Source organism: Nocardia sp. NPDC051570, assembly GCF_044454005.1.
In the GTDB taxonomy this organism is placed as follows: Bacteria; Actinomycetota; Actinomycetes; order Mycobacteriales; family Mycobacteriaceae; genus Nocardia.
On record NZ_JBITDI010000002.1, the window covers coordinates 454,586 to 685,271 of the forward strand.

At 67.4% G+C, this 230,686-nt stretch carries 195 protein-coding genes and 5 pseudogenes (2 of these 200 cut by a window edge); 98 read left to right on the forward strand and 102 right to left on the reverse strand.

Annotation, left to right across the window (positions count from 1 at the left end; all coding sequences use genetic code 11):
• Both ACIA76_RS05790 and ACIA76_RS05795 read right to left on the reverse strand, forming a co-directional pair.
• A pseudogene (locus ACIA76_RS05790) lies at nucleotides 1–252 on the reverse strand (glutamate ABC transporter substrate-binding protein) (its annotated part extends 570 nt beyond the left edge of the window); the annotation flags it as partial.
• Nucleotides 253–539: 287 nt separating this feature from the next.
• Nucleotides 540–1,667 (reverse strand): alpha/beta hydrolase family protein, encoded by a 1,128-nt coding sequence (locus ACIA76_RS05795; protein ID WP_397148898.1) that lies wholly within the window; start codon nucleotides 1,665–1,667, stop codon nucleotides 540–542.
• A gap of 54 nt (nucleotides 1,668–1,721) precedes the next feature.
• Here ACIA76_RS05795 and ACIA76_RS05800 point away from each other — a divergent pair, with 54 nt between their 5' ends.
• Together ACIA76_RS05800 and ACIA76_RS05805 are read left to right on the forward strand one after the other, a co-directional pair.
• The gene (locus tag ACIA76_RS05800) at nucleotides 1,722–2,033 is read left to right on the forward strand and encodes a class I SAM-dependent methyltransferase (protein ID WP_397148900.1); all 312 of its coding nucleotides are present in this window, start codon (nucleotides 1,722–1,724) and stop codon (nucleotides 2,031–2,033) included.
• A 75-nt stretch (nucleotides 2,034–2,108) separates the two neighbouring features.
• Entirely contained in the window at nucleotides 2,109–2,507 is a 399-nt protein-coding gene (locus ACIA76_RS05805; RefSeq protein WP_397148902.1) for a VOC family protein, read from the forward strand.
• On the opposite strand, the gene ACIA76_RS05810 is transcribed toward ACIA76_RS05805, so the two are convergent.
• Entirely contained in the window at nucleotides 2,488–2,940 is a 453-nt protein-coding gene (locus ACIA76_RS05810) for a cupin (protein WP_397148904.1), read from the reverse strand. The two genes, ACIA76_RS05805 and ACIA76_RS05810, sit on opposite strands and share 20 nt — an antisense overlap.
• A gap of 164 nt (nucleotides 2,941–3,104) precedes the next feature.
• On the opposite strand from ACIA76_RS05810, the gene ACIA76_RS05815 reads away from it, so the two are divergent.
• Nucleotides 3,105–3,629 (forward strand): hemerythrin domain-containing protein, encoded by a 525-nt coding sequence (locus tag ACIA76_RS05815; RefSeq protein ID WP_397148906.1) that lies wholly within the window; start codon nucleotides 3,105–3,107, stop codon nucleotides 3,627–3,629.
• 62 nt (nucleotides 3,630–3,691) lie between these two features.
• Here the strand turns inward: ACIA76_RS05815 and ACIA76_RS05820 are convergent, their stop codons facing one another.
• The 3 genes from ACIA76_RS05820 to ACIA76_RS05830 form a co-directional block, all read right to left on the reverse strand.
• On the reverse strand, nucleotides 3,692–4,024 hold the full coding sequence (locus ACIA76_RS05820) for an Lsr2 family protein (RefSeq protein ID WP_397148908.1): 333 nt from the start codon (nucleotides 4,022–4,024) through the stop codon (nucleotides 3,692–3,694).
• A gap of 199 nt (nucleotides 4,025–4,223) precedes the next feature.
• Nucleotides 4,224–5,498, reverse strand: coding sequence for a lipase family protein (locus tag ACIA76_RS05825; RefSeq protein ID WP_397148910.1), 1,275 nt, complete (start codon nucleotides 5,496–5,498; stop codon nucleotides 4,224–4,226).
• Between the two features lie 59 nt (nucleotides 5,499–5,557).
• Entirely contained in the window at nucleotides 5,558–6,292 is a 735-nt protein-coding gene (locus tag ACIA76_RS05830; RefSeq protein WP_397148912.1) for a hypothetical protein, read from the reverse strand.
• A 192-nt stretch (nucleotides 6,293–6,484) separates the two neighbouring features.
• Here ACIA76_RS05830 and ACIA76_RS05835 point away from each other — a divergent pair, with 192 nt between their 5' ends.
• Nucleotides 6,485–8,155: a bifunctional 3'-5' exonuclease/DNA polymerase gene (locus ACIA76_RS05835; RefSeq protein ID WP_397148914.1), complete on the forward strand. Its 1,671-nt coding sequence runs from the start codon at nucleotides 6,485–6,487 to the stop codon at nucleotides 8,153–8,155.
• A 136-nt stretch (nucleotides 8,156–8,291) separates the two neighbouring features.
• Here ACIA76_RS05835 and ACIA76_RS05840 read toward each other — a convergent pair whose 3' ends face one another.
• Nucleotides 8,292–8,540, reverse strand: coding sequence for a DUF3703 domain-containing protein (locus tag ACIA76_RS05840; protein WP_397148916.1), 249 nt, complete (start codon nucleotides 8,538–8,540; stop codon nucleotides 8,292–8,294).
• Nucleotides 8,541–8,784: 244 nt separating this feature from the next.
• Between ACIA76_RS05840 and ACIA76_RS05845 the strand changes: the two genes are divergently transcribed.
• Nucleotides 8,785–9,318 (forward strand): nitroreductase family deazaflavin-dependent oxidoreductase, encoded by a 534-nt coding sequence (locus ACIA76_RS05845; RefSeq protein WP_397148918.1) that lies wholly within the window; start codon nucleotides 8,785–8,787, stop codon nucleotides 9,316–9,318.
• Nucleotides 9,319–9,573: 255 nt separating this feature from the next.
• On the opposite strand, the gene ACIA76_RS05850 is transcribed toward ACIA76_RS05845, so the two are convergent.
• Complete coding sequence (locus tag ACIA76_RS05850) at nucleotides 9,574–10,017, reverse strand: MerR family transcriptional regulator (protein WP_397148920.1); 444 nt, start codon at nucleotides 10,015–10,017, stop codon at nucleotides 9,574–9,576.
• Nucleotides 10,018–10,075: 58 nt separating this feature from the next.
• On the opposite strand from ACIA76_RS05850, the gene ACIA76_RS05855 reads away from it, so the two are divergent.
• The 3 genes from ACIA76_RS05855 (at nucleotide 10,076) to ACIA76_RS05865 (ending at nucleotide 12,674) form a co-directional block, all read left to right on the forward strand.
• Nucleotides 10,076–10,525, forward strand: a complete 450-nt coding sequence (locus ACIA76_RS05855; protein ID WP_397148922.1) for an NAD(P)-dependent oxidoreductase — start codon at nucleotides 10,076–10,078, stop codon at nucleotides 10,523–10,525.
• Nucleotides 10,456–10,962, forward strand: a complete 507-nt coding sequence (locus ACIA76_RS05860; protein WP_397148924.1) for a hypothetical protein — start codon at nucleotides 10,456–10,458, stop codon at nucleotides 10,960–10,962. Before ACIA76_RS05855 ends, ACIA76_RS05860 begins: the two co-directional genes overlap by 70 nt.
• 239 nt (nucleotides 10,963–11,201) lie before the next feature.
• The gene (locus ACIA76_RS05865; RefSeq protein ID WP_397148926.1) at nucleotides 11,202–12,674 is read left to right on the forward strand and encodes an alpha/beta fold hydrolase; all 1,473 of its coding nucleotides are present in this window, start codon (nucleotides 11,202–11,204) and stop codon (nucleotides 12,672–12,674) included.
• 89 nt (nucleotides 12,675–12,763) lie between these two features.
• On the opposite strand, the gene ACIA76_RS05870 is transcribed toward ACIA76_RS05865, so the two are convergent.
• A complete protein-coding gene (locus ACIA76_RS05870) occupies nucleotides 12,764–13,243 on the reverse strand; it encodes a hypothetical protein (RefSeq protein ID WP_397148928.1) in 480 nt (159 codons plus the stop codon).
• A gap of 329 nt (nucleotides 13,244–13,572) precedes the next feature.
• Between ACIA76_RS05870 and ACIA76_RS05875 the strand changes: the two genes are divergently transcribed.
• Complete coding sequence (locus tag ACIA76_RS05875) at nucleotides 13,573–13,782, forward strand: hypothetical protein (protein ID WP_397148930.1); 210 nt, start codon at nucleotides 13,573–13,575, stop codon at nucleotides 13,780–13,782.
• 21 nt (nucleotides 13,783–13,803) lie between these two features.
• Here ACIA76_RS05875 and ACIA76_RS05880 read toward each other — a convergent pair whose 3' ends face one another.
• Both ACIA76_RS05880 and ACIA76_RS05885 read right to left on the reverse strand, forming a co-directional pair.
• Nucleotides 13,804–14,037 carry a hypothetical protein gene (locus ACIA76_RS05880; RefSeq protein WP_397148932.1) on the reverse strand — a complete coding sequence of 78 codons (234 nt, stop codon included), beginning with the start codon at nucleotides 14,035–14,037 and terminating at the stop codon, nucleotides 13,804–13,806.
• A 5-nt stretch (nucleotides 14,038–14,042) separates the two neighbouring features.
• Nucleotides 14,043–14,399, reverse strand: a complete 357-nt coding sequence (locus ACIA76_RS05885; protein ID WP_397148934.1) for a hypothetical protein — start codon at nucleotides 14,397–14,399, stop codon at nucleotides 14,043–14,045.
• A 116-nt stretch (nucleotides 14,400–14,515) separates the two neighbouring features.
• Between ACIA76_RS05885 and ACIA76_RS05890 the strand changes: the two genes are divergently transcribed.
• Entirely contained in the window at nucleotides 14,516–15,421 is a 906-nt protein-coding gene (locus ACIA76_RS05890; RefSeq protein WP_397148936.1) for a DUF5753 domain-containing protein, read from the forward strand.
• Nucleotides 15,418–15,624 carry a DUF397 domain-containing protein gene (locus tag ACIA76_RS05895; RefSeq protein ID WP_397148938.1) on the forward strand — a complete coding sequence of 69 codons (207 nt, stop codon included), beginning with the start codon at nucleotides 15,418–15,420 and terminating at the stop codon, nucleotides 15,622–15,624. The genes ACIA76_RS05890 and ACIA76_RS05895 overlap by 4 nt, the downstream gene beginning before the upstream one ends.
• A 67-nt stretch (nucleotides 15,625–15,691) precedes the next feature.
• Here the strand turns inward: ACIA76_RS05895 and ACIA76_RS05900 are convergent, their stop codons facing one another.
• Together ACIA76_RS05900 and ACIA76_RS05905 are read right to left on the reverse strand one after the other, a co-directional pair.
• The gene (locus ACIA76_RS05900) at nucleotides 15,692–16,240 is read right to left on the reverse strand and encodes a 1,4-alpha-glucan branching protein (protein WP_397148940.1); all 549 of its coding nucleotides are present in this window, start codon (nucleotides 16,238–16,240) and stop codon (nucleotides 15,692–15,694) included.
• Between the two features lie 186 nt (nucleotides 16,241–16,426).
• Nucleotides 16,427–17,305: an esterase/lipase family protein gene (locus tag ACIA76_RS05905; RefSeq protein ID WP_397148942.1), complete on the reverse strand. Its 879-nt coding sequence runs from the start codon at nucleotides 17,303–17,305 to the stop codon at nucleotides 16,427–16,429.
• A 170-nt stretch (nucleotides 17,306–17,475) separates the two neighbouring features.
• On the opposite strand from ACIA76_RS05905, the gene ACIA76_RS05910 reads away from it, so the two are divergent.
• Nucleotides 17,476–18,051: a TetR/AcrR family transcriptional regulator gene (locus ACIA76_RS05910; protein ID WP_397148944.1), complete on the forward strand. Its 576-nt coding sequence runs from the start codon at nucleotides 17,476–17,478 to the stop codon at nucleotides 18,049–18,051.
• A gap of 1,711 nt (nucleotides 18,052–19,762) precedes the next feature.
• Here ACIA76_RS05910 and ACIA76_RS05915 read toward each other — a convergent pair.
• Together ACIA76_RS05915 and ACIA76_RS05920 are read right to left on the reverse strand one after the other, a co-directional pair.
• Nucleotides 19,763–22,003 (reverse strand): phosphocholine-specific phospholipase C, encoded by a 2,241-nt coding sequence (locus tag ACIA76_RS05915; protein ID WP_397148945.1) that lies wholly within the window; start codon nucleotides 22,001–22,003, stop codon nucleotides 19,763–19,765.
• 240 nt (nucleotides 22,004–22,243) lie between these two features.
• Complete coding sequence (locus ACIA76_RS05920; RefSeq protein WP_397148947.1) at nucleotides 22,244–23,392, reverse strand: lipase family protein; 1,149 nt, start codon at nucleotides 23,390–23,392, stop codon at nucleotides 22,244–22,246.
• A gap of 116 nt (nucleotides 23,393–23,508) precedes the next feature.
• Here ACIA76_RS05920 and ACIA76_RS05925 point away from each other — a divergent pair, with 116 nt between their 5' ends.
• From ACIA76_RS05925 to ACIA76_RS05945, 5 genes are all read left to right on the forward strand, one after another.
• The gene (locus ACIA76_RS05925) at nucleotides 23,509–23,757 is read left to right on the forward strand and encodes an STAS domain-containing protein (RefSeq protein ID WP_397148949.1); all 249 of its coding nucleotides are present in this window, start codon (nucleotides 23,509–23,511) and stop codon (nucleotides 23,755–23,757) included.
• Between the two features lie 80 nt (nucleotides 23,758–23,837).
• Nucleotides 23,838–24,677 (forward strand): undecaprenyl-diphosphate phosphatase, encoded by an 840-nt coding sequence (locus tag ACIA76_RS05930; protein ID WP_397149421.1) that lies wholly within the window; start codon nucleotides 23,838–23,840, stop codon nucleotides 24,675–24,677.
• A 93-nt stretch (nucleotides 24,678–24,770) separates the two neighbouring features.
• Nucleotides 24,771–24,905, forward strand: coding sequence for a hypothetical protein (locus ACIA76_RS05935; protein WP_397148951.1), 135 nt, complete (start codon nucleotides 24,771–24,773; stop codon nucleotides 24,903–24,905).
• A 54-nt stretch (nucleotides 24,906–24,959) separates the two neighbouring features.
• On the forward strand, nucleotides 24,960–26,177 hold the full coding sequence (locus tag ACIA76_RS05940) for a hypothetical protein (RefSeq protein ID WP_397148953.1): 1,218 nt from the start codon (nucleotides 24,960–24,962) through the stop codon (nucleotides 26,175–26,177).
• A gap of 12 nt (nucleotides 26,178–26,189) precedes the next feature.
• Nucleotides 26,190–26,675, forward strand: a complete 486-nt coding sequence (locus ACIA76_RS05945; RefSeq protein WP_397148955.1) for a hypothetical protein — start codon at nucleotides 26,190–26,192, stop codon at nucleotides 26,673–26,675.
• Here ACIA76_RS05945 and ACIA76_RS05950 read toward each other — a convergent pair.
• Together ACIA76_RS05950 and ACIA76_RS05955 are read right to left on the reverse strand one after the other, a co-directional pair.
• Nucleotides 26,649–28,001: an MFS transporter gene (locus tag ACIA76_RS05950; RefSeq protein ID WP_397148957.1), complete on the reverse strand. Its 1,353-nt coding sequence runs from the start codon at nucleotides 27,999–28,001 to the stop codon at nucleotides 26,649–26,651. The genes ACIA76_RS05945 and ACIA76_RS05950 overlap by 27 nt on opposite strands.
• A 14-nt stretch (nucleotides 28,002–28,015) precedes the next feature.
• Nucleotides 28,016–28,654 carry a papain-like cysteine protease family protein gene (locus ACIA76_RS05955; RefSeq protein WP_397148959.1) on the reverse strand — a complete coding sequence of 213 codons (639 nt, stop codon included), beginning with the start codon at nucleotides 28,652–28,654 and terminating at the stop codon, nucleotides 28,016–28,018.
• Between the two features lie 199 nt (nucleotides 28,655–28,853).
• On the opposite strand from ACIA76_RS05955, the gene ACIA76_RS05960 reads away from it, so the two are divergent.
• Nucleotides 28,854–29,708 (forward strand): C1 family peptidase, encoded by an 855-nt coding sequence (locus tag ACIA76_RS05960; RefSeq protein WP_397148961.1) that lies wholly within the window; start codon nucleotides 28,854–28,856, stop codon nucleotides 29,706–29,708.
• Between the two features lie 192 nt (nucleotides 29,709–29,900).
• On the opposite strand, the gene ACIA76_RS05965 is transcribed toward ACIA76_RS05960, so the two are convergent.
• A complete protein-coding gene (locus tag ACIA76_RS05965) occupies nucleotides 29,901–33,602 on the reverse strand; it encodes an NACHT and WD repeat domain-containing protein (RefSeq protein ID WP_397148963.1) in 3,702 nt (1,233 codons plus the stop codon).
• Nucleotides 33,603–34,086: 484 nt separating this feature from the next.
• Here ACIA76_RS05965 and ACIA76_RS05970 point away from each other — a divergent pair, with 484 nt between their 5' ends.
• The gene (locus tag ACIA76_RS05970; RefSeq protein ID WP_397148965.1) at nucleotides 34,087–34,626 is read left to right on the forward strand and encodes a hypothetical protein; all 540 of its coding nucleotides are present in this window, start codon (nucleotides 34,087–34,089) and stop codon (nucleotides 34,624–34,626) included.
• Nucleotides 34,627–34,641: 15 nt separating this feature from the next.
• Here the strand turns inward: ACIA76_RS05970 and ACIA76_RS05975 are convergent, their stop codons facing one another.
• Nucleotides 34,642–35,802 carry an acyl-CoA dehydrogenase family protein gene (locus ACIA76_RS05975; protein ID WP_397148967.1) on the reverse strand — a complete coding sequence of 387 codons (1,161 nt, stop codon included), beginning with the start codon at nucleotides 35,800–35,802 and terminating at the stop codon, nucleotides 34,642–34,644.
• A 152-nt stretch (nucleotides 35,803–35,954) separates the two neighbouring features.
• Here ACIA76_RS05975 and ACIA76_RS05980 point away from each other — a divergent pair, with 152 nt between their 5' ends.
• Complete coding sequence (locus tag ACIA76_RS05980) at nucleotides 35,955–36,551, forward strand: TetR/AcrR family transcriptional regulator (RefSeq protein WP_397148969.1); 597 nt, start codon at nucleotides 35,955–35,957, stop codon at nucleotides 36,549–36,551.
• Here the strand turns inward: ACIA76_RS05980 and ACIA76_RS05985 are convergent.
• On the reverse strand, nucleotides 36,526–37,227 hold the full coding sequence (locus ACIA76_RS05985) for a phosphatase PAP2 family protein (protein WP_397148971.1): 702 nt from the start codon (nucleotides 37,225–37,227) through the stop codon (nucleotides 36,526–36,528). The genes ACIA76_RS05980 and ACIA76_RS05985 overlap by 26 nt on opposite strands.
• A gap of 88 nt (nucleotides 37,228–37,315) precedes the next feature.
• Between ACIA76_RS05985 and ACIA76_RS05990 the strand changes: the two genes are divergently transcribed.
• Nucleotides 37,316–38,026, forward strand: a complete 711-nt coding sequence (locus tag ACIA76_RS05990) for a response regulator transcription factor (protein ID WP_397149423.1) — start codon at nucleotides 37,316–37,318, stop codon at nucleotides 38,024–38,026.
• Here the strand turns inward: ACIA76_RS05990 and ACIA76_RS05995 are convergent.
• Nucleotides 37,952–39,370, reverse strand: coding sequence for an ATP-binding protein (locus tag ACIA76_RS05995; RefSeq protein WP_397148973.1), 1,419 nt, complete (start codon nucleotides 39,368–39,370; stop codon nucleotides 37,952–37,954). The genes ACIA76_RS05990 and ACIA76_RS05995 overlap by 75 nt on opposite strands.
• Before the next feature lie 68 nt (nucleotides 39,371–39,438).
• On the opposite strand from ACIA76_RS05995, the gene ACIA76_RS06000 reads away from it, so the two are divergent.
• Nucleotides 39,439–40,164 carry a haloacid dehalogenase type II gene (locus tag ACIA76_RS06000; RefSeq protein ID WP_397148975.1) on the forward strand — a complete coding sequence of 242 codons (726 nt, stop codon included), beginning with the start codon at nucleotides 39,439–39,441 and terminating at the stop codon, nucleotides 40,162–40,164.
• A 287-nt stretch (nucleotides 40,165–40,451) separates the two neighbouring features.
• On the opposite strand, the gene ACIA76_RS06005 is transcribed toward ACIA76_RS06000, so the two are convergent.
• Nucleotides 40,452–41,216, reverse strand: a complete 765-nt coding sequence (locus tag ACIA76_RS06005) for a GNAT family N-acetyltransferase (protein ID WP_397148977.1) — start codon at nucleotides 41,214–41,216, stop codon at nucleotides 40,452–40,454.
• 95 nt (nucleotides 41,217–41,311) lie between these two features.
• Between ACIA76_RS06005 and ACIA76_RS06010 the strand changes: the two genes are divergently transcribed.
• Nucleotides 41,312–42,520, forward strand: a complete 1,209-nt coding sequence (locus ACIA76_RS06010) for a helix-turn-helix domain-containing protein (RefSeq protein WP_397148979.1) — start codon at nucleotides 41,312–41,314, stop codon at nucleotides 42,518–42,520.
• Between the two features lie 84 nt (nucleotides 42,521–42,604).
• On the opposite strand, the gene ACIA76_RS06015 is transcribed toward ACIA76_RS06010, so the two are convergent.
• The gene (locus ACIA76_RS06015) at nucleotides 42,605–42,814 is read right to left on the reverse strand and encodes a hypothetical protein (RefSeq protein WP_397148982.1); all 210 of its coding nucleotides are present in this window, start codon (nucleotides 42,812–42,814) and stop codon (nucleotides 42,605–42,607) included.
• Between the two features lie 246 nt (nucleotides 42,815–43,060).
• On the opposite strand from ACIA76_RS06015, the gene ACIA76_RS06020 reads away from it, so the two are divergent.
• The gene (locus ACIA76_RS06020) at nucleotides 43,061–45,001 is read left to right on the forward strand and encodes an acyl-CoA dehydrogenase (protein ID WP_397148984.1); all 1,941 of its coding nucleotides are present in this window, start codon (nucleotides 43,061–43,063) and stop codon (nucleotides 44,999–45,001) included.
• 98 nt (nucleotides 45,002–45,099) lie between these two features.
• On the opposite strand, the gene ACIA76_RS06025 is transcribed toward ACIA76_RS06020, so the two are convergent.
• Genes ACIA76_RS06025 through ACIA76_RS06035 form a run of 3 tightly spaced genes read right to left on the reverse strand, consistent with a single transcriptional unit; the run spans nucleotide 45,100 to nucleotide 53,574 of the window.
• Entirely contained in the window at nucleotides 45,100–50,694 is a 5,595-nt protein-coding gene (locus ACIA76_RS06025) for an SDR family oxidoreductase (RefSeq protein ID WP_397148986.1), read from the reverse strand.
• Nucleotides 50,691–52,337 carry an acyltransferase domain-containing protein gene (locus ACIA76_RS06030; protein WP_397148988.1) on the reverse strand — a complete coding sequence of 549 codons (1,647 nt, stop codon included), beginning with the start codon at nucleotides 52,335–52,337 and terminating at the stop codon, nucleotides 50,691–50,693. The genes ACIA76_RS06025 and ACIA76_RS06030 overlap by 4 nt, the downstream gene beginning before the upstream one ends.
• Before the next feature lie 7 nt (nucleotides 52,338–52,344).
• The gene (locus tag ACIA76_RS06035) at nucleotides 52,345–53,574 is read right to left on the reverse strand and encodes a helix-turn-helix domain-containing protein (RefSeq protein ID WP_397148990.1); all 1,230 of its coding nucleotides are present in this window, start codon (nucleotides 53,572–53,574) and stop codon (nucleotides 52,345–52,347) included.
• A 383-nt stretch (nucleotides 53,575–53,957) separates the two neighbouring features.
• Here ACIA76_RS06035 and ACIA76_RS06040 point away from each other — a divergent pair, with 383 nt between their 5' ends.
• Nucleotides 53,958–55,004 (forward strand): SagB/ThcOx family dehydrogenase, encoded by a 1,047-nt coding sequence (locus tag ACIA76_RS06040; protein ID WP_397148992.1) that lies wholly within the window; start codon nucleotides 53,958–53,960, stop codon nucleotides 55,002–55,004.
• 3 nt (nucleotides 55,005–55,007) lie between these two features.
• On the opposite strand, the gene ACIA76_RS06045 is transcribed toward ACIA76_RS06040, so the two are convergent.
• From ACIA76_RS06045 to ACIA76_RS06055, 3 genes are read right to left on the reverse strand one after another with little or no spacing between them, the layout of a single operon-like run.
• Nucleotides 55,008–55,742 carry an ATP-binding cassette domain-containing protein gene (locus tag ACIA76_RS06045; protein WP_397148994.1) on the reverse strand — a complete coding sequence of 245 codons (735 nt, stop codon included), beginning with the start codon at nucleotides 55,740–55,742 and terminating at the stop codon, nucleotides 55,008–55,010.
• Nucleotides 55,743–55,751: 9 nt separating this feature from the next.
• A complete protein-coding gene (locus ACIA76_RS06050; protein WP_397148996.1) occupies nucleotides 55,752–56,723 on the reverse strand; it encodes an ABC transporter permease in 972 nt (323 codons plus the stop codon).
• Nucleotides 56,720–57,736 (reverse strand): substrate-binding domain-containing protein, encoded by a 1,017-nt coding sequence (locus tag ACIA76_RS06055; RefSeq protein WP_397148998.1) that lies wholly within the window; start codon nucleotides 57,734–57,736, stop codon nucleotides 56,720–56,722. Before ACIA76_RS06055 ends, ACIA76_RS06050 begins: the two co-directional genes overlap by 4 nt.
• A 115-nt stretch (nucleotides 57,737–57,851) precedes the next feature.
• Here ACIA76_RS06055 and ACIA76_RS06060 point away from each other — a divergent pair, with 115 nt between their 5' ends.
• The 3 genes from ACIA76_RS06060 to ACIA76_RS06070 all read left to right on the forward strand — a co-directional run bounded on the left by ACIA76_RS06060 (nucleotide 57,852) and on the right by ACIA76_RS06070 (nucleotide 62,226).
• Nucleotides 57,852–58,856, forward strand: a complete 1,005-nt coding sequence (locus ACIA76_RS06060) for a LacI family DNA-binding transcriptional regulator (RefSeq protein ID WP_397149001.1) — start codon at nucleotides 57,852–57,854, stop codon at nucleotides 58,854–58,856.
• A 563-nt stretch (nucleotides 58,857–59,419) separates the two neighbouring features.
• Entirely contained in the window at nucleotides 59,420–60,214 is a 795-nt protein-coding gene (locus ACIA76_RS06065) for an SAM-dependent methyltransferase (protein ID WP_397149003.1), read from the forward strand.
• 95 nt (nucleotides 60,215–60,309) lie between these two features.
• Nucleotides 60,310–62,226: an acyl-CoA dehydrogenase family protein gene (locus ACIA76_RS06070; RefSeq protein ID WP_397149426.1), complete on the forward strand. Its 1,917-nt coding sequence runs from the start codon at nucleotides 60,310–60,312 to the stop codon at nucleotides 62,224–62,226.
• Here the strand turns inward: ACIA76_RS06070 and ACIA76_RS06075 are convergent, their stop codons facing one another.
• Nucleotides 62,227–63,318: a diguanylate cyclase domain-containing protein gene (locus ACIA76_RS06075; protein ID WP_397149005.1), complete on the reverse strand. Its 1,092-nt coding sequence runs from the start codon at nucleotides 63,316–63,318 to the stop codon at nucleotides 62,227–62,229. It lies immediately after the preceding gene.
• A gap of 591 nt (nucleotides 63,319–63,909) precedes the next feature.
• Between ACIA76_RS06075 and ACIA76_RS06080 the strand changes: the two genes are divergently transcribed.
• From ACIA76_RS06080 to ACIA76_RS06090, 3 genes are all read left to right on the forward strand, one after another.
• On the forward strand, nucleotides 63,910–65,091 hold the full coding sequence (locus ACIA76_RS06080; protein WP_397149008.1) for a cation:proton antiporter: 1,182 nt from the start codon (nucleotides 63,910–63,912) through the stop codon (nucleotides 65,089–65,091).
• 71 nt (nucleotides 65,092–65,162) lie between these two features.
• A complete protein-coding gene (locus ACIA76_RS06085) occupies nucleotides 65,163–65,627 on the forward strand; it encodes a hypothetical protein (protein ID WP_397149010.1) in 465 nt (154 codons plus the stop codon).
• Entirely contained in the window at nucleotides 65,624–65,929 is a 306-nt protein-coding gene (locus ACIA76_RS06090; protein ID WP_397149011.1) for a transcriptional regulator, read from the forward strand. The genes ACIA76_RS06085 and ACIA76_RS06090 overlap by 4 nt, the downstream gene beginning before the upstream one ends.
• Here the strand turns inward: ACIA76_RS06090 and ACIA76_RS06095 are convergent.
• From ACIA76_RS06095 to ACIA76_RS06120, 6 genes are all read right to left on the reverse strand, one after another.
• The gene (locus ACIA76_RS06095; RefSeq protein ID WP_397149013.1) at nucleotides 65,924–66,826 is read right to left on the reverse strand and encodes an alpha/beta hydrolase family protein; all 903 of its coding nucleotides are present in this window, start codon (nucleotides 66,824–66,826) and stop codon (nucleotides 65,924–65,926) included. The two genes, ACIA76_RS06090 and ACIA76_RS06095, sit on opposite strands and share 6 nt — an antisense overlap.
• A gap of 123 nt (nucleotides 66,827–66,949) precedes the next feature.
• Nucleotides 66,950–69,040 carry an acyltransferase family protein gene (locus ACIA76_RS06100; RefSeq protein WP_397149428.1) on the reverse strand — a complete coding sequence of 697 codons (2,091 nt, stop codon included), beginning with the start codon at nucleotides 69,038–69,040 and terminating at the stop codon, nucleotides 66,950–66,952.
• A 138-nt stretch (nucleotides 69,041–69,178) separates the two neighbouring features.
• Nucleotides 69,179–70,063 carry an alpha/beta fold hydrolase gene (locus ACIA76_RS06105; RefSeq protein ID WP_397149015.1) on the reverse strand — a complete coding sequence of 295 codons (885 nt, stop codon included), beginning with the start codon at nucleotides 70,061–70,063 and terminating at the stop codon, nucleotides 69,179–69,181.
• 65 nt (nucleotides 70,064–70,128) lie between these two features.
• Nucleotides 70,129–71,517, reverse strand: a complete 1,389-nt coding sequence (locus tag ACIA76_RS06110) for an aspartate aminotransferase family protein (protein WP_397149017.1) — start codon at nucleotides 71,515–71,517, stop codon at nucleotides 70,129–70,131.
• A 141-nt stretch (nucleotides 71,518–71,658) separates the two neighbouring features.
• Nucleotides 71,659–72,135: an Lrp/AsnC family transcriptional regulator gene (locus tag ACIA76_RS06115; protein WP_397149020.1), complete on the reverse strand. Its 477-nt coding sequence runs from the start codon at nucleotides 72,133–72,135 to the stop codon at nucleotides 71,659–71,661.
• A gap of 91 nt (nucleotides 72,136–72,226) precedes the next feature.
• Nucleotides 72,227–73,753: a PucR family transcriptional regulator gene (locus ACIA76_RS06120; protein ID WP_397149022.1), complete on the reverse strand. Its 1,527-nt coding sequence runs from the start codon at nucleotides 73,751–73,753 to the stop codon at nucleotides 72,227–72,229.
• A 136-nt stretch (nucleotides 73,754–73,889) separates the two neighbouring features.
• On the opposite strand from ACIA76_RS06120, the gene ACIA76_RS06125 reads away from it, so the two are divergent.
• Genes ACIA76_RS06125 through ACIA76_RS06135 form a run of 3 tightly spaced genes read left to right on the forward strand, consistent with a single transcriptional unit; the run spans nucleotide 73,890 to nucleotide 78,521 of the window.
• Nucleotides 73,890–75,320 (forward strand): aminobutyraldehyde dehydrogenase, encoded by a 1,431-nt coding sequence (locus tag ACIA76_RS06125; protein ID WP_397149430.1) that lies wholly within the window; start codon nucleotides 73,890–73,892, stop codon nucleotides 75,318–75,320.
• 8 nt (nucleotides 75,321–75,328) lie between these two features.
• Entirely contained in the window at nucleotides 75,329–76,864 is a 1,536-nt protein-coding gene (locus ACIA76_RS06130; protein ID WP_397149024.1) for an APC family permease, read from the forward strand.
• 10 nt (nucleotides 76,865–76,874) lie between these two features.
• A complete protein-coding gene (locus ACIA76_RS06135; protein ID WP_397149026.1) occupies nucleotides 76,875–78,521 on the forward strand; it encodes a flavin monoamine oxidase family protein in 1,647 nt (548 codons plus the stop codon).
• A 3-nt stretch (nucleotides 78,522–78,524) separates the two neighbouring features.
• On the opposite strand, the gene ACIA76_RS06140 is transcribed toward ACIA76_RS06135, so the two are convergent.
• Nucleotides 78,525–79,373 carry an alpha/beta fold hydrolase gene (locus tag ACIA76_RS06140; protein ID WP_397149028.1) on the reverse strand — a complete coding sequence of 283 codons (849 nt, stop codon included), beginning with the start codon at nucleotides 79,371–79,373 and terminating at the stop codon, nucleotides 78,525–78,527.
• Between the two features lie 105 nt (nucleotides 79,374–79,478).
• Here ACIA76_RS06140 and ACIA76_RS06145 point away from each other — a divergent pair, with 105 nt between their 5' ends.
• The 3 genes from ACIA76_RS06145 (at nucleotide 79,479) to ACIA76_RS06155 (ending at nucleotide 81,581) form a co-directional block, all read left to right on the forward strand.
• Entirely contained in the window at nucleotides 79,479–80,234 is a 756-nt protein-coding gene (locus tag ACIA76_RS06145) for a class I SAM-dependent methyltransferase (protein ID WP_397149031.1), read from the forward strand.
• Between the two features lie 55 nt (nucleotides 80,235–80,289).
• Complete coding sequence (locus ACIA76_RS06150; RefSeq protein ID WP_397149033.1) at nucleotides 80,290–80,592, forward strand: hypothetical protein; 303 nt, start codon at nucleotides 80,290–80,292, stop codon at nucleotides 80,590–80,592.
• A gap of 104 nt (nucleotides 80,593–80,696) precedes the next feature.
• Nucleotides 80,697–81,581 (forward strand): MBL fold metallo-hydrolase, encoded by an 885-nt coding sequence (locus tag ACIA76_RS06155; protein WP_397149036.1) that lies wholly within the window; start codon nucleotides 80,697–80,699, stop codon nucleotides 81,579–81,581.
• 186 nt (nucleotides 81,582–81,767) lie between these two features.
• Here the strand turns inward: ACIA76_RS06155 and ACIA76_RS06160 are convergent, their stop codons facing one another.
• Nucleotides 81,768–82,328: a TetR/AcrR family transcriptional regulator gene (locus ACIA76_RS06160; RefSeq protein WP_397149038.1), complete on the reverse strand. Its 561-nt coding sequence runs from the start codon at nucleotides 82,326–82,328 to the stop codon at nucleotides 81,768–81,770.
• Between the two features lie 38 nt (nucleotides 82,329–82,366).
• Here ACIA76_RS06160 and ACIA76_RS06165 point away from each other — a divergent pair, with 38 nt between their 5' ends.
• A complete protein-coding gene (locus tag ACIA76_RS06165; RefSeq protein ID WP_397149040.1) occupies nucleotides 82,367–83,407 on the forward strand; it encodes an epoxide hydrolase family protein in 1,041 nt (346 codons plus the stop codon).
• Between the two features lie 431 nt (nucleotides 83,408–83,838).
• Here the strand turns inward: ACIA76_RS06165 and ACIA76_RS06170 are convergent, their stop codons facing one another.
• Complete coding sequence (locus ACIA76_RS06170) at nucleotides 83,839–84,870, reverse strand: AraC family transcriptional regulator ligand-binding domain-containing protein (protein WP_397149042.1); 1,032 nt, start codon at nucleotides 84,868–84,870, stop codon at nucleotides 83,839–83,841.
• 972 nt (nucleotides 84,871–85,842) lie between these two features.
• Between ACIA76_RS06170 and ACIA76_RS06175 the strand changes: the two genes are divergently transcribed.
• Both ACIA76_RS06175 and ACIA76_RS06180 read left to right on the forward strand, forming a co-directional pair.
• Nucleotides 85,843–86,286 (forward strand): SRPBCC family protein, encoded by a 444-nt coding sequence (locus tag ACIA76_RS06175; protein WP_397149044.1) that lies wholly within the window; start codon nucleotides 85,843–85,845, stop codon nucleotides 86,284–86,286.
• A 261-nt stretch (nucleotides 86,287–86,547) separates the two neighbouring features.
• Nucleotides 86,548–87,546, forward strand: a complete 999-nt coding sequence (locus ACIA76_RS06180) for a M48 family metalloprotease (protein WP_397149047.1) — start codon at nucleotides 86,548–86,550, stop codon at nucleotides 87,544–87,546.
• Nucleotides 87,547–87,550: 4 nt separating this feature from the next.
• Here ACIA76_RS06180 and ACIA76_RS06185 read toward each other — a convergent pair whose 3' ends face one another.
• Nucleotides 87,551–87,979: an SDR family NAD(P)-dependent oxidoreductase gene (locus tag ACIA76_RS06185; RefSeq protein ID WP_397149433.1), complete on the reverse strand. Its 429-nt coding sequence runs from the start codon at nucleotides 87,977–87,979 to the stop codon at nucleotides 87,551–87,553.
• A 20-nt stretch (nucleotides 87,980–87,999) separates the two neighbouring features.
• Between ACIA76_RS06185 and ACIA76_RS06190 the strand changes: the two genes are divergently transcribed.
• A complete protein-coding gene (locus tag ACIA76_RS06190) occupies nucleotides 88,000–88,230 on the forward strand; it encodes a hypothetical protein (RefSeq protein ID WP_397149050.1) in 231 nt (76 codons plus the stop codon).
• On the opposite strand, the gene ACIA76_RS06195 is transcribed toward ACIA76_RS06190, so the two are convergent.
• Complete coding sequence (locus ACIA76_RS06195; RefSeq protein WP_397149052.1) at nucleotides 88,231–88,677, reverse strand: YbaB/EbfC family nucleoid-associated protein; 447 nt, start codon at nucleotides 88,675–88,677, stop codon at nucleotides 88,231–88,233.
• Between the two features lie 135 nt (nucleotides 88,678–88,812).
• On the opposite strand from ACIA76_RS06195, the gene ACIA76_RS06200 reads away from it, so the two are divergent.
• The 5 genes from ACIA76_RS06200 (at nucleotide 88,813) to ACIA76_RS06220 (ending at nucleotide 94,820) form a co-directional block, all read left to right on the forward strand.
• Entirely contained in the window at nucleotides 88,813–89,811 is a 999-nt protein-coding gene (locus ACIA76_RS06200) for an ABC transporter permease (protein ID WP_397149055.1), read from the forward strand.
• A gap of 46 nt (nucleotides 89,812–89,857) precedes the next feature.
• The gene (locus ACIA76_RS06205) at nucleotides 89,858–91,633 is read left to right on the forward strand and encodes an ABC transporter substrate-binding protein (protein ID WP_397149057.1); all 1,776 of its coding nucleotides are present in this window, start codon (nucleotides 89,858–89,860) and stop codon (nucleotides 91,631–91,633) included.
• Nucleotides 91,634–91,717: 84 nt separating this feature from the next.
• The gene (locus ACIA76_RS06210) at nucleotides 91,718–92,698 is read left to right on the forward strand and encodes an ABC transporter permease (protein WP_397149060.1); all 981 of its coding nucleotides are present in this window, start codon (nucleotides 91,718–91,720) and stop codon (nucleotides 92,696–92,698) included.
• The gene (locus tag ACIA76_RS06215; RefSeq protein ID WP_397149062.1) at nucleotides 92,695–93,774 is read left to right on the forward strand and encodes an ABC transporter ATP-binding protein; all 1,080 of its coding nucleotides are present in this window, start codon (nucleotides 92,695–92,697) and stop codon (nucleotides 93,772–93,774) included. The genes ACIA76_RS06210 and ACIA76_RS06215 overlap by 4 nt, the downstream gene beginning before the upstream one ends.
• A complete protein-coding gene (locus ACIA76_RS06220) occupies nucleotides 93,774–94,820 on the forward strand; it encodes an ABC transporter ATP-binding protein (RefSeq protein ID WP_397149065.1) in 1,047 nt (348 codons plus the stop codon). The genes ACIA76_RS06215 and ACIA76_RS06220 overlap by 1 nt, the downstream gene beginning before the upstream one ends.
• Here ACIA76_RS06220 and ACIA76_RS06225 read toward each other — a convergent pair.
• The 6 genes from ACIA76_RS06225 to ACIA76_RS06250 all read right to left on the reverse strand — a co-directional run bounded on the left by ACIA76_RS06225 (nucleotide 94,805) and on the right by ACIA76_RS06250 (nucleotide 99,817).
• A complete protein-coding gene (locus tag ACIA76_RS06225; protein ID WP_397149067.1) occupies nucleotides 94,805–95,284 on the reverse strand; it encodes a GNAT family N-acetyltransferase in 480 nt (159 codons plus the stop codon). The genes ACIA76_RS06220 and ACIA76_RS06225 overlap by 16 nt on opposite strands.
• 42 nt (nucleotides 95,285–95,326) lie before the next feature.
• Complete coding sequence (locus ACIA76_RS06230) at nucleotides 95,327–96,559, reverse strand: MFS transporter (RefSeq protein WP_397149069.1); 1,233 nt, start codon at nucleotides 96,557–96,559, stop codon at nucleotides 95,327–95,329.
• A 78-nt stretch (nucleotides 96,560–96,637) separates the two neighbouring features.
• Nucleotides 96,638–97,537, reverse strand: coding sequence for an aromatic prenyltransferase (locus ACIA76_RS06235; RefSeq protein WP_397149071.1), 900 nt, complete (start codon nucleotides 97,535–97,537; stop codon nucleotides 96,638–96,640).
• A 299-nt stretch (nucleotides 97,538–97,836) separates the two neighbouring features.
• Nucleotides 97,837–98,487, reverse strand: coding sequence for a DUF4360 domain-containing protein (locus ACIA76_RS06240; RefSeq protein ID WP_397149073.1), 651 nt, complete (start codon nucleotides 98,485–98,487; stop codon nucleotides 97,837–97,839).
• A 196-nt stretch (nucleotides 98,488–98,683) separates the two neighbouring features.
• Nucleotides 98,684–99,337: a DUF4360 domain-containing protein gene (locus tag ACIA76_RS06245; RefSeq protein ID WP_397149075.1), complete on the reverse strand. Its 654-nt coding sequence runs from the start codon at nucleotides 99,335–99,337 to the stop codon at nucleotides 98,684–98,686.
• Between the two features lie 267 nt (nucleotides 99,338–99,604).
• Entirely contained in the window at nucleotides 99,605–99,817 is a 213-nt protein-coding gene (locus ACIA76_RS06250) for a hypothetical protein (protein WP_397149077.1), read from the reverse strand.
• A gap of 145 nt (nucleotides 99,818–99,962) precedes the next feature.
• On the opposite strand from ACIA76_RS06250, the pseudogene ACIA76_RS06255 reads away from it, so the two are divergent.
• Nucleotides 99,963–100,541: pseudogene (locus ACIA76_RS06255) on the forward strand (hypothetical protein); the annotation flags it as partial.
• 3 nt (nucleotides 100,542–100,544) lie between these two features.
• Here the strand turns inward: ACIA76_RS06255 and ACIA76_RS06260 are convergent.
• Nucleotides 100,545–101,180, reverse strand: coding sequence for a TetR/AcrR family transcriptional regulator (locus ACIA76_RS06260; RefSeq protein ID WP_397149079.1), 636 nt, complete (start codon nucleotides 101,178–101,180; stop codon nucleotides 100,545–100,547).
• A gap of 347 nt (nucleotides 101,181–101,527) precedes the next feature.
• On the opposite strand from ACIA76_RS06260, the gene ACIA76_RS06265 reads away from it, so the two are divergent.
• Nucleotides 101,528–101,980: a hypothetical protein gene (locus tag ACIA76_RS06265; RefSeq protein WP_397149081.1), complete on the forward strand. Its 453-nt coding sequence runs from the start codon at nucleotides 101,528–101,530 to the stop codon at nucleotides 101,978–101,980.
• A gap of 57 nt (nucleotides 101,981–102,037) precedes the next feature.
• On the opposite strand, the gene ACIA76_RS06270 is transcribed toward ACIA76_RS06265, so the two are convergent.
• Nucleotides 102,038–102,685 carry a hypothetical protein gene (locus tag ACIA76_RS06270; RefSeq protein WP_397149084.1) on the reverse strand — a complete coding sequence of 216 codons (648 nt, stop codon included), beginning with the start codon at nucleotides 102,683–102,685 and terminating at the stop codon, nucleotides 102,038–102,040.
• Between the two features lie 18 nt (nucleotides 102,686–102,703).
• On the opposite strand from ACIA76_RS06270, the gene ACIA76_RS06275 reads away from it, so the two are divergent.
• Nucleotides 102,704–102,868, forward strand: coding sequence for a hypothetical protein (locus ACIA76_RS06275; protein WP_397149086.1), 165 nt, complete (start codon nucleotides 102,704–102,706; stop codon nucleotides 102,866–102,868).
• Between the two features lie 315 nt (nucleotides 102,869–103,183).
• The gene (gene cphA, locus ACIA76_RS06280; protein WP_397149088.1) at nucleotides 103,184–105,892 is read left to right on the forward strand and encodes a cyanophycin synthetase; all 2,709 of its coding nucleotides are present in this window, start codon (nucleotides 103,184–103,186) and stop codon (nucleotides 105,890–105,892) included.
• On the opposite strand, the gene ACIA76_RS06285 is transcribed toward cphA, so the two are convergent.
• From ACIA76_RS06285 to ACIA76_RS06355, 15 genes are all read right to left on the reverse strand, one after another.
• The gene (locus tag ACIA76_RS06285) at nucleotides 105,832–107,790 is read right to left on the reverse strand and encodes an ABC transporter ATP-binding protein (RefSeq protein ID WP_397149090.1); all 1,959 of its coding nucleotides are present in this window, start codon (nucleotides 107,788–107,790) and stop codon (nucleotides 105,832–105,834) included. The two genes, cphA and ACIA76_RS06285, sit on opposite strands and share 61 nt — an antisense overlap.
• 127 nt (nucleotides 107,791–107,917) lie before the next feature.
• The gene (locus tag ACIA76_RS06290) at nucleotides 107,918–111,721 is read right to left on the reverse strand and encodes a WD40 repeat domain-containing protein (protein WP_397149092.1); all 3,804 of its coding nucleotides are present in this window, start codon (nucleotides 111,719–111,721) and stop codon (nucleotides 107,918–107,920) included.
• A 140-nt stretch (nucleotides 111,722–111,861) separates the two neighbouring features.
• Nucleotides 111,862–112,137: a hypothetical protein gene (locus ACIA76_RS06295; RefSeq protein ID WP_397149094.1), complete on the reverse strand. Its 276-nt coding sequence runs from the start codon at nucleotides 112,135–112,137 to the stop codon at nucleotides 111,862–111,864.
• Nucleotides 112,138–112,171: 34 nt separating this feature from the next.
• On the reverse strand, nucleotides 112,172–112,705 hold the full coding sequence (locus ACIA76_RS06300) for a hypothetical protein (RefSeq protein ID WP_397149096.1): 534 nt from the start codon (nucleotides 112,703–112,705) through the stop codon (nucleotides 112,172–112,174).
• Between the two features lie 59 nt (nucleotides 112,706–112,764).
• A complete protein-coding gene (locus ACIA76_RS06305) occupies nucleotides 112,765–117,225 on the reverse strand; it encodes a hypothetical protein (RefSeq protein ID WP_397149098.1) in 4,461 nt (1,486 codons plus the stop codon).
• A gap of 99 nt (nucleotides 117,226–117,324) precedes the next feature.
• Nucleotides 117,325–117,630, reverse strand: a complete 306-nt coding sequence (locus tag ACIA76_RS06310; RefSeq protein WP_397149100.1) for a hypothetical protein — start codon at nucleotides 117,628–117,630, stop codon at nucleotides 117,325–117,327.
• A 266-nt stretch (nucleotides 117,631–117,896) separates the two neighbouring features.
• Nucleotides 117,897–118,493, reverse strand: coding sequence for a hypothetical protein (locus ACIA76_RS06315; RefSeq protein WP_397149102.1), 597 nt, complete (start codon nucleotides 118,491–118,493; stop codon nucleotides 117,897–117,899).
• Between the two features lie 26 nt (nucleotides 118,494–118,519).
• Nucleotides 118,520–119,584, reverse strand: coding sequence for an MlaD family protein (locus ACIA76_RS06320; RefSeq protein ID WP_397149104.1), 1,065 nt, complete (start codon nucleotides 119,582–119,584; stop codon nucleotides 118,520–118,522).
• A complete protein-coding gene (locus tag ACIA76_RS06325) occupies nucleotides 119,581–120,630 on the reverse strand; it encodes an MlaD family protein (protein WP_397149106.1) in 1,050 nt (349 codons plus the stop codon). The genes ACIA76_RS06320 and ACIA76_RS06325 overlap by 4 nt, the downstream gene beginning before the upstream one ends.
• Nucleotides 120,627–121,721, reverse strand: a complete 1,095-nt coding sequence (locus ACIA76_RS06330) for an MCE family protein (protein WP_397149108.1) — start codon at nucleotides 121,719–121,721, stop codon at nucleotides 120,627–120,629. The genes ACIA76_RS06325 and ACIA76_RS06330 overlap by 4 nt, the downstream gene beginning before the upstream one ends.
• 5 nt (nucleotides 121,722–121,726) lie before the next feature.
• Nucleotides 121,727–122,677: an MlaD family protein gene (locus ACIA76_RS06335; RefSeq protein WP_397149110.1), complete on the reverse strand. Its 951-nt coding sequence runs from the start codon at nucleotides 122,675–122,677 to the stop codon at nucleotides 121,727–121,729.
• Nucleotides 122,674–123,672: an MCE family protein gene (locus ACIA76_RS06340; protein ID WP_397149112.1), complete on the reverse strand. Its 999-nt coding sequence runs from the start codon at nucleotides 123,670–123,672 to the stop codon at nucleotides 122,674–122,676. Before ACIA76_RS06340 ends, ACIA76_RS06335 begins: the two co-directional genes overlap by 4 nt.
• The gene (locus ACIA76_RS06345) at nucleotides 123,669–124,778 is read right to left on the reverse strand and encodes an MlaD family protein (RefSeq protein WP_397149114.1); all 1,110 of its coding nucleotides are present in this window, start codon (nucleotides 124,776–124,778) and stop codon (nucleotides 123,669–123,671) included. The genes ACIA76_RS06340 and ACIA76_RS06345 overlap by 4 nt, the downstream gene beginning before the upstream one ends.
• Complete coding sequence (locus tag ACIA76_RS06350; RefSeq protein ID WP_397149116.1) at nucleotides 124,778–125,617, reverse strand: ABC transporter permease; 840 nt, start codon at nucleotides 125,615–125,617, stop codon at nucleotides 124,778–124,780. Before ACIA76_RS06350 ends, ACIA76_RS06345 begins: the two co-directional genes overlap by 1 nt.
• Before the next feature lie 2 nt (nucleotides 125,618–125,619).
• The gene (locus ACIA76_RS06355) at nucleotides 125,620–126,471 is read right to left on the reverse strand and encodes an MlaE family ABC transporter permease (RefSeq protein WP_397149118.1); all 852 of its coding nucleotides are present in this window, start codon (nucleotides 126,469–126,471) and stop codon (nucleotides 125,620–125,622) included.
• A gap of 178 nt (nucleotides 126,472–126,649) precedes the next feature.
• Here ACIA76_RS06355 and ACIA76_RS06360 point away from each other — a divergent pair, with 178 nt between their 5' ends.
• Both ACIA76_RS06360 and ACIA76_RS06365 read left to right on the forward strand, forming a co-directional pair.
• Complete coding sequence (locus tag ACIA76_RS06360) at nucleotides 126,650–127,882, forward strand: FAD-dependent oxidoreductase (RefSeq protein ID WP_397149120.1); 1,233 nt, start codon at nucleotides 126,650–126,652, stop codon at nucleotides 127,880–127,882.
• 4 nt (nucleotides 127,883–127,886) lie between these two features.
• The gene (locus ACIA76_RS06365; protein WP_397149122.1) at nucleotides 127,887–128,528 is read left to right on the forward strand and encodes a TetR/AcrR family transcriptional regulator; all 642 of its coding nucleotides are present in this window, start codon (nucleotides 127,887–127,889) and stop codon (nucleotides 128,526–128,528) included.
• Nucleotides 128,529–128,579: 51 nt separating this feature from the next.
• On the opposite strand, the gene ACIA76_RS06370 is transcribed toward ACIA76_RS06365, so the two are convergent.
• Entirely contained in the window at nucleotides 128,580–129,458 is an 879-nt protein-coding gene (locus ACIA76_RS06370; RefSeq protein WP_397149124.1) for an alpha/beta fold hydrolase, read from the reverse strand.
• 68 nt (nucleotides 129,459–129,526) lie between these two features.
• Here ACIA76_RS06370 and ACIA76_RS06375 point away from each other — a divergent pair, with 68 nt between their 5' ends.
• The gene (locus tag ACIA76_RS06375; RefSeq protein WP_397149126.1) at nucleotides 129,527–131,449 is read left to right on the forward strand and encodes a BTAD domain-containing putative transcriptional regulator; all 1,923 of its coding nucleotides are present in this window, start codon (nucleotides 129,527–129,529) and stop codon (nucleotides 131,447–131,449) included.
• Between the two features lie 48 nt (nucleotides 131,450–131,497).
• Here the strand turns inward: ACIA76_RS06375 and ACIA76_RS06380 are convergent, their stop codons facing one another.
• Nucleotides 131,498–132,331, reverse strand: a complete 834-nt coding sequence (locus ACIA76_RS06380) for an NmrA family NAD(P)-binding protein (RefSeq protein ID WP_397149128.1) — start codon at nucleotides 132,329–132,331, stop codon at nucleotides 131,498–131,500.
• An 82-nt stretch (nucleotides 132,332–132,413) separates the two neighbouring features.
• Between ACIA76_RS06380 and ACIA76_RS06385 the strand changes: the two genes are divergently transcribed.
• Both ACIA76_RS06385 and ACIA76_RS06390 read left to right on the forward strand, forming a co-directional pair.
• Entirely contained in the window at nucleotides 132,414–133,361 is a 948-nt protein-coding gene (locus ACIA76_RS06385) for an AraC family transcriptional regulator (RefSeq protein ID WP_397149130.1), read from the forward strand.
• A gap of 466 nt (nucleotides 133,362–133,827) precedes the next feature.
• Complete coding sequence (locus ACIA76_RS06390) at nucleotides 133,828–134,475, forward strand: hypothetical protein (RefSeq protein WP_397149132.1); 648 nt, start codon at nucleotides 133,828–133,830, stop codon at nucleotides 134,473–134,475.
• Between the two features lie 198 nt (nucleotides 134,476–134,673).
• On the opposite strand, the gene ACIA76_RS06395 is transcribed toward ACIA76_RS06390, so the two are convergent.
• Nucleotides 134,674–135,654: a pyridoxal-phosphate dependent enzyme gene (locus tag ACIA76_RS06395; protein ID WP_397149134.1), complete on the reverse strand. Its 981-nt coding sequence runs from the start codon at nucleotides 135,652–135,654 to the stop codon at nucleotides 134,674–134,676.
• A 25-nt stretch (nucleotides 135,655–135,679) separates the two neighbouring features.
• Complete coding sequence (locus ACIA76_RS06400) at nucleotides 135,680–138,544, reverse strand: LuxR C-terminal-related transcriptional regulator (protein ID WP_397149136.1); 2,865 nt, start codon at nucleotides 138,542–138,544, stop codon at nucleotides 135,680–135,682.
• On the opposite strand from ACIA76_RS06400, the gene ACIA76_RS06405 reads away from it, so the two are divergent.
• The 11 genes and pseudogenes from ACIA76_RS06405 to ACIA76_RS06455 all read left to right on the forward strand — a co-directional run bounded on the left by ACIA76_RS06405 (nucleotide 138,429) and on the right by ACIA76_RS06455 (nucleotide 146,636).
• A complete protein-coding gene (locus ACIA76_RS06405) occupies nucleotides 138,429–139,133 on the forward strand; it encodes a response regulator transcription factor (RefSeq protein ID WP_397149138.1) in 705 nt (234 codons plus the stop codon). The genes ACIA76_RS06400 and ACIA76_RS06405 overlap by 116 nt on opposite strands.
• Before the next feature lie 48 nt (nucleotides 139,134–139,181).
• Nucleotides 139,182–139,820 (forward strand): methyltransferase family protein, encoded by a 639-nt coding sequence (locus ACIA76_RS06410; protein ID WP_397149140.1) that lies wholly within the window; start codon nucleotides 139,182–139,184, stop codon nucleotides 139,818–139,820.
• A gap of 34 nt (nucleotides 139,821–139,854) precedes the next feature.
• Nucleotides 139,855–140,346, forward strand: coding sequence for a MarR family winged helix-turn-helix transcriptional regulator (locus ACIA76_RS06415; RefSeq protein WP_397149142.1), 492 nt, complete (start codon nucleotides 139,855–139,857; stop codon nucleotides 140,344–140,346).
• Nucleotides 140,312–142,336, forward strand: a pseudogene (locus ACIA76_RS06420) (MFS transporter); the annotation flags it as partial. The gene ACIA76_RS06415 and the pseudogene ACIA76_RS06420, both read left to right, overlap by 35 nt.
• The gene (locus ACIA76_RS06425) at nucleotides 142,334–142,870 is read left to right on the forward strand and encodes a carboxypeptidase regulatory-like domain-containing protein (RefSeq protein WP_397149435.1); all 537 of its coding nucleotides are present in this window, start codon (nucleotides 142,334–142,336) and stop codon (nucleotides 142,868–142,870) included. The pseudogene ACIA76_RS06420 and the gene ACIA76_RS06425, both read left to right, overlap by 3 nt.
• Nucleotides 142,871–143,080: 210 nt before the next feature.
• A complete protein-coding gene (locus ACIA76_RS06430; protein ID WP_397149144.1) occupies nucleotides 143,081–143,803 on the forward strand; it encodes a S1 family peptidase in 723 nt (240 codons plus the stop codon).
• Nucleotides 143,804–143,975: 172 nt separating this feature from the next.
• On the forward strand, nucleotides 143,976–144,395 hold the full coding sequence (locus ACIA76_RS06435) for a hypothetical protein (protein WP_397149146.1): 420 nt from the start codon (nucleotides 143,976–143,978) through the stop codon (nucleotides 144,393–144,395).
• Nucleotides 144,396–144,461: 66 nt separating this feature from the next.
• On the forward strand, nucleotides 144,462–144,623 hold the full coding sequence (locus tag ACIA76_RS06440; RefSeq protein ID WP_397149148.1) for a hypothetical protein: 162 nt from the start codon (nucleotides 144,462–144,464) through the stop codon (nucleotides 144,621–144,623).
• A 101-nt stretch (nucleotides 144,624–144,724) separates the two neighbouring features.
• Nucleotides 144,725–145,591, forward strand: coding sequence for an NAD(P)-dependent oxidoreductase (locus ACIA76_RS06445; protein WP_397149150.1), 867 nt, complete (start codon nucleotides 144,725–144,727; stop codon nucleotides 145,589–145,591).
• 319 nt (nucleotides 145,592–145,910) lie between these two features.
• Nucleotides 145,911–146,323: pseudogene (locus ACIA76_RS06450) on the forward strand (VOC family protein).
• A gap of 118 nt (nucleotides 146,324–146,441) precedes the next feature.
• Entirely contained in the window at nucleotides 146,442–146,636 is a 195-nt protein-coding gene (locus tag ACIA76_RS06455; RefSeq protein WP_397149152.1) for a DUF5808 domain-containing protein, read from the forward strand.
• Here ACIA76_RS06455 and ACIA76_RS06460 read toward each other — a convergent pair.
• The 5 genes from ACIA76_RS06460 to ACIA76_RS06480 form a co-directional block, all read right to left on the reverse strand.
• On the reverse strand, nucleotides 146,605–147,282 hold the full coding sequence (locus ACIA76_RS06460; protein ID WP_397149154.1) for a response regulator: 678 nt from the start codon (nucleotides 147,280–147,282) through the stop codon (nucleotides 146,605–146,607). The two genes, ACIA76_RS06455 and ACIA76_RS06460, sit on opposite strands and share 32 nt — an antisense overlap.
• Nucleotides 147,279–148,385: a histidine kinase gene (locus ACIA76_RS06465; protein ID WP_397149156.1), complete on the reverse strand. Its 1,107-nt coding sequence runs from the start codon at nucleotides 148,383–148,385 to the stop codon at nucleotides 147,279–147,281. The genes ACIA76_RS06460 and ACIA76_RS06465 overlap by 4 nt, the downstream gene beginning before the upstream one ends.
• A 48-nt stretch (nucleotides 148,386–148,433) precedes the next feature.
• Nucleotides 148,434–149,546, reverse strand: a complete 1,113-nt coding sequence (locus ACIA76_RS06470) for a serine hydrolase domain-containing protein (protein ID WP_397149158.1) — start codon at nucleotides 149,544–149,546, stop codon at nucleotides 148,434–148,436.
• 83 nt (nucleotides 149,547–149,629) lie between these two features.
• Nucleotides 149,630–150,004, reverse strand: coding sequence for a hypothetical protein (locus ACIA76_RS06475; RefSeq protein WP_397149160.1), 375 nt, complete (start codon nucleotides 150,002–150,004; stop codon nucleotides 149,630–149,632).
• Nucleotides 150,005–150,077: 73 nt separating this feature from the next.
• Entirely contained in the window at nucleotides 150,078–150,302 is a 225-nt protein-coding gene (locus tag ACIA76_RS06480) for a hypothetical protein (protein WP_397149162.1), read from the reverse strand.
• On the opposite strand from ACIA76_RS06480, the gene ACIA76_RS06485 reads away from it, so the two are divergent.
• Nucleotides 150,256–150,507: a helix-turn-helix domain-containing protein gene (locus ACIA76_RS06485; RefSeq protein ID WP_397149437.1), complete on the forward strand. Its 252-nt coding sequence runs from the start codon at nucleotides 150,256–150,258 to the stop codon at nucleotides 150,505–150,507. The two genes, ACIA76_RS06480 and ACIA76_RS06485, sit on opposite strands and share 47 nt — an antisense overlap.
• A 553-nt stretch (nucleotides 150,508–151,060) precedes the next feature.
• Here ACIA76_RS06485 and ACIA76_RS06490 read toward each other — a convergent pair.
• Nucleotides 151,061–151,729: a hypothetical protein gene (locus ACIA76_RS06490; RefSeq protein WP_397149164.1), complete on the reverse strand. Its 669-nt coding sequence runs from the start codon at nucleotides 151,727–151,729 to the stop codon at nucleotides 151,061–151,063.
• Nucleotides 151,730–152,165: 436 nt separating this feature from the next.
• Between ACIA76_RS06490 and ACIA76_RS06495 the strand changes: the two genes are divergently transcribed.
• Entirely contained in the window at nucleotides 152,166–153,035 is an 870-nt protein-coding gene (locus ACIA76_RS06495; protein WP_397149166.1) for a peptidoglycan recognition family protein, read from the forward strand.
• 13 nt (nucleotides 153,036–153,048) lie between these two features.
• Here the strand turns inward: ACIA76_RS06495 and ACIA76_RS06500 are convergent, their stop codons facing one another.
• From ACIA76_RS06500 to ACIA76_RS06515, 4 genes are all read right to left on the reverse strand, one after another.
• On the reverse strand, nucleotides 153,049–154,233 hold the full coding sequence (locus tag ACIA76_RS06500) for an acyl-CoA dehydrogenase family protein (RefSeq protein WP_397149168.1): 1,185 nt from the start codon (nucleotides 154,231–154,233) through the stop codon (nucleotides 153,049–153,051).
• On the reverse strand, nucleotides 154,230–155,036 hold the full coding sequence (locus tag ACIA76_RS06505) for an alpha/beta fold hydrolase (RefSeq protein WP_397149170.1): 807 nt from the start codon (nucleotides 155,034–155,036) through the stop codon (nucleotides 154,230–154,232). The genes ACIA76_RS06500 and ACIA76_RS06505 overlap by 4 nt, the downstream gene beginning before the upstream one ends.
• 10 nt (nucleotides 155,037–155,046) lie before the next feature.
• Nucleotides 155,047–156,738 (reverse strand): PHA/PHB synthase family protein, encoded by a 1,692-nt coding sequence (locus ACIA76_RS06510; RefSeq protein ID WP_397149172.1) that lies wholly within the window; start codon nucleotides 156,736–156,738, stop codon nucleotides 155,047–155,049.
• 102 nt (nucleotides 156,739–156,840) lie between these two features.
• Nucleotides 156,841–158,124 (reverse strand): PucR family transcriptional regulator, encoded by a 1,284-nt coding sequence (locus tag ACIA76_RS06515; RefSeq protein WP_397149174.1) that lies wholly within the window; start codon nucleotides 158,122–158,124, stop codon nucleotides 156,841–156,843.
• A 158-nt stretch (nucleotides 158,125–158,282) separates the two neighbouring features.
• Between ACIA76_RS06515 and ACIA76_RS06520 the strand changes: the two genes are divergently transcribed.
• The 4 genes from ACIA76_RS06520 to ACIA76_RS06535 all read left to right on the forward strand — a co-directional run bounded on the left by ACIA76_RS06520 (nucleotide 158,283) and on the right by ACIA76_RS06535 (nucleotide 163,915).
• Nucleotides 158,283–159,734 (forward strand): class I adenylate-forming enzyme family protein, encoded by a 1,452-nt coding sequence (locus ACIA76_RS06520; protein ID WP_397149176.1) that lies wholly within the window; start codon nucleotides 158,283–158,285, stop codon nucleotides 159,732–159,734.
• A 10-nt stretch (nucleotides 159,735–159,744) separates the two neighbouring features.
• Nucleotides 159,745–161,547, forward strand: coding sequence for a DUF3556 domain-containing protein (locus ACIA76_RS06525; RefSeq protein WP_397149179.1), 1,803 nt, complete (start codon nucleotides 159,745–159,747; stop codon nucleotides 161,545–161,547).
• Nucleotides 161,544–162,959 carry a phytoene desaturase family protein gene (locus ACIA76_RS06530; RefSeq protein WP_397149181.1) on the forward strand — a complete coding sequence of 472 codons (1,416 nt, stop codon included), beginning with the start codon at nucleotides 161,544–161,546 and terminating at the stop codon, nucleotides 162,957–162,959. The genes ACIA76_RS06525 and ACIA76_RS06530 overlap by 4 nt, the downstream gene beginning before the upstream one ends.
• Nucleotides 162,960–163,090: 131 nt before the next feature.
• Nucleotides 163,091–163,915: an alpha/beta fold hydrolase gene (locus ACIA76_RS06535; protein WP_397149183.1), complete on the forward strand. Its 825-nt coding sequence runs from the start codon at nucleotides 163,091–163,093 to the stop codon at nucleotides 163,913–163,915.
• Nucleotides 163,916–163,966: 51 nt separating this feature from the next.
• Here ACIA76_RS06535 and ACIA76_RS06540 read toward each other — a convergent pair whose 3' ends face one another.
• Nucleotides 163,967–164,860 (reverse strand): transglutaminase-like domain-containing protein, encoded by an 894-nt coding sequence (locus ACIA76_RS06540; RefSeq protein WP_397149185.1) that lies wholly within the window; start codon nucleotides 164,858–164,860, stop codon nucleotides 163,967–163,969.
• A gap of 63 nt (nucleotides 164,861–164,923) precedes the next feature.
• Nucleotides 164,924–166,228 carry a hypothetical protein gene (locus tag ACIA76_RS06545; protein WP_397149187.1) on the reverse strand — a complete coding sequence of 435 codons (1,305 nt, stop codon included), beginning with the start codon at nucleotides 166,226–166,228 and terminating at the stop codon, nucleotides 164,924–164,926.
• Between the two features lie 173 nt (nucleotides 166,229–166,401).
• Between ACIA76_RS06545 and ACIA76_RS06550 the strand changes: the two genes are divergently transcribed.
• From ACIA76_RS06550 to ACIA76_RS06560, 3 genes are all read left to right on the forward strand, one after another.
• The gene (locus ACIA76_RS06550; protein ID WP_397149189.1) at nucleotides 166,402–167,352 is read left to right on the forward strand and encodes an ABC transporter ATP-binding protein; all 951 of its coding nucleotides are present in this window, start codon (nucleotides 166,402–166,404) and stop codon (nucleotides 167,350–167,352) included.
• 61 nt (nucleotides 167,353–167,413) lie between these two features.
• Nucleotides 167,414–168,637, forward strand: a complete 1,224-nt coding sequence (locus tag ACIA76_RS06555; RefSeq protein ID WP_397149191.1) for an argininosuccinate synthase domain-containing protein — start codon at nucleotides 167,414–167,416, stop codon at nucleotides 168,635–168,637.
• Nucleotides 168,627–169,298, forward strand: coding sequence for a cyclase family protein (locus ACIA76_RS06560; protein ID WP_397149193.1), 672 nt, complete (start codon nucleotides 168,627–168,629; stop codon nucleotides 169,296–169,298). Before ACIA76_RS06555 ends, ACIA76_RS06560 begins: the two co-directional genes overlap by 11 nt.
• On the opposite strand, the gene ACIA76_RS06565 is transcribed toward ACIA76_RS06560, so the two are convergent.
• Nucleotides 169,200–171,761 carry a BTAD domain-containing putative transcriptional regulator gene (locus ACIA76_RS06565; RefSeq protein WP_397149196.1) on the reverse strand — a complete coding sequence of 854 codons (2,562 nt, stop codon included), beginning with the start codon at nucleotides 171,759–171,761 and terminating at the stop codon, nucleotides 169,200–169,202. The genes ACIA76_RS06560 and ACIA76_RS06565 overlap by 99 nt on opposite strands.
• Before the next feature lie 477 nt (nucleotides 171,762–172,238).
• A complete protein-coding gene (locus ACIA76_RS06570) occupies nucleotides 172,239–174,572 on the reverse strand; it encodes an amino acid adenylation domain-containing protein (protein WP_397149198.1) in 2,334 nt (777 codons plus the stop codon).
• 235 nt (nucleotides 174,573–174,807) lie between these two features.
• Here ACIA76_RS06570 and ACIA76_RS06575 point away from each other — a divergent pair, with 235 nt between their 5' ends.
• The 10 genes from ACIA76_RS06575 (at nucleotide 174,808) to ACIA76_RS06620 (ending at nucleotide 185,249) form a co-directional block, all read left to right on the forward strand.
• Nucleotides 174,808–177,414, forward strand: a complete 2,607-nt coding sequence (locus tag ACIA76_RS06575) for an amino acid adenylation domain-containing protein (protein WP_397149200.1) — start codon at nucleotides 174,808–174,810, stop codon at nucleotides 177,412–177,414.
• Entirely contained in the window at nucleotides 177,407–178,303 is an 897-nt protein-coding gene (locus ACIA76_RS06580) for a chlorinating enzyme (protein WP_397149202.1), read from the forward strand. Before ACIA76_RS06575 ends, ACIA76_RS06580 begins: the two co-directional genes overlap by 8 nt.
• 4 nt (nucleotides 178,304–178,307) lie before the next feature.
• Complete coding sequence (locus ACIA76_RS06585; RefSeq protein WP_397149204.1) at nucleotides 178,308–179,171, forward strand: aspartyl/asparaginyl beta-hydroxylase domain-containing protein; 864 nt, start codon at nucleotides 178,308–178,310, stop codon at nucleotides 179,169–179,171.
• 5 nt (nucleotides 179,172–179,176) lie between these two features.
• Complete coding sequence (locus ACIA76_RS06590) at nucleotides 179,177–179,857, forward strand: TenA family transcriptional regulator (RefSeq protein ID WP_397149206.1); 681 nt, start codon at nucleotides 179,177–179,179, stop codon at nucleotides 179,855–179,857.
• A gap of 12 nt (nucleotides 179,858–179,869) precedes the next feature.
• Nucleotides 179,870–180,988 (forward strand): fatty acid desaturase, encoded by a 1,119-nt coding sequence (locus ACIA76_RS06595; RefSeq protein ID WP_397149208.1) that lies wholly within the window; start codon nucleotides 179,870–179,872, stop codon nucleotides 180,986–180,988.
• Complete coding sequence (locus tag ACIA76_RS06600) at nucleotides 180,969–181,772, forward strand: PhzF family phenazine biosynthesis protein (protein ID WP_397149211.1); 804 nt, start codon at nucleotides 180,969–180,971, stop codon at nucleotides 181,770–181,772. The genes ACIA76_RS06595 and ACIA76_RS06600 overlap by 20 nt, the downstream gene beginning before the upstream one ends.
• Nucleotides 181,769–183,055, forward strand: coding sequence for a cation:proton antiporter (locus tag ACIA76_RS06605; RefSeq protein ID WP_397149213.1), 1,287 nt, complete (start codon nucleotides 181,769–181,771; stop codon nucleotides 183,053–183,055). The genes ACIA76_RS06600 and ACIA76_RS06605 overlap by 4 nt, the downstream gene beginning before the upstream one ends.
• Nucleotides 183,052–183,792 carry a thioesterase II family protein gene (locus ACIA76_RS06610; protein ID WP_397149215.1) on the forward strand — a complete coding sequence of 247 codons (741 nt, stop codon included), beginning with the start codon at nucleotides 183,052–183,054 and terminating at the stop codon, nucleotides 183,790–183,792. The genes ACIA76_RS06605 and ACIA76_RS06610 overlap by 4 nt, the downstream gene beginning before the upstream one ends.
• 210 nt (nucleotides 183,793–184,002) lie before the next feature.
• Nucleotides 184,003–184,614: a response regulator transcription factor gene (locus tag ACIA76_RS06615; RefSeq protein ID WP_397149216.1), complete on the forward strand. Its 612-nt coding sequence runs from the start codon at nucleotides 184,003–184,005 to the stop codon at nucleotides 184,612–184,614.
• A complete protein-coding gene (locus tag ACIA76_RS06620; RefSeq protein WP_397149217.1) occupies nucleotides 184,611–185,249 on the forward strand; it encodes a hypothetical protein in 639 nt (212 codons plus the stop codon). The genes ACIA76_RS06615 and ACIA76_RS06620 overlap by 4 nt, the downstream gene beginning before the upstream one ends.
• Here ACIA76_RS06620 and ACIA76_RS06625 read toward each other — a convergent pair.
• From ACIA76_RS06625 to ACIA76_RS06700, 16 genes are all read right to left on the reverse strand, one after another.
• Nucleotides 185,246–186,187, reverse strand: a complete 942-nt coding sequence (locus ACIA76_RS06625; RefSeq protein WP_397149219.1) for an alpha/beta hydrolase fold domain-containing protein — start codon at nucleotides 186,185–186,187, stop codon at nucleotides 185,246–185,248. The genes ACIA76_RS06620 and ACIA76_RS06625 overlap by 4 nt on opposite strands.
• 15 nt (nucleotides 186,188–186,202) lie before the next feature.
• Entirely contained in the window at nucleotides 186,203–186,874 is a 672-nt protein-coding gene (locus ACIA76_RS06630) for a LuxR C-terminal-related transcriptional regulator (RefSeq protein WP_397149221.1), read from the reverse strand.
• Nucleotides 186,875–187,000: 126 nt separating this feature from the next.
• A complete protein-coding gene (locus tag ACIA76_RS06635; protein WP_397149223.1) occupies nucleotides 187,001–187,852 on the reverse strand; it encodes a hypothetical protein in 852 nt (283 codons plus the stop codon).
• A 4-nt stretch (nucleotides 187,853–187,856) separates the two neighbouring features.
• Nucleotides 187,857–188,108, reverse strand: coding sequence for an acyl carrier protein (locus ACIA76_RS06640; RefSeq protein ID WP_397149225.1), 252 nt, complete (start codon nucleotides 188,106–188,108; stop codon nucleotides 187,857–187,859).
• Entirely contained in the window at nucleotides 188,105–189,424 is a 1,320-nt protein-coding gene (locus ACIA76_RS06645) for a type III PLP-dependent enzyme (protein WP_397149227.1), read from the reverse strand. The genes ACIA76_RS06640 and ACIA76_RS06645 overlap by 4 nt, the downstream gene beginning before the upstream one ends.
• A gap of 12 nt (nucleotides 189,425–189,436) precedes the next feature.
• The gene (locus ACIA76_RS06650) at nucleotides 189,437–190,813 is read right to left on the reverse strand and encodes an ATP-grasp domain-containing protein (protein WP_397149229.1); all 1,377 of its coding nucleotides are present in this window, start codon (nucleotides 190,811–190,813) and stop codon (nucleotides 189,437–189,439) included.
• A gap of 23 nt (nucleotides 190,814–190,836) precedes the next feature.
• Nucleotides 190,837–191,772, reverse strand: coding sequence for a 3-oxoacyl-[acyl-carrier-protein] synthase III C-terminal domain-containing protein (locus ACIA76_RS06655; RefSeq protein WP_397149231.1), 936 nt, complete (start codon nucleotides 191,770–191,772; stop codon nucleotides 190,837–190,839).
• The gene (locus ACIA76_RS06660) at nucleotides 191,769–192,860 is read right to left on the reverse strand and encodes an alcohol dehydrogenase catalytic domain-containing protein (protein WP_397149234.1); all 1,092 of its coding nucleotides are present in this window, start codon (nucleotides 192,858–192,860) and stop codon (nucleotides 191,769–191,771) included. Before ACIA76_RS06660 ends, ACIA76_RS06655 begins: the two co-directional genes overlap by 4 nt.
• Nucleotides 192,857–194,689: a cellulase family glycosylhydrolase gene (locus ACIA76_RS06665; protein WP_397149236.1), complete on the reverse strand. Its 1,833-nt coding sequence runs from the start codon at nucleotides 194,687–194,689 to the stop codon at nucleotides 192,857–192,859. Before ACIA76_RS06665 ends, ACIA76_RS06660 begins: the two co-directional genes overlap by 4 nt.
• The gene (locus tag ACIA76_RS06670; protein WP_397149238.1) at nucleotides 194,686–195,867 is read right to left on the reverse strand and encodes a DegT/DnrJ/EryC1/StrS family aminotransferase; all 1,182 of its coding nucleotides are present in this window, start codon (nucleotides 195,865–195,867) and stop codon (nucleotides 194,686–194,688) included. Before ACIA76_RS06670 ends, ACIA76_RS06665 begins: the two co-directional genes overlap by 4 nt.
• A gap of 13 nt (nucleotides 195,868–195,880) precedes the next feature.
• Nucleotides 195,881–196,906 carry a glycosyltransferase family 4 protein gene (locus ACIA76_RS06675; RefSeq protein WP_397149240.1) on the reverse strand — a complete coding sequence of 342 codons (1,026 nt, stop codon included), beginning with the start codon at nucleotides 196,904–196,906 and terminating at the stop codon, nucleotides 195,881–195,883.
• Nucleotides 196,903–197,889 (reverse strand): NAD-dependent epimerase/dehydratase family protein, encoded by a 987-nt coding sequence (locus ACIA76_RS06680; protein ID WP_397149242.1) that lies wholly within the window; start codon nucleotides 197,887–197,889, stop codon nucleotides 196,903–196,905. The genes ACIA76_RS06675 and ACIA76_RS06680 overlap by 4 nt, the downstream gene beginning before the upstream one ends.
• Nucleotides 197,882–199,189 carry a nucleotide sugar dehydrogenase gene (locus ACIA76_RS06685; protein WP_397149244.1) on the reverse strand — a complete coding sequence of 436 codons (1,308 nt, stop codon included), beginning with the start codon at nucleotides 199,187–199,189 and terminating at the stop codon, nucleotides 197,882–197,884. The genes ACIA76_RS06680 and ACIA76_RS06685 overlap by 8 nt, the downstream gene beginning before the upstream one ends.
• A 1-nt stretch (nucleotide 199,190) precedes the next feature.
• Complete coding sequence (locus ACIA76_RS06690) at nucleotides 199,191–200,636, reverse strand: class I adenylate-forming enzyme family protein (RefSeq protein WP_397149246.1); 1,446 nt, start codon at nucleotides 200,634–200,636, stop codon at nucleotides 199,191–199,193.
• A gap of 1 nt (nucleotide 200,637) precedes the next feature.
• Nucleotides 200,638–200,856, reverse strand: coding sequence for a phosphopantetheine-binding protein (locus tag ACIA76_RS06695; protein ID WP_397149248.1), 219 nt, complete (start codon nucleotides 200,854–200,856; stop codon nucleotides 200,638–200,640).
• A gap of 44 nt (nucleotides 200,857–200,900) precedes the next feature.
• Nucleotides 200,901–201,710 (reverse strand): sugar phosphate nucleotidyltransferase, encoded by an 810-nt coding sequence (locus ACIA76_RS06700; protein ID WP_397149250.1) that lies wholly within the window; start codon nucleotides 201,708–201,710, stop codon nucleotides 200,901–200,903.
• Between the two features lie 208 nt (nucleotides 201,711–201,918).
• Between ACIA76_RS06700 and ACIA76_RS06705 the strand changes: the two genes are divergently transcribed.
• The 4 genes from ACIA76_RS06705 (at nucleotide 201,919) to ACIA76_RS06720 (ending at nucleotide 212,672) form a co-directional block, all read left to right on the forward strand.
• A complete protein-coding gene (locus tag ACIA76_RS06705; protein WP_397149252.1) occupies nucleotides 201,919–203,322 on the forward strand; it encodes an aldehyde dehydrogenase family protein in 1,404 nt (467 codons plus the stop codon).
• 1,119 nt (nucleotides 203,323–204,441) lie between these two features.
• Complete coding sequence (locus ACIA76_RS06710) at nucleotides 204,442–210,984, forward strand: PA14 domain-containing protein (protein ID WP_397149254.1); 6,543 nt, start codon at nucleotides 204,442–204,444, stop codon at nucleotides 210,982–210,984.
• Nucleotides 210,985–211,003: 19 nt separating this feature from the next.
• Nucleotides 211,004–211,558, forward strand: coding sequence for a hypothetical protein (locus tag ACIA76_RS06715; protein WP_397149256.1), 555 nt, complete (start codon nucleotides 211,004–211,006; stop codon nucleotides 211,556–211,558).
• A 190-nt stretch (nucleotides 211,559–211,748) separates the two neighbouring features.
• On the forward strand, nucleotides 211,749–212,672 hold the full coding sequence (locus tag ACIA76_RS06720) for an ABC transporter substrate-binding protein (RefSeq protein ID WP_397149258.1): 924 nt from the start codon (nucleotides 211,749–211,751) through the stop codon (nucleotides 212,670–212,672).
• A 271-nt stretch (nucleotides 212,673–212,943) separates the two neighbouring features.
• Here the strand turns inward: ACIA76_RS06720 and ACIA76_RS06725 are convergent, their stop codons facing one another.
• Nucleotides 212,944–213,117: a hypothetical protein gene (locus ACIA76_RS06725; protein ID WP_397149260.1), complete on the reverse strand. Its 174-nt coding sequence runs from the start codon at nucleotides 213,115–213,117 to the stop codon at nucleotides 212,944–212,946.
• A 72-nt stretch (nucleotides 213,118–213,189) separates the two neighbouring features.
• Here ACIA76_RS06725 and ACIA76_RS06730 point away from each other — a divergent pair, with 72 nt between their 5' ends.
• Genes ACIA76_RS06730 through ACIA76_RS06740 form a run of 3 tightly spaced genes read left to right on the forward strand, consistent with a single transcriptional unit; the run spans nucleotide 213,190 to nucleotide 214,854 of the window.
• Nucleotides 213,190–213,516 carry a hypothetical protein gene (locus ACIA76_RS06730; protein ID WP_397149262.1) on the forward strand — a complete coding sequence of 109 codons (327 nt, stop codon included), beginning with the start codon at nucleotides 213,190–213,192 and terminating at the stop codon, nucleotides 213,514–213,516.
• Nucleotides 213,497–214,027 carry a DUF6879 family protein gene (locus ACIA76_RS06735; protein WP_397149264.1) on the forward strand — a complete coding sequence of 177 codons (531 nt, stop codon included), beginning with the start codon at nucleotides 213,497–213,499 and terminating at the stop codon, nucleotides 214,025–214,027. Before ACIA76_RS06730 ends, ACIA76_RS06735 begins: the two co-directional genes overlap by 20 nt.
• Nucleotides 214,024–214,854 carry a helix-turn-helix domain-containing protein gene (locus tag ACIA76_RS06740; protein WP_397149266.1) on the forward strand — a complete coding sequence of 277 codons (831 nt, stop codon included), beginning with the start codon at nucleotides 214,024–214,026 and terminating at the stop codon, nucleotides 214,852–214,854. The genes ACIA76_RS06735 and ACIA76_RS06740 overlap by 4 nt, the downstream gene beginning before the upstream one ends.
• A gap of 21 nt (nucleotides 214,855–214,875) precedes the next feature.
• Here the strand turns inward: ACIA76_RS06740 and uvrA are convergent, their stop codons facing one another.
• The 3 genes and pseudogenes from uvrA to ACIA76_RS06755 form a co-directional block, all read right to left on the reverse strand.
• A complete protein-coding gene (uvrA, locus tag ACIA76_RS06745; protein WP_397149268.1) occupies nucleotides 214,876–217,665 on the reverse strand; it encodes an excinuclease ABC subunit UvrA in 2,790 nt (929 codons plus the stop codon).
• On the reverse strand, nucleotides 217,662–221,033 hold the full coding sequence (locus ACIA76_RS06750) for a condensation domain-containing protein (protein ID WP_397149270.1): 3,372 nt from the start codon (nucleotides 221,031–221,033) through the stop codon (nucleotides 217,662–217,664). Before ACIA76_RS06750 ends, uvrA begins: the two co-directional genes overlap by 4 nt.
• Nucleotides 221,034–221,159: 126 nt before the next feature.
• Nucleotides 221,160–221,932: pseudogene (locus ACIA76_RS06755) on the reverse strand (phosphopantothenoylcysteine decarboxylase); the annotation flags it as partial.
• Nucleotides 221,933–221,994: 62 nt separating this feature from the next.
• Here ACIA76_RS06755 and ACIA76_RS06760 point away from each other — a divergent pair.
• The 6 genes from ACIA76_RS06760 to ACIA76_RS06785 form a co-directional block, all read left to right on the forward strand.
• Entirely contained in the window at nucleotides 221,995–222,798 is an 804-nt protein-coding gene (locus ACIA76_RS06760; RefSeq protein ID WP_397149273.1) for a LysR family transcriptional regulator, read from the forward strand.
• A 262-nt stretch (nucleotides 222,799–223,060) separates the two neighbouring features.
• Nucleotides 223,061–223,792 (forward strand): TauD/TfdA family dioxygenase, encoded by a 732-nt coding sequence (locus tag ACIA76_RS06765; RefSeq protein ID WP_397149275.1) that lies wholly within the window; start codon nucleotides 223,061–223,063, stop codon nucleotides 223,790–223,792.
• A 135-nt stretch (nucleotides 223,793–223,927) separates the two neighbouring features.
• Entirely contained in the window at nucleotides 223,928–226,882 is a 2,955-nt protein-coding gene (locus ACIA76_RS06770; RefSeq protein ID WP_397149277.1) for an AfsR/SARP family transcriptional regulator, read from the forward strand.
• 299 nt (nucleotides 226,883–227,181) lie between these two features.
• Nucleotides 227,182–228,519, forward strand: a complete 1,338-nt coding sequence (locus tag ACIA76_RS06775) for a M14 family zinc carboxypeptidase (protein WP_397149279.1) — start codon at nucleotides 227,182–227,184, stop codon at nucleotides 228,517–228,519.
• 221 nt (nucleotides 228,520–228,740) lie between these two features.
• Entirely contained in the window at nucleotides 228,741–229,715 is a 975-nt protein-coding gene (gene egtD / locus ACIA76_RS06780; protein ID WP_397149281.1) for an L-histidine N(alpha)-methyltransferase, read from the forward strand.
• A 73-nt stretch (nucleotides 229,716–229,788) separates the two neighbouring features.
• On the forward strand, nucleotides 229,789–230,686 hold the 5' portion of the coding sequence (locus ACIA76_RS06785; RefSeq protein WP_397149283.1) for a phytanoyl-CoA dioxygenase family protein. Its footprint extends 59 nt past the window's final position; only the first 898 of its 957 coding nucleotides appear in the window; its start codon is at nucleotides 229,789–229,791; its stop codon lies off the right edge, out of view.

The window sequence follows — 230,686 nt, forward strand, 5'->3', positions numbered from 1 at the left end:
GGTGATACCGCTCTCGGCGACACCGAGCTTCTTCGCCACATACTTGGCGACGTCGATATCGAACCCGTGGTACGTCCCGTTCGCGTTTCGCATACCGATACCCGGCTGATCGGCCTTGACGCCGATCGTCAATGAGGAAGCTGAGGGCTTCTCGGCTGCATTGTTCTTGTCGTCCTTGCTACTACAGGCCGCAACGAGCAGTGCGCCCATGCAGAGCGCCACCAACATCCGTTTCCTCACGAGCGAGTTCATCGATGAACCCTTCCTGTTGTGTGGAGTGCGCGCGAAATCAACCTCAAAATCACATACTTACCGGTCTTTCGGTTTTACCGGGCGAGATTGGAGATATTGCGACCGGCTCGGCATCCCCGTGCATGCCTCAGAGCCCGACCCGCTGGTGTTCGACCACACTCGGCACAACTTCTCGATCATGGACATCGGGTGAGTATGGACTTCCACGTGTACCGGCTGGGATGACCCGCCATCTCGCAGCCCGACCTCATCGACCCGGCACGACACCGGCGCGCGCCGAGTCGGCGCTAGCGCAGATGGGTCCGCAGGAATGCTAGGGCGTTGGGCAGCGAGGCGATGAATGCGCCGCTGTGGTCCTGGCCCGGGTATCGGTCGAGGGTGACGTGGATGCGGGGGTTGAGGTCCTGCAGGGTGGTGGCGTAGGAGTCGGTGGTCGTCGGGGGGACATCGATGTCGGCGGTGCCGTAGCCGAGGGAGATGTCGGTGGGCAGGTTGTCGTCCCGATAGCCGGTCAGTTCGGCGATATCGGATTCGAAGGTGGGCGTGGGGTTGTCGGGATCGGCGACCAGGGCCTCCGGGCGGAGGCCGCCGGCGGCGGACACCAGCTCCGAAAGGCATCGGGTGGTGGCGCTTTCCACGTAATCGCGGCCGAAATCGGAGAGATAGGGGGCCACCCGCTCGGGGTGGAGTTCCCGCAGGGCGGCCAGGAAGTAGGCGGCGTAGGCGACCTGGTTCGCCGAGCCGGTCGAATCGCGGCGGAACATCTCGCGCAGGCTCCGCGGCGGATCGGTGCGCAGACCGGTCGCGATCACACCGCGCAGTCCGGCCGCCGCACGGCCGCCGCTCTCGGCGTACAACGACGCCGCGCTCATCGCCGCGTGCGCGCCCTCGGACTGGCCGATCACCGCCCAAGCGCTCGACAGTGGGACCGGCGCCGTGCGAACGGCCGCGACCGCGTCCAGGATCGAGGCGCCCTCGACGGCGGTGTTGTAGTAGCTGAACTGCCCGGGGGCGCCCAGGCCCTGATAGTCCGGGGCCAGCACGGCATAGCCGCTGTCGAGGATGCGATTGAAATACGTGCTGTTGCGGTCGGATTGGGGGCGGCGCGACGGCGCGCAGGAATCCCCGATACCGACCGTCCCGTGCGCCCACACCACCAGCGGCCAGCCACCGGCGGGCGGCAGCCCGCGCGGCAGATACAGCGCGCCCGAGGCCTGGGCGGGTGCGCCGCGCTGATCGGTTGTGGTGTAACCGATTTCGATCGACAGTGCGGACGCCGCGAAGGCGCGGGCCGGATCGATCGGCTCGACACCGGTCAGCGAACCCTGCGCCGCCGCCGACGGCGCGGTGAGGCAGAGACACAGACCGATCGCGGCCAGTGCGGCCGCTACTCGACGACGGGACAAAGCGGACATGCCGCATAACGTACCGCTACCCACCGACATCCACGCGGAGGCAGACTGGCACGGGTGACCGACCACGTGGGATCGCGACCGCAGTACGACGTCTTCGCCGACGAGTTCCTCGAACATGCGCGCGACGGCTTCTACAACGCCCACCACGACCGCCCGGCCTGCCTCGACCTGCTCGGCGAGGTCGGCGGGCGCAGAATCCTCGACGCGGCCTGCGGCCCCGGCCTGTACGCCGAGGAACTACTCGCCCGCGGCGCCGAGGTCGTCGGCCTCGATCACAGTCCGCGCATGATCGAATTGGCCCGGCAGCGAGTTCCGCACGCGATCCCGAATCCGCGTACCGCGCAACCTGTCAGGGGTCCCGTCTAGAGTCCTCGAACGCAGGATCCGACACAGCGCGGACTCGAGGTCCGCGAACCACTCGACGCTCTGGAGGATATGGTCATGTCCGACACCACGATTCGGCGCCGCATCCCGATCCTGATCTACCGTGATATCGCGGCCGCTCACGAATTCCTCTGTGCCGCATTCGGGTTCGAGCCGGGCCGACTGGAACGCGCCGAGGACGGCACCGTCGTGCACGGCGAGGTCACCGCGGGCGACGGCGTGCTCTGGCTGCATCAGGTTTCCGAGCAGTTCGGCCTGGTCTCCCCCGCCATGGCGGGCGTATGCACCGAGGGCATGTCGATCGTCGTCGACGATGTCGACGCCCATCATCGCCGCGCCGAACAGGCGGGGGCCGAGATCGTCTACGCACCGACCGATCAGCCCTACGGCTACCGCGATTACAGCGCCCGCGATCCTGAGCGGCGGCTGTGGTCGTTCATGACGCCGCTGTCGTGATCGCGTCCGGCAGGCAGCAGCCCGGGGCCGGGGCGTCCTCGGCCAGGGGGCTGCCGGTGGGCAGGACGTAGAGGACCTCGAGGACCAGGGGTTCGGTGCCCTCGTTGCGGCCGATGTGGACATGGTCACCGCCGGGTTGTTCGGTGAACAGGTTGCCGGTGGGGTGATCGCCGTCGGGGGTGCAGGTCGCGGTGTAGTGCGACAGCCGGCCGCTGCGGACCGCGGCGTAGAGGGTGCCGTCGTGGAAGTGCCAGCCGGTGGTTCCGCCCGGTGCGATGGTGAGTTCGCGCAGGATGTAGTCCGTGCCGCCGACCGTGTACTGCGCCAGCGTCACGCCGGTGATACCGCTGGAGGGTGTCGCGGACGCGACCGCCGCGGGACCGGCGATCACGATCGCCGCCAGCACCCCCGTCGCCCCCAGCCTGGACATCATGATCGTGATCGTAATGTGGTCGACGCCACACGGATCGGTTATCGGCGGCGTGCCCCCAATAACGGGTGTTGACGGATTCTCCGGCGGCGGGCGATTGCCGGGCCGACTGGTCGGGTAACCAGTGAACGAGCTGATCGATCTTCATGCGGAAAGGGGTGGTGATCGTGGCCCGGGTCGCAGATAATGCCGCGGATTTGCTCGAGCGGCAACATCGACGGATCGAGGGGTTGATCGCCGAGGTCAGAGCGGGGGGTCAGCCGGAGGCGTCCTTCACCGAACTGGTTCGGTTGATCGCCGCGCACGAGAGCGTCGAGGAGTCGCTGGTGCATTCGGCCGCGGACCGTTCCGGTGTCGAGAGCACCGAGGCGCGGCTACGCGAGGAGCGGCAGCTGCTGGATACGCTGGCCGAACTCTACGAGCTCGGCGTCGCCCATTCGGAATTCGGGCGCAGATTCGAGGCATTCGCGGATATGGTCGCAATGCATCTGGCCTCCGAGGAGGTGCAGGAGTTGACGATCCTGCGGCACGGCGCCTCGACCCTGGACGCCCGGCGGATCGCGGCGGCCATCGAATTGGTCGAAACCTTCGTTCCGCCACGCGGATCCATCGAGGGACAACGCCCCGCACCGCCATTGCCGCTGTTCACCCGGCTGTGCGATGCGGTCGACGCCGGACTCGGCCGTGCCTGAGGGCGTCGATGGAAAAGAAATGCCGCGAAACCGATCAGGTTCCGCGACATGTCACTCTGCGATCAGGCGCTGGCCTTCTCGTACGCCGCCACGACATTGGCCTGGATGCGACCGCGATCGGAGACGTCGAAGCCGTTCTTGCGCGCCCACGCACGAATGGCGGCGGTCTGCTCACGGGCGGCGGCCGGGCGGGCCGGACCCGAGGTGCGAGGACCGCGACCCACCTTGCGGCCGTGCCCGGTCCACGGTTCGAACATCTCCCGCAGCCGCCCCGCGTTGAGCAGCGACAGATCGATTTCGTACTCGACCCCGTCGAGGGCGAACGTCACCGTCTCCTCGGCGGGGGATTTGCCGTCGAAATCATCGACGAGTTCCACAACGACCTTGCGCGCCATGATGATTCCCTTCGTTGTCGATAGAGCCGAGGCTGAACGCGTGGTACCCAGGGGCTATCGTCCGATATTTCCGGCGTGAACCGTAGCATCCCGACATCCGCGACTACCACGGCGCGGTAGCGAATACCGCAGGGGCGCTTATGCCGAGGGGAATAGCTCGGCGGTATCCAGGAGTCCGTCGGCATGATTGCCGCGCGCGCTAATGGGGACCACCGAGCCCGGACAGTACCGTCTGGTTGTTGCACCCGGTTGGTGTCGGCGTGCGGGTATCGAGGCGTTGTCGCAGCCAGTGGAACGCAGGGACCCAGCCTGTCTCTATCGTGATGAGGTGCTCGGCTGTCCGGTCATAGATATAGGTGACCGAAGTTCCTGCGGCGCAGTATTTTTCGACGATCCGATCGGTGGTGACCGCAGGAGTCACCTCGTCGACCAGGCCCTGGTAAACGAACAGCGGTGCGGTAGGGGCGGGTGCGCCCAGTGCGATCCGATCGAGAGTCGCCCTGATCGGCGGCAGCGCCAGCAATTGATCAACAGGCAGGTCCAGATATTCCCGCCAGTTTCTGAACAGGTTCGAGATCAAGACGCCGAACACGCATTGCGACCGGATCTGGTGCAGCACAGTGTCCCCCGCAGGGGTCAGGTGGGGGCGGAGTGCCGCCTTGAAATCGGGGTAGGCGCCGTACAGAGAGGCGAGACCGCTCCCGATGAGGCCGGATAACGGCCCGCCGTTCGTTGCCCGTACTGCCGCGCCGAGGTCGGCTCCCGGAGCGCTCAACGCGATGCCAGCGATATCGAGTTCGGGTGCGTAGCCGGGCTGCATCTGGGCCGCCCATGCGGTAGCCAGGCCACCGCCGGAGTATCCGAACAGACCGACCCGGGTGTGCGGCCCGAGACCGAGCGGAGCGAATTGTTCGGCCGCACGAATGCCGTCCAAGCTCATGTAGCCGGGTTCCTTGGCGACGGCGAAATGGCCGAATCGGCCCTCGAAGTCCGGCACGGACACGACCCAGCCTTCGCTCAGCTGCTGCAGAAGAGGTAGCACCTGAGCGGTTGTGGCCAGATCGAATGGGGAGCCCGCCTGCAACGTGTACGACGGCACGCAGGCCGGGCCGGAGGCGTCCTCGTAGATTTGGTAGGACAGCAGCGGCGGGTTCAATCGTGCGGCATCGGGGAGAATCACAGTGGTGACGGTGACGTCGGGATTGTCGAACAGATCGGTGCTGCGGTAGAGCAGCTGCCATGCCTGGGCCGCCACCGGCAAGCCCACCCGCACCGGCCGTGACCGCAGGACCGTGCCCGGTGCCGCGGCCGCGAAATCCGCTGGCGGCTGATAGAAGGGGTCGACCTGCGGGGCCTGTGGCGCCGCGCCCGCGACGCCCGGTGACAGCAACGCTGGAGCGGTCAATGCCAGGACGAGGGCCGCCGCGGCGATACCGATTCGGCGCCCCCGCGACAGTCGCGTCTCAGCAGACATACCGTTCTCCCTGTGCTCGGTGATGCCCCGTTCGGCGGGTTCGGTTGGGGTGCTGGGTGTTACTGGTGGGTGGGGAGTTCGGGGTGGAAGAAGTCCGCGAGTTTTGCCGGGAGGCCGGGAATGTGTTCGTAGGGGGACAACACGGAGAGAGCGGGGGTGCCGCCGGTGGGGTTGTGCCAGACGTGGATGTCCCAGTAGCGGCCGTGGGTGGCTCCGGGGGCGACCATAGGGAGCGGCAGCATATCGCCGGCGACTTCGCCATGGTAGCGCTCGGGTGGGGGTTGCGGGATGAAGTCCCAGTCGAGGAGTGAGTGCACACCCTGCTCGTGGACGAACCAATCCTCCTGCGCCACACAGAGATCGGCGGATGGCGGGACGGCGCCCGGGGTGTACATGATGCCGTGGCCCCAACCGATCAGCTGGTAGGGGAACTGGGGTCGATAAGGGTCGCCGTCGTATGGCAGGCCGGGGTCGGGGCGGTACATCAGTACGCCGGGGTTTCCGGAGCGGACCTGTTGGTCGATGATCGCGTCCGGGCGAGCGAAGGACGTGCCGATGTCCTCGAAGCTGGCCAGCATATGCAGCGGGATGGCGTACCCGAGAGCCGCCAACGCGGCGAGGTCATCGGGCCCGCGGAGCGTGGTGAGGCGGCCGAGCCGCGCCATCAGCCGCGCCTCGTCCTGGCGCAACGAGGCGTCCCGTGCCTCGCCATCGCAGTAGCCGACGCCGTTCACCTGCGGTTGGGAGTGTTCATGCGCCACCGCCGGCCCGGCCAGCCACACTGAAAACACCATCACCACAACGAACGCAGAGCCAGCTCGAGCAATCCGCATGGCCGGATAATAGCCATCGGACATTGATTTCCGGGCAGGCGCACCGCCTCGAATCGCCCCGGCACATGGCAGATGAACCTGTCGTCACCACGCTGCACAGCCTTTCGCCCGTGCTGTCCGGGATTGTCGGTGCCCGATGCGAGACTCATCGACATGCGATGGGCGGTGGCGGCGACGGACGACGGTGGCGCCCGCCTGTGTCCGCTCGACCGGGACGGCCGCCCCGCGGGACCGGTGTTGCGCGAGCCCTCGCTCGCCGAGGCGGTGCGGGCACGCCCCGAGGTCGAGCGGTGGGTGTGGCGATCCACGGCCGAGATCTACCGCCGCCTGCTCGCCGACGGTGTCCGGGTCGAGCGCTGCTATGACGTGGAGGTCGCCGAATCTCTGCTGATCGGCCATGAACAAGGCCAGGCGGGACAGGCTCGTTCGCTGGCGGCCGCGTGGGCGCGGCTACATCATCTGCCCGTCCCGCCGGACGCGCCGACCAGGGCCGCCGAGACGCAACCGTCGCTGTTCGAATCGGGCCCGGTACCGCTGCCGCCCGGCACCGACGAATTCACCGCCCTGCTCGAGGTCTACGCGGGACAGCTGACCCGCACGGCGAAGGCCGAGTATCCCGACCGGATGCGGCTACTGCTGGCCGCCGAATCGGCGGGCATGCTGGTCGCCGCAGAGATGTCGCGCATCGGGATGCCCTGGCGCGCGGACGTGCACCGCGAGGTGCTCGACGGGCTGCTGGGCGAGCGCTTCGCGGGCGGGGGCGAACCGCGCCGGTTGGTGGAGCTGGCCGAGGAGGTCTCGCGGGCGTTCGGGGAGGGCGTGCGCGTGCGCCCCGATCTGCCCCAGGACATCATCAAGGCCTTCGCCCGCGCGGGAATCCTGTTGTCCTCCACCAGGAAATGGGAGCTGCAGCGGATCGATCATCCCGCGATAGCGCCGCTGCTGGCCTACAAATCGCTCTACCGGCTGCATACCGCCCACGGCTGGTCCTGGCTCGAGCAGTGGGTGCACGACGGCCGCTTCCGCCCTGAATACCTGCCCGGCGGAACGGTTTCCGGCCGCTGGACCACCAATGGTGGTGGTGCCCTGCAGATTCCGAAGGTGATCCGGCAGGCGGTCCGCGCGGATCCGGGATGGCGGCTGGTGGTCGCCGACGCCGATCAGATGGAACCGCGTGTGCTCGCCGCGATCTCGCGCGATCCGGGGCTGATGGAGGTGGCCGGTCGCGGCGAGGATCTGTATGCGGATCTGGCCGCCCGCGCCTTCGGCGGCGACCGCGACCAGGCCAAACTCGCCCTGCTGGGCGCGATCTACGGCCAGACCTCCGGCGACGCCCTCACCCACGTGGCCGAACTCCGCCGCCGCTATCCGGCCGCGATGGCCTATGTCGACGAGGCGGCCCGCGCGGGCGAGGAGGGCCGATTGGTCCGCACCTGGCTGGGCCGCACCTGCCCGCCGCTGTCGGCCGACCCGGCGGATCTGCCCCAGGACAGCGAGATTCCCGCCGGCTACGGCAACACCTCCGCCGCCCGAGCCCGCGGCCGCTTCACTCGCAACTTCGTGGTCCAGGGCAGCGCCGCCGACTGGACCCTCCTGGTCCTGGCCACGCTACGAAACACCCTGGCCCACAAGGCACTCCGCGCCGAACTGGTCTTCTTCCAACACGACGAGGTCATCGTGCACTGCCCCGCCGAGGAGGCCGCGACGGTCGCCGCGGCGATCACCGACGCCGCCGACACCGCGGGCCGAATCACCTTCGGCCCGACACCGGTGCGATTCCCGTTCACCACGGCGGTGGTGGAGAGCTACTGGGACGCCAAGTAAGGAATGGCTTGTGCATTTCCTGTCACAGGCCACGAAATCGGTTCCAAGGCATGGGTTTCCGACGAGGACGCTCCAGGAGCCGGACAAATATGAGATCACGGTCCAGCTGGTTGCGTTATTCGCGGTCGATAGGCAGCTATTTCTGCTGACTTCGGTCGAAAAGCGCTGCAGCGCTCAGGAAAACGATCTGGGTGAGGATCCGGTCGGGTCGTCGCTGTCTCCATGCGGTGACCAGCAGGCCGCGATGGGCCGCCAGATGCTGGGACAAGACATCGTGCCCGATGCCGTGCGCCCGCCCGAAGTGCTGGTAGGCAGCGGAGAAGTCGCGGGCGGCCAGGGTGGCCCGCCCCTGCTCCATCTCGAATTCGTAGGTGGTGTCGGCCATTCTCAACCCCCAGAAGCTCAGACCGACAGGCTATCAGTCCCGGACCGACCGCACCAGTAAATCTGTTGTACCGCACACTATTCGACTCGGTCCGGCGAGCGGCTCATCGCTCCACGATGGCAGGATTCGCTCGGCGGACTTCGTGAGGATCGAACGACCTCGGGCCAACGGAAAGCGGCGCATTGCGGGCCGGAGGAACACTGTCTACTATTGGCTGTAGTAGACCAAGGGCAGGGGGGGACCTATGAGGGACAGTGCGGGTGCGAACGAGGCCGAACCCGAGCGGGGCGACAGCATGCCCTTGGCGACGCGAATGATCACATCGGCCTCGCAGTTCGCCAACAGACACGGGATCTATCTGGGTCGACGTTCGACGAAAGTGCATGTGGCCCTCTATCGGCGCTCCAACGGCAGAATCGGCGGCCACCTCCCCGGATGGCCAACGGCCGAAATCCTGCTGCTGGATCATGTCGGAGCCAAAAGCGGGAATCGGCGCACCTCGCCGCTGATGTACCACGCCGACGATAAGTTCGTCGCGGTAGTGGCCTCGAAGGGTGGTCAGCCGACGCACCCGGCCTGGTTCCACAATCTGAAGGCCAACCCGGACACCACGATTCGGATCGGCTCACAAACACGCCCTGTCCGGGCACGCGTCGCAACAGACGCGGAACGAGATCAGCTGTGGCCCGAGTTCGTCGCGTTCTATCCCGGGTACGACTTCTTCCAGCGCAACGCACAAGGCCGCACAATCCCGATCGTGATCCTCGAGCCTCGCTGAGGAGTGTGAGACACAGTCTCAGCGTCTGTTCCAACGCAGTCTCGTAGCTGATGAGCGGGCACTCCGAGCTTCGGCTGGAAGAGCGTTGGGTATCAATGCATTTGCTTCGCGACGATCTGCTATCACCACACCTCGGATGACCTTCGCCTCGAAATCACTGATATCGGCCGAGGAGGCCCCCGCGTCGCCAATTACCTCAGCGGGGCGTACGACCAACTCCTTCACCCACTCACCTGACCAGCGAGTGCCGTTGCACTACTGAGCCACCGTGGTGGGGCGGTCCGCAGGATTCTCGATTTCGGCCCGGCCGCTCAACATGGTCAGGCAGGCATCCATGTTTTCGAGGTCGGCGGCCGCGGCGTTCGCGATCGTGTCCAGCGCGGCGCGCGCCGCGAGCAGATCGCTGATGGCGTTGTCGAGGCGTTCGCGTTCCTTGTGCAGGTCGGGCAGTATGCCCGGGCAGGCGGGATCGAGTAGTTGTCCGTCGACCACCATGCACGGCAGTAGTTCGGCGATGGTCGCGGTGTTCAAGCCGGCGGCGAGCAGTTGCCGGATTGCCCGGACCGTGGCGATATCGCCGTCGGAGTAGTCGCGATACCCGCTCGACATTCGGTTCGGCGACAGGAGGCCCTGCTCCTCGTAGTAGCGCAGCAACCTCTGGCTGACCCCGGTCCGCCGGGAGAACTCACCCATCCGCATGTGACGACCACCACCTCAGTTGACTCTCACATTGATGTGAGACTGCAGTCTAATTCGTATGACGAATCAGCACATTTCCCCGATCAGCATCATCGGTCTCGGCCCGATGGGTACCGCGCTCGCCGAAACGCTATTGGCCCATAACCATTCGGTGACTGTCTGGAACCGCACCCCGGGTAGGGCGGATGCTCTTGTCGAAAAGGGTGCGCGCCCTGCGGAATCCAGCGCAGTGGCGATCGCGGCGAGCCCGATCAGCATCGTATGTCTCAGCGATTACGACGCCGTGTGGCAGGTGCTCGAACCGGCCGGTGCCGCCGTATCCGGTCGTGCTCTGGTGAATCTCACCTCCGGGACACCGAATGAGGCTCGTGCGGTGCAGGATTGGGTGACCGCGCGCGGCGCGGGCTACCTCGACGGCGCGATCATGGTGCGCCGACGATGGTCGGCGATCCGGAATCGGTGTTCCTTTACAGCGGTTCGCGTGAGGTCTTCGATGCCCACCGGGTGACCCTCGCCGACTTGGGTGATCCGCGCTACCTTGGTGCGGATCCGAGCCTCGCGGTGCTCTACAACACCGCGTTGCTCGGCCTCATGTACACCACCATGAACGGCTTTCTGCATGCCAGCGCGCTCGTCGGGACGGCGCACGCCGACCCTGCCGAATTCGCCGATCTCGCCGTGAACTGGTTCCTGACCGACGTCGTCGCACCGATGGTCTTCCAGCAGGTACCGAACCTGCGCAGCGGCTCCTACCCCGGCGACGTCGGCACCATGCTCATGAATCGAAACGCCTTGGACCACATCGCCCGAACAAGCATCGAACAGGGAATCCATTCGGAACAGCCGACTTTCAATCGCGATCTCGCTGATCGGGCGATCGCGGCAGGGCGTGGCGAAGAGAATTACTTCGCGATCTACGAGATCTTCAAACAGGCGACGGTGTAGGGATTGTCGTCAAGGTTGGTGCCCCTGCTCACCCCACGCCACGCTGCCGATCACATCCGGGCCTGGTCGAGGCAGGCTTCCATGGGCACTGGTCGAGGGACGGGCCTCGGCCTCGCCGGAGGCGCGGTAGGGGTTTCGACGAACCGCGCATCGGACACCGAGCGTTCTCCGGATACTTCCAATGGAGAGTTCGTCCTATGCCTTTGCCATGGCCGCGTCACGGTCTGGAAGGAGTCCGGATGCGAAGCAGGGTACGGCCCTTGGGAATCCTTGTGGCAGCGATGATGATGGCCGCATGGCTCACGGCGTGCGGGGATCGGGGGTCGGCGCTGCCCTGGTGTCCGGTGGTGCCGGGGCACCGGGTCGACTGTGATGTGGTGTCGCGGGCCCTGGTCGTGAACAGGCCGGAGCTGGGCACGACCGATGTCGGCTATGCGGTCGTGCGGCACAGCCGAACCGATGTCGCCGCCGCGGGAACGATCGCACCGAATCCGGGTGGGCCGGGCGTACCGATGATCACCAACCCCGCCAGCGCGGTCAAGCAGGTCGCGGGCCTGCTCGACGATTACGACCTGTTGCTGATCGACCCGCGCGGCACCGGAGTATCCGCTGCCGTGAACTGCGGCGTGTCTACCGCCGAATTCAACCACGGCACCCGGGAACAACAGAAGGATGCGGTCGCACGCTGTGCGGACACACTCGGTCCACGAGCGGCGGGTTACACCTCGGCAGCGACCGTCGACGATTTCGATGCGGTGCGTGAGCGCCTGGGAGTGGACAAACTGGTGCTGTATGGGAGCTCCTACGGCACATATCTGATGCCGATCTACGCCCAGCGCCATCCGGATCGGGTTCGGTCGATCGTGCTGGCCGGCGCCTATCCGCTCGACTTCGATCTGCTGCAGCGGCCCAATGCGGAGGCGGTATCGCTGACCCTGCAACGGATCTGCGAGCGAAGCCACGCCTGCGACGGCAATACCGCGGTGGCCGACCTGCGCGTGCTGGCTGCCCGGTTACGCACCCAGCCGATCACCGTGGGCGACCCACAGCCCGCGCTGCTTACCGAAGGTGAATTCGCCAATCTGGTCTTCGAGACCGCCACCAGCGATGTGGGAGCAGACCCGAACGCGCTCGTGCCGCTGGGCACGCTTCCGGCGGCGCTGCATGAGGCCGCCCTGGGAAACGACGGGCCACTACGGGAATTCGCCGAGCTCGCACTCGCCGAGCCCGACGACGAGAACATCGACCTGTTCATCACGGTGGTGTGCAACGACTATCCGACGCTGTGGTCATCGAATGCCGCGGTGCCACAACGAGAACAGCAATATCGGCAGGCGATCGCGGGAATCGAACTGGGCGCCTTCAGCGCCGAGGGATTCGACGCCGGACAACGCGACGGCGGGGATATCTGCATCCGCTGGCCATCGGTGGACCATGTACAGCCGAACGCCGATAAACTGCCCGACGTTCCGGTGCTCGTACTGTCCGGCGACCTCGACGCGATCACCCCGGACACCAACGGCAGACTCGCCGCGACCCCGTTCCCGCACGCCACCTTCGTCTCCGTCCCCAACACCGGCCACACGCCCGACGAGGAACCCACCGGCTGCGTGGCTGGCATCGTGTCGCGCTTCGTCCGGACGGGAGGCACCGAACCGCCCTCCTGCCTCGACGACATCCCGCCGATCAGAGTCACTCCCGTAGCACACTGAGATTCGGTCACGAGGGGCGCTGCTATCCGATTTGCCCCGATCACACCATCGCCCCACGAGGCCCCGGAGCTGAACCGACTTCCGGCGGGTCAACCTCGCGTCGCTCCCGTCGGCCAAACGATGTCGACTGGTAAGCCCTTCTCATGCGCGAATGCGACCACGCTGCCGGTACCGCTGCGCTCGCCCGCCTGCCCGTCCCACACCGCGATCAGTCGGTCACAGGAGCCGAGCATCGCCTCGTTTGCCGCTTCATAGGCGTCGGTGTCCGCATCGGCGAAGTCCATCACCTGCACAGACTCGGCCCGCTGAAGGAACTCGTCGAACTGCTCAGCATGGTCGGGCTTCACCTGGCGCGCACGATAGTTCCGCGACGGCAACACCACTTCAAGCCGACCACCCGTATCGAGAACGGCCTGAGCGAACACCGAATCGGCACCGCGAGCAATACAGCTCACCCCAACCAGATCTGCAGAGTCTACGGTCTTCGTCAGGTGACGGATGATCTCGTCGTACACGAGCGGCACCGTGTCCGCCGTGATGTTCATGTGTCCGGTGACACCGATCCGCATTCTCAGCTCCCCTACACCGCAACGTTGACCAGTCGGCGCATGTTGTCCCGGAACTCTGCGACCGCGGCCACGTTCGTCAGTTCTGCCGTTCATTTGTACACCCGCAGTTTGGAGCATGCCCACGCTTCCCTCGTGTGCAGCATTGTGAGGCCGAGCAGTGCGGGCCGATCGGTCGTTTCATGATCGTGAGCGGCGAAATGATCGAAAGATTATGTGTGCCTAGGTAACAGAGCACACGCAGCTGTCGATGAGACCTAGCAGTCCGACGAGCGGACCGAAAACCATGTTTTATCCCGTCAGGGAAGAGCGGCATCAGGGAAAGGAGAGCTATGGGTCGCGCGAACGACGCCGAGTCTTGGACCGAGGAGCGTTCCAAAGCGATCTGGTATGGGGCGCAGCTCATCGCGGCCGCCCTAGTGGTTCTGGGGCTGCTCTGCTGGCAGCCATGGGCCGAGCCGGAGTATCGACGGGTCAAGATGGACGGCGGGCCGACCGTCATGTGCGTGACATACAAAAACAGCGTGACGTGCCCGCCGTGATTTCCTGAGCGATCGGTCGGCTCAAGGGAAACGTGGTGACATCAATTCGACCCACATGTCATGACAGACGGCATCCCAGAGACGCCACAGCTCCGGTAGCTGCTCGCGGGCGTCCGTGAGATCCGGATATCGGTGATCGAATTCGGTGAGCGGAAGGTTCTCGGCGGTGTTGTACACGGCCATGATCCCGATCCGCACCGGATGGTGATCGAGCCGCCAGGTCGCCTTCAGGCCGTCGATCTCGGTTGTGTGCACGCCGTTCATCGGCCTGCCGATCTGCCGTAGTCGGATGACTTGGCCGCCAGCGTGTTTCGACCCAATATGGTGATCTCGAATCGGCCAGGTCGGGCTCCCGTGACGATCAGGCCGCGGCTTGCCAGGTTCGCCACCGTCCGCCGCGCCGTCCACTGGTCGAGATTCGCCGAGTTCTTGATCTGCCTTTCGGTCAGCATCCCACCGCAATTCAGGGCCCGCAGGGCACGAGCCTCTGCCACGGTGAGGTCGTAGAGCCCGGACATGTCCATCGCCTCCGATCGGTGATTTCGAGGAACCCCGGCAACCCGGGTTACGTCCGAGTAGACACCGAAATGCTCTGCTGGACCGTCCATTACGGCCATTCCAGCGAAACCGCTGAGTAGTCCAGTGTGAGATGGTCCAATGAGAACCGGTCCAGCAGTAGTGGGTTCAGCAACGAAGGTCCGGCATGGGCCGCAACCGATAGTGAGGCAAAGCAATGGCGAGTGGTTCCACCCTCCCCAGGCGTGCGCTCGGTCGGCGCCTCCGCGAACTGCGACTGAAGGCCAAGAAGAGCCAGCTCGCGGCGGGCCTGGCCATCGAGGTGTCCAAGCAGGGGATCGGGCGCATGGAAGATGGTCAGGTGGTCAGGATCAGCACCTCGCAGTACCGAGACCTACTCGACTTCTATGCGGCCGACGAGGAGGCCAGGGCCGAGGTCTTGGGCCTACTGCAGGAGGTCAAGGCCTCCAAGGGCCATTCCTCAGGGGTTTGGTGGCGTGCGTACGCCGATGTGGTCAACCCGCATTTCGATCACTTCATGAGCCTCGAACAGGCCGCGAGCCGGATGACCACGTTCCAGCTGACATTGCTCCCGGGCCTGCTGCAAACTCCGGCCTATCGACGATGGATCATGAAGACCACCGATCCGCTGATGTCCGCGGTTGACGCTGAACGCCAGCTGGAATTGCTCGCACGTCGGCAACAGAGACTCACCGAAGATCCGGACTTCTCCCTGCAGGTATTGCTGTCGGAGGCGGCGCTGAGGCACCAGACCGGCGGGCCTGATGTCATGGCCGAGCAGGCCAGGCACCTCCTCGTCGTCGGCGATCTGCCCAATGTGACGATTCAGGTGATCCCGTTCGGCGCCGGTCCGCATCCTGGGCTTGTGGTCCAATCGTTCACTCTGTTCGAGTTCCCGCCACTGCACACGAGTCGTTTGCCGGAGCCGCCAGTGGTGTTCGTGGAAGGCTTCACCGGCGCGTTGTTCCTGGAAGAGGACAGCGAGAACGACGATGTGATCCAGCGTCATCGAAAAGCCTTGGAGGACATCCGTTCGGTAGAGTTGGCGGCGGACGCCAGTAGGCGACTGGTGCAGGAGATCGCAGAGGAGTACGCCGCGTGACCAGGGACTTGTCCTGCACGATTTGGCACAAGAGTAGCTACAGCCAATCCGGCGGGGATTGTGTCGAGGTAGCGCATCTGGACGATGGCGGCGTCGGGGTCCGTGACAGCAAGAACACGAGCGGACCCGCCCTCGTCTTCGCCCCCGGCGAGTGGGACGCCTTCACCGCCGACCTCCAGAACGGCGAATTCGACCGCCCCTGAACCACTTTCGGACACCACCGAGGCCCTCAGCATCGCTGAGGGCTTCGCTTTGACGACCGAGGCGGCCTCAGGCCGCCTCGAGGACCACGCCGCTGCCGGACTGCGCCCACGGAACGATCACCTGTCCGGGGCCGGGATCGGTTGCCGGTTGCGGAATTCGGAGGATACGAACTCGGATCGGGTCGGTGGTTCGGGGCTGTCCGACCCGGACCGTCGGGTCGACGGTATCGCTCGACACCTGGTGTTGTGCCACCGTCGTGCCTGCGAGCAGGGCTGCCGCGGTGTGTAGCAGCACGGGATCGTGTTCCCCGTCGTAGATCCAGCGCATACCCAGCACGCCGTGTTCGCTGGTGCCGATGAGCGCGTTCTCGGCGCCGGACAGTGCGGCGCCGCGGTAGGTCATCGGGACGTGGTAGACCACCGGATCCGGCCCGGAATCATCTGTGGCCAAATAGAATTCGATCCCCACCGCTCCGGCGGGATCGTCGAGACGGAAGCCGCCCACCCGCTGCAACCGCGGGGTGCCGGTGCCCAGATACCAGGGTTGCCGCGGCAACCACCGAGTCAGCAGTTCGACTTTGCCGGGACTCATGGTGGTGTCGTATACGGTCGCCATGGACCGACTGTAGTGGCCGTGAGAGGCACGCCGAACACCGACGGGGGCAGCCGATTCGAGAGCCTCCCACCGGGCACCCGGACCCGATCCTGGCCGGGAACGAGCCCCGACAACCAGTTCCGGGCGTTGGGGTGGCCCGGTCTGCCGGAGCCCCTCCGGTCCGGGGATCGCGGTCGGCGGGCACGGTTAGTGCGTCTGGATAGGTGGAGGTCCGAGGACAGGTAGGACCACTGTGCATGTCGATGGAGTGGCGTGCGCGGGATCGAGGGCGTTGAGTACCTCGTGCACTGCCACCGGGTCCGAGGGCAGCTCATTGTGTTCGGTGAAATCGGTCGGGCACTGATCCTGCAGCACGATGTCGTGCACGTTGGGACCGTCGAGCAGGCCCGTGGTGTAGGGGGTGGAGATCTCGTCGTACCGGGTGACGATCAGGGTGAACGCAATATCGGGTGCGATACCGGGGTCCGGATCGAGGACCTGCAGGAACGGTGAGCCCGGCGACAGCTGACACGGTCCGCATTGCCGCACCGCCGCCGCACCGCTGCCGGTGGATGCCACCAGTGGCTGCAGGGCGGCGAGACCACTGATCGTCGAGCCGTGCAAAGGTGCGGCCAGAGCCACGAAGTGGCCGATCCTCGAGACACCGCCGACCCGGCTGAGGTAGTAGAACGCCACCGCCCCGCCTATCGAATGGCTCACCACGTCGACCTTGCTCGCTCCGGTGGCGGCCATGACTCGGTCGACGAAGCCTGCGATCTGTGCGGCGCTGTCCTCCACGCGAGCGATCGCACCGATCGGACCCAGCGCGCCGGTTCCGTAGGTCGTGGTGAACACGCAATAGCCGGTCCGCGCCAGGATCGGCGACAGCGTCTGCCAGGTGATGGTGTCATTGGACAAACCATGCAGCAGCACAACGGGATTCGGATGCGCGACGCTCGGGCGACAGGACCAGTCGTCGGCGCCCGGTGGCGGTTGCCCGGGCGCGGTCAGCTCGGCCTGTAAACCAGCGAGATAGCTGTAGGAAGGGCCGGGATCATCCGCCCGGACCGGGCCGGTCGTCGTCATGAGCATCGCCGCCAACACTGCACCGCATAACGCCAATCGCATTGTCGCACCCCTTGTTTCGCGACCGGTCGGCCTCCCCTCGCCCCTCCGCGAGAGCTATGACCGACCGGCCGGTCATAGCGTAACGTGTCGAATACGCTTGCGGTAGTGGAAATGAGAGGATTGTGGTCATGCCCCGACCCGCTGAACCCGGTCGTAGCGCCCTATTGGACGCCGGTGCCGTGGTGGCCGAGCGCGAGGGACTTCGCGGATTGTCGATCAACGCGGTGGTCGCCACCGCAGGGATGGCGAAAGGCAGCTTCTACCACCATTTCTCGGATCGACGCAGCTACGTGATCGCACTGCATCGCCGTTACCACGATGCCCTGACCGCGGCCATCCTCGCCGACATCGGCGACCCTGCCCCGGGCATGAATCGCCTCCGTGCGGGCATCGCCGCCTACCTCGACGCGTGCCTGCACACCCGCGGCACGAAAGCCTTTCTCGCCCAGTCACGGACCGATACCGACCTGCTCGACGAGGTGCATGCGCGCAACCGGTCGGTGGCAGCGTTCATCGAACCGGATCTGGGCGCCGTCGGCTGGCCGGACCCGGCCGCTGTCGCGCACCTGGTCGTCGCGATGGTCGCCGAGATCGCGCTGGTCGAACTGTACGCCGGTGGGCCGCAACAGAATCTGCGTGTGGCGGTCATCCAGATGATCGATCCCGACAGTCGGGGTGACGCCCGGTCAGTGCACGTCGAGTAGGGCATTGCGGACGGCGTCGATCGCGGCGTGAGTGCTGCCCGTGCATGCCGCGTAGCCGCGACAGCCTTGCGCCGGAGAGGGTCTCACACGCGGCCCGACCGCCTGATCGAAGGACTGCGCGGGGACGACATTGTGCTGAGCAGGCCGCGGGCGAAACGTTCGTAGCGTTCGGAGGTGAATTGATCCGGTTGTGAAAGTGTCAGCCGCCTATCCCCCGTCCGCCGCCGGTGATGAGCACCCGCGCTCCGTGCAGCTCCATATGATCAGTTCCTTCCTGGTGACGACTTTGTCCACATGCCCACTGGCGGAGGCGAAAACGCCCAGCTGTGACTGTATACCAGTAGCTACTGAATCGTAACTACGGAATCGTAGCTACCTGGATCGACTCGCTGCTCGTTGCCGGTGCAGGTCAGCGATCGACGCGGACTCCCCGTACCCCGTTGGTGGTAAGGAGAATTCGTGCACGGGTAAGGGCGAGTTCAAGGGCTTTCCTGGAAGCGATGGATCGGACGTTTCCCATAACGTCCACTCATCGGCTTGTGCGGGAAAGGGATGGGTGTGGGTGTAGTGGTCGCGGCAGCGAATTCGCCGATGGTGAAATCGGGTGCCGAGCGTTTTCTTGTATATCTGGGCATGGCGATGGCTTCAGCGGTTTTCGCAACTGTCACAGACCTCGAAACACATCGGACGTGGGCATGTCTCGCGGTTGTCGCGTACTCGGTTGCCGCCCTGCTGGTAGCGCATGGTCATGATGGAACGGCGGCCGTTGCGGCGGCCGGTGGGGCAATCCTGATACCGGCCGTTGTCTTGATTGCCGCCGGGGCCGGGCAGCTCGAGGTGGCGGTCGTGATCAGATCCGCCGGTGATCTGCTCGCGACCGGCAGCCCTTATGTGCCGATGCCGACCGAGGTGGGACAGTACAACGCGTACGGACCGGCGATGGCGTTGTTCGGATTGCCCGCGCAGATGCTTCCGGCGAGCCGGTTGTCGGATCCGCGGATCTGGTTCTTGGTGTTCTTCGTTGTCTGTGTGTCGTGGTCGGTGCGGGCGATTCTCCAGTCGAATCCCACGCCTCGGGCCCGCATTCGAATTCTGATGCTGATCGCATCACCCGTCGTGGCGTTGTCCGCCGCAGTCGGTGGCGTGGATCTGCCGGTGATCGGTGCGGCCCTGGTGGGACTCGCGGCGGCCGCCCGGGGCCGATATGTGGTGAGCGCGTTCGCTTTCGCATTCGCCTGCGCTCTCAAACCTCTCGCGGTGCCGATCCTGGTGGTAGCCCTGTTCCTGATCGGCTCACAGTACGGACACCGGGCCGCCGCTCGAATGAGCCTGTGCTGGCTGGCGATCGCGTCATTGCTCTACGTCCCCGCCCTGTGGGATCTGCCGGTCTTCGTCCATCACACCATCGCATTCCCCTTGGGCCGCACCCGAATACTCACTCCCGCAGGCGAGTCGTTGATCGGTGGAGCTCTCACCGCGGCGGTCCCCCACGGTGCGACCATCGCCAGCGCACTGCTCTGCACGGCCGCGGCATCGGCGGCAATCCTTCTGATCCGCAGACCTCCGAATTCCTTCGTTACGGCCAGCGCATTCGCGGCCGCCGGGCTGTCCGCGCTGTTTCTGCTCGCACCCACCTCGAGATTCGGGTACTTCATCTACCCGATCATGCTCGCGGGCACGGCAGTAATCGTCTGGATGGAATCGCGCGGTACTAACCGGTCAGACTCGGCTTACCATTCTCGAGATGGCCGGCGAAACGTCGCAGCCACGGGGCGCGCTGTTCGGGCACACCTGAACCGGTTCCGCCCGAGCCCGACGGCAGGGGCAGCCGGGCCACTTCCGGTTCGGACGCAACGGTCGCCGTAATGTCATACCAACCGTGTGCGGTGCTCAGCGGGTCGTAGCCGACCGTTGTGGTTTCGCCGGGTCCGATCTCGATCGAGTTGTGGTCGGTGATCGTCATCCGCACCGGCGGTCCGGCGGGCAACCTGTTGTGCAGGGTCAGTTCGAGTTTCGAACCCGACAGCGCCAGCGTCGCCTCGAGGCCGATCGTGCCGGGATTGCCCGCGGCCTCGACCAGGAATCCGTTGGGACCGTGGATCGCGATGTCGTAGCAGTCGGTCACCGGGATCGATCCGGATACCGTGGCCGCCGGGGGGACGTCGAAACGCTGGACGCGACTCGGATCGCGATAGGCGTAGACGGACAGGTTGACCGCCCTGGTACCGAAGTTGTTCAGCGCCAACGATATCGACGTCGCGCCCGCGGTCACATTCGCCAGCGGCTGATAGGGCAACGGGCGGGCGGGCCTGCGATCCGGTGGCTGCGACGGCGGCACCTGCTGGAACGGCGCGGGCGGGACGGGCGTGCCCAGCCCGGATTTCAGGGCGTCGGCCTCGGCCCGCATCGCGGCGGTGTCGGGCAGCAGCGGGATGGTTGTCACCCGGCTGCCGAAATCGAAGCAGGACAACAGATCCCCGCAGACGCTGCGCCGCCATGGCGAGATGTTCGGCTCCGCGACACCGGTCCACCGCTCCAGGAACCGCAGTACCGAGGTGTGGTCGAAGACCTCGGAATTCACCCATCCGCCCCGACTCCACGGCGACACCACCACCATCGGTACCCGCGGGCCGAGTCCGATCGGGACCGGCGGGCCGGCCGCCGGCGGCAGCGGGCCCGAAGCCGCCGACCCGGAACTGGATTCGGTGGACAGAGCGTCGGAGGTCACCGGCAGTCCGGTCGCCGCGGCCAGCTGATCCAATGCCGAGGCCAGATCCCTGGCCAACGGCTGGCTCGCGGGCAGGTACTCATCCGCGGTGCCCGGCGGCGGCATCGGTGGGATGACGTGATCGAAGAATCCGTCGTTCTCGTCATAGTTGATGAATACCGCTGTCTTCGACCACAATTCCGGATCGGCCCACAGTGCGTTGAGCACGCCCTGCACGTAGGCCTGGCCGTCGACCGGGCGCATGGCCGGATGTTCGGTGTAGCCGAACGGCGCGACGACCCACGATACCGCGGGCAATGTCCCTGCGGCACAGTCGGATTTGAATCGAGCGATCACGTGATCGACATCCTTGCCCCGACCGGAGTCGGGCTTCCAGCCGTCGTGCAGACCGCCGCGCTCGGCGAGCTGACGCACCGCCGGATCCGGGGAGGCGAGGGCGTCGTGATACGCCTGGAACAGCCAGAGCGGATTGTCCCCGTAGTCGCCGACGAACGGGCTCGATTCCTGGTCGCCCACTTCGTCGTTCGCATAGACCTGCCAGGAGATCCCCGCGGCCTGCAGCCTCTCCGGGTAGGTCGTCCAGTGCAGGATCGGCTGGTAATCCGTCGGGTTGTAGGTCACGGGTCCGCCCGCCACACCGCGCGGATCGATGGTGCCGGTCCAGTGGTAGAGCCGGTTGGGCGTCGTCTGGCCCTGGATCGAACAGAAGTACTGATCACAGATCGTGAACGCCCGGGCGAGGGCGCGATGGAACGGAATATCCCCCTCGTCGAAGTAGGCCATCGTCATCTCGGACTTGACCGGAATCCACAGGTCGTTCCAGCCGCTGTCGATCGCGACGTGCGTGGTATCCCAGTCGTGCAGCAGATCGGCCAGATCCTGGCCGTCGACCTTGGTGGTGTCGACGCGGAACGGCAGCAGCCGCTGCCCGTCGACGCGCAGCGGGTCGGGCTGATGAAAGACGTTGTCGCCGTAACGCTCCCGCAGCGCGGTCTTATCGCCGAAACCACGCACCCCGGCCATCGTGCCGTAGTAGTGATCGAAGGAACGGTTCTCCTGCATCAGGATCACCACATGCTCGAGATCGTCGAGCTTCCCGCGCCCCGACGACGGCGGCACCGCCTCGGCCGACCCCGGTGGCAACAATGCGGCAAGCCCCGCGGCCGCGGCAACACCGCCCAGGAATCGACGGCGACTCGGCTCGTGACCACTGCGCGGACTCACGACACGGCTCCGGAAGCGACGGGAAACTCAGGGCGTGGGACAACGATCGGGCAGATCCGCATCGACTGGGTCCTCCGGAAGCACATGGGCCATGGACATTCCACACTGTCGAGATACCGAACTGCACAGAAACCTACCGCACATCAGCAATCTGGCAACTTATAGGCAATAGGTGTGTGCGGTGGCTGGCCGCGATCGTTGCCGCCGAGTCGGCCGCCGCTTCCGTGCACTCGAGAACGACTAGCGGATGCCGTTCAGGAAGGCGTCCAGTGCCGACCACATCTGCGGATTCAGTTGGACGTGGCGGCCCGTGCCCGAAACCACCTGGAAATCAACGCCGTTCGCGGCGAAGCGGGAGACGAGTGCGCCGTGCAATGGGGCGGGTACCTCGGTGTCGGTGGTGTTGAGCAGCAACAGGATCGGGGCGTTGTAGCCGGTCGCGGGGATCGTCATATAGGACTCCAGTGCTGCGCGAATGGTGGTGTCGGACAGCGGCTTCGACAGCAAGTCGCCGATACCGACGCCCTGCACGCGGGCATCGATCGCGGGCTGGCACAGGGTGGACACCTCGTCGAGCAGGGCCTTGCCGCGCGGGGTCAGGTAGCCGTCGACGTCGAGATCGGGGCGCGCGGCGCGCAGGCCCGCCAGGATGTCGGCGAAGTAGCCGGTGAGGTTTTCGGCGCCGGGGATCGCGGGGAAGCCGGGTCCGGCCAGGGGCAGGGCCTTTTCGATATCCGATTCCGGATCGACCGCGATGGTGCCGCGGAAATCGAGGTCGGGGGCCACGCGGGACTGATGCCAGCCGGTGCCGAGCGCGGCCTGGCCGCCCTGGGACAGACCCAGCACGGTCCAGGTGCGCGAGAGTTCCGGGCGGGCCGAGCGCGCGGCGCGGACCATATCGATGGTCGCGGCGGCCTCGGTGTCCAGGCCCAGATAGGGATGCGGGCCGGTGTCGTACAGGCCGAGGCCGAGGTAATCGGGTGCGGCGACGGCGAAGCCGAGCGAGACCAGATGCCGCATCAGCGCATCTTCCTCGTCGATGTAGACCGTATGCGGTCCGGTCGCCGGATCGGATTTGCCGCCGCAGCCCTTGCCCAGTCCGGTGGTGCCGTGATCGAAGGCGACGATCGGCCAGCCGCCCGCCGGAGCCTCGCCCGCGGGCACGAACAGCGCGCCGCTGGCCGGGCGGGACGTCCCGCTCGAGTCGATGGTCCAATAGCTGATCACCGAGCCGCCGGGCTGACCGTGGAAGCCGTCCGGCCGCGCCGACTCCGAAATCAGCATCCCGGCAGTTTCCGCGGCGGCCGCCCCGGACTGCACCACAGGGAGGACGCCGACCATCGCGGCGAGCACCGCGAAGTAACCGATACCGCCACGCAAAACCCGCATCAAAACTCTCTCCAGCAATCTCAAACGTCAGTTGTTCACAGATTAAGCTACTTCACAGCAAATCCAAGCCGAGGTGAGGAGCGACACAACAGCGCCACGCCGGATACCATCCCGATGTGCACACCGCCGTCACCATCGTCACCGACCTTCCGCTCGGCGGGGCGCCCACGATCGCGGTCACCGGAATTCTGGACTCCACCAACGCCTTTCGGCTGCACGACGCGCTCACCATGGTCGTCACCCTGCGGCCCGCCGATATCGTTCTGCTCGATCTGACCGCGGTCCACGGCATCGACGAGGCGGCCCTGCGCGTGTTGCTCGTGCACGGTGATCGCCTGCGGCAGTTGGGATCTCGTCCACTGTAGCGGCCCGGGGGCCCGCACCGCGCTCGTGCCGATAGCATTCGCGGTCGGAATCGGTTGGCAGAGCGAGAGGTTGTGGAGTGATCGGTTGGTGGCATGCCCTGGTGCTGGGGTTGGTGCAGGGATTGACGGAATTCCTGCCGATCTCGTCGAGCGCCCATCTGCGGTTGACCTCCGCGGCGCTGGGGTGGCCCGATCCGGGTGCGGCCTTCACCGCGGTCACCCAGCTGGGCACCGAGACCGCGGTGCTGATCTACTTCCGCGCCGATATCGCCGCGATCGTGCGGACCTGGACGCGGTCGCTGGTGCGACCCGAACTGCGCAAGGATCCACAGGCCCGGCTGGGCTGGTTCGTCATCGCGGGCACCGTGCCCATCGCGCTGCTCGGCCTGGCATTGCAGGACACCATCGAGACCGCGTTCCGGGATCTGCGGCTGATCGGCGCGACCCTGATCGTGTTCGGCCTGGTGCTGGGTCTGGCCGACCGCACCGCCCGCAACAGCAAACCGATCGCCGAGCTGAATCTGCGCGACGCCCTGGTCTACGGCTTCGCCCAGGCCCTGGCGCTCATCCCCGGAGTGTCGCGCTCCGGCGGAACCATCAGTGCCGGTCTCGCACTGGGCTATACCCGCGAGGCCGCCGCGCGCTACTCGTTCCTGCTGGCCATCCCGGCCGTGCTCGCCTCGGGACTGCTGGAACTGACCAAGATCGGCGATGCGGGCCACGCCCCGGCGTGGGGACCGACGATTCTGGCGACCGTCATCGCGTTCGCGGTCGGCTACGGGGTCATCGCATGGTTCCTGCGGTACGTGTCCACGCGCGGATTCGCGCCCTTCGTCTACTACCGGCTCATTGTCGGCGCGGTGCTGATCGCCCTGGTCGCCACGGGCGTGCTCGCCGCCAACTCCGGATCCATCGGCTGAGCGCGGGCAGTGAGCTGCGTCATATCCGAAGCGAGCACTTTACCCATCCTTTACCCTCGAACGCGTAGGTCCGCTTCGATCGGAGGGTGCTCCATGAACGACGTGATCAAGGTTCTCGCGCAGGATTCGAACTGGGACAAGTGGGTGGCGGCGAACTCCTCGTCGGCGGCCAAGGACGGCTGCATCTCCAAGTCGGGCTGCATCTCCAAGGCCGGTTGCATCTCCTAGTGCGACACGTGGGCCGGACCGCCGCGTCGGTCCGGCCCCGATCGCGGATTCCCCATGGACACACTTCCCGCCGTGCGCCCGCTTCCGGACGCCTTCGTCGACGCGACCCGCGATATCCCCTTCTACCGTGATCAGGCAGCGGCGAATTCGTTCCCGATCATCACCAAAGCCGATCTGGCGCATACCTTTCCCGAATCGTTCCTGACACCGGATGTGCGGCAGGCACTGGATTCCGGTGCTGCGCAATATGTCTGGTCGACCGGCACCAATCATGCCCGGATGCAGTTGATCCGGCCGCCGCTGTTCCTGCTGAAGACCTACTACGCCGTCTGGCGGGACCATCCGCAGATCGGCGACACCTTCGCCGCGGGCGTGCCGCGCGTCTCGGTGACCACCCGACTGGCCACCGATCATGTGGCCCGGGTCAACGAGTTCGCGGGCGGCGAACCCGCCGACCCGGTCCGGCGCTGGCTCGACGAGCGCACCTTCTACGTCAATCAGGATCTCGATCCGGCCCACTGGTCCGCCGAGGCGGTCGATCGGATGCTCGCGGAGATCGATCTGGTCCGCCACGAAACCGGCGATGGCCGTTACCATCTCGACTGCTCGTCCTATCACGCGGCCCATCTGCTCCTCGCCGGGGGCGAGCGAGTTCCCCGCCCGGCCAGCGCGATTCACGGCTACGAGTTCACCCCACGCAATGTCCGGCGGTTCCTCGTCGAACGGCTCGGCTGTCCGGTCGTGGAACTGTTCGGCAGCACCGAGCTGGGCTATCTGTATTACGGCGATACCGACGGCCGCTACTATCCGCATCTGCGCGAGATGCAGGTGGAACTCCAGCCGATTCCCGGCAGCCGCGGCATCCACAGCCTGGTCGTGTCGAGTATCCGCAATCCGTATATGCCGCTGCTGCGCTACAACACCGGCGATTGCGTGCACACCCACGACGGATCGGCCGATCCGAACCGGATCGCGCGGTTCTGCGGCCGGGAGAAGGAACTGCTCGTCTCCGACGGCGCCATCACCTCCCAGGCCGAACTCGACGATGTGGTGAACGCGACCGATCCGCGAATCTTCGTCTACCAGTTGCGTGTTCACGGATCCGAGGCACTGCTCGGCTACACCACCTTCGACGGCGCGCCGCTGGACCGCGCCGCGACCAAGGCACTCGCGACCGCGGCCTCGGATCTGACGAGACTGGGCGTCACCGCCATCCACGAATCCCATATCCCCATCGGGCCGTCGGGCAAATACGCCTGGCTCGTTCGCTGAAGGAGCACGCGGATGTACGAACGAGATCTACTCGGCGAGCTGTACGAGGAGACGGTGCGGTATACCCAGCGCCACAACGAGATCGACGAGGCCACCGCCCGCGCGCAGGTCCGCGAGGCGGTACGTTATCTGACGCTGGTCTCGGCCCATCCCGGTGAGCTGGGCGGGCTGTTCCTGCCGGTCGAGCAGCAGATCGACGAGGTGTGGCACTATCTGATCCTGCAGACCCGCGAATACCGCGACCTGTGCGAAACCCGGCTTCCCGGTGGGCATCTCATCGAGCACCGGTCGATCTCCTACGGCGATTACGGCGAGGCGCAGTCGCGCGAAGCCATGCTCGAGCAATCGCTGCGGTGGATTCCGTTGTACTGCGGCCGATTCGGCGATTTCGATGCCGAGGGCGCTCGGTGGTGGACGATGGTCCGCTTCCTGCACGAGGAGATGGGTTACCCCCTGGCCGATATCTCGGCGCTACAACCGGCGGACGACCGCCGCTGAGCGCACGCTCGCGGCAATCACGATGGCCGCCAACACGATCTGCACGCACACCACCGTCACCATCCCCGCCCGGTGACCCGAGGACTGCACAACGATCCCGAAGACCGCGCCGAGTACGGCCGCGCCGGTGGCGATCGATACCTGTTGCGCGGTGAGCAGCACCCCGCCGCCCAATCCGGCCAGTTCGGCGGGCACCAGTGCGAGCATATGCGCGTTCATCGCGCCCAGGGCGATGCCTTGACCGGTCCCGATCAGTAACAGCCCCAGGCCGATCAGCGGTGTCGTGGTCGTCGGCACCGCGACGGCCAGGGCGGCCAGCCCGGCCGCCTGGATCGAGGCGCCCAGCGCGATGGTCCGCACGCCCAGGCGCTCCCGCAGTCGCGGAACCGTGAACGAGGACACCAGGAATCCGACTGCCATCGGCGCGGTGAGCACGCCCGCGGCCAGCGGCGCGTGCCCCAGACCCTCCTGCAGCGTCTGCGGCAGGGCGTAGAGGAATCCGCCCGCCCCGGCGAAGAACGGCAGCATGAGCGCCAATGACCACCGCAGCCGCGGATTGCCGAATATGCCCTCCGGCACGAGGGCGGCCACGCTGCGGCGTTGCTGGATCAGCCACGCGCGGCCCAGGACGAGGGTGACCAGTGCGAGAACGACGGTGGCCGGGCCCAGAATCGTCGGCATCGACGCGGTCAGCAGGAAGGCGAGCACCGTCAGCGACAGCAGCGCCGCGCCGCGACCGTCGATCCGCCGGTCGATATTCGGCGGCGTCTCCGTGACCCATCGCGGCAGCAACGCCAGGGCGACGACACCGAGGGGGATGTTCATCAGGAACAGCCACCGCCACGCCGCACCGCCGCCGATCATATCCAGCAGCACGCCGCCGCCGATGAGTCCGACGAGCGCGGATACCCCGCTCATCGAGGAGTACCAGCTGATCGCGCGTTCCCGGCGTGGGCCCGCCTGCGCGGTGATCAGTCCCAGGATCTGCGGCAGTACGAAGGCCGCGGGCGCGCCCTGCGCGATCCGCGCGGCGATCAGCGGCCACAGTCCCGGCGCGAGCCCGCAGGCCGCCGAGGCCACCAGGAATCCGAATACGGCCGCCGACAACGTCTTTCGCCGTCCGAGCCGATCACCCACCCGACCCCCGACGATCAGCAGCGAGCCGAATCCGGCCAGATATCCGACCAGCACCAGGCTCAGCAGCGCCGAACCCTCCGCGATGCCGAAATCGCGCCGGATCCCGGGCAGCGCCACGCCCGCGAGGAAGGTGTCCATCATCGGGACGAACGCGCAGCCGAGAATCAGCAGAATCCCGCGCAGGGCCATCGGGCGCATTCTCCTCACCGAGCGGCGATACCGTAATCCTCGCCGAACCATACCCAATTCGAATTGCGGGTATAGGAGTCGATCGTCTGCGTGACGCTGCGACGCGACCCGGGCCAGGGATCGCCGTAGGTGATGGTGCCCGCGTCCACGTCGAAGCCGTAGACGACCTGTGCGTGACCGCCGCCCGCCGACCACGCGATACCGGTGAGGATCGGCCGATTCGCCGACACCTCGTCCACCACCTTGCTCATCGACAGCGGCGCACCCACCGCGGCGTCGACACCGATGGCCCGAAAGGCCGAGGCGATTTGTTCGAGTGAGGCCGAATCGTCGGGACAGATACCGTCCGCGCCGACACCGTGGACGAGTTTGCAGTAGTCGTTCTGGGTGATCGGCCGATGCAGATAGGTGGCGATCGACGAACCGTCCGCCGCCCAGCACCATTGATCGGCCGTCTGCACCTGCTGCAGATACGGCAGGGTCTGCGCGCCGAATACGGCCGCGCGCGGTGCGGGCACGCCCGGCAGATTCGGGGTGACGAGCAATCCGTGCGGGAGGCCGGACGGGCCCGGATCGGCGGTGGCCACCCCACCCGGTGCGGCGGCCACGCACAGCGCGGCCACACAGCACAGGAGTTTCCGTTTCAACCTCACGCGGCGATCCTTCCGGCCGAGATGTTCTCGGAAGCTATACACCGAATCCGTATGCCCGCAACTCGAACGGCGAATATCACACGGTGACTTATCCATTGACCCGGAATCCGGTATATGGAACACTCTCGGATCATTCCATTCGGAACCATCGCCGTCGGGGGCGATGCCCCGCAATGCATTTCATTGCCAGGAGGAACCCGTGCAGTATTCGCGATTGTCCGCCGTATTCGCCCTCGTCACCGGGCTCGGCCTGCTCGCCTCCGGCACCGCCTACGCCGCACCGGCGCCCGAGGTGAAACATCACGCGCTCGGGCTCGATCGCGGGGCCGCCCGCGACAGCCTCGCCCGCGACACCAGCGTCGGCACGACGCTGCCGGTGCAGGTCGGCGCGGTCGGCGCACCGCCCGCGTCGTATTCGTTGCAGCAGTACACCCTGGCGCCGGGCGATCAGGGTCCGGTCGGATCGTGCGTCACCTGGGCGACCGGCTACACCGGATACGGCGTGCTGATGAACGAGCAGCAGATCGGCGGCGGGCCGCAGGCGCCGATGTACATCTACTCCCAGATCGCGCAGGGTAACGACCAGGGCACCTACGCCGGCATCGCGCTGCCGCTGGAACAGACGCAGGGCATCGACACCAAATCCGATTACTGGCAGGGCGATTTCGACTATACGACCCAGCCCGACGCCAACGAGCGCGCCAATGCGTCGCACTACAAACTCTCCGGCGCACTGGATCTCAGCAAGGGCGATATCGTCACCAACATCAAGAAGGCGATCGCCGCGGGCCTGCCCGTACCGTTCGGATTCGATGTCCGAGAGAGCTTCGAGAAACTCGACGGCGCCAACTACAACTACGACCCCTCGCCCACCGAGAAGATCCTCGGCGGGCACGAGGTCACCATCGTCGCCTATGACGCGAAGGGTGTCACGGTCGAGAATTCCTGGGGCTCGAATTGGGGCCGCAGCGGATTCTTCACCGCCCCTTGGTCGTTCATCACCGGTCAGGATGTGAACGAGATCCACTCGATGGGTCGCCTGATTCCCGCCTGATCCGCTACAGCACGCCGCTGACTCCACCTCGGCCACCGGAAAAGGCCGTGTGGATCGACAAGACTGGTTCGACCGATGGATTCGGACGAGATTGACAGGCGCAGACGAGATTGTTGCGACGAGTAAGTGTGTAATGCCTCCAGGCGTTTACTGAAAGTAAAGCCGGCTGCAGGTCTCTCGCGTCGTGAATTGTCAAGGGCAGGGGCGGGTGTACGGCACGGACGGGAGCAGCTCGTGCCATGTCCGCTCGTCGATACGTGCCGTGGACGAGGCGCACAGGTTCGCCGCGACCGAATCCGCTGTCACGTACCCCATGAATGCTCCCTGATCACCGATACCGAATCCGCGGGAGTCGTCATGAGGATCGAACCGCAAATACCACGCTCCGCTCGGGGCGACGATCGGGGGATCCGCCTGTGTGATGTGGGACGGGTCGGTGACGTTCCATAGTTGGCCGGTTCGATCGTCGCCGGCCGAGCCCAGCCGATGACCGGATCGGTCGATTGCCAGCGACCGCACCTCGGCGGTATGGGCGTGGACCGAATCCAGCTCCGTAATGTGCGCGGGGTTCGTGACGTCCCACGAACGGATGACACCAGCCGTATCGGCGCTGAACAGATGCCGACCGTCCGGGGCGAAAAGCAGTGCCCGCACATTCGATCCGTGTGCGTCCAGCGTCGCGGCCGACGGGCTGTGCTGATCGGAGGTGTCCCACACATGGATTCGGGCACCGTCGTCGGCAGCCGCGACAAGCGAGCCGCTCGGCCCGAATACCACTGTCCGAATCGCGTGGTCCGGACTGTCGAGCAATGGTCCCAGCGCCCGCGCATTCGATGGCAGCGACACGTCCCAGATCTGCAGGGCGTGGCCACCCATGCCGGTGAGCAGGCGCTTGCCGTCCGGTGCGAAGGCGATCGGCGCGCCGGTTCCGGCCCCGGGCAGTGCGCCTATCGGGATGGGCCGGGCGGGATCGGTGAGATCCCACAGCCGCACATCGGTACCGGTCGTTGTGGCAAGTAGCCGACCGTCGGGGCGCAACGCGACCTGCACCCCGAGCGGATCGGACGGTCCCGCCGCGAATTCACTCGCCGCGCGGGCGAGTTGCGGCACCGAGGTATCCCAGATTTCGACCTGCCCGTCACGCCGTCCGATGGCCAGCACCCGATTGTCTCGGTCGAAGCCGACTCCCGCGATCGGGCCGCCGGGCAGGATCGGCAGGATCGTCAGCGGCGGTCTCCAGGAGTGAATCCGCCCATCGGATCCGGCCGTCATGAACTGGAAGGCCCCGACGACACGTTCGGATCGGATCGAACCACTGCTGCCGTGGAATTCCAAGCTGAGCGGCGTCACCCGGTCGACGCGGCTGGTATTCCAGAACCGAATAGTGCCGTCGATACCGGCCACGGCGAGTAATCGTCTGCCGAGACCGAACGCCAGCCCCGAGATCGGCACAGCTCGCGAGTGCTCGTCATCGACCAGCCGCGGCAGGGCCGGATTGCGTACGTCCCAAATCCGAAGCACCCCATCGGCAGTGCCGGTGGCGAGGATGCCCCCGGGCCCGAATGCCATGGCCTGCACCGCCCCTGGACCGTCCAGTGGTGCGCCGATCGATGTCGGATGCTCGGCATCGTCGACTGCCCACAACCGCACGGTGCCGTCATCGCCGGCACTGGCCAATACGGGAGCATCGGGATCGAGCGCAATGGCCCTGATTGCCCTGGGGTGCGCCGAAAGTGCCGATTGCGTTCGCCGAATAGATTGCGGCGCATCAATATTCAGGATGCCCAGGGTGCCGTCGGCACCGGCCGCGGCCAGGTGATGCCCATCGGGCAGGAAGGCGATCGCGGTGGTGGGCGTGCCGTTGTCGAACCTACCCAGCTCGCGAGTGCTACGTGGGTCATGAACGTCCCACAGTCGAACGGTCCCGTCGTCGCCCGCGCTGGCCAATACGGTTCCGTCGGGTCCGAATGCGACCGATCCGACGCGCCCCCGGTGACCATTCAGGCCGGCCCCGACCGGAGCGACTACCCGCGGATTCGATATGTCCCACAACCGAATCCGGCCGTCGTCGCCCGCGCTGGCGAGCAGCTCGAGGTTGGGGCTCGCGGTCAGATCTTGGATGGGTGCGGCCTGTTCGGCCGGTGAAGCGATCTCCAGCGGCAGGCCTTGCGACATCACTATCTGGGCGCGAACACTGGGGTTGTGCGGATTCAGCCGATAGGCTGCCAACGCGAGCTGGGTCGACAGTCCGGGGCTACTGTCCTCGAGGCGTTGGGATTCCGCGAGGATATTGCCGAGCCAGACGTCCTTGCGTTCCTGTGCGACCGCGGCCCGCTGGGCGATCGCCAACCCCGACAACGCCAGCGCGAGCACGGCGAGTACGGCGGCCGCGGCCAGAATCCCCCTGCGCAGTCGGGTCTGCGCACGGTGCCGGGCCAGCGATTCGGCCACGAATTCGCGGGCGAGCCGATTGGGCGACTCCGTACGCCGCATCAACGTCGCGGCGTCCTGGAGTCGGATCCTGGAATACAGCTGAGCGGGCGGGCGACCCTGGCTCGCCCAGTCCCGGGCGTCTGCCTCGATGCGCTGGCGGGCGGGCGCGAATTCCCCTTCCTCGGCCAGCCATTCGACCATGCGGGGCCACTGAGTCAGCATCAGATCGTGCACCAGCTCGAGATGACCGTCGTGCAGCACCACCGCTCGGTCCTTGATCAGCCGCGCGATCACCGCCTTGGTACATTCCGAGTCCGCGGCCTCGGCGATCAACAGGTCCATCTGCACGCGGTTGCGCAGGGTCGAGAGCGGTCCGGTGACCGTCAATGCCACCAGCACATGCCGGGTCGCCTCGCGTTCGGAGTCGCTCAGCCGGGACCAGATCTGTTCGGCACGTTCGGCGAACATGCCACTCACGCCGCCGGCTTCGCGGTAAGCGGCCAGCGTCAGCGTCCGACCCCGCCGGTTCTCCCAGGTCACGGCCAGGACGTAGGACAGCGTCGCCAGCCGAATCACATTCTGAGGGTCGAAGGCGGCCAGATCCTGCAGCAACACCTCGACCAGACGGTCCTCGATGCGCAGGCCTGTCGTCGCAGCGGGTCGAACGATCGCCTCCCGCAACTCCTCATCCGACATCGGATCGAGCATCATCGACCGGTGCTGCAGGGCCGCCATCAGGACCGGATGTCGCGACAGATCGGGGAGGTAGGTGGTGTCGACAGCGCAGACGACAGTAGTGGGCGGATCCGCATCCGGCGCGGCGAGCGCCGCCAGCTCGGCGAGGAACCGTTGCCGCAGAGCCTCATCCGTGCATCGGGTATAGAGCTGCTCGCCCTGATCCACCAGCAGCAGGCGGCGACCGGGCGGTACCTCCGCCAACACGGTGTGCAGTGCGGACACCGGATCGGCGCCGGGGGTCACGCGGATCGGCGCCCGCGGTCCGGGGACGGCTTGCAGTCCGGCGGCCAGCAGCGAGGACTTGCCGACACCGCGTGCGCCCACCAGCAGCACGAGGGCCGCGGAGCCACTCTCCTCGGCGGCGGAAATAAGCTGGTGCAGCTCATATTTCGCGCTATCACGACCGAAGAACAGATCCGCGTCCGCAGCCCGGTACGCCGACAGGCCGCGGTAGGGCTCCCGATCGATATCGACCGCCGGCTCGACCCGTGCCGCCTTCCAGGCCGCATACCACCGGGCCGGATCGAACAGGGAGATATCGATCCGCGGGTCGGAGGCGGCGCGGCGGCGTGCATCCGCGATGAGGACCTCCAAGACCGGTAGCACCGATTTGAAGGTGGCCGGTGCGCGGTTGCCGCGGCGCCAGTCGCTGATCCGCTGGGCGGTAATAGGGCTGATCCCCTCGCGCAGGCGCGCATTGGCCGCGCGGACCACCGACTTCACCGGTGGATTCCCCGCAGCCGCGAACAGCGCCGCCAAACGGACCGCGAAGACACTACGGCCATCGGTCCGATCGCCTGATCCAGACGGACGCTGGCTCGTACTCATATTCACCGGCGACACCGCCCTGACGCCGCACCGCAGTCGGCGGGGGCGTCACTGCGAACCCCGCGAAAACTGTCGAACAAAGACAACCGCATATCTTCCACCGAGATGTCGAGTGCGGAGCGTGCGTTCGTACCGAGTGGGCGATGCAGGTGTAACGGGCCGTACCAGGAGGTAGCCGATCATACCAGTCGCCGGTTTCGGCGACCCTCAACCGTTCGATTGTTGTTGTTGCATTTCGACTGGTTCGGTCAGTGGGACAGATACGGTTCCCGGCCACCGGTCATCGAGCCCGATCGGGTCCACTGAGAGCCGTGGCCAGGGGTACCGATTGCGGCGAGAAATGCGCTTCCCGTGTGTGCACTCCATTAATCTCGACCGCATGACACCGGAAGCCCGAATCCTCGCCGAGGCATTTATGGACGATCCGCTCATGACCTATTTCTGGCCGCGGCCGGAGCGGCGTCAGCGCGCCCTCCCTCATTTTTGGCACTCCCGCGTCGAGTCGAGACGACGTTACGGAATCGTCGATACAACATCCGACAACGACGGGCTCGTGAGCGTCGTCCTATGGGAGCGGGCAGGAGTCACCACTCCGATAGCCAAGCCTTTCAGTCTGTTTCGCGCCCTCGGCACAGCGCTCCCCCGTGCCCTGGCCGCCTCGCGCCAGATCGAGAGTCTCCGGCCGCGGACTCCCCACCTTTATATAGCTGCCGGCGGAACCTTGCCCCGCGCACACGGAAAGGGCCTGATATCCGAACTGGTCACATCACGCATAGAAACCAGCGACGTCGATGTCTTCCTGGTCGCTACGAATCCCAAGAGCGCTGCCCTCGGCGAACACCTTGGCTTCCGAACGACGAAAGAACTGACCATCGGTGACCACACCGTCATGAAGGCGATGCTGCGCAAGGTCGTCTGAGCCACCACGGGCAGATCACAGCGAGCGAGAAATGATCTCCTTCATGATCTCGCTGGTGCCGCCGTAGATGCGATTCACGCGAGAACCGGTATACATGTTCGCGATCGGATACTCCATCATGTAGCCGTAGCCGCCGAACAGCTGCAGGCAGCGGTCCACGACCTTATCGGCGGTCTCGGCGGCGAACAGCTTGGCCATCGAGGCCGTGGCCGGATCGTTCTTACCGTCGATGTACTGCGCGATGGCGTAATCGACCATGGTTTTGATCGCGAGCGCCTCGGTCTTGACCTCGGCCAGGGTGAACGCGTTGTACTGGAACTTACCGATCGGGCGGCCGAACGCCTCGCGTTCCTTGGAGTAGCGCAGCGCCTCGAGCACCGCGGCCTCGGCCAGCGCCGAGCACAGGCTCGCGATGATCAGCCGCTCCCGGGCCAGCTGCTCCATGAGCTGATAGAAGCCCAAACCCTCCTGTGCGCCCAGCAGATTCGCGACCGGCACCCGCATATCGGAGAAGAACAACTCGCGGGTGTCCTGCGCGTGCTGGCCCATCTTCTCGAGCACCCGGCCGCGCTCGAAGCCCGGCAGATCCTTGGTCTCGGCCACGATGAGCGAGACCCCGGCCGCGCCCTGGCTCGGATCGGTCTTGGCGACGAGCACCAGCAGATCGCAGTGGGTTCCGTTGGAGATGAACGTCTTCGAGCCGTTGACGACGTAATGGTCGCCCTCGCGGATCGCGGTGGTGCGCACCGACTGCAGATCCGAACCCGTGCCCGGTTCGGTCATGGCGATGGCCAGCACCAGCTCACCGCTGATGATGCCCGGCAGCCACTTCGCGCGCTGCTCGTCGTTACCGTACTTCCAGACGTAATGCGACACGATCGGCGAATGCACCGAGAAGCCGAAGCCGTTGTCGTGCGCGTAGACCAGTTCCTCCTGCACGACCGCCTGCAGGCCGAAATCGCCCGCGGCGCCGCCGAATTCCTCGGGCAGATCCAGCCCGAGCAGGCCCGCGTCGCCGGCCTTGTTCCAGAACTCGCGGTCGACCATATGCTGCGCGGACCAGCGCTCGCGGTTCGGCGCGATCTCCTTGCGGAAGAATTCGGCGGCATGGCGGCGCAGCTCGCGATGCTGATCGGTCTCCCAGAGGGGACGGTAGTCGGGGAACAGTGCGGACATCGGTGTCTACTTTCCGGCGTTGGTGGAAACCGTCATGAAATGACGATACGTTTGTATAGTCAATAGGTCAACGGTAGTGATCGCTGAGCGTGCGACCAGCTATTACTACGCGGCGTAAACTGACCCGACCACATCCGACGAGTCGAGGGGCGATGCTGAATCCACGGGCGAGCAATGACGATCTGACCGCCAAGGCACGTATTCGCAACGCCGCCATGGACCTGTTCGCCCAATACGGCGAGTCGCGGGTGTCGCTGCGCGCGGTCGCCGCCGAGGCCGGGGTCACGCTCGGTCTGGTGCAACATCACTTCAAGACCAAGGCGGGCCTGATCGAGGCCGTCGATCAACTGGTCGTCGACTACTTCGACGCCGCGGTCTCCTCGGTGCCGCCGACCGGCACCCCCGGCGAGGTCGCCGCCGCCCGGAACGAGGCCGTGCGCGCCATGTTGAGCGCGAATCCGGCCGTGGTGAACTACGTTCGCCGCGCCGTGCTCGAACCCGCGGAAACCCGGCTGCGCCTGCTCGAATCGCTGATCGCGCTGACCCGGCGAGAGGTCACCACCCTGCGCGACACCGGCCTGGCCTCGACCTCGCGCCGCGAATCCACCCAGATCGTGGAGGTGCTGGTGCGGCAGTTCGGCGAGCTGCTGCTCGCGCCGATGATCGATGCGGTCTGGGAACGCGTCGCCGGGCCCGGCGATCGCGGCAAACCCAGGCTGTCGATCACCGTGCGCGAAGACCAGGGCTGAACTCGCGCGAATATCGTTGTGTCAGTGCGTGATAGGCGAACAGGCACACCATCAGCCACAGGCCGCCGAACAGCCATCCGGCCACGATGTCGGTCGGCCAGTGCACACCCAGATACAGCCGGGACACGCCGATCGCCGCCACCGCGCAGACGGCCGCGCCGACGACCCACCACCGCAGCGCGCGGCGGTGCACATCGACCAGTACTACCGCGGCGAGAACACCGAATACCGCGGTCGATCCGAGACTGTGGCCGGAGGGATAGGACTGATTGGTCTCGGCGACAAGGTGATAGACCATCGGCGGGCGGGCCCGGCCGATCAGATGCTTACCGGCGACGACCGAGACGGCCGCGCCCCCGGTAGTGGCCGCGACGAGCGCCGCCTGCCGCCACCGGTGTCGCCAGGCCAGGACCGCGCAGGCGAGAGCGGCGATCAGCGCGAGGGTGACCGTATCGCCGGCGATGCTCGCCAGCTTCGCCGCGATGGTCAGCGCACCGTTGCGGTGGTCGACCATCCAGCGCAGTCCGTCGGCGTCGGCCCGGGTCGGCCCGTGCGCATGCGCGACGAATCCGGTGAGAACGGCCGACACGATCGCGACCGCACCCATCGCCAACGGCGGACCGAAGCGGGCCGGACTGCTCGGTTGCCGCACTGCGGCCACGGGATCGGACATCATGACCCCGACGCTGGCATACGGCCGCTGAGAGAACGTTGAGAACGGGCCGGTGTCCAGCCGATCGGCCGCGATGCGGCAAGCTGAGGCGGTGCGGGTGCTGGTGGTGGAGGACGAGCCGCGGCTGGCGGATACGGTGCGCCGCGGACTCGAGCTGGAAGGGCTCGTGGTGCAGCTCGCGCACACCGGGACCGACGGGCTGCGGTGGGCGACCGAGGACGAGTTCGATGTGATCGTGCTCGACATCATGCTGCCCGGGTTGAGCGGATACGAGGTGCTGCGGCGGCTGCGCGCCCACGACGTGACGACACCGGTGTTGATGCTCACGGCCAAGGACGGCGACTACGAACAGGCCGACGCCCTCGATCTGGGCGCGGACGACTATCTGACCAAACCGTTCTCCTTCGTGGTGCTCATCGCGCGCCTGCGGGCCCTGACCCGTCGGCGCGCCCCGCAGCGCCCGGCCCGGATGACGGCCGGTGACCTGAGCCTGGATCCCGCACGGCGACTCGTACGACGCGGCGACACCGAGATCACGCTGACGCCACGCGAATTCAGCCTGCTCGAATTCCTGTTGCGGCACAAGGGAACCGCCTTCACCAAGGCCGAGATCCTGCGCAATGTATGGGATAACCATTACGACGGGCCGGAGAACGTCGTGGAGGTCTACGTCGGCTATCTACGCCGGAAGATCGATACACCGTTCGGCCGCACCAGCATCGAGACGCTACGCGGAGTCGGATACCGCCTCCTCGACCCCGACGGGGAGCTCGATGACGAATCTGGCGCCGCCCCACGGTGATTGCGTCGCCTCGACCGTACCCCCGTGGGCGGCAACGATTTCGGCCACGATGGCCAGCCCGAGCCCCGAACCGCCGGTGCCGCGAGACCGGTCGGCCTGCAGCCGCACGAACCTGTCGAACACCCGCGCCCGGTCGCGCGGCGCGATCCCCGGGCCGTCGTCGACGACGATGATGCGGGCCCGCCCATCGGTCCGCTCCACCACGAGCGCGATCCGCGAACGGGCATGTGCCGCGGCATTGTCGACGATATTGCGCACCGCCCGGGCCAGGCGCGCGCGGTCACCGATCACCCGGACCGGCGCGATCGCGGTCCGCACGGTCACCGTCGCGCGCATCCGCAGCGCCGCGGCCTCGCTCTCGGCAATATCGTCGAGATCCACCTCGCCCCTGCGCAATTCGAGGCCGCCCTCATCGGCCGCCGCCAGGGTGAGCAGATCGTCGACGAGATGTTTCATCCGCTCGGCCTCGGGCAGCAGCGTCGCGCCGATGAGGTCGCCATCGAGAATCTGTGGCCGGTCCCGGGCGAGCTCGAGGGCCGCGGTGAGAGTGGCCAGCGGACTGCGCAACTCGTGGGAGGCATCGCCGACGAAGCGGCGCTGCGCGTCGTGACCGGACTGTACGCGCGCGAGCATATCGTTCATCGTCTCGGCGAGCCGGGCGATCTCGTCGCGCGCGAGCGGAACCGGAACCCGTTCGGACAGATCCGCGGTCCCGATGCCCGCGACCCGCGCGCGGATGTCCTCCACCGATCGCAGCGAACGTCCCACCAGGAGATAGGTGGCCGCCGCGGCCGCCGCCACCACGATCGGCCCGCCGATCGCGAGCAGCACCGCCACCTCGGTGACCGCATGCTCGGCCGATTCGCTGTCGGCGGCGACCAGCACCAGATATCGGCCCGCGGTCGTCGCCGCGGCGCGGGCCGCGATCCGCCAATCGTCGTCGTATCCCCGGGCCGCCCGTAGGCCGATTCCGCGATCCCCCACCGCCTTCGGATCGGCGAGCAACGGGGTGGTGAACTTCGGGCCGGAGGCGGCGAGCACCCGCCCGTCCGGATCGAGCACCTGGATCGCCGCGATCCGTCCCTCGGTCGACAACAGCTCCTCGGGTGGTCGCGGCGCCGAGGTCCGCACAAGTTCGGCGGCGACCGCACCGGCCCGCGCGTCGGCGGTGGTGTCGAGTTCACGGATCAGCGATTCGCGCAGGAACCACAGCATGGCCCCGGCCGCGGCCGCCGAGATGACGCCGACCACGAGCGCGCAGGCCACCGCCGACCGGATCCGCAGCCCCCACCGCGACGGCAGCATCCACTCCGCGATCGGATTCACCTCCCCATCATGGGCCATCGTCTACCACCGAGGGTCGCGCACACCTGGGTACTGTGGACCCGGGGTTGTCGGCAGGAGGAGGCCGGATGTCCGGGTTCGAGCGTGCTGCGGTGCGAGTGATCGCCGTCGATATCTTCGGGACCACCGTGGACTGGTACGGCGGGGTGGCCGCGCAGGCGGGCGAGGTGTTCCGGGAGGCCGGGGTCGGGCTCGACGCCGGGGTGTTCACGAACGAGTGGCGGGATATGTATCTGCCTGCGATGCAACGGGTTCGAGACGGCGAGCGGGAGTGGGCCTATCTCGATACGCTGCATCGGGAGTCGTTGGATTCGCTGTTGGACGAGCACGGGGTCGCCGGGGCGTTCGACGAGGCGGCGCGGGCTCGGCTGGTCCGGGCGTGGCATACGTTGCCCGCGTGGCCCGATGCGGTGGCGGGGCTGGCGCGGCTGCGGCGATGCTATACCGTTGCGGCGCTGTCCAATGGTGGGTTCGCGTTGCTGACGCGGTTGGTGAAGGCCGCGGAGTTGCCCGTCGATTGCATCCTGTCCGCGGAGCTGGCGCGCGCGTACAAGCCCGCGGCCCAGGTGTATCGGACCGCCGCGCGGTTGCTGGATGTCGAACCCGGGCAGATGCTGATGGTCGCCTGTCACCGGTGGGATCTCGACGGTGCCCGCGCCGCGGGACTGCGCACCGCATTCGTCGAACGACCACGGGAGAAGGGGCCGCGGCATTCGGCCGATCGTGCCGAGGACACCGTCAGCGATCTCGCCGCGGCGGATTTCGGCGCGCTCGCCGATCTGCTCGACTGCTGAACGCACGGCATCCGCGGTGGCCGCGCACCGGATCCCGGCGTGACGATCGGAATTACGGGTCACGTATTCGCGAACAATCCGCAAATACGGTCCGTACCGGTCGGCCGCGACAATCTCCGTTCGGAGATTGCATCGGCAAACTCATTCGAGCGAACGGGTCGTCGCCTTCTTGCATTTGCATGAATACTTTCGCATCGGCGTCCGCGTTGGTATAGTTTTCCTACTCCAGTCAGTGGGTTTTTCCGACGATAGGGTCGGCTATGCCGCGTTTTACAGACCGGGCATCGTCACGCCCGAAGGCATTCGGATATCCGATCCGGACACAAGCGCGCAACCACATGGGAATCCACGGTGCGACAGGAAACCAGACAGTAACCCCGATCCATGAGACGGGACAGTTGCCGATACGCTTCCGCCTCCGCGTCCGGCTCGAATTCGGACCCGCCGGTCGTTCCCACGGTGAGCAACAGCGACTGCCCGTCCGGCAATGGCGTACCCACCGGTGGTGGCGCACTGGGCGGGCGCCACGCCGAGACCGGGGGGCGCAGATCCCATTCCGCGATGACACGATGGGTCGACATCCGGCGATCGCGCCCGGCGGCCTCGACGCCGTACATATCGGCGACGAAAGCCCTTGCCCTGGCGCCGATCACGTCGAGGTAGAAGTAGGCGTTGCGCGTCTGCAGCGGATCGAACGCCCAGCGCAGCCGCCGCAGACCGCGCTGCCGAGCCACCTGCGCGACCCGGTGCATCATCGCCCGCCCGATCCCGCGGCCCTGATGTTCGGCGTGGACGGCAATCAGCTGCAGATAAAGATAGGGCAATTCTCCCGCAGGGAAACCGACGAAACCGTAGGACACGGCGACCAGCGAATCCTCGGCCCAGGCGCCCAGCACGAAACCACCGTGCCGACTCAACCCGGTAAGCAATCGCGGGGCGACGGAACATTGCTGGGAAGGTATACCGAAAACCTGCCGATAAAGGGCGATGCCCTTGGCTATCTCGGCCGAGTCACGCAATTCGTGGATTTCGAACCCGGTTTTCGATGTCATATCATGATCATACAAGGAACGGCTGCACATCCGCCGTCCAGCGACACGCCGGACCGTATCCACTGGATGGGGGAGGAAATATCGTGCGTCCGTCCATGCAACTGTCGATAGGCGAACGGATCGAAATGCGACGCCGCCAGCGCGGCCTGTCCCGAAAGGTCGTCGCGAATCTGGTGGGACGCAGCGAGGAATGGCTGCGCCTGGTGGAAACCGGGCAGCGAAAGCTCGACAGCGTCGAGGCGATCGGCCGACTCGCCGACGTCCTGCGCGTGGAGGATCTGACCGAACTCACCGGGTGGTCGAACTCCGACACCTGGTCGCGGGATCAGCTGCACGACGAGAATCTGCGCGCGCTGCGCGAGGTCATCATCGACCATCCGGCGGTCGGCACCTATGCCGATATCTGCGGCGCCGACGGATCCGATCCGGACACGCTCGCCCGCACTCTCGCCGACTGCCGCAGCGTCTGGAACGGTTCGGCGCGGCGGTATTCGCTGCTGTCGCGCCGGCTCCCGGAGGTGTTGCGCGCCATCCGTATTCAACGCTGGAAGGCCCAGACCGAGGAGAGCGGCGAACTGCTGGTGCGGACCTATCACCTCACCCGCCAACTGCTCACCGGCTTCGGCGCGCACGGCCTGGCCGGCACGGTCGCCGACCGTGCCATGGGCACCGCCGCCCAGACCCATCAGCCGCTGCTGGTGGCGACCAGCGCCTGGCATGTCGGCACGGCCCTGCTGCATCTCGAATACGGCAGCGAATCCCGCGATTACGCGCTCGCGGCGCGCCAGCGTCTGTCCGAGCGCATGCCCTCGGAGCCCGAGGAGCTGACCGTCTGGGGCGCGCTGCTGCTGCTCGCCGCGCGCGGGGCCACCGACCGGCTCGATCACGTCGAGGCCGCCACCCTGCTCGACGACGCCGCGGCCGCCGCGGACAAGCTGGGCTCCGATCATGACGTGGACGGAATTCCGTTCGGCCCCACCGAGATCGGGATCGCGGGCGTGCAGATCGCACTCGCCGAGAACGACGCCGAGAACGCGATCCGGCTGGCCGCGCAGGTCGACCTGCCCGACGACTATCTGCTCGAACGCCGGACCAAGCACTACATCGGCCTCGCCTCCGCCTACGCGGCCCGTGGCGACGATGTCGCCGCGGCCTACGCCCTCATCAAGGCCGCCGACGGCTCCCCGGAGGATCTGCGCCACGACTGGGATGCCCATCGCACCCTGCAGCGGCTGATCCGGCGCGACAATCACGTGATCCGCACGGAGGTGTCACGGCTCGTGCAGCTGGCCGAGCTGACCTGATTCACAGCGCGCGTAACTTCCGAAGCGTCCGCAGGAAGGGCAGATTCGCCAGCAGGCCGGGTGCGGTGGCCGGATGGAACGAACTCACGTTGACCAGCACCGCATAGCGCAGACCGTGGTCGCGCCATTCGGCGATCCGGGCAACAGGCCGATCAGATGATCCGGCACGAACAGCGAATCCGCGCCCGCGGCAGTGGCGAGCCAGCGGTGGGTACGCAGCGTCGGATCCGGTGTGATTCGGGAATGCAGCCCGAGATCCAGTATGCCGGTGCGGAATTGGTCTGCCCTGGTCATTGAGCGCTCCTTCGCCGTCTTCGCCTGACTTCGACGGGAGAGTCGGTCCGAGGCCGCGAATCCAAACCGTGTGGGGCCCGTATCGTCGCACCCGAGTTGGGCCGCGCGACAGCCTCGCGGACGAGGCCCCGTTCGCGAGCCGTCCGGTGTCCAACTCGCCCCGAGAACCAGATCCCTTGCCGACGTGTGCAATTCACCGGAAACCACCCTTACGGTCGAACCATCCGCACATATCAGGAGGTCGCCATGCCATTGGACGCCGTCGATGCCCTGCTCCGGATGGCCGCAGCGGCCGATACGCTCCGTCGAACCCGGCAGCGGAAACAGGGTCCGCCGCTCCCGTTCGACCCTGCCACAGGCCACGACCCCGGCACCGCCGGATCGGGATCCGTCCTGGCCGACAGGCATCATGACCGCGGCGACGGGGGTGGGCCGGAGACCACCGAACCGATCGCGGCCTGGCCTGTGGCCGATTACGAATCGCCCGAACCCGGCTGGCTGCACCGCGCGATTCCCGATGAATTCCTCTACTGGCCTGACGGTCTCGATCGTCACGAGCGCCTGAGCCTGGTCTACGCCCGAGCTCGCGCGGCGGGTCGCGCGGCGCCCGATGCGGCGGATCTGCTCGCCGACCCGCCGGCGCTGTCGGCGCTGCTGGGCCGGGCCGCGGTCGCCGATCCGGATCTGTTCCACATCCTGCTGGTGCATTACACCCTGGTGCTGGCGCCGATCGTGGCGGCCGGCGAGCGCGGCCCTTGGCTCACCGAGCGGCGGCGCGAGCTCGAGTCGATGTCGTGTTTCGGCTCGGCCCTGATGACCGAGGGCGAGCGCAGCAACAGCCATCTGCATCCGCGCACGCAGGCCCGATTCGATCCCGCCACACGGGAATTCGTCCTGCACACACCCGACACCGATGCGGTGAAGTTCCCCAACAGCACCGGACATCCCGACATCCCCAAGACCGCGGCGGTCTACGCACAGCTGATCGTCAGCGGAACCGAATGCGGCACCTTCGTTTTCGTCGTTCCCGTTCGCGGCCCGGACGGCTCACCCACGGCGGGTGTCGAGATCACCCCGGCGCCCGACACCTTCGCCCTGCCATGTGATTTCGCGTCGGTTCGATTCCGAGGCAAGCGGATTCCACTGGACTCCTGGCTCGCCGACGGTGCGTCGATCGATGAGGCGGGCAGGCTGCACGATCCCGCTGCCTCGACCGGGGAGCGACTCACGCGCACGATGGGCGGCGTCGCGCCGCAGGTATGGCGCGGGGTCATCGCCGCGTCGGCCTCTACTGCGCGCGCCTCGGCGCAGATCCTGTATCAGCGCAACGCGTCTCGCCTCACGATGAGCCGGCTCGCGCCCGAACTGCCGCTGCTGCGCTATCGCAGCCAGCAGGAGGCGATGCTCGATGCGCTCGCCTCGGCGCACGTTCTCACGGCCGTCGCCCGCCACTCCTCGAAGGGTGACCGCTCGGCGTCCACGCGCTCGGGCGAGGCCACCTGGGCGCCGTGGTCGGCGGTCGACAACGAGCTGGCGCTGTTCAAGGCGATGGCCACCCGTTGCGCCCTGGACACCATCGGCCAGTGCCGAGAACACTGCGGCGCCAACGGTTTCATCACCACCAACCGGCTCAACGCCTACCACGGATTCGTACACTCCTACTTCAGCGCCGGCGGCGAGAACGGCCTGATCCTGCTCGACACCGCCCACACCATGGCCGACCCCACGACCTATCGCCCGCCGAATCCAGATCCAGATCCGGTGACGGCGGCGGAACTCGTTGTCCCCGAGGCCTGTTCGCGCCTGTCGCAGGCCTCCGAACACTGTCTGCACCGGCGATTGGTGGGGAGCCTGGCCGAGGCCGCACGCTCCGGTGCGGACGAATTCACGGCCTGGAACGACAATCTCGCACTCGCTCAGGCCGCGGCGACCGCACACCTGGATCGTCTGGTCGTCGAACTACTGGTTCGCGAGCATGCGACCGCCACGCCGCCGGTGCGCGCGCTGCTGAGGCTGTATCTGCTGTCATGGATCGAACGGCGCGCCGGAATGCTTGCCGATCAGCTTCTGACCCCACCGGACGTGTTCAACCACATCTACCGGCACCGCCGCATTCTGTGCGATGAATTGCTGCCCCAACTGCCGAATCTGGTAGCGGCCATCGAGTTTCCCGATCTCTATCGGTGACGAATGGGAACATCTCATTCTCGAGAATGGCGGCAAATGCAAGGCAATAGTGGACCGGTCCACATCAGTGGACCGGTCCACAGATTTGTCCGGTGCGATCAGGGCAGCTCGCCCGCGAGAACAGCCGCTGCTGCGATTCGATCAGGAAGGGGGCCTGTTCGCAGTGGGTGAGTCGACAGCCCCGTCAGCCGCAACAGCGGGCGGCCGTCCGGGTCATAGGCTTCCGCCCCGGTGCGGTCGGCCACCAGTACTCGGGCCGAGATCGCGGCGCCCCGCGGCGAGCCCAGCAGGGACACGGGCTCCAATCGAGCGATCCCTTCCGGCACCGCACGGATCTGTTCTGCCCCGTGCAGGGCGATGACCTGCAGTTGGATCAGCGCGTCGGCCAGCAGGATCGGCCAGTGCGGTCCAGGGTCATCGCCGGGTGCGAAGGTGGCCGTGGCCGCGCCATCAGCGAGGGACACCTCGGCCAGGGACATATAGGGCCCGCTGAGCGTCAGCGGTCCGCCCGGTTGGTACCACGGCGGCCGCACATATCTGCGACCAGGATGCCGCGTCTCCCGACTGGCGCGGCCTCGGCCGTTCGGCCGGATCTCGGCCGCCGATAACGGCTGGGTACCGATGGTGGCCTCGGCGTGGAGCAGTTCCCGGTGCGAACGGCCACGCGCATCCGGTGGCAGCTCGCTCACGATGCGGACTCGGACCGTCGACCCGGTGTCGTCGACGTCGACGACCACTCGGTAGGCGTCGCGGTGTTCGGCGTGGACCGGCCGATGGATGGTCAGCTGCGTCAATATCCACGCCGACCCGGGGTGGACGGGCGCATGTCGCGCGATCGCCTCCACGACCAATGCCCCGATCATGGCCGCCGGGACCACGGGTCGTCCGAAGAGCAAGTGGTGCCGTAAGTGGCTGTCGCGGCCCAGTAGATCGGGCTGAAATCGGAATGCGCGAGCACCGTCGGGCTCCAGCAGCCAATGGTCTGCCGGGAGCGGACCAGCCGCAGCGGCGGTAGTGGCACCCGCGGCGTCGCGCGCTAGCAACTCTCGCTCCGCCGAGCCCAGATAGGTGATTTCGCGATGGGCGGTGGAGCCGAGATCGGCGAGGAACAGCGCACGGCCCTGCCTGTTGGACACTGGAGTCAGCGCGGCTTGGCGACGCAGCAGCTCGCGCGTGACACGTTCCGCGGCGAAGCCGGTTTCCGCCCACAGCGGCATGGCCAGCGTCGTCTCGGCAGTGGGGCCGAACCTAGCAGTCCACTGCGCGGTGGTGTTGAGCAGTTCGTTGCCCGAACAGTAGTCGACCTCGCCCGCCCACCCGATGACCGCGAGCAGGGAGCCGATATTGCGCCAGCGCCGCGGGGGGCGGCCGGCGAACGACCGGCGCAGGTTGAGATAGCCGAGCAGCTTCGTATCGCGCACCCGCCGGACCTGCTCCAGCGTGGTGGCACGCACCGTCGCTCCGTGGTGTGTGCCCGCCGCGTTCACCAGCAGGTCGACGCGGTCGTGGCGGGCGTGCACGCGATCCATCGCGGCCTGAACGGCGGCGGCGTCGGTGACATCGCAGACCAGGTGATGGACTTTCCCTGCGCCGCAAGTCGTTTGGAGCCGGTCCATGGTCGCCCGAGTCTCCACCGCTGCCCTGTGCCGCGCGTAGTCTGCCGCCAGCTCACCCATGCTCGCGGTCGGGCGGTCGGCGTGCTGCGCGGCGAGGAACGCGGCCTTGGATTCCAGCCGCGGGTCCGATGCCGGTGATGTCGTGCTCAGCAGGTAGACGGTCGGGGCCGCCGATTCGGCGAGCGCCGCCAGGATCTCCGCCGTGATGCCCCTGGCCCCACCGGTGGCGACGACCACATCGGCCGGGCCCAGCGGCTCGTCCGCGGTCCGGGTGGGCGGCTGATCGGTCAGCCGATAGCTGAAACGACGCCCGTGCGAGTGGACGCTCACGGCGAGATCCTGGTGCCGGCCGGATTCGGCGGCCAGCAGGCCGAGTCCCTCTCCGAGGTCACCGGACTCGGTCAGCACGGCGAAGCAGACCGCGATAGGTGCCTCGCGGGCAAGGCATTTCACCAGACCGGTGAACGGCGCGGCCGCCGGGTGGACGACACCGTCGCGCACCGCGTCGAGCAATAACACTCCGAAGGAACCGCCCGATTCCGGCTGCCATCGCTGTGCGGCGAGGAAAGTCAGGTCGTGCAGGACCCGGAGGCGGTGCACTGCGGCGAGGTCGTCGACGGCGGTCCGGGAGGCGGCCAGGTCGGCGATGATCCGGATATGCACGGGCTCGCTGTCCGGCAGCAGCGCCGTCAGCTCCGCCGGGTCCGGCAGCGGGCCGGCAGGCGAGGGCGGCGCGACCAGCGAATCGACCTGCCCACCAGGGAGATTCGCCAGCAACGCGCGGTCGGAGACCAGCAGCACGGATCCCGACGGAACCGCGGGCAACGCCGCCCGCGCGCGCCGGGGGGCGGACTCGACCAGTTCACGGACTACCCGCCGCACCGGGGTGTCGTCCTCGTCCTCCGCGCCGACGGGCATCGAAACCTTCAGCTGGACACCCCAATTCGTGGTACTGCCCACCCGGGCCGTGCGCGAACCTCGAGTCAGGTGAGCGAGCAGCGCCAGCATGGCGTCTCCGGCGAGGTAGGTGCGCTGCGAGCCGCGCAGCGGCGCCACCGTGTCGGGTCGGCTGGCAGGGTCGCTCACTGCGAGCTCGGTGCTGATCGTCGCCAGCACCGGCAGCCCCTCGGCGCGAGCGGTGGACTTGCGGGTCAGCGCGACCAGGAACGCGCCCTCGGCGAGGCCGCGATATTCGTCACCGCTGGCCAGGATGTCCGCCAGCTCCGGGGAGCCGTTGCCGTTGACCGCGCCGACCAACGCCAGATCGAGTGTTCCGTGTCGCAGATGGCGTTCGGCGGTACGCAGCGCGTCGAGCGCGGCGTCCGGACCGGTATCCACGGTCAGGTTCAGACCATGTACATCCCAGAGCGAGGCCAGCCGGGCGGCGATGATGTTCGGCATGAGCCCGGGGTAGGAGTCCTCGGTGCTGGACGGCACCAAGTCGCGGACCTGCTCGGTCAATTGCTCGGGCACCGGCTCCCTCAGAGTCTGTTCCAGATCGCCGAGATAGCAGCGCAGTCCGTAGTGGACGCCTCGGAGGGTGGGCCCCATATGACCGACCACCACACCGGTGGTGGCACGCAGGCGAGCGCACGCGTCCCGGATCGGTTCCGGCAGGCGTGCGGCGACATTGAGCATCATGATCTGGGTGCGATCCATGCCGCGCAGCGTGGCGGGAGGCATCGGCGCGACCTCGAAACCGGGCAACGGGTAGTCGAGGCCGAATCCGGCCTCGGGTGCTCGCTCGCCGGTGCGCAGCCATGCCCGCACTCGCTCGCCGTCCGGATTACCCGGCAGGTCGCAGGCCCATCCCACCACCACGATGTCGTCGCCGTCGATTCCGTTGCGGGGCCGGCGTTCCGGGGTCTCGGGCAGGTGGTCACCGACGATCACATGAGCGTCGGTGCCGCCGAAGCCGAACGCGTTGACGCCGACTCGCCGGGGCCGATCACCCACGAGGGCAGTGTGTTCGGTCGGCGGGGCGAACCGGCTGCCCACCAGCTGCGGCATCGGATGGTCCAGATAGCGTTGCGCCGGAACGGCATTGCGTTCCAGTCCGGACAGCGCCTGCACCATGGAGACCGTCCCGGCCGCCCAGCCGCTGTGCCCGACGATGGCCTTGTTCGATGACAGCGCGGTGGGCGCGCCGGTACCGAGCACCTCGCTCAGCGAGGAGAGTTCGGTGCTGTCGCCGGCCTGGGTGCCGGTGGCGTGAGCGATCACCCAGGACACCGAGGCCGGATCCACGTTGCCGTCGGCGTAGGCCCGGCGCAGCGCAAGCTCCTGGCCGACGTGGTTCGGCGCGTAGATCGCCTTCCCTTTGCCATCGCAGGCGAGCCCTATCCCGTCGATGACGCCGAGCACGCGGTCGCCGTCCGCCCTGGCCTGTTTCAGCCGCTTCAAGATCAGCACACCCGCACCGTCGGAGAACAGCACGCCGCTGGCATCCCGATCGAAGCAGCGCACCTGTCCGGTCTTCGACAGCCCACTGAGCTTGGAGAACAACACGACATTGCGTGCCGAGTAGCCGAACGCCCCGCCGCACACCGCGATCGTCGCCTCGCCCTCGCGCAATGCCTTGACGGCCAGGTCCAAGCCGTAGAGTGAGGAGGAGCACGCGGCATCCACCATGACCAGCTCCGTCCGCTCGGGCAGCAGCCCGGCGATCGCGTTGCGGCCGATCCGATGGGGCAGAAACTCCGACGGCGGCGTATCGCTGTGGGTGTAGTGCCCGCGCAGGCGCTCTCGCGCAGCCGAGGAGAGTGCGGAGCCGGCGCGCCGCAGGTATCCCGACAGCACCAGCTGTTCCTCGAGCTCCTGGCTACCGTCCGCGGTGAAGCCGAACGCGGCGAAGAAGCGGTCGCGCTCACGCCGGGTGACCGAAGCCAGCGCCGTGCGCAACGCGTGACGCAGCCACAGCGTGGTCGCCTCCCGACTGGGCAATGTGTCCCACTCGGCACGCAGTTCCGGGCCGGGCCGGAAGTCGGTGATGAAGCCGGACTCCTTGGTGTAGGACCGGTCGGGTGCTTGCGGATCGGCGGAGTAGAACGACTCGGCATCGAATCGACTCGGCTCACCGAAGACGTTCTTCTCCCCGCTGAGCACCTCCCACAGCTCGTCCGGGTCGTTGGCGCCGGGCGTCACCACGCCCATCCCGACCACCGCGATCACCGCGCCACCGTCGGGGTCCGGCGAATCCGGTTCCGGTACAGGCACATCCGGCTCCTCGCGGAGGGAGCTCGCCGCACCGCCGACCGGCTGTTCTCGCGGCGGATCCGGTACGGGTTCGGGAGACATGAGCGGGGAGAGCATCATCGAGCCGAGCGCCAGGCCGCCGTCCGCGAGCACGCACTGCCCGGTGATCCAGGACGCGGCCGGGGAGGCGAGGAAGACGACGAGCTCGGCGCACTCGTCCAATCGGCCGAGCCGGCGACCGAGCGGAGTGGACGCGGCGACCTGCTTCATGAACGGTTCGGCATCGGGGAACAGCTCCACGGCCGGGCTCTCCAGCACGCCGAAAGCCGCTGTGTTGACCCGGATTCCGCGCGGCGCGTATTCCACCGCCAGATAGCGGGTCAGCGATTCCATGGCAGCTTTGGTCGCACCGCAGGCCCCGAATCCGCGCATCACCAATTGGCCGCCGCCGAGGGAGGACAGGCTCACGATCGCCCCGCCACCGCGTCGCTCCATCAACGGCGCGGCCTCTCGCGCGCACCACAGACTGCCGCGCAGACCGGTATTCCAGGCCTGCTGCCAGTGATGGTCGAGGATCGTGTCGATCGGGCCCATCGCGCCCGCCCCGGCATTGTTCACCAGAACGTCCAGGCCGCCGTGCCGCTCGGCGATCGTGGCGAACATCGCCCGCACCTGGTCGAGATCGGTCACCGAACCGCGCAGGAGTTCCACCGAGCCACCGTCGGCGCGCAGCGCGGCGACCAGTGCCTCGGCCTCCTTGCGGGAATGGAAGTAGTTGACGATCACGTGCGCGCCATGCGCCGCGAAGGCCTTGCTGATCGCGCCGCCCACGCCCTTGCCACCGCCGGTGACGAGGACAATACGGCCGTTGAAGTCGCTCACCGGACCGCCAGCCTTTCCAGTACGAAGTCGGCGATATGCCCGAGCGACGGATAACTCGGCACCTGGACGCCACCATCGGGCCTGGTCAGCTCGAAATGGTCGATGACCTTGGTGAGCAGGGCGGTCTGTTTCAGGGAGTCCACGCCGAGGTCCGCCTCGAGCAAAGCCTCGTCGGTCAGCAGGTCGGGTGGGTATTCCAGCAAGTCGGCGTACAGCGTGCGCAACTGCTCGAGCACGTCGGGTCGGGGCAACGCCTCCGGTACCGGGGTCGGCGGCGGCGCGGCCGATACCGGAGCCTCCACCGGCGAGGCCTCCGTGGCCAGCACCGGCAGAGCCTTCGGGGCCGACTCCATCGGCCGGCGCGACTTCACCTGCTGGACCGGGGCGGATGCGGCAGGGAGGCCGCCGGCGCGCGCGGCGTCTCGCAGAGCGGAGCCTGCCTGCGCCGGATCGAGCAGCGGGGCGACCGTACGAATGGCGGGCACGGTCAACTCGGCACATCGGGTCAGCGCCTTGAGCGCACCCACCTCGATGAACGACGACACTCCCATCGAGTGCAGGTCGCGGATCGTATCCGTGAAGCGGACCGGAAGCACGAGGCACTGCCCGAGCATCGCGGTGAGGTCGTCGTCATCGGTGTAGCGGCGCCCATGGATAGGGGAGATGACCGGAAGCTCGAGAGGTTGTTGAACGATCGTGCGGGTCGACTCCGCGAAGGTGGCCACTGCAGGCCGCATCGACGGATGGTGGGAGGCATACGGCAGGTACAGGACGGTGAAGAAGGCCCCGAGCGCTTCGGCCACCCCTCGGGCGCGCTCGATCGCGGCGACAGGGCCGCTGAGGACGGTTTGTCGTGGCGCGTTGAAACAGGCGACCACCAAGTCCGGCTCGTCGAGGACGCTGATGAGATGTCCGGCCATCTCAGCGTTCACGCTGATCGCGGCCATCGCCCCTCGTCCCTCCAGAGCCTCGAGCGCCTTCGCCCGGGCAGAGACGAGATGTACACCGTCGGCGAGCGTGAAAGCGCCTCCGGCCACCAGTGCGGCGATCTCGCCGAAGCTGTGCCCCACCAGCGCGTAGGGATGCGCTCCCTCGTCCATCAGGATCCGATGCGTCGCAATCGATATCGCGAAGATCGCCACCTGGAGCTGCACAGCCGGTCGGCTGAGCATCTCCTCGATCGACAGCTCCTCGTCGCCGAGCAGTACCGGAGCGACGGCCGGTATCCCGTGGTCGGCCGCCGCCTCATCGATCTCCTTCACGATTTCAATTGCCTGGGGGTATTCCACGCGGGCCTGTCGCAGGGCCGCAGGCGCATATGCGCCGAGACCCGGAAATAGAAAAACAGCACGATTATCGGTCGTAGCAAACACGTCAGCCTTCTCCTGTCGATGGATGTCCGAGGCGCGAACACCAATTGCGCCGAGATGCAGAGGAATTAACTCAGTGTAGAAACCTCGATGCATACCGGATCCAACAGAAATGGTGTGCGCTCCCTGATACGCGGGTTGGGAGCGGCTCGTCAGCTGGATGTTGGGGTTGCGTCCCGGCGGTGCCGACAAGACAAAAACGGTCCGATGATCGGCACGCCCGATCACCGACACGACGGCGCGCGGCACCACGAACCGCGTCTGTCGGATCACCAGGAGTTCACGCTCCGGACATCAGGGCCGACAGCCTCGTCACCTCGTGTCGGATGAGTGGATTGTGGCCGGCCAGTAGGTATTCCACGCATTGGCGCGCCGCGGCGTCGTGGCATACGTCCTCCGGCGAGATGGCCACCGCCTTGTTCAGCGCAAACGCGGCGGCCACCTCATCGCCGTGCTCGGAATAGGCGCGAGCCAGGCGGATGTGATGCCGGGCGCGATCACCGATCGGATAATCCTGCGGCACATCGACCTCCGCGGCCAGCCGCAGCGCCTCGGTCGGATCGCGGCGGGCGAGCGCGATCTCGACCCGCGTGATGCCGAGGTGGACGGGACCGAACGGTACGCCGAAAACGATGGCGTCCGAGTGTGATTCGGCCGCCGCGCGCTCGGCGATCCAGACCAGCCGCGACGATTCGGCCAGATCCCGCGCCCCGATGGCGGCGCACGCGGCAACCAGATGCAGTGCGCCCCACAACGTCAGCTCGCGGCCGTCCGCGGGCGGATCGGCCCCCAGGCGGCGCGCGGCCGACAGCGCGTAATCGTGACCCTCCCGGAACTGGCCGCGGTGCACCAGCGCATGGCCGACATGCCAGGCGCTGGCCGCCACCAGCGACCGGCGATGCAGCTGCGCCGCCGTGCCCATCGCGCGATCGGCGACCACCGCGGCCAGGTCGTGTTCGCCGCAGGCCGTGGCCAGCCGGCGCGCGAGATGATAAGCCCAGATCAGCAATTCGGCCGTCTCGTCGTCGCGGCGCTGCCAGCGGATCAGGCGACTCGCGGTCAACACCCGCGGAAGACGCTGCGCCAGAATCGAGTACCGGCGCGGCGAACCGGTCCAGACCCGGCTGCATCGACGCAGCGCCACCGCGATCGACGCCGCATCGATCTGCTCGATGTCCCGGTGGCCCTCGTAGATCCGCAGCGCGGGGTGGTCGATCACCGCCCGGCCCAGCGCGGCCAGTTCACCGGTGCTGTCGCGGCCCTTGCCCACCGGTTGCGCGGGCCGATCGACGAGTTCGCCGGGATCGGCGATATCGAGCACATCGGCCAATCGCATGATGACCTCAACGCTGTCGAGCCTGCGCCGCCCGGTCTCCACCGCACGCAACCACTCCTCGCTGCGCCCCACCCGCTCCGCGACGACCTTGCGGGACAGGCCGCGACGCCGGCGGCGCATCTCCATACGCTCACCCACCGTGAACTGCCCGGCTTCCACCACATCCATGCTCATACTCATGCTCCGTGATGACGAGGCCACCCACGTGCCTTCCTTGCCTGGCAGCGGCACGCAATACGGTGTACCCACCGACACGCCCGAGAATCCTCGTCTTTACGAGATCCTTGCGGCACAGCCACTCCCCCGGCCCGCGCCAGTTCAAGTCCCCGCTTCTCGGGGCTGCCTGCCCGCCCGCGTGTCCCATACGCTGTCGGAACGACCGCAACCGGGGTCGAATTATAGTGGACCCCACCGGATTACGACGTAATAGCTGCAACGTTTCTACTGACACCGAAAGGATGGCCGAAGCAGCGGCGCTGTGTCCATAATCGTCTGGTCCAGATACATTCTCGACGCCCCACGTTTCGAGAACCGACGAGAAATGAGATGCGACCGCCATGCGTTACCGGCGCTCCCGCACATTGGTGTTCTACTGGCATGACAACGAATTGACCGCCGAGAATTATCTGCAGCGACAATCACCCCCGCCCGAACCGGATGCGGCCGTCGCATTGGCCCCGCTCGACGTCGAGGTGCTCGACCGCTTCGACGACTGGTCCGAGGCGAAACACGTGGCGGCATCGTTTCCGGATCACTCCCCCGAATCGGTGTTCTCGACCATCACCGAACTCGTCGACGCGGGCCTGCTGCGCGGCGAACACGACGGTGACGAGCGGCGATCGTCCCGGGACGCCGGCGCCGCGCCGCCGCTGTTCAAGGTCTACCCTCGCGCGCCGCGGGTCTATCTGCCGCGCAATCTGGCGCCGATCACCGCCTCCTATGATCGAGTGTTGTTCGCGCGGCGCACAATTCGGCGATTCGAGCCGCGCCCGGTCGACGATCGCGTGCTGTCGTCGTTATTGCACCGGACCTTCGGGCCGATGATGGTCCGCGACGGCGGGCCGCTGGGCACCCGGCTCATGAAGACCAGCCCCTCCGACGGCACCCGTCACCGTTTGGAAGCTTATGTCGCGATATTCGACGTGCTGGGCATCGATCCGGGCCTCTATCACTACAACGGCGAGGCGCATGCGCTGGAATTGCTGTCCGACGACTTCGACCGCGACACGTTGGAGGAGGTGGCACTGGGGGATCCGGAATGGCCGAACTCGGCCTTCGCCTGCTTCGTGACCGCCCTCGTCCCGCGTACCGCGGAGGAGGATCACCACTCCCGCTCCTACCGCGCGGTACTGCTGAATGCCGGACATATCGGACAGACCTTCGCCCTGACCGCGACGGCGCTGGGCCTGGGTCCGTGGCAGAGCGCGCGGTTCCACGACGAGAAGCTCGAATCCCTGTTGGAGATCGACGGATTCACCGAGACGGTGGTCTACATGCTCGGCGCGGGCCATCCGGTCCCGACCCCGGACGGCCTGCCCAGTGACTACTGCCCCTCGGGCCCGGTCGATCCGGCGACGAGGCTCGAGGAGCACTGGTACGACTGACCGCTACCCGGCGGCCCCGGTGATCAGCGCGACCAGCCGATCGCCGTCCACCTCCGAAACCCGGTGCGCCGCCACCGATCTGCCCCGGCGCAGCACCACCACGTGATCGCAGACGCGCAGGACCTGGGCCAGGTCGTGGCTGATGATGAGCACGGTGATCCCGCGATCGCGCAGCCCGCGCACCAGCCTCTCGACCGCGGCGGTCTCGCGCACGCCCAGGGCCGCGGTCGGTTCGTCCATGATCACCATCGACTTGCCCCAGGCCACGGCCCGGGCGATCGCGATGCTCTGGCGCTGGCCGCCGCTCATCCGACGCACGGTGGTGCGCACCGACGGCACGTTCACATCGAGGTCGCGCAGGATCTCACCGGTGCGATCGATCATCGCCCGGCGGTTCACGATGCCGAACGGATACACCAGCTCCCGATTCAGGAACAGGTTCTGCCATACGGTCAGATCGTCGATCAGCGCGAGATCCTGATAGACGGTCTCGATGCCCAGCCGGCGCGCGTCCTCGGGCGAGCGCAGCCGGGCGTCCGCACCGCGGAACAGGATCCGGCCCGAATCCGGCGGCTGCACCCCGGTCAGGCAGCGCACCAGCGTGGATTTCCCGGCGCCGTTATCGCCGACCAGCGCGGTGACCTCGCCCTCGGCAATCGTCATCGTCACCCCGGCCAGCGCCTGGACCGAATCGAAGGATTTGGTCAGCTCGCGGACCTCGAGCACGGGAATCGTCATGTCCTGGACCTACTTTCGGAACCGGGCGATCCCGGCGGCCAGCAGCAGCACCGCGCCGACGGCGACCGGCTGGTAGTACTGCGAGATGCCGAGAATGGTGAATCCGTTGATCAGCGAGGTGAACAGCACCGCACCGCAGACGGTGCCGAGCACCGAGGCCTTACCGCCCGACAGCGATGATCCGCCGAGCACCACCGCGGCGATCGAGCTGAGCAGATAGGTGGTCTGCAGCGAGGGATCCGCGCCGCCGTTGCGGGCGACCAGCATGACCCCGGCGATCCCGCACAGCAGTCCGGACATGGCGTAGGCGAACAGCCGGATCCGGTTCACCGCGATGCCGGTGTCGCGCGCGGCCTCGAGCCGCCCGCCGGTGGCGAGCAGATGGGTGCCGACACGGGTGCGGAAGATGATGCCCGCCACCACGAGTGCGGCGAGGAGGGCGAGCAGCCAGAACCAGCGCACGGGCCCGATGCCGTCGAGGGCCAGCCGCTGCAGGAAGCTGGAGGTCACCGCCTGGGTGTTGCCGTGGGTCAGCAGCAGGGTCGCGCCGTTGAGGACGCTGAGCATGCCGAGGGTGACCACGAAGTCGGTCATATGCAGCCGCCCGACGAGCAGGCCGTTGATCACACCGACCGCGAGCCCGCCCAAGATCGCGCCGAGGATCGCGACCGCGGTCGAATACCCATGCGTGGCCAGATATCCCAGAATCGCGGCCGCCCAGGGCAGATTCGCGCCGACCGACAGGTCGATGCCACCGACGGTGATCGCGAACTGCTGGCCCAGCGCCAGCACCGTGAGGATGGTCGAGGCGACCAGCAGATCGCCGATGTTGTCCAGGGTCAGGAAGTTCGGGGTGGCGATGAAGAACGCCACCCACAGCACGATCAGCGCGAGGGGCGCGGCGAATTCGGCCGCCTTGGCGAGGATCTCGCCGCGCCCGGCGCGGGGAACCGGCTGCGCCAGTTCTGCGGAGGCGGTCACTTGTTCAGCAGTCCTTCCACGGGATTGTCGAAGGTGACGATCGGGCGCGGGAACGCCGAGAGCTGCGCCGCGACATTGCCGGAGCCGATGAACGCGATCGGCGCGACGACCCGCTCGGGCAGCTTCCTGCCCTGATGCAGCGCCAGACAGCCCTGGACCGCGAGTTGGCCCTCGGCGTAGGGGTATTGGGTGACGGTGCCGTAGAGCGTTCCGGCCTGGACCGCGTCGAGCGCCGCCCGGATACCGTCCACGGAGATCACCTTGATCTGCCCGGTCCGCCCGGCGTTCTTGATCGCCTGCGCGGCGCCCAGGCCCATGGTGTCGTTGGCGGCGAAGATGCCGGTGATATCCGGATGCGCCTCGAGGATCGCCTCGGTCACCTGCAGGCCCTTGTCCTGCTCGTAGTCCGCGGGCGCGCGCTGCGCGATATCCAGCTTGCCCGCGACGGTCTCGCTGAAGCCCTGATTGCGATTGATGCCGTTCTGCTCGCCCGCGATGCCCTCCAGCACCACCACCTTGCCGGATCCGCCCAGCGCCTCGAGCATCGTGCGGCCCGCGGTGCGCCCGGCCTCCAGATTGTCCGAGCCGATGAAGCTGGCATAGGAGACACCGGCCTGCTGGGAGGCCTTCGCATCGATCTGGGTGTCGAGGTTCAGGATCGGAATGTTCTTGCGCGCCACCGCGGCCAGCGGCGTGATGACGTTGGTGGCGTTGACCGGGACGACCCCGAAGCAGTCGTAGCCCTGTGCGGCCATGGTGGAGATCTGCGCGTTCTCGCCGTCGGCGTCGGTTTCGGACTGACCGGCCTGCACCACCACCTTCACCCCGCGCGCGGCGCCCTCGGCGAGCGCGCCGTCGCGCAGCGCGGCCCAGTACGGGTTGGTGAAGTTGCGGGTGACGATCGCGATGCGGAACTGCCCGGCGTCCCCGGTGCCGCCGCGACCACATGCGGCCGCGGCCAGCGCGCCGACGAGGACGAGCGGCACCAGCGCGCGCCTGAATCGAACATCCATGGTGTCACAGACCTTTCGGAAATCAACTCGTGTTGATCAACACGAGTTGATTGGTAGTGTGTGACCGGGGTCACCGGCTGTCAAGAGGCTCGTGCGTCAGATGAGGAGCGATTCGATGGCGGTCACACGCGCCGATGTGGCCCGATTGGCAGGCACCTCACCGGCTTTGGTGAGCTATGTGCTCAACGACGGGCCCCGCCGGGTCGCGCCCGCCACCCGGGCGCGCATCGAGGCCGCGATCGCCGAATTGGGTTATCGCCCCAACGTTTCCGCGCGCAGCCTGCGGATGAATCGCGGGCACGCGCTGGGCATGGTGATACCCGATGGGGCCAATCCGTTCTTCGCCGAACTGTCCGCCGCGATCGAGGCCGCCGCATTCGAGCGGGGCTATCCGCTGTTCGTGGGCAATGCCGCCGGGGACGAGGCCCGCGAGCGGGCCTATGTCCAGACCTTCATCGATCGCAGAGTCGAAGGGCTGCTGGCGATCTCGTCGTCGTGGGGCGCCGGGATCGCCGAGGCGTGCGAGGAGGCGGAGATGGTTCTGGTCGCACTCGACCGCGTCATCGATCCGGCGCGCTGCGCGCATGTACTGTGCGATTCGGTGGCCGGGGCACGCATCGCCGTCGACCATCTGATCGGCCACGGCCATCGCCGCATCGGGTGTCTGAGCGGGCCGCATGTCTCCACCGCCGAGGATCGGGTCCGGGGCTATCGCGAGGCGCTGGCGGCGGCCGGGATCGCCGAAGGGCCCGTCGTGCGAACCGATTTCGGGGGCGCGGCCGGTTATCTGGCGCTGTCGCGGCTCCTCGACGACCCACATCCGCCGACGGCGATATTCGTCACCAGCGATCTGCAGGCCATGGGGATGCTGCGCGCCGCCTACGACGCGGGTCTGCGTGTGCCCGGGGATCTGGCCGTCGTGGCATTCGACGGCATCGAATACGCGCGCTACACCCGTCCCGGCCTGAGCACGATGACCCAGCCCACCCAGCGGATGGGACAGGCGGCGGTCGAGCTGCTGCTCGCCCAGATCGACAGTGGCACACCACAACCCGGGGTCATCCGCCTGGCCGCCCGCCTCACCGCGCGCGGCTCGTGCGGATGTCCCGACGAGTTCTGACCGCCCGCGTGCGGTAGAACTCCAGATGCGCCGCCGCGGCGGCGTCCCAATCGAACGCGCGGCCAGCGCCCGGCCGCGCGAGATGTTGGTGCCCTTGGCCAGTGCCGGATGTGGGATCTCGGCCAGGGATTGCGCTTTGCCGGAACCTCACCCAGCCGGAGAGGTCGGTCAGCGACGAAACTCGGTGTGGCGCAATCCCTTATCGGAATTCGAGCGAAGTCCGCGGCGAGAATCGGATGCGGGAGAGTTCGTGCGGCGAAATCGACATCCTGCGCGTTCCGGTCGTCCCGTTGACATGCGAGCGAGTACGGCGGGCCGCCGGTTCACAATCGCGTAACACTTCGGCCCGCACTCGGCGAGCGATCGGCGCGCACCCCGGAGTGAAATGTCTTGTCCGCCTCGTTTACCCGTTGTCCGATGGACATTCGTCCGACCCGATCCGCGGATCTCTGGCATGCTGGTCGGGTAGCAACCGAACCGAAACCGGCAGAGGGGCAGCAGCGCGTCGGGGCGGCGGCAAGCTCGCGCGTACGAAGCGTTGCAGGTGTCGACGGAGGTGTGCAATGACGGCATACAGGCAGGCGCCCGAGGGGGTCGATCCCTCCAAGCCGAATGCGGCCCGTATCTACGACTATCTGCTCGGTGGCAAGGACAACTACGAGGCCGATCGGTTCGTCGCGCAGCGCATGCTCGCCGTCGCGCCGGACACCCGCATGCTGGCCTGGTTCAGCCGCCAATTCCTCATCCACGCCGTCGCGACGGCGGCCGAGGCGGGCGTGCGGCAGTTCCTCGATCTCGGTGCCGGAATCCCCACCTCCCCCGCCGTACACGAGGTCGCCCACAAGACCGATCCCGCGGCACGGGTCGTCTCCATCGATTACGACCCCGTCGTCTACGCGCACGCCAATGCCATGCTGGTCGGCACGCCCAATGTCACGTCCCTCATCGGTGATGTCCGCGATCCCGTCGACCTGATCCACCGAATGCGCACCGACCGACTGATCGATTTCGACCAACCCGTCGCGGTGCTGTGCGTCGGCGTGCTGCATTACATCATGGACAACGAATATCCCGAGCGCATCATCGCCCGATTCCGTGATGTCATGGCCCCCGGCAGCTCTCTGGCCTTCACCCACGGATCCAGCGACAGCGTCGAGGTTTTCATCAACCGGTCCGTCAACGACACCCTCGGCAGCACCGCCCAGGTGCAGTACCGATCGGTCGCCGAGATCGCGACGATGTTCGAGGGCTTCGATATCGTCGAGCCCGGCATCGTGCCGATCCAGCAGTGGCTCGGCGACGATCTCCCGGACACCGGACTGATCCTGCTCGGCGGGATCTGCCGCATCCCCGACTGAGCGCCGCCGCGCACTTCCTTCGTGCGTGGATGTCAATGCTACGTTGGTGAAGGAATCGGCCCGGCGCGGGTGCCCGGCCATCGATCGAGGAGCTGCTGGTGACCGGCCTGTTCAACCCGAAGACCTCTGAGTTCGCCGAATTCGACCCCGAGACCCGGCGCCTGCTGCGCGCCACGGTGGAGTTCTTCGAATCCCGCGGCAAGGCCTGGCTCAAGCAGCAGGACCGGGATCGGGTGTGGTACGCGGAGTTCCTGGAATTCGTTGCGCAGCAACGGATCTTCGCCACCTTCCTCACCCCCGCGGCGGAGGCCGACGGCGATCCGCACAAGCGCTGGGACACAGCGCGCATCGCCATGATGAGCAAGATCCTCGGCTTCTACGGCATGTCCTACTGGTACGTCTGGCAGGTCACCATCCTCGGGCTGGGGCCGATCTGGCAGAGCTCCAATGCCGTCGCCCGCAAACACGCTGCGGCGCTGCTGAATTCGGGCGAGATCTTCGCATTCGGGCTGTCCGAGCAGGCGCACGGCGCCGATATCTACTCCACCGATATGGTCCTCACGCCCGCCGCGGACGGCGGGTTCACCGCCACCGGCGGCAAGTACTACATCGGCAACGGCAATCAGGCGGCGATGGTTTCGGTATTCGGCCGCCGTGGTGATCGGCCGATCATCGACAGCGCCGATTTCGAACGCCGCATGGACGACAGCGAATTCGACGGTTATCTGTTCTTCGCGGCCGACAGCAGGCATCGGAACTACCGGCTGCGCAAGAATGTGATCGATGCCCAGATGTATGTGGCCGCCTTCGATCTGGAGGACTATCCGGTCGCCGAACAGGACATCCTGCACACCGGCCGGGCCGCCTTCGACGCCGCGATGAACACCGTCAACATCGGTAAGTTCAACCTCGGTTTCGGTGCGGTCGGCGCGTGCGAGCACATCTTCCACGAGGCGGTGAACCATGCCGAGCGCCGAATCCTGTTCGGCCACAACGTCACCGAATTCCCGCAGGTGCGATCGTTACTCGCCGACTCCTACGCGCGGTTGATCGCCATGCGCCTCTACAGCGAGCGTGCGATCGACTACATGCGGTCGGCGCACGAAAACGACCGGCGCTACCTGCTTTTCAACGCCATCGAGAAGATGACCGTCACCCGCCAGGGTCAGCGGATCGTGGAGGCGCTGGCCGATGTGATCGCCGCGCGCGGCTTCGAGAACGATATGTACTTCCCGATGGCGTTGATGGGCCTGTTCGGCCTGCCCCGGCTGGAGGGCACGGTACATGTGAACATGGCGCTGGCGCTGAAGTTCATGGCGGGCTACCTGTTTCATCCGGCCGACGCGGGCCTGGCGGCACTGCGCTATCTGCCCGGTGCGGGGATCGCGCCGCAGGGCGTGGTGCGCGCGGTGTCCGCAGGGCTCGGGCGCGGTGGCCGGGCGCTGGGTCCGGCGCTGCGCGCGGTGCCACCACTGCGGGGCGAATTCGACCGCGCCACTTATGATTACGTGCCGATCCGGCGCGATGTCGCCGATGACGATTTCCTGTTCCGGCAGGGTCCGACCAGTGGCCTGGGCCGGATCCGGTTCGCCGACTGGCGTCCGGTGTTCGAGCGGTTCGCCCACATTCCGAACGTGGCGCTGTTCACCGAACAGATTCTCGCACTGCAGACGCTGCTGGTGACCGGTCCGCCGACCGCGGCGCAGCAGCGCGACGTCGATTTCCTGTTCGCCCTCGGCGAGCTGTTCACCCTGATCCCCTATGCCCAGCTCATCCTCGAGCAGGGCGAGATCGAGGGCACCGAGGAGTTCCTGCTGGATCAGATCTTCGATCTGTTCGTGCGCGAATTCTCCGGCCACGCAACGACATTGCATGGCAAACCGGCCGCCACCCGAACCCAGCAGCGGCGTGCGCTGGATCTGGTGCGCCGCCCGGTGGCCGACGCGACGCGGTTCGACCGGGTGGTGCGGCAGGTCCGCGCAATGGCAGGCCAGTACGAAATGAACCCCTGATCAACGCCTGATCGGTACGCGCTCGCCCGCGACGACCACGGCATTGCCGCCGCCGCGTTTGGCCTCGTACATCGCGGTATCGGAGAGCTGCAGCAGATTGCAGCAGGCCGGATCGCCGCCCGTGTCGGCCCACAGCGCGATGCCGACGCTCGCGGTGACCGGCACGGGCAGATCGGGCATGGTCTCGATCGCGCCGCGCAACCGCTCCCCGACCGCGTCACGGACGTCGCGCAGGTGGCCGACGATCACGAATTCCTCCCCACCGGTGCGCACGACGAGGGCGTCCGGATCGGCGGACGCGCGCAGCCGCTGCGCGGTGCGCATCAGAACCTCGTCGCCGAACGAGTGGCCGTAGGTGTCGTTGATCGTCTTGAACCGGTCCAGGTCGACGGTGGCGATATACATTCCGCCGCCCTTGTCGCGCGGGAAGCGGGGCAGGTAGTACTCCATGCCGCGCCGATTCATCAGTCCGGTCAGCGGATCCGACAGTGCGTCGCGGCGCAGGATCCAATAGCAGAACTGGACCAGCGGCAGTATGAATCCGTCGACCACGAACGATACGAGGACCACCACGACGCCCAGGCCGATATCGCCGGCACCGTGCCCGGTTCCGCAGACCAGCATGGCCGACAGCAGCAGGATCGACAGCAACGACCATCCGATGTGGAGCAGCAGATATCGGGGTCCGTGGAAGATCGTCACATATCCCCCGGTGGTCACCAGCAGCGCGCTACCCATCGCTCCGAGGAGACGATCCTGGACCAGTATGTTGTTGGCGGTGATGGCGAGATCGGCGGCGGCCACCCAGATCAGCGATTCGACCTCGCGCGGCCACGACAACAACCACCAGCGCAGCGACCACAGCACGGCGAGGCCGGCCACGATGCCCGCCTGAACGAGGCCCACGGCCCCGTTCTGACCCGACGGCGACATTGCGGCTACCACGGTGATCACGAGCATCACCACGCCCGCGCCGCCGAGCATGCCCTGCAGCGTTCCGAGCGCCCGGTGCGACCGGAGCGTATCGACCAGCCAGTCGTAGTCGATCCGATCCCGCCACCAGGATCGAACCATCAATCCGCCGTCGTTCATCGAACATCACCTCCGCGACGGGAGTCCGAGCGTAACGGGGATCACTTCCATTTGGCAATATCTCGGCTAACCATCCGCCCACAACGGACGAATCGGGCGGCGGCGCGCGGGCCGGAAGTGGTTCGGCGACAGCGGAGTTCGCCGTCCATCGGGCACCTGAGCGGCGGGGGTTGGTTTGCCATAACGGCATCTTTACGGAATCATTACGGTACGAGAAGCCCGATTCATGATGAATCGAACCGAAAGGAGGCGCCCGTGGCATTCACGCACTCCGCGTATTCGACAATGCCATACCTCTCTCCTCGGTCCCCCCGGGTGTAATCGAGTTCCGTTCCGCCACACCGGCTTCGGTCGGCAGGCCCGCGCATGCGCCGCGCTCCGCGGCCCGCCGTCGCAGCGGATACGACCGGCTGGTCGATACGCACCGGGCGCACCGGGCGCACCGGGCGCTCGGAACACGGCACCCCACCCCCGCTCGCCGGTATCCGGATGCGCATGGTCGGCCGCATCGCGGGGGATGTGTTGGTTGTTGTAGGCACGGCGGAGGGCCTCGCGGCCGCCGCCAGAATTGTGACGGATGGCTGAAAGTAGATGGTGGCACACGAAACCGCGCTCGCGCTGATTCAGCTGGGCGCGGTGTTCTTTGGTCTGGGTTTACTGGGTAGGGTCGCCGAGCGGGTCGGAATGTCGCCCATCCCTTTGTATTTGATCGGCGGGCTGGTGTTCGGGCAGGGCGGGCTGGTGCAGCTTCGCTATGCCGACGGATTCATCCATCTGGCCAGCGAGATCGGCGTGGTGCTGCTCCTGCTGCTGCTCGGATTGGAGTACAGCGCAAGCGAATTGGTGACCGGCATGCGCAAATCATGGGCGGCCGGCGTGCTCGATCTGGTGCTCAACGCGACGCCGGGCGTACTGGTGGCGCTGTGGCTGGGCTGGGGCGTCACCGGGGCGGTGACGATGGCCGGGGTCACCTACATCTCCTCCTCCGGCATCGTGGCGAAGGTGCTCGGCGATCTGGGGCGGCTGGGTAACCGGGAGACCCCGACCATCCTGTCGATCCTGGTGTTCGAGGATCTCGTGATGGCCGCCTACCTGCCCGTACTCACCGCCGTCCTCGCCGGTGTCGGCTTCCTGGCCGGACTGCAGACCCTCGGCATCGCACTGGCTGCGGTGACGATCGTGCTCGTGGTGGCGCTGCGCTACGGCCGGTTCGTCTCGATGATCGTCGACAGCGATGTCCGCGAGATCTTCCTGCTCAAACTGCTCGGCGCGGCATTGCTGGTCGCCGGAGTCGCCTCCTCCCTGCAGGTTTCGGCCGCGGTCGGCGCATTCCTGCTCGGCATCGCGATCTCCGACACCACCGCCCACAACGCCACCAAACTCCTCGAACCCCTGCGCGACCTGTTCGCCGCGATGTTCTTCGTCCTGTTCGGCCTGAGCACCGACCCCCGCAGCATCCCGCCGGTGCTGGGCTGGGCGATCGCCCTGGCGGTCATCACCACCCTCACCAAGATGGCCACCGGCTGGTGGGCCGCCCGCCGCGCCGGCGCCTCCCGCTACGGCCGCGCCCGCACCGGCGCCGCACTGGTCGCCCACGGCGAATTCTCCATCGTCATCGCCGGACTGGCCGTCTCCGCCGGTGCCGTCCCCGCCGAATTCGCCGCGCTGGCAACCACATACGTACTCCTGATGGCCGTACTCGGCCCGATCGCGGCCCGCGTCGTGGAACCGGTACTCGGCATGCTCAACCGTCGCCGCCTCGTCAGCCGGTGATCGATAACCCTTGACTTTCCCATCGGGAAAGTGGGAGCCTGACTTTCCAGGTAGGAAAGTGAGGAATCGTCATGGACGATATGGTTCCCGAGCAGGCTCGTGCCGCGCTCGACGCGGTGGATCGCGCTCGGCGGCAGGTGGCCGAGGAGGTCGGGTTGCCGCGTGGTTATTGGTGGGCGATGGCGGCCGGGTGGCTCGTGCTCGGGGTCATCGGGGACCTCGGGCCGCAATGGTTGATCATCGCCGCGACCCTGGCCTTCGGGATCGGGCATTCGATGATCGCGTCGCGGCTGCTCGATGGGCGGCGACGCACGGATCGGCTGCGGGTGAGCGCGGCCGTCGCGGGGCATCGGACACCGGTGGTCGTGGTCGCGATGTTGCTCGCGCTCGTGGTCGTCACGGTCGGGGCGGCCTTGGCGCTCGCGGCCGATGGTGCGGCGCATCCCAGTATCGGGGCGGCGGTGCTCGTCGCGGCGATCGTCGGTTTCGGCGGGCCGGAGATTCTGCGTGTGTTGCGTCGGTGGGTGCGGGCATGACGATGGCGCGGTTCGACGAGCTGATCCATCCCAGCACCCGACTCTCGCTGGTCGCGACCCTCGCCGCCGCGGACTGGGCCGAATTCGCCTATCTCAAGGACCGGCTGGGCCTGTCGGATTCGGCGCTGTCCAAACAGCTCGCGACGCTCGAGGAGGCCGGATATCTCACCACCGAACGCCGCCTCGACGGCAGTCGCCGCAAGGTGCGCGCCCGGCTGACCGATACCGGGCGCGACGCCTTCACCGGACATGTCGCGGCGTTGCGGGCGATCGTCGACGGCGCTACGCCGCCGGGGTCATGACAGTCGGGCGACGTGATCGAGGATGGCGCTCTCGGTCGCGGCCCAGGCCGACGACGCCGGATCGACGAACTCCGCATGCCCGATGCCCGGCAGAATCCGCAGATCGGTCGCGTTGGATGCGCTCGCGGCGGCGATGTAGCGACGGCTCTGGTCCACGGCGACGACATGGTCGCGATCGCCGTGCAGCGCGGTGATGGTCAGCCCGGCCGGGAGATGGTCGATGGGCGAGGCGAACCGATAGCGGTCGGGCACCTCGGCCGGGGTGCCGCCCAACAGCCGCTGCACGAATACATCGTGTCCGGCGGTCGCGGCGAGTTGCGGATCCAGCACGGCGGCCATCACGGTGAGGCTGCGGATCCGGATGCCGTCGGTCCGTGCGGGACGTCCGGCCACCCACGCGGCGAGATGACCGCCCGCGGAATGTCCGGCCAGATGAACTCGCCCCAGGTCCAGCCGATTTCCCGACCGCCACTGCACCACGGTGCCCAGCGCGCCGACCGCATCGTCGACATCGGTGAGCGTGGTCGGCCACCCACCCGCACCGTTCACCCGCCGGTATTCGACATTCCAGACCGCGACACCCTGCTCCGCAAGGACTTTCGACTGCCGATCGAATTGCGTCAGATCCCGGCTCTGCGCCCAGCCGCCGCCGTGGATCAGCACGACCACCGGATACGGGCCGGAACCATGCGACGGCAGATACAGATCGCCGAACGTCTCCGCCGCCACGCGATAGTGGATGCGCACCGGCTCCCCGACGCGCACGGAGACGGCGTCGACGGTGACGATCGCGGGCGCCACGGGTTGTACCGCAACGGAACCGGCTACGGCGACGGCGGCCCCCAGCGCCAAGGCAACAGCAGCGCCGCGTAATCGGCCTCGGGTTCTACTCGACACCCGCGGACATCTCCTTCTTCGGTGGTCACGTCGCCGACACCGTACTCCGCCGCGGTGTCGCCGGGGCACCGTCGATCGTCCAGCCGATGAACACGTGACGAAACCAACACGCGCCCCGACACCTCACCACCAGTGCAGCAACGGCTGCAGCGCGCGCCCGAGCGCACCGGCCAGAGAATGCGAATAGGCGGGGGTGAAGTGGTGTTCGTCGTGATAGACGAGGACATTGCCCTCGACCACCGGACAGACCGCGGGCTCGCAGACCGCGTCGGTGAGATCGATCGGGAATACGCTGGGATACCGTGCGGCCGCGGCGATCTCGGGGTTCACCGGGTCCAGCGCGTCCGGGCGCGGCATACCGCAGCTGATCCGGTTGCCGCCCGCGGCCAGGCAGTCGATGGCCTTGTAGCGCACACTGTCGCGCCGCAGCCACGGGGTGTCTCGGATGACGATCGTATTCAGCCCGTGCTGGGCCAGCGCCGACCAGACGTCGAGGTATTCGGCGGGCGTCTCGTCACCGGAATCGTCGCGCGGCCGGGTGCCGGTGGTGAACACCCAGTCGGGCCGATCGTCCCCGAGCCGATCGATCACCTCGCGCGACCAGTCGCGGCAGTCGGGATTGGGTTGACCCTTATAGGACACATCGTCGGACAGGGTGAGCGGGCAGCCCATCTTCAGATACACCCGGATCCGGAACGAATGCTGCGCCGCGAGCACCTGCAGCGCCGGAATCCAGTGTTCGGCATGGGAACTGCCGACCACCGCGAGTGTGCGGGTGGCGTGCAGATCGCCGTAATCGCAGGTCACCACGTCGCGAGTATCCCAGTCGGCGATGCAGCCGTCGACGGTCGGCGGCGGCAGCGCCCCCGGGGCCTCGAGCAGGGTCGGCCGCATCCGCATATGCGGCGTGGGCGCACCGGCCGCGAGCGCCTCGGCGCCCGGATACAGCACCGGATCGAGCGCGCCGACCGCCTGCGCCGGATTCAGATGCACGACCGCGAGCTGCCACACCGCGGTCGTGCAGACCACGGCCACGGCCACACCCGCGACCGCGAATCCGGCCACCCGGGAATACCACAGGGGCACACCGGAATTCGATCCCGCCGGGGTCCGCCCGCGCAGCGGTTCCTCGATCCAGCGATGGGTCGCCCACGCCAGCGCGACCGAGATCGCGATGACGGCCGCGCCGTCGCCGAGTCCGGCATGCGCATGTCCGCGCTCGGCGAGGTAGAAGATCAGGATCGGCCAATGCCACAGATATAAGGGATAGGCGATATCGCCCAGCCAGCGCACGGATCGGCTCGACAGGATCCGATTGGGCCACGGTCGCCGCTCGGCGGCGAGCCGATTGCCCGAGACGATCACCGCCACGCCCGCGCAGACCGGCAGCAGCGCCGCCGGACCCGGGAATCGGTTGGCGCCGTCCAGAATCAACCAGCCACACAGCACGACCCCGGCGAGTCCGAACCACGCCAGCACGATTCGCACCACCCGCGACGGTGAGATCGCGGCCGCGGCCACCGCGAGCGCCGCGCCCGCCAGCAGCTCCCAGCCGCGCGCGAACGTGTCGTAGTAGTTCCACCCCTGATGATTGGCCACCCCGTGCGCGGCATAGGCGAACGAGGCGACGCCCGCGACCACCGCGATCGCACCGACCATCGGCCGCACCCGGTCCGGGCGCCCGATGCGCCGGCACAGCCAGGCGACCGCCGTCACCGCCAGCAGCGCGATCAGATAGAACTGCCCCTGCACCGACATCGACCACAGATGCTGCAGCGGACTCACCGACGGATCGGCGGCCAGATAATCCGACCAGGTCAGCCCCAGCCGCCAATTCTGGTAGTAGAACAACGATGCCAGCGTCTGGCCCGCGATCTCCGACCACTGGGTGTAGGGCCGAAGGATCAGCGCCGCGGCCACGACCGCGGCGAGCACCACGACCAGCGCGGGCAGCAACCGCCGGGCGGTGCGCCGCAGCGTGGCGGCCACGCCGACCGATCCGGAATCGGCCCGGCGCAGCAGCAGCCCGGTGAAGAAGAAGCCCGACAGCACCAGGAAGACGTCCACCCCGCCCGAGACCCGGCCGAACCAGATGTGGAACACCACGACCAGGCCGATCGCCAGCCCGCGCAGCCCATCCAGGTCGGACCGGTAGCCCGCGGTGTCCCGGCCGGGCCGGACGACCGGGGCCGCGGACCGCACCACCCCGCCCATCACCGGCCGCTGACCATGTTCGCGGTCTTCCGGCTCGTCGTCGGGGGAACGATGGGTGGCCATGACATGACAATTCTCTTACCACGGCTAAAAACGGGAAGCCACTTACACAGACTTCCTCACACTGTCACCGTTGATTCACGGCAACTCACCGACCGTCCGCACGATCTCCTCGGCCACCACGCCGGGCTCGGACACCGGCACCGCATGTCCGGAGTTCGCCGCGAACATATGCCGGCCGCGGGCATAGCGCCCCGCCCGGGCTCGGTGGCTCGCGGTGGCCGCCGCGCGCACCCGCGTGCCCATCCCCGCCGACGTGCGCGCCCCGGAGATGATCGTGACCGGAATATCGGCCGCGGGCGGCGGATCCGCGCGCAGGACGGACAGGTCGTCGATCAGGGTCTCGATCTCCGCGGCGCGAGTGCGCATGGCGGCCACGGTGAAACCCTCGGCCCGCATCTCCGCGCGCGCATCTGCGGGCAGCACCGCGAGCAGATCGCGGAAGCACAGATGCAGCAGGCCCGCCCGCGCGAGCAGGCTGCTGCCGGTCTGGCCGATCCGTTCGGCGCGACGCATCGCCGGAGTGAACAGCGCATCGCAGTCCTCATCGGTGGGATCGACCAGGATCGCGCCCGCGATATGTTCCGCCGCCGATCCGGTCGTGGCCACCCGCGCGATCGTTGCGCCCCAGCTGTGCCCGACCAGCACGAATCCGGCCGGGCGATACCGCCGAGCGAGATGGTCGAGCAGCTCGCCGAGGTCGGCCACGACCCGGCTCAACCCGCGCGAATCCGGATCCGGCGCACTGCGTCCCAGGCCGCTGCGGTCATAGGCCACCGACGCCACCCGATCGCCGAGGGCGACCTGAACCGGTGCCCAATACGATCTGCTACACGCGAGCCCACCCTCGAACACCACGATCGGCGCGCCCGGTACGCCCCCGCCGCGATGCGTATAGAACAGTTCCCTCCCATCGCGAGTCGAGAATGTCCCGGGCTCGCCCTGACTGTGCACTGCGCTCATGTACTCCCCACCTTCCGATCTCGACAATCGGTAAGGCTAGCCTGAGCAGTGCGGCGCAAGGAGATTCAGATCAGCGCCCACGCGGTGGACAGGGCATGCCGCAGCGCCTGTTCCATCTCGTCGAACTGGGTCTGGCCACAGATCAGCGGCGGGGACAGCTGAATCACCGGTTCGGCCCGATCGTCGGCGCGGCAGTGCAGACCCGCATCGAACAGGGCATGGGAGACATGGCCTTTCAGGATGCGCGTGGCATCGGCGTCGGTGAACTTCTCCTTGGTCGCCCTGTCCTTGACCAGCTCGACCGCGTAGAAGTATCCGGTGCCACGCACATCGCCGACGATGGGCAGGTCGTAGAGCTTCTCGAGGGTCGCGCGGAAGGCCTGCTCGTTGGCGCGCACATGATCGTAGATTCCCTCCCGCTCCACGATCTCCAGATTCGCCAGCGCCACCGCGCACGACACCGGATGCCCGCCATAGGTCGACCCGTGCATGAAGGTCTGCCCGTTGTGGAACGGTTCCATCAGGCGATCGCTGATCAGCACCGCGCCCAGCGGGGCGTATCCGGAGGTCAGGCCCTTGGCGGTGGTGATGATATCGGGCTGGTAGCCGAACCGGTCGGCCCCGAATTCATAACCGAGCCTGCCGAATGCGCAGATCACCTCGTCGGAGACCAGCAGCACATCGTGACGGTCGCAGATCTCGCGCACCCGCTGGAAGTAGCCCGGCGGGGGCACGAAACAGCCGCCGGTGTTCTGCACCGGTTCGAGGAAGACCGCCGCGACGGTGTCGGCGCCCTCGAACAGGATCGCCTCCTCGATCCGGTCGGCGGCCCAGCGGCCGTAGGCCTCGTAATCCTCGGCATGTTCGGTGGCGCGGTAGAAGTTGGTATGCGGCACGCGCTGGGTGCTCGGCACCAGTGGCTCGAAATCGGCCTTGGCGCCCGGGATTCCGGTGATCGACAGCGCGCCCATCGAGGTGCCGTGATAGGCCATCGAGCGGCTGATCACCTTGTGCTTGGTGGGTTTTCCGGTCGCCTTGAAGTACTGGCGGATCAGTTTCCACGCGGTTTCGACGGATTCGCCGCCGCTGACGGTGAAGAACACCCGATTCAGGTCGCCCGGCGCGGCCGTGGCCAGCCGGTCGGCCAGTTCGATCGCGGTCGGATGCGCGTAGCCCCACAGCGGGAAGTAGGCCAGATCGCGCATCTGCCGGGCCGCGGCGTCGGCCAGTTCGGTGCGGCCGTGGCCGACCTGCACCGCGAAAAGCCCTGCGAGACCGTCCAGATAGCGCCTTCCGTGGGAATCCCAGATATAGGCGCCCTCACCGCGCACGATCACCGGAACGTCGTCGCCGGTCATACCGGTATGGGAGGTGAAGTGCAGGAACAGGTTGTCGCGGACCACCCGGGAGGAATCCTGGGTGGTCGGAGTATGGCTATCGGCAATCGCGGTCACAGTGGGCTCCTCGAGACGGAACGAACGCCTCGGTTATGCCATACGAAGTTCCGGGCGCGCAATAGAATCCGTTGCTCGAATGGGAGTCCGACTGCGAAAAGAAGCGCTATTCGCCGCCCCGGCTTCGGATTTCGTCGTCGCCTATCGCGCGCCCCACTGATAGGTCTGCTTGCGCAGCTCGAGGTACATCATGATCTCCGCGCGCGCCACGCCCGGCAGGGTGCGCAGCCGCGTGGAGACCAGATCCAGCAGCGCGTGATCGTCGCGGCAGACCGCCTCGCACAGCACGTCGTAGCGTCCCGCGCATTCGACGACATAGGTGATCTCATCCATCGCGGCGAGCGCATCGGACACCGGCCGCAGCGGACCGTCCACGGTGATCGCGATCATGGCCTGGCGAAACAGCCCCACCTGCAACGGATCCGAGACCGCGACGATCTGGATCACCCCGGCGTCGGACAGTCGTTGTACGCGCTGTCGCACGGCCGCCTCGGACAGTCCGACGGCCTTGCCGATGGCGGCATAGGGCCGCCGCCCGTCGGATTGCAGCTGGGCGATGATCTGCCGGGCGATATCGTCGAGCACCGGTACGGACCGAGGCGATACGGAGTCACTCATGCCGAAGATCCTGCCCCCTTGCGGCCCCGGCAACGAAATCCGTTGATTTTCACGGATTTCCATATGGATTTCGTAGAGCCTCTCGACAGACCTATCCCCGCCGCACCAGCAGGGCCAGCAGCAATTCGGCCCGGATGCGCGCGTTGTCGAGATCGCAGTCGAGCAGATCGGCACAGGCGGCGATGCGCTTGCGCAGGGTGTGCCGATGCACGCCGAGCGCCGCGGCCGCCGCCTCCCACTGACCGTTGGCCTCGAGATAGGCGTGCAGTGCGGCCGTCAGCTCGCTGCCCTGCGCCCGGTCGTATTCGATCAGCGGTTTCAGCACGGCCTCCCCCATGGCGTCCAGCGCGCGGCGGGTGGTCTCGAAGGCCAGCAGCGAGCGGCCCGACAGCACGCCGAATTCCGCTGGGGCGCCGCCGCGTTCGGCGGCCGAGGCCGCCAGCTCCGCCGCCCGCACCGCCGCGGTCAGCTCGGCCGGGCCGTGGTCGTCGGAGACGCCCGCGCGCAGCGATTTCCGAGTGGCCGGATCGATCTCGGCCAGCAGTCGATGCGCGAGCGGCAGCGCCGCGGCGCCGGGCAGCACGGTCAGCAGCCGCCGATCCACCACATGCACGAACGGCGGATGTCCGGCCACCGCCGCGATATCCTCGACCGCCGCGCGCATCCGCACGACCGACTCGGCGGTATCGCAGTCCACGGCCAGCACCCGGATGCGACCGTCCGCATCGGCGGCCTGTGCCAGCAGCGCCCGCGCGGGCGCGGGATCGGCGTCGGTGTGCAGCAACAGCGCGAGCGCGGTGCTGTTGAGCCGATGTTGATCGGCCCGCAGCCGCGCGGGCTTCTCGAAGTCCAGGGCCAGCAGCGAATTGGCGTGTCCCAGCAGGATCTGATCGACCGAGCCCAGCGGCGCCGCGCCCACCACGACCAGATCGCCGTACCATCGGCTGCCGACGCTGATCCGCTGCGAGGTGATCGAATGCCCGGTCGTGGCGGTATGCACGCTGCCCGCGGCCGCGGCGGGCCCGGCGGCCAGTGTGCCGCGCACGATATCGAGCACCTCCCGCACCGGTGCTACCGGATGCGAATCGAGCAGCCGCCCGGCCGGATCGAAGACCAGCACCATCGCCCCGAGTGAGGTCGCCAGCTCCCGCACCACGGCCGGAGCGCCGGCGCGGATCAGCGCCCGGGTCATCCGCGGCTGGGCGCGCGAGGCCCGCAGCACCGTGTCGTACTGCAGCTCCGCCACGCGTGCGGTCACCCGCTTGACCACGGCCGCGAACGCCGTCTCCAGCGGCACCTCCAACAGCGGGATCCCGAGCTCGTCGGCCACGGCCACCAGATCCGCCGGCACATCGGCATGGGACAGTCCGGTGCCGAATCCGACCGCGGCGACCCCGCTTTCGGCGAATCCGCGCAGATAGCCGGCGCGCGCGGCCGCGGTCGCCGGCAGCCGCATACCCGTGGTGAGCACGAGCTCCCCACCCGACAGCCAGCGGAACGGCTTCTCCAATTCGGTGGTCAGCACCAGATCGATCGTGCGGCCCAATCCCGTGCCGCCGCCGCGTAATCGGATCGACAGATCGGACTGCGACAACACCCACCCAACCGGAACGGACATCGCCCGAAGTGTACAGAATGTCGACAAATCGGTCATTCCCAAGACATTTCGGCACCGAACAACGCCGCATGCAGCACCGGAGACTGACAGGACATCAACAGCCGAGCAACGTCCTGGAAGAGAGATGGTGAAGTCAGTGCCGAATTCCACGCTGCAGAACTACATCGACGGCGAATTCGTGACGTCGTCCGCGACCGCAACGCTGGATCTGGTGAATCCGGTGGACGAGACCGTGGTCGGCCGGGCCCCGATCTCCACTCCCGCCGATGTCGATGCCGCGATGGCAGCGGCCGCGCGCGCCTTCGAAACCTGGGGCGCCGCAACGCCTGGCGCGCGGCAGGCGGCCATGCTCAAACTCGCCGACGCCATCGAGGCGCACGGCGACGAACTCGTCGAGGCCCAGTGCCGCAACACCGGTCAGCCCAAGGCGATCATCGCCGCCGAGGAGGTCGCGGTGGCCGCCGACGAGGTGCGCTTCTTCGCCGGCGCCGCCCGCATGCTCGAGGGCCGCCCGGCCGGGGAGTACATGTCCGGCTACACCTCCTACGTGCGCCGCGAACCGATCGGTGTCGTGGGCCAGGTGACCCCGTGGAACTACCCGTTCATGATGGCGATCTGGAAGATCGGGCCCGCGCTCGCGGCCGGTAACACGATCGTGCTCAAGCCCAGCGACACCACCCCCGAGAGCACTCTGGTGCTGGCGCGGTTGACGAAAGGCATTCTGCCGGACGGGGTTTTCAACGTCGTACTCGGCGATGCGAGCACGGGCGCGGCCCTCGTGAACCATCCGACGCCGGGCCTGGTGTCGGTCACCGGCTCGGTGCGCGCCGGTATCGCCGTGGCCGGGGCCGCCGCCCAGCAGCTCAAGCGCACCCACCTCGAACTCGGCGGCAAGGCGCCCGCGGTGGTGTTCGACGATGTCGATATCGCCTCGGCCGCCAACGGTATCGCGGAGGCGGCCTACTTCAACGCCGGACAGGACTGCACCGCCGCCACCCGGGTGCTGGTGCACGAGTCGATCCACGACGATCTCGTGGATGCGCTGGTGCGCAAGGCCGAGACGGTGAAAACGGGTCTGCCCGACGATCCGGAGACCTTCTACGGCCCGCTCAACAACATCAACCACTTCACCGCGGTGCTGGACAAACTCGCCGCCCTCGCACCGCACGCGAAGATCCTCACCGGCGGAAAACGCCTCGGGAACAAGGGTTTCTTCCTCGCCCCGACCGTCATCACCGATGTGCGCCAGGACGATCCGATCGTGCAGGAGGAGACCTTCGGCCCGGTGCTGACGGTGCAGTCGTTCCGCGACGAGGCCGAGGCGATCGCCCTGGCCAACGGCGTGCGCTACGGCCTGGCCGCGAGCGTGTGGACCCGCGACCACGCCCGGGCCGAACGATTCACGCGCGCACTGGATTTCGGCGCGGTCTGGATCAACTGCCATATCCCGTTCGTAGCGGAGATGCCGCACGGCGGCTTCAAGTACTCCGGATACGGTAAGGATCTGTCGGCCTACAGCGTGGAGGAATACACGCGCATCAAGCACGTGATGAGCAGCCACGGTTAGGACCGGCCATGACCACCACCCCCACCTCTTCTCCACTCGGGGCCCCGCCGGAGGCGGGGTACGTCGACAAGGGACTGGCGACCGGCAAGATCGGCACCTTCGCCGGTGCGATACTCGGAATCTCCTGTGTCGCACCGGGTTACACGCTCACCACGAGTATCGGCCTGATCGTCGCCTCGGTCGGGCTGAAGATGCCCGCGATCTTCCTCGCGGGCTTCGTGCCGATGTTCCTCACCGCCTACGCCTACCGGGAACTCAACTCCCGCATGCCCGACTGCGGCGCCTCGTTCACCTGGTCCACCAAGGCATTCGGGCCCTATGTCGGCTGGATGTGCGGATGGGGCATGGTGATGGCCAGCATTCTGGTGCTGTCGAATATCGCCTCGATCGCGGTTCGGTTCTTCTATCTGTTCCTGGCCCGGGTCTTCGATCAACCCGGGCTCATGGATCTCGCGCACAACAAGGCCGTCGATATCGTCTCGACGCTGACGTTCCTGGCGGTCGCCATGGCCGTGGCCGGTCGCGGGATCACCACCAGTCAGCGAGTTCAGTTCGCGCTGGTCGGATTTCAGATGATCGTGCTGGCCGTCTTCGCGATCACCGCACTGATACACGTCGGCACCGGCAGCGCACCCGCGGGACTGCGGGTGGACCCCGACTGGTTCAATCCGTTCACCGGTCTGACCCTGGGCGCGTTCACCGTCGGCGTCACCGGATCGATCTTCGCCTTCTGGGGCTGGGACACCTGCCTGACGCTCGGGGAGGAGTCCAAGGATCCGCATCGGGTGCCCGGCCGGGCGGGGCTGCTGTGCGTGCTGTCGATCCTGCTGACCTATGTGCTGCTGGCGGTCGCGGTCATGGCCTATGCCGGAATCGGTGACGACGGAGTGGGTTTAGGCAATGCGGCCAACGCCGACAACGTCTTCGGCGCGCTGGCCGAGCCGGTGCTCGGCGGCTGGGGCGGGCCGTTGCTGCTGCTGGCCATCCTGGCCTCCTCGGTGGCCAGCCTGCAGACGACATTCCTGCCCGCCGCGCGCACCATGCTCGCGATGGGCGTCTACGGGGCGTTCCCGAAGCGGTTCGCGCAGGTGCATCCGCGCTATCAGGTGCCCTCGTTCAGCACCGTGATCGCGGGCGTGGTGACCGGCGCGTTCTATACGATCGTGACCCTGCTGTCGGAGCACACGCTGATGGATACCGTTGCGGCACTGGGGATCATGATCTGCTGGTACTACGGCATCACCGCCTTCGCCTGTGTCTGGCACTTCCGCCGGCGGCTGTTCGCGAGCCTGCGCGAGGTCGTGTTCACCCTCGTCTGCCCGCTACTGGGCGGGCTGATGCTCATGGCGGTCTTCGTCGTATCGGTGCGCGAGAGCATGAATCCGGCGAACGGTTCGGGCTCGTCGATCGGCGGGATCGGGCTGGTGTTCTTCATGGGCTTCGGGATGCTGGCGCTGGGCGCGGTGCTGATGCTGGTCATGCGCCGCTTCGCCCCGGGGTTCTTCCATGGTGAAACCATGTCCCCCAACGGAATTCAAGAATGAGGATACGAACATGCCACGGACACCCATGTTCCGGCGGGTCCGCCGGACCGTCGCCGATCACGCCGGAGCCGAACGGCTCGGCATGCCGCCCTTGGAATTCCGCCAGGCCCGCGCGGCGGGTGCGCTCACCGCGCTGAGCCGGCGCGATCTGTTCCGGCTCGGCGCGGTCCTCGGCGGCGCGGCCCTGCTGATGGGTCTGCCGGATCAGCGCCGGGCGGCCGCCCAGGGGCCGGACGCGCCTCGCATCGCCGTCGTCGGGGCCGGAATCGCCGGTCTCACAGCGACATTGACACTCGCCGACGCCGGGATCGGGGCCACCGTCTACGAGGCGAGCGACCGGGTGGGCGGGCGGATGTACTCCGAGCGCGGCTACTGGGACGACGGCCAGGTGAGCGAATATGGTGGCGAGGCAATAGATTCCGGGCACACCACCATCCGCGACCTGTGCACCCGCTTCGGGCTGCCGCTGACCGATACCAAGGCCGCCGCGCCGCCGGACAGCACCGATGTCCTCTACTTCGAGGGCCGCTATCTGTCCGAGGACGCCTTCGTCACCGACTTCCAGCCGGTGTACCGCGCGCTGCGCGACGATCTGGCCGGCGCCGGACCCGACTCCCCGACCTGGGACCGGTCCACACCCGGCGGGGTCGCGCTGAGCAATATGACTCTGGCCGAATGGATTTCGACCCGGGTGCCCGGCGGCTACTCCTCCTGGATCGCCCGCTATCTCGACGACGCCTATGTCGTCGAATACGGCCTGCCGACCGCCGTGCAGACCGCACTGAACCTCGTCTATCTCATGGGCCCCCAGGCCGATCCGAACGATCCGAAGGTGTGGAGCGGCTCGGACGAACGCTACGAGATCACCGGCGGCAATCAGCGGCTGCCCGAGGCCATCGCCGCCACACTGCCGGACGGGACGATCCGGCACGGCTGGCGGCTCGAGGCCGTCTCCCGCAACGCCGACGGTTCCCAGACCCTGACCTTCGACGAGCGCGGCACGCGGCGCACCGTCGTGGCCGACCATACGATCCTGACGGTGCCGCTGGCGGTGCTCGAGAATCTCGATTGCCGCGGCGCCGGATTCGATCCCCGGATGACACAGGCGATCTCGGCGCTGGCCATGGGCAGCTGCACCAAGCTGAACATGCAGTTCACCTCCCGCGCGTGGGTGGGTCGCGGCCCGTGGCCGGGCATCTCGACCGGGATGAGCTTCACCGATGTCGGCTATCAGCAGATCTGGGACGCGACCGCGGGCCAGAGCGGCGACCACGGCATCGCCATCCAATACGGCGGCGGCGTGGACACCTTCAAGTACCTCGCGGCCGCACCGTTCGTCACCGCCACCGATCCCGCCGCACAGCTCGCGGTCGGCATCGTCATGCCCCAGTTCGAGCGGGTCGTCCCCGGCATCACCAGGCTGTGGAACGGGAAGGCCACCCTGTCGGCCTGGCACCTGAACCCGAACTCCCACGGCGCCTACAGCGCCTACCCGGTCGGCTACTGTCACCGCTTCGCGGGCTATGAAGGCACGCGCCAGGGCAACATTCACCTCGCCGGCGAACACACCTCCACCGAATCGCAGGGCTATATGAACGGCGGAGCGGAAACCGGCGCCCGCGCCGCACAGGAGATCCTGGCCGACCTCGGCCGCTAGGGCCTAATCGATGGTCGCCGAATGCCTGTGCGCGGCAAGGAATTCGGCGATCACCGCGGTGACCTGCTCGGGCCGCTCCAGCATCGGCGCGTGCCCGCAGCCGGGCAGGATCACCTGCCGCTCGGGGTTCAGCAGTGTATTGAGCCGCTGACCTTCCGAGGAGGACAGGATCGGATTGGCCGCGCCCCACACCGTGCACACCGGGGGCCGCGCCGGATCGGACGAGCGCTGTTCGAGGATCCGGAACGATGGCAGATCGCGCCCCATCGCGGCGAGCGCGAGCAAGGGAAACGCGGCGGCCACCCGATCGCTCGGGGCGCTGGCCCGATAGGCCGCCCGGTCGGCGAACCAGAACCGCACCATCGCCCGCACCAGCCAGTGCGGCGTCCGCCACCGGCCCACGGAATTCAGGACGGCCGGGGGCGCGATCCGCGCCAGCCGAGCCAACGGCCCGATCCCGCCCGCGAGCGCGGTCCGTTCGGTGAGCGGGTTGATCGCGACGACCGCGCCGATTCCCGGATACTGCCGGGCCAGATTCAAGGCGATGGCCGCGCCGAGGCAATTGCCCACCAGCGCAACGCCTTCCAGGCTCTGCTCGAGCAGGAACGCCCGCACCGTCCGGGTGTATCGCGCGAGTATGTACGCGGCCGGATCGGCCGGTGCGTCGGATGCGCCGTAACCGGTCAGATCCAGCGCGAACACGGTGTACTCACCCGCCAGCGCCGCCAGCTGCGCGGCCCAGAGTCCGTGGGCCGCACCGGCATTGTGCAGGAAGACCAGCGGCGGACCGCTCCCCCGCCGCGCGTAGGCGATCGATACGCCCTCGAATTCGAAGCGCTGCAGCGAGTCCATATCTGCTCCCGGGGAGGGTCGTCGTCGACCACCGAGTCGTGGTAAACCAAGCGGTTTACCACCCTTATCGTACCGATGACACGTCTCCGGGGAGAATGTTCTCGCATGGACCGGGCATTCGAGGATCTGCTGGACGAGGCCGAGGCCGCGCCCATGACGGGCTGGGACTTCTCCTGGCTCGACGGCCGGGCCACCGAACAGCGACCGACCTGGGGTTATGCGCGGCTGATGGCCGCCCGGCTGCGCACCGCGACCGCCGCTCTCGACATCCAGACCGGTGGCGGCGAGGTCCTCGCCAAGGCTGAGACCTTCCCGCCGACCATGGTCGCCACCGAATCGTGGCCACCGAATATCGCCACGGCCACCGCACTGCTGCATCCGCGGGGCGCGGTCGTCGTCGCCGATCCGGACGAGCCGCCGCTGCCGTTCGCCGACGCCGCCTTCGACCTGGTGACCAGCAGGCATCCGGCGGGCATCTGGTGGGAGGAGATCGCCCGGGTGCTGCGGCCCGGCGGCAGCTATCTGGCCCAGCACGTCGGCCCGGCCAGCGTCTTCGAATTGGTCGAATACTTCCTGGGCCCGCAGCCCGAGGCGCGGCGCGGACGCCGACCCGAGGCGGAGGCCGCCGCGGCCGAAGCCGCGGGCCTGCGGATCACCGATCTGCGCGCCGAACGACTGCGCGTGGAGTTCAATGACATCGGCGCGGTCGTGTACTTCCTGCGCAAGGTCATCTGGATGATCCCGGGCTTCACCGTCGACGCCTATCGCGACCGCCTGCGCGAACTGCACGACCACATCGGCAGCACCGGCCCGTTCGTCGCCTATGCCACCCGCACCCTCATCGAGGCCGAAAAGCCCTGAGCACGAAAAGCCCTGAGCCCCTTGCCGAAGTTATACGTATACATACAATAGGTGCATGTTCGATCCCATCAGCCTCGCCGTCGGGGCAGGCCTGGTCGGCATCGGGTGGGCCTCCGGCCGCTTCGGTCGCCGCACCACCCGTCGCTCCCAGGTCGAACTGCAGCCGCCGCTCTGCGGCTGCGGCCACGATCTGGCCCTGCACGACCGCGCCGAGGGCGTCTGCCATGCCGAGATCGTCCGCAAGGACCGCGTCGGCCTGCGGGAGTGGGTGCGCTGCAACTGCCGCCGCTACACCGGGCCCACACCCCTCGAGGATCTGCTCGCCCCGCCCGCACTGCCGCCGGAGTACCGGGGCTAAAGCAACGGAATTGCGTTAAGTCGCGCCAGAGCCTATCGTGAGGCTAACGCAAATCGTTTGCTTTTGAGAGTGGGAATGGCGTGCAGACATCACAATCCGACGCGATGACATCACCGTCGTGGACGGTCGGCGACCTCACCGTCCACCGCATCGACGAAACGCTGCTGCCGCCCGCCACCGGCCCGTGGCTGCTGCCGTCGGCCACCCCCGAGATCGTCGCGGGCCACGACTGGCTGCGCCCGGACTTCGCGAATCATGAAGGCGTACTGAGCCTTTCCAGCCACACCTTCGCATTCACCCTGGGCGATCGCCGCATCCTGGTCGACACCGGCATCGGCAACGGCAAGACCCGCGAGAATCCGGCCTGGCACGACCTGCGCACCGACTACCTCGACCGCCTGATCGCGGCCGGATATACCCCGGAATCGGTGGACATGGTCATCATGACCCACCTGCACACCGACCACGTCGGCTGGAATACCCGTGCCACCGAGGGCATCTGGGCACCCACCTTCCCCAACGCCCGTTACCTCACCTCCCGCACCGAATGGGATTTCTGGGCCGCCTACGACATGGAGCCCGCACGCCGACAGATGTTCGAGGATTCGGTCTACCCGATCGAACAGGCGGGCCTGCTCGATGTGCTGGACGTCCCGACCCACGGCCTCGACATCGCCCCTGGCCTACGCCTGCTGCCCACACCCGGCCACACCCCCGGCCAGATCGCCGTCCAACTGACCAGCGGTGCCCACACCGCCGTGATCACCGGCGACTGCATCCACCACCCGGTCCAGCTCCCCCACCCGGAAATCGGCAGCTGCGTAGACATCGACCCCACCCAGGCCGAAATCACCCGCCGCACACTGCTATCCACCCTCGCAGACACCAACGCCCTCCTGTTCGGCACCCATTTCCCCCCACCCACCGCCGGACGCGTACTCAGTCACGCGGGCGCCTACCGCCTCGCGCCCCTGGATCCGGACGCCTGATCGGCTAACGGGACGTCCGACATCACTCGCCGCCGATATACATGGTGGGCCAGTCGCATTCACAACCTCATCGACGCCCGTCTCGGCCAATGCCTCAGCGAATCAGGCCGGAACCACCGTTAAATCCACAGTCCCGACCGCGGGTGCTGACCGGAAGCGGAGTTCAGTACTTCTCGCTGTCGTGCATCACCCGTCGGCGAGGCGTTGGATGGTGGCGCTCAGCCAAGCCTGGAGATCAGCGGGGTCGCCGAGTTCGGAACACAGGACCCGGCGGCGGGTCGAGACGCCGAGCACGAAGGCGTCGATCGCTGCGGCTCGGCTGCGGGCGTCCGCGTCGTCGAGGCCGCTGTCGCGCAGGTAGCGGTGCAGCGGTTCCAGCGAGTTCGTGTCGAGGAAGGCGACCAGCGCCTCCGCCGCCTCCGGGCGCTCGCCGGACGCGCGTTGCAGCACGAGCAGCGGATCCTCGCCGGGAGTGCTGAACCAACGTTGGACGATGCTTGCCGCGAGGCGTGCGCCCAGTGTGGAACGGTCGCCGTCGAAGGAGTTCGAGACCGGGATCTCCACCCGGGTCGCCGCCAGGAAAAGACCATCCTTGCCACCGAAATAGCGCGTGATGAGGTTGGGCGACACCCCGGCCGCGTCGGCCACGCCTTTGACGGTGATCGCCGCGTACCCGTGCCGGGCGAATTGGCGTTGCGCGTGCTGGAGGATCCGCTGTCTGGTGGCGGCCGCATTACGCAAGGTCATGTGTACGAGCATACACAATGATGTGTACGCTGATACACATGAACGACGAGATACGGGAACGACTCCAGCGGACGCGGCGTGTCACGACCCCGTGGAGTCAGGACGCGACGCGCGGCATCACCGACACCCACCTCGACGAACTGCTCGAACGCTGGGCGAACGGGTACGACTGGGGCATGCACGAGCGCCGCATCGGCGAGTTTCCTTGGCTGACAGTGCACGCAGGCGACACCGACCTGCGTGTAATCCACCAGCGGTCCATCGATCCCGGCGCCCCGGTTGTCGTGCTGCTGCATGGCTGGCCCGACTCGGTGTTGCGGTTCGAGCGCGTCCTGCCTTTGCTCGCGGACATGCACGTGGTGGTTCCCGCACTGCCGGGATTCCCGTTCGCTCCCCCGCTCACCGCTCCCGGCATGTCGGTCAACCGGATCGCTGGGATCGTCGCGGACGCTCTCGATGAGCTCGGCTACTCCCGGTACACGGTGTCCGGCGGCGACGTGGGTGGCACCGTCGCGGAAATCCTTGCGGGACAGCATCCGGATCGGGTGGCTGCGCTGCACCTGACGAACGTTGCCCCGCAACACGCGTTCTCGGTGGACCCGGCCACGCTCGCGCCCGACGCGGCAGCCTACCTCGACCGGTCGGCGCAGTGGTTCCGGACCGAGGGCGGGTACATCGCGGAGCAGTCGACGCGGCCGAACACACTCGCCGTCGCCCTCGGCGACTCACCCGCCGGCCTCGCGACCTGGATCGTCGAGAAACTGGAGTCCTGGTCCGACGAGTCGGCCTTCACGCCGGACGAGCTACTCACTTGGGTCACCGCCTATTGGGTCACCGGCACGATCGGCACCTCTTTCGCCACCTATGTCGAACCGGTCACCCTCCCCGACCGGATCGACACGCCGACCGTGCTGTCGATGTTCCCGCGCGACATCAAACCGGAGCCGCGAAGCTACGCCGAAGCGTTCCTGAACATTTGCGACTATGTGGAACACCCTGCCGGCGGCCACTTCGCAGCCTGGGAACAGCCCGAGGCTTACACCGGCGACCTAAGCCGTGCGGTCGAGCTGGGCGGCTGAAACGGAGCTTGCATGAGACAAATCCCAAAATGCCTCAACTCAACGAGACTGCCTCGGATTCAACGAGATCGGACACTAGAAAGATGAGCGCGCCTTCATGAGACCAACTGCCGGGTGGCTTCACTGGTGAATCCCGGCGCGGTTTCCTGCTGGATTCCAGCCGACCAGTTCAAGGTGCACACGACCGGCGGAGTGCTCTCCCCGGGCGGGCGATGCCGCGATAGTCAGGGGCCGTCTTTCGAGTGAGCTTCGTACCCGGAAACAGGCCCTCTCCCTTGCTGATCGGAATAAATCCGACGCCCAATTCGACTGTCACGGCGGCACCGAGAAGGAAGCCGCGGGACTCGATGCCGCATACGGCAGTGACGCCGGTGCCGCGGAATGGGTCTGCGAGGGCCGTGACTACGGCGGCAAGGGCTGGGCGATTATGGCTACGCCCACTCCGCGGCGCGTCCTCGGTTCGCCCGCGCGAAAAGCCCCGGTGACTGGCCCTTCCAGGATCGAAATGCCGATGTGAATGCCGAAGCACTTCCGTAGCCGAGCCGGTCGGCCGTCTGTTCTACGGTCAGGCCGGCGAGCAGAAGCTCCTCGGCCAGCATCCCCATCGTCTCATTGTTCAGTTCTCGGAACGTGATGCCCTCGTCCGCGAGCCTGCGGCGCAGGGTACGGACGCTGACACCCAGGTCTGCGGCGACTCGGGTCTGAGCGGTGACCCCACGGTGGCGAATCAGCAGTTCCCGCACTCGTCCGCTGAGCCCGTTGCGCTTGTGTCGGCGCTGAATCAGTTCGGCGCACTGCTGCTCGTAGAACTGTGCGGTTGCCGGATTCGCTTGCGGCAAAGGGACATCGAGAGCCGACGAGTGCCAGACCACAATCGACTGCGGGGCGTTGAAAATGATGTTGTCGGTGCCGAACAGGGCGCCGAACATCTCGTAGACGGGGTGCGGTTTTCCGGCTATCTCGAACCGCAGGGTGGGCACCCGCACCGGGAACAGATCGTGCTGGATGGTCGGCAGGGCCGCGAAGTCGCGTTCGGCGAGGAACTGTTTGAGATCGTTCGGCACCGCGTCGTGGTCACGCACCAACCACAGCTCGTCGTCATGATCCTCCAACGCGAAGTGGGTGGCGGTGAACAGCAGGTCGGCATAGCGCACAACGATTTCGAGGGCGTGGCGCAGCGTCGAGCTGCTCATCACCGCGAAGCCGAGCACCCCGAGGCTCGGCGGGTGGCACAGCAGTCCCGCCATCAGGCCCAATCCGGGTTCGTGGCCTGTCTCGGTGACGATGTTACGTATTAGTGTGATCTCTTGGTCGAGCGTGATCTCCGCACTCGGATCCTGCAACTGCCCCTCGGCGATGCCGGTGTGCTGCAGGACGGCTGGCATTGTCATACCGCGGCTGACTGCGAACTTCGTCAGCAACGCCGCACCGGTGATCGACCGCAGCTGACGCGGGTTGCCCACGGTCGATTCCTCGCGGAACTCGAGACGGCAGGGACCGGATCCGGTGAGTGGCTCGTCCGTAGCCTTGGCATCGTCCACATAGAAATAGTCGCAGAATCGGATGCGGATCGTTGTGGAATCCGTGGTGCCAGGCGAGGACCGGTAGCGGCGTCGAAAGGTTGCTGAGGGCACGATCGAGGCGACGCTGTAACCGCTGCGCGCGCCGCCCCCTACCTGCGGATGGCGCCGGATCTGCCCGAGCGCGCAGGCAGCGGCCGTGCCGCGACCGGAACACTGCCCGCAATCGTGATGCACACAACTCGGCAATACCGGACGTTCTGCGCCACAGTCGATCCCGCTGCGTGGGACACTCGCACCGGCGGCAATACAGGGCATTGCGGGCGGCACACACCTTCCAGCGCAAGTGGACCCACTCGACACCAGTGAGCTGGCCGTCAGGGGCCTCAACGGTTACACCCATGTCATGGTCTACTCGTGTGCGAGAGCACGACCGATCGTCGCCGTGGTCGGTGACATCTTCCATTACTGTCAGCTCTACCTCGCAGCCCTCGATGACAAGGGCGACGACCGGGCATTCCTAATCGCTGAACTTCGGTCTGGGCACATTTGCCGACATCAACGACGCGATGAACAGAAGGCAGAAGTTCATTGCTGCGGGGAGTGTGCACCTGGCCGCCGAAATCCAAGCGTCGCTACACGAGTAGCCCTGCGGAGGTCGATCATCGCTCGCCGACCGGCGCCCGTCCGGGCCGTCCGTCCAGTTGGGATATAGCCTTGTTCCCCAAGGCGATTCGCTCGTCGGTGATCCAGAAACGACCCCGCCCGGCGGTCCGGTCCGGGATCGTTCCCCGCAGCGGTGGTCGAATGCGGTGTCGTGGTTCATGTCTCGAAGGTGAACAACCGAGGCAGCACCCTGCCGCCCGGGCGCGTTGCACGCTGTCGGCTCCGGATTCGCGGTCTATCGTCTGAGCGGTGTTCTACTCCTATGTCGTGACCGCACGTTCGCAGGCCGAGCCTGCCGCGGTCTTCTCGGCCCTCGTCCGCGCGGGGACATGGCCGTCGTGGTCGCCGATCGATTCCGTCGAACTCGACGGCGGCGACGATCCCGATGCCGCGCAGCAGGTGGGGGCCGTGCGCGTATTCCGCACCGGCCGTGTGGTTTCCCGGGAGAGCATTGTCGAACTGATCGAGGACCGGCGGTTCGGCTACGAGAACAGGACTCGGCCGTTCCGCTCCTATCGCGGAACCGTCGAACTCGCCGAGACGCCCGAGGGCGGGACCGATATCACCTGGTCGGCGACCTTCGAGCCGAAGCTGGCGCTGTCGGGGCCGTTGTGGCAGTGGTATCTGACCCGCTTCATGCAGCGCATGACCGAGGGGCTCGCCGCATACGCCGACCAACCGGCCGCTCGCTGACCGAACCCCGCTCACCCGGGGCCACAGGCGGATTCGGCGGCCCGATCCGGCCGCGATGTCGGACCGTCGCCGCCGATGCCGCAATCCCACGCCCCAGTCGAACCGCGTGCCGTCCACCTCGCACCGCGCTCGGCCCCCGACGAGGGTGACCAAGGCCGTCATCGAGACACCACCTCGTTCCGCTGCTCGTATTGCGCGATTCGCAACACTCTCACCTCGTGTTGAGCGGCGTGTCGGGGTCGGGCTGTAGCGTCGACGGGCATGACCTCCGAAGTGATCGCGACCGCGAACCACCCCGGCGGACTGGCATGTGCCCGACGATCGGCCGCGGATCGCGTTCGGGCGTGGATCGTGATGCTGTTGTCTGCTGTACCGTCCGCGGCTTTGATGTCGGTGTTGCTCTTCGGACTCGGGCTCATGCTCGGGATCGGATTTCCCGCGGCGCTGCCGACGGGCTGGTTTCTGCTGTGCGCGCTGTGGGGCGCGCTATGTTTCCGGTCCGGACAGCAGCGCTGGGCGCTGCGGTTGTTCGGTGTGCGCCAACCGATGTACGAGGAACGGCTCACGCTGGTGACGGCCTGGGAGAATGTGGCGCGTAAGGCCGGTGTGCCCGCCGCCGCCTATTCGCTGTGGATACCGGAGGCGGATCGGGCATTCGCGGTGCCGGACGCGATGATCACGGTCTCCGCCGATACGCTGCGGCGCACGAGTCCGCGGGAGCTCGAGGCGGTGCTCGCCCATCAGCTCGGGCAACGCGTGCAGGGCCGAACGGCGTTCTGGCGGTTCGTCTTTCGCCATCACAACCTGCCCGTGGTCTGGGTCGAGCGAGCCCTCATGCCGAGCATCACCGTCTTCGGCGATGCGATCGCCCGCCGCCTGCCCGCGCCCGGCTCCCGGATGTTCTCCGGCGGCTGGAACACCCTCGGGCGAGTGCTCGTGGCCTGTCCTGTCGTGGCCGCCACCACGGTGATCGTCGGCCCCGCGGCGGTGCTGCTGCGCGTACTGCCCGAACTCGCGGCACTGGCGCTGATGCCGCTCACCGCCCGCGCCGAATATCGGGCCGATCAGCTCGCCACCGATCTGGGCTACGGCACCGAACTCGGCGCGATCCTGCGGCGGCCGGATATGCCGCCGCCCGCATTCATCCCGCCGACTCCCCTGTCGGTCTCGGCCTGGACGCCGAAACCCGCACCCGACAATCGGATCCGCCACATCCGCGATCGCCTCGACGAGCTGGCCAGGCGGTGGCAGCCCGCCTAGTTCCTCACGAATACGACCGCAGGGCTTGGCGGGTGGCGTAGCCGGCCAGCCGCTGATAGCCGACCGGGAACGCCCGCTGCAGCACATCCATCACTACCGCGTCGACGCCGACGAGCAATCGGATCTTGTGCCGGGCGACACCGTCGACGATCGCCCGCGCCGCGCGATCCGGACTCGTCCGGATTCTTCCCGGGTGCACACACATCACCCGCGTCGGCCATCCGGCGATCAGCAGCTCCATCCGCAGCGATTCGGTGAAGCCGCGCACGGCGAACTTCGTTGCCGCATAGGCTAATTGACTCGGCATGCCGAGCGGTCCGGACGCACTCGACACATTGACGACGGTGCCGCCGCCCGAGCGCCGCAACACCGGCAGGAAAGCGCTGGTGCCGTGCGCCACACCCCAGAAGCTGATGTCGACGATCCATTCCAGACCGCACCTGGCGCGATACCGTGGCCACGCTCACCGGACCCAGCAATCGGACCCCGATGGACACCTATCCCACACAGCCGACCGACGGCAGCCCGCTGCATCTGCCGTACTTCTATCCCACCGAGGCCGGGTCGGTCGATGATCCACCGAAAGCCGTTGTCGTGGCGCCCTATTCACCACCTCCGCCACCCGCGCCGACGCCCACCACCGCACCGCCTCCAGCCCCCGCGCCCACACCGCCGCCGCGCTGATCACCAGCCAGATTCGTCGACCGGCGACGGGCCGTCCTCGTCGCCGATGGGTTGTGCCGGATTCGGTAGCGCGGGATCGGAAAACCCGAATAGTTCACCGGCCGTGGTCATTTGGTGGATAAAGCCGCCGATGTACGGTTCGCGCAACTCGCGAGAGATGTCGGTGGCCGCCGCGCGAGCCCGCGCTCGGGCGGTCTTATGCGCCTGGGTGATCGCGGCCGCCAAATCCGGCAGATCGGTGCCGGACAGGTCGGGCGACAGCGTCAAACGCGTAATCTCACCCTCCACATCGACTTCCACACACACCCGCCCGCCGACCGCTTCGCCGCATCTTCGGATCTGCGTGAGTTTGCCGTGCGCCGAGCGGCTTTCGCCATCATTCGCTCCATGGTGGGCATCCAGGCCAGTCGTCGCGACGCACTCTAGCACCGGTAATACCGCTGTCACCCCCGATTAACAAAACTGTTGCACCGCAATATGGTTGACATAGGGGAGCGGACCGCTCGGCTTGACGACAACGGTCCACGAGTCGTACCGTTCGCCCATTCCAACGACCTTGGAATGATCAAAGGGGATAGATAAGTGGCCACCCTGCTGACGGATGAGCAAGTACCCGACGCCGTATCGGTTCCGGCACGGGGGCCGGTAGGCCGTTCCCCCAGCCGACTCGCCTGGCTGCGATTCAGACGGGACAAGACCGGGGTCATCTCCGGTGTGGTCGTGCTGTTCTTCTTCGTCGTCGGCCTCGGCGCACCGCTGATCTCCCTGGCCTACGGCAAGGATCCGTACACGCAGTACGCCACGCCGAGTAACGGATTGCTCACCGACACAGGGTTTCCGATCAAACCCAATGGCGGCATCGACAGCCAGTTCTGGTTCGGCATCGAACCGCATACCGGCCGCGACGTGTTCATGGTGCTGGTGTACGCGATCCGCACTTCGCTGCTGATCTCGGTGGCCGTGGTGCTGCTGACGACCGTCATCGGCACCATCCTGGGCATCACCGCCGGATATATCGGCGGCAGAACCGATTACATCATCAGCCGGATCACCGACACGCTGCTGTCCGTGCCGTCCACGCTGTTCATGCTCGCCTTCATGCCGGTCGCCTGGGCCGGATATATGGCCACCGGGCAGGAGATCCCGGTCTGGGTGCGGGCGGCCAGCATGATCGGACTGCTGACCCTGTTCGGCTGGACACGAAACGCCAGACTGCTACGCGGACAAGTGTTCTCGCTGCGCGAGCGGGAGTTCATCGAGGCGGCCCGGGTGACCGGGGCCGGACCCCGGCGCATCATCTTCCGGGAACTGCTGCCGAATCTGTGGACCCCGATCCTGGTGCTCGCGACACTGGATCTGCCCACCTACGTCACCGCGGAGGCGGCGCTGTCATTCCTCGGCGTCGGCATCACTCAGCCGACGCCCGACTGGGGAGTCATGGTCCAGAACGGATCCGGCCTGATCTCCTCGGATATCACCTATTTGGTCTTCCCCGGTATCGGGATGATCCTTTTCGTGCTCGCCTTCAATCTGCTCGGGGACTCGGTACGCGACGCCCTCGACCCGAAGGGGAGCCGATAACCGTTAGCTTCGCCGGTTGTCGGCGGTAGGAGAAGGCAGGAACCATATGAAGAGAAGGTATCTCGCGCAGGCCGCCGCGGTGGCCGCGACCGCGGTGCTGGCCGCGGCGGGCTGCTCGGCGGGCGGCACCAATGTCGGTAGTAGCGATCAACCGAAAACCGTGCAGAACAAGCTCACTCTGGACCAGGACGGCAAGCAGTCCAGCGGTCCGGCTGCGGAGGTGCCCGGGGCGCAGAAGGGTGGCACGCTCAACCTGACCTGGCGTATCGACTTCGTGCACTACGACCCGGCCAAGTGCTACCAGACCCCGGACGATGAGGCGTTCAAGGTCATGGACCGCCGCCTCACCGTGCTGAAACAGAACGACGACGGCACCATGGCGCTGGTGGGTGACCTGGCCACCAACACCGGCGTGCCCTCCGACGGCGGCAAGACGTGGACGTACACGCTCAAGGACGGCGTGAAGTACGCCGACGGCACCCCGATCAAGTCCCAGGACGTCAAGTACGCCGTCGAGCGCACCTTCGACGCGAAGTTCGCCACCGGGCCGAAGTGGATCCAGCAGTGGCTGGCAGGGAAGGACGACTACCTCTCGTACTACCCCGGCCCCTTCGCCAGCGGCAAGGATCTCGGCCCCGACAAGATCGACACTCCGAACGACAAGACCGTCGTCTTCCATCTGGCACAGCCGCAGTCGGACTTCCCGTTCGCCGCCTCGATGGCCCAGACCGTCCCGATCCGCAAGGACAAGGACGCCAGGCCCGACGACCTGGACGTCAACGGGCTGGGCGATATGGCCACCGGGCCGTACAAGATCGGCTCACATGATGTGGACAAAACCCTTGCCCTGGTGAAGAACCCGAACTGGGATCCGAGCACCGATCCGGTCCGGCACCAGTATCCGGATCAGATCCACTTCCAGTTCGGCGTCCAGGCCAAGCAGGAGACCGATCAGCAGAAGGCCGATATCGACCCGTACTCGGCCGGTCTCTACGGCGGTGTCGACACCGACCAGGTCCAGGCCATCATGGCGGATCCGAATCTGAAGAAGCGCGTGGTGGACGAAGAGACCACCGGGGTGGTCCAGTTCATGATCAACACCACCCGGATAACCGATGTGAAGGTGCGCACGGCCATCGCCACCGCATGGCCGAAGCAGGACATCATCACCACTCAGGGCGGCCCCTTCTACGGCAACGTCGCCAACACGTTCAGCCCCCGCAGCTCGGTGGGCTACTCGCCGCAGCCCAATCCGTACGGCGTCGGTGACAACGGCGACCCGCAGAAGGCCAAGCAGATCCTCACCGACGCGGGCAAACTCAACACCGTGGTCAACGTGGCCTGGGAAACCACCCCGACCGCCGACCGGATAGGCGCCCCGATCAAGCGCGCACTGGAGGCCGCCGGCTTCAAGGTCAATCTGAACCCGGTGCCGGACAAGGGCTTCTTCGACACCGGCGGGCATCTCGACAACCCGTACGACGTGATCTGGTACCAGTGGGCCCCGGACTGGCCGACCAACCGAACCGTGTACAGCGCCCTGTACGACAGCGGAGCGGTCATGGAGCAGGGCACCAACTGGTCCCACCTCAAGGAGCCTAAGGTCGACGCCGAGATCGATCGCGTCCAGGCGATCCAGGACATCCAGGAACAGGGCAAGGAGTACATGCCGCTGGACCAGATGATCCAGAAGCAGTTCGCGGCGTCGATTCCGTTGGTGTACACGCGCAAACAGATCATGCACGGTTCGAAGGTCGGCGGGGCGCGGATGGACGTGCTCACCTCCAGCCTCGATCTGTTCAACGCCTACCTGATGAAGTAACGCCGCGCAGATGCGTCGAGTCCGGTTGGCGGACAGGTTGTTCCGCCGACCGGCTCGGCCATCCCTCCAGAGAGACACGTCCGTATGTTGGCCTTCCTCACCCGCCGCATCCTCGGCGGCCTCGTGATCCTGCTGGTCATTTGCGCGGTCACGTTCATGCTGTTCTACGTGGCCCCGGGCAGTAACGTCGCCCGGCTGGCCTGCGGAAAGGTGTGTTCCCCCGAACTCATGGCCGCCGTCGCGCATCAGCTGGGCACCGACCAACCCGTCTGGAAACAGTTCGTCGAGTACCTCGGCGGAATCTTCACCGGCCGGACCATCGGCGATTCCGCTTGTCCCGCACCGTGCCTGGGCTACTCATTCCACAATCACCAGCCGGTGCTGGACACCATCCTCGACCGGCTCCCGGTCACTCTGTCACTGACCATCGGCGCGGTGGTGATCTTCCTGCTCCTCGGCGTCAGCCTCGGCATGCTGGCTGCGCTGCGCAAGGGCAAGCTCGCCGACAAGGTCGCCATGGGCTTCGCTGTGGTGGGCGGTGCGCAGCAGATCTTCGTGCTGGGCCCGTTCCTGTTGTTCCTGTTCGTGTATTCGACGCGAATCATGAAGGTGCCCACCTACACCTCGTTCCTCGACAATCCGCTGCAATGGGCGACCGGACTGCTGCTGCCATGGATCTGCCTGGCCGTCATCACTGCCGCGTACTACGCGCGGCTCACCCGCTCGTCCATGGTCGAGGTCATGAGCGAGGACTACATCCGCACCGTGCGCGCCAAGGGCATGGGCCGCGCGAATGTCTATGTGAAACATGCCTTCCGGGGCGCCATGAGCCCGATCGCCACCCTGCTCGGCCTGGATATCGCCGTGCTGATCGGCGGGGCCATCATCACTGAGACGGTATTCAATCTCCCGGGCGTCGGCCAGCTGGCGGCCAACTCCGTACAGGACTCCGATCTGCCCGTGATGATGGCGGTCGTGCTGCTGGCCTCGACCGCGGTCGTGGTGGCCAACATCGTGGTGGACGTGGTGTACGCGTTCATCGATCCGAGAGTGAGGCTGGGATGATCACGGTGGCCGAATCCGATCTGGAGGTACCCGGATCCGAGCGCGAGGCCATCCTGTCCATGCGAGATCTGAAGGTGCACTTCAACACCGAGGACGGCGTGGTCAAGGCGGTGGACGGGCTGTCGTTCGATCTGGTGCGAGGCAGGACGCTGGGTATTGTCGGCGAATCCGGGTCCGGCAAGAGCGTGGCGACCATGGCCGTCCTCGGCCTGCACAACCGCGCGCGGACCACCCTCGGCGGGCAGATCCTGTTCGAGGGAACGGATCTGGCCGGTGCGGACGAGGCGACCATGCAGCGGTTCCGGGGCAAGCGGATCTCGATGATCTTCCAGGACCCGTTGACCGCGTTGTCGCCGTACTACACGGTCGGCGATCAGATCATGGAGACCTACCGGCGCCATACCGGCGCCAATCGCAAGCGGGCCCGGGCACGGGCGATCGAGATGCTCGCCAAAGTCGGTATCCCGCAACCGGAACGGCGGGTGGACGAGTATCCGCATCAGTTCTCCGGGGGTATGCGGCAGCGGGCGATGATCGCGATCGCGCTGTGCTGCGATCCGGATCTGCTCATCGCCGACGAGCCGACGACCGCGCTGGATGTGACGGTGCAGGCGCAGATTCTGGATCTGCTGCGGGAGCTGCAAACCGAATTCGATACCGCGATCATCCTGATCACCCACGATATGGGCGTGGTCGCGCAGATGGCCGACGATGTGCTGGTGATGTACGCGGGCCGCTGCGTGGAGCGGGGTACGGTGCGCGAGGTGCTCCAGCAGCCACGCCATCCCTACAGTTGGGGCCTGCTGTCGTCGATTCCGCAGCTGGGTGGGGAGGTCGATCTGCCGCTGACGCCGGTGCGCGGCGCGCCGCCGAGCCTGATCGACGTGCCGTCCGGATGTCCGTTCCATCCTCGATGCGATTTCGTGGACCGGGTGGGCGGCGGGCACTGTGCGAGTGAGCGACCGCAGATCGGGTCGGCGACCGGGCGCGGGGTGGCCTGTCATCTGACCGACGGCGACGCCGAGCGCATCTTCATCGACGAGATCCGGCCGCGGCTGGGCGGTGGGAAGGCATGATGACCGAACAGACTCTGTCCCAACCGATTTCGCGACCGAGCGGGGATCAGCCGCTCCTGACGGCGACCGGGCTGCAGATGCATTTCCCGATTCGCTCGGGGGTGCTGTTCAAACGTAAGACCGGTGTGGTGCGCGCGGTGGACGGCATCGATCTGAGCGTCGACGCGGGCCAGGCGTTCGGCCTGGTGGGCGAGTCCGGCTGTGGTAAGTCGACCACCGGGCGGATGCTGGCCCGGCTGCTCGAGCCCACGGCGGGCACGATCACCTACGACGGCCAGGACATCACCCACCGCAGCCGCCGCGAACTGGCGCCGATCCGGTCGGAGATCCAGATGATCTTCCAGGATCCGTACTCCTCGCTGAATCCGCGGCAGACCGTCGGCACGATCATCGCCGGGCCGATGGAGATCAACGGCATCAATCCGCCCGGCGGCCGACGGCAGCGGGTGCGGGAACTGCTCGAGACCGTCGGGCTGAATCCCGAACATTACAACCGCTATCCGCACGAGTTCTCCGGCGGGCAGCGCCAGCGCATCGGGGTGGCCCGCGCTCTGGCGTTGGAGCCCAAGCTGATCGTGGCCGACGAACCGGTGTCCGCGCTGGACGTCTCCATCCAGGCGCAGGTGGTCAACCTGCTGCAGCGGCTGCAGCGCGAATTGGGCATCGCCTTCGTCTTCATCGCCCACGACCTGGCCGTGGTCCGCCACTTCAGCGAGCGCATCGCGGTCATGTACCTCGGCAAGATCGTCGAAATCGCCGACCGCACAGACCTCTACGACCGCCCCCACCACCCCTACACCCAGGCCCTGCTGTCCTCGGTCCCCGAACCCGACCCCGACAGCGCCCGCCAACGCGACCGAATCCGCCTCACCGGCGACGTCCCCTCCCCCATCAACCCACCCTCCGGCTGCCGCTTCCGCACCCGCTGCTGGAAGGCCGAATCCATCTGCGCCGAACAGGAACCACCCCTGATCCAACTCTCCGGCTCCACCTCCGGCCACAAGGCAGCCTGCCACTTCCCGGAGCCCCGTCACGTGGTCGCCTGAGCCCGCACAGGCTGGTATCGCATCAGCCGCTCGGTGGGGTCGTCGGGCGAGGGCCCGGCGTCGAGGAATCCGTGGCGTCGATACAACCCGATCGCCGGTGCGTTGCCGGACTTGACCGACAGCACCACATCGCACGGATGCGCCCGAGCCACAATGAAATTCACGGCCGCATCCCCGACCCCATGCCCCCGCGCGAACGGTGCGACCCACATCGAGATGAGCTCGACCGCACCGTCATCGCACGGATAGGACGAAACCATCCCCGCCTCCACCCCGTCCCATCGAAGCACCAGATTCACCGGAACCTCGGAAAGCCGCGCACGCCAACGCTCTTCGGTATCCCCCGCCCCACTCCACTGAGCCAACGTAGCCCCGAACGCCCCCGCCGACTCCCCCAGCGCCACCCGCCGCAACCGACGCCACAGCCCCCAATCATCGGGCGTCAACACCTGGACCTCGATCACGCGCCGACCGTACCCATCCCCGCCTCTCCCGGGCCACCGGTTTCACCCGTCAACAGTCTCTCGCCACGGGAGAAGCAGCGAGCTCGCCAAGAGGGTGAGGGCCGCGCAGGCGATCGCGGTGTGGAGGGTGGTGGTTGTGGCGAGGAGGCCGCCGAGGGCAATGAAGGCGGGTTGGGCGCATTTGGAGCTGATCGACCAGGCGGTGCCCACGCGGGCCATGTGGTTGTCGGGGGTGGCGTTCATGCGGAAGGTGGTGAAGACGGGGTTGAAGACTCCGGCGCAGAACAGCAGGAGGGTGTCGGCGGTCGTGATGGTGATCATGCCGAGCGTGCCGGGGCCCGCGGCCAGGAACAGGCCGAGCCAGCAGGTGCGCAGGGCGCCGAAGGTCAGCAGGATCGTGCGGGCGCCGTGGCGGGCGACAAGTCGTGGTGCGCAGAGGGATCCGAGCAGGCCACCCACCGCGGGCAGGCCGAGGGCCAGGCCGTACTGCCATGGCGCGAAGCCGAGTTCCCGCAACATCAGCAGCGCGACCAGCGGGCCGGTGAGCAGCAGCGAGCCCCCGAAAAGCACGGCGTTCCAGAACAATCGACACAGCGCCGGATGGGCGAAGATATAGGTCCATCCGCTGCGGATATCGGCGAGCCGGTGCCGGTCGGATCGGTCCCGGACGGGCGGGGGCTCGGGGGTGCGGATGCCGCGCAGGCCGAGTGCGGACAGCAGGTAGCCGATCGCATCGATGACGATGGTGATCGTGGCGCCGAACATCGAGATGAGCGCACCGCCCACGGGCGCTCCGACGGTGGACACCGTCCAGAACATGGTTTCCAGGCGACTGTTGGCGCGCACCCGAAGCGGTTCGGGCACCAGCCATTTCACATAGGCGCCGTTGGCGGCGTTGAACGCGATCGCGCACAGCGTCCGCAGCGTGGCCACCACGCACAGCTGCGTGTAGGTGAGCACACCCAGCCACCCCGCCACCGGGATGCTGGCCAGGGCGGCGCATGCGATCAGATCGGTCCACACCATCACCGCGCGCTTGCGATGGAATTCGATGAACGGCCCCAGCGGCAAAGCGATGACGGCACTGGCGATTCCGGACAGGGCCGCCATCAACGACACTCGCAGATCCGAGGCATGGACGACCAGGATCGCGACGAGCGGCAACGCCCCGGTGCCGAGTGCGGTCCCCAATTGCCCGGCCGCCGAGGCGAGCCAGAGCCGATGAAAGTCGGGAGACAGCCGAGCGGCCGCTCGGGGCTCGGCGGCGGTGGGCACGCGAACACCCTAGGCCGTCACCTCACCCCGCCGACACGCAGAAGCCGTTGCGTATCAGCATCATTCACGGCGCGTGAGTCAGTGCGTCATCGGCACATCGGCGTTGCCCGGCAATCGGATCTGCGTGCCGATTGCGAGGTAATCGGCCTGCACCTTGTAATACCGGCCGGTGGGGCCGTACGCGATGTAGAGCGTGAAACCGTGCGGCCCGGGCCCCGCCAGGGGTGCGCCCGCGATGAATTGCGCCAGTAGCGGATCCAGATGGACCGGGAAGGTCTCGCGGGCGAAGCGGCGCGGGAAACAGACCCGCTGCACGCCGGGCTTATCCCAATCGAAGGTCCAGTAGATCGTATAGGCCGCCGACTCCAGCGCCGCCAGGTCCTGATCGTAGGCGGGCACGGCACCGACCTCGTCGAGCACGGTGGCGATATCCGCGGGCGTGAGCTGCCCGGGCGGGACCACCTGCGCGTAGGCGTTCATCGTGCCGTTCACGAAATCCACTGCGATCATGCAGATCTGGTCATTGGACCAGCGCGTCATATGCTCGGCGTGGTCGCGGACCGCGTCGGGTATCCCCGGCAGCGCGACCATCTGTTCGACGCTCATCAGATCCGGCAGCATCAACCAGATCTTCTGCACGCCGGCGCCCACCGCGACGTCGACCCCGTACAGCACCGGCCCGGCGGCGAGCACCGCCTCGAGCAGCCGCTCGCGCGGATGTCCGGTGAACGGCAGCAGTCCGGCACGGCGCAATCGCCCGACCGGGTCGGCGGCCGCGGCCAGGTTCATGAACCGGATGCTCACATCGCGATCGGTCTGCGTGGTCGTGCGCACCGCCAGCCAGGAGGACGGCCATACCTCCGCCAGCGCGTTCAGCACCCCGCTCACCACCGATGGGTCGAACGGGGCATGCACCAGACTCGCGTATGTGCTCAGATCATCCTGTAGTCGAGCGGGCGTCACAACGGCAGTGGTCATCGGTCACCTCGAGTTGTGGAACGAGTAGTCCTGGGATGCCTCGGCTCAGGATAGTCCGTCATGGGGTTCAATCCGACCGGTACGCGGGACTCCGCGGGTCCGCGGGCGCAAGGTCCCTGACGCCGCTCCTGCCCGGATCCTCCGCCGCCACCTCGCATCCCAACGCCGCGGGAATACGCGCCACCGCCGATACAGCCGTCGCGATCGGCGATTCCGCTACCTAATAACCTTGCCATCCAACCGATTCGGCGGGCACACCCTGAGGACCAGCCCGCCGTTTCGGTACTGCCCCCGCTCGCTCAGCACTTCTTCCAGGCGAAGTGATAGGTGGTGAGGATGCTGCCGTCGGTGGAATCCATCGTGATGAAACTGGTGGTCTTCTTCGGGTCCGACGTCCCGGCGCTCACCCGCAACTCGGTATTGATATCGAAATCGCGTGTCTCACCGCAGGGTTCGTAGACGACCGACCCGACATCGGTCGTATCCGTGGCCTGCCAGTCGTCGTCCATGAGGCCGTTGTAGGGATGGTTGACGAAATCGGTCGGCGAATCGCCCTGGAAGTAGTATCTCGCCGTTTCCAGCGCGGTCGCACCCGCCTCCAGATGTGCGAATCCGCGATAATCCGCCTGGGCGATCCCGTAGGTGAAGCCCTGGGGGACATGGACTCTCAGATCGAGCTGACAGTTCTTCCGGAAGTCGGTCGGTGTGGATCCCACGCCCACCTGTGCGGTGTATTGGCTGTAGGTCACCGTGAAGGCCGTATTGTCCGGCGAGACCGCGACCGCCGCGGTGCCCTGCGGACATCCGGTTCCATTGACGGTCACGACATCGATGACGATCTTGTCCGGCGGCGGAGTGCCCCAGGCCGGGGCTCCGGAGGCCGGTGAACTCGTCATCGGGACAGCGAGCGCGAACAGGGCAGCGCCGGCGGCGGCGAACTTCTTGTACATGATTTCCTCACGATGCTCTGGTAGCAGATCTACCGCACTGAGACAACTTCACTGTAAGCACCGGCTGACAAACGTGAAACCCCTACTTGCACAACGTATTTCGCACATATCCCGAAGCCTTGTCAGCGCTTCGTGACAGCGACGAGCGGCCGCCGGGAACGGCCCTCCCGGCGGCCTGTCATGGCTATCTATCTGCTCAGCACTTCTTCCAGGCGAAGTGATAGGTGGTGACGATGCTGCCGTCGGTGGAATCCATGGTGATGAAACTGGTGGGCGCATTCGGATCCGAGGAACCGTTGTTCACCCGCAGCTGGGTATTGATATTGAAATCGCGCGATTCGCCGCAGGGCTGGAACACGATCGATCCGACATCGGTCGAATCGGTCTGCTGCCAGTCGTCGTCGAAGGCGCCATTGAACGTGTGGTCGACGTAATTGGACGCCGCATCGCCCTGGAAGTAGTACCGCGCCCTTTCCAGCGCGGTCGCACCGGGCTCCAGATGTGCGTATCCGCGATAGTCCGCCGAGGCGATCCCGTAGGTGAAGCCCTGGGGGACATGCACATTCAGCACGAGTTGGCAGTTCTTCCGGAAGTCGGTCGGACCGGCCCCGGCACCGGCCTGGGCGGTGTATTGGCTGTAGGTCACCGTGAAGGCCGAATTGTCGTCGGCGACCGCCACGGCCGCGGTGCCCTGTGGGCATCCGGATCCATTGACGGTCACGACATCGACGGTGATCCTGTCGGGGGGCGGGGGTGTATTCGGTGTCGGGGCACCGGAAGCTGGGGCACCCGATATCGGCAGGGCGAAGGCGAACAGGGCAGCGCCGAGGGCAGCCAACTTTGTGTACATGATTTCCTCACGGTGTTCCAGCCGCAGACGTATCTCACTTTAGGCAGTCGAACCGCAAGGGCGACCCCCTACTCGCACAATGGATTTCGCCTACATCATCCGGTCATGGTATGTGTCGCACGGAAATCGGCGCACTGCAATGAAACCCGCTGGGAAGCCACGTGATTCACGGCAGACTGTATGCCACGACGTCGCGGCAGGGCATATGCGCCGATATGTCCAAACTACTTGCCCCGCAACATATTCGAGCAGCACTGCAAGGGGTGGTCATTCCCCGTCGGGATCGCGGTCTTCCGGGTATTCCTCCGGGCGCGATACCGCGCGCTCACGCTCGAGCCGATGCCGGATCTCCTCGACGGATCGTTGCGCGCGCCGCCGCACCACCCGATCGGAACTGGCGGGCAGCAGCCTCGCCACGACCACGATGAGCAGGACCGTCCCCGAGGCGGCCACGGTGGCCAGAAATACCGAACTACCCATCACATCCCCCGCCGAACAGCGACCATCAGTTACCTCGACAATATGCACAACCGTTCAGATAGTTAATGTCGGCTTCTTCACAGTCCCCTTCCTACTGTGACCTTCGCCCTTAAACAATCAGTCCGACTACTCGAACCTCGGCCACCGCACGAATACGACGCTCAACAGCCTCGTCTCGGCCGCGATCCTGCTCACCGTGTCGCAATCCAGAGGTGTCGCGCTCACCGATACGCTGTATTCCTATGCGGTCGATCTCCGCCAGCGGGTCACGCCGCCGGTGACCTACACCGAGGTCACCAACATGCTGGGCACCGCACTGTTCCGCGCCCACGAGGAGTTCACCGAACTCGATGCGCTGGCCCGCGCGGTCGCGGCCGGGCTGGCATCGGATCTCGCCGATCGCCGCGTACATCACGGTGCGCTGTATCTCCTGGAGAGCCAGGCGGACTCGGCCCGGGCGTTCACGCTCGCGCCAGCGGGCGCCTTCTCGACGAACTGGGGACGCATCCCGCCACTGCGTCATCCCTCCGATACGGAGTTGATCGACTTCACATCGCTGTTCCATTACCTCCGGGCGCCGCAGAACGGCATTCCGCCGGTGTTCGTGATCAGCACCTTCGACGGGAGGCTCAGCATCGATCTGACGGTCGACAGTCCGACCGGCGGGGAGCCCGATCTCGCGGCCGCCCTGGGACAGCGACTGCTGGCGGCGACGCAAGCCTGAGGGTCAGCTGTCGGGCAGCACCGAGGGATCCACACTCGCGGCCCGCAGGCGCTGCAGAACCGCGGCACGGGCGGCGCCGAAGACCAACTTCGGATCCAACATTCGCACCCGCGACACCACACCCTCCCCCAGGACGTCGATCTCGTAGGCGAGCAGATCCGCATCGATATCCGGACGCAGCTGACCCGCGGCGACCGCCGCCTCGATCATGGACACGAGGAAGCCGTGCCATTGCTCGGACTGTATGACCAGCCGATCGTGGATCGGGCCCGGCCGATCGTCGAATTCGCGGAAGACGATGGAGAAGAAGCACCGGCCCGGCAGCTGCCCGCGCTCATAGAAATCCAGGCGGTTGGCATGCAGCGCCCACAGCCTCTGCAACGGGGTGGGCTGCGCGAGCGCCGGGGCGACGATTTCGGTGACCCACTGCTCGGAGGCGTACTCCATCGCCGCGAGCTGCAGGCCTTCCTTACCGCGCCAGTGGGTGAACAGACCGGATTTGGTGATCTCCAACTGCGCGGCCAGGCGACTGAGCGTCAACCCTTCCAGTCCCTCGACCGACGCCAGTTTCACGGCGGCATCCAGCACCGATGCCCGCGTCCGGTTACCACGCAACTTCCGACCATCGGTCTCGGTCATCCCAACCACCCGTCTCACACGGCGCCGCGGCTCCGGCGCATACACATCTATCTTACCGAATGTTCGTATTCTATCCTCTCCGGCGCCCCGGGAGGCCGGAATCCGTTCGTGTGCGGGTCGACCGAGTCGGGCCGCCGTGATACCGATGGCGCCCCTCCGGGTCCTGTTCGGAATGGGCACTCTCACCGCCGATTACGTCGACCGGCTCCTCGCCGCGCCCGGATTTGGCAAGTCCCCCTAGGCCGATTCGATTCCGGGCAGAGCGGACGCGGCGGGTCGAATAGCATCCGAAATCGAAGGAGGCGTGTCCTCGACACGTCTCGAGGGTAACAAGTGAAAGGATCGCCATGCCTAGAGTCGAATTACTCGGTGCCGCACTGCTTTTCACTACCACACTCGCGCTGGTTCCCGCCGCGGACGCCCAGGCCGCAGCCGGCTGCGGAACCCGTCTGTCGGATTGGCAGGGCGCCACCTACACCGGGATTCTCACCGGAGAGGACGGCGGGCTGCATTCGGTGACCGTGCGGATTCCGGGTGACACCGTGACCGTCATGACCGACACCCACAGCTGGGAGGCCCGGGATATGGCGGTCGAACTCCACGATGACACGGTGACCTGGGGTTCGAGTGTCCCCGACCGCGGCTTCACCCAGACGCTGCGAACTCCGCTGTGCGCCAACGGGTCCACCGCGGTCGTCGCGGCGGAGTTCACCGCGGAGAGGAATACTCTCGCGGGCGGCTCCACGGCATTCGGATGGATCGTGCGCACCAGTGACGGGCCGTCGACGACCACCGCATAGCCTGTCCGATCCTGTGGCCGGGACGATACCGCGGCGGTATCTCCCGGCTGTTCGGCGTCACGCCGCCACGTTCACCGCGATCTCCCCGCCCAGGTGGTACCCGTCGGCCAAGCGCAGATGGTCGCCGCTCCAGAAGCGGCCCGGGTCATACCAATTCGGGCTTCGGTCCGGCAACAGGCCCATGGCCTGATAGGTCATGGCCGCGATCTCCGCGCAGTACGCGTTCTCGAGACCCGCGTTCTCGGATGCGCGCTTGCGCAACGGCTTCGGCACCCGGCCCAGCAGCCATCGTCCCGCGAGCGCGCCGGTGGACGGAAAGGACACACCGTCGAGCCGCGCCACCGTCCGCAGCGCGGCATCCTCCATCTCGCGGGTCACCGGCCGATCCAGCTGGCGCAGCCACGCCTGTTGCCCGTATTCCCCGGTCCAGCGCAGCACCGCGGAGCGCAGATCGTGCAGCTGGGCCCCGCGATGATGGTTGCCCGACCAGATATCCGGCAACGTCTTGCCGAGTTCGGCATGCCACATCAGCGCCGGCAGGTCGTCGACGACCAGCGCCATCCCGACATGGTTGACCGGGCTGTTGGTCAGACCCCGGATCGCGCGGTCGGCACCGGAATGTCCGCGGAACAACCACACATCGCCTGTGCGCGTGAGCTCTACCGCTTCGTCCAGACCGATACTCGAGGGCGCTTCGCGTGGCACGACGACTAGCCTAGGCCCATGCGCTGGTGGAAGGTATTGGGTCTGGCCGGGGCCGCGGGTGTCGCGGCGACCGGAGTGGTCATCGTGCGGGCCGAGCGCAAACGCCGCGCCTACACCCCGGATCAGGTCCGGGATCGTCTGCACGCCCGCCTCGACGATCAGCCGAACCGCGACAAGCACTGATCCCCACCGCGCCGCCTGTAAGGCCAACAGGCGCAATCATTTCGATCTAGCGGCCGCTGCCGCATCGCCGCGATCACACTGCGGCACAACGGATTACACCATCGCGCCAGGGACGCATGACAGCCGCGCGAACCGCAACCCCCTGTGATCCGAAATTCATTCGGCGGCAACCCATTCGGAATGCTAACGGTGGTGAGATCCGCCCTGTTATAACCGATTTGGACATCGCCCCGGCAACCCCGTCGCGATACCACACGGCCCGGATGCACCGCGCATCCGGGCTTTACCTCGAGCCCACCATCGAGTGAGGACAGCATGCGCATCATCCACGTCAGACGTCTACGCGGCCCCAACCTCTTCGTGTCGCGGCCGGTCGCGGTCGCGCTGGTCGATCTGGAAGAACTGACCCGCCAGGAGACCAGCGAATGGCCCGGTTTCACCGACCGCCTGCTGCGGGCACTGCCCGGGCTGGCCGAACATCATTGCGGCGCAGGCCGACCCAACGGATTCGTGGACAAGATGCGGCGGGGCACCTATGCCGGCCATGTCGCCGAGCATGTGGCATTGGAACTCTCACATCTCATCGGCCGGGAGGTGCACTTCGGCCGCACGATCGACGCCGGGCGCTCGGGACTGTATCGGGTCATCATGGAATGCCCGGTCGACGAGTGGGATCGAGATCCGGTGCCGGAGCGGCTGTTTCGTCTGGCGGCCCGCTTGGTGACCGAACAGGCCGCGGGGCGGACGCCGGAGTTCACCGCCGAGCTGGCCGAAATCGGCGCCGACTACGAGCGTTCGCGGCTGGGCGTGAGCAGCCAGGCGCTGGCCGATGCCGCACGCGCACGCGACATTCCGGTCCGCCGACTGTCCGACGCCGCGCTGCTGCAATTGGGTCACGGATGTCGCCGACGCAGGGTATGGGCCGCGATGGACGAGCACACCTCGGCGATCGGCGTGGATGTCGCCGGTGACAAGGCGATCACCAAGGGGCTCTTGGCCACCGCCGGAATTCCGGTCGCCGACGGGATCGCGGTGTACAGCGAGCAGGAGGCCATCGAGGCGCTCGACGAGCTGGGCGGTCCGGTCGTGGTCAAGCCGGTGGCCGGTAATCACGGTCAGGACGTCCATCTGGAGTTGCGGACCTCCGACGCGGTCGCGGCGGCCTATCGGGCGATCGACCTGCGGCACCGCGGCGGCGCCCTGGTCGAGGTCTATGTGCCCGGCACCGACTACCGGGTGCTGATGGTGGGCGGCCGATTGGTCGCGGCGACGCAACTGACCGCGGCGCATGTGGTCGGCGACGGCGAATCCGATATCGCCACCCTGATCGAACGCGTCAACGCCGATCCTCGCCGCGGCGAGGGGCACGACCGTCCGTTGACGCGAATCACGGTGGACGAGAACGTCATCGCGTATCTGGCCGCCCAGGGGCTGCGACTGGGCGACCGCCCGGCGGCGGGCGAGACGGTGTCGTTGCGGCGCACCGCCAATCTGTCCACCGGCGGCACCGGCCGCGATGTGACCGATCTGGTGCATCCGGATGTGGCCTGGCTGTGCCGACGGATCGCGGATACGGTGGGGCTCGACATCTGCGGCATCGACCTGCGGCTGATCGATATCGGCGGCCCCTGGCGGCCGCGCGACGACCGCGGGGTCGTCCTCGAGGTCAACGCCTCACCGGGATTGCGTATGCATCTGACGCCCAGCGAGGGCGCGCGGCGGGATGTGGCCGGCGCGATCGTCGACCACATGTATCCACAGGGGACCTCGGCCCGGGTGCCGATCGTCGCGGTGACCGGCACGAACGGCAAGACCACCACCGTGCGCATGATCGCACACGCGTTGCGCGCCACCGGTTTACGCGTCGGCATGACCAGTACCGACGGGGTGTTCGTCGAGGACCGGCTGGTCTATCCCGGGGACTCCTCCGGGCCGCGGTCCGCCGAGATGGTGCTCGACGATCCGTCCGTGCAGGCCGCCGTGCTCGAGACCGCACGCGGCGGCATCCTCGGTAGGGGTCTGGGCTACGACCGCGCCGACGTCGCCGTCGTCACCAACATCACCGCTGACCATTTCGGCGCCGACGGCGTCGAGGATCTCGACGATCTGGTCAGGGTGAAGGCGTTGGTGGCCGAGGAGATCGCGGACCGCGGCCGTCTGGTGCTCAACGCCGACGATCCGCGCTGTCTCGCGCTGGCCAACTCGCCCGCGATCATCGACCGCGATCCGGTGGTGCTGCTGTACAGCCTCGATCCGGCCAATCCGGCGCTGCTGCACCACCTGCGCCAGGGCGGCACCGGCTATCTGGTCGACGACGGCCTGCTGATCGAGGCCCAGGGCGCGCGCCGGACACCGCTGCTGGATGTGGCCGAGGTCGCGGTGACCTTCGACGGGCTGGCGGCTTACAACATCGCCAATACCCTTGCGGCCGTGGCGGCTTCCCGGGCGCTCGACGTGCCGCGCGAGGTCGTGCGGGACGCGCTCGCCGACTTCGACGGCGGCATGCACAATACCGGGCGCGGCGCCGTCTATCACCTCGGTGAGCGGACCGTGGTGGTCGACTACGCGCACAATACGGCCGCGCTCACCGCGGTCGGCGACCTGCTGCGGCAGCGCTGGGGCGGCAATCCGGTCGTGGCGCTCACGCTGCCCGGCGACCGCACCGATGATCTGGTATCCGATGCCGCCTATGCGGTGGGCCGCCTGACCGATCGGGTCGCCGTCTACGAGGACAGCAGTCTGCGGGGCCGGGAGCCCGGCGAGATGACCAAGTTGATCACCGCGGCGCTGTACGCGGCCGATTCGCAGGCGCGGACGGTGGCCTGCGACGGCATGGAAGATGCCTTCACGACGGCGCTGTCGATGGCGGCGCCCGACGATCCGGTGCTGCTGGTCTACGAGAAGTTCGCGACGGTGCAGGCGATGCTCGCCCGGCACGGGGCCGTGCCGGGCGTGCCCGCCCGTCAGCGGCTCGCGGCCACCTCTCCGTCGGCGGGAGGCGAGGTGGTACCCGGCTGTTCGTAGGCCGAGGCCTGTAGGTCGTAGAGCTCGGCGTACAGGCCACCGGCGGCCATCAGTTCCTGATGGCCGCCGTGCTCTACCACCTCTCCCTTCTCCATGACGTAGATGCGATCGGCGTAGCGAACGCTGGCCAGCCGGTGGGTGATCAACAGCACGGTGCGCCCGAGGGAATGGGTGCGCACGGTCTCGAACAAGGCGTGTTCGGCGCGGGGATCCAGGGCGGAGGTCGGCTCGTCGCAGATCAGCAGCGGCGCGTCCCGGTAGATGCCGCGGGCGATCGCGATGCGCTGCCACTGCCCGCCCGACAGCTCGGCGCCGTTGCGGAAGCGCCGATCCAGTTGCGTGTCATACCCTTTGCCGAGCCGGTCGACGACGCGATCGACACCGGCCGCCTCCGCGGCCTCGGCGAGGCGGTCGGTGTCGATCGTCCGGCCCATCGTGATGTTGTCCCGCGCGCTCATCGGCCATCGGGTGTAGTCCTGCATGATCACCGCGATCCGCTCCCGCAGCGAATCGGGGTCGATATCGGCGACCCGCAGATCGTCCCAGCGCACGGTACCCGCGTCGGGGGTGTAGAGCCCCGCGAGGATCTTCGCGAGAGTCGTTTTCCCCGAACCGTTTTCGCCGACCAGCGCCACGACCTCGCCGCGGCGCAGCTGCACCGATACCGACCGCAGGGCCGGGACCATCGAACCGGGGTAGGTGAATTCGATATCGGTGGCGGTGATCGCCTCGAAATCCGGCGGCACGACCTGCGGTCGAGGCGGCGGGACTCGCCGCTCGGCCTCGGCGCAGAAGTCCAGATAGTCGCCGAAGTACAGCCCGGATTCGAAGCATTGATTGACCGCGTACAGCAGGCTGTAGAGCGCGGACTGCCCCGAACGCACGGCCAGCATCGCCGTACCGGCCACCGCCAGCGGCATCTGGCCGTAGTACAGCAGCAGCGCGAGCGCCAGGTAGACCAGCCCGAGGCCGATGCCGCCGACCACATCACCGCCCACGGTCATCACCGTCTGTCGCCGGGCCAGCCGCAGCTGCACAGTGCGCGCGTGGCCGGCGAGCCGGTCGTAGGACTCCAGGAGGAATCCGCGCATGTTGAACGCGCGGATCTCCGCGGCCGAGCGCCGGTCGTCCATCAGATCGGTCAGGATCCGTTTGCGCCGCCGGCTCGCCGAAAGCTCGTAGCTGACTTGATATCTGGTCTTGGCGATGCGCAGCGCGATCAGCCCGTCGGGGATCGCCGCGACCAGTAGCAGCGGCAGCAGGATCGGATTCAGCAGGCCGAGAACCACTGCCGCCGAGGCGAATCCGAGGAGCCCGGTGAGCACCGAGGTGACGGTGGTGACCAGCCGGTAGGCCTCCGACAGACCCCGGTCGCGGGCCCGATGCAGCGTGGCATGGAACCACGGATCGTCGAAGGCGGCCAGCTCGACCCGGGTGGTGGCGTCGTAGAGCCGCCGCTCCACGGTGTCCTCCACCAGCGGTTTGAGTCGCGCCTGCGTCCAGCTCGCCCCGACCCCGAGCCCGACCCGCAGCACGGCGAGACTGCCGACCAGCAGCAGCGACGGCAGGGCCGCCATCAGACGCGAGGGAGTCGGCCCGTCCAGGAACAGCGCGCTCAGCACCCGATTGGTCGCCAGCAACCCGAAGGCGGACAGCGTGCCGGAGACCACATCGAGCACGATGGTCACCGCGGTGTCCCTCCGGCTCGCCTGCCAGCACAGCCGTGCCACCTGACCGATCAGCCCGGGTAACTTCCGCGCCGCCGCGCCGAAACGCACCGAGCCCAGATCCGCGTCGTAGGTCTCCGACGCTCGATCCTCGAGTTCCTCCGAAATGAACTCCCCGACAGCGGTATCGGACCTACCCCGGCCTGCCGGAATCCTCACCCTGCGCACCACAGACGATTCTCCTTGCGACAGAACACATCTCATCACCGATGACTTCGCTGATCAGTGTGCCCGACACCGGCCGTGCCGGTGCACGTTTGGACCGGTCAGGTTCCGGCGATCCGGGATCGCAATCGCCTCACCGACAGGGTCGCAGGTCGGTTGCGATGGGAAGCAGTCGGGGCCAGGCTCGTTCATTGTCGACCGGGATCGCGGCGCAGATGTGGGTCGCGACGGCGTCCGCGTCGGTGTACCAGAGGGCGGAGATCCGGTCGCCGATGCCGAACAGGCGCGAATCGTCGTTCGGGACGAAGCGGAGGAACCAGGTCCAGCCGATCGGGGCGGCCAGCGGTGCGTCGATGGGGCGGAGGGCGGCGGGGTCTGTGATATCCCACAGGCGTACCGCGCCGTCGCCACCGGTGGCCAGGCGGTGGCCGGAGTCCGCGATGGCCAGTGCCTTGACCGGCAGGGAGTGGGCGCGGACCGCGTCCAGTGCGCGCGCGTGGACGGGGTCGGTGACGTTCCAGGAGCGGAGCATGCCACTGCCGTGGGCGCTGAACAGCCGGGTGCCGTCCGGTGCGAACAGCAGTGCCCGCACATCCGAGTCACCGGGGTCGATCGTGGCGGTCGGCTGCTCGTCGCGAGTGGACATGTCCCACAGGTGGATTCGGGAGGTATCGCCACCGGCGGCGAGCAGGGCGCTGTCGGGGCGGAATGTCACGACACGGATCGGCCGGTCGTCGCCGGTGCGCAATTGGCGTTGCGCGTGGGGTGTGGCGGGGTCGGAGACATCCCAGAGCACAAGCGCGCCGGGCCCGGCGCCGGTGATCAGTTGATTTCCGTTCGGGGAGAAGGCGATCGGGCTGCCGAGTCCGGTGGCGGGGAGGGCGGCCACGGGCGTCGGTTGCCGTGGATCGGTGAGATTCCATAGCCGCACCTCGCCGTGGTCGGCGGTGGCGAGCAGCTTGCCATCCGGACGCATCGCGATCAGCACACCGTCCGGATCCGGTGGGCCCGCGGCGAATTCGGTCATCGGCACACTCAGCTTCGATATCCCGGTGTTCCACAGCTCGACCTGTCCGCCGCGACCTCCGGTCGCCAGCACCCGGCCCGCGCGATCGAATCCGATCGAACTCAGTGAATCGCTGAGATTGACGGAGGTGAAGGCCAACGGGAAGGTCAGCACGCGGATCAGTCCTCCGTAGCCCGCGACCGCCATCCTGTCGGGCCCCATCAGTACGAACGACCCGATCCGGCCGCCGTCACTGACACGGATCTCCCATCCGGTCCGGGAGATGTGATCGCCGCTGGCGGTATTCCAGATCCGGCCGCTCCCATCGGTATCCGCCGCGAGCAGGACCAGCCCACCCTGCCAGAACCGCAGTCGCGCGATCGGCACGCGGCGAACCGTTTGGCTGGCGATGAGCCGGGGCGGCTCGCCCCCGGCGACATTCCAGACCTGTAGCTCGCCGCTCGCGGTCCCGATGGCGAGCCGCCCGGCGTTGCCGAGGTCGACTGCTGTGGGGGCACCCCGGCTTTCGAGTGGCGCACCTACCGGCGCTGGGTGCTCGACATCGTCCACGCGCCACAGCCGCACGCCGCGATCGTCTCCGGCGGTGGCGAGCATCGGCGCATCGGGCGCCAGGGACAATGCGCGAATCTCCCCGGCGTGCGCGGCAATCGGCGTTCCCCGCCGCTGGATATGCTGTGGCACTTCGATATTCAGGAATGACAGCGTTCCGTCGGCGCCCGCCGCGACCACGGTGCGGCCATCGGGCATACAGACCATCGCGGTGACGACTGTCCCGGTGTCGAGGATGCCGGCCTCGTGCGCCGCGCGCGGGTCGCGGATGTCCCACAGCCGGACCGTGCCGTCGGCCCCGCCGCTGATCAGCGTCGTACCGTCGGGCGCGAACGCGAGCGCCGTGACCCGGCCGCGATGGCCGTCGAGCTGTGGTCCGACCGGGGTGATGGCGCGCGGATCGAACATGTTCCACAGCCCGATGCGGCCGTCGTCTCCCGCACTGGCCAACAGGTTCAGTCGCGAGCTGAACGCGAGCGTGCGCACCATCCCGGTATGCGCCGCCCCCCGGGAGGCGACCACCAGCGGCAGCGTCTGCGCCGCCAGCAGACGGGCTCGCGCGGTGGGGTTGCCCGGATCCATCCGATAGGCGGCCAGGGCCAGCCGGACCGACAGATCCGGGTCGAGATCCTCGACGCGCTGGGATTCCGCGATGAGTTGGCCGAGCTGCACGTCGCGACGCTGCTGCGCGACGGCGGATCGCTGCGCGACCACCACCCCCGACAGTGCCAGCGCCACCACGATGAGCGCCGCGATCACCGAAAGCGTTGTACGCCTGCGGATCACATGCTTGCGCTCCCGCACCAACGACGCGGAGACGAACTCCCGGGAGAGCCGATTCGCCGAGCCGGTGCGCCCCAGCCACGCCGCGGCATCCTCGAGTCTGGTCCGGGTGTAAAGCAGGGTCGCGGGCCGATCCTGACGCGACCATTCGCGCGCATCGGCCTCGATGCGCTGGCGGGTCGGCGCGAATTCCTTCTCCTCGGCGAGCCAGCCCGCCAGCCGGGGCCAGCCGGTCAGCAGCAGATCGTGCACCAATTCGATACCGTCGTTGTGCCGCACGATCATTCGCAGCTCGGTCAGCCGCGCGATCACCCCCCGGGTGACCTCCGGCTCCGCGGATTCCTCCACCAGCAGTTCGACCGGCATGCGGTTGCGAACCACGGTGGTCGGGCCCGTGATCGTCAACGCGACCAGCACATGCCGCGCGGCCTCGCGCTGATCGTCGTCCAGCCCGGCCCAGAACACCTCTCCCCCATGGGCGCTCGCACCCGACATCCCACCGCCGGCGCGATACGCCTCCGGGGTCAGGGTCTTGCCGCGTCGATTCGCCCAGGTCTCGGCGAGCGCGAAGGACAGCAGCGGCAGCCGGACGGCGCTCTGGGCATCCACCGCGGCCAGATCCCGCAGCAGCACCTCGACCAGACCGTCCTCGACCCGCAGCCCGGTGGCCACGGCGGGTTTGACGATCGCCTCGCGCAGCTCCTCGTCGGTCATCGGTTCGAGCAACATCGACCGGTCCCGTAATGCGGTCATCAGCAACGGATATCGCAACAGCTCGGGAAGGCGGGCGGTGTCGAAGGCGAGGACGACGGTGGTGGGTGTCGTGGCGCCCGGCGCGGCGAGCCCGGCCAATTCGGCCAGAAAGCGTTGCCGCAGTGGCTCGTTCGCACATCGATCGAACAGTTCCTCGGCCTGATCGACCAGGAGCAGACGGCGGCCCTCCGGCGCGCCGCTCAGCGCGGATTCGAGTGCGGCCACCGGATCGTCGCCGGGGGTCAGCACGATCGGCGTCCGCGCGCCGGGATCGGCCTGCATCCCGGCCGCGAGCAGGGATGATTTACCCAGGCCCGAGCCGCCGAGCAGCAGCACCAGCGAGGGGGCGGCACTGGACTCGGTGGCCGAAATCAGTTCCAGCAAACGGCGTTTGGCGGCGGCCCGGCCGAAGAACAGATCGCTGTCCTCGACACCGTAGGCCCACAGCCCGCGGTAGGGCTCGCGGTGGGCGTCGAGCACACCCGGCTCGGTCTTCGCGGCCGTCCAATCGCGGTGCCAGCGGCGCAGATCGAACAGGGAGGTGTCGATCCGCGGATCGTCGGCCGCGCGGCGGCGGGCCGCGGCGATGAGGGTCTCGAGGACGGGCAGCACCGAGACGAAGGTGGCGGGGGTGCGGTTGCCGCGCCGCCAGTCGCTGATCCGCTGGGCGGTGATGCGCGTGCCGCCGTCGCGGAGCCGGTCGTTGGCCGCGCGGACAACCGATTTGACCGGCGGTGATCCGGCCGCGGCGAACAGTTCGGCGAGCCGCAGGACGAAGGCGCCGCGGTCCTCGGCTCGAATCTCGGTGGCCGGCGGTTCTCGCATGTTCTCCCTCGGCTTGCCGGATACTTCCAGGGCTTGCGGGGTCGAGCTGACGATATGCGATGCGGTAGAGCGAGTGTATAGGGCCGTTGCCAGGGCGACGCCCGCCGTGCGAACACGGCGGGCGTCGCGTCGGGACCTCGCTACGGCAGCAGCGGTAGTCCCGACATGATGGCATCCTGCACTGCTGGCAGGAAGCCGAGGTTCAGCACCAGCGTCATGCCGACGCCGAGCCGGATGGACCGGTGCCGGTTCCACCACCCGATCGGTCCGGGGCGGGATCGGTCGTGGCATCGGACCATGGTTTCGACATCGGTCGCGTTCTGCTCGTAGTAGCCGAAACTCACCTGAGCGGAACTGGTGTCGAGCAGGCCGCCGAGCTGATCGACGACGCTGCCGGAGAATCTGGTATCCAACATGATCGGACTCCTGATCCAGGTCGTGGCGGACGGGTCAACCGATGGTTTCGAGCCAGGGCCGCATCAGCTCGTCGTAGATCTCGCGGGTGAACTTGCCGCAGCCGACGAGATCACCGAGCACGGTGGCGGCGACCGCATAGGTCACCACGGTGGCCGCGTCGATCGAGCCGAGCGATTGCAGCAGGCCCTGCAGCCCCTCTGTTCTGCCCACGGAGGGCGACGAAACCGATTGTCCGGCAAGCACCGTCGCGATCTGGAACTGACGGGTGCGGCCGAATTCGCGGGCAGTGTCGGCGGCCGTATGCAGGGCGTGCATATTGTTCGACGTCCCGTTCGGGCCGCCCAGCAGTCCGGCGAGTCCCTCTGCGGACAGGGCGCCCATACCGCTGCGGGCCAAAGCGCCCGGATGGTCGGCGAGCTTCTCGCGCTCGGCCACGCTGAGTTGGGCGGCCCGCTCGACGATGTCCATCACCTCGCGCCACTGCGGGCCGTAGAGGTATTCGAGGTGCATGGTCGACTCCGAGGCGACGGCGGAATCGGGACGCAAGCTGCTCATTTCGGGGTTCATGGCATTCTCCTTATGTCTGTGTTCTTTCGTTGTGGGACAGGTGTTTTCGGTTGCCGTATTCACAGGGAGACCGTGACGAGACGCCGCTCGCCGGGGTTGACGTTCAGTCCGTCCGCGGCGCCGGTCCCGACCAACGGGATCGGATCGGCTACGGGCCGGGCCGCGGGGGCCAGGGACTTCTGCAGCGAGGCGATCAGTTCGTCGAGTCCGGCCGTGTCCTGGATGTCGTCGAGGAACTGGGTTCCGGTCGGCGCCATTCCGCCGCCGGAGTCGCGGGGGGTACCGCGATCACGCCACGCCCGGATCACCGAGACGATGTAGGACTTGACGTCCGGGCTGGACAGCGCCGCCATCGGCACCCCACAGCCCACCACCACGATCGCGATCACGACCACCGCCAGCAGCAGAGGCGGCATCAGCGCCGTCAGCAGCAGCGACTCCGCCGCCGAGGCCACCGCACCGATCACGATCGGCAGCACCGCCGCCAACAGCAGCGACAGCACGGCGAGGGCCACCAGCCCGGCAATCGCCAGCGGCACCCCGAGCAGACCGAACAGAACCGGCCCGCCGACCACAGCACCGATCGGCCCGAGGGCAGGAGCTCCTACCAGCGGAGCAATCAACGCGCCCAGCACAAGCGGGGCAATCAGCGCGCCGAGTACAAGCGGAGCCAGTGCACCCAGAACCAGCGGGGCAACCAGCGCACCCAGAACCAACGGGACCACCAACGCACCGAGCACGAGCGGGGCCGCCAGAGCGCCCAGCACCAGCGGAGCGACCAAGGCGCCCAGCATCAGCGGGGCACTCAGCGCGCCGAGCACCAACGGAACCAATGCACCTAGAACCAGCGGGGCAACCAACGCGCCCAGCACGAGCGGAGCGAGCAGCGCACCCAGAACCAACGGGACCACCAACGCACCGAGCACGAGCGGAGCCGCCAAAGCGCCCAGCACCAGCGGAACCAGTACACCCAGCACCAACGGAGCAACCAATGCACCCAACACGAGCGGCGCGACCAAGGCACCCAGAACCAGCGGAACCAGTGCACCCAACACCAGCGGAGCAATCAGCGCACCCAGCACAAGCGGGGCCACCAACGCGCCCAACACCAGCGGGGCCACCAACGCGCCCAACACCAGCGGGGCAATCAACGTGCCCAGCACCAACGGGGCCGCCAGTGCGCCCAGCATCAACGGAGCGACCAAGGCACCCAGTACCAGCGGAGCAATCAGCGCGCCCAACACGAGCGGGGCAATCAGCGCACCCAGAACCAGCGGGGCCACCAACGCGCCCAACACGAGCGGAGCGATCAGCGCACCCAGCACAAGCGGGGCCACCAACGCGCCCAGCACAAGCGGGGCAATCAGCGCACCCAGCACCGCCGCGGCGATTACGCCCGCGATGCCCAACCCGATGATCGTCGCCGCGATCGAGGCAAGGGCGGTGGCGAGCAGGAGCGGAATTGCCAACGCGCCCAGGATGACCGGTGCGAGCAGGGTGGCCAGCAGGATCGGCGTGGCCAGGGTGGCCAGCGTGACCAGGGCGGACAATGCCAGCACCGCGGCGGTGATCACCGCGGCCGTGACGGCGAAGGCGAGCAGCGCGGGGCTGCCCAGAATCGCCGTGACGACCACTGCGGCGAAGGCCAGCGCGGTCAGGATGACGAGCACAGCGGTCGTGAGGGCCGCGGCCGACACGATCGCGGCCACCGCGGCCACCGCGAGGACGATCGTCGCGACGAGCGCGGAGGCGCCCAGCACGATCCCGGCGATCAGGGCGAGGGCGCCGAGGACGATCGCCGCGGGCACTCCCGTCCAACCGATGGTCAGCAGCACGATGACCGAGGCGAGGGCCAGCACACCGAGCGTGACGGCCGTGCCGAGAGCCAGGCTGCCGAGGGTGGCGAGCACCGCCGTGCCGATGCCGAGGGCCACGGCCAGCGCGGCGATCGTCGCCGCACCCACCGTCAGCACCGCGGCCAACAGCAGTGCGGCCAGCGCGATCGCCTCCACGACACCGTAGACGGTCAGCGCGACCACCGCCGCGAAGGCCAGCGCTGCCAGGGTGATCGCCTCGACGAGGCCGAGGGCCCCGAGGATGAGCAGGGCGAGCGGCCCGGTCCAGCCCAGTACGGCGATGACCACGAGGGCGGCGAAGGCCAGCGCGGCCGTCGTCACCAGCGCGGCCAGGGCCAGAACGCCCAGCGTGACGGTCCCGGCGAGACCGAATATCGTGGCGCCCAACAGGATCAGCGCCGGCAATGCGAGGGCGGCGAGCGCGAGCGCACCGAGCACCGCAGCGAGAATCGCCGCACCGAGGGCCAGGGCCCCGACGGCGAGCAGCACCGGCAGCGCCAGCGCAATGGCCACCGCGGCAAGCACACCGAGCACGATCGGCGCAGCGAGCACCGCGAGCAGAATCGGAATAGCAAGGGCCGCAAGCACAATGGGTGCCGCAAGGATCGCCAGCAGAATCGGCACCGCGAGAGCCGCAAGCAGAATCGGCGCAGCGAGAATCGCCAGCAGAATCGGCACCGCAAGAGCCGCAAGCAGAATCGGCGCAGCGAGAATCGCCAACAGGATCGGCACCGCAAGAGCCGCAAGCAGAATCGGCGCAGCGAGTGCGGCGAGTACAGCGGCAATAACCAGGGCCGCCAGGCCCAGCGCGGCGATGGTGGCCGCCGCGGCGAGGACGCCGCTCACGATGATCGCCGACAGAACCGCTGCGGCGGAGGCGATCACGGCCGCGAGGATCGCGTATCCGATCAGCGCGGGCCCGCCCAGAATCGCCGTGATCACGAGCGCGGCGAAGGTCAGCGCGGCCACGACGACTACCGCGGCCACGCCGAGCGCTGCCAGGATGATCGCTGCGGCGACACCGAATACGGCGATCACGATCACCGCGACCACCGCGACAGCGGCGATCACGATGGCCGCGACCAGGGCGATGGCCGCGATCACGATCATCGCGGGTATGCCCGTCCACCCGATCGCCAGGAAGACGATCAGCGCGGCGAGGGCCAGCACACCGAGGATGACGCCGGCGCCGAGCCCGAGCGCGCCGAGCGTGATCAGTGTCGACAGCGCGGCTGCGGCGATCGTCGCGAGCGCGGTGAAGGCGATCCCGGTGAGCGCGACAATCCCGGCGACGGTCAGTGCGGCCATCGCGATGAACTCCGCGACCCCGAACACCGTCACCGACACCGCCGCGGCGAAGATCAGGGCCGCGATCGCGACGAACTCGACGAGCGCGAGCGCACCGAGCACGATCAGCGCGGGCACCCCCGTCCAGCCGAGCACCAGGAATACGACCAGCGAGGCGAAGGCCACCACGGCCGTGACCACCACAGCGGCCAGGGCCAGGGCCGACAGTGTGATCGTTCCGGCGAGCCCGAACGCCATGGCGCCCAGCACGATCAGCGCCGGCACCGCGGCGAGGGCAAGCGCGCCGCCCGCCAGCACGATCAGCGCGGGCACGGCCAGCACGGCGATCACGGCCAGCACGGGCAGCGCCACCGCGGCGATCACGATGCCACCGACCAGCAGGGCGCCGATGATGACCGGCGCGGCCAGCAGCGCCACCACGGCTCCGATGGCTCCGGCCGCCAGCAGGGTGGCGATGAGGGGCATCTCCAGCAGCGGAAGGGCCGCATGATGAGTGCCGATCAGGCCGTTGCTCTCCAGCAGCCCGCGAACCTCGCCGAGCGTCGGCGCGAGGGCGGTGCCGAGCCCACCGACCGGATCGTTGATGAGTTGCCGTAGCCCTTCGGCCATGACCTGCAAGGGATCTCCCGCACCCACGGTCGGGCCGAGGATGGGAGTCAGCAGTTCGCGCAGCGCCCCGGCGGGGTCGGCGACGTCCTCGGGGAAGCCGAACACGGTGCGGGCCTGCTCGATCAGATCGTCGATCGGCGTACCCGCGAGATCGCGACGGGCACCGGACTGTTCGATCGCCTGATTGACGAAGGCGAGCATATCGTCGACGGGCTGGCGCAGCGGACCGTCCGGGAAGGTCTGATCGGCCCAGGTGGCCAGCTGCCGCAGGTCGACACCGGAACTCGCGAGCTGCTCGGTGACCGTGGCCAGATCGGTGACCTCCGGCGGCGCCATCATGGTGCGGATCTCGCCGCCCACGTTCTCGGCCGGCGTTTCCCTCGTCACGTCGTCCAGGCCGGGCAGGGCTTCGTTGATCATGTTCCCGACGTCCGGGCCGATGCCCGGGACCGCCGCACCGATATCCGGCACGCTGCCACCGAACTCCGTGACCGCTCCGCTGATCTGTGAGACCGTATCGCTCGCGCCGGGCAGGACGGAGTCCAGGGTGGGCAGGATGTCACTCGGGCTCGCCGGGATCGGCGGGAATACGGGCGCGTCGGCCGCCGCCCGGCCGGTTCCGACCATGACCGTGGCCAGCGAGGCGAAAGCGGCCGCGGCGTAGAGACCCTTGCGGTTGCGTTTGGCGACCTTCCGATGCCGACCGGCGGCCTTGGTCACCCGGGAACGCTCATGGGCTGCAGACATGATGAACCTCTCTCGATCGAACGATGGACTGCGAATGCCAGCCGGATCCGGCTGAGGATGCCGACTTCACGCGGGCCGCGGACGTCGGCGAATACGGGCCTAGACCGGCCCGCTCTCCCCCGTCGCACAGACCGCGCGCGACCAGCCGCCAGTGGCGCCGATGGTGGTCCCGATGCGGGTGTGCAGAATTCCGCCGATATCGCGGCACCGGATATACGCATGCTGACCGGTGCCCGCTCCGGGCTCACAGGTGATAGTGATCTGATTCGGCACCGCGTAATCGGAATTGCATCCGTCCGGCGGCGGAGTGGGCGGCACGGCCGACGCCGTCGTGCTGAATGGAGACCACACGACGACCATTGCGCAGAGAGCAGCCAATGCTGCGAAACAGGCGTTCTTGTTCATGCATCCAGACTTCGAAATGCGAGAGGGCACGTCAATCAACAAATGCGTCTCCGCCAGCATCCTCGCAGCTAACATGCCTGTTCGCAGTAGTCCGCGGCGGATAATACTTACGGAGTCTTTACGTCTGAAGATCTTGACAGCCGTCTTCTATCCCGAAGAGAGAATCACTCGTACACATAATGTCCGCGCCGGAACAATGACAGCCTTGATAACAGATCGGACACGAGGAGAATGTAATCGGAAAAGAATTGGATTACTCTCTCGATCTACTTCGCGGGTTGGGCGGTGGGACTCAGATAAGTATCGAGTTGATCCACGAGCCATCTGCCGTCGCGATGGACCAATTCCAGATGGATGACCGAGCGACCGGGAATCGGATCCGGATGGTCCTTGGTCTTGATGCCGGTGCTCAGTTGTACGTAGAGATCGGCGATATCACCCGAGCCGTCGGTGATCGCGACGGTCTCGACCGTGCCGGTCGAGATCGTCTGCAGGGAGGTCAGCGCCTGGGTGAGCATCGGGCGCGAGGCGGTGTAGTCGCTGCGGACGCCGCCGCCCGAACGCGCCTGCAGATCCTCGAAGAAGGCGTCGAGCTTGCGGTAGTCGTAGCTGACCGTCGCCGCGGCGAATTCGCGACCGGCCTGGATCACCGCGGCACGGCGATCGTCGGCCGCGCGGGCGCTGGCGCGGCCGTCGGACCACAGATACGCGAAGACCGCGGCCACCGCCACCGCCGCGATCAACAACAGCACCGACAAGGCCGAGAAGTGGCGTCGCGCGAATTCGGCCGTCCGGGATTTCGTGGTGCGGCGCTTCGATATGTCCTCCGAGTTCTCTTCCTCGGTGAGGGCGGTAGTGGTCACGGCGGACTCCTTCGAAGGGGATCGGCTCACGGCGTCGGTACGTGCTGGGGGCCGCGCTGGTTGACATCGGGATCGGTGCAGCGGCCGTCCAGGGCGGGTGGCTGGGGCGGGTCGAAGATCGTGAGCCGCGGGGTCGCGTAGGTGCAGACCGGCACCGGGTCGAGGGTGACCAGCAGGCGCGCGGTGCCGTGTGGGTCGTCCATCGCCGCGAAGGTCTCACCGAGCGGGGCGAGATTGGGTATCAGGTCGTTCAGGTCGTACATATGCGTGGCCGTCGTCCCGCTGAGCACAGTGAGGTCGGGTAGCAGCCGCTCGGTCTGCGGGAGGATGTGAGGGAGGAGTCCCGACAGGGTGGCCAGCGCGGCCGGATCCCGGGACAGCGCGTCGGACAACGGTTCTCGCGCATCGCCCAGGGAGTCGGTGACGGCCGGGACCGCGCCGAGGAGGGCGCGCAGATCGGGATTCACGTCGTCGGCCAGCCCCAGCAATTCGTGCCCGTTGCGCACGATGGCACGCAGGCGATCGGTATTGCGCGCCAGCGTCGAGGACATCAGAACTCCGTTGCGCAGCAACACATCCAGATCACCGCGGCTCGCGAGCGAGGTGTTCACCGCATTCGACAGCGAGGCCACATCGGCGGGATCGATACCGCGCAGCAATCCGTCGACCGATCCGACGACCGCACCCAGATCCGGTGGGACGGAAATCGATTCGCGCGTGAACGTCGTCCCGTCACCGACGTACGGACCGGCCGCCGAACTCGGGCGCAGATCCACATACTCCTCCCCCGCCGCGGACAGACTCTCCACCACGACCCGAGACCCTCGCGGAATCCGGTACGCCGCACTGATCGTCGCCTCGGCGGTGACGCCGTCGGCCCGCACCCGTAATCCGGTGATCATGCCGATCGGGTTGCCGCGCACCGTGATCGCCGAGCGTTCGTGCAGTCCGCCGGTGCGCGGCAGATCGAAGGCGATATGCAGCTCGCGCTCGACCGGATCGGTCGGCAGCAGCCCGAACATCAGATAGCCGAGACTCCCGATCAGCAGGACCGCCAGCGTGCCCAACGGAATCAGTAGTCGCCGGATCATCGAACCCCCAGATTGGTCAGCAACTCCGCCAGCTTCTCGGCGGTGACCGGCGCGAGCCGCCCGGCCGCGCCGGGCACGCCCGCCGGATCGTCGACGCTCAGCCCCTGCACGCTGACCGGGAACGACAGCATCGATCCCCGCGACATCGCTTCACCCCGCGCCCCGAACAGCCCGTCGGCCGCGGCGAGCGTATGCCCGAACCACACATCCAGTTCGGGTGAGGCGGCCATGATCGGCGCCAGCGCCGCGAAGATCGACTTCACCCGCTCGATCCGCCGCATCAGCACGCCAGCCGCCGCCTCCGCGATATCGTCCGTGCCTCGCGTCAGCTCCAGCAGAATCGGGAGGTTCTGTGCGGTCAGGGTGAGTGCGTTCGGCAGCACCCGCAGCAGTTGTTCGACCAATTCCCTACGCTCAGCGGCGGTGTGGGCCACGATGCCCAATCCGTCGATCGCCTCGTTCACCGCGGCGGTGTTGTCCGCGACCTGCCCGAGCGCGGCGGTGAGGGTGGCACTGAACCGCCGCGCCTGCTCCGGCCCCTCGGGGAAGGCGCGATCGACGCTCGTGATCACGGTCTGCAGCGCGCCCAGATCGCCGCCGCCCAGCACCGTGGACGCCCCGGCGAGCATGTCCTCGGGGCTGTTCGCCGCCCAGGTGTGGGCCAGCGGGATGACACCACCGTCGCGCAGCGCGGGACCCGAGGAGTCCGCGGGCGGGGTCAGCACGACGTAGACGTCGCCGAGCAGGGTGTCCTGCTGCAGTCCGGCGCGGGTGTCGGCCGGCAGCCGCAGCTGCGATCGCAGCGCGACGGTGACGGTGGCGACGAATCGGTGCGCCGAGATGTCCTCGACGGTACCGACGGGCACCCCGTCCACGACGACCCTCGCCCGACGCGGCAGATTGAGCACATCGGTGAATTCGATGCCGACGCGGTAGGTGGGACCGGACCGCGCGACTCCCGGCACCGGCAGGTCGGCCGGACGCACCGTGCAGCCGCCGAGCGCGGCAGCCGTGATCAGCACGAGCCCCGTTGTGCGCCACGTCATCCCGCACTCCGATCGGTCCCGAGCAGCGACCACAGCAGCAGCTGGGTCAATCCGTAGGCGATATGGCCGTGGGAGTCGTTCTCAGCGGCGCATCGCACCGGATCGTGCACCGTTCGCCGGCACAGTTCCGCGAGGACCGCGGGCGCGGTCAGGGTGGTGGGCAGATCGACCTGAACCCGGAATCGGCCCGCCACCGGATCCCAGACGTTGAGGACGTTCTGCACGGCCAAGGGCGTGGTCTCGAGGAATTCGGAGAGCGAATCCGGATGCCGGACAACCGTTTCACCCAGTGTCGCTCCCGAATCCAGCAGCGTCGACAGCGCCGGGCCGTGGGCGTCCGCGGCGGCGGCCAGTTGCGGCAGCAGCGCATTCGCATTCCGCAGCGCCGTGACCGCGTCGGGACCACTCTCGGCGAGCAGACGCGCGAGTTCGGCGGTGGCCGGGATCAACGCGGCCAGTGTGTCGTGCTGGCGGTGCGCGCCGTCGAGCAGCTGATCGGTATTGTCGATCAGCCGACTCAGGCGATCGTCGTTGGTGGCCGGATCACCCAGTGCCGCAGCAAGATCGGCGGCGGTCTGCCGGACAGCGGGACCGGTGTCCCGCAGCGCCGACCCGGCGGCGTGGATCGCGGGCCCGAGCGCATCGGCCCCGCCCTCCGGAGACAGCGCGTCCGCCAGCGACCGCGAGGCGCCGAGCGCCTCGGTGAGCCCTGCGGGCACATGCGTGCGATCGAGCGGAATACAGTGCGCCGGAACGTATTCGGGACCGGACGCATAGACCGGGGTGAGTTCCAGCCGTCGGTCGGTCACGATCGATCCCGGCACCAGCGCGGCACCGACATTCACGGGCAGCCGCACCGAGGCGTCGACGGTGAACCGGACCTCGGCATGGTCGGCGGTCGTGACGATCGATCGCACGGTACCGACCGTCACCCCGAGCACCGACACATCGTTGCCCGCATACAGTCCGGCCGTATCGTCGAACTCCGCGCACAGCGACACATTCGCCGTGCGCCGCTCGACGAGATGAAAGACGGTCCCCGCCACGGTGATCAATGCCACGACGAGCACCGCCACCCACAGTGCGCGCATGCGATTCACTTGCATCCGGCCTCGATCCCGGTCTGGCACAGCAGACTGTCCATGAACGCCCCCTGCGGGACATCGACGCTCCAGTACGGCCCGTTGCCGAACGAGGCCCCCAGCGACCGGACGAGCGGGCCGAGCAGGGTGAGCACCCGATCGAGTCCATCGCGGCTCGCGGTCAGGGCCGCGATATCGGTGTTCGCCCGTTCGATGAGGTCCCCGAATCGGCCGTGCTGCTCGACGTATTGCCGCTGCAGCGTGCCGAGCAGATCGGTCACCCCGTGCAGGGTCGTATCCAGTTGCGCCCGGCGGACTTTCACCGCGGTCAGCACGGAGCTCAGATCCGTGGTCAGCCGGGTGAGCGTATCGCGTTCGGTGGCGGCGGCCGCGAGGTATTCGTCGGAGGTGGTGAGCACCTGCTGGACCTGGTCATGGGTGGCCGCCAGATCGCCTGCCAGGGTGTGCATATCGCCGATCAGCTGTCGCGGCAGGGCTTGCTGGTCCGACAGCGAGCGGGTGACCTCGTCGAGCGTGGCCCGCAGCGTGGGACCGTCCACGGGCGCCAGCGCCGGGCCGACGGCACCGATCAGATCGGACAGCTGATAGGGAGTTCCGGTGCGTTGCACGGGAATTCGACCGCCACGCAGACTGCCGGGACCGGCCGGTGTCAGCCGTACGACGGTCCCGCCGATCACGGTGGCCAGGCTCAGCTCGGCCCGGCTGTCCGCCCCCAACCGCACCGCCCGGTCGATGGCGATATCGACATCGACATGCGTTCCGGCCAGCCGCAGGCCGGTGACCGCGCCGACGGTTATCCCGGCCACCCGCACCTCGGTATCGCTGCTCACCCCGGCCGCCTCGGCGAATTCGACAGTGTAGTGCGCCTTCCCGGGCGCCCACAGGTAAACACCCGCCGCTACGGCAACGATGACGACGCCGATCAGGACGGCGATCCTCCTCATCGGCATACCGCCGACTGCTCCGGCCCCGTCAGCCGGACGACCGGCAGCGGCCAGATGTCGATGCGCACCCGGCAGACCTGCGCGGCGAAGTAGGACCCCTGATCGGCGGTGCGCAGATAGGCCTCCAGCGTCGGGGGCCACCGGGTCATGGCGCTGCCGAGGGCGGGCATCCGGTCGGCGATGCCGTTGGCGAGCTTCATTGCCGCGGGCAGGGATTCGTCCAGCGCGGGCGCCGCGACGGAGGCGATATCGGCGAGAGCGCCGACGGCGGCCATCGAACTGTCGACGGCCGCGTTCACCATGCCGAGATCACCCCGCAACGTCGCGATTACCTGAGCGAGTTGAGTTGCGACGGAGAGGAATTCATGGGAGCGCCCGCCCGCCTCGGCGGCGAAGGCGGCCAGGTGTTCGACCAGCAGCCGCAATACCGCCTGCCGCTGGGCCAGATTCGCGGTGATCGTCGCGACGCTGGTCAGCATCTTGTCGCCGGTCGGATCCTGCCCCTGTACCAGCGCGAGCACCGTGCGCATGAACAGATCCACCTGGGCCGGATCGACGGTGGTGAAGATCGGCCGCAGGGCATTGAACAGTTTCGAGAAGTCGAAGGGCGCAGCGGTCCGCTCCACCGGAATCGTCGCGCCCGCGGGCAGGACGCCGCTCAGCGGCTGCGACTGCTCGAGGGCCAGATAGCGCTGACCGGTGAAGTCGCGGAAGCGCACCGCCAGACCGGTATCGGCATAGAGCGGCTGATCCGAGCGCACGGTGAACCCGACGCGGGCCTTGTCCTGGTCGAGGATGATCGAGGTGACCTTGCCGACCGGCACGCCCGACATGCGCACATCACCACCGGTGCGCAGTCCCGAGACATCAGTGAAAATCGCCGTGTACCCGGTGGTTCGGGCGCCGATCGGGGTCGTGATGGTCGCGATCACCAGGACGAGGCCGAGCGCCGCGGCCAGCACGAACAGGGCGAGCCCGAATACCTGCGCCCTCATCGCACCGGCCGTCCGCTCACGATGGGCGGCACATAGGGCTCCGGCCGCGGTCCCGCCGGGCAGTTGTCACCGGACCGGCCGCCGATGACCGGACAATCCGCGGGCCCGTACACGCGGGGCGGGGCGGTATCGATCATGGCGTCCGCGGACAGCGTGGGCTTCCCGTCGATGAGCGGGAACAGTGCGTCGAAGATGTTGGGGGCCAAGCGAAGTCCTCGGTTGAGCGGTTCGGACAGCGGCGTGATGCCGGGTACGACGACGGCGCCGTCGTCGAGCAGATGACCGAGCGCGGCGCTCTGCCGGGTCAACGCCGGTCCGACAAGTCCGGACAGCGTGACGCCCTGACCGAGCACGGCGGTGATCCGGTCGTCGCGCGCGGCGAGATCGTCGAGTTCGGTGAGCACCCGGGCCGTGAGATCGGCCAAGGCGGCGGAATTGGGCGCCAGCGTGGTCATCAGGCGCGCGGTCGCCCGCAGATCGGTGCCGGCATTCGCCGCGGTGCCCGGCTGGTCGAGCACGGCCTGCGCGGCGGTGAGCAGGTTGTTCAGCGTCGCCGCGATCGTCTCGGCATTGCCGGTCAGCACCCCGACCGAATCGGCGGCGGCGGGCGGATCCAGCGCCGAGACCAGGCTCGCCAGCGTCGACAGGCCCGCCATCGGCTGCGTCGACCGCGGCGGCGCGGGCGCGACGATGCGGCTCTCGCGCGCGAGCGGACCGGTCTGGCGATCCGGCCCGACCAACTCGATCTCGGTGGGGCCGAACAGATTCGAGGGAACGTATCGGAAGCCGAGCCCCGCGGGCATGGTCGCCGCATGCGCCGGATCCACCGTCACCGCCAGGCGCACCTGCCCCGCGCGGGCCAGATCGATCGTCTCGACCCGCCCCACCCGCACGCCCCGATACCGCACCGGCGTTCCCGAATCCACGCCGATCGGCGCCGAATTCGTCTCGATCCGGATCGAATACTGGTGCGCGGCATCGCGATGCGCGCCCCATCGGGCACCGAGCAGCGCGGCGGCGAGCACGGCGAGCACGACGACCCCGCGCAGCCGCAGCGTCCGGGCACCCGCCAAGCGCCCGGACGGATCGACGAAGATCCGCGCCACTAGCCCACCACCTCGACATTCGGCGAGATGCCCCAGATCACCACGGTGAGAAGGAGATTCGCGATCACGACGGCCACCAGTCCGGCGCGAACGGCGCGCCCGGCCGCCCGGCCGACCCCCTCCGGTCCACCCTGTGCGTAGAAGCCGTGATAGCAGTGGATCAGGATCACGATCGCCACGAACACCACGGCCTTGACCGTCGAATACGCGATATCGCGCGGCAGCAGGAAGGTGGTGAAGTAATGGTCGTAGGTCCCCGCCGATTGCCCGTGCAGCACGCGCACCACCAGCCCGGTGGACCAGAATCCGATCAGCAGGGCGGGCAGATACAGCGGCACGATCGCGACCAGGCCCGCCACCAGCCGGGTGCCGACAACGAACGGGACCGCCCGAATCGCCAGCGATTCCAGCGCATCGATCTCCTCGCCGATGCGCATCGCGCCGATCTCCGCGGTCATCCGGCAGCCCGCCTGCGCGGCGAATCCGACCGCGACCAGCACCGGCGCGAGCTCGCGGGTGACGGCGTAGGCGGAGACGAATCCGGTCAGCGGCCCCAGCCCGACGAGCGCGAGCGCGTCGTATCCTTCGGTCCCGACCGTGACCCCGGCCGCGCCGCCCAGGAACAGCAGCACCAGCAGCGTCCCGCCGGTGGCCCAGCGACCCCAGACGATATCGGTGATCAGATCGACGATCGTCATTCGGTAATGCCGCAGCGCATAGGGCACCGCCGCGAGGACCGCGATCGCGAATGTCGCCTGATGCCCGATGATCTCGGGCGCGGTGCACAACCGCCGTCGCATCCGCGCCAGTCGTACCGTTCGGTCGGAGGTCAGCAGCACGCCTACACCACCCGCGGCACGAACTGCGCGACCAGCTCGGTGATCACGGCATTGACCGCGACCGTGGTCAGCACGCCGATCACCACCGCCGAATTGACCGCCAGCGCAACGCCTTTGGATCCGCCCCGGGCCTCCAGACCACAATGGCAGCCGATCACGATCACGAGGAATCCGAATATCGTCGATTTGATGAGCGCGATGGCCAGATCGACGGGGGTGACGAAGTTGGCGAACGAGTCGAAGTAGCTACCGGGCACGCCACCCTGGAGCACGACATTGAACAGATATCCGGTGACTATGCCGGTGACGACCACGAAGACGCACAGCAGCGGCGCGACCAGCACCGCGGCGGCCATCCGCGGCGCGACGAGCCGCTGCACCGGATCGACGCCGATCACGCGCAGCGCATCGATCTCCTCGCGGACCGACCGCGAGCCCAGATCGGCCGCGATCGCCGAGGCGACCGCACCGCCCATCAGCAGCGCCGTCACCAGCGGCGCGCCCTGGCGCAGAATCCCGAGTCCCGCGGCCGCCCCGGCGACCGAGGTCGCGCCGACCTGCCGGATCAGCGTGCCCACCTGAATGGAGACGGTCGCGCCGAAGGGGATCGCGATGAGGATCGCGGGCACGATGGCCACCGAGACGACGAACCACGCCTGGGCGAGCATCTCCGAGAGCGGGAATCGGCCGCGCGCGATATCGAGCACCAGATGGCGCAGCCCGGACCCGGCCATGATCACCATCCGCCCGAACGATCGCACCGCCGAATCTGCCCGGTGCGCCAGCTCCTCCACCAGCCGCGGGAGGGGCGAATCCGGCTGGGGTGGCGCCGTTTTCACGGCAGATTCGGCCACGGCCGACTCCCTTCACGAGGCCGTTGAATGCTCGGTACGGAATCGTAGCTACTAATCCGTAGTTACTGGTTGGTACGGCGAATCTCCGCACATTCCGATGTCGCCGCGCGCATCCTTGCCCAGCAGCTCGTTTCTCACTACGCTACCGTAAGTACGGTACCGTAACTAAGGAGATGCCATGGCCGAGCCCACCCGTCCCGTCGAACACCCCTGCGTCGTGGTCGGAGCAGGTCCCGTCGGACTGATCGCCGCGCTCGCCGCGCGCATGCGGGGTCTCGACGTCCTGGTCGTGGAGGCCGAACCGGAGGGCCGCCCGCGACCGGGCAGCCGCGCGATCGGTCTGTGGCCGTGGACCCTGGGGCGGCTGCAGCAGCTGCTGCCCGGACTGGGCGAGCGGATGGGGGAAGCGGGTATCTCCATTCCCGGCGGGGACATCCGCTACAAGGGCAAGCAGGTATTCGAGGGCCGCATCCCGATGCTGCCGCCCCTGCTGACCGGTACCAGCCTGCCGCAGACGATGATCGAGCAGATCTGGTACGACGAGTGCGTGCGACTGGGGGTCGACTTCCATTGGGACGCACCGGTTGCCGATATCGTCACCGACGCCGAGGGCGCGACCCTGACGCTGGGGTCGGGCGAACAGATCCGGGCCGCGTACGTGATCGCTGCCGACGGCGCCCGCTCGGCGGTGCGCAAGGGTCTGGGCATCGAGATGTCCGGGCACACCGACGACCTTCCGTTCATCATCGTCGACGTCGACGACCACCCCGACGGCTCCACACCCGACATGTTCGCGTATTTCCACTACAACACACCGGAATTGGACGGGCGCAATGTCATGCATATGCCGTTCCGTGGCGGCATGCGCGTGGATCTGCAGTGCAAGCGCGGCGACGATGTCGACCACCTGGCCAGCCCCGAGGGCATCCGGGCATGGATGCCCAAGATCGTCGATCCCTGGTACGCCGACCATGTGCAGTGGGTGTCCACCTACCGTTTCCACCAGGTGGTGGCCGAGACCTACACCGATCCGCACCGGCGCGTCCTGCTGACCGGCGAGGCGGCACACCTGTTCGCACCCTTCGGCGGTGGGCGCGGGCTGAACTCCGGCGTCATCGACGCCGCTGATGCGGCCGCGGCCATCGCCGCCGCCCTCGAGGCCGATAACGCCGACGCCGCAGCCGCTCCGATCGACGCGTGCGCCACCGATCGACGCGCGGCCGGACTGTTCAACCGCGACGCCGCGGCCGACGCGCTGCGGCTCATGCGCGGGGAGGATCCGGGGAGCAGGATCAAACGCGAGCTGGCCCGCCGGGCCGCACCGCACTTCCCGCTCGCGGGCGCCTGGCTGGGCGCGGTGCCGTTGCTGGGCCGGATGACCCTGCGCCCGGGCGCGTCGGCTATTTTCTGAGTACATGGATACCGACCTCGCGGGCACACCTCGGCGCCGCAAGCCCCGTATGCCGATCGAGGTGCGCCGCGAGGAGATCCTCGACGCGGCGCTGCGACTGATCCTCGATCGCGGCTATGCGGCCGCCAGCATGGAGGCGATCGCCCGCGCCGCCGCACTGGCCAAACCCCGTGTCTACGCGGCCTTTTCGGACCGGCAGTCGCTGTTGTCGGCGCTGTGGCAGCGCGAGGCCGCGCATACGCTGGCCACACTCACGGGGGCCATGCCGTCGTTCGACGCCGATCGCGAACCCGAGGACATCCTGGTCGCCGCCTTCGGCAATCTCCTGCGTTCGGCCGATGAGCGCCCGGATTCGTGGCGGCTGTTGCTGTTCCCGGCCGAGGAGAGCTCCCAGGACGTCCAGGAGCACGCCGACGCCACCCGCGCCTTCGCCCGGCACCAGCTGCGCGCACTGCTGGAATGGGCCCATGACCGACGTTCCACCCTCGCCGAGACCGACCTCGAACTCGCCTCGCACGCCCTGCTGGCCGTCGGCGAACAACTCACCATCCTGCACCTCACCGATCCGGACCAGTACCCCACCGACCGCTGCCTGGCGTTCGCCGACTTCACCATTCGATCCTTGGTCCCTCACCTTCCCGGCTGATCGGACGCCTCGCGGCCGATGCCGGTGTGCCGGTGGATATCCAGCGGGTGATCACCGTTTCATCAGATTCAGGATCAGCGTGGCGATGTCCTCCGGGGCCTCCTCGGCCATGAAATGGCCCGCCCCGGTGGTGAAGTGCGCGAGGTCGGGGGCCCATGGCCGCCAGATCGCGGTGGCGTCGAATCCCAGCTGTCGGCCCCAGTCCTGCTGGACGACCGTCACCGGCATGGTGAGTCGGTTGCCGGCGTCGAGGTCGGCCTGGTCATGGTCGATGTCGATGGTCGCGGTGGCGCGGTAGTCGGCGACGATCGATGCGACGGCATCCCGGCTGGCGCGCAGGTATTCGGCGCGCACGTCCGCGGGGATCGCGGCGGGGCTGGTGGACCAGACGTCGAGGAAGTGGCCGAAGAACGCCTCGGCGCTGTCGGCGATCATCTGTTCGGGCAGACCGGGCGGCTGGGCCATCAGATACAGGTGGAAGGCCACCGCCGCGCCGACCCCGTGCAGGACGTTCCAGGTGTCCAGTGTGGGAACGATATCCAGAATTCCCAGGTGGCTGATCCGATCCGGGTGATCCAGGCCGGCTCGGAACGCGACGTGCCCGCCGCGGTCATGCCCCACCAGCACGAACCGGTCGAATCCGAGCGCATCGGCCAGGGCGACGATATCCGCGGCCATCGTCCGCTTCGAGTAAGTCCCCGCGGCGACCGCTTCCGGCTTACCGCTGGCGCCGTAGCCGCGAAGATCGGGGCAGACCACGGTGTGGCGCTCGGCCAGAATCGGAGCGACATGCCGCCACATCAGGTGGGTCTCGGGAAAGCCGTGCAGCAGCATCACGGCCGGTCCTTGTCCGCCGATCGCCGCGTTCAGCTCGACGCCGTCGGCCACGCCGATCGACCTGGTCTCGAATCCCGCAATGGTGATGCCCATCGGTGTCGTCTCCTACTTCTCGTATCCGAATGTGTGAACGAGAAGAGGATCGGAGAGCCGGATCAGCAGTGGATCAGCGGCGACCCGGCACCGACGATAATCAGCGGATGGAGATCCTCGTCAAGGTGCTCGGGCCGATCGAGGTCAGCGATACCGAGGGTCGCCCGATAGCGGTCGGCAGTCGACGCCGCCGCGAGTTGTTGGGACGGCTGGTCGCGGCGGGCGGCCGGGCCGTCCCGCTCGCGGCGCTGGTCGATGATCTCTGGGAGGAGCCCCCGCCCACCGCGGCCGGGACGGTCCGCACCTTCGTCGCGGAGCTGCGCCGCGCCCTCGAACCGGATCGGCTCCCGCGCACCCGGTCGCACACGATCGAGACCGTCGGCACCGGATACGCCCTGCGGATTCCCCGCGCGCACATCGACGTCCACCGTTTCGAGGACACCCTTCGAGCCGCATGCGACGCACCCGGCGACCAGGTCGCCGATGCGCTGAGTGAGGCGCTCTCGTGGTGGCGGGGCGAGGCGTACGCGGACCTCGACGCCTCGCCCTGGCTGGCGCCCGAGCGCGCCCGCCTGGCAGAACTGCACCGTCACACCGTCGAGCTGCGCGCCCGGGCCGTGCTCGACCTGGGACGCGGTGCGCCCCTCGTCCCGGAACTGGAGGCCTTCGCCACCGCACATCCGTGGCGGGAACAGGGCTGGGTCCTGCTGTCGCATGCTCTCTACCAAGCCGACCGCCAGGTCGACGCGTTGGCTTCGCTGCGTGCCGCGCGAACCAGGCTCCTGGATCAGTTCGGACTGGAATCGGTGGACAGTCTCGACCATCTCGAACGCGATATCCTCCGCCGCGCACCGCATCTCACGCCCGCGCACCGCGACGAGGACCGGCTGCGCCTGCTCACACGCACCGAGGCGACGGGGACCTACACCCGGCTGCGCTCGATGAGCATCGTGGCCAGGGTCGCCGCGATCACCGGCGGCACCAATCTGGTCCTCGCCCAACAACAACGCGCCGCGGCGGCCGTGGAAGCGGAGCGGGCCGGGGACCCCATCCGCACCGCCCGCGTGATCGCGGCCTACGACGTCCCCACCATCTGGACACGCGCCGACGATCCCGAACGGTCCGAGGCCCTGGTCGCGATCACTCGACGCACCCTGCACCGACTCGGACCGGAGGCTCCGCCCGCGCTGCGCGCCCGTCTGCTCGCCACCATCGGGCTCGAGCACCGCGGAACCCGAGACCGCTGGGCCGCCGAGGCGGCCGCCGAAGCCGAACGACTCGCCCGAGACCTATCCGACCCCACCGCGCTGGTACTCGCCCTCAATGCCCGATTCGTGCAGTCGTTCCAGCACCCCGGACGAACCGGCGAACGCGATGCCATCGCCGGCGAACTCGTCGATCTGTCCACGCGCCATGATCTTCCGATCTTCGAGATCCTCGGCCACCTGATCAAGATCCAGACCTGCGCGGCCCGCGGCGACATCGAGAACGCGCAACGCCACGTCGCGGCGGCCGAGCGGCTCGCCACCATCCACGAGACCCCGATCGTTCCCGTCCTGACCGCCGCGTACCGAACCATGCGCCTGGCACAACGACCGACCGACCCCGCCGAGGTCGCGCGCGCCTATCGCACCGTGGCCACCGACCTCACCAGCGCCGGAATGCCCGGGGTGGCAACCGGATTCCTCCCCCTCGCACTCCTCGCACAGCGCATGCGCCACCACCGCCCCGCACCGACGGACCCCGTCCTCGACTGGGCCCCTACCGCCCCTGGGCCCAGCCCCTCCTGGACCTCGCCCGCGGCAACTTGGCGGCGGCCCGCCACGCCGCCGCCACCCTGCCCACCCCGCCCGCCGACCACCTGTACGACGCACTGTGGGCCGTCAACGCACACACGGCGATCCAGCTGCACGACGAATCACTCGCCACCCGAGCGCACGACGCCCTGTCCCCTTGTCGCGGCGAGATCGCCGGCGGCACCACCGCCATGATCACCTTCGGCCCCGTCGACGACATCCTGGCGACCCTCGATCAGCACCTCAGTTCCAGGCCCCGGCCGCGGCCGCCGCGGACACGTAATCGATGAAGGCGCGAGGCTCGCGGCCCAGCGCACGCCGCACTCCGTCGAGGACAGCCCCGGCTTCCCCTTCCCGGATCGAGGTGTAGATACGCGTAAGTTGCTGCGCCGCATGGGCGGGAACGCCGTCGGCGATCTGGATTCGGGTGAACGCCTCGGGATCGATATCCACATGACGGATCGTCCGGCCGGTGGCCGCGCCGATCAGATCGACCGCCTCGGCGAAGCTGATCGCCCGCGGTCCGGTCAGCACATACGAGGCGCCGTGGTGGCCGTCCCGGGTGAGCGCCGCCACGACGACATCGGCGATATCGTCGGCGTCGACGAATGCCGTGGCCCCGTCGCCGGTGGGCAACACCAGCGACCCCGCCCGGATTCCGGGCAGCCAGAACGCCTCGCTGAAGTTCTGTGCGAACCAGGTCGGTCGCACGATCGTCCACTCGAGGCCGCAGCTGCGCAGCGCTTCCTCCGCGCGCCACAGGGGATGGGTTTCGTTGTCTTCGGCTCCCGGCGCCGACAGCAGCACCAGGCCCCGAACTCCGGCCGCCACCGCCGCATCCACGAATCGCGGAATGCGTTGCCGCCCTTCCTCGGTGCCCTGCATCGTGGGCTCCAGCAGATAGGCCGCCGAGACTCCGTCCACCGCGGATCGCCAGGTCGACGGCTCATCCAGGTCGACGCGCACGTCGCCGCGTGTCCTGGACGCGATCCGCACCCGATGGCCGCCGTCCCGCAGCCGCGCGGCGATGCGGCGGCCGGTGGTGCCCGTACCGCCGAGAATCAGTATGTCGTTCATGCCGTTCAGCCAACCGCGCCGAATCCGGACGAGCCATGGTTGTCTGTCGATGATTGCTTCGCGATCGTCTACCGTGGCCGAGGTGGACGTCCTCAGCGATCTCCTGCATCGGGCCCGCGCCCGCAATGCCGTTGTGCGACAGCTGATCCAGCGCCCACCGTGGTCGCTCACGATCGGCGATCGGCAGCCGCTCTCGGTCGTCGCCACGCTCGCGGGCACCGTCTCGATCTCGCTCGAGCATGCGGAGGCCCGGCCACGGGCGACGCATACGCTGGGAGCGGGTGATATCGCGTTGATCAAGGGCGGTTTCTACACGATCGCCGACAGCCCGGCGACGCCGATCCAGGTCGTAATCCGTGACGGGGTCAAGCATTTCGTCGACGAGAGCGCCACCGCCGCGCCCGCGATCGCCTCCCGGACCTTCGGTCGACGGCAGCCCGGAGCCGTCATCATGCTCCACGGCATCTACGACCTGCACGGCAGCGCGGGCCGGCGACTGCTCGACATCCTTCCGGACGTGACGGTCGTCCCCGCGGGCCCACGCACCCACGGGCCGCTCGAATTGCTCTCCAGCGAAGCCGAACACGATGAGCTCGGGCAGGATGCCGTCGTCGAGCGCCTGCTCGATCTCGTCCTCGTGATCGCCCTGCGCTCATGGGGCGCGGGCGCGGAATCGGACGTCCCGACCTGGCTGGCGGCCATCGCCGATCCCGCCATCGGTCAGGCCCTGACGATCCTGCACGCCGACCCGGCGCGGACCTGGACGACGGGAATGCTCGCCGCCGAGGTCGGCATGTCCCGCGCCGCATTCTCCGCCCGCTTCACCGCCCTGGTCGGCCAGCCGCCGATCTCCTACCTCACCGGCTGGCGCATGACCCTCGCCGCAGACCTGTTGCGCGACACCGACACCGCCGTCGCCGCCATCGCCCGCGACGTCGGCTACGACAATGCCTTCGCCTTCAGCACCGCCTTCAAACGCCTGCACGGCCACAGCCCGGCGATCTGGCGTCGAATCCCGCGTGAGGGCTGAGCCCCTTCAGTGCGCGGGCCCGAGGTTGCCGATCACTCATCTGCGTAAACCCGTACACAACACCGCTATTCGATCGTCAAGTAGTCGGCATGATTGGTGGCGGGGGGGTTGTCGAACGGGGTCCCGGAGCCCGATTTCGAATGCTACTGTTCGGCAGGATCAGGGAGTGATCCGGTGAAACGGCAAGGGGTACAACATGATACGAACATGGTTTGCTCGGGCGGGGATCAATGCCACAACGCGGATTTCGGCACGGACATCACAGTTATCGCATGGATGCGGACGGGCCGATGTCGATCGACGCCGCACCACGTGGGCGAGGAGTCGTGCCGGCTCGGCGGGCGTCGCTTCCATCGGACTTGCTCTGGTCGTGGTAGGTAGCGCGCTAACGGCACCCGCCGCGTCCGCGGCGCTCCAAACCGGCACCGCAACACCGAATGTCGGTGGCGACCCGTCGGTGTACACGGTGGCGGTCACTTTGGGCGACAGCGGAGCCGAAGACCAGAACGCGCAGGTCTATTTCTTTGACCAGCAGGTTGGTGACACCTCTGCGCCACCGACATCGGATGTCGTCATCGGTGGCGGTCCGCAGAACTCGAACGGCAACACCGCTCGGGTGATCTGGTACCCCACCACCACTGGGACACACTACATCTTCGCCGAGGAGCGGACGCCGACCGGCAAGCTCATCGGCGGTACCAACAAATATCTGATGACGGTGCAGGTGGACCACTTGCCGCAGTCGTCAGGCCCGGACGTCTGCGAACCCTCCGGTGGCAGCTTGACAGACGACGGCCGTGTAACGCTCTCCGAGCAGGTGCACCACCCGAACGTCACCTATACGCTCAGCGCTTCCACGGCCTCACTGCCTGCTGATTCCATCGTGCGCTTCAAGGACAACTTCAACACGGATATCGGCCAGGCCACCGTCGCCAACGGTGTGGCGACATTGCAGTACACGCCGACCACGCTTGGCTTCCACGGCATTACGGGACTGTACTTCCCCGGCGGTACGGGAGACGGCTTGCTGGTCGGTCAGGTACGGATGGAGGTCACCAACCCGTTCGAGCCGTGCGACCATCGCCACGATGGTGGGTCGGCGCGCATGCGATGAAGGCGGCCGATCCAGCCGTGTTGTGAAAGTCGGGTGAGGGCGGGTGTGTGCCCGCCCTCGCCCGCTGTCGTTCGGTCCATCTCGGCGGGCGGCCCACCCTGGGGCCACGAGGCGAAAGCGGTGTCGGCAGCGCTCCTGAACGTCGGTCGGATTCACCGTCGTGGTGATCGCGAGGTGAATTCACGTTGATGCATACGGTTAGGCCAGGGCCTGAGCGTCACGGCCGATCAGTGCGGCGAATCGGGTGGCGCTGATGTTGCCGCCGGAGATGATGACGCCGATGCGCGCGCCGGGGAATCGGACCTGGCCCGCGAGCAGGGCGGCCAGGCCGGCGACGCCGGTCGGTTCGGCGACGATCTTCATCGTGTCGAACAGGAAGGACATGGCCGTCACCAGTTGGTCGTCGGTGACCAGGGCGATCTCGTCGACCAGCCGGCGGTTGACGGCGAAGGTGAGTTCACCGGGGATCTCGGCGGCCTGGGAGTCGGCGATGGTGTGGGGCACCGGAATTCGAATGCGGTGACCGGCCTCGAGGGAGCGCTTGGTGTCGTCGCCGTCGACCGGTTCGACCCCGACGATGCGGACGCCGGGGCACAGCGCGCTCGCCACGGTCGCACAGCCTGCCATCAGTCCGCCGCCGCTGACGGGTGCCAGCAGGGCGTTCACCTGCCCGATCTCCTCGACGAGTTCGAGTGCGGCGGTGCCCTGTCCGGCCATCACCCGCACATCGTCATAGGGCGGAACGACGGTCAGGCCGCGCTCGGCGGCCAGGGCCCGGCCGAGCGCGGTCCGGTCCTCGGTGTAGCGGTCATAGGTGATGATCTCGGCCCCATAGTCCTTGGCGGCGGCCATCTTCGACGCGGGGACGTCCGCGGGCATCACGACCACCGCGGAGGCGCCCAGCAGCCGCGCGGACAGCGCCACCGCCTGCGCGTGATTGCCGGAGGACCAGGCCAGCACGCCGCGCGCGAGCTGTTCGGCGCTCAGTTGGGAGATCGCGTTGTAGGCACCGCGGAACTTGAACGCGCCCACCCGCTGGAAGTTCTCGCATTTGAGATATACCTCGGCCCCGACGCGCTCGTTGAGCACCCGGGAGGTCAGCACCGGCGTCCGGTGGGCGACCCCGTCGAGCCGCCGCGCCGCCGCGAATACGTCATCGATGGTGAAATGGCTTGTCACACATGCATTCTGCCAGCCCGGCGGATCAGCGGCGGTGGATGGGTGCGAGGAGGCCCAGGGCGCGCGCGTGGCCGACGGCCTCGGTGCGGCGATGGACGCCGAGTTTGGTGTAGAGATTGCGCAGATGGGTCTTGACGGTATTCGGGGATACCGACAACTCCCGAGCGATCTCCGGCGCCGACAGATGGGTCGGCAGATACCGCAGCACCCGAATCTCACTGTCGCTCAACGCCTCTGACGGCAATCGCGGTCCATCCCGATCGGATCCGCTTCCGGCGAGCAGACTCTGGATCCGGGCGATCAGCGCGGCGTGCCCGGTGTGTTGCCGCAGCAGGCGTTCGAGCACCTCGGGCACGGGATGCAGCAGAAACCACAGCAGGGCCCCCTCGGGTTCGGCCACGTCGAGCGCGCACTCCACCGCCACCTCCGCCGCCTCGGTCTCGCCCAGCGCCTCGTGCGCGATCGCCGCCAGCAGATACCCCTGAGCCCGCATGCCCTGCCAGACCAGCGGCACCGAACCGTCGAGAACCGGCGCCACCGTGGCCGCCGCGTCGCGCGGTTCGTGCCGCGCCAGCTGTAGCGCCGCCAGCGAGAGCCGCACCTCCGCGCTGTCGCGCTCGTGCGCGTCGAGCGCGGCGAATGCCGCTGCCGCACGGTCGTTTTCGCCGAGTCGAATCAGCGCGTGCATTTGGAACGAATGCGCCGCGGTGACGAGCGGGCTCGGCGTGGCGAGCCGATTGGCGAACCGTTCGGCGGATTGGTAGGCCGCCAGCGCCTCGGCGTTGCAGCCCCGCGCCAGTTCGAGATCCCCGCGGACGAAGCGGATCGACATCCCCGTGGCGGGTAGCGCCTCCGATCGCAGGGTGCGCTCGGCCTGCAGCAGCCAGGACTCCGCCTCCGCCGATTGTCCGCGCCACACCCGCACCAATGCGAGCACCATGCAGGCGAGTCCGGCCGTCGGCTCGTCGGCCCATCCGTGCCGCCGGGCCAGTTCCATCGCCTGCTCGCCGAGCTCGACCGCCGAGGCGAACGAGCAGAACCACGTGCTCGAGGCCTGATACGCCAGGCTGGTGAACTCGAGATACGGCCGCCCGGCCCGGCGCGCCAGCTCCACCCCCAGCTGCAGATGATGCACCGCGTCCTCGAAGTGGGCCGTCCAATACTCGGTGGCGCCGACGCTCATCACGGCCAGCGCGCGCAGATCCGGGCGCAGGCCCAGCAGCGAACCGTCCAGGATCTCGGCGGTTTTCAGCTGTCGCGCCGCCTCGGTCGCCTCCAGCAGATTCCAGCCGTGGCGGGCCGCCAGCAATCGGATGATCAGGACCACCAGTTGCGCGTGGGCCCGCCGCTCGGGCGGAACCCTGGCCGCCGCGCGTTCGGCGAGGGTCAGGTAGTAGTCCCGCGCCTTCGCGGGCGCCTGTCGCAGATCATCGGCCGCGGCCATCAGCGCGAGTTCACCATCCGAGGCGAGCACCGCGGCGGGGAAGTCGGTCAGCAACTGGTGGATGATGTTCGTCGCACCGTCCATCAGCAGACTGGGCCAGTGATCGGCGAGCAGCCGGGCGGCCGTGGGCCAGTCCTGGGCGGCCTGGGCGTGCCGGACCGCCTCCACCGGAAACCCGTGTGCGGCAAGCCATCCGGCGGCGATCCGGTGCAGGCCCGCGATCTCGCCGGGCGCGGTACGCCGCAACTCGAGCTGCAGCAGATCGGCGAACATCTGGTGATAGCGGAACCACGACCGCGCCGGATCCAGGGAGCTGACGAACGCGTTCGCCCGCTCGAGCTCGTGCAGGATCCGCTCGCCCCCGCTGCCGCCGGTCAGCAGATCGGCCAGCTCACCGCTGACCCGCTCCAATACCGAGGTGCGCAACAACATTCGCCGCACCTGCGGGCTCTGCCGCTCGAGCACCTCGGCCACCAGATACTCCGCGACCGTCCGCTCACTACCGGAGAACTCGGCCGCGAATCGCACCGGATCCGGATGTCCGGCCAGCGACAGCGCCGCCAGCCGCACCCCCGCCGCCCATCCCTCGGTTCGCTCGTGCAGCGCGGCGAGCGCCGCGTCGGGAAGTTCGATTCCGGCCCCCGCGAACAGTTCTCGGGTCTCGGCGAGGCTGAATCGCAGATCCGGACCGCGGACTTCGGCGAGCTGTCCCTGCAGCCGCAACCGGTGCAGCCCCAGCGGCACCTCGTGGCGGGTGGCCAGCACGAACCGCAGCGCGGCCGGGGCCCGCAACATCAGTAACTCCAACTGCCGCAACGATTCCGCGGTATCGAGGTCGTGCACATCGTCGATCACCAGCCACAGCCGCTCCGCCAGCGGCGCGAGATCCTCGAGCAGCCGCTCCACCAGCGCCCACTCGTCCAGATCCGGACCCGCCGACACCGCCTGCACCAGCCCCGATCCGGCCGTCGTGCCGTGCAGCGCATCGGCCACCGTCAGCCAGAACCGCCGGGCATCGTGTGCGGGCCGATGGACCGGCACCCAGGCGGTGCGCCCGGCCAGACCCGCCGCGTCGATCCACGACTGCAGCAGAACAGTTTTCCCGCTCCCCGCCGGTGCCGACACCACCGTTACCCGAGCGTCTCCTACCCGCTCGAACAATCCTCGACGTGGAACAAGGCCGATGAGGTCGAAACCTGGTCGCACACGCTGAATCATGACACAGCCGCGGCCGTGGGGATCACACCATTCGTGCGATGCCTGCTCACCCTGCCGTCGGGAACCCTGTGGTATCAGCCCGATCCCGGGGCCGGTCGGAGGGAGGAGCGCAGTGCGATATCCGCGTCTAGTGATCGTGGCGGATTGTCCAGGTATCGAGGAGACGATCGCAGACCTCGGGCGGCACGGCTTCGAACCCCGGTTGACCTCGACGGGAGCCGAGACCATGGCCTGCTATGCCGAATTCGACGTGGTGCTCATCGATCTCGACTTCCGCGACTTCGACGGACTCACGTTGTGCCGGGAGATGCGCGGCGCCAGCGATATTCCGATCATCGCCTTCGCCCCACCCTTCGAGCTCGACCGGATCCTGGCGCTCGAGGCCGGCTGCGACGACTGCATCGTCAAGCCGTATCCCATCCGGGAACTCATGGCGCGGCTGCGCGGATTGCTGCGCCGGGCCCGCCTGATCTCCCAGCAGATACTCATCGCCGGTGACCTGGAGATCGATGCGGGGTTACGCGAGGTCCGCGTCGGCGGCCGCCCGATCGAGTTGACCCGCAAGGAGTTCGAGCTGCTGCGCCTGCTCGCCGCCGAACCGCATCGGGTGTTCTCCCGGACCGACCTGCTGCGTCGGGTGTGGGGATACGACGAGCTGGACGCCGAGATCGCCGCGTTGGCGAGCCGGACGATCGATACGCATCTGAGCAGCGTCCGCAAGAAGCTCGGCTCGCCGCACTGGATCGTGACCATCCACAGCATCGGCTTCCGCTTCAACGACGCGGCGATGCGCGACAGCTCGGTCCACGCGCGATAGGTTCCACCCCTGGGTGGAGGGCATTCATGTCTGCGGTGGTGTACTCGCGTGCCCGTCGGCGCGACGCTGGACGATATGACCGTCATCGACGTCTTGGCCGCAGCGGCGCTGTGGAGTCTGCAGATTCTCGCCCTGGTATGGCTGCTGACCGCGATCTGGTTCGCGGCGCGGTGGCCCGCGGGTCCACGCGGGAAGATCTGGCACTTCCTGTCGACGCTGCTGCCCGAACCATGGATGATCCTCGGCATCATCGTGCTCTCTGTCGCGACACACCTTGTGCCGCAGACGTTCTGGTCTCATGTGACCTGGACCTGGTCGGCCTTCACGGCGGTGGGCGCGGTGCTGGTCGTGGCGTCGGTGGCGCTGATGATCTGGGCCCGGCTGGCATTGGGTGATATGTGGGCGGGCCGCCCGATGCTCCAGCAGGACCATCAGCTGCGCACCGGCGGCCCCTACCGCCTGGTGCGTCATCCGATCTACACCGGCCTGCTCGGCGTCATGGTCGGCCTCACCCTGATGTCCGGCTTCGGCGCCACCACCCTCACCCTGATCTTCGTCCTGGCCTGGCTACTGCGCCGCGTCCGCGTCGAGGACCGCATGCTGTCGATCGCCTTCGGCGATCAGTACCGCGAGTTCCAGAACCGGGTCCCGGCCCTGATCCCCTTCCTCGGCCGGTCGAATGCATAGGCAACCTATATAGGTATGTGATACAACCGACAGTGTGGGCGGAACGGCTCCCGGGGAAGACCTCGGCGAAGTCGCGGCGGCGCTGCTGGAAGTGGCCGCCGCCATGGTGCGTCACCTGCCACAACGCCAAGGCATGAGCCTGACCACGATGGCGACCCTGAGTCGGCTGGAACGTGAGGGCCCGGCACGGTTGACCGCGTTGGCGGCGGCCGAAGGTGTCACCCAGCCATCGATGACCCAGCTGATGCAGCGGCTCGAACTACGGGGACTGGTCGAGCGGATCCGCGATCCCGAGGACGGGCGGGCCTGTCTGATCGCGGTCACCGAGGCGGGACGAGGGCTACTGGCCGACCATCGGCGGACCCGCGATGCCTGGCTCACCGGGCTGCTGGCGAATCTGCCCGCCGCGCAACGCGCGGACCTCGGCTCGGCTCTGCGAGTGGCCACACCGATCGTCCGCGACATGATCCGACAGATCGAGGAAGTACCTGATGGCTATCGAAGAATTGACACCGCAGGCCGGTAGCCCCCGTTCGGAACGCCGCAAGACCTGGATCGGCGCCGATCACCCGCACTACAAATGGGTGGCGCTCACCAACACCACACTCGGCATGCTGGTCGCCACCATCAACGCCTCGATCGTGCTGATCGCACTTCCGGGCATCTTCAACGGAATTCGACTCGATCCGCTGCAGCCGGGCAATGTCAGCTATCTGCTCTGGGTGCTGATGGGCTACATGCTGGTGACGGCCGTGCTGGTCGTCGCCCTGGGCCGCCTCGGCGATATGTGGGGGCGCGTGCGCATCTACAACGCCGGATTCCTCATCTTCACCATCACCTCGGTGATCCTGTCGCTGGATCCGCTGCACGGCGGCGCGGGGGCGCTGTGGCTGATCGGCTGGCGCGTCGCCCAGGCCGTCGGCGGATCGATGCTGATGGCCAATTCGGCGGCCATCCTCACCGACGCCTTCCCGCAGCAGCAGCGCGGAATGGCGTTGGGCGTCAACATGGTTTCCGGTATCGCGGGATCGTTCGTCGGCCTGATCCTGGGCGGCGCGCTGGTGGCCTGGGATTGGCGGGCGGTGTTCTGGGTGAACGTCCCGATCGGCCTGCTCGGCACGCTGTGGGCCTACCGATCGCTGCACGAGACCGGGGTGCGCGCGCCCAGCCGGCGGATGGACTGGTGGGGCAATCTCACCTTCGCCGTCGGGCTCACCGCGCTGCTGGCCGCCATCACCTACGGCATTCAGCCCTACGGCGGCCATGTCATGGGCTGGAGCAATCCGTGGGTGCTGATCGGACTGATCGGCGGTATCGCGCTGCTGATCGCGTTCTGCGTGGTCGAGATGCGCGTCCCCGAACCGATGTTCCCGCTGCGACTGTTTCGCGATGCCGTCTTCGCCGGGGGCAATGTGGCCACGCTACTGGGCGCGATCGCCCGCGGCGGTCTGCAGTTCATGTTGATCATCTGGCTGCAGGGGATCTGGCTGCCGCTGCACGGCTACGACTATGCCGACACCCCGCTGTGGGCGGGAATCTACCTGCTGCCGTTGACGGTCGGCTTCCTCACCGCCGGACCGATCGCCGGCTATCTGTCGGATCGGTTCGGGGCCAGACTGTTCGCCGCGAGCGGATTCGTGGTGATGGCCGCCTCGTTCGCGGGTCTGGTGGTGCTGCCGACGAACTTCGGGTACTGGGTGTTCGCGCTGCTGATCTTCGTCAACGGCCTCGGCGGCGGACTGTTCGCGGCCCCCAACACCTCGATCATCATGTCGAGCGTGCCCGCCGCCGACCGCGGGGCCGCCTCCGGGATGCGAGCCACCTTCCAGAACGCCGGGATGGTGCTGTCGCTGGGAGTCTTCTTCTCGCTCATGATCATCGGCCTGTCGGGATCGATGCCGCATACCCTGCTGAGCGGTCTGACCGCGCAGGGCGTGCCCGTGCAGGCCGCGCAGACCGTCTCCGCGCTGCCGCCGGTGGGTGTGCTGTTCGCCGCGTTCCTGGGCTACAACCCCATCCAACATCTGCTCGGTCCGACCATTCTCGGTGGACTACCGCCCGCCAATGCCGCGAATCTCACCGGGCGCCAATTCTTCCCGAATCTCATCTCGCAGCCGTTCCACGACGGCCTGGTCGTGGTGTTCTCGATGGCGATCGCGCTGTCGTTGATCGCGGCGGTCGCCTCGCTGATCCGCGGACGGGTCCCGGTGGTGCGGACGGCCGCCGCCGCGGCCCCGGGCGATCCGGCGTTGGCCGTCTCCGAGATTCCGGTCCCGGAGACCACCGAATCGCTTGCCGCGGTACGCGGTCGGGTCCGCGATCCCGCGGGTCACCCGATCGCGCGGGCGACGCTCACCCTCATCGATCACGAGGGACATCAGCGCGGCCGGGCCCGATCCGGCCCCGACGGCGCCTATGCGATGCCCGCCCCGTTTCCGGACCACTACGTCGTGGTCGTGGCCGCCGACGGCTATCAGCCCGATGCGGCCGGGCTACACGTCGGCAATTCGGCTGTGACACATGACCTCGTCCTGTCGGGCACCGCGGGCCTGGGCGGATCCGTGCACGACCGTAGCGGCGCTCCCGTGGCCGAGGCCACCGTCGTGGTCACCGATCCGCGCGGCGAGGTCGTCGCCGCGGCGGTGACCGGATCCGACGGCGACTATGCGATGCCCGGACTGTTCCCGGGACCGTTCACGGTCACCGCCAGCGCGCTGGGCTATCTCCCGGCCGCCGTCCCGGCCGAATTCGGCGGTGCCGCGAATCCGCGCTGCGATCTGCTGCTGACCCCGGCCGCCACCATCGTCGGCACCATCCGTCACGATCGCACCGATCGGCCCGTCCCCGACGCCCGGATCACGCTGCTCACCGACGACGGCGTCACGATCGCCGCGGCCACCACCGATGAGGACGGCACCTACGCGCTCACCGACCTCACGCCGGGTGCGTACCTGATGCGGGTGGCGGGATATCCGCCGGTATCGACCCGAATCACCCTCAACGGCAACGGAAGTCCCGTCCTGGACCTGCAACTCGGCCATTCCGACTGATCCCGGCGCTACTTCGGCAGCAGTGACGACACCGGAGTCTGGGTCTCGCATCCGGCGGGTGCTTCAGATGGCTGACGACGAACCGGCGGGCAATCGGAGAAACAGTCCGATAACGAAGCCCGTGGGGTAGCGACGCGCCAGTTACAGTAACGACCGGTTTGTACTGTTCATGGACGCTCCACCCCCTCTTCGTTCGGGAAAGTAGTCCGCATGAGCACGGTGCGAGCAGTCGGCGCAATGGCCGCCATCATCACCTCGATACTGCTGGGCGGAGCCGGTGCGGTCACCGGGCAGGCGCATGCCGCCTCCCCCGCGGTCGTCGGCGGTGGGTCGGGAATCGCGCTGGCGACCGCGGATCCGGCCACAAGGGCGCTGTGCACGCTGACCACGATCGGATACGACCACGCGAATCGGCTGGTCGGCATCACCGCGGGCCACTGCGGCGAGACCGGGGCCGAGGTCTGGGCGGAGAACTCCCGCGGTACCGGGGTGATCGGCCATGTCGCCGTGCGCGATCGCCAGCATGACTGGGAGACAATCGAATTCGATCCCGCCCAGGTGATCGCGGTGCGCCGGGTCGGGGAGACGGAGATCAACGGCATCGGCGCCGTGCCCGCACCCGGCGATACGGTCTGCAAGAACGGCCGCACCACCGGATTCACCTGCGGCATCGTCCTGGACAGCGATACAAGGCAATTCGTCAACTACGCCTGCGCCACCCATGGCGACTCCGGCGGCCCGGTTCTCCTCGGCGACCGCCTGGTGGGAATGATCAACGGCGCCGCCTACGCCGCCTCCGGCCACCTGAACTGCCTCGACCCCGCCATCCCCCTGCACAGCCCCGCCCTGTCCAACCAGATCACCACCATCCTGGCCGAAATCGACGCCATCACCGAATTCGATGCGGTAGGAGCCGGATTCCGGCCCCTGTGACCGGCGATCCGGGCGAACCACAGCTGTCCGTGCCGCCCCGGAAATCCAGGGGCCCATCCACCCCGCACTACCGGAACTCTCAGCAGGTGGCCGGTGCAATACACTTCGGGATGCTCGAAACAGCTGTCGGAACACGAGATTCCGGAGCCGTACCGGAGGAGATGCGTACACCATGACTCGAACTACCAAGTCGCCCTGGTCGATTCGTCTCGCCACGGGAACGGCCGCGCTCGCGGTCGCCGCCTGCGTGACCGCCCTGGCCGCACCGCAGGCCTCGGCCACCGTGACCAGCATCACCATCGCGCCCGGACTCTCCCTCGGCGCGCACTCCTACGGAACGACCTGCTCCTACACCGTGACCGCACAGGTGGACGACAACAGCAAGACGGTCTACTTCTACGAAAGCGGCCAGGGCTCCACCGGTTTCGCTCAGGCACAGCCCGCCAACGGCATCGCCACGGCCACCTGGACCCCGTCCTCGACGAACGTGAAGTACGTCTACGCCTTCCAACCGAACGCGACGACCGCGGCGGCGCAGCCGGTCGACGTCGGCACCGGAATCAACCTCGGATCCTCCTGCGCCGCAACCTGAGAGCCCGCCGTTGGATCCGGTGCGGAGGTCAGGCGAGTGTGTCGAGGATCGCCGCCGGTTCACGCGATGCCGACATGGCTGGCGGACAGGGTCCGGACGTCGAACGGATTCGACTGCCTCGGCCCCGGCGGTCCCTTCCACGCGCCGATGGTCGCGCTGCGGATCGGCGACGTCCTGCGCGATATCGCACGTCAGGGCGGAGTCGGAGCCGGGTACCGCGTGCTCTGACCGCCGGCCGATGTGACTTGGACTACAAACATGTCCGACCGATCGGGTTTATAACTAGCGTGACAGGCACCCAACGCACGCCATCCCGACAGGAGCCTGTCGTGTCCACACTGCATCCGCGTCTTCGGGCGGCGGTCGCCGTCCTCGGTGCCGGAATCATGGCCAATGCGGTGTCGAATGCCCTGCACACCAACGGCTTTCAGCTGCACCGCTACAACCGGACGCTCGCCGCGATCGACGGACCGGCGGTCGTCTGCACCACCGCGGCCCAGGCCGCCGCGAGCGCCGCCGCGGTCTGGTCCTTCGTCCACGACGACAAGGCCAGCCGTGCGGTGTGGTTCGGACCGTCCGGCGCGCTGCGATCGGCCCGCGGGGCGCTGGTCATCGAAAGCTCCACGCTGTCCACCGATTACGCCGAGTATTGGATGGCCGAGGCCATCAGGCACGGCGCCCGTCCGGTGCTGGCCCCCGTGACGGGCAGCCGCCCCGCGACGGTCGAGGGCGCGCTGCTGGCCTTCGTATCCGGCGCCGATGCCGATGTCGACGCCGCCCGGCAGCTGCTGGGCACGGTGGCCCGGGAAGTGGTCCGGGTCGACAGTGCGCGCGCCGTGGCCGAGGTCAAGCTGCTCAACAATGCGCTCAACGCGATCATCCTCACCGGCCTCGCCGAAGTACTCACCGCCGCAACCACTCTCGGCCTCGATCGCGACCAGCTGGTGGATGTGTGGTCGCGGCACACCTGGGCCGCGCCGGTCACCGCCCTCTACGGTTCGGCGATGATCTCCGGCGACCACCGGCTGATCAATTGCGCGGTATCGGTCGCGGCCAAGGATCTACGCTATGCCCGCGCCACCTTCGGCACCCCGCTGCTCACCCTGGTCGCCGACCGATTCGACCGGGCCGCGGCCGCGGGCTGGGGCGACCACGAATTGTCCGCCATCATCGAATTCTGCACCGAAACATCCTGACCCACAGCGGTACTCGACCCACTAGCGGCCAGCCGACAGCGATATGCCGAGACGACCACCCCGCCCCGGACCACCGATCCCTACGGCCCCGACGGCTATGACATCTGGGGATACGACCGCCACGGCTATGACCGAGAGGGTTACGACACGTGGGGCTTCGACAGGTTCGGTTACGAACGGGGTGACAGCCGGACCGGACTTCCCCACCAGGGTTGCCGCCGTAACGGCCTGGACCGCCCGAATGCCGACAACCTGGCATGCGATCGGTGGCGAGCGTCGCTGCCCCCGTTCTCCGGCAACGCCTCCTAACATCGGTGGCATGTCGATCACTACGGGCTCCCTCGCCCATATCCGTCTCACGGTGTGCGATATCGATCGATCGCGGGCCTTCTACGAGAAGGTCTTCGGTTGGCCGGTGCACTGGAGGTTCCGGCCGATGCGGATGAAGCCACGCACGAGCGCCTCGGATTTCTGCACGGCGGAGTGATCTACCGCATGGAATACGGTCTGATCGGCCTGCGTCCCGTCGCCACCGACCGTTTCGACGAGAACCGCGTCGGACTCGACCATCTCGCGTTCTCCGTGCCGTCACTAGCCGAATTGGAAACCGCCGCAGCACATCTGGATGCCTGTGGTGTCGCGCACGAGGGCATCAAGGATATCGGCCTCAGCTACATCCTGGAGTTCCGGGATCCGGACAACATCGCGCTGGAGCTGGTCGCGCCCAAGTAGTCCCATCCATCGGCCTGACCTCGACGCGATTCATGCGCTCACGGTACGAAGCCGGAACCGATTTTCGCGTAGCGTCGAGGCAGGAGACCGGCACGGCGATGGAGAGGATGTGGCTGCGATGAGCGACCCGGACAACGATCGCGTTCCCGAACCGCAGGGCACCTTCGCGGGTCTGCCCTACGATTGGCGCCGCCCGACCGCGGCGCGGATCCGGGCGCGCTGGTGGAATCCCGACGATCGGCGGCTGTTCACGCCCAAGTCGTATGGCTGGGGGTACGACCTCAATCTGTATCGGCTGCTCCATTGGCGATGATCAGCCCGCTCTCATAGGCCACCACGACGGCCTGGGCGCGGCTGGTGACCGCGAGTTTGCTCATGATGCGTTTGGCATGGGTCTTGACGGTGGACTCGCTCAACACCAACCGCTGTGCGATCTGCGCGTTGGTCAACCCGTTGCCGATCAGGCGCAGCACCTCGGTCTCGCGCGGGGTCAGCTCGGCCAGCGCGGGTGCGGTCACGGCCGTGCGATGGTGCTGGGAGAAGGTCTCGATCAGGCGCCGAGTGATGGCGGGCGCGATGAGGATATCGCCGACGACGATGGTGCGGACGGCGGTGAGGATCCGCTCGGGCGGGGTGTCCTTGAGCAGGAATCCGGACGCTCCGGCGCCGAGTGCGGTGTAGACGTACTCGTCGAGGTCGAAGGTGGTGAGCACGACCACATGCGGCGCGTCGTCCGCACCGGCGGCGAGAATCTGGCGGGTGGCGGCGATTCCGTCCAGCACGGGCATCCGGATATCCATCAGGATGACATCCGGTTCGACGGTGGCGGCGAGTTCGACCGCGCGGCGGCCGTCGGCGGCCTCGCCCGCGACGTCGAATCCGGGTGCGGCAGTGAACAAGGCCACCAGCCCCGCGCGGATGAGCGCCTGGTCGTCGGCGATGAGTACGCGGATGGTCATCGGTCTCCGTTCATCGGCAATCGCAGCAATACCGCGAAGCCGCCGCGTTCGCGAGGGCCCGCGGCCAGCACCCCGCCGTACAGTTCGGCGCGCTCACGCATGCCGATGATCCCGTGTGCCGCAACCGAATCGGCCCGCTTCTTCGGGCCGGTTCCGTCGTCGGTCACCCGCAGGGTGACCGTATGCGTGCCATAGGTCAGCTCGACCTGCGCGGTGGCGGGTCCGGCATGTTTGAGAACGTTGGTCAGCGCCTCCTGCGCCACCCGATAGGCGCACAGGTCCGGTCCGGAGGACAGCGCGCGCGGCTCCCCGGCAACGGTGAGTTCGACCGGCAGCCCGGCGGCACGGATGCGGTCGACCAGATCGCACAGTTGCGCGAGGCCGGGTTGCGGATTGTGATCGGGCATATCCTCGGTGTCCACGCGCAGCAGCTCGAGCAGCCGCCGCATCTCGGCCAGCGCCTGGCGGCCGGAATCGTTCACGGCGGCCAATGCGGTTCGCGCCGTGGGCATATCGGTATCGAGCACATAGGTCGCCACTCCGGATTGCAGTGAGATGACGGCCATGTGGTGGGCGACGATATCGTGCAGCTCCCGGGCGATGCGCTCCCGTTCCTCGGCCGCGATCCGGGCCGCCTTCTCGGCGAGCAGTTCGCTCCGCTTGGCCCAGCGCCGGGAACTGTCGCCCAGGATCCACGCGATCAGGGTCTCCAGCACCGCGTCGAGCGACTCCAGCCAGTTCAGGCTGCCCGCGCTGGGCACATTGGAGAGCATGGCCACGGGCAGCGTCAACACCCAGGCCGCGGCCGCCACGCGCATGGGCCGATGCCTGGCCACGGTGAACATGCTGATCAGCAGCCCGGCGCCGAAGGTCGGGAAGCTCGGATAACCCAGCAGCAGATAGACGGCCAGCGCGGCGCCGATCACCGCCATACTCGCCACGGGCGCATATCGGCGCGCGACGATCGGCGCCGTCGACAACAGTGCCAGGGCCACCGCCGGCGCATGGGCCCACTGGGAATCGGGCATACCGGCCACGATCAAGATCGTCACCGCCACCGCGAGCACCGAGTCGATGAGAATTGGCCGAAAAGTTGCCCGCACCGCCCCACGATATCCGGGCCATTCGGACAGCAGGGACCGGCATCATGGTCAACCGCAGAGCGCGGCGTCCTCGATCGCCTCGAAGGCCGCGCGCTCCTGCGCCACCGGCCCAGGGAATTGCCGGGTGGTGAAGGAGATTTCGGCCCGACGAGTGCGGTCCAATGTGGTGAAGACCCAGGTCGTATAGCCGTGGACGGAACCCTCCTTGACCCACACCGGCACCCCGCAGTGGGTCTGCGTCACGCTCAGGCCGAGTCCGTCCTCGTCATTGAGCGGCCGGGTGTGGGTCATCTCGGCGATCTCGGCCGGGCGAAGCAGCGTGCCGTCGGTGAGGGCGGCGAGAAACCGATCCAGATCCGCGGTCGTGGAGATCATGGAACCCGCGGCGCCACTCCAGCTCGTATCGTTTTCGGTGACGTCGACCGGAATGTTGTTCGAATCCAGCGCATATCCGTGCGCGTGCGGGTCCGCGATCTCGGTATCGTCGCCGGGGATGCTGGTCGCGATCAGCCGCAGCGGGGCGATGATGCGGTCGGTCACCTCGTCGGCCCACCTGCGCTCGGAGACTGCCTCGATGACCATCCCGGCCAGCACATAGTTGGTATTGGAGTAGTTGAATCGGCTGCCGATCGGGGTCAGTAGCGGTTGGCGGGTCGCCGCCGCGACGGCCAGCTGCTGCCCGTCCACGCGCCGCAGACGGTTTCGCAGGAATTCGTCGCCTACCAGGGGAATCGCGGGATTGTCGTCGGCGAACTCGGCCAATCCGCTGCTGTGCTGCAACAGCATTCGCACCGTGATCGCCGCCCGATCGGCGGGCAACAGACCGGGCAGATACCGATTCACCGGGGCATCCAGCTCGACCCGATGCTCGCCGACCAGTTGCAGCATGACCGCGACCGTGAACAGTTTGGTGACACTGGCGATCCGGAAACGCCCGTCCACGGGTACCGGCTGCCCGCCGTCCAGCTCGGTACGACCGGCGACGGCGGTGTATTGCCGACCGTCGCGGGTCACGCGGATCTGCGCACCGACCGCCAGACCCTCGGCGACCATACGGTCGAGGACCTCCCGCGAACGGTCGGCCGGATCGTGCGTACCGGAGGTAGGAGTACAGCCGCTGAGCATGCCGACGCCGATCAGGACCGTGAGTACTCGCTTCATACCGCTTACCGTAGAAAACGGCGACCCGCTCGTCGTCACCCCGCGACAGCAATTCGCGGTACCCCCGCAGGGGTAGATCGGCACTAACTTTTGATGGACTTCACCCGGGCCAGATGATTCACGGCGATCGTATGATCCATCTGTTCGAGCATGCAGCGGATGTCCTTCTTGTGCTCGGTCGAGGTGTTCGGATTGTTCAGCTGCTTTTCGAGTGTGCGGCGGGCGCGGCGGATGACGGCCCATTCGCCGTACCATTCCGTCCATTGCCGGACCTGGTCGAAGGCTGCCCCGGTGACCACCGCCAGAATGGGAGCCGAATAGAGGAATACCAGACCCGGAATCGTATCCACGCCGATATGCTGCGCGATGGTGATCAGCAGGGTGCCGCTGCCCGCTCCGCCGATTCCCGCATTCAATCTCTGGCCGGCATTGCTATGGGGCGAACGCCTGACCGCCACCCATACCGATTCGGAGATCCGATTGTATTGGGCCACTTACCCGTTCACTCGCTCGCCCCGATGACCGAGATGTTCAGCGGCCGAGCACCGAGAGCAGGATGCCGAGGGATTCCGTGCCGAATGCGGTGAGGGCGTCGGTCGCCATGCCGATTCGTCGGTGGCTGTGTCCGGAAAGGTGGGATAGATGACCTTGGATCACCGAACACCCCGAGGACGATCTGTCGCTGGCCGCGCTGGCGCAGCGGGCGAGCCTGTCGTCGCGGCAGTTCGCCCGCGCCTTCTCCACCGAGGTGGGCATGTCGCCGGGGCGCTATGTGGACCGCATCCGGGTCGAGGCGGCTCGCCGCCGGCTGGAGGACACCCGCGACAGCGTCGAGGAGACCGCCCGCGCCTGCGGCTACGGCACACCCGAGGCAATGCGCCGCGCCTTCCTGCGCCAGCTCGGCGTCGGCCCGGCCGAATACCGACGCCGCTTCCAACCCGCGCAGCGGAGTGCGTCATGAAGGTGGCCGACCGCAGGCCGGGGTGCGAATTTCGAGATCGGCCTACTTCGGTACAGACAGCTGAGGGTGATCAAGCAGTGCTTGCCATGCTGCGGCCCACGGGAACCGGTCTGCGGAGTCGCCACCGGCTTTCGGTTCGGGTGGTGTGGCTTCGACCAGCATGGTTACGCCCCACTGTGTCCAAGCTGAATGGCGGGCTGAGCAACGACGTATGCAAGCCCAGGAGATACACCCCGCCGAATCCGGGCTATGGCCGCGGGGATGGCCGCACGAGGCACCCGACCGCCCACTGAGCGTGCCCGAAGCGCACGCCACCATGCAGCGTCACAGGGAATGTCGCACCGACGACTGCCCGCGTAAGGCAGCGGCACGGCAGACGCTGAATGCCGCTGGGCGCAGGAAACCGGGCCCATCACGGGAGCGCTGATGAACTTCGCCTATGCCTCGGGCAGTACCTACTCGAGAGTCATCCCTCCGACACACCGGATACCGTCGCGAGTTCCTTCTGCGTCAACCCGCGGCACTCGGTTGACCGCCGCGCGGCCCTGCGGGGTCACTGCAGGGCCGGTATGTGCCGATCGGCCAAGGTATTCCAGAACATCAACTCGTAATCGTGCAGGAGCCGGCGGTAGGTATGTGCCTGCTGTGGCGCCCATCCGCGGTCGAGTGCGCCTTGGATGATGGCAAGGATCCGGTCGGCTCTGCCGGGCACCGGTGTGGCGAACAGATCGAAGAAGCCGCATGCGTCGTCGGTGAGCCCGTAGTGATCGCGCAACGGGCGGGTGACCATCGCGCAGTAGCTGCACCAGGTGTCCAGATTCGACGCCACGGCGAGGAGTACATCGTGCGGATCCCCGTTGAGCGCCAGCCATGCCTCGTACCCGGCGTAGGCCTGGCACCCCGCGAGCGGCTCGTACTCGCGGAATGCGGTGTCGTCCATCCCGCACGCGGCCGCGAGACTGGCCAGCTTGTCCAGCGCGACATTCTTCCGCTGGACGAGCTGCGCGACGAACTCGATCAACGCCCGGTCGGTCGATCGAGCGGCGAGAGTGAGGAAGCTTCGCTGTGCACTGGTGATGATCAGCTGCTGCTCGGCAGCGAACGCTGCCAGCACCGACCGCGGTGCCCGACCCCGCGTGATCTCGAGTGCCAGGCGGTTTTCCTCGTCGGATTTCGGTTCTTTCTGGATCTCACCGAGCAAGGCACGAGCGGCGTCAACCAAGTCCCAGACCCCTTCCTGCACAGTGACCCCGACGGGGCACTCATCGAGAACGCTTGCAGCGTACCAATATTCCACTCAGAACCACCGCTGGAGCGACTGCGCCGAACTCGCCACCGCGCTCACGACTTCACCTATGCCTCGGGCGGTACCCCCAGTGCGTCACTCGAGACTCACCCTCCGACAGACGCCAAAGTTACGCGGCCTTGCCTAATGTCTGTGACGTGACATCACACCGTATGGCTCCCCACAGGAATTCGTGACAGTGCGGCACAACATTCGGGTCGGTCGTCGTACCGTCTTATCCAGTGCCCTCGTTGCGGCCGCCGTCGGATGGGGCGGCATACCCGGTTCCGCGCGCGCTGAATCCGGCAGCGAAGTCGACTGCCGCGGTGGCCGTTTCGCGGCACTGCGGTGGCCGCAATCCGACAATGCCCCGGTGGCGGTGCGGTTTCGGGTGAACGGATCGTGGAGCGACCCGATCGATGTTCGCCGGACAGCGCACGGGCGAGATGATCGGCCGGGGCAGCTGTCGGAGGCCTTCGCCGTCCCTGCCGGGGCCGACCGGCTCGGCGTCATCTGCGATGCCGTGGTCCCGGCGATACCCGCGATCTTCGGGCCCACCCCCGCGCCGCCGTTTCGCACACCGGTGACCACGTCCTATGCCTGGGGTTTCCCGGCCGTCACCCGATCCGGGTGGGGTGCCGACGAAGCATTGATGACCTGGGGCGAGCCGGATTACTCACCGGCGCAGGTGATCACCGTGCACCATACGGCCATCCCCACCGGGGAGGAATACGGCGACTACCGCGACGCCGTCACCGGCATCTACCGCTTCCATGCGCGGCCGGCGCCGGACGGGAACGGCTGGGGCGATATCGGATATCACCTGATCATCGATCCCAACGGTGTCGTCTACTCCGCCCGGCACAGCGGAGCCGACGATTCCCCGATCTTCAAGCCGGGATCGGATCTGCGACCCGGCGCCGAGATCGTCACGGCCGGCCATGTCTCCCGCGCCAACGCCGGTAACCTCGGCGTCTGCTTGATCGGCAACTTCACGCACGGACTGCCGAGCAAGGCCGCGCTGCACAGTCTCGATATCGTGCTCACCCGGCTGTGCACGGGATTGGGCATCAACCCGTTCGCCCAGGTGCGCTATGTCAACCCGATCAACGGCGTCACCGCCACCGTGCCCGCGGTCGCCGGACATCGGGATTGGCAGAATGTGTGCGGTCCGACCGAATGCCCGGGCGACTTGCTGCACACGATCCTGCCGTTGCTGACGGGTCTGTCCCGACTCGGCTGAGTCCCTGGCGCCCTCAGACGAAGGCGCTCAGGCCGGTGATGGCGCGGCCGACGATGAGGGTGTTCATCTCGCGGGTGCCCTCGTAGGAGTAGATGGCCTCGGCGTCGGCGACGAAGCGGCCGACGTTGTGCTCCAACAGGATTCCGTTACCGCCGAGCAGTTCGCGTGCCCAGCCGACGGTTTCGCGCATGCGCACCGTGCACCAGGCCTTCGCCAGGGAGGAGTGGCGGTCCTCGGCGCGGCCGAGATCCTGTAGCTGGGACAGGCGTGCGCACAGCGCCCAGGAGGAGGTGATGTTGCCCAGCATGCGGACCAGAAGGTCCTGCACGAGTTGGAATCCGGCGATGGGGCGGCCGAACTGCTCACGCTCCAACGCATAACTCAGCGCGTTCTCATACGCGCCGCGGGCGCAGCCGACCGCCATCCACGCGACGCCCGCACGGGTCATGCGCAGCACGGCGGCGGTATCGCGGAAGGAGTTCGCGTTCTGCAGCCGATCCACCTCGGGGACACGGACATCGGTGAGGGTGATCAGCGCGTTCTGCACCACGCGCAGCGCGATCTTGTCCTCGAGTTTCGATGTGGTGAAACCGGGAGTGTCGTTGGCGACCACGAAGCCCTTGACCTGTCCGTCGGCGATATCCTTGGCCCAGATCACGGTGAGATCGCCGAAGGTGGCATTGCCGATCCACTTCTTCTGCCCGTCGAGAATCCAGGTATCGCCCTCGCGCCGCGCGGTGGTGCGCAGCCCGCCCGACGCGCCGGAGCCGACCTCGGGCTCGGTCAGCCCGAACGCGCCGATCCGCTCCATCCGCGCCATCTCGGGCAGGAACCGCTGCCGCTGTTCGACGCTGCCGCACAGATAGATCGAGCCCATGGCCAATCCGCCGTGCACGCCGGCGAAGGTGGCCACCGACGGATCGGTGCGCGCCAGCTCCATCGCCACCATGCCGTCGAGCAGGAACGACCGTCCGGGACAACCGAATCCGTGATACGGCAGTCCGGCGAGCCCGAGATCACGCAGCCCCGGCACGATCTCGAAGGGGAAGCTGCCACGCTGCCAGTGCCGGTTGATGATCGGCGCCACCTCGGCGGTCATGAACTCCCGCACCCGGTGCAGATACTCGCGGTCGGCGTCGTCGAGCAGATCCTCCAGGGCATAGAAGTCCGCGCTGTCGACGGTGATGGTGCTGCTCATTGCTGCTGCCTCCGGAATCGTTCGATGACGGGCGCCAATTCGGCGGCGTTGGTGATGAGGTCGACATGCCCACCCGGGTGCAGATGCACGGTCGAATGCGGCAGTAGACGATGCATGATCCGGGCGTTGGCCACCGGGATGATCGGATCGTCGGTCCCCGCGACGATCAGCGTCGGCTGCCGGATGAACGGCAGCGCGCCGATACTCGTCCACACCGATCCGGCGAGCAGCTGATGCAGATAGCCGATCCGCGATCCCGCCATCAACTGCCGGTCGAACAGCCGCTCGACGACGGCCGGATCGGTGCGCACGGTGCCGCCGTAGAGTTCGCCCGCGATCGCGGCGGCATAGTGGTGATCGAGAAAACGGCGCGGCGTCAGCATCTTCAGCAGGGCCGTCGGGTTTCCGGGCACCATGATCACCCCGGTTCCGGTGGACACCAGGATCAGCGCGCGGCAGCGACGCGGATGCTGGAAGGCGAACTGCTGCGCCAGCGCGCCACCCCAGGACAGCCCGAGGATATCGACCCGGCCACCGAGTCCGACCTTGCGCAGCAGCCCGCCGAGCACCGCCGCGAGATACGGAAACCCGTAGGGCAGCGGCGAATTCGGCGATCCACCGCTACCCGGCACATCGAATCGCACCACCGTGGTCCCCGGATCCAGCTGCCCGACGAGCGGATCGAGCACCTCGAGGCTCGCGCCGATGCCGTTGCACAGCACCAGCGGCACCCCGCTCCCCCACCGGATGTCCACCCGGATCTGCTGTCCCAGTATCGGAACCAGCCGCTGCTCGACGGCCATGGCGGCCCTTTCAGTGTTCGCGCACATAGGAACCCGGCGCGGGCTCGAGGGGCGGGAGCTCGGCTGTGCCCGGTGCGCGGGGCGCATCCTGTTCCGGCCCGCCGCGTTCGGCGAGCCAGGCCACGAAATCGGGCCACCAGGAACCCTTCTCGGTGCGCGCCTCGTCCAGCCAGGCCGCCGGATCGGCCTCGTCGACGCCGCCGACGCGGTAGGAGGCCTTGGGATTTCCGGGCGGATTCACCAGTGCGGCGATATGCCCGCTGGTCGACAGCACGAAGCGCAGATCCTTCGCGCCCAGTAGCCGCGCGCTGCGGTAGCAGGCCTGCCACGGCGAGATGTGGTCGGCGATTCCGGCCACCACATAGGTGTCGACCGTCAGCTCGGACAGATCGACCGGCGTCCCCAGCATCGTCACCGCGCCCGGGGTGGTGAGCGAATTGTGCACGCCCATCAGCACCATATCCCGATGCAGCGCGGCGGCCATGCGCGTGGTGTCGGCATTCCAGAACAGCACGTCGAACGGTGCGGGCACGCGGCCCTGCAGATAGTTGTTGACCCAGTACCGCCACACCAGATCGTTCGGGCGCAGCCAGGCGAACACCTCGGCCAGCGCGCGGCCGTCGAGATAACCCTTGCGGGCCGACAGTGCGATCGCGATCTCGGCCGCCTCCTGATCGATGGCCGCGGCGGCGAATCCGGCGTGGCTCTGATCGAGCACCGTCACCATGAGGGTCAGCCCGGCCAGCCGAGGGGCCTGCCCGATCGCGGTCAGATGCGCCGCCGTCATCGCCGCGATGATCCCGCCCGAGCACGAGGCCTGCAGCTGGGTCCGGTCCGAACCGGTGATCCGCTCGACCGCGCCGAGCGCGTCGATGATCGCCTGCCCGTAGGCATCGAGGTCCCACTCCCGTTGCCCGGCACCGGGATTGCGCCACGAGATGGCGAACACCTGCTGACCCGCGCGCAGGAAGTACTCGATCATGCTGCGGCCGGGCGCGATATCCATGATGTAGTACTTGTTGATCACCGGCGGCACCATCAGCAGCGGCACCGAGGCCACCCGCTCGGTCTGCGGCGTGTACTGGATCAGCTCGAACATCTCGGTGCGCAGCACCACCGAACCCGGTGTGGCGGCGACGGTCTCGCCGAGAGTGAACGCATCGGCCTCGACCATCGACGGCACCCGCGGCGCGGTGGACATATCGGCGAGGAAATGCCGCAGCCCGCGCACGGCGCTGCGACCTCCGGTGTCCACCAACGCCTTCCACGTCACGGGATTGAGCAGCGGATTGTTACTCGGCGACAATCCCTCCACGAGGTTGTCCAAGACGAACCTCATCCATTCGGCGTCGCGCCAGTCCAGCTCGGCGTCGGCGAACAACGCCTCGACGGTGTCACCGGCGGCCAGATAGGCCTGCATGGACCGCTTGAACAGCGGATTGCCCTGCCATGCCGGATCATCGAAGCGCCGATCGCCCTTGCGCGGGGCGCGCCGCGACCGGCCGCGCGCGATCTGGGTCAGCTCCTGCCCGAGCGCGCCGACCCGGCCCGCCACGGTGCCCGGTTTGCGGGCCAGGCTCAGCCCCAATCTCGTCCACGAGGTGTTGGGCAACATGCGCCGGCCGATACCGATGGCCGAACCGGTCAGCAGCAGATCCAGCGGCGCGGCGAGTTCGTCGGCGTTCTCGATCGTCGTTGTCATGGGTGTACTCCTCCAAACAGGGCGGCTGACAGCACGGTAGATCCGATTCGGCGGCGCGCCATTGTCCCCGGAGTACGAAGTCCGGGCCGATATTTGTCGCGGCTAACTTGCGCCCCGCCACAACACCGCCGGTCCATACCAGTGACACAGCAGCAGCGCCAGCTCGACATCGAGCCGGTCCGCCTCGATCGGCCGCCCGCGACGTGAAATCGCGCGCGCCACACGGTATTTCACGGAGTTGAAATGCAGGTCGAGCTCCGCGGCCGCGGCCTTGTAACTCGATCCCGCGCCCAGGAACACCCGCAACGTCTCGCGCAGCCGCTCGTCGTTGTCGTTATCGGCGGCGAGCTCGCCGAGTACGTGGGCCACCCACTGTCCGGCCGCGCCGACATCGCCGCCCAGCAGCGCGGCGGCCGCCAGTCCCGGATCGGAGGCGGCCAGGACCTTCGACACCGCACCGCCCGCGACGGCGACCGAGCGGGCGGCCTGCGCCTGCCGATGCGTGCGGCGGAATCCGTCGATGCCCGACGCCATCTCGCCGATGGTGAGCCACGGGCCCTCCGGCCGTGCGACCGCGAAGTCCCGGATCCGTTCTACCACAGCGGAATTCGCGGCCCGAAACGGCAGCCAGGCCCAGCCGCTGCCGCCATCGGCCGCGGCGAACAGCGGGCGCGCGCCGGTGTCGGTGGCCTCGGCCAGCTCGCGCACGAACCGCTGCAACCGCGTCAGCTCGTCGCCGGAGGTCTCGGTGTCCGGATACCACATGACCAGCGCGACGTGATACCAGTGCAGCGGATACCGGATCGCCTCGATCGCCGCGTCCACGTCCACCGGCCTGCGGCCCGCCAGCACCTCCCGAACCCGTAACGCCCGCAGGCTGTTCCGGCTCTCCAGCCACTGCTCGCGCTCGGTCTCGTACACCGCGACCACCTGCTGGGTGATCCCGTCGATGTATTCGAACAGCGTGGTGGTGATGACCTCCACCACCGGGATCCGGTCCTCGGCCTCGATATCCACCGCATGCAGTTCGGCGAAGACCAGCTCGGTCATCCGGCGCTGTCCGAGACGATACGCGCGCACCAGCGCGTTGACCGGAATCCCGTGCTGGGCAAGGCGTCTGGCGTATTCGATGGCCGCGGCGGGCGCCTGGATCCCGGCCACCGGGATATCGTGGCGCAGCGCGTGCAGAATCGTGTCGACATTGCCCTCGACGCTGGCGCCCAGCAGTTCGACCGTGCGCGCGTCACCGCGCAGTTCGGGGATATCGGCCTCGAGATTCTGCCGGATGTTCGCGCTGACCTGCGTCACCCGCTCGTTCAGGCGGGCGGCGATCCGTGCGACGTAACGGTTCACCTCGACGGCGCCGTCGCGACGAGAAGTCGTCACCCGTCCACGGTAGTCACCGCGCTCTCGGCACATCGGCGAATCGATTGTTCTCCGGCGACAATGCCACCGCCCGATTTCGTCGGCGCGCGACGGTGGCTCGATCGCGCGAAGTTCCTACCGTTGGCGGACCTTCTCTCACTTACCCTTCAGGACCGCCGATGACACTCCCCGATCTCCCCGACCGGCGCGCGGCCGCCGCACCCACCGCGCCCGCGCTCGCCGACGACACCGTGACACTGAACAACGCCGACCTCCTCGATCGGGTCCGCAGGGCCGCCACGGCCCTGCGCGGCGAGGGTGTCGGCGCGAGCGATGTGGTCGCGATCATGCTGCCCAATACCGTCGCATTCGTCGTATCCCTGTTCGCCGCATGGCGGGTGGGCGCGGCGGCCACGCCGATCAACCCGTCGCTGACACCGGCCGAGGCCGGATATCAGATCTCCGACGCCGGGGCGAAGGTGCTCATCACCGAGCAGGCCGTGACCGATGCGTCGGTAGCCACCGTCCTGTCCCCCGCCGCACTGTTCGACACCGAACCCGATGTGGCGCAGCCGAATCCGATCTCCTCGGACGCGCTGGCTCTGCTGATCTACACCAGCGGAACCACCGGGCGACCCAAGGGCGTGCTGCTCGACCACGCGAATCTGGATGCCATGTGCGCCATGGTGATCGCGGCCTTCGCGCTCACCGCCGCCGATCACAGCCTGCTCATCCTGCCGCTGTTCCACGTCAACGGCATTGTGGCGGGGACATTGTCGCCGCTGCTGGCGGGCGGGCAGGCCACCGTGGCGGGGCGGTTCGGCGCGCAGACCTTCTTCGACCGGGTCGAGGCCGGCCGCGCGACCTACTTCTCGGCCGTGCCGACCATCTACACGATGCTGTGCGATCTGCCCGCCGAGGTACGGCCGGACACCTCCTCGGTCCGATTCGCGATCTGCGGTGCGGCTCCCGCCAGTGTGGAGCTGCTCACTCGCTTCGAAACCCGTTACGGCATACCGATAGTCGAGGGGTACGGACTGTCGGAGGGGTCGTGCGCGAGCACGATCAATCCGCTGCACGGTCCGCGCAAGGCCGGAACCGTCGGACCGCCGCTGCCGGGCCAGACGATCCGCATCGCCGACCTCGACGGTGCGCCCGCGCCCCACGGCACGGCCGGTGAGGTGCTGATCTCGGGCCCGAATGTGATGCGCGGCTACCTCAATCGCCCCGAGGAGACCGCCCGGACCCTCGTCGACGGCTGGCTGCACACCGGCGATATCGGCTATCTCGACGCCGACGGCTATCTGGTCCTGGTCGATCGCGCCAAGGACATGATCATCCGCGGCGGGGAGAACATCTATCCGAAGGAGATCGAGACCGTCGTCTATCGGCTGCCCGAGATCGCGGAGGCCGCGGTGGTGGGCCGATCGAATCCGCTCTACGGCGAGGAGCCGGTCCTCTACGTCGCCCTGAACTCCGGTGCGCGGATCAGCGCCGACGACATCTCCGAGCATATGCGCGCCACGCTGTCGAAATACAAACGGCCCGTGGCGATCACGATTCTCGACCAACTACCCAAGAACGCCGTGGGCAAGATCGATAAGCCCGCCCTGCGGCGTCGCGATTCATAAGGAGACCATCATGGGATTCACGAAACCAGATCTGCCGCAGGTCGATCCGGAAACCTTCCTGCGCCGCCCGCTCATGGAACGCATGCGTGTACTGGCCGTCGACTGGGCCGAACACGGCTTCGGCTCGCCGCGCATGGTGCACACCATCTACATCGTCAAACTGGTCGTGCTCTATGCGCTCGGCGGCGTCGTCATCGCCACCGCGACCTCGAATCTCCCTGCGTTCTGGCATATTTCGCAGTGGTGGGATCAGCCGATCGTCTATCAGAAGGCGGTGCTGTGGACCGTGCTGCTGGAGGCGATCGGGGTCGCCGGATCGTGGGGTCCGCTCGCGGGCAAGGTCAAGCCGATGACCGGCGGGATCCTGTTCTGGGCGCGACCGGGCACCATTCGGCTGCGCCCGTGGAAATGGGTCCCGCTCACCGCGGGCGATCGCCGCGGCCCGATCGATATCGTGCTCTATCTCGCACTGCTGATCGGCGTCGCGGTGGCGCTGTTCGCCCCTGGCGCGCACAGTGATTCGCTGTCGGCGGCACTGCCGGACAACACCTCGGGTCTGGTCCGGCCCGCCCTGCTGATCGCCCCGATCGTTCTGCTGATTCTCAATGGCCTGCGGGATAAGACGATCTTCCTCGGTGCCCGCGGCGAACAGTATCTGCCCGCGTTGATCTTCTTCGCGGCGCTGCCGTTCGTCGATATGATCATCGCGCTCAAACTGCTGATCCTGGTCGTCTGGGTCGGCGCGGGTGTGTCCAAATTCGGCAAGCACTTCTCGCAGGTGGTGCCGCCGATGGTGAGCAACAGCCCCTCGGTGCCGTTCACCTGGCTCAAACGCGCGCACTACCGCGACTTTCCGCGCGATCTGCGGCCCTCGCGCGTCGCGGATGTGATGGCACATGTCGGCGGCACCACCGTCGAGGTGATCGCCCCGCTGGTGCTGTTCTTCTCGACGAACTGGTGGCTCACCGGGATCGCCGCGGCGGTCATGGTGATCTTCCACCTGTTCATCGTGTCGACCTTCCCGCTGGCGGTGCCGCTGGAGTGGAATGTGCTGTTCGCGTACGCCACGATCTTCCTGTTCCTCGGATTCCCGAATCAGCACGGCTACGCGATCACCGATATCTCCTCGCCGTGGCTGGCCGTCGTGCTGATCGCCGCGCTGCTGTTCTTCCCGATCCTGGGCAACTTCCGGCCCGACAAGGTGTCGTTCCTGCCCTCGATGCGGCAGTACGCGGGCAACTGGGCCTCGGCCGTGTGGGCCTTCGCGCCGGGCGCCGAGGCCAAGCTGGACCGGGTGACCCGGACGGCGAAGAATCAGATCGATCAGTTCATCGAATTCGGCTACGAGCCCGAGTGGGCGGAGGTGACCATGCAGCGCACGATCGCCTGGCGCACCATGCACAGCCAGGGCCGCGGACTGTTCTCGGTGCTGCTGCGCAACCTCCCCGATATCGACACCCGGACCGTGCGCGAGGCCGAGTTCGTCTGCAACTCGTTGATCGGCTTCAACTTCGGCGACGGTCATCTGCACGACGAGGATCTGATCACCGCGGTGCAGCGCCAGGCCGGCTTCGCACCCGGCGAGCTCATCGTGGTCTGGGTGGAATCGCAGGCCTGGGGCAGCCGGGTGCAGCGATACAAGGTCATCGATGCGGCACTGGGCGTGATCGAGCGCGGCACCTGGAAGGTGGCCGACGCCGTCGCCGAACAGCCGTGGTTGCCCAACGGCCCGATCCCGCTGGAAGTCATCTGGGCGCAACCGAATTCGCGGCCCGGCGTCCACGATGACCACGAGCGCGGAGCGCTGGCATGACGACCGCGACGGTGGTGGGCGGCGGGCCCAATGGGCTCGCCGCCGCGGTGGCCCTGGCCCGGGCCGGGGTCCGGGTGACCGTGCTCGAGGCCGCCGAGGAGGTCGGCGGCGGCACCCGCACCCGCGCGGCGCTGCTGCCCGGTCTGCTGCACGATCAGTGCTCGGCCACCCATCCGATGGCGGTCGGCTCGCCGTTCCTCACCGAACTCGGCCTCGAACGATACGGATTGTCCTGGCGCACACCGGAGATCGACTGCGTACATCCCCTCGACGACGGCAACGCGGGCGTGCTGTACCGCTCGGTGGAGCGCACCGCGGCGGGCCTCGGCCGCGACGGCGGCCGGTGGCGGGCGCTGTTCGAACGGCCCGCGGCACGATACGACGCACTGGCCGAGGACATCCTGCGACCGCTGTTGCGCATACCGCATCATCCACTCACGTTGGCCCGCTTCGGTATTCCGACGCTGCTGCCGGGATCGGCGGTGGCTCGGCTGTTTCGTACCGAGGAGGCCCGGGCGCTGTTCGGCGGCGTCGCGGCCCATGCCTTCCGGCCGCTGCACCAACCGCTCACCGCGGCCATCGGTTTGGGCATCCTCACCGCCGGACATCGGCACGGCTGGCCGGTGGCGGTGGGCGGTTCACAGTCGATCGCGAACGCGCTGGTGGCCCTGCTGACCGAATGGGGCGGCAAGATCGAGACCGGGGTCCGGATCGAGGACGCGGCACAACTACCCGCGAGCGATGTGACGATCTTCGATCTCGCCCCCGACGCCGTCGCGGGCATCCTCGGCGACCGGCTACCCGCACGAATCGCCCACGCCTACCGGCGTTTCCGACAGGGCCCCGGCGCCTTCAAGGTCGACTTCGCGGTCGAGGGCGGCGTGCCGTGGACCAATCCGCACGCCCGGCGGGCCGGAACGGTCCATCTCGCGGGACCCTTCGCCGAATTGGCCGCCGCCGAACGCGATATCCACGCCGGACGGCTACCGCGACGGCCCTTCGTCCTCGTCGGCCAGCAGTACCTGGCCGACCCGGGGCGCTCGGTCGGCGACATCCATCCGCTGTGGACCTACGCCCACGTCCCGCACGGCTACACCGGCGACGCCACCCCGGCGATCATCGCCCAGATCGAACGATTCGCCCCCGGCTTCCGGGACCGCGTCATCGACCGAACCGTCCGCACCACAACCCAATTGGCCGCCTACAACCCCAACTACGTCGGCGGCGACATCATGACCGGCGCCAAGGATATCCGCCAACTGATCTTCGGCCCCCGAACCACCCTGTCCCCGTACACGATCGGCATCCCCGGAATGTACATCTGCTCCGCGGCCACCCCACCCGGTCCCGGCGCCCACGGAATGTGCGGCGCGAACGCCGCCGCCCTGGCCCTGGCCCGCCTGCGGCGCTGAACGGTCCAGATCGTTTGCGACAAAGAGCTTTGGGTCGCGCACCGGCCGTCTACCGTTGAATTCAGACTGGTCTACGTCGTCGCGGTCACCCGAATTGATCTCTACTCGAGCGTCTCGAAAGAAGACATCGCATGAGCACCATCACGACATCCGACGGAACCGAAATCTTCTACAAGGACTGGGGCAGCGGGCAACCGATCGTCTTCAGTCATGGTTGGCCGCTGTCGGCCGACGACTGGGATAACCAGATGCTGTTCTTCCTGAGCCACGGCTACCGAGTCATCGCTCATGATCGGCGCGGCCACGGGCGATCCACCCAGACCGGCGACGGTCACGATATGGATCACTACGCCGACGATCTGGCGGCGGTGACCGAGGCCCTCGATCTGCGCGACGCCGTCCATATCGGCCACTCCACCGGCGGCGGCGAGGTGGTGCGCTATCTGGGCCGGCACGGGCAGAGCCGGGTGGCCAGGGCCGTGCTGATGAGTGCCGTACCGCCGCTGATGGTCCGGACCCCCGATAATCCGGGCGGCCTGCCCAAGGACGTATTCGACGATCTGCAAACACAATTGGCGGCCAACCGCTCGCAGTTCTACCGCGATGTCGCATCCGGCCCGTTCTACGGTTTCAACCGGCCGGGCGTGACGCCCTCGGAACCGATCATCGCCAACTGGTGGCGCCAGGGCATGATGGGCGGTGCGAAGGCCCAGTACGACGGCGTCGTCGCATTCTCCCAGACCGACTTCACCGAGGATCTGCTGAAGATCACCATTCCCGTTCTGGTGATGCACGGCGACGACGACCAGATCGTCCCCTACGCCGATTCCGGACCGCTGACCGCGAAACTGCTCCAGAACGGCACCCTCCACACCTACGAGGGCTATCCGCACGGCATGCCGACCACCCACGCGGAGACGATCAACGCCGATATCCTGGCATTCCTGAGGTCCTGAGCACGGCGCGAGCGACCGGCGGGCACCCGGCGTGCCCGCCGCGTACCCGGATCAGCTGGCCCGCAAGGTGATTCGAATCGGTTCGAGGGCGGCCGGGGAGATGGTCGTCACCGTCTCCGGCACCCGCAGTGCCGCATCGGCGAATACCCCCTCGATCTGATCCAGCGCGAGATCCGCCGATTGCAGAAGTTCCGCCAGCGCATCGAGTTTCGGGGCGAGCTCCTGGGTGTCGACGGTCTCGTCGTCGAGCAGGCCCCAGACGTCCCACAGGATCATCTCGTGCTTGTTCAGCGCGGCGAGGTCCTGCACCAGGTTGTGGGTCAGCTGCGGCCAGCTGCGCAGGAACGGCTCCGGCCGGTTCGGGGACACCACGAATCGGTCCGGATCCAGCACCCCGGCACGGCACTGTTCCCAGGCCTGCGGTCCGGTCAGGAACATATCCCTCGGCACGTCCAGCACATCGATCTCATCGTGCTCGGCGAACTCCGCATCGACCAGGCGCCAGCGTGATTCGGCCCGATCCCAGACCTCGGCGACCACATGGTCCAGCGCCCAGCCCTGCGTCAGATACATCGCGAATCCGATCCGCGCTCGCGCCGGGATGCCGTGGTGGCGGGCCAGCGCGACGAACAGCAGGGTGGCGTCGCGACAGCAGCCCACCACGCGGTCGGTCTGCTCGCGCGCACCGTCCAGCGGCCCCGGATTCAATTCGTGCAGCCGCTCGAGCAGGACATCGGCGTAGCGCGAGTCGATCTCGCGAATGCGGTCGGCGGCGAAACCGTGGCTGGTGATATCGCCGTGGGCCGCATAGTGGAACACCAGCCCGGCGACCGCCGCATGGATTGCGGGTAGATCGGGGCGGACGCCGTCGAACCATCGCGACATCGCCCGCGGATCGGTGAAACGACTCTGGGAGGTGTAGAACGTCGACACAGTCTCGGTCACCCTGCCGTTCTACGAAATTCGGCGCGCAATGTCCACTCCCTCCCCGGCGGTTCGCGGCGTGCCCTACCGGATCAACTGCTCCTCACCGACCCGCGCCTCGAGATCGGCGATGATCGCGCGGGCCGCCGCCGGGGTATCGGCCACCGCGGTCGCGGCGAGGATCGGCGCCGGGCGGCTCAACCCGCGGACGGCGGTGGGCACCGCCCGGATGCCCTGTGCCCACAGCCGTTCGAACAGTGGGCGGATCCGGTCGCGATACCCACCCGCGGCCCGCACCGGAATGCTGTCGTGGGAGTGGGCCACCGAGCCCGCGCGCGAGTCGCCCCACTGCGCCAGCAGCGCGATGGGATGCATGGCGCCACTGCGCCGGGCGTTGATCTCGGTGACGTAGAGCTCCCGATCGCGATCGACGAGGCAGTCCGCGCACAGCCAGCCTCGATAGCCGAGCGCGTGGGCGGCCGCGCCGATCGCATAGCCCAACGCCCGCAACCGATCCCGCAGATCCTCCGGCACGCAGGCCTCGCCGACGGCGACCGAGAGATACCGCTTCACCTCGACGGTCATGACGCTCAGTACCGGCGGCTCGACTCCGGCCTCGGTGATCCAGATATCGACGGCGGGGCAGCCGACGCCCTCGGCGTGCTCGATGTAGCGCTGCACGAAGACCGGGAAGGTGCGCAGGAAGTGGTCGTGGAAGAGGTTGGCCCAGAAGGTATCCGGATCGTCGCGAGGCACGACGATCGATCCGTCGCCGCTGATGCCGTGCATACTCTTCACGATCGCGCGGGGACTCTGGGCAAGCACGACGCGCAGCGCGCCCTCGAGTTCCTCCGGCGTCGTCACCGTGATCCCGCCCGGCACCCGGAAGCCGGGCACCCCGCCCGCCAGATCCAGGCAGCTCAGCTTGTTGTCCAGGTACACACTCGACCAGTAGTCGGATTTGGCCGGGCCGTCGAGTTCGGCGTCGACGCCCCAGCCCTGGACCGTCGCCAACAGCTGGTACACGCCCGGGGTGACGCCGAAACACAGGATCCGCGTGCGCCGTTCACCGATCAGGGCGCGCAGCCGCGTCATCGCCGAGGCATCGGCCAGCAGATCCGAGATCAGCCGCCCCGTGCGGCGTTGTGGATCGATGACCGGCGGTTGCGGCACGCCGAGTGCGGTGTGGACATCGGCGAACCAGTCCGTATCGAATCCGGCGGGCAGGATCAGGATCCGGGGCGCGACGCTCCAGAACACGGCCTGATCGGCCAGCATATCCCCATTGACGATGAAACTCCGCTCGGCCTCGGGCGGCAATCGGGCCGGGAAATTGCGGAGATTGAATTCCGCGTTGTTGGGAACAATGAGATCGACCGAATCCGACATGCTGCCCAAGTGTGCCAGGTGGTCCGATACCGGAAAACTGGCCGTTCGGGCATGGCCATTCGTTCGAACTCTCCGCTACAGCCGCTATCCGGGCGAACGGCCGGGCGACTAACCTGACGATGCCCGGACTTCATGAAGACGATTCCGCATAACCGATGAGGGAGGTCGCTGATTTGGACACGAAGTATGGACCACCACTCGACGGTATGGCCGTGCACAGCCGCGAATTGACGAAACGCTTCGCGGAATTGACCGCCGTGGACGCGGTCGATATCGATGTGTATACGGGTGAGTGTTTCGGACTCCTCGGACCGAACGGCGCCGGCAAATCCTCCACGATGCGCATGCTGAGCTGTATATCGCAGCCCACGAGCGGATCTCTGAGCGTCCTGGGCATGGATCCGCGCCGCGAGGCGTCCAGAATTCGCGGCGGCCTGGGCATCGTGCACCAGGAGAACAATCTCGATATGGATCTGAAGGTGATCGAGAATCTGACCACCTATGCCCGGTACTTCGGCCTCTCCCGATCGGAGTCCCGCCTGCGCGCCCGCGAGATGCTGGGATTCGCACAACTGGAGGAGAAGGCCGCGACCAAGGCCGCGGAACTGTCCGGCGGTATGCAGCGGCGGCTCGCGATCGCCCGCGCCCTGGTGAACTCCCCGCGCATGGTGTTCCTGGACGAGCCGACGACCGGCCTGGATCCGCAGATGCGCCATGTGGTCTGGGAGCGTCTGCTCGAACTCAAGCAGAAGCAGACGACGCTCATGGTGACCACCCATTACATGGAGGAGGCCGAGCGGCTCTGCGATCGGATCGTCATCATGGACCGCGGCCGTATCGTCGCCGAGGGCACCCCGCAGATGCTGATCGAGGAGAACGCCGGCCAGGAGGTCGTCGAGCTCTGGTTCGCCGATAATCCCACCGACGAGACCGCCGCCCTGCTCAGCGGGGTCAGCGAGCAATTCGACGTGCTCCCCGACCGCATCATTCTCTATGTGACACACGGGGACAGCGCGGTGAACGAGATCCATCGCCGCGGATTGTCGCCCTCGCGTGTGGTGATTCGCAGATCCACACTCGAGGATGTGTTTCTGCGCCTGACGGGCCGGACATTGGTGGAGTGACCATGGCACATCCGACGGTGGACAGGGATCTCGGCAAATGAACAACGAAGCGGGAGTATCGATGTCTGCTTTCATCAGTTCGCTGGACGAGTTGGAAAGCTCCGCGCCGCGGCATGTCCTACTGCTGTACTCGGGGGGCGTGGACGGCAGCTATCTGCTGCAGTGGCTCGCCCGCAGGAATATCGAGGTGACCGCGCTGCAGGTCCGCATCGGCGATGCGGGCGAGGTGGATTCCGATGTGGCGAAGTGGCGCGCCAGCCGATTCGGGGTGAGCCTGCACACCGTGGACGCCTCGCAGGAGTTCTTCACCGAATTCCTGCCCGCGGCAATCCATGCCGACGCCTACTATCAGGGCCAGTTCCCGGTGGGCTCGACGCTCACCCGCCCGCTCATGGCCAAGGTCGCCGTCGATGCCGCCCGCCAACTCGGTTGCGACGCCGTGGCCCATACGGCCACCTACACCCAGAACAGTTCGCTGCGGCTCAGCGCGTCGATTGCCGCGCTGGACCACGAAATCGCCATCGCGGCGCCATTTCTCGGCTCGCAGGTCTCGCGCGATACCAAGGTGGCGGTGCTGCGCGAGGCCGGGATCTCCTTCGATACCGGGGTCTACAGCGTCGACGCGAATCCGTGGGCGCGCGTCATCGAATCGGGCTCCCTCGAGAATCCGGAGAACATCCTCGACGAGACCGTCTTCACCTGGACCCGCGATATCGACGAATGTCCGCCCGGCGGAACGGAAATCGAGCTCACCTTCGCCCACGGCCTGCCCTCGGAACTGGACGGGCAGCCGGTGTCGCTCAACGATCTGGTGGCGCTGCTGAACGAACTCGGCGGCCAGCACGGCATCGGACGCTTCTCCGGATTGGAGGACATCCCCTTCGGCGTGAAGAATCACGAGATCCGGGAGGCGCCCGCGGCCGCGGTGATCACGACCGCGCACCGCGCACTGGCCAATGCGGTGTACGGCATGCGCGAACACGCGATCCGGGCGACGCTGGGCCAGGAATGGACGAATCTCGTGGTGCACGGCGGCTGGTACGGCCATCTGGCGCAGAGCCTGTCGCACTGCCTGGTGGAATTGGATCAGCCGTTGACGGGCACGGTGCGGCTGCGACTGCGGCGCGGCACGGCGCAGGTCCTGCGGCTGCGCTCGGACAACGGGCTCTACTATTCGCGGTTCCGCGACAGCTTCGATCGCTCGATGGGCGCGTATTCCTACGGGCCCTGGCTGACCCAGGCGACGATCACCGATGCCGTGCGAAGCGGGCGCAATGGTCGCTGATACCAAGGTCTTCGACCTCAGCCACGTCGTCGAGGACGGTATGACGACCTATCCCGGGCTGCCGGGCCCGGCGATCGCCGATCATCTGTCGCGGGACGATTCTCGCGGCCGATACGCCCCGGGCACGGAGTTCCAGATCGGGCGCATCACGATGGTCGCCAATACCGGCACCTATCTGGACGCGCCCTTCCACCGCTTCGACGGCGGCGCCGACCTCGCCGCGATTCCGTTGTCGCGCTTGGTGGATCTGGACGGGATCGTGATCCGGGCCGGACGTCGCGAGGTCGGCGTCGCGGAGTTGACCCGCTTCCGGGATCGGATCGCGGGCCGGGCGGTGCTGGTACACACCGGCTGGGATCGGCATTGGGGCACGGCGCGATACGCCGATCCCGATCATCCGTATCTCACCGCCGAGGCCACCGAATGGCTTGCCGCGCTGGGGCCCGCGGTCGTCGGCATCGACTCGGTGAACATCGATGACATGGCCGACCTGTCCAGGCCCGCGCATACCGGATTGCTGGCGGCCGGCATCCCGATCATCGAACATCTGACCGGACTGGACCTACTGCCGGATCGGGATTTCCGATTTCACGGGGCCCCGATCGCGGTCGCCGGGATGGGGACCTTCCCCATCCGGGCCTATGCGCTCGTGAGTGAGTGATCGGTACCGATCGATCGCCGTGGTCCGATCGGCCAGCAGCCACCGGCAGATCTGGCCGTAGGCGCGGCGCAGCGCGCCTACCCGATCCGGCCGAACCAGCCGATCGGCGTAGCGGATCGCGGCGGTGAATTCCGCCAGCGCGCCGGTGATATCGCCCTGCACATGGCGAACCAGGCCGCGGCCGTGGGCGCCGCCCACCGCGGCGAGCACCGCGGCCATCCGCCCGCCGGTCTGCCGCGGTCGTTCGGCGACCGCGGCAGCGGTGGTCTCCGGCGCCGGCTCGTCGGCGGCCCTCGACAACCGCGCGAGCCGAATCCGCAGTGCGCGTTCGGATTCGGTGATCGCTGGATCCGACGGTAGCGACCGCGTCACCTCCAGCGCACGGCGCAGCCAGGTCTCGGCGCGGTCGTGGGCACGGCGGTCCTCCGCACTGTCGGCCGCCGCGACCAGTCTGTTCAACACCAGCACGGGATTGAGGGCCCCGGCGGCACGCCAGGAGTGGTAGGCGATCTGTTCCACCTGCTCGTCGCCGGAAATATGGTGTGCGGCCAGGGCTTCCGCGGCGCGCGCGTGCAGGAGCGCGCGCTCGTGCGGCATCAGTTCCCCGTACAGCACGTCGAGGACGAGGGTGTTGGTGAAGCGCAGGACGCCGATCCGTTCGGGGTCGACCTCGAGCAGGTTGGCGCGCATGGCCATCTCCACATGACGATGTGCGGGACGGTCGGCGCCGTAGACGCGGGCGAGCACCGATACCGGGATATCGGCGCCGATCACCGTGCAGCAGCCCAGCAGTTCCAGGGTGCCCGCGTCGAGCCGGGACAGCTGGCGGTGCAACACCTCTCGCAAACCGAACGGGACATCGTCGAGCAGCAGTTCCTCGGGCCGCGCATGATCGCCCGGCGAATGCCGTTCCAGCGCGGCGAACAACTGGGTGAGGAAGAACGGATTGCCGTTCGTCCGGGCGTACAGGGCCGCCAGCACCGGTTCGGCCATCTCGCGCCCGGTGATCGCCCCGGCCAGCGTGCCGACGGCGGCGGGGCTGATACCGAGCAATCGCAGTCCGTCCGAGGAGAATTCGCGCAGCACCGACCCCAGGGTCTCGCGCACCCTCGGCGTGAAATCGGGTTCGGTGTCGCGCGCGGACACCACGACGAGCAGCGGGGCATCGCGTACTCGCCCCGCCAGCAGCTGCAGCAGTTCGAGCGAACGCGGATCGGCCCAGTGCAGATCGTCGAGAATGATCGTCAGCGGACGCTGCGACGCCAGTTCGAGCAGGACCCGGCACACCGCGTCGTGCACGCGGAAACGTTCCCGGGGGCTGGTCGTGCCCGATTCCCATCGGGACAGGTAATCGGGCAGCAGCGGCGCGGAATCCGCGACGGCGCGCCGGAATGCCTCGGGGCGAATCACCGCCAGTCGCCGCAGCACCTCGTCCCAGACCCAGTGCGTGGGTGCGCCGTCGGCCTGAACACAGCTGCCCCACACCACATCCACGCCCCGGTCGCCGAGGCTGCGGTCCAGCTCCGACAGCAGCCGGGTCTTACCGATTCCGGGCTCACCGGCGACCACGATCGTTCGCCCGCAGCCGTGCAGCGCGACGGTCGCCGCACGCTCGAGGCGGTGCAACTCCTCATCGCGTCCGGCGAATGCCTCCGGATTCGGCGGGCTGGACCGAGGTCGGGTGTCCTCGCCGCGACGTATCGTGATCGGCTCGTCGGGTGCGCCGAACTCCTGTAATGCCGGATCGTGGCGCAGGATCGCCCCGTGCAGACTGCGCAGTTCGTCGCCCGGGTCGATGCCGAGCTCCTCGGCCAGCCGGCGGCGCGTGCGTTCGTAGATGTGCAGGGCGTCGACCTGTCGTCCCGATCGGTACAGGGCGAGCATCAACTGCCACACCATCGGCTCGTGCAGCGGATGGCGGCGCAGCCCGGCGGCGAGCCCGGCGATGATCGCCTCGTGATGTCCGAGCGCCAGCGCCGCCTCGGCATGTCCGGTCACCGCGGCGAGGTGGACATGTTCGAGCCGGGCGGCCTCATCGGCGGCGAACCGATAATCCGACAACTCCGCATAGGGGGTGCCCTGCCACAATTCGAGGGCGCCCACCAGTCGCTGTCGAGCCGTCGCGAATCGGCCGTCGCGCAGGGATTGCAATCCGGTCGCCACCGCGATCTCGAATCGGTGCGCATCGATATGATCCCGATCGATGGTGAGCAGATATCCGGGTGCGCGATGTTCCACCGGATTGTCGCCATCGCGCGGGAGCGCATCGGTCAGCAGTCGGCGCAATCGGGAGACATATGTCTGCAGCGTGGCCGTGGATCGTCCCGGCGGTCGCCCTCCCCAGATCTCCTCGGTAATCCTTTCCGTGGATACAACGGCACCGGAATGAATGGTCAACAATGCGAGAACGGCCCGCTGCCGCGGCGGTCCCATATCCAGTCGACGAACACCCCGGTGCGCCATGAAATGACCTAAAACAGAAATACTGAGATCTGCGCAAACACTCATCTCTACACCAACGCTCGAGTTGTGCCGGGCCGACGCCGATGTAGCCATCGCCACACCACCTGCCCGCACTCGCCTTCCGATCTGCGGAACACCGTCTCACACAACGGTTTTCGAGCATATTGGATGTCAACTGAGGCAATCATCCGAGCGGGGGCCGGCACCCCTGTTCGAATACCCGGTTGTGGCGACGACGGAATTGACTACAGGGCGATCGCCGCGATGTCGAACGATTCGGAATCGAGCACCGACATGCTCTCTCCTTTCCAGCGGGCGTATGTTGCAGCAGATACGGTCATGAATTCCACAAGGGATCAGACGCGAACCGTTTTCATTCTACCCGGTACGGATAAGTCAGCGTATGAAAAGTCTGTAACCGGTGATCATGAAACGGTGGCGTGTATGTGCTGTCCGGTTGCGCAGACCGCTGGGTCGCTATTGGGCCCGGAGGGCCTCGGTGGATTTCCGGTCGTTCATCGACTGGCCGCGGCGGATCGCGGCCGCGACATCGCGGACGCTGCCCGCGAGTAACTGGGTGGTGTCCGGCTGGGCATGCAGCCTGCGCTGGCATTCGCTCAGCAGTTCGAAGGCCATCATCGAGTTACCGCCCAGGCGGGTGAAGGTGTCCAGGACGCTCACCGATTCGGCCTTCAGCACCTTGCGGTAGATCTCGACCATGGCCGCCTCCAGCTCGTCCGCGGGCGGCACGATCCCGCGGTCGCGGTCGATCCGGGCCTGCCAGAGCTCGAGCAGTGCGCGATTGTCGATCTTGCCGTTGACATTCGCGGAGATCCTCGGCACCGGCACGATCTGCTCGGGCCGCATATGGTCGGCCAGCATCGTCGCCGCGTACTCGCCGATCGCGACCACGTCGAGCTCGTCGACCGGGCCACCGGCGGGAACGACGAAGGCCAGCAGCCGCATCGGCGTGCCGTGCGCGATCACCGCGCAATCGGCAACCGCGGGATGGCCGGCGAGCACCGACTCGACCTCGCCGGGTTCGATGCGCAGTCCCCTGATCTTGATCTGCCGATCGATCCGGCCGAGATGTTCGAGCACCCCGTCGGGCCGATATCGGCACAGATCACCGGTGCGATACAGGCGGGATCCGGGCGGCCCGTACGGATCGGCGACGAACCGCTCCGCGGTCCGGCCCGGCGCGCGCCAATACGCCTGCGCGATACCGATCTCCCCGCCGATATACGCCTCGCCGGGCATCCCCACCGGCACCGGCTCGAGACTCTCGTCCAGGATCGTGAACCGGAAGTTGGCGGCCGGGCGGCCCAGCGGGACAGGGGTTCCCGGCTCGTCCGGCAGCGGCATATCGGTCACGCTGTTGGCCTCGGTGGGTCCGTAGCAGTTCAACAGCGTGGTGTGCGGCAGCGTGGCGTAGAAGGTGTCGCGGATGCGCGGGGTCACCGGCTCACCGCCGCACAGGGCCCAGCGCAGCCGGACCCGCTCGGCGGAGATCTTCTCCAGGAACGGGCTCATCATCGTCGGCGGCAGGAAGATGTTGGACACCGGATGGCTCTCGACCAGCCGGGCCAGCCGACGCGGATCCCGATGTTCGCCCTCACCGCAGATCACCAGGCACGCACCGTGATACAGCGGCCAGAAGATCTCCCAGATCGACACGTCGAATCCCGCCGAGGTCTTGAACAGCGCGCAGTCCTCGGGCCCGAACGGGTACTTGCCCTGCATCCAGGCCAGATTGGCCAGCGCGCCCTCGGTGGGATACACGACGCCCTTGGGGCGGCCGGTGGTGCCGGAGGTGTAGAGGATATGCAGCAGCCCCCGCGGATCGGCGGCGACGACCGGATCGGTGGCGGGACAGCCCTCGTGGTCACGCTCGGAGTCGATGTCGATGACCTGCCACGGCCCGTCCGGAATCCGGTCCCGGCAGGCAGTATCGACCAGGACCTGCGTCGGCGCCGCGTCACCGAGGATGTAGGCCAGGCGGGCGGGGGGCAGTTCGGTATCGAGCGGTACATACGCCGCACCGGTTTTCACCATCGCATAGATCGCCACGACCTGTTCGATACCGCGCCGCAGGCAGAACCCGATCCGGGTGCCCGGGCCCGCACCGTGGCGAATCAGGAAATGCGCCAGCCGATTCGCCCTCTCGTTCAACTCCCGATAGCTCACCTCGACACCGGAGGCGTCCACCAGCGCGACGACGTCGGGGGTGCGCCGCGCCTGCTCCTCGAACGGCTCGGCGACCGTGCGATGGTCGATCCGCGGGCGGCGATACCGGTTCAGGCGGTGCAGGATTCGCTCGCGCTCGGCCGAATCCATCAGCGGGCGAGTGGTCATCGGCGCGTCGGGGTCCTGAGCCAGGCTCGTGAGCAGCTCCACGAACGACCGGGCCCAGCACAGCGCGGAGGGCGCGTCGGCGGAGTTGATCATGCTCTCCGCGTACAGGCGCGTGCCGTCCTGGGAGAGCACGAGGGTGAGGTCCACGCGGTGTTCGGTCTCCTCCGCGGCGACCCGTAGCTCACCGGCCCCGCGCAGCGCGGCGCGGAAGCCGTCGTCCGGATCGACCGGGATCGGCGTGACGGCTTCGCGACGACCGTGGATCACCCGGATCCGGCGCGGTGGGCCGGATCGGGACAGCCGATGCGCCAATACCGTCGCACCGATCGACAGCGCGGCGAAATCGTCGGTACCCGCGGCCGCCGCCAACCTGTGCAGCCGGTCGGGAAGGTCGGTCGGGATCTCGAGGGGGCCAACGCATTCCGATGCCGTCGCGACGGTGGAGTCCGGATTCATGAGCGCTCCAATGGTCCGAATCGGTCTGATTCTTCAGCGGACAAAGCGGTCCTTCCAGACTCCGTTCTCCGGGTCGGAAATTCTTGTCCCGCATTTGATGGACAGGGTGGGAATGGGTCTCGACGAGTTCCGTCGCCTGTTCACGTGACTGCTCCGCCCGGCTTGCCGGAATTTAATGTCAGAGAGCGCAATTGGCAGATGCCGCGGTAGCGGCTCCCTGGGCGGAAGGCGATGCATGGAAACCGTGACACACTCGGCGCCCGATGAATCCGAGACGCTGTTCCCGGTCGACCTGATCCGTGCGCGGGCCCGGATCGACCCCGACCGGGAAGCAGTGGTGGACTCCGGCGAATCGCTGACCTACTCCGCGCTGATCGCCCGGGTCGACGCCCTGGCGCACCGGCTGCGCGCGGCCGGAGCGCGGCCGCAGCGCCCGGTGGCGGTGCTGCTGGACCGATCGGCCGATACGGTGATCGCCCTGCTGGCGGTGCTCGCGACCGGCGGCGCGTATTGCCCGCTGGACAGCACCGCCCCCGAGGCGCGCACCGCCGCGATCCTGCGACACCTCGGCTGCGCACTGGCGGTGGCCGATCGAACCGGTGCGCGGCGATTGCCCGCGGGCATCACCGTGATCGATCCGGACGGTCCCGCACAGGCTTTCGATCCGGCGCCGATACCAGCCGACGCCCTCGCGTACGTGATGCACACCTCCGGCTCCACCGGCGTCCCCAAGGGCGTCGGGATGACCCATCGCGGACTGTCCCGGCTGATCGGCTGGCAACTCGACAGCGGCGCGCCGGGGCTGCGGACACTGCAGTTCACCGCGACCTCCTTCGATGTGACATTCCAGGAGGTGCTGTCGACCCTCGCCGGGGGCGGCTGCCTGGTCATCGCCTCCGACCAGGTGCGCCGCGATCCCGCCGCACTGCTGGATTCGATTGTGCGCCACCGGATTCAACGACTGTTCCTGCCGTATGTGGCGCTGCAGCTGCTGGCCGTCGAGGCCGGTCGCCGCGGCGTGGCCCCGGATTCGCTGCGGCATGTGGTGACCGCCGGAGAGCGGCTGATCGTCACCCCGGCCATCCGCGACCTGTTCGCGGCCCTGCCCGAATGCCGACTGGACAATCACTACGGGCCGACCGAGGCGCACCTGGTCACCAGCCTGACCCTGCCGCCGGATCCGGCGGCCTGGCCGCAGCTGCCGGGTATCGGGCTGCCGGTGGCCGGGGTGTCGGCCCGGGTGCTCGACGAGCGGTTGCGCACCCTCCCCGACGGTGGCGTCGGCGAGTTGTATGTGGGCGGAACCGGTGTGGCGCAGGGATATCCGCGCGATCCGGTCCGCACCGCCGAACGCTTCGTCGCCAGCCCCTTCGGCTCGGGCGAACGCGTGTACCGCACCGGGGATCTGGTCCGGATATCCGGCGACGGAGGGTACGAATTCGTCGGCCGCGCCGACGATCAGCTCAAGGTGCGCGGCTTCCGGGTCGAACCGGGCGAGGTGGAACAGGCCCTGTTGCGTCATCCCCGCATCGATGCGGCCGCGGTCGACCTGCGCACGGTCGCCGACGACGTATCGGTCCTCGTCGGATATCTGCAGACCGACGGCCCGCTCGCACACCGCGAGATCACCGACCATCTGCGAGACCTGTTGCCCGCCTACCTGATTCCCGCACGCTACGTCCGGGTGGCGGCGCTGCCACGGACCGCGACGGGCAAGATCGATCGGCGAGCCCTGGCCGCGGTGGAACTGCCGGTCGCACAGGCGAATACCGCGTCCGCGGACGCGCCCTCGCTCACCGATGTCGTCACCGATATCTGGGCCCGGGTACTCGGCCACGACGAATTCGCCGGAGACGACGACTTCTTCGACGTCGGCGGCGATTCGCTACTGGCCACCTGGGTGGTCACCGAACTCGGACAGGTTCTGGACCGGCCGGTCGAGTTGTCGATGCTGCTGGAGTACGGCACGGTCGACGAGCTGGCCGCCGCGCTCGGCGCCACCGCCGCGCCCCGATCGCGGCATCGATCCTCGCGGATCATCACGCTCCGGCCCGGAAACTCCGGCCGCAGTATCTACTTCGCGCATCCGCTCGGCGGCGAGCTGCTCGCCTATCGAGAGCTGACGCATGCCAGCACCGCACCGATGCGGCTGCTCGGCATCGGCTGGACCGGCGATCCGCCGAAGTTCGGCGCCACGCTGACCGATATCGCGCGCACCCATGTCGAGCAGCTGCGCACGGTCGAACCGGACGGGCCGTACTGGCTGGCCGGTTGGTCCTTCGGCGGCGTGCTGGCCTACGAGATCGCCCAGCAGTTGCGCGCCGCGGAGGCCGAGGTGGCCTTCCTGGGCCTGTTCGACGCCAATCCGGTCATCGATCCGATCACGGGTCTGCCGATGGCGCGCACCCCGTTCCTCGATCTGCTCGACACCGTGGCGGCGCGGCTGGACGATCCGGCCACCACCGACGCCGATCTGGTCGAGCTGACCTCGGATCGGACCTGGCTGCAGCTGATGGGCACACCCCTCACGGCCGGGGCGTCGACCGGATATCTGCGCACGGTCCTCGACACCGCGCGCGCGTGCATGAACGCGGCGATGCGCTATGAGCCCCGGCCGTATTCGGAGCCGGTCCATTTGTTCGACGCCGCGGGAGCCGATCCGCACCGCCGCGCGGCCACGACCGCGGCCATGCGCGGGCTGTGCACCGGGGGCCTGACGGTCGTGCCGATCCCCGGCGACCACTGGACGTTCATCAGAGGAGAACACGTCGCCGAGGCGGCCGCGCGGCTGGACGCCGCGTTGGAACGCGTTGGTGCGGAAGGGAGTACGAAGCGTGGATAGCGTGGATCTCGACAACGACGCGAAGACATTCGCCGAACAGGGCTATATCGGGCCGTTCACCCTCTGGGAACCGGAGGAGATGACCGCGTGGTGGAAAACGCAGCGCAAGGCGCTGCTCGATCCACAAGCGGGCGCCCGGAAGGTATTCGACAATCCGGTGAACTACGACCGGCACCTGGACATCCCGGGCCTGAGTAAACTCATCACCGAGCCGGAGATCGTCCGGCGGATGCAGGCGCTCATCGGCTCGGACATCCTGTGCTGGCGCACCGAATTCTTCCCGAAGAATCCGGGCGACGCCGGGACCGGCTGGCATCAGGTCGAAACCTATGCGATCGGCGAGACCAGCCAGGGCATGTTGGAGGCGACCGAACATTCCCCCGACCTGCCGATGGAGCTGACCTGCTGGGTGGCCTTCACCGAGGCGGCCAAGGACAACGCCTGTATGAAGGTGATTCCCGGGAGCCACCGGCAGTGGCGCTACGACGAGCACGCGCCGATGAAATGGAACAACGCCGCGCGGGACAACTCGTTCTTCGGCTACAACTACGACGATATCAAGATCGATAAGAACTGGGATCCGGAGCAGGAGAACGTCCGCTATCTGGAGATGCGTCCCGGTCAGTTCTTCATCTTCACCGCGCGCTGCATCCACGGATCCACCCCCAACATCAGCCGCCGCCAGCGCATGGGTTTCGCGATTCGCGTGGTGCCCAACCATGTTCGGGTCTACGGCGGAATGACCGGCTTCGACGAGTTCGGTCACCATTTCGAACTCGACCGGCACGGCTGCGTCCAGGTGGCCGGCGAGGACCGCTACGGGCTCAACCGGATGGTGCGGCGCAACGCGTGGGGCGACCCGTTCACCCCCGTGGAAAGGGTGGCGTGATTCGATGAAAACCCGATACGTGGGCGACATTCCGCTCGACGAGGCCCGGCTGGCGAAGGATCTCGCGCAGGCCGAATCGTTCCGCTACTCCGAGGCCTACAGCAACTACCTCATCGGCGGCCCGTGGAAGAACGCGATCCTGTGGGCCGCGGGCGGTGACGTCGGCACCGGCCTGGTGACCGAATACACCTACGATCAGCGGCCGAGGTTCACCGAATACGGCACCCAGCTGCCGTATCTGCAGGAGTTCATCACGGATCTGGCCGATCTGGATCGGCTGCAGTTCGTCCGGTTGGTCGTGGTCACCGACAGCGTGATCATCCCGCACCGCGACTATCTCGAGCTCGACGATGTGCCCGAGCAGACCCGCCAAGCGCACCGATTGCATATTCCGCTCGTCACGCACGAGAACGCCTTCTTCAGCGAGGGCAATGTCGTGTACCGCATGGGTGCGGGCGAGGTCTGGTATTTCGATGCGGCACAGATCCATTCGGTGGTCGCGATGACCCGCGCGCCGCGTATCCACCTGATCCTCGACTTCGTCGATCGCACCGACGACAAGCCGCTGATCACCGTGGCGCAGACCGAGACCGACGACCGCATTCCGGCGCGGTCGCGGGTGGTACGGCCGCCGCTGCCGGGTTCGCGTCGCGCGGAACTGTTGCGCTTGGCCGACCTGCTCACGATGGATAACTTCGGGGAGATCTTCAGCCTCGTCATCAAAACGCATTTCCGTTGGGACGGGGGCGAGAACTTCGCCTGGGACACGATGGCCACGCTCGCTCGCGCCTGCGCGGACCCCGATGTCCTGCCCCACACCCTGGACCTGTTGCGGTACTTCACCCTCGATCGATCCGACAAGGAGTAACGAGTATGACCACGAGGCTTTCGGTCGGCGACCGTCTCGATGCCAGCCCGGTGTACCGGGCGTTCCGCGAACATCCGTTCTTCGCGGGCGTCGAGGGCGCCGAACTCACCAAGGAACAGGCCGCCATCCTCATCGAACAGTGGTGGCACCCACTGCATTACTTCCCGACCTTCCTCGCCCGCTGCGTGGGCGTGCTGCCCGATATCGCCGCCAAGAGCGCGATCACCCGAATCCTGAATCAGGAGGCGGGCGGCGGCGTGGTGGCCAAGGCCCACGAGGTGATCTACGTCGATTCCATGCGTAAGTGCGGATTCGACGGCGAGCGGGTCACCGGGACCGCGCCGTATCCGGAGACCGCGGCATTGGTCGAGGGATATCGCCGGGCCTCGGAGGGACCGGAGAGCGCGCTCGGCTTCATCTTCGCCACCGAGAACACCGATCTGCTCATGGTGTCGAGCATCGGCCGGGCCGTCGAACGCACCACCGGCGTCACCGACAACGCCTGGGTCGCCATCCACGTGCAGCAGGAGCCCGATCACGTCGAGGAGGCCAATCACGCGCTGCTGACCGGGATGAGCCCGGAACAGGAGGACGCCGTCCTGCGCGCGGCGGACCAGATGTGGCAGCTGTGGATCGCGTTCTTCGACCGCCTCGCCACCGAGACCGGCGTCGGAGTCACTCACTGATCGAGGTGTGTCATGGACGATGTACGTGCCACCTACCTGCGTTTTCCGCTATGGACACAACACTTCTGGACATGGCAGACCGGCCGGGCCCTGCCGGGGCAGCGGCCGCTGATCCGGCACAGCTGGGCCACCTATCTGGCCGTGACCCTGGCCGTATTCCTCGGTGGCCTGGCCCTGTCCACGCTCGCGGTGACGCTGATGTTCCCGCTGTGGTACCTCGCGCTGCTCGTGGGCTGGGTGCTCACCGTGCACGGGGAGCGGTTGATGGTGCTGGTCATCGCGCATCAGGCGCTGCATCGCAGATTCTCCGGAAGTAAGCGATGGGACGCGTTCTGGGGTGAGGTCGTCACGGTGCTGTCGGTCTTCCATACCTTCCGGGATTTCAAGGAGGAGCATTTCGACAATCACCATCGGCGCGAGGTGTTCGCCACCGCGATCGATCCGCCGGTGCAGTTCCTGCACGCCTTGGGTTTTCGGCCGGGGCTGAGCAGATCGACGCTGTGGCGGCGCGCGTGGCTGGTGTTCGCGTCGCCGGTCTTCTACTGGAACGGTTTCGTCGGCCGGATCGGCAGCAACCTGAAGGGCGGGTTCGCGCGGGTGCTCGCCTTCGCCGCGTGGATCGGCTGGTGGGTATCGCTGCCGTTCTGGCTGCCGCACGGCGTGCTGGTGCTGCTGCTGGCATTCGTCCTGCCGGTCATTCTGTTCGCTCAGCTCAGCGCGCTGCTGGATCGGCTGGGCGAGCACGAATGGCTGGCGCCGCGCAATCCCGAACTGGGACATCGGTTCTACACCGCGGCCAATACATCCGCACGGTTCTGCGGGTCGGCCGTGCCGGCCCGCGGCGCCGGGCCGGGGGCATGGCTGCGCTGGACGACGGTGACCCTGGGCTATCACCTGCCGTCGCGGCTGCTGGTCGTGGTCGGGGATCTGCCCAATCACGACTATCACCACCGGTATCCGACCACACCGGAGTGGACCACGGCCGCCTATGCGCGCCAGCACGATATCGACACGGGGCCGGAAGGTCCGCCGTATCGGGAGGTGTGGGGCATGGGCGCGGCGATCGACCTGATGTTCCGCAGCCTGTCCCGACGGGAGGAAGACCGAGGGAATGCGCCATCACATAGTTGACACCTTCGCCGACGCGCGCTACGCGGGCAATCCGGCCGCGGTCGTCCAGGCGCCGGAGTTCCCCTCCGGCGCCGCGATGCAGCGGACAGCGCACCGAATCGGGCTGCCGACAACGGCTTTCGTGGTGCCGAGCGGGGCCGCGGAATTCCGGGTGCGCTGGTTCACCCCGCATAAGGAGATCAACCTGTGCGGACATGCGACGATCGCCAGCGCGCGGGTCCTGCTCACCGGCAGCGATCTGACCCGGCTGACGTTTGTCTCCGATAACGGTGTCCTGCACGCGCGCCGCGACGGGGATCTGATCGCCATCGATCTGCCCACCGCAGCGCTCACCGCCTGCGCGCCGCCGCCGGGCCTGCTCGACGCGCTCGGCACCGACGCGGTGTCCTGCGCGGTATCCAGCGACGACATCCTGATCGAGGTCGCCTCGCTCGCGGTCCTCGAGTCCCTGCGCCCGGACTTCGCGGCCCTGGCCCGACAGCCGTTCCGCGGACATATCGTGACCGCGCCCGGCCGCGACGGCATCGACTTCGCCTCCCGGACCTTCTTCCCGGCGCTGGGGGTGAACGAGGATCAGGTGTGCGTCACCGCGCACTGCAAGCTCACCCCGTACTGGGGCCGGCGGCTGGACAAGGTGCGGCTCACCGCGGTGCAGCTGTCCGAACGCGGCGGCCGACTCGAGGTGCGCGACAAGGGAAATCGGGTCCAGGTGCTCGGGACGGCGGTCCCGCGCGACGGGGTCTTCGACGATCGCGCGCACCAGCTGCAACGGGTGACCGGATGAGTGCGCATACGGCACTGATCCTGCTGCTCGACCTCGCCGTGATCGCCGGGGCCGCACGGATACTCGGCGTGGCGGCCCGGCGCGTGGGCCAGCCCGCCGTGATCGGTGAGATCCTCGGCGGAATCCTGTTGGGGCCCACACTGTTCGGGGGCGCACTGACCCGCACGCTGTTTCCGGCCGAGGTCCGCCCGTCGCTGACCCTGCTGGCCGATATCGGTGTCGCCGTATTCATGTTCCTCGTCGGCCTGGAACTGGATCGGAATCTGCTGCGCGGCCAGGGCCGGATCGCCTCCGGTGTCGCGCTCAGTGCGATCGTCGTGCCGTTCGCCCTCGGCGCGCTGCTGGCGCTGTATCTGCTCGGCCACCATCCCAGCCATCAGCGGGCGGCGTTCATCCTGTTCCTCGGCACCGCGATGTCGGTCACCGCATTCCCGGTCCTGGCCCGCATCCTCACCGACCGGGGTCTGCTCCGAACACCCATCGGCGCACTGGCTTTGGCCTGCGCGTCACTGGACGACGTCCTGGCCTGGTCACTGCTCGCCGTGGTCGCCGCCCTGGCCGGCGGAGCCGCGGGCCCCTGGCAGATAGCGCTGATCATCCCGTTCGCCGCGCTGCTACTGCTGGTCGTGCGTCCGGTGCTGGCCCGGCTGGCCGCGCGCGCCGAGGCGGGCGGATGGCCGCGCAATCGGGTCGTCGCCCGGCTCGGCGCGGCCGCGATCGTGGTCGCCGCGGCGGGCGGATTGTGGTTATCCGCCATGGCAACCCAATGGATGGGACTGCATCTGATCTTCGGCGCGTTCCTGTTCGGCGTGGCCATGCCGCGCGGCCACGGTATGCGGCTGCGCGAGCGGACGCTGCCGTGGGTCGGGCGGATCTGCTCGAATCTGCTGTTGCCGGTGTTCTTCATGGTCGCCGGGCTCACCGTCGACCTGTCGCGGATCGATGGCACCGCACTCGGCGAGCTGGGGCTGATCCTGCTGGTGGCGATCGGCGGCAAGGGAATCGGCGCATTCGCCGGGGCGCGCCTGTGCGGGGTGCGCACGCGGCATTCGGCCGTGCTGGCGGTCCTGATCAACACCCGGGGGCTCACCGAACTCATCGTCCTGACCGTCGGACTGCAACTGCATGTCCTCGACACCGGACTGTATTCGCTCATGGTCGTGATGGCCCTGGTGACCACCGCCATGACCGGCGTCATGCTCCAGATCATCTACCCCGAACAGCGGGCCCGCGCCGATCTGGCGCCCCGGACCGCGATCTCCGAGCCGGAGGCCACGCTATGACCACTGTTATCGGCCCGGGCGCCTGGCTCCCGCGCGCGCCGTCCCCCACCGCGGCCGGGCGGGTGTTCAACCTACCGCATGCCGGATACGGCGCGGGCGTCTTCGGCAGATGGCCGGATCGCATGTCCGGCATCGAATTCCTGCCGGTCGAATTGCCCGGCCGAATGCCCCGCTTCCTCGATCCGATGCCCGCGACCTTCGCCGAGTTGGCCCGGGATCTGATCGATGGGCTCGCGCGATATCTGGACGTCCCGTTCGCATTCTTCGGGCACTGCTGGTCGGCGCTGGTCGCCTACGAGGTGACCGCGCAGCTGCAGGCCGCGGGCGGGCCGACGGCGACGCGGCTGTACGTCTCGGGCCAGATGGCCCCGCAGGACGGCCCCGCCGGGCGAATGCTGGCCATGGACGATGCCGCGCTGCGCGCGGAACTGACGGCCACGATCCGCGCCCAGGGCAACGAACCGCACCGCGAACTGCTGGACCTCTACCTCGGGATGCTGCGCGCCGACGTCGAAATGAGCCGCCGCTACGTCGTTCCCGACCCGCTGCGGCTGCGATGTCCGATCACCGCCATCGGCTGGACCGAGGACAACGATGTCCGGCCCGAACGGATGACGGGCTGGCCGGTCTGCGGCGAGACCGCCTTCGAGCTGTTCGACGGCCGCCACGAGCGGTTCCTCGACGCACCCCCCGAACTGCTCGAGACGCTGTGCGCGGGCATCGCACCGCGCGCGTGACGCCGGGCCCCGCCGCTCCCGCGACGATGCGGGAGCGGCGGGGCCCACCGCGTTGGCAGCGCTCGAGCGAACCGTCGAGAAACCTGAAAGCCGCTGTCAACACACTCCTCTCATGGCCCTGCCAACGAGGGCTCGAACAGCAGCCGGGAGATCTCCGGGGAGGTTCTTGTGATTCGGACAGACTTACTCATCAGCTCACCTTTGTTTCTCATGGGTTTATGTCAGACCCTCAACGCCGCCGGTATCAAGGTCGTCGCCATTCGAGCCACGCCCGAGGAGACCCCGTTCTGGTTGGCCGACGCCGCGCTGATCGATGCCGCGGCCCTGTCGGGTGATCTCACGCCCGTCACCGACACCGCGAAATCCACCCCCGTCCTCGTGCTCAACAACGAGGCCGCCACCGATGACGACATCTATCTGCGCGCCGGGGCGACGGGCGTGATCAGCAAATCCGAACCGGGCGAGAACATCGTCAGCGCCGTCCGGATCGTCGCCTCCGGAACAGCCGTCCGCACCGGGGCGCCACCGCGAGCTCCCGGCCGCGCCGCGACCGACTCCCGGCCGCTGTCCGGGCGCGAGGTACAGGTCCTGCGTCAGATCGCCCAGGGATTGACCCACGGACAGGTCGCCGCCCGGCTCGGTATCAGCCCGCATACCGTCGATACGTACGTGCGGCGCATCCGTTCCAAACTCGGTGTGGGCAACAAGGCCGAACTCACCCGCGCGGCACTGCTCGGCCAGCTCGGCTCGCAGACGGAAACGACACTGGCACACCGCGGTTCGCCGCGGCGGCCGGTATGTACGAAAGCAGATGAGTCGTGACCGAGAAGATAGCCGTCCTTGATCGCATCCCGACCTTTCGCGCCGGTTTGGCGGCCGTCCTGGAACAGGGCGGTTTCGAGGTCGCCGGGGGTGAACCTCCCGATTTCCGAAGGGAATCCGTCGACGCCGCGGTGGTGACCGTCCATACCGCGGATATGCGCACCGTCCGCGAACTGGTCGCCGATCACCCGGACCTGGTCGTGGTGGCGGTGCTGATGTCGCCGACCATCGCGGACTTCCGCGGCGCGCTGCGGGCCGGAGCTCATGCCGTGGTGCAATGGGATTCGAATCCGGACGATATCGTCGCGGTCGTGCGTTCGGCCATCGCCGGACAGACCATGCTGCCGACGCGAATCGTGCGCTCACTGGCCGAATCGTCGGTGGAGCGGCCCGATCAGGGCACGCTGCGCGAGGATGAGATCCGGTGGCTGCGCGCCCTGGCCCGAGGCACCCCCGTGGTGCGCCTGGCCCGCAACGAGGGCTATTCGCAACGCGAGATCTTCCGCCGCCTCGCCGAGCTCTACGCCCGGATGGGCGTGCGCAACCGGCACGAGGCGATCGCGCTGGCCAGCCAATGGGGACTGCTGATACCGGAGCACCACACGACGGTGCTCCAGCTTCGCCAGACCCGCTAATCGACCGGTTGCGCCGCGACCGCGGAACGCACTGCCGCACACACGGTTTCGGCCGCCTCGCGGGCTCCGGGCAGGAAGTCGATCATGGCGAGGAAGCAGTGGAACAGCCCGTCGGCGCGGTAAACCCGCACCGGCACACCGGCTTCGGCCAGCCGGGCGGCGTAGGCCTCGCCCTCGTCGCGCAGCGGATCGTATTCCGCGGTGAGCACCAGCGCGGGCGGCAGATCGGCCAGACTCTCCGCGCGCAGCGGTGAGACGTCGGGATGCGCCGCCTCGGCGGGGGAGTTCAGATACTGCTGTTCGAACCAGCGCAGATGGGTCGCGGTCAGATAGTAGCCCTCGGCATTGTCGCGGCGTGAGGGCAGTTCGGCCAGGAAGTCCAGCCACGGATACAGCAGCAGCTGGAACGCGATCGGAGGGCCGCCGCCGTCACGGATCCGCAGGCAGGTCACCGTCGCCAGATTGCCGCCCGCGCTGTCCCCGGCCACGACCAATCGCCGTGGATCACCGCCGAGTTCGGCCGCGTGGGCGTGCGCCCAGGACACCGCGCGGACGGCATCCTCGACGGCGGCGGGGTACTTGTGTTCGGGCGAGAGGCGATAGTCCACGGAGATCACGATCGCGGGGACCCCGGCGGCCACGGTCCGGCACAGGCCGTCGTGGCTGTCGAGTCCGCACAGGACGAATCCGCCGCCGTGGAAGAAGACGATCACCGGATGCGGACCGCCGTGGGCCGCGGGCCAGTAGATCCGCACCGGGATATCGGGCGCACCGGGTATCGCTCGATCTTCCACGCGCGGAAGCTGCGGCGCCGGTGGCTGTTTGACCCGGCTCAGCACCCGCCGGGCGGCCTCGGCATCGGTGACACCGGCGCCGATATCGGGATAGGAGGCCGTCATCAGTTGCAGTACCGCCTCGGTCTGCGGGTGGAGTGTCACGGGCATTACCTCCGGTCACAGGCTGTCGATGATTCCGTATTTCATGGCGGTGACGACCGCGGTCGTACGATTCGGCGATCCGAGCTTCAGCAATACACTGCCCACCAAGCGTTTCACCCCATGCTCGGAAATCTCGAGCCTGCGGGCGATCTGCTTATTACTCAAACCCTGGGCGAGCAGGGCGAGCGTCTCGTTCTCCCGGGCGGTCAGCGAGACCGGGCGCAGATTCCCGGGTTCGGCCCCGGCGCGGCCGAGCAATTGCCGCGCGAGGACCGCGGGCATCGGAATCTCGCCGCCGGCCATGCGGCGCAGGGCATCGTGCAGCGTCCGCGCCGACAATTCCTGGCGCAACAGGAATCCGTCCACCGGCAGGCTCGCCAGCGGGCCCGGATCGGCCGCCTGCGGCTCATCGATGAGCATCAGCACCTTCGGCCGAAACCCGTTGCGTCCCAGCAGTCGCAGCCGATGACCCTCCGCGGAGGTCAGGATCAGGACATCGATCCGTCCGGCGCGCAGCAGCCGCTCGGCCCCCGCCCAATCCGGGCACTGATGTACGGCGCCGACGGCGGGCAGGCGGCGCAATACCACCGCCAATTCCCGCCGCAGCACCTCATTCTCCGCGAGGATGATATGGGCCATCGGCCCGGCCATTCCGGCCCGGGCGTATTCGAGAGAAACCTCGGTCATCGCAGTCCCCTGTCACCAATTCTCGACCCCCTGAAAATTAATTTAACAGGTGAGCGGGGCGCCTGACCGCGCATATTTCTCGGGTGGCCGGGACATGCTGCGGGCGCGATACTGCCGCATCGGCCGTCACACCCCTGCCGACGAATCTGCCTGGGCGCGTGGCACATCCACCGCGCACAGCGACAGATACCGTAAGGCCGGATCGTAGTCGACCAGTACGACCCGCTGCCCGGTCACCGTCCAGCGCGGCAGGCCGTCGGCGAAGGCCGTCCACAGGCCCGTGCACGGCAGATCCGCCGCGGCCCATTCGATCCGGAATTCGTCGGCGATCCCGCGATCGACGCCGACCCCGGCGATCGTCGTCATCGGCGGCCCGGCCGCGGCGAATTCCCGCAACTGCTCGGTCACCAACCGGCACACCTCCCCTGCCGCCACATCGGCGATACTGCGGACCGAGATCGCACCGGGCGCACCGTCGTCGGCCAGCACCAGCACGACCGCCGAATCCCGGCCGGGCATCCGCGTACCCTCCGGCAGCCGGGCCTCGGCGCCGTTCCACAGGAAGCTCTGATCCAGGATCATCACCATCGCCCGGCGAAATCCGGTGTCGCGCGCGTATTCCCCGGCGATCCGGAGTGCGGTGAACGGCGCGGTCACGCCCTGTTCGGACAGCGCGAAGGACAGGGCGTCGCCCGCCAGCGCATGCGAGAGATAGCAGGCGGGCCGGGTCGGGCGGGCGTCCGGCGTGGCGTGCGCGATCAGCGCCAGATCGAACACCTCCTCCGGATGCGTTGCCTGCGACAGCATTTCGGTGGCCATATCGGTGAAGGAGTTCGGCGCAGCGCTGGTGAAGTATTCCTCGTGAAACGGCTGCCCGAACTGCCCGGCCAGATCCGCGAAGTAGTCGACGAATTCGGCGCTGTAGGGTTCACCGCGACCGAACAGCCTGCGCTCGATGCGCGCCAACCGCAACGGCATTGCCCTAACCCTCCAGTTGTTCGAGTGTGTAGCCGACGAGCGAGCCCACGGTCTCGAAATGCTGCTGTTCGAGGGTGTCGTCGTCGAATTCGATTCCGGTCTCGTCCTCGATCCGCATCAGGAGTTCGAGCGCGCTGGTCGAATCGAGCCCGAGATCGTCGAACAGCCGCATACCCCATTCCAGCGAATCGGGGGCGAGCTTGACCATCCCGGCGAGGATGGTGACGACCTTGTCGGTGAGCACGGCCTGGTTCATCGTTGTATTCCTTCGATTGTCGGGATCGGTCGGGCGCTCGCCGCGGCCAGGGCCGAGAAATCGTGCAGATGCTGCGGACGCAGCAGATCCTCGGGCCGGTCCCGATCGCGGATCCGATAGCACTGGCCGTGGTGGACAAGGATTTCCGCGGGCGCGCCGTGACCGAGGAACAGCACGGGCGAGGCGCTCGGCCCGTAGGCGCCCGATCGCAGCACACCCAGCAGATCACCGGGCCGCACGGGCGGTAGCGAAATGTCTTTCGCCAGAGTGTCGTTGGGCGTGCACAGCGGTCCGGTCACCGTCCAGCCCTCGCTCGGCTCCTCGCCCGCGCGATCGAGTGCGCGCACGGGGAAGTTCCGCTTGACGAACGAGCCGATGCCGACCGCGGCCATATGATGATGGGTGCCGCCGTCGGTGACCGCGAAGCGTTGTCCCATCGAGGTTTTCACATACCGGACCCGCACCACATACGTGCCCGCGAGCGCGGTGAGATACCGCCCGAGTTCCATGACGAGCCGGGTATCCGGCTGGGCGGCCGCGAATTCCGCGATGATCGGCTCGAGCCCCGCCGCCAGCACCGCGGGGTCGATATCGCGTTCACCGTCGAAGTAGGCGACCCCGAGACCACCGCCGATATCCACCAGCTCCAGCGGGAAGTTCAGCCGAGCCGATACGTCTCGCGCCAAATCAAGGATGCGCCTGGTGTTTTCGATGACGACGTCCTCGCTGAGAATGCGCGTGCCCATGTACACGTGCACACCCATCAACCGGACATTCGCGAATCGCCGCACCAAATCCCCGAGCCCGTCCAGCTGCGCCTCATCGATGCCGAACTGCCGGGGCTTACCGCCCATGGTGAGACCGGATCCCTTGACGGCGAACGCGGGATTGATCCGCAACGCCACGCGGGCGACCGTGCCGCGCAGCCGCGCGAGCCGATCGATGGTCTCCAGTTCGCCCAGCGATTCACAGACGATGGCGAAGATATCGCCGTCCAGGCAGGCGGTCAGTTCCTCGACGCTCTTACCGGGCCCGACGAAGACGATATGTTCCGGCGGCACCCCGGCGCGGATCGCCGTGACCAGTTCGGTCAGCGACGACACCTCCGCCCGCGCGCCCCTGGAACGCAGGAGCGCGCAGACCGATACGTTGGGATTGGCCTTGAGGGAGAAGAAGATCTCCAGCTTCGGATGCAGCCGTCCGCGCAGCCCGTCGTACTGGCCGATCAGCACGTCACCGTCGTAGACGAACAGCGGCGTGCCGTACTCGGCCGCCAGCTCCGATACCGGTGTGCCCTGAATCTCGAACTCGGACATCGCCGTTGCCTCCTATCCGGCCGCGAGCCGGGCCGTGATCTCGTTGTCCAGGGCGGTCAGCCGATCGGCCGAGGAGGCGACCAGCATTCCGTACAACCGGCCGTCGAAGGACCGCTCACGCGCGGACCCCCGCACCGGCGCGGCCGCGTTGACGGTGGCGAAGTTGTTGACCAGCAATCCGTTTCCGTTGCCGCGGTCGAGCAGCACACCGTCCAGTCGCCGCCGCAGCTGCTCGAAGGTCAGCTCCGTGCGCAACCGCAGCACGTAATGCCGTGCGAGAGCGACCTTTCCGGCCCCGGCGAAGGTCTCCTGTACCAGGGCCTGATAGGTGGACATGTTGTTGCGCGCGTTGATCTCCAGCAGCGGATACAGCCCGCCGTCGGGATCGACCAGCGCATCCACCCCGACCACGCCGAAGTACCCGTCGCGGGCGAGCCGCGTCCCGATCCGCTGCGCACTGTCCCGCAGTTCGTCGAGCTGCGCGGTCGTGAGTGCGGCCGGGAACCGATGTCCCTTGTGTACTCCCCCGTCGGTCAACGCCTCCTTGACGAAGTCGAAACGCACCGCACCGTCACGGCCCACCGTGAACTGATAGTTCAGATCGCGATCCTTGGCGACCCACTCCTCGACCACCAGACCGACCCGCCCGTGTCCGGCCCGGGCCGCGCCGCGGGCGATCATCCGGTGCAGCCGATCGAGGCGCTGCACGGTCTCCATGACGGCGATGCCCTTACCCGATACCCCGAACGCGTCCTTCACCACCACCTTTCGCTCGGCGGCGAGCAGCGCGCGGGCACCGGCGACGGCCTCGTCCCATTCGGCCACGGTGTCGCAGGCCCATCCCCGCGCCTGCCGCAGACCCAGTTCATCGGCGAGGCGCCTGCTGTAGATCTTGCTGTTGACCGCCTTGCAGATCGCCGCCCCGGGCGCGGCCAGCCGCAGACCGGATCGCTCGGCGAGCTGCTCCTCGAGCGTGGACACGCCATGGGGCGCCAGCCAGCAGCCCGCATCGGCCAATCGGGTCAGGCGGGCGATCGTCGCGGAATCGGCCAGGGCGTCCTCGGTGACCATGCGCTGGGGATCCTGGCGGCCGGGGGCGAGGATTCGCGGCAATTCCAGTCCGAGATCGGCCAGATAGCTCAGATAGTCCGCGTCGGGTTCCTTCTTCAGGACCACGTAATCGGTCCCGGTGGCCAGCAGCAGGGCGAATTCGTCCATGCGATTGACCACGGCCCGGCCGGCCTCGAAGGCGACGCCGCGCAATCCGAGTTCCCCGATGGCCCACCGGCCCTCGACCTCGAAGTTGCCCAGAAAGACCAGACTGGCGTCCGGCGCACCCGCCACCGCCGATTTCAACCGGGTGTTGAAGTTGTCGGGCAATACGCGCATGGCGATTCCTCCCGCGATTGTCGTCAGTGCCGGAAAACCATGGCGGAGAATGTCGCACCGAGCCCGACCGACACCATCATGTAGTAGTCGCCTCGGCGCAGCCGCCCGGTCTCGGTGACGGTGGACAAGTTGATGAACGGATCCGCGCAGAAGCAGTGCCCGATGACCGGCAGGTTCTCCAGGAAGATGCGCGCCATCGGCAGGCCGATCCGCTTGGACAGCCGCTTCCACGAATTGTGATTGACATGATGCGGCAGGACCAGCGCGATATCGGACAGGTCGAGATCCGCCCGCGCCACCGCGGCCAGCATCACCTCGGCGAGGGCCTCGGGATAGATCCGGTCGAATTCCCGTGCGAGGTCGTAGGTCAGCCACGGCGCCTGATTGAACTGCCCGTGCGTGCGGGTCATATACGAGATCACCTCGTCGCGATCACCGCCCTGGCGCACCAGGATCGCGGCCATCCCCTCGCCCATCACGGCGGTATCGACGATGAACTGCTGCGAATAGGCGGTATAGGCCTTCTCCCCGGTGAAGATCAGGGCCAGCGCGTTCGGATCACCGTCCGCGGCAAGCAGTTTGCCGCAGACGTCGACCGCCAGCAGGCCGGTCGCGCAGGCATGCTGGGTCAGGCAGAAGGTGACGGCGTGGTCGAGGCCCAGCGCCGTGCGCACCTCGTGCACCGGATTGCTCGGATAGGGCGCGGCCACGGGCAGGGTGAGCGCCTGCACGATATAGCGCACATCCTTTTCCCGGCCGCGCAGTGCCTCGAGACCCGTTGCGGTCGTGATCATTTGGTCGGCCAGCCGGGCCTTCGGATCCCGCCTGATCCGGGCGAATCCGTAGAAACGCTGGAACAGCCGGATCTGTGATTCGCTGATATCGAGCCCGGCCAGGGCCTTATCGATGGGAACGCTGTCCGGTGGCAGATAGCTCGCCACGGCTTCCAGGCACGTCATCGCACGTCACCCTCACTGATTCGCGTATTTCCATTGCTTCCGATATCGCCGTCGGCCAGCAGAACGACCTTGAATGCCGCTCTGCGGTCGAACAACTCATAACCGCGCCGCGCCTGCGACAGCGGCAGCCGATGCGAGATGATCCGCGCCGGATCGACGAGTCCGGACCGAATCAGCCCCAACGCCTGGTCGCGATGCCGGATCGGATCGCCGACGGTGAACCGAATGGTGAGTTCCCGGGTGAAGGCGAGCCCGCTCGGGAACGGCATGGCCGCCGCGCTGTGCGCGCCCGCCGCGACCACCGTGCCCCGTGGTCCGACACTGCGCAGCGCACACAGCAGCGCGGCATCGGTGCCGACGGCCTCGAGCACCGCGCGGGCGCCCCACCCGTCGGATACCGCGTCCAGGGCGCGGCCGAAATCGTCCGGCGCGACCGCCGCAATCCCCACCGATTCGGCCATCGCGCGCCGGGCCGGATCCGGATCGGACACGATCACCGCGCCCGCCCCCAGCGCCTGGGCGCACTGTGCCGCAAGCACTCCCACCGGTCCCGCGCCGACCACCCCGACGGTGTCGCCGGAACCGATACCCGCATCGGCCGCCGCGGCGTATCCGGTGGTGAGCACGTCCCCGGCGAACAGCACCTGTTCATCGGTCAGATCCTCCGGCGACCGCGCCAGCACGATATCGGCGAACGGGACGCGCACGTACTCCGCCTGACCACCGGCCACCGCCGGGCCGACGATGGTGGAATAGCCGAAGAGGCTGGCGTTGTCGCAGTGATAGTGCCAGTCGCGGGCACAGGCCGGACATCGGCCGCAGGCCACCAGATCCGAGGCGAACACCCGATCCCCCACGGCGAAGGGCACGTCCGCGCCGACCGCCGCGACGACGCCCGCGAATTCGTGTCCGAGCACCGTCCCCGGCGCGAAGTCGGGCATCTCGCCGCGATAGGGATGCAGATCGGAGCCGCAGATCGCCGTGCGGGTCACCCGGACCACGGCGTCGCGGGCGTCCCGCACGCGCGGCATCGGCAGTTCCGCATCGATCTCCACGCGGTACGGCCCTTGGTAGACAACGCCTTTCATCGGTCCTCCGCCCCGGTGCGCACGTGCACGACCGTCCAATCCTTGGTCGTCAACTCGACCTTCACGGTCACCCCGCCCCAGCTGATCTGCGTACCGCTCGGTGTCGCACCGTGATTGACGAGCAGAAAGCGCCGATCGCCCTCGCCGTCGTCGGACAGGATCTCCATATCCGGATCGGCGCAGTCGGCCACCGGACCGATTCCGGCGAGGGCGGCGATCCGATGATAGAAACGCTCCCAGCTCGCGGCGGTCAGCCGTCCCGGCCGATCCAGCTGTCCCTCGAACGGTGCGTTGGTGAACAGGAATCGGCCCTGACCCACCCGGTGCGCCAGCAGGCATGGGGAACCGTCGAGATAGCGGCCGAGTACCTCCGCGGTGGTCGGCCGCAGTGTGGTGGCGCGGGTCCGGGTCGCCGCCCAGTCGATCGCCCACTCGTCGGTATCCCAGCGGAATGCCGAGGTCGCCTCGGTCGGCGGCGCGTAGTCCACAATCTGGGCACCCACCAGGGTCTCCCCCGGAAATCCGTGCAGATGGTCGCCGAGTGAGAAGTAGACGGTGCCGCCGCGATCGCAGACGGCCCGCAGCCTGTGCAGATCCGGCAGCGTGAGGTGGCCGACCGAGGGGCACAGCACGAGGTCGTATCCGGCCGGATCGTCGGCCACGATGTCGAAGTCGAGGTGCGCGCGCTTGAGCAGCAGATAGGAGAAGAAGGTCGCGACCGTCGCGACCCCGTTGTCCAGATAGGATCCGCCCGCGGCGCGCACGCGTAGCGGCAGATATACCGCGACCGACGGCCGCCGCCGATGGATCGCGAGTTCGGTTGCGGCCCCGACGATTGCGCGGTATTCATCCATCACAGGCTTGGCCGATCCGTCGAGTCGATGCAGTCCGGCGAATCGCTCCATCGGGCGGTCCGGATAGGGTTCGGTATCCGAGGCGATGTCCTGCCAGCACCAGGCGAGGATTCCGGACGCGCCGTTGGCGAGCGCCGAGGCGGCCGAGGCCCGCAGATACGCCGCCGCGGTGGCGTCGTCGACGCCGTAGCTGCCGAGCTCATCCACCAGCGGAACACCGTATGCGGCCGCGTAATTCACCAGAAACGGCGTGAGGTTGGTCGCCTTGTACGACAGCGTCGATTCGATCGACCCCGGCGCCCACACCGGGAAGCCGTGGATTCCGATCAGATCCAGGGCCGCGCTGTTATCCGCACCGAAGGGGGAGGCCCCCAGCACGCCCGAGGCGTCGTTCGCCTGCAGCACAAGCACATTCGGCGCCTCCTCCCGCAGCGCGCAGGCCAGGCGGTGCTGCCAGGTGGCCACCTCGCCGGCGGTCGACGCCGCCGCCTCGACCGGATCCACGCAGCCGATCTCGTCGCCGAGATCGAAGGCCAGCAGATTCTCGCACCGCCCCACCTCGCGGGCCACGGTCCGGGCGAAATCCTCCTCCAGCGCGACCATCTCGTCGTCGCGCCACAGGCTTCGGCCCCGCCGCCACGGCAGATCCAGGCGCTGCCCGTTCATCCAGATCGTGAACAGCGAGACCACACAGGCGAGTTCGGCCCGCGCCGCGGCGTCGACGACGTAGCGCAGGCGTTCGAGCATATCCTTGTCGACACATCCGGGTTCGGGTTCGAAGTCGCGCCAGAAGACGAAGAACCGCACCGTATTCAGACCCGCCTCGGCCATGCGGGTGAAATCCCGGTCGATCGCGGCCGGATCCCAGTCGGTCCAGATCCGGCAGCCCGCCTCGGACGGGTGGTAGTCGACCCCCAGCGCGAGATAGGGCCGCTCGTCGCGGAACAGTCGGCCGTCGCGGACGGTGAAACTCATGACCCAGCCCTCCCCGATAGCCCAATGACGGCCTCGGACAGGCCGGCGGACACCAATGCCACATCCTCCTGCGACATCCGGGCATGCAGCGGCAGCGTCAGCAGCCGGTCGCCGACGGCCTCGGTGACCGGCAGCAGCCCTCCCGCCGGGCCGAACTTCTCGCGATAGAGGGTGAACTGGTGGGTCGGCCGATAGTGCACCGAGGTCTGAATGCCCGAGCGCCGCAACCGCGTTCGCAGCTCCTCCCGATCGAGCCCTTCGGGAATCAGGACCGCCATCAGGTGCAGGGCCGAATCACCGTCGTAGTGCGCGAACGGAACGACCAATCCGGGGATGGCGGCGAGCCGCCGCCGGTATTCGGCGGTGAGCGCGCGGCGGCAGCGGCGATCGTGGGTGAGTTTCGCCAGTTGGATCCGGCCGATGGCCGAGCCGATCTCGGTGGGCCGGTAGTTCAGGCCGACGTCGGTGACATCGTATTCCGCACTGCCGCTGCGTGATCGGTCCCAGGTGGACGCGGTGAGGCAATGTGATCGGGCCGCCCGGATCCGGTCGAGGATCGCGGGGTCGCGCGCCACCACCATGCCGCCCTCGCCGGTGGTGATGTTCTTGGTCGCGAAGAAACTGAAGCAGCCGATATCCCCGACCGTGCCGAGCATGGCGCCCGCGGCCCGCACGACCGGCGCGTGGGCGGCGTCCTCGATCAGCGCGAGGCCGTATTCGTCGGCGAGATCGGCGAGCGCGACCAGATCGGCGGGATAGCCGCCGTAGTGCATCGCGACGATCGCCTTCGTCCGCCCGGTGATCAGCCTGCGCACCTCGGCCGGATCGATCGTCGGATCGGTCTCGGACCGGATATCGGCGAATATCGGTGTGCCGCCGTGCAGAACCACCATCGCGGCCGAGGCCACGAAGCTGAGCGAGGGCAGGATCACCTCGTCGCCGGGCCCGATGCCGAGCGCGCGGACGGCCAGGTGCAGGGCCGCGGTGCCGCTGCTCACCGCCACCGCGTCCGAACAGCCCAGTGCCTCGGCGAATTCGAGTTCGAAGGCGCGGGTCCGGCGCCCCGGCGACAGCCAGCGCGAGCGCAGTACCTCCGTCACCGCCTCGATCTCCTCCTCGCCGATCGTGTTGTCCGCGAGGGTCACCCGCCACTCGGGAACCGTCGTCGTCTCTGCCATCGAAGCCTCCACTTCAGTAACCGGCCGCCACGCCCGCGGCCACGCTGTCCCAGGTGAAGTCCTGCCGGACCCGTGCCTGTCCGGCCCGGCCCATCGCGCGCCGAATCTCGTTGTCGGACAGCAGGTATACGAGCGCCTTGGCGATCTCCGCGGGCCGGGGCGTGACGATCAGACCGTCGACACCGTGCTCGACGACCTGCTCCGCACCCGCGAAATCGCCGCTCACGACCGGCCTTCCGCAGGCCCACGCCTCGAGGAAGACCAGCGGGAACACATCGGCGCTACTGGGCAGGCACAGCACATCGGCGGCCGCGAGCGCATCGTATTTGGTCTGTTCGTCCACCACGCCGAGGTCGTGGATCCGCGGATCGGCATGGGCGCGAAACGCTTCCGCCGCCGCCGGGTCGCCGTTCGGGCCGAGGAACAGGAATTCGGCATCCGGGACCTCGCGCCAGATCAGCGGTGCGGCGCGCAGCAGTTCGCCGTAGCCCTTCGAGGGGATCCGGCGTCCGGCGAAGACGACGGTGGGCCCGCGCAGCCCGAGCCGGCGTCGCAATCGCACGGGGTCCGGGTCACCGCGCAGATCGGGGGCGTGCGGAATCCGCCGGATCCGGTCCGGCGCCGCGCCGAATTCGCACAGCACCCGCGCCTCGGACGCGGTCAGCACGTAGATGACCCGGGCCCGGCGGCAGGCGGCGCGGCCGAGTGCCGCATCGGGCCACAGCTGTGGCGCGGTCGCCGGGGTCAGCGCGAGGCGCGCGCCGCAGCGCTCGGCGAGTTCGAGCGCGGTCGCCACATACTCCGGCTTCGCGAGATCGTAGGCGTGCACGATATCGGCCCGCCAGTCCGGCGCGAGGTCCCGATCGGATCGCAGGATCCGCAGCGGGCCGCCGTCCAGATCCGGCGGTGCCACCGAGTCGGTGAGCACAGACACCGCATACCCGCGCCGGGCGAGGTATTCGCTTGTCCGCCAGGCCATCCGCTCGGCCCCCGCGTGAGCCGACGGATAGCAGCCGAAGGTGACCAGAACCTCGCTCATCGCCCGTCCCGATCCGCATCCGTGCGCCGGTGGCGCGCATACCAGTCGAAGGTGGCGCGCAGTCCGGTGTCCAGGTCGACCTTCGGCTCGTAGCCGAGGGTCCGGCGCAGCACCGACAGCTCGGGCAGTCGGCGATCCGGTGACCCCGCGGGCGGATCGGATATCGCGAGCTCGGGCCGGACCCCTGCCAATGCCAGCACCCGGTTGGCGAGATCGCGAATCTTGATCTCCTCCTTGTCGTTTCCGATATTCGCGACGACCGGATCGGCGGTGCCGAGCCGGGTGAGGCCGATCGTGGCCTCCACCGCATCGTCGATATGACAGAACGCCCGGGTCTGCGCGTCGCCGTGGATGGCGAACGGGTCGGCGCCGGACAACGCACGTTCGATGAATTCGGGAATCACATGGGAGTAGCCCATCCGCGGCCCGTAGATGTTGTGATAGCGGCCGATGCGAATCCTGAACTGGCTACTACGTTGCAGGAATAGGGTTTCCGACACGATCTTGCTCAGCGCGTAGGAGGAGCGGGGCGCCCGGGGATCGGCCAGCACGAACGGCACGCCCTCCGGTGACGGAAACGTCGACAGGCCCGTGCGCATGGCCCCGTCGGCCACCTCGCTGGTGGAACTGAGGAACAGCGCCCCCGGCGAGCGGGCCGCGCACCAGTCCAGAAGATGCAGTGTGGCAAGCATATTCGTGCGCAGCACGTGACCCGGATTCTCGTTCGACCGCCGCACTCCGACGACGGCCGCCAGGTGATAGACGGCATCGAAGTCGCCGCGCACCGATCCGTCCGGGATCGGGGTGGTCAGATCGTGGGCGATCACCTCCGCCCGGCGGCGCACCTCGTCGAGATCGGCGTCGGCGCGTCCGCGCGAGAAGTCGTCCAGAAGGACGACTTCCGCGCCGTCGCGCACCAATCGACGGGCCAGATGCAGTCCGACGAATCCCGCACCGCCGGTGATCAATACGCGCTCAGCCACGGCCCAACCTCAGATAGTCGATATCGTTCGCCTCGGCCAGTTCGCCGCCGAGCACGCCCCACATATCGAAGACGATCGCGGGCGTGCGCATCCGCGCGCGCAGGAATTCCGCGTCCAGCTCACCGTAGCCCGGATGATCGACGAGCAGGATCAACGCGTCGGCGTCGGCCGCACCGTCGGCCAGACTCATGGGCGCACAACCCAATTCCGCGATCCGCGCCTCGCCGACCACGAAATCGTGTCCGGCGAGCACGGCCACCCGATCGCGCAGGGCCGCCACGATCTCCACCGAGGCCGCACCGCGCACATCATCGGTCTCCGGACGCCCCTTGTAGGCGATACCGCACAGGAAGATCTTGGCCTCGTCCAGCGAACGCCCGTTGGCGGCAAGGGCTTTCAACACCGAATCCAGGACGTGGCCCGGTACGCGCTCGTTGACCGCGCGCGCGGCCGCGACCATCGGCGGCCGGTATCCCGCGGTCTCGGCGGCGTGGATGAGCAGATACGGATCCTTGACCAGACAGCTGCCACCGACATAGCCGGGCCGGGACAGATCCGGGCGCGGATAGCGCAGATTGGCGCTCGCGATGACCTCGTTGGCATCGATGCCCAGCGCCGCGGACATCAGCGCAACCTCGTTACCGAATCCGTAGATGAGATCGGTATGGGCATTGCACACCAGCTTCACCATCTCCGCGGCCTCCAGCGAGGAGACCGGCACCTGTTCGGCGGCAACGGATTTCAGCAGTCGCCGGGCGCGCTCGAGTGAGCGGTCGTCGAGTGCGCCGATGATCTGCGGCAGCGATTCGATCTCGCGCAGCGCCTGGCCCTGGATGATCCGCTCGGGACACATCGCGAGCATCGGGGCGTCGACGTGGGCGCGCAGCAGCGGCAGCAAGGTACCCCGGCAGGTGCCGACGGGGACGGTGCTGCGGACGACGACCAGTGTCTCCGGCGACATCCGGGCCGCGATATGCGTGGTCGCCGATACCAGGTGGGCCAGATCGGGCGCCCGGGTGGCCGCATCGACCGCGGTGCCGACGCAGATGACGACCGCGGTGGGCGGCACATCCGGTATCCGATCGGCCACCGTGAACCGGTCCGGGAGAACGGAATTCAGCAGCTCGGCGACGCCCGGCTCGATGAACCGGGGATTGCCCGCCGCGAGCGCGGCGCGCACCTCGGGATCGACGTCCACGCCGACCACCCGCAGGCCGGACCGCGCCAGCGACAGGGCCAGCGGCAGTCCGACGTAACCGAGGCCGACTACCGCGACATAGTCGTCCGTGGGCTGGGTCATGTCATGGCCTCACTATTCGTTGGATGAGTTGGTGAACCGACACCTTCCCGAGCGCGGTCCTCGGCAGCTCGGACAGAACGTGGACGCGATGGGGAACCTCGTACGGCATCAGCCGGGTGCGGCAGAATCCGAGCAGCTCCGGCACTCCGGCCGCACCGGTCAGCACGACGGCCGCGTGGATCTCCTGTTCATCGCCCTCGGATTCGGCGCCGTAGACGAAGATCTCGGCGACCCCGGCGTATTCGGCGATCAGCCGCTCGACTCGCCGCGGATTGACCTTCCGGCCACCGACATTGACGAAGGTGTCCTTGCGCGCCCGGACGAACAGATCGCCCCGATCGTCGACGCGCACCAGATCGCCGGTGTCGTACCGGTTGTCGACCCGGCCGGGCGCCTCGGCGTCCAGATACCCGTCGAACATGGTGGCGGTGCGGACGAGCAACCGGCCCACCCCCTCCTCGGCCGCCGCCTCGTCGGGCACGACGCGCCAATCGACACCGGGCGCGAACCGACCCACCGACCCGTCCGGCCACGGCCGCGCGCGATCGTAGGTGCAGGCGACCAGACCCGTTTCGGTGCTGCCGTAGATCTGATGGACGCGGACCCCGAGCCATCCCGCGGCCTTGGCCGCCACCCGGTCCGACAGCGGACCGCCCGAGGACAACGCGAGGCGCAGTCCGTTACCGCGCTGCCCGGATCGGGTCACCGAGGCGAGGAGTTCGTAGCCGAGCGGTGTGCTCAGCAGGACGGTCGCGCCATCGCCGATGCCCGCCAACAGGACTCGCAGATTGAATCGGGTCAGGGTCAGCAGCCGAGCCCCGGAGACGAGCGCGGCGGCCAGGCCGCCGACGAGCCCGAACGAATGCGCGAGCGGCACGGTCACGAAAATGGTGTCGGCCTCGGTCAGTCCATGGATATCGCGATAGATCTCACCACCGCGCACGACGTTGTCCACGCGGTGCCGCACGATCCGCTGTTCACCGGTGGATCCCGAGGTGAGCTGATGGACCATCGAGGTGTTCCCGGCCCGCTCGACGGGCCGCGACGGGCCGGTCAGGAGTTCGGCGAAACTCAGATAGGTCAGGCGCACCGAGGCGGTGGCCGCGAATTCCGGCGGTCCGATCACACAGGCGGGCGCGGCCCGGAAGACCGCCGACTGTTCATCGCTCAGATACGAGTTGGCGGATTCGACCAGCAGCATATCGACCGAGGCGATCACCAGCCCGAGAAGCACTGTGACACAGGCGATGCTGTTGTCCACGACGAGTACCACGGGCCCGTCCCCGGCGGGCAGTCCGCGGGCCCGCCCGGCCACCGCCGACGCCTCGGCGTACAGCCGCGCCCACGTCACCGATTCCCAGCCCGTCGGCGCACCGGCGCTCATCGCGATCGCCTCGGGACGGTCCCCGGCGTGCCCGCGCAGACAGTCGAATATCAACGGTTCCATTTCAATACCTCCCGATGACGACCGCCAGCGCATGGGGCGTGCCGTCGTCGAACATCGCCAGCACGAGTTCCTCGTGCATGCGCTCCGCGCGCGCGGAATCCTGCGGGCCGTACCGGTCGACGAGTTCGGACAGGACCTGCATCGCCCGATGCGAATCGCCGCCCGCGCCGAAGAAGTCGTCGGTCGCGGCGAGCGGCGGCCGAGCCAGGACATATCCCATCGATTTTCCTATGATCGTGACAAGGTCACCCGGATCCGGCGCCGTCATCGGACCAGCGAGATGCTCAGTTGCGGCCGCCCGTTCGTCCCCGTCGCCCACGGCGCCATCTCGGTATCGGCCGTATCGAATGCCGCGGCCCGGGTCCCGTTGTCCGGGGCGAGATAGTGGTCCGGATCGGCCAAGAATTCCCGTTCGGCCTTCCGATAGGTGGTCGGCGTGCCGATATCGTGCCATTCTTCGCGAAACCCATACGCGTGGACCGGTTTCCCCAGGCACAGCAGGGATTCGATGAGGTCGGGCATATCCACCCGAACGCCTTCGGGGATACAGCTTTTCACCGCCGGATCGACCACGTACATCCCCGAGCACACATCGATCGCCAGCGACGGCTTCTCCCACATCGCATGCACCTGTCCGTCGCTGACCTGGAGCACCCCCAGATCCACGGGCACCTCCCGCCGCTGGAAGGCCACCGACAGCACGCTTCCGCTCTGCTCGTGCATGCGATGCAGATGAGCGAAATCGATGGCGGTCAGGATATCGCCGTTCATCACGATCGCGGGCGAATCCCAGTCCTCGACGAGCAGCAGCGGCGCCGCGGTCCCCGAGGGTGGTTCATCGGTGCAGTAATCGATCGTCAGGCCCAGTGCCGTGCCGTCACCGAATTCGTCGCGGATCAGATGGCCCAGATGCGCGGTGCACAATGTCACCCGCTCGAAACCGCATGCGCGAAGCCGCCGGATCGTGATCTCGAGAATGGAATACCGACCGAGCTTCATCAGCGGCTTCGGACGGTTCTTCGTGAAGGGCAGCAGACGCGATCCCCTACCTCCGACCAGTATGACGGCATGCACGACCTCTCCTGCCCCGAAACCGCAAGGAACGATATTCGTATCGGAAATCTTTTGCAGTCTCGAGTATCGACAGGAATCGACAATCGGGTAAGTATCCGACGGGCGCGCAACCGAGGGTGGACAGACGGCCATAGCCGGACGGTCACGAACCGTGGACGGGCGGACGGCGCTTTGATACCAAGGACACGAGAGATCGGTGGAGCCGCATATGACATCGCTATCCATGACCATCGATGGGCTGCCCGTCACCACGACCGCGGGCCTGGCCGTCGAAAACCCCGCCGACGGACGGATATTCGCCACGGCTCCCGCCTGCTCGCCCGAACAGCTCGACACCGCGGTGGCCGCGGCGCGGCGCGCCTTTCCGGCGTGGTCGGCGCTGTCGCACGAGGCGCGCCGCGGCTATCTGGAGGCCTGCGCGAAGGCGCTGGGCGCGGCGGTGCCCGAGATCGGCGCGCTACTCACCCGCGAACAGGGCAAGCCGCTGACCAAAGCCCTTGCCGAGGTGCAGCTTTCGGCCGGATGGTTCTCCGACACCGCGGGGCTGGAGCTGGCCGAGGAGGATCTGGGCGATGAGCACGCCGCAATTCGATTGCGGCGCAGACCCTACGGCGTGGTCGGGGCGATCACGCCATGGAACTTCCCCCTCATCCTCGCCGTCTGCAAAATCGCACCGGCGCTGCTGGCGGGCAATACCGTCGTGCTCAAACCCGCACCGGAGACCCCGCTGTCGAGCCTGCTGATGGGTGCGGTGCTGTGCGACGCACTGCCGCCGGGCGTGCTGAACGTCGTCACCGGGGCGGGCCGGGTGGGGCGACTGCTCGTCGAACACGGCGGTGTCGACAAGATCTCCTTCACCGGCTCGGTGGCCACCGGCACCGCGATCGCCGAGGCGACCGCGCGCCGGCTGCAGCGCCCGACCCTCGAGCTCGGCGGTAACGATGCCGCGATCATCCTGGCGGACGCGCCGATCGCCGAGATCGCGCATCGGTTGTTCTGGGCGGCATTCGAGAACAGCGGTCAGTACTGCAGCGCCGTCAAACGCGTCTACGCGCATCGCGCGGTATACCCGGAAGTCGTTGCGGCACTTGTCCATGAGGCCGAGAAGGTCACCGTCGGCGACGGCATCGACCCGGACACCGAGCTCGGCCCACTGGTCAGCGAGCACCATCTGGCCTACGTCGCCGGATTCGCCGAGGAGGCGGTAGCAGGCGGCGCCACCGTGGCCACAGGAGGATACCGACTCGACCGGCCCGGCCATTTCTACGCGCCGACCATCGTCACCGATCTCGCCGCAGGCAGCAGGCTCGAGATGCTCGAGCAGTTCGGCCCCGTCCTGCCGATCATGCCCTACGACGATGTCGACGACGCGGTGACACGCGCCAATGCGACCTGCTTCGGCCTCGGCGGATCCGTCTGGGGCGCACGCGATTCCGCAGCGGCGGTGGCCGCCGAACTCGACTGCGGCACAGTCTGGGTCAACACCCACGGCGAACTCCGCCACAACGTGCCCTTCGGCGGCGTGCGCTCGTCGGGGGCGGGCGTGGAATACGGCTATCTCGGTCTGCTCGAGTACACGCGGGTGAAGGTCACCTTCATGCGTTCGGCATGAGCGGGCGGCCCGCGAGCATCGGCGCACCGTTGATCGCAGAACCCGTCTCAGAGTGGGATGCCCGGCCGCCCTCCCGGGGATGCAGTGTGCGGTTGCGTGTCGCTCACAGCGGCAGCGACCGCAACCCCTACCGTGTCGGGGATAGCTTTCTCGATGCCTTTTGGACGAGATAGGTTGCAGCCTAGGTATTTTCGAATCATTCAAGGTGAGGTGTCGATCAGTAAGGCCGCATCCTCACCGGGGTGCTGAAAGCACAGCGTGACGGCCCGTCGGTCGTGCTGCATGGACACGACATGCTGGCATCAGGATCGGTTCGTGGGCCGATGTGACCTTGTCGGCGGTGAGTCGCCGGGTATGAGGCGCCCCCTAGAGCGGTGTTGATTGGTCGTGCACATGTCACCGAGTCCGATTTCGCGTCCGGTCGGTATGTGCTCCAATGGCAACGAACGCCGAGACGTGTTGACCAGTCGCGCAACGCGTTTCGGCAGTCTCATAGTCACTTCTCGGTGCCGATCGGTGGCACGCAAGTAGGGACGGAGGGATCTAGATTTGGACGGCTGGACCGACGGGATGTCGTTGAAGCAGAATCAACGTGTCCCAGTGAAGGTGGAGTTGTATCACCGCAGCCTGGATCCGGGAGTGATGCAGCCGTGGGTGCGCACCAAGCCGGTTCAGCCACAACGGATCACGACCGATTCGCTGTTCCCGCAGGATGTTTCCCCGCTCCCTCCGGCCTGGCAGCTCGCCGATCCGCCAGCGGCTACACCCATGCCGAATTGCTCGATGGCGCGGGGGTGTTGACCGACACCGCGGCTGGCGCAGATCAAGGACCGGGTGTCAGGGCGGACACATACCTTGTCCTGCAACAGCGACGACTGTTACGGCGGCGCGGCCCAACCTAGAAGCGCGACGAGCGCACCGCTCATTCTCGGAGCGGCGTTTCAATCCGATAGCCGTGTTCTGTCTCGGTAGCCGGAGTTCGTTGATTCCTTTCAGCCGCCATCCATAGATGCCGCGTCATTGGAAGAAGTCTGTCTGTGGCTGTCCGGGCATGGACAGTCGCAAAGAGTGGTGTTTCGGCATCGTCACTGAATAGCTTGTGTCTTCGAAGGGGAAATCATGCTTTCGCGTGTTCGCGACCGGGCACAGTTCCGGCTACGCAAGCTGTGGTCGTCATGTGCTCACACAATCGTATTCGCGTTGACGGTGGCGCTGGGCGTCTCGCTGATACATGCGGTGTTGTCGCCGGCGGCGCTGGCCGATCCTGCGAAACCGCATGCCGTGCCGTTGATGAATCCTGCGGATGGTAAAGATTCGCCGAGCCAACCGGATCCGAAGACGCCGCAGGGTGATTTTCTGCCGTTGTCGGGTGCGAAGGTCCCGCCGTCGGGTGTGCACGCCGGGTTCGATCCGAAGACGTCGAAGGAGTCGTCGCGGAGCGAGAAGTCGGTGACCTACCTCAATGCCAATGGTTCGCATTCGGTGGTGTTGTCGCAGGTTCCGGTGAGCGTGGCCGACGGGCACGGTGGCTGGCTGGCGATGGATACCCGGGTCCAGGACAAGCCGCAGTCGAAGACCGCGGCCGCGGTCCGTGATGGCGCCCATACCGAATTCGCTGCTACGGCTGATGATCCGGCGCTGCTGCGCGTCGATCAGGGTGGTGTGCCGATCTCGTTGTCGCTCAACGGTGCCCGTAAGAGTCAGCGGGTGGTGAAGGACTCCACGGTCACCTATCCCGACGCGCTGCCTGGGCAGGACGTGGACTACACGGTGCAGGCTGGTGCGGTCAAGGAATCGGTGATCATCAAGGACGCCAAGTCGGTCGGTGATGGTCGCTGGACGTTCACCGTCAAGCTCGGTGACGGTCTGATCCCACGCGTCAAGGACGACAGCATCGTCATCACCGACGCCAAGGGCACGCAGGTGGCGGGGATGCCACCGATCCAGGTATTCGACTCGGCCAACGCCGACAGCAAGGATAAGAAGAAGACCTCGGCGCGCACCGGCGGCAAGTACACCCTCGAACGTCAGGGTGATGCGTGGTCGTTGACGGTGTCGGTGGCCAAAGGCTGGCTGACCGACAAGAAGCGGGTATTCCCGATCACCGTCGACCCGACCTATACCTACGGTTTCGGCAACACCGCCGAGACGAAGACGTTCGCATCCGACAACACTCCCGAATGCGATACGTGCGGAATCCAAGTCGGCAACGCCCTGCCGAACGGGACGAACCAGTTCTGGCGTTCGGCATTCCGATTCGACTTCTCCAACCTGTCCGGTCAGACGGTGATCGGTGCCCGCATGGATTTCCAGACCACCGGCACCGCCAGCACGTCGACACCGGTCACCTCGAATCTCTACCAGGCCACCAACCCGCTCGGCTATAACGCAACCGGCACCCAACTGACATCGGCACTGATCGGCACCGCCGGGTCGATGTATTCCTCGGCGCTGACCGGCTACATCGCCGACCGCGTAACCGCGAAGGACACCAACGCGTGGTTCCTGCTCACCGGCGGGGAAACCGGCGACCCGTCGTTCAAGACGTTGCAGGCCAATCTGATCGTGGACTACGGCACTCCGCCGCCGGCGGCGACGCTGGCAGGCCCGGTCGACCAGAGCGTGATCGCCACCCCGACTCCGACGCTATCGGTGAATCCGGTCACCAACCCGTCCGGTGACGGCACCCTGTACTGCTTCAAGGTGTCGACCGGTTTCGACGGCCGCTCCGGATCGCTGGTCGACTCGGGTTGTTTGAAGGATCCGCATTGGACCGTCCCGAAGAACGTCCTGCACAACGGCGGTAAATACACCTGGACCGTGCTGACCGCCCTCGACGGCGGGGTCACCACGACCACGCCACAGTGGGTCGGTCACTTCACTGTCGACCAGCGCATCGGCGACACCAAGACCACACCCGTCGACCAGATCGGCGGGGCCACAGTCAATCTGTTCACCGGCAACGTCCATACCGACGGCGGCGGCCCCCAATTCACTTCCGTCGGCGGCAAGTCGGGTATCGCCGTGTCCTACAACTCGCGTGCCGGTGCGCCGCAGGGCGTGCGGGCGTCGTATTTCAACGATTCCAGCCACAGCGGGCAGCCCGACTCGGCGCCGGTGATGGTGCGCACCGAGGCCCAGATCAATCTGGATTGGGGCAACCTGCTCAGCGATAACGGCAACTCCCCGTGGATTCCGAACCCGCGGCCGTCCGGGCTGAACAAGGACTGGTATGTCATCCGATGGGAGGGCTATTTCAAAGCCCCGGTGACCGGTGACTTCCGCTTCGATGGCGAGCACGCCGAAGGAGCACGGATCTGGGCCAACAACCAACTGGTCTACGACAATCCGAAATCCTCCGGTCTCGCCAGCGATTTCTCCGCTGCGGGCCCCAAGCAAGCCAATGATCTGTCGCTGACCGTGGGCCAGCGGATCCCGATCAAGGTCGAGCTGTACCACCATTCGACCGACACACCGCGGATGGTCTTGTGGGTCAAGCGCGCCGGTAACGCCCCGCAGATCGTCACGACCGACCAGCTCTACGCAGCGGAAGCCCCGGCTCTTCCGAACGGCTGGAGCCTGTCGATGACAGGCAGCAACTACACCAGGGCCGAGCAACTGGACGGATCGGTCGTGCTCACCGACACCACCGGTGCCGCCCACACCTGGACGAAGGTATCCACGGGCGGCTACATGCCGCCCGCCGACGAGGACGGTGTCATGGCCCTCGACAACACCGGCAAGATCACCGTCACCGAGGGCGACACCGTCTCGGTGTTCAACGCCGACGGCACTCTCGCCGCGGTGTCCTCAGTCCTGGATTCGAAGAAACCCGCAGCCCTGCAATACGCCTACAACGGCACTCCGCCGCGGCTCACCCAGATCAAGGATCCAGTGTCGGGTCGCTCGCACACCCTCTACTACAACACCGACGGCAGTGACAGCTGCTACGGCGGTGCCACCAAGCCCCCGGGCAGCGTGGCCAACGCACCCGCGCAGATGCTGTGCCGCATCAAATACTGGGACGGCACCGAAACCCGGCTCTGGTACTCCTACGCCGGAACTCTCGACCGCATCGAGAACCCCGGCGGCGAGATCCACGACTACATCTACGAAAACGAAGACAAGATCGCCCCCGCCAGCAAAGCAGCGGGCCACCCCGTAGACCAAGTCGTGAACGCGGGCCCCAACGGTCAAATACAGACCTACCGGCTCGGCTTCCTCAGCGCGCTGCGATCACCGCTAGCCGCCGACTGGCTGTCACATCAAACCTCAACCCCTCAGCAGCAGACCGAACGAACCGTCATTACCTACGGGCTTTTCTACGATCCGTGGGCACAAATCAACGGTTTCATGGACTTGCAGGTCGCACCCAAAGCCGAACGCCCGACATCAATCTCCGTGCCAGCCACCAACGGTTGGGGAAACGGGGCGCGCGGTACGCACACCTACACCTACGGCTCCGGCACCACCACCGTCAAAAACCTGATCGTCCCCGACGTATTCACCGGCGGCACGTATGTCGCCAGGAAGGCCACTTTCGACGACACTGGTCGTGGTTTGGCGTCGACCGACGCCGAGGGACTGACCTCCGCACTCGAATGGAACGTCAAGGACAAGCCCACCGCCACGGTCGACACCACGGGCCGGCGCACCACCAACCTGTATGACCACGCCGACCGCCTCGTCGATAGCTACGGGCCCGCATCTGCCTCGTGCTTCGATGGCCAAGCGCCGACCGCTGCGTGTGCGAACACCATGCCGCACATACATTATGGCTACGACGAGGGTATGACCGGGCTGCAGGCCGCCCTGTACGACAACCCGACCCTGTCCGGCGCGCCCGCGGTATGGCAGACCGGAGTCGGCACCACCGACGGTGCCCTGTCGGGCAACTGGGGCCCCAACCCACCGGTCGCCAACAAGTCCGGCTGGTCGGGACGTTTCACCGGCGAAATCCAATTCCCCGCAGCCGGGAACTATCAACTCGGCTTCACCGTCGTGGACGGCGTCCGATTGTGGATCGACGACGCGTCGATCATCGACTCGTGGACCGACAAAGTTTCCACATCGGTGCCGGGCACCTACAGCAACACCGTTTCCGGTGCCTGGCACCGGATTCGGGTCGACTACTACAACCGGTCCGGTACGAGTGGTGCGTTGAACTTTACCTGGACGCCGCCGGGTGCCGGTGCCGCGGTGACCGTGCCCGGCCAGAATCTGGCGCCCCGCTACGGGTACGAGACCAGCAAGGGCGGCGACAACACCGCCGACCCCAATCTCGGGCGCGTGCCATCGAAGAAGACCGCGACCGGATATTCGGACCCCTCGAACGGGATCGACCCGGTGTTCGGACTGGCGATATCCAAGATCAACGACCCTGGAGGGCTGAATCTGGTTCGGCGCAACAGCTTCGAGCAGCCCGGCCAGGGGTACCTACGCCAGCTGGCCGACGCGTTGCCGGCCGGTGATCTCAGCAACCCCGGTCAGCGCGGCACCTTCGCTTACTATGGGGACAACGAAACCCGTTCCAACCCTTGCGATTCCACGTCATCATCGGCCAGCCAGGCTGGCATGGCCAAGACCGTCACCGCGGCCAAGAACGCCGACGGTTCCGCCAATGTGGCCGAAACGGTGTACGACGCAGCGGGGCGCATCGTTGCCGCCCGGATCAACAACCAACCCTGGTCGTGCACCAGCTACGACGCCCGTGACCGGATCATCAAGCAGTCGTTCCCGGCCATGGACAACCAGCCCGCGCGCACCGTCACCTACGATTACGCCGTCGGTGGTGACCCGTTGACACGCAAGGTCAGTGACGAGAGCGGATCGATCACCGCCGTGGTCGACCTGCTTGGGCAGACGGTGTCCTATACCGACGCCAACGGAGTGGTCACCACCACCCAATACGACGTCGCAGGCCGCAAAACCGGCGACACCACCACGGTCAAGGGCACCACCTCCACCCTGAACTACCACTGGAGCAACGCCTCCCGCCTCACCGGCGAGGATCTGGACGGGACAACGGTCGCCACCCCCGCATACGACGCAGGGATTGTGTCGGGCGCGGCCTACGGTAACGGCTCCAGCCTCGCGATCGGCCGCGACGACGCTGGCATCGCGACCGGATTCACCTGGAAGACAACGGATTCCACGGTCACCGACACGGTCACCCGCGCCCGCGACCAGCGCATCACCGACGACAAGGTTACCGACACCGCTACTCCTGGTACGACCTACAACTACGCCTACACCTATGACGGCGTCGGTCGCCTGGTCGCGGCCACGGTGCCGCACCATCAGCTGACCTACGCCTTCGCTGGGGACAATGGTTGCGGACCGAACAAGAAGGCAGGGCAGAACAGCAACCGCACTGCCTTCAGTGACAGCTTCGACGGTCAACCCGCGACCGTCACCGGTTACTGCTACGACAATGCCGATCGGCTGTTGTCGACCAGCGGAGCCAACTCCCTGTCGTTCACCTACGACGCCTACGGCAACGCGATCAAGGTCGGTACCGACACCCTCGGTTACGACGCCACCCGCCGACACGTATCCACCACTACCGCCGCCGGACTGTCGGTCCAGTACACCCGCGACGTGGCTGACCGCGTCATGATGCGATCGGCCCAGGGCAGCAACAACGCCTCCCCGATCACCGGCATGACCCGCTACGGGTACGCCACGGCTACCGGCAGCACCCCTGAATTCGTCCTCGATAGCGGTGGGAATCTGTTGCAGCGCGTGCTGCAATTGCCCGGTGGTGCCGTTCTGACCAAGAACTACAGCGGCAATCAGGCCCCCGACTGGGCCTACTCCAACATCCACGGCGACATCCTGTTCACCGCGGACGGCGCAGCGGCTCGCACCAGCGGGATCCACCTCTACGACCCCTACGGCCAGGACATCGACCCGGCCACCGGTGCCATCGGCGACATCCCGATCCCGGCCACCGCCAGCGGTGGCATGGACTTCGGATGGCTCGGCAGCCACACGATCCCGATCGAACACATCGCCAGCCAGCAAGCCCTGGAGATGGGAGCCCGCACCTATCTGCCCGTCCTCGGCAGGTTCTTGCAAACCGATCCCGTCTCCGGTGGATCGGCCAACAACTACGACTACGCCAGTGCCGACCCCATCAACAACCTGGACCTTACCGGCACGGTATCCGTCACAGTCCCCTCTCCTTCCTGGGGTTCCTGGGGCGAGATCCTTGATGGTCTGGGTACGGTAGTGGCGCCCGAAGCCATTATCGGAGGCGTTATTCTAGGCGCTGTCCTCGGCGGTGATTCCACCGCGGACAACCCCAAAGTGGCGGATATGCCGCGTGAAGAACAGGCTAAAGTGATCGGGGGCGGTGCCAGGGCGATCCCTCGGGGCGATGGTCAGGCACAGCATATTGCCGAGGAAGTCACTAAACTCGGTCTCGGTCAACAGGGGGCCGCAGCATTGGCTGATGACGCGTCGAAGGTAGCATTCGGTGACTCTGGAGGTGTCATGGAGGGGCCGGACGGAAAGATGGTTGTTATTCCTACTTTGCAAAGCGTGAAGGCCTGGCTCGAAGTTGATCAATCAGGCAGAGTGACCGCGCACAAGGGAACTTGGGGCTGGAATCCCAACAGCGATCTCGACCTGACGAACTATCGCCCCGTGCATCACTAGCTATTGGACTAGATCGATCTTGAAAGAGAATGTGATGTCATCAAATGGTCTAGGTGTGGTTGATTTTCAACTGTATCTGCTGAAGACGATGCAGCCGCCTGGAGCGCTGCTCGCCGCAGCCCTGGAAGAGCTCGGTTGCACCAGTTCCGATATGGCAGTCGGCTACGAGGGCGTCTCCCGGGAGACCAAGCTGACCGAAGGTGGTTCAGCGGACCGTCTCACAACGATCCTGGACGAAGCCTTCGTGGATCAGCCCAGCGGTATGGGTCGCGAGACTTTCGCATATCATCTCCCTTTGTGGCCGAAATTCACCTTCCTGCTGTCATTCGACTCGACCCGCAAATTTATCTATAAGGGAGAGTTTGTGAGACGCCCCGGCTGCCGAGCCGGGGAAGGGGTAACTTCATGGGATTTTCTCCAAATTGAACTGACTGACTCGTTCGATCAAATCTGCGAGATTGATACCTGGGGCACTTACGACAGCTATACCGCTCGAGACTCGAATCTCGGCGAGCGATGCTTCCTGAGGTTCGCGTGGGGGCTCCTGCAAGAGATCGAGGTGATCAGAGACTAGCTACGAGCGGATTTCGTTATCTCGTTGCAGCTGCGCCCACGTTGAGGCCACAATATTCGGATAGCGACCGTGGCGCACGGGGAGGCTGAGGGCGCGCTGTCGAGCGGTATGCGATATGAATCTTCTTGGAAGGACAGCAGTGAGTTCTTTGGCTATCGGACCTGTCCGAAGCTACACACATCATCCGGTCGTGCGGCTCGCCGCCGCAGCAGCCTCTTTGGCCGCCGCGGCTGGGCTCGCGGCGTGTGGTGGCAACTCCGACGACGGCAGCGGCTGTACCGGCGGTACGAACAAGCTCGTCGTCGGCTCGGCGACATTCCAGGAGTCGAAGATCGTCGGTGACATCTACGCTGAAGCGTTGCGCGCGAACGGATTCACTGTCGATACCAAACTCGGCATCGGCAGCCGGGACGCCTACATTCCGGCATTGCGGCAGTGCTCGGTCAGCGTCGTTCCCGACTACACCGGCAATCTGCTGCAATATCTGGATAAATCAGCGGCGGCCACCTCTGGTTCGGATATCGAGGCTGCGCTGACCACGGCGCTCGGAGACCACCTGGCAATGGGCAAAGCGGCACCTGCTGAAGACTCCGACGCAGTCGTTGTCACCCGTGCTACCGCCGAGAAGTGGAACCTCAAAACGATCGCAGACCTGGTCCCACACGCAGCCGAAGTCACCTTCGCCGCCCCGACCGGGTTCGAGGAGCGTCCGGGTGGTCTGCCAGGCCTGACGAAGAACTACGGCCTCGGCATCGCTGCCGCGCGGTTCGTCCCGGTCGGCGGCGACAACAGCGCCGCCGCCGTCCAGGCGTTGACTTCCGGGCAGGCCATCGCCGCCGATATCTACACCACATCCCCTGCCATCAAGCAAAACAACCTGGTGGTGCTGGAGGATCCCAAGCACAATTTCGCAGCCCAGAACGTGGTGCCGCTGCTCAATACAAGAAAGAAGTCGGACAAGGCGATCCGGGTGCTCAATGCGGTATCGGCGAAACTGACCACCGCCGAGCTACGTTCGCTCAACGATGCGACATCCGGACCCAGGAACACCGATCCGGCCACCGTCGCGAAGACATGGATCGACGCGCAGGGCTTGAATAAGCCTGTCGGATAGGCACTTGCGGGGGTCTACTCCCACTGCTGCCGCGGCACAGCGGTCATCGCAACTTGTCCCGAGCCACCATCGGCCAGCGGTTCCAAGGAGCACGATTCAGCCGCTACATCGAGGTCGATGTGTCAGTCATCCCCAACACTCCTCACGGTCGCGTCGATCGCGGGTCATTTGTCTGGCCCTTTGAGGATGCGGCGGACATCGAACGCCACAATCACGAACACGGTCAACGGGATTCCAGCCGCGACCGCCAAGCCCACCCAATCCGCAAGGCTCACAACGCCACCGCATCGGGTTCGTCTGAGACGGGACGGACCTCCGGCTCGGTCGAGTCCCGACTGCTGAACAGCGCCAGGTAAACCCCTGGACCGGTGTCGGGGTCGTCTCCGTAGTCGTAGACCTCCAGCACGCCACCCTCGAACTCGAAACGCCTTGTGGGTCTGTCCATCTCCGGCCCCTGTTCCGTCGTCGGTTGGGGACTACTCGGGGCCAGGAACACTCTCGATCGGGAGGTCACCTCATGCGTCTCAGATTCCTCGGCAAGAACACCACTGGTCAGCAATCGCCCACCTTATGGGCCTCCGACCATGGCACTTACGTCTGTCAGGGGTGGAAGACCGGCGTGGACGGTCAGATCGAGATACCCCATCGGCTCCTCGAGTTCCTCGAGCCGGGGACGTGCTTGGGTATTCTGCTACAGGACACCGGACATGGCACGTTCATCCTGCAGGGTGAGCCGGTCACCGATCCGGAAGCATTGGCACAGATGGACGTTCCCGATCACGAGTTGGCCGTGGAAGTTCCCGTAGGACAGGAGATTCGCCCCGATGCTCTTGCATCACGGTGAGGATGCGAACCACCTCTTCCGTGAGAACTGGTCTGTAGCGGTTCATCTCGAGCTCCAGGACACCTACGCCACCCCGGAGGAAGACGAGCCGTTTCGCAGGTTCCTGACCGGTGAACCCGATGACTATGCGTGGTTCGCCGGTTGGGCGAACGTCGTCCACGCGGCGACGGAAAGTGGCACGATCATCAGGCGGGTGCGTGTCGTCACCGAACCACACACCGACTACACGCGATTCGCGCTCGCGATAGCCCGGTTGAATGTCGCCGCTGGCGAAGACGTGCGATACATCCCGCGCCACACCATCGACCCGCAACTGCTCAGCGGTGATGACTGGTGGATCTTCGATGACGAGTTGGTGGCCTTCAGCGTGTTCACATCCGATGGCGCGGGTGCCGGTCTGGCAACGACTATCGATCCTGTGATTGCCGCGCATATCCGCTCGGTTCGTGACCGGGTGTGGCCGTTGGGGATTCCCTATGCCGAGTACGCGCCGATCACATCGCAGCAGTGACGCACCCCGATCGGCAAGCCAGGGAAGCTCTCGGTGCTCGCCTACGAGAGATCCGCAAGAACGCCGGATTCACCGCACGCGCGCTCGCCGTCATACACGGGTGGCCCCGCTCGAAGATGTCGAAAATCGAACTGGGGCGGCAGACACCCAGCGAAACCGACGTCAACGCATGGTGCCGATCCTGCGATGCCGTCGACCAGATCCCCGACCTGATCGCGACACTCCGCAATATCGAGACGGCGTACCTCGAGACCAGGCGAATGCGGCTGCCGGTACGGCAACGGCAATCGATCAACTGGGAAGCCGAGACGAAACTGATGCGCTGGTACGAGCCCTGGGTAGTGCCGGGGCTTCTCCAGACACCGGCGTATGCGGAAGCGCTACTCGGCAAGGTGCTGGACTTCTATCACGGCTCTCGGTCCGATCTCGAAGCCATGCTCGCCGCACGAATGGAACGGCAACAGGTGCTGTATCGCGGCGATCATCGGTTTCACTTCGTCATCGCTGAACAGGTCCTGCACACCACGATCGGCGACAATGACGCCATGGTCGGCCAGTTGGACCGACTACTGATTGCGATGACGCTACCGAGGGTGGTTCTTGGTGTGGTCCCGCTCGAGACGGAATACGTTGTCCCGCAATCGAATTTCTGCATGTTCGATCGGCGGAGAGTGCTTGTCGAGACCATCACTGCCGAACTCACGATTACACAGCCTCGCGAACTTGTGCTGTACGAGAAGACGTTTCAAACGCTCGCAGAACAGGCAGTGGTTGGTAACGGGGCACGAGAGCTGATCCGTAAGGCTCTGGAGTCACGCTCTGGATGACTGGCCTCTGCCATCGGAAGGTCACCCACAGACGCCCGAACTGACCGCCGCAGCCCCGGATAGAAAGGGCGCCAACGCACTTCGGGAATCGGCGGCGATTTCCTCCGGCGTGCCCTGCGCGACGATCAGGCCGCCGTCCACGCCGCCGCCGGGACCGAGATCGATGATCCAGTCCGCCGACGCGATCACGTCGACATTGTGCTCGATCACCACCACGGTGTCGCCGCGGTCGACCAGCCGGTGCAGCAGCCCGATGAGCAGACTCACATCGGCGGCGTGCAACCCGCTGGTCGGCTCGTCCACGACGTACAGCGTGCGCGCGGAGTCGACGTCGCGCAGCAGTTCGCGAGACAGCTTGAGGCGCTGGGCCTCTCCCCCGCTGAGCGTCGCACAGCTCTGCCCGAGCCGCAGATGTCCCAGCCCCACCTCGTCGAGCATGCTCAGCGCCCGCGCGATCCGGGCGCGCTCGCCGAAGAAGCCGACGGCCTGGGTCACCTCGAGGTCGAGCACCTCGGCGATGGTCAGGCCGTCCAGCCGCGCCTCGAGCACCTCGGCGTTGTATCGCCGGCCCGCGCAGACCGAACAGGGCACCACCACATCCGCCATGAAATGCATCGGCATCGACTGTTCACCGGAACCGCGGCAGGTCCAGCACTGGCCGGATTCGGCGTTGAACGAGAAACGCGCTGTGGTCCACCGGCGTTCGACCGACAGTGGCAGCCGCGCGAACAGCTGGCGGATCTCGTCGAAGATGCCGATATAGGTCGCCGGTATCGACCGGCTCGACCGTCCCATCGGATCCTGTGCCGCGCCGATCACCCGGCCGAACACCTCATGACCGCTCAGCGTGTCCAGCACATCGTCGCCCGCACCCGACCCACCGCCCAGCGCGGCGGCCACCTCGGGTTCCAGAATGCCCTTCACCAGTGAGCTTTTGCCGCTGCCGCTGGGCCCGGTGACACAGGTCAGCAGATCTATGGGAATGGCCACATCGATACCGCGCAGATTGTGCAGTCGCGCGCCGGTGAGCACGATCCGCGCGGCGGGATCCGGCGTCCGTCGTTCACCGCGCAGGCCGCCCGGCACCAGCGCACCGCGCAGATAGCGGGCGGTCGCCGAGGTGGGGTGGGCCATCACCTCTTCCGGCGTTCCGGCCGCGACCACCTGCCCGCCCGCATTACCCGCGCCCGGGCCGATATCGATCAGGTGATCGGCGCAGCGCATCACCTCGGCATCGTGTTCGACCACGATCACCGTATTGCCCGCATCGCGCAGTCGCCGCAGGCTCTCGATCAGCCGTCCGGTATCGCGGGGATGCAGTCCGATCGAGGGCTCGTCCAGCACATACACGACACCGACCAGTCCGCAGCCGAGTTGGCGGGCGATGCGCAGCCGTTGGCCCTCACCGGCCGACAACGCGGGCATCTGCCGATCCAGCGACAGATAGTCGAGGCCGACCTCGCAGATATGCGAAAGCCGTTGGCGCAGTTCGTGAACGATCTCGGTGACCGCCTCCGCGACGATATCGGGCAGTGCGAGTTTCACGACCTCGTCCAGCCAGCCGGGCAATTCGGCGATCGGCCGCGCCATCACCTCGGTGATATCGAGTCCCTCGAGGCGAACCGCCCGCGCGTCGGCATTCAACCGCGTGCCGTCGCAGTCCGCGCACGGTTCGGTCGTCATGAACCGGTCGTAGTTATGCCTGCGGTCGTCCGCCGCCGCGGACCGCGCGAGCCGATCGATCTGCGGCACCAGACCCGAATCGGTCCGTCCGGGCAGAAAGGAGGCGACCGCGGCGGGTATCGGCCGCGACGTCTCACCGTGCAGCACGATGTCACGCAACGCCGCGGGCAGTTCGGACCAGGGCGTGTCGAGGGTGGCGCCGAACAGGGTCAACAGCTCCGGCAGATCACGTACCGGCCAATACGTCTTCTTGGGCAGGCGCCGCCGGTCGCCGTAGAACGCCAGCGCCCCCGCCCGGATCGAGGCGTGCGGATCGGCGACCATCCTGGCCTCCGACACCGCGATCCGTGTCCCGATGCCCTCACAGCCGCGGCACATCCCGTCCGGGGTATTCGCGCTGAAGAACCGCGACGACACCGCGATCGCCCGGCGCCCGCAGCTCGCGCACACATGGCCGTCCGACAGATGGATCCGGCTCGCGTCCGCGCGCTCGACCACGAGCACGGCGTCGGGCCGGGTGCGCAGCGCCGAGACCTGGCGGCGGATGTGATCGATCGAATCCTGCTGTCCCGCTCGGCCGTTCAAGTCGACCACATCGACCGCGTACCGGTCCGCGAGCGGTGCGCGCCCGTCGGTGATCGGCAGCATCCACCGCGGCACCTGTCCCATGCGGACGGGCCCCTCGCGCACCGCCGCCGTCGCCTGGGCGAGCAGCTCGTCGGTGGTCCGAGGCACCACGTCCGCACCGCAGTGCAGACAGGTGTGCAGCCCCGCCCGCGCGTACAGCAGGCGCAGCAGATCGCCGACCTCGGTGATGCTGCCGACCGTGGAGCGTGGATTGCGCCCCGGGGCATGCTGTTTGACGGCGATGGTCGGGCCGAGCCCGGTGATCGCGTCCACCTTGGGTTTGGGGACCTTGTCCACACCGCGCCGCACATACGGCGACAGGCTCTCCTGATACTGGCGCTGCCCCTCGGCATAGACCGTGCCGAAGGCCAACGAGGACTTACCGCTTCCGGAGACGCCCGTGATCACCGTGATCGACTGACGGGGGATCTCCACGGTGACCGACCGCAGATTGTTCTCCCTGGCGCCACTCACCCGGATCGACACATGGTCTGGATTCACGCCACCGCCCCACATTCGACGAGTTGATCGACGATACCGCGCATCGTCGGCCGCATCAGGAACCGGACGAGTCCGAGTTCGACGCCGAACTCCCGCAGCACCCCCGTCAGCATGGCGGTCACGGCCAGGGAGTCACCGCCCAGGGCGAAGAAGTTGTCGTCGGGTCCGGCCGATTCGCCGCGCAGGACCACCGACCAGATCTTGCGGATCCGTTGTTCCGCCGGGGATATCGCCTCCGATCCGGCCGCGCCGTCGCCCTGGCGGGCCGCCAGCGCGGCGATCGCCGCGCGATCGAGGGTGCCGCGCGCGGTGAGCGGCAGCGCATCGATGACGAGCACGCGCGCGGGCACCATATAGGACGGCAGCCGGTACTGAACCCCGAGCCGGACCTTATCGCCGAACAACTCCTCGCCGGTGCGCGGCACGACCGCGGCCAGGATGTGATCGCCGGAGGAATCCTGTTCGGTCCAGGCGACCGCCCCGCCGACGCCGTCGACCGCGCGGAGCGTGGCCTCGACAGCCGCGAGTTCGACTCGGCAGCCACGAATTCGGGCCACCCGGTCCGCACGACCGACGAATCCGAACCGTCCCTGCGCATCGAGCCAGCCGAGATCGCCGGTGTAGTAGCAGGGCTCGTCCCCGACCGACGGTGCGCTGTTGCGGAACCGCCTGCCGCGCACGACATTCCCGTCGGATACATACCCCGCGCCGATCGGCGCACCGGCGACCACGAGCTCGCCGACCACGCCCGGTGGCACCGATTCACCCCGTTCGTCGACGACGAACAGCGAGGTGTCGTCGATCGGCCGCCCGAGAGGAACGTCCGCACCGGCGGTATGGGTGGTGACCTCGGCGCAGGTGACGTATCCCGTTGTCTCGCACCGGCCGTACCGATTCAGCAACCGGCAGCCCGGCAGGGCGTGGCCGACCTCGGCGAGCAGATCGGCGTCCAGTGTCTCGCCGGTGAAGGCGCAGACTCGCAGACTCGCCAGCGCCGCGGGCGAATCGGGGACCGTGTGCAGCATCGTCCACATCAGCGACGGCGTCACCGACACTCTCGTCCCCTGGTACCGGCGCACCCACTCGGCCGTGATGTGGGCGTCCGAGGCGGGAAGCACCGCGACCGGAACCCCGGCCAGCAGTGCCGCCAGGGTCTCGGAGATCGCGTCGATGGCGCCCGAAAGGCGCTGCACCACAACCACTTCCCCCGACTCGTAGGGGAAGTTCTCCCATGTCCAGGCACAGCGGCCGAGCAGGCTGCGGTGGCGGCCCGCCACGAGTTCGGGCTCGCCGGTCGCGTCGGCACCCACGACCAGCCACGCCGGATCGTCGGGCCGCCGCCGAATCGGCCCGTCGGTGTACGGCGCGGCCACCGCCACGGACTCGGGGGAAATCAGCACGGGCCCTGCCGGATTCGCCGCCCTGCCGCCGATCAGGGCCGCGGCCCGGCAGCCGCGCACCAGCCGGTCGCGCCGCTCGTCGGACCAGTCCGTACTGATCATCACCACCGTCGCGCCGACCGACCAGGTCGCCAGCATGGCGGCCACCGACAGCGACGGATCCGTATCGTCCACGGCCACAATGTCTCCGGGCGAGGTACCGATCTCGACGAGACGGCCGGCGACCCGATCGCGCAGGCGTCCGAGTTCGGCGAAGCTCAGCTCGGTCGCCGAGCCGTACAGCGCGACGGTGTCCGGGCGGCGCGCGCGGACCGCCTCGAACAGGTCGTGGATATCGAGTTCGGCCGCACCGGGACGCGCCGGGGTGTTCGCGTCATCGATGCGCGCGAGTTCGGCCCGCGTCGGCCGCAGGAGTTCACGCACGGTCGTGGTGCCGTTCTCGGGCAGCGCCCACGCGAGGTGTTCGAAGGTGGCGGCGAGGTCTGCGACCTCCTCGCCGGTCAGCACCTCGGTCGCGTATTCCCAACTCAGATGCAGGATTCCGGATACCTTGATCGCCTCGAGCAGCAGATCGAACTTGGCCGTGCCGGTATGCATCCACACCGGCTCGGCGACACAGTCGTCGAGCATCAACGGCACATCGTCGTTGTTCTGCAGGACCATGACGATATCGACCAGCGGCGTGCGGGCCGGATCCGGCGCTCGGCGCGTCCGCACGGCGAGTTCCTCCAGCGGCACACCCTGATGGGTGAAGACGTATCGCCATTCGTCACGCAGCGTCGCGAGCAGCGCAGCGACCGTCGCGTCGAGCGCCGCGGTGACGCGCACCGGCACGGTATTGGTGAAGTAGCCGACGGTCGCATGATCCTGGGGACGGCTGCGGCCCGCGACGACCGTGCCGATCAGCGCGTCCCACTGCCGGGTGCGCCGAGCCAGGCAGATATGCAGCAGCGCGAGCAGCACGACGAACAGCGAGGTGCGCGCCCCGGCGGCGATCCGGACCAGCTTCTCGGTCAGTTCGGGCGGCAGATCGGTGTAGAGGACCTGCCCCTCGAGCGATCGGGTGGGCTTGCGCCGGCGGCCGTCGCCCAGTTCGATCCGGTCGGGCAGCGGCAGCAGCCGCTGCGCCCAGGCCTCCGCCTCCGCCTCGACACCCGCCGAAACCCGTTGCCACTGCGCGAAATCCCGGTAGTCGACCGATTCGCCGGGCCCCGGATCGCCTCCGGCGTACAGGGCGGCCAGTTCGCGATAGATGATGTCCATCGACCAGCCGTCCATCGCGATGTGATGCAGGATCACCTGCAGCAGCCACTCCCGCTCCCCGGTCCGCCAGGTGCGCACCCGCAACAGCCGGCCGCTGGTCAGATCGAACGGTTCCTGGATACCCTGCTCGGCCAGCACCTCGGCCCGCGACCATTCCATGATCTCGCGATGATGCGCGATATCGATCGATGGCGGATCGAATCCGTCCGCCACGACCGCCGGGCGATCCGCCGCGTACCGGGTCCGCAGCGCCGGATGCCGATCGACCAGGATCGCCAGCGCCCGGTCCAGCGCCGCGAGATCGAGCGTCCCCGTCACGCGAAACGCGCCGACGGAGTGATAGGTCGAGCGGTCCCGCTGATACTGCTGGGCCATCCACAGCCGCTCCTCGCCGAAGGACAACTCCCGCGACGCCAGATTCTCGACCTCCTCGGCGGCGTCCTGTTCGATCGAATCCAGCAGCAGCCGGGCCAGCGCCGCACCGGTCGTGCCGTCGAGCAGCGCCTCGAGCACCGTCCCGTCCACCGCGGCGGCGGTGTTGAATTCGAATGCGATCCGGCCCGCGACCTTCAGCGCACGCAGCGAATCCCCGCCCAGATGATGGAAACTCTGGGTCAGGTCCGCACCCTCGATACCCAGGACCTCACCCAGGATCCGCTGCACGGCATCGAGTGCCTCCGAGTCAGTTATCGCAAAGTCAGTCATGCTCAGAACCCACCGTCATACGTCGGAAAACCACACGGGCGCATACGAATCCGAGTATCCGAGCATGGGCGCGCCGGGATAAGGCCCGGACGGGCGCGCAATCGACCTGGATGAACGGCTATGGCCTCATGCGCAGAATGTAGGGCGGCGCAGCTCGAGCAGGGTCGTGACGGCGTCCTGAACACGGTGTGCCAGCAGATGTTTCGACCCGCTGGGCAGGGCGGTCTCGGTGCCCTCACTGCTCAGCAGATGCCCCGCGTTATCGTCGACCTCGAAGGCCAGGCCGTCGCCGACCGCGTTGACCACCAGCAGATCGCAGCCCTTGCGCGCGAGTTTGGCCCGGCCGTGGGTGAGCACATCGCCGTTGGCGTCACCGGTTTCGGCCGCGAAACCGACGATGGTCAGATTCGTGGCGAGTTCGCCCGCGGTGCGCGCGGCCACCAGTCCGGCGAGGATGTCGTGGTTCTTGGTCAACGGCACCGAATGCGGTTCGCCCGCACCCTTTTTGATCTTACTCGCGGAGACGGCCGCGGGCCGGAAGTCGGCGACGGCGGCGGCCATGATCACCACATCCGCGTCGATGGCGTGTTTGCACACCTCGACGCGCATCTCCTCGGCGGTCGTCACGCGCACCGATTCGACGGCCGACGGCGTGCTCAGACCCGTACCGGGCCCGGCGATGAGGGTGACGTGGGCGCCGCGCTGCGCCGCCAGCCGGGCGAGCGCATAGCCCTGTTTCCGGAGCTGCGATTGCTCAGGAACCGGACCGGATCCATGGGTTCGCGGGTGCCGCCGGCGGTGATGATCACGCGCCGCTCGGTCAGATCGTGGCTCAGCGCATCGCGACGCTCCCGCAGCAGTGCGGCGAGCACGGCGATCTCCTCCGGCGGCGCGGGGCGAATCTCGGTGTCGCCGTGCGGTTGTGCGGTCGGTTCGACGACCGCGATGCACCCAATCCGCGGTGAGTCAGCATGTGAAACGGCTGGAACAGGCGATCGGCGTCTGCCTGCTGGAACGCCGCCCGCGCGGGGTCGTGCCCACGGCCGAGGGCCTGGTCCTGCGGCAGGCCGCGACCGACAGCATCGTCGGCCTGGACCAGGCGCTGCGCCGGCTCACCGAACTCGCGCGCGACGGGGTCGGCTCGGTGCGCATCACCACCGGCGCGATCACGGTGCGGCACTTCATGTCCGAGGCGGTCATCGCGTTCCGGCGACGGCATCCGGCCGCCAGTCTGGAGCTGCGGACCAAGACGTCGAGCCGCACCTGCTTCGAATCGCTCGCCGCGGGAACCGTGGATCTGGCCTGGGTCACCATCATCGCGCCGCTGCGCGGTATCGAACAGCGCCCGGTCGTGGAGCTGCCGTGGGTGGTGGCCGTACGCGCGGACGATCCGTTCGCCCGGCGGTCCGCGCTCACCGCCGCCGATCTCGCGCGGCTGCGGCCCATCCTGCCGCCCGAGAACTCCTCCTCACGTGCGCATCTGAATGCGAGCCTGGCCCGGCTGAACGTCACGCCGGGCCCCGATTCCGGCACCGCGGACTGGGATTCCGCGGTGCTGCTCGCCGAACTCGGCATCGGACATGCGCTCGTACCCGCGCTACCGGGCTGGCAATCGGTCGACGTCGCGAATACACCGCTACGCTTCCTTCCCGTTCCGGAGCTGCCCCCGCTGGTGGTCGGCTGGGCGGTGCGCCAGTGGGAAACGCTCGGTCCGCTGGCTCGAGAGTTCGCGGAAACCGTTGTGCGGCACTGTGAGGCTCGATAGCCGAACTCGGATCGAATCTGCGAGTGGTCCTTTCGCATACACTCACGGTGACAGAATTGGTTGACGCCTCGAACAATCCTGTTGATACCACGGAGAACGCAAAGTCATTCCACGATCACTCCCGAGTCATCGGGTCGATATTCAAAGGCCGAATTGCGCGGTGATCAAGAAATGACAATCCCTGTGATACAACATCTTCGGACGGCGAGGAATGGCCACGATCGCATTCCCCGAGGAAGAGAAGGATAGGTGAGCGGCTCCGATGACTGACACCACCATCGAGATCACGCACGAGCTCGCCACGCGGGGATACGCGCTGACACCGGGTCCGCTCACCCCGGATGAGGCCGTCGACCTGGCGAGCCGACTGGGTACCCTGATCCCGCAGACCACCGGGGAACTGGCCTACGAGATCGTGGCCCTTCCGGGATTCGGGAAGTCGCTCGACACTCACTGTCCCCATATCCTGCGCCCGCAAACCCTGCGCCCGCACACCGAGGCTCCCGGCCTGAACCCGCCCCCGCGCTATCTGGCGGTGCACTGCCGAGTGCAGGCCACCTGCGGCGGCGGCCGGACCATGCTCGCCGACGCGCATGCCTTCGTCGCCGGTCTGAGCCGCCTCGCCCAGCGCATGGTGCACGAACGCGATATGCACTGGCCGTCCTATGCGGAGGATATCGAGGTCACCGGGGCGTGGAAGCCGGTGGTCGAGCAGACCGAGCGGGGCACGATCACCCGCATGAGTTGCACGCTGTTGCGGACCGGGTACTACTCGGAGGGCCTCGACGCATGGACCGCCCGGGTGAATCCGCCGCTGGGCACCGACGGCGTGGCACTCGCACAGCAGGTCCTGGACTTCTTCCAGGACAACCACGTATCGATCCTGATCCCCGAGGGCGCGATGGTGATCTGGGACAACCAGCGAATGTTCCACGCGCGCTCCGCGTTCACCGACACCCGCCGCCGCCTCACCCGGTACTGGATCACCGACTGACCGCACGCCTATCACCGAGTTCCGGGAGTTCGCCGGAGCATGATCCCCGCCGATAAGCGGACAAAGTTCCCAGTCGGAACTACACTCCTGCCTGACGCGGCGGCGCGGTGGCCGCGCCGGATGTGAGGGATCGGTGTGGCAACGGAGCAGGATTCCGGTACCAGCGAGACGGCGCCGGAGGTCCTCCGGCTTCGTCTGCTCGGCACGGTGGAGGCATGGCTGGGCGATGATCGGCTCGATATCGCCGCGCCGCAACAACTCACGGTGCTGGCGATCCTCGCCGCCGATCCCGGCCGCACGCTGTCCACTCCGCAGCTGGCCCAGGCGCTGTGGTCCGATCGGCGGCCCACATCGGCGCACGGTGTCCTGCGCAACCACGTCCTGGCCCTGCGCAAGCATTTCGACGCCCACGGCGGCCCGGGCACCGGAACCGAATGGCTCGGCTCGACCCGCGGCGGATATCGGCTCACCCTCGAGGTCCACTCCGATGCGGCCACGGTCGAGGCCCTGATCACGGCCGCCGAATCCGCCCGGCACACGGGCGCATTCGACGCGGCGAACGAGAAGTTGGCCGAGGCCCTGGCGTTATGGCGCGGCGATCCGCTGATCGGCCTGCCGGGGCCGTGGGCGGATAAGGAGCGGTCGAGGCTGCGCCGGTTGCGCTCGGTGCTGCGCGAATCGGCGATGGCCGTGGCGATGGACCTCGGCCACCACAGCGAGGCCATCGCGGAGCTGGAGGCGCTGCTCGCCACCGAACCGCACTGTGAGCGTTGGTATGAACTGTTGATGGTCGCGCTGTACCGCAGCGGACGCCGGGTCGAGGCCCTCGAGGTGTATCGCACCGCGCGCGGCGCACTCGCCGACGGGCTCGGACTGGAACCCGGTCCCCGGCTGGTGCGCTTACATCAGCAGATCCTCTCGGCCCAGCCGCCGGTCGAGACCACCACGGACGAGGCGCCGCGCGGCGAGCAGTCCAGCGTCACGGCGTGGCGACCGTCGCAGCTGCCCCCCGATATCGCCGATTTCGTCGGACGAGCCGATCTGGTCCAGGATCTGACCGCTGTGCTCAGCGCCGAATCCGACGGCCGCCCGGTGGTCGCGATCACCGGCATGGGCGGCATCGGAAAGACCACTCTCGCAGTACATCTCGCACATCGGATCCGCGACCGCTTCCCGGACGGACTGATCTACCTCGACCTCGGCGGTATGGACGAACATCCGCGACCGATCGACATGCTCTCGGCGGTCGCGCTGCGGTCCCTCGGCATCGGCCCGGGTGACATACCTCCCGAGCTGTCGTCGCGAACGGCGTTGTGGCGCAGCGTCGTCGCGGACAAGCGCATCCTGCTGGTCTTGGACAACGCGCGCGATGTCGAACACCTCGCTCCGCTGCTGCCCGGGCCCGGATCCGCCGCGGTGCTGGTAACCAGCCGGTCGAGCCTGGCGGAGCTGTTCGGCGCGCGGCTGGTCCCGCTGGACGTGCTGACCCAGGACGAGGCGTGGATATTGTTGGAGCGCATGGTCTCCACGCATCGGGTATGGGCCGAACCCGATGCCGCGGGCGAGATCCTGCGGGCCTGTGGACATCTGCCCGTCTCGCTGCGGATCATCGGCGCCCGGCTCGCCAGCCGCCCCACCTGGCGACTGGCCTCCGTGGCCGAGCGCCTGGCCGATGAGCGGGGCCGCCTGGCCGAGCTCGCGGTCGGCAACACCACCGTGGAATCGGTGTTCCGGGAAGGCTATCGGCAACTCGACCCCGAACTCGCGCGGGCCTTCGTGCTCTTCGCATTCTCCGAGGCGCCCGATCTGCCGGCCACCGCCGTCGCCGCCCTCCTCGATCGCGACGTCATCGACACCGAACGGCTGTGCGAAACCCTGGTGGATCTGGGCATGTTGCAGTCACCGGAGCTGGGCCGCTACCGATATCACGACCTGCTGCGGCTGTTCGCGCGCGGCGTGGCGGATCAGGCGCAGCGACAGGAGTGGCCGCGCGCCCTGCGCCGACTGACCGACTTCTATCTCGCCACCGCGAAAAACATCGCGCTACACCGTGATCCGGGAGCCGGCATCCAGCATTATGCGTCGACCAGCAGGGCCGGGGAACGGTTCGTCGACGAACGGCATTGCAGCACATGGGCGATGACCGAGAAATTCGCCCTGGTGGCCATTTATCGACAGGCGGCCGAGGTCCCCGATGCCCGAACACGCACGATCGCAGTCGATCTCGCGCTGCTGTTCGCCGTGGCCGGGGATGCCGGGGAACATCTGCCCCAGGTGGCGGAGACGCTCACGGTGCTGAGCCGGGAGGCCGCACGCGACGGTGATCGCCGCACCATGGGCCGCGCCCAGGTGGCGGCCGCCATCGCCCGGCTCGTCGGGCCCGGGGATCTGAGTGCGGTACAGGACCTCCACCAAGCCGGTGCGGTCCTGCGCGAACTCGAGGACTGGGTCGCCGCGGCCATCGCCGAGCAGATGCTCGGCACGGCCGCGGCCTATCAGGGCCAGGTCGATATCGCCGTCGAGCATTTCCACAATTCCATCCAGCTGGTCCACCCGATCAACCTGCGCTGGGGCGAGGGCATGAGCTGGGCGACGATCGCCCGCGCCTATTGCGATGCCGGGCGTTGGTCGGAGGCGCTGCCCGCCGCCGAACGGGCCCTGGGCATCGCGCGCGACGTCGGCAGCCTGCGGCTCGAGTCGATGGCCTTGCACGAGTTGGGATTCGCGACGCTGCACCTCGGCGATCCGAATACCGCCCGCGAGCTGTGCGCGGAGGCGCTCGCCGTGGCGCGCCGCGCCGGCCGCCGCCATCAGGAGGGTTGGGCGCTGATACGGCTGGCCGAGGTGTACCTGCTCACCGGTGACCCGGAGGCGGCGGTCCCGATCGCCGCCGACGCCGTCCGGGCACTCACCGAAGTGTCGGCGACGGTACGCCGCATCCAGGCACTGCGAGTCCACGCCGCCGCCCTGACCGCCGCCGGCCGCACCCGCGAGGCCGAACCGATCCAGCGCAAGGTCGCCCAACTGAGCAGCCGCGTAGGCCTCCCCCTCGCAGAAAGCCCACCCGCAGAGGCCAACCCGGTCCAATAACGATGTAAAGACAGATTGTGTGAATTACTCAGCCAGTTTGTCTGCCACGATTCAACGGCTCGACCGAGTGCTGCGGCAATTCCGCAATACCCCTAAGCGCGGTAAACGTACGGTGAACTATGGGTAAACACTCGGAGTACGAGAATTATGATCATAATTCTCCGAACGTACGATAAACGGTGCTACCCCACCTGAATGTCGCATAGAGACAAGGGAAGCCCATGAGTAGTTTCCGAAATGTTCTTGCATCCATTTCCGCAGTAGTTCTCGGTGGTTTTTCTACGCTAGTTTTCACTCCGATGATGGCGCAGGCCGCCGACGACACCCCCTACTATTGGGACGTTCCGGTCCCGACGCAGGCGCAGACCGATATCATCAACCGGGCCGGAATCGAAATGGTTCCCGCAGGTCCGGGCACGGTGACGATCGCGATCGACGAGGCAGGCGCCCAGGCGCTGCGGGCTCAGGGCCTGCAGCCGACGAAGCGCGCGCCGGTGTACAAGTCCTCGCCCTCGGAGCAGCGATCCCCCCGGGCGGGCAATACCTTCTACGGCGGTTATCACACCTCGGCGGATATGCTCGATCATGCCCGCACCGTCGCCACGAAGTATCCCGGAATCGCCGAGGTGCACGATATCGGCAAAACCTGGCTGGCCGGAAATGGCGCCGGCGGCCACACCATGGAAGCCATCTGTCTCACCGGAACGGCTCCCTCGAAGAAGGCGACCGATAAGCAGAAGGCCGCGGCGAAAACAACGGGCGCACCCGCCGGTTGCGCATTGTCCCCCTCATCGAGCAAACCCCGCTTCCTGCTGACCGCACAGATCCACGCCCGCGAACTGGCGACCGGCGAATTGGCCTGGCGCTGGATCGACTACCTCGCCGACGGCTACGGCACCGATCCCACGGTCACCTCGATCCTGGACACCACCGAGGTCTGGGTCGTCCCGGTGACCAACCCCGACGGCGTCGACGTGGTGGCCAGCGGCGGAGACCAGCCCAAGATGCAGCGCAAGAACGCCGACTCCAGTACGACACCACCGTCGTGTTCCATCGTCGACGGATCCGGCCGCGGCCCCGGCGTCGATCTGAACCGCAACTTCACCGCCCGCTGGGGCGGCGATTCGACGAGCCCCTGCGCCGAGACCTACCAGGGGCCGAGCGCCGGCTCCGAGCCGGAAACCCAAGCGGTACAGCAGCTCTACACGAACCTGTTCCCCGATCAGCGCCCCGCCGGTGGCGGTGACGTCCCCGACACCGCGACCGGAGTGGCGATCGACCTGCATTCCTACGGGAACTACGGGATCATCCCGGATAAGGCCACCGACACCAACGCCGCCCAATTGCGAACCCTGACAACGAAGATCGTGCCCAGCGGATTCGTCGTCGGCACCGACGAGGAGACCGTCGGATACTCGACCACGGGAACGACCAACGATCAGGCATACGGTTCCCTGGGGGTGGCGGCCCTCACCATCGAAATCGGCCCGAACGACACCTCCGACTGCGCGGGCTTCATGCCCAGCTATTCGTGTGTGGACAGCACCTTCTGGCCCCAGATGAAGCAGTCGTTCACCACCGCCGCCCAATCCGCCGGCGCCCCCTACAAGCAGCAGCAGGCTCGCCCGACCTCCTGATCGATTCGAACAGCAGCGAGCCCCTCCCGCCACGCAGGCCGGAGGGGCTCGCGCGCGTCCACCGAACCTCGTGTCGCTGATTACCGTTGTCCGGCAAGGCCTTTCGAGACGTCGTCGGCCATGATCGCCAGCCACTACATTCGTGGTCTGCCGTGACGACGGGGCAAGGCTGAATGATCGGGCATTGAGGCCGATGTTCGGCTCACAGGGGGTATTCGACGATGAACCCACCCACGGTGGATGTGCACCTCGATGCGGACTACTTCGCCGAAGCGCTGCGCGCCGACGTCCGAGAAGGTCTGGCCGCGTCGGCGAAGTTCCTGCCGCCCAAATGGTTCTACGACGCGGCCGGAAGCGAGTTGTTCGAGGCGATCACCGGATTACCGGAGTACTACCCGACACGCGCCGAGCGAGAGATCCTCGCCGCCCACGCCGATGACGTAGCCCGCACCACCGGAGCGCATACGTTGGTCGAGCTGGGCTCGGGCTCGAGTGAGAAGACCCGTCTACTGCTCGATGCCCTGACCGCGTATGGCACACTGCGCCAATTCGTCCCACTGGACGTCTCGGAGTCGGCGCTGCGCGAGGCGACTCGCCGGATCGCCGGCGACTACCGAAACCTGATGGTGCACGGCGTGGTCGGCGACTTCACCGAGCACCTCGACCTGCTGCCCGGCGGAACACCGCGGCTCATAGCATTTCTCGGCGGCACGGTGGGCAACTTCATGCCCCCGGAGCGGGCCAAACTGCTCGCCATGATCCGGGACGCGTGCGGGTCCGACGGGTGGCTGCTGCTGGGAACCGACCTGATCAAGGATCCGGCGACGCTGCTTGCCGCCTACGACGACGCGGCCGGGGTCACGGCCCGTTTCAACCGCAACCTGCTGCAGGTACTCAACCGGGAACTCGGCGCCGACTTCGACGTCGATGCCTTCGAACACGTCGCGGCCTGGGACGAGGACAACGCGTGGATCGAGATGCGACTGCGCGCCATGCGGCGGATGACCGTGCGGATTCCCTTGGTGGACATGGACGTTCATCTGGCCGACGGTGAACAGATCCGCACCGAGATCTCCGCGAAGTTCCGCCCCGAACAGATCATGACCGAGCTGACGGATTCGGGATTCGATACGCGGCATTCGTGGACCGACGACTTGGGACGGTATGTCGTCACCCTGGCCAGAGCCTGCGACTGACGCTCCGGCCGGTAGCCCCACCGATGATCACGCCGATTTCGTCGTGTCACGACTCAGAAGGATTTCCACGGCTATGACCACGCGCGAGAACATTTCCGACACTCCCTGGGCAGGCGATGACCAGGCGTGGTGGGACTGGTACATGTCCCTGGCGAACAATCCGCCGATCGATCCCGTCCGGGTGGAGCCCTGGCCGGTGCGGCCACAGGGCGGCGCGGCCTCCGACCAGGAGGTGCTCGTCAGTCTGGGCACCCCGTATCCGCTGACCGGCGACGCGGTCGAGTACTTCCGTGTCAACGGATATGTGCGGCTGCCGAACGTGATTCCGCACGCGGTGCTCGCATCGCTGTTCCTCCGCGCAAACCGGCTCCTCGACCGCGAGCATGGCTCGACCAATCCGGGGCGCTTCCTGGCGCTGGAACAGGTGTGGTTGACCGATCCGCTCATGCGAGGCGTCGCGCTGTCGCGCCGGCTCGGCGATATCGCCGCGCAATTGATGGGCGTGGATTCGGTGCGCCTCTACCACGACAACATCCTGTCGAAGGAGCCCGGCTGCGGGCGGACTCCGTGGCATCGGGACTCGCACCACTATCCGCTGGACACCTCGGCCGTATGCACCTCATGGGTTCCCCTGCACCCGATTCCGGCCAGCATGGGTCCGCTGGCCTGCCTGCCTCGGGGCGACGCCGCCGACGCACTGGGGACGATACCGCTGTCGATCGAGGACCGGTCCTACGACGACCTCGTCGAGGCCGCGCTGCGGTCCATGGGCGCGACACCGGACGCCACCGAGTACGCGGCCGGAGACGTCTCCTTCCACGCGGTGGACTGTTTCCACACCGCCGGTCCCAACCACACCACGACATCGCGCCGAGTACTGTCCTCGACCTACTACGCGGAGGGCTCCAGGGTCGTCGAGCAGCCCACCGTCCTCAGCGGTAGCTGGACGACGTTCCTTCCCGGTGTCGAAC

Excerpts from the sequence above, each read along its gene's own strand:
- ACIA76_RS06220 (WP_397149065.1), top strand. The coding sequence starts at position 93,774 with ATGACCGAACAGACTCTGTCCCAACCGATTTCGCGACCGAGCGGGGAT.
- ACIA76_RS06570 (WP_397149198.1), bottom strand. The coding sequence starts at position 174,572 with ATGAATCCGGACTCCACCGTCGCGACGGCATCGGAATGCGTTGGCCCC.
- ACIA76_RS06535 (WP_397149183.1), top strand. The coding sequence starts at position 163,091 with ATGAGCACCATCACGACATCCGACGGAACCGAAATCTTCTACAAGGAC.
- ACIA76_RS05860 (WP_397148924.1), top strand. The coding sequence starts at position 10,456 with ATGGTCGGCGATCCGGAATCGGTGTTCCTTTACAGCGGTTCGCGTGAG.
- ACIA76_RS06085 (WP_397149010.1), top strand. The coding sequence starts at position 65,163 with ATGGACGATATGGTTCCCGAGCAGGCTCGTGCCGCGCTCGACGCGGTG.
- ACIA76_RS06505 (WP_397149170.1), bottom strand. The coding sequence starts at position 155,036 with ATGGCCGTCGAGCAGCGGCTGGTTCCGATACTGGGACAGCAGATCCGG.
- ACIA76_RS06060 (WP_397149001.1), top strand. The coding sequence starts at position 57,852 with ATGGCGGTCACACGCGCCGATGTGGCCCGATTGGCAGGCACCTCACCG.
- ACIA76_RS06115 (WP_397149020.1), bottom strand. The coding sequence starts at position 72,135 with ATGAGTGACTCCGTATCGCCTCGGTCCGTACCGGTGCTCGACGATATC.
- ACIA76_RS06140 (WP_397149028.1), bottom strand. The coding sequence starts at position 79,373 with ATGGACTCGCTGCAGCGCTTCGAATTCGAGGGCGTATCGATCGCCTAC.
- ACIA76_RS06000 (WP_397148975.1), top strand. The coding sequence starts at position 39,439 with ATGTCCGGGTTCGAGCGTGCTGCGGTGCGAGTGATCGCCGTCGATATC.
- ACIA76_RS06305 (WP_397149098.1), bottom strand. The coding sequence starts at position 117,225 with ATGTCTGCAGCCCATGAGCGTTCCCGGGTGACCAAGGCCGCCGGTCGG.
- ACIA76_RS06695 (WP_397149248.1), bottom strand. The coding sequence starts at position 200,856 with ATGGGATATGTCCTGGCTCGGCCGCCGCTCGCCGCGACCGACGACTTC.
- ACIA76_RS06325 (WP_397149106.1), bottom strand. The coding sequence starts at position 120,630 with ATGACGTGGCGCACAACGGGGCTCGTGCTGATCACGGCTGCCGCGCTC.
- ACIA76_RS05940 (WP_397148953.1), top strand. The coding sequence starts at position 24,960 with ATGGACACACTTCCCGCCGTGCGCCCGCTTCCGGACGCCTTCGTCGAC.
- ACIA76_RS06165 (WP_397149040.1), top strand. The coding sequence starts at position 82,367 with ATGAACGACGAGATACGGGAACGACTCCAGCGGACGCGGCGTGTCACG.
- ACIA76_RS06135 (WP_397149026.1), top strand. The coding sequence starts at position 76,875 with ATGCCACGGACACCCATGTTCCGGCGGGTCCGCCGGACCGTCGCCGAT.
- ACIA76_RS06380 (WP_397149128.1), bottom strand. The coding sequence starts at position 132,331 with ATGAACGACATACTGATTCTCGGCGGTACGGGCACCACCGGCCGCCGC.
- ACIA76_RS06705 (WP_397149252.1), top strand. The coding sequence starts at position 201,919 with ATGACATCGCTATCCATGACCATCGATGGGCTGCCCGTCACCACGACC.
- ACIA76_RS06340 (WP_397149112.1), bottom strand. The coding sequence starts at position 123,672 with ATGAGGGCGCAGGTATTCGGGCTCGCCCTGTTCGTGCTGGCCGCGGCG.
- ACIA76_RS06075 (WP_397149005.1), bottom strand. The coding sequence starts at position 63,318 with ATGAACGACGGCGGATTGATGGTTCGATCCTGGTGGCGGGATCGGATC.
- ACIA76_RS06090 (WP_397149011.1), top strand. The coding sequence starts at position 65,624 with ATGACGATGGCGCGGTTCGACGAGCTGATCCATCCCAGCACCCGACTC.
- ACIA76_RS06460 (WP_397149154.1), bottom strand. The coding sequence starts at position 147,282 with ATGACCATCCGCGTACTCATCGCCGACGACCAGGCGCTCATCCGCGCG.
- ACIA76_RS05910 (WP_397148944.1), top strand. The coding sequence starts at position 17,476 with ATGCCCCGACCCGCTGAACCCGGTCGTAGCGCCCTATTGGACGCCGGT.
- ACIA76_RS06480 (WP_397149162.1), bottom strand. The coding sequence starts at position 150,302 with ATGCCCACCTCGGTGGAGAAGGCGCGGGCGAACTGCCGCGACGACAGG.
- ACIA76_RS05985 (WP_397148971.1), bottom strand. The coding sequence starts at position 37,227 with ATGATGTCCGATCCCGTGGCCGCAGTGCGGCAACCGAGCAGTCCGGCC.
- ACIA76_RS05840 (WP_397148916.1), bottom strand. The coding sequence starts at position 8,540 with ATGGCCGACACCACCTACGAATTCGAGATGGAGCAGGGGCGGGCCACC.
- ACIA76_RS06615 (WP_397149216.1), top strand. The coding sequence starts at position 184,003 with ATGGGTTTATGTCAGACCCTCAACGCCGCCGGTATCAAGGTCGTCGCC.
- ACIA76_RS05980 (WP_397148969.1), top strand. The coding sequence starts at position 35,955 with ATGCTGAATCCACGGGCGAGCAATGACGATCTGACCGCCAAGGCACGT.
- ACIA76_RS06260 (WP_397149079.1), bottom strand. The coding sequence starts at position 101,180 with ATGACCGAGACCGATGGTCGGAAGTTGCGTGGTAACCGGACGCGGGCA.
- ACIA76_RS06430 (WP_397149144.1), top strand. The coding sequence starts at position 143,081 with ATGAGCACGGTGCGAGCAGTCGGCGCAATGGCCGCCATCATCACCTCG.
- ACIA76_RS06155 (WP_397149036.1), top strand. The coding sequence starts at position 80,697 with ATGACATCACCGTCGTGGACGGTCGGCGACCTCACCGTCCACCGCATC.
- ACIA76_RS06275 (WP_397149086.1), top strand. The coding sequence starts at position 102,704 with ATGCGCTGGTGGAAGGTATTGGGTCTGGCCGGGGCCGCGGGTGTCGCG.
- ACIA76_RS05870 (WP_397148928.1), bottom strand. The coding sequence starts at position 13,243 with ATGCGGATCGGTGTCACCGGACACATGAACATCACGGCGGACACGGTG.
- ACIA76_RS06040 (WP_397148992.1), top strand. The coding sequence starts at position 53,958 with ATGCGTTACCGGCGCTCCCGCACATTGGTGTTCTACTGGCATGACAAC.
- ACIA76_RS06565 (WP_397149196.1), bottom strand. The coding sequence starts at position 171,761 with ATGGCGCACCGGGGTGTTCGTCGACTGGATATGGGACCGCCGCGGCAG.
- ACIA76_RS06500 (WP_397149168.1), bottom strand. The coding sequence starts at position 154,233 with ATGAGCAGCACCATCACCGTCGACAGCGCGGACTTCTATGCCCTGGAG.
- ACIA76_RS05845 (WP_397148918.1), top strand. The coding sequence starts at position 8,785 with ATGAGGGACAGTGCGGGTGCGAACGAGGCCGAACCCGAGCGGGGCGAC.
- ACIA76_RS06245 (WP_397149075.1), bottom strand. The coding sequence starts at position 99,337 with ATGTACACAAAGTTGGCTGCCCTCGGCGCTGCCCTGTTCGCCTTCGCC.
- ACIA76_RS05935 (WP_397148951.1), top strand. The coding sequence starts at position 24,771 with ATGAACGACGTGATCAAGGTTCTCGCGCAGGATTCGAACTGGGACAAG.
- ACIA76_RS06265 (WP_397149081.1), top strand. The coding sequence starts at position 101,528 with ATGCCTAGAGTCGAATTACTCGGTGCCGCACTGCTTTTCACTACCACA.
- ACIA76_RS06400 (WP_397149136.1), bottom strand. The coding sequence starts at position 138,544 with ATGGTCTCGGCTCCCGTCGAGGTCAACCGGGGTTCGAAGCCGTGCCGC.
- ACIA76_RS06370 (WP_397149124.1), bottom strand. The coding sequence starts at position 129,458 with ATGGGCATCACCATTGCGGGATTCGAGACCAGGTCGATCGGCGTGGCC.
- ACIA76_RS06045 (WP_397148994.1), bottom strand. The coding sequence starts at position 55,742 with ATGACGATTCCCGTGCTCGAGGTCCGCGAGCTGACCAAATCCTTCGAT.
- ACIA76_RS05875 (WP_397148930.1), top strand. The coding sequence starts at position 13,573 with ATGGGTCGCGCGAACGACGCCGAGTCTTGGACCGAGGAGCGTTCCAAA.
- ACIA76_RS06675 (WP_397149240.1), bottom strand. The coding sequence starts at position 196,906 with ATGAGCGAGGTTCTGGTCACCTTCGGCTGCTATCCGTCGGCTCACGCG.
- ACIA76_RS06055 (WP_397148998.1), bottom strand. The coding sequence starts at position 57,736 with ATGGATGTTCGATTCAGGCGCGCGCTGGTGCCGCTCGTCCTCGTCGGC.
- ACIA76_RS06605 (WP_397149213.1), top strand. The coding sequence starts at position 181,769 with ATGAGTGCGCATACGGCACTGATCCTGCTGCTCGACCTCGCCGTGATC.
- ACIA76_RS05820 (WP_397148908.1), bottom strand. The coding sequence starts at position 4,024 with ATGGCGCGCAAGGTCGTTGTGGAACTCGTCGATGATTTCGACGGCAAA.
- ACIA76_RS06575 (WP_397149200.1), top strand. The coding sequence starts at position 174,808 with ATGGAAACCGTGACACACTCGGCGCCCGATGAATCCGAGACGCTGTTC.
- ACIA76_RS06660 (WP_397149234.1), bottom strand. The coding sequence starts at position 192,860 with ATGAAAGGCGTTGTCTACCAAGGGCCGTACCGCGTGGAGATCGATGCG.
- ACIA76_RS06590 (WP_397149206.1), top strand. The coding sequence starts at position 179,177 with ATGACCACGAGGCTTTCGGTCGGCGACCGTCTCGATGCCAGCCCGGTG.
- ACIA76_RS05795 (WP_397148898.1), bottom strand. The coding sequence starts at position 1,667 with ATGTCCGCTTTGTCCCGTCGTCGAGTAGCGGCCGCACTGGCCGCGATC.
- ACIA76_RS06735 (WP_397149264.1), top strand. The coding sequence starts at position 213,497 with ATGCTCTTGCATCACGGTGAGGATGCGAACCACCTCTTCCGTGAGAAC.
- ACIA76_RS06300 (WP_397149096.1), bottom strand. The coding sequence starts at position 112,705 with ATGAACCCCGAAATGAGCAGCTTGCGTCCCGATTCCGCCGTCGCCTCG.
- ACIA76_RS06595 (WP_397149208.1), top strand. The coding sequence starts at position 179,870 with ATGGACGATGTACGTGCCACCTACCTGCGTTTTCCGCTATGGACACAA.
- ACIA76_RS05835 (WP_397148914.1), top strand. The coding sequence starts at position 6,485 with ATGCGATGGGCGGTGGCGGCGACGGACGACGGTGGCGCCCGCCTGTGT.
- ACIA76_RS06555 (WP_397149191.1), top strand. The coding sequence starts at position 167,414 with ATGTCTGCTTTCATCAGTTCGCTGGACGAGTTGGAAAGCTCCGCGCCG.
- ACIA76_RS05920 (WP_397148947.1), bottom strand. The coding sequence starts at position 23,392 with ATGCGGGTTTTGCGTGGCGGTATCGGTTACTTCGCGGTGCTCGCCGCG.
- ACIA76_RS06035 (WP_397148990.1), bottom strand. The coding sequence starts at position 53,574 with ATGAGCATGGATGTGGTGGAAGCCGGGCAGTTCACGGTGGGTGAGCGT.
- ACIA76_RS06685 (WP_397149244.1), bottom strand. The coding sequence starts at position 199,189 with ATGACCCAGCCCACGGACGACTATGTCGCGGTAGTCGGCCTCGGTTAC.
- ACIA76_RS06470 (WP_397149158.1), bottom strand. The coding sequence starts at position 149,546 with ATGAAGCGAGTACTCACGGTCCTGATCGGCGTCGGCATGCTCAGCGGC.
- ACIA76_RS06545 (WP_397149187.1), bottom strand. The coding sequence starts at position 166,228 with ATGTCGGATTCGGTCGATCTCATTGTTCCCAACAACGCGGAATTCAAT.
- ACIA76_RS06725 (WP_397149260.1), bottom strand. The coding sequence starts at position 213,117 with ATGGACAGACCCACAAGGCGTTTCGAGTTCGAGGGTGGCGTGCTGGAG.
- ACIA76_RS06290 (WP_397149092.1), bottom strand. The coding sequence starts at position 111,721 with ATGCGAGAACCGCCGGCCACCGAGATTCGAGCCGAGGACCGCGGCGCC.
- ACIA76_RS06630 (WP_397149221.1), bottom strand. The coding sequence starts at position 186,874 with ATGACCGAGGTTTCTCTCGAATACGCCCGGGCCGGAATGGCCGGGCCG.
- ACIA76_RS06765 (WP_397149275.1), top strand. The coding sequence starts at position 223,061 with ATGACTGACACCACCATCGAGATCACGCACGAGCTCGCCACGCGGGGA.
- ACIA76_RS06150 (WP_397149033.1), top strand. The coding sequence starts at position 80,290 with ATGTTCGATCCCATCAGCCTCGCCGTCGGGGCAGGCCTGGTCGGCATC.
- ACIA76_RS05950 (WP_397148957.1), bottom strand. The coding sequence starts at position 28,001 with ATGGCCCTGCGCGGGATTCTGCTGATTCTCGGCTGCGCGTTCGTCCCG.
- ACIA76_RS06600 (WP_397149211.1), top strand. The coding sequence starts at position 180,969 with ATGCGCCATCACATAGTTGACACCTTCGCCGACGCGCGCTACGCGGGC.
- ACIA76_RS06655 (WP_397149231.1), bottom strand. The coding sequence starts at position 191,772 with ATGACGTGCCTGGAAGCCGTGGCGAGCTATCTGCCACCGGACAGCGTT.
- ACIA76_RS06360 (WP_397149120.1), top strand. The coding sequence starts at position 126,650 with ATGGCCGAGCCCACCCGTCCCGTCGAACACCCCTGCGTCGTGGTCGGA.
- ACIA76_RS06065 (WP_397149003.1), top strand. The coding sequence starts at position 59,420 with ATGACGGCATACAGGCAGGCGCCCGAGGGGGTCGATCCCTCCAAGCCG.
- ACIA76_RS06455 (WP_397149152.1), top strand. The coding sequence starts at position 146,442 with ATGAGCGACCCGGACAACGATCGCGTTCCCGAACCGCAGGGCACCTTC.
- ACIA76_RS06365 (WP_397149122.1), top strand. The coding sequence starts at position 127,887 with ATGGATACCGACCTCGCGGGCACACCTCGGCGCCGCAAGCCCCGTATG.
- ACIA76_RS06310 (WP_397149100.1), bottom strand. The coding sequence starts at position 117,630 with ATGAACAAGAACGCCTGTTTCGCAGCATTGGCTGCTCTCTGCGCAATG.
- ACIA76_RS05890 (WP_397148936.1), top strand. The coding sequence starts at position 14,516 with ATGGCGAGTGGTTCCACCCTCCCCAGGCGTGCGCTCGGTCGGCGCCTC.
- ACIA76_RS06320 (WP_397149104.1), bottom strand. The coding sequence starts at position 119,584 with ATGATCCGGCGACTACTGATTCCGTTGGGCACGCTGGCGGTCCTGCTG.
- ACIA76_RS06435 (WP_397149146.1), top strand. The coding sequence starts at position 143,976 with ATGACTCGAACTACCAAGTCGCCCTGGTCGATTCGTCTCGCCACGGGA.
- ACIA76_RS06670 (WP_397149238.1), bottom strand. The coding sequence starts at position 195,867 with ATGGCAGAGACGACGACGGTTCCCGAGTGGCGGGTGACCCTCGCGGAC.
- ACIA76_RS05830 (WP_397148912.1), bottom strand. The coding sequence starts at position 6,292 with ATGGTGTTTTCAGTGTGGCTGGCCGGGCCGGCGGTGGCGCATGAACAC.
- cphA (WP_397149088.1), top strand. The coding sequence starts at position 103,184 with ATGCGCATCATCCACGTCAGACGTCTACGCGGCCCCAACCTCTTCGTG.
- ACIA76_RS06585 (WP_397149204.1), top strand. The coding sequence starts at position 178,308 with ATGAAAACCCGATACGTGGGCGACATTCCGCTCGACGAGGCCCGGCTG.
- ACIA76_RS06160 (WP_397149038.1), bottom strand. The coding sequence starts at position 82,328 with ATGACCTTGCGTAATGCGGCCGCCACCAGACAGCGGATCCTCCAGCAC.
- ACIA76_RS06210 (WP_397149060.1), top strand. The coding sequence starts at position 91,718 with ATGTTGGCCTTCCTCACCCGCCGCATCCTCGGCGGCCTCGTGATCCTG.
- ACIA76_RS06215 (WP_397149062.1), top strand. The coding sequence starts at position 92,695 with ATGATCACGGTGGCCGAATCCGATCTGGAGGTACCCGGATCCGAGCGC.
- ACIA76_RS06335 (WP_397149110.1), bottom strand. The coding sequence starts at position 122,677 with ATGAGGAGGATCGCCGTCCTGATCGGCGTCGTCATCGTTGCCGTAGCG.
- ACIA76_RS06180 (WP_397149047.1), top strand. The coding sequence starts at position 86,548 with ATGACCTCCGAAGTGATCGCGACCGCGAACCACCCCGGCGGACTGGCA.
- ACIA76_RS06010 (WP_397148979.1), top strand. The coding sequence starts at position 41,312 with ATGCAACTGTCGATAGGCGAACGGATCGAAATGCGACGCCGCCAGCGC.
- ACIA76_RS06130 (WP_397149024.1), top strand. The coding sequence starts at position 75,329 with ATGACCACCACCCCCACCTCTTCTCCACTCGGGGCCCCGCCGGAGGCG.
- ACIA76_RS06635 (WP_397149223.1), bottom strand. The coding sequence starts at position 187,852 with ATGCCGTTGCGGTTGGCGCGCATCGAGCGCAGGCTGTTCGGTCGCGGT.
- ACIA76_RS06105 (WP_397149015.1), bottom strand. The coding sequence starts at position 70,063 with ATGAGCGCAGTGCACAGTCAGGGCGAGCCCGGGACATTCTCGACTCGC.
- ACIA76_RS06650 (WP_397149229.1), bottom strand. The coding sequence starts at position 190,813 with ATGCGCGTATTGCCCGACAACTTCAACACCCGGTTGAAATCGGCGGTG.
- ACIA76_RS06645 (WP_397149227.1), bottom strand. The coding sequence starts at position 189,424 with ATGTCCGAGTTCGAGATTCAGGGCACACCGGTATCGGAGCTGGCGGCC.
- ACIA76_RS06610 (WP_397149215.1), top strand. The coding sequence starts at position 183,052 with ATGACCACTGTTATCGGCCCGGGCGCCTGGCTCCCGCGCGCGCCGTCC.
- ACIA76_RS06520 (WP_397149176.1), top strand. The coding sequence starts at position 158,283 with ATGACACTCCCCGATCTCCCCGACCGGCGCGCGGCCGCCGCACCCACC.
- ACIA76_RS06145 (WP_397149031.1), top strand. The coding sequence starts at position 79,479 with ATGGACCGGGCATTCGAGGATCTGCTGGACGAGGCCGAGGCCGCGCCC.
- ACIA76_RS05825 (WP_397148910.1), bottom strand. The coding sequence starts at position 5,498 with ATGTCTGCTGAGACGCGACTGTCGCGGGGGCGCCGAATCGGTATCGCC.
- ACIA76_RS06100 (WP_397149428.1), bottom strand. The coding sequence starts at position 69,040 with ATGGGCGGGGTGGTGCGGTCCGCGGCCCCGGTCGTCCGGCCCGGCCGG.
- ACIA76_RS06295 (WP_397149094.1), bottom strand. The coding sequence starts at position 112,137 with ATGTTGGATACCAGATTCTCCGGCAGCGTCGTCGATCAGCTCGGCGGC.
- ACIA76_RS06750 (WP_397149270.1), bottom strand. The coding sequence starts at position 221,033 with ATGACTGACTTTGCGATAACTGACTCGGAGGCACTCGATGCCGTGCAG.
- ACIA76_RS06120 (WP_397149022.1), bottom strand. The coding sequence starts at position 73,753 with ATGTCCGTTCCGGTTGGGTGGGTGTTGTCGCAGTCCGATCTGTCGATC.
- ACIA76_RS06530 (WP_397149181.1), top strand. The coding sequence starts at position 161,544 with ATGACGACCGCGACGGTGGTGGGCGGCGGGCCCAATGGGCTCGCCGCC.
- ACIA76_RS05885 (WP_397148934.1), bottom strand. The coding sequence starts at position 14,399 with ATGGCCGTAATGGACGGTCCAGCAGAGCATTTCGGTGTCTACTCGGAC.
- ACIA76_RS06005 (WP_397148977.1), bottom strand. The coding sequence starts at position 41,216 with ATGACATCGAAAACCGGGTTCGAAATCCACGAATTGCGTGACTCGGCC.
- ACIA76_RS06440 (WP_397149148.1), top strand. The coding sequence starts at position 144,462 with ATGCCGACATGGCTGGCGGACAGGGTCCGGACGTCGAACGGATTCGAC.
- ACIA76_RS05905 (WP_397148942.1), bottom strand. The coding sequence starts at position 17,305 with ATGACGACGACCGGCCCGGTCCGGGCGGATGATCCCGGCCCTTCCTAC.
- ACIA76_RS06235 (WP_397149071.1), bottom strand. The coding sequence starts at position 97,537 with ATGACCACTGCCGTTGTGACGCCCGCTCGACTACAGGATGATCTGAGC.
- ACIA76_RS06020 (WP_397148984.1), top strand. The coding sequence starts at position 43,061 with ATGCCATTGGACGCCGTCGATGCCCTGCTCCGGATGGCCGCAGCGGCC.
- ACIA76_RS06560 (WP_397149193.1), top strand. The coding sequence starts at position 168,627 with ATGGTCGCTGATACCAAGGTCTTCGACCTCAGCCACGTCGTCGAGGAC.
- ACIA76_RS06205 (WP_397149057.1), top strand. The coding sequence starts at position 89,858 with ATGAAGAGAAGGTATCTCGCGCAGGCCGCCGCGGTGGCCGCGACCGCG.
- ACIA76_RS06665 (WP_397149236.1), bottom strand. The coding sequence starts at position 194,689 with ATGAGTTTCACCGTCCGCGACGGCCGACTGTTCCGCGACGAGCGGCCC.
- ACIA76_RS06510 (WP_397149172.1), bottom strand. The coding sequence starts at position 156,738 with ATGACAACGACGATCGAGAACGCCGACGAACTCGCCGCGCCGCTGGAT.
- ACIA76_RS05900 (WP_397148940.1), bottom strand. The coding sequence starts at position 16,240 with ATGGCGACCGTATACGACACCACCATGAGTCCCGGCAAAGTCGAACTG.
- ACIA76_RS06330 (WP_397149108.1), bottom strand. The coding sequence starts at position 121,721 with ATGCGCGCACTGTGGGTGGCGGTGCTCGTCGTGGCATTGATCACCGTG.
- ACIA76_RS06775 (WP_397149279.1), top strand. The coding sequence starts at position 227,182 with ATGATGGCGCAGGCCGCCGACGACACCCCCTACTATTGGGACGTTCCG.
- ACIA76_RS05855 (WP_397148922.1), top strand. The coding sequence starts at position 10,076 with ATGACGAATCAGCACATTTCCCCGATCAGCATCATCGGTCTCGGCCCG.
- ACIA76_RS05995 (WP_397148973.1), bottom strand. The coding sequence starts at position 39,370 with ATGGCCCATGATGGGGAGGTGAATCCGATCGCGGAGTGGATGCTGCCG.
- ACIA76_RS06240 (WP_397149073.1), bottom strand. The coding sequence starts at position 98,487 with ATGTACAAGAAGTTCGCCGCCGCCGGCGCTGCCCTGTTCGCGCTCGCT.
- ACIA76_RS06250 (WP_397149077.1), bottom strand. The coding sequence starts at position 99,817 with ATGGGTAGTTCGGTATTTCTGGCCACCGTGGCCGCCTCGGGGACGGTC.
- ACIA76_RS06730 (WP_397149262.1), top strand. The coding sequence starts at position 213,190 with ATGCGTCTCAGATTCCTCGGCAAGAACACCACTGGTCAGCAATCGCCC.
- ACIA76_RS05805 (WP_397148902.1), top strand. The coding sequence starts at position 2,109 with ATGTCCGACACCACGATTCGGCGCCGCATCCCGATCCTGATCTACCGT.
- ACIA76_RS05810 (WP_397148904.1), bottom strand. The coding sequence starts at position 2,940 with ATGATGTCCAGGCTGGGGGCGACGGGGGTGCTGGCGGCGATCGTGATC.
- ACIA76_RS05970 (WP_397148965.1), top strand. The coding sequence starts at position 34,087 with ATGACACCGGAAGCCCGAATCCTCGCCGAGGCATTTATGGACGATCCG.
- ACIA76_RS06690 (WP_397149246.1), bottom strand. The coding sequence starts at position 200,636 with ATGGAACCGTTGATATTCGACTGTCTGCGCGGGCACGCCGGGGACCGT.
- ACIA76_RS05945 (WP_397148955.1), top strand. The coding sequence starts at position 26,190 with ATGTACGAACGAGATCTACTCGGCGAGCTGTACGAGGAGACGGTGCGG.
- ACIA76_RS06080 (WP_397149008.1), top strand. The coding sequence starts at position 63,910 with ATGGTGGCACACGAAACCGCGCTCGCGCTGATTCAGCTGGGCGCGGTG.
- ACIA76_RS05850 (WP_397148920.1), bottom strand. The coding sequence starts at position 10,017 with ATGCGGATGGGTGAGTTCTCCCGGCGGACCGGGGTCAGCCAGAGGTTG.
- ACIA76_RS05865 (WP_397148926.1), top strand. The coding sequence starts at position 11,202 with ATGCGAAGCAGGGTACGGCCCTTGGGAATCCTTGTGGCAGCGATGATG.
- ACIA76_RS06710 (WP_397149254.1), top strand. The coding sequence starts at position 204,442 with ATGCTTTCGCGTGTTCGCGACCGGGCACAGTTCCGGCTACGCAAGCTG.
- ACIA76_RS06525 (WP_397149179.1), top strand. The coding sequence starts at position 159,745 with ATGGGATTCACGAAACCAGATCTGCCGCAGGTCGATCCGGAAACCTTC.
- ACIA76_RS06640 (WP_397149225.1), bottom strand. The coding sequence starts at position 188,108 with ATGAACCAGGCCGTGCTCACCGACAAGGTCGTCACCATCCTCGCCGGG.
- ACIA76_RS05975 (WP_397148967.1), bottom strand. The coding sequence starts at position 35,802 with ATGTCCGCACTGTTCCCCGACTACCGTCCCCTCTGGGAGACCGATCAG.
- egtD (WP_397149281.1), top strand. The coding sequence starts at position 228,741 with ATGAACCCACCCACGGTGGATGTGCACCTCGATGCGGACTACTTCGCC.
- ACIA76_RS06015 (WP_397148982.1), bottom strand. The coding sequence starts at position 42,814 with ATGACCAGGGCAGACCAATTCCGCACCGGCATACTGGATCTCGGGCTG.